This window comes from Paenibacillus sp. FSL E2-0177 (genome assembly GCF_037992975.1).
Classification (GTDB): domain Bacteria; phylum Bacillota; class Bacilli; order Paenibacillales; family Paenibacillaceae; genus Paenibacillus_AQ; species Paenibacillus_AQ odorifer.
This window is the reverse complement of sequence record NZ_CP150307.1, coordinates 4,613,720-4,844,405: the sequence shown is the minus strand read 5'-3', so window position 1 is coordinate 4,844,405 and position 230,686 is coordinate 4,613,720. Positions and strand designations below refer to the sequence as shown.

207 protein-coding genes, 1 tRNA gene, 3 riboswitches and 1 other annotated feature (2 of these 212 cut by a window edge) are annotated in these 230,686 nt (G+C 44.9%); of the genes, 174 read left to right on the top strand and 34 right to left on the bottom strand.

Annotated features, from left to right (window positions below; all coding sequences use genetic code 11):
- Both MHI25_RS21660 and MHI25_RS21655 read left to right on the top strand, forming a co-directional pair.
- Positions 1–1,050 carry the 3' portion of a carboxylesterase/lipase family protein gene (locus MHI25_RS21660; protein WP_076192267.1) on the top strand. The gene continues 423 nt to the left of window position 1, outside the view, so only the last 1,050 of its 1,473 coding nucleotides appear in the window; its start codon lies off the left edge, out of view; its stop codon occupies positions 1,048–1,050.
- A gap of 23 nt (positions 1,051–1,073) precedes the next feature.
- Complete coding sequence (locus MHI25_RS21655; protein ID WP_076192264.1) at positions 1,074–1,478, top strand: VOC family protein; 405 nt, start codon at positions 1,074–1,076, stop codon at positions 1,476–1,478.
- Positions 1,479–1,525: 47 nt separating this feature from the next.
- Here MHI25_RS21655 and MHI25_RS21650 read toward each other — a convergent pair whose 3' ends face one another.
- A complete protein-coding gene (locus MHI25_RS21650; RefSeq protein ID WP_339248793.1) occupies positions 1,526–3,028 on the bottom strand; it encodes an N-acetylmuramoyl-L-alanine amidase family protein in 1,503 nt (500 codons plus the stop codon).
- Between the two features lie 207 nt (positions 3,029–3,235).
- Entirely contained in the window at positions 3,236–4,408 is a 1,173-nt protein-coding gene (locus MHI25_RS21645) for a substrate-binding domain-containing protein (protein ID WP_076192262.1), read from the bottom strand.
- Positions 4,409–4,617: 209 nt separating this feature from the next.
- Positions 4,618–4,766, top strand: a riboswitch (FMN riboswitch).
- 126 nt (positions 4,767–4,892) lie between these two features.
- Here MHI25_RS21645 and MHI25_RS21640 point away from each other — a divergent pair.
- The 13 genes from MHI25_RS21640 (at position 4,893) to MHI25_RS21580 (ending at position 23,605) form a co-directional block, all read left to right on the top strand.
- Complete coding sequence (locus tag MHI25_RS21640) at positions 4,893–5,849, top strand: DMT family transporter (RefSeq protein ID WP_076104422.1); 957 nt, start codon at positions 4,893–4,895, stop codon at positions 5,847–5,849.
- A 244-nt stretch (positions 5,850–6,093) separates the two neighbouring features.
- On the top strand, positions 6,094–9,579 hold the full coding sequence (locus tag MHI25_RS21635) for a glycosyl hydrolase 53 family protein (protein ID WP_340394247.1): 3,486 nt from the start codon (positions 6,094–6,096) through the stop codon (positions 9,577–9,579).
- Positions 9,580–9,718: 139 nt separating this feature from the next.
- Complete coding sequence (locus MHI25_RS21630) at positions 9,719–11,464, top strand: histidine kinase (RefSeq protein WP_340394245.1); 1,746 nt, start codon at positions 9,719–9,721, stop codon at positions 11,462–11,464.
- Between the two features lie 18 nt (positions 11,465–11,482).
- Positions 11,483–13,123, top strand: a complete 1,641-nt coding sequence (locus MHI25_RS21625) for a response regulator (RefSeq protein ID WP_076192254.1) — start codon at positions 11,483–11,485, stop codon at positions 13,121–13,123.
- 107 nt (positions 13,124–13,230) lie between these two features.
- Positions 13,231–14,949 (top strand): extracellular solute-binding protein, encoded by a 1,719-nt coding sequence (locus MHI25_RS21620; RefSeq protein WP_076127426.1) that lies wholly within the window; start codon positions 13,231–13,233, stop codon positions 14,947–14,949.
- 234 nt (positions 14,950–15,183) lie between these two features.
- Entirely contained in the window at positions 15,184–16,074 is an 891-nt protein-coding gene (locus tag MHI25_RS21615; protein ID WP_036676126.1) for an ABC transporter permease subunit, read from the top strand.
- Positions 16,075–16,101: 27 nt separating this feature from the next.
- Complete coding sequence (locus tag MHI25_RS21610) at positions 16,102–16,980, top strand: carbohydrate ABC transporter permease (protein ID WP_036676128.1); 879 nt, start codon at positions 16,102–16,104, stop codon at positions 16,978–16,980.
- Positions 16,981–16,985: 5 nt separating this feature from the next.
- Complete coding sequence (locus tag MHI25_RS21605) at positions 16,986–18,029, top strand: arabinogalactan endo-1,4-beta-galactosidase (protein WP_076192248.1); 1,044 nt, start codon at positions 16,986–16,988, stop codon at positions 18,027–18,029.
- Positions 18,030–18,253: 224 nt separating this feature from the next.
- Entirely contained in the window at positions 18,254–18,910 is a 657-nt protein-coding gene (locus tag MHI25_RS21600; RefSeq protein WP_036676129.1) for a stage V sporulation protein AA, read from the top strand.
- A gap of 2 nt (positions 18,911–18,912) precedes the next feature.
- The gene (locus MHI25_RS21595) at positions 18,913–19,338 is read left to right on the top strand and encodes a stage V sporulation protein AB (RefSeq protein ID WP_036676132.1); all 426 of its coding nucleotides are present in this window, start codon (positions 18,913–18,915) and stop codon (positions 19,336–19,338) included.
- Between the two features lie 528 nt (positions 19,339–19,866).
- Positions 19,867–21,567 carry a spore germination protein gene (locus tag MHI25_RS21590; protein ID WP_076302799.1) on the top strand — a complete coding sequence of 567 codons (1,701 nt, stop codon included), beginning with the start codon at positions 19,867–19,869 and terminating at the stop codon, positions 21,565–21,567.
- A gap of 126 nt (positions 21,568–21,693) precedes the next feature.
- Positions 21,694–23,028 carry a diaminopimelate decarboxylase gene (gene lysA, locus MHI25_RS21585; RefSeq protein WP_340394241.1) on the top strand — a complete coding sequence of 445 codons (1,335 nt, stop codon included), beginning with the start codon at positions 21,694–21,696 and terminating at the stop codon, positions 23,026–23,028.
- Between the two features lie 145 nt (positions 23,029–23,173).
- Positions 23,174–23,605, top strand: coding sequence for a peptidylprolyl isomerase (locus MHI25_RS21580; protein ID WP_036676135.1), 432 nt, complete (start codon positions 23,174–23,176; stop codon positions 23,603–23,605).
- A 54-nt stretch (positions 23,606–23,659) separates the two neighbouring features.
- Here the strand turns inward: MHI25_RS21580 and MHI25_RS21575 are convergent, their stop codons facing one another.
- Entirely contained in the window at positions 23,660–24,415 is a 756-nt protein-coding gene (locus tag MHI25_RS21575) for a TIGR02206 family membrane protein (protein WP_076127434.1), read from the bottom strand.
- 243 nt (positions 24,416–24,658) lie between these two features.
- On the opposite strand from MHI25_RS21575, the gene MHI25_RS21570 reads away from it, so the two are divergent.
- Positions 24,659–28,126, top strand: coding sequence for a collagen binding domain-containing protein (locus MHI25_RS21570; protein ID WP_340394239.1), 3,468 nt, complete (start codon positions 24,659–24,661; stop codon positions 28,124–28,126).
- A gap of 86 nt (positions 28,127–28,212) precedes the next feature.
- Here the strand turns inward: MHI25_RS21570 and MHI25_RS21565 are convergent, their stop codons facing one another.
- The 4 genes from MHI25_RS21565 to MHI25_RS21550 all read right to left on the bottom strand — a co-directional run bounded on the left by MHI25_RS21565 (position 28,213) and on the right by MHI25_RS21550 (position 33,053).
- A complete protein-coding gene (locus MHI25_RS21565; protein ID WP_340394237.1) occupies positions 28,213–29,715 on the bottom strand; it encodes a stalk domain-containing protein in 1,503 nt (500 codons plus the stop codon).
- A gap of 20 nt (positions 29,716–29,735) precedes the next feature.
- Entirely contained in the window at positions 29,736–31,091 is a 1,356-nt protein-coding gene (locus MHI25_RS21560) for an MBOAT family O-acyltransferase (RefSeq protein WP_340394235.1), read from the bottom strand.
- Between the two features lie 151 nt (positions 31,092–31,242).
- Positions 31,243–32,346, bottom strand: a complete 1,104-nt coding sequence (locus tag MHI25_RS21555) for a HAMP domain-containing sensor histidine kinase (RefSeq protein ID WP_076127442.1) — start codon at positions 32,344–32,346, stop codon at positions 31,243–31,245.
- The gene (locus tag MHI25_RS21550; protein WP_076302771.1) at positions 32,343–33,053 is read right to left on the bottom strand and encodes a response regulator transcription factor; all 711 of its coding nucleotides are present in this window, start codon (positions 33,051–33,053) and stop codon (positions 32,343–32,345) included. The genes MHI25_RS21555 and MHI25_RS21550 overlap by 4 nt, the downstream gene beginning before the upstream one ends.
- Before the next feature lie 417 nt (positions 33,054–33,470).
- Here MHI25_RS21550 and mscL point away from each other — a divergent pair, with 417 nt between their 5' ends.
- The 21 genes from mscL (at position 33,471) to MHI25_RS21445 (ending at position 52,590) form a co-directional block, all read left to right on the top strand.
- Positions 33,471–33,866: a large conductance mechanosensitive channel protein MscL gene (mscL, locus tag MHI25_RS21545; protein ID WP_340394232.1), complete on the top strand. Its 396-nt coding sequence runs from the start codon at positions 33,471–33,473 to the stop codon at positions 33,864–33,866.
- Between the two features lie 188 nt (positions 33,867–34,054).
- Positions 34,055–34,228: riboswitch (FMN riboswitch) on the top strand.
- 219 nt (positions 34,229–34,447) lie between these two features.
- On the top strand, positions 34,448–35,548 hold the full coding sequence (gene ribD / locus MHI25_RS21540; RefSeq protein ID WP_076127449.1) for a bifunctional diaminohydroxyphosphoribosylaminopyrimidine deaminase/5-amino-6-(5-phosphoribosylamino)uracil reductase RibD: 1,101 nt from the start codon (positions 34,448–34,450) through the stop codon (positions 35,546–35,548).
- 55 nt (positions 35,549–35,603) lie between these two features.
- On the top strand, positions 35,604–36,272 hold the full coding sequence (ribE, locus tag MHI25_RS21535) for a riboflavin synthase (protein WP_076127451.1): 669 nt from the start codon (positions 35,604–35,606) through the stop codon (positions 36,270–36,272).
- A gap of 62 nt (positions 36,273–36,334) precedes the next feature.
- A complete protein-coding gene (locus MHI25_RS21530; RefSeq protein WP_076127453.1) occupies positions 36,335–37,588 on the top strand; it encodes a bifunctional 3,4-dihydroxy-2-butanone-4-phosphate synthase/GTP cyclohydrolase II in 1,254 nt (417 codons plus the stop codon).
- Between the two features lie 36 nt (positions 37,589–37,624).
- Complete coding sequence (gene ribE / locus MHI25_RS21525; protein WP_036676377.1) at positions 37,625–38,092, top strand: 6,7-dimethyl-8-ribityllumazine synthase; 468 nt, start codon at positions 37,625–37,627, stop codon at positions 38,090–38,092.
- A gap of 136 nt (positions 38,093–38,228) precedes the next feature.
- Entirely contained in the window at positions 38,229–39,020 is a 792-nt protein-coding gene (locus tag MHI25_RS21520) for a segregation/condensation protein A (protein WP_036676147.1), read from the top strand.
- Positions 38,989–39,591 carry an SMC-Scp complex subunit ScpB gene (scpB, locus tag MHI25_RS21515; RefSeq protein WP_036676149.1) on the top strand — a complete coding sequence of 201 codons (603 nt, stop codon included), beginning with the start codon at positions 38,989–38,991 and terminating at the stop codon, positions 39,589–39,591. The genes MHI25_RS21520 and scpB overlap by 32 nt, the downstream gene beginning before the upstream one ends.
- Before the next feature lie 181 nt (positions 39,592–39,772).
- Positions 39,773–40,480: a DUF2953 domain-containing protein gene (locus MHI25_RS21510; RefSeq protein ID WP_340394229.1), complete on the top strand. Its 708-nt coding sequence runs from the start codon at positions 39,773–39,775 to the stop codon at positions 40,478–40,480.
- Between the two features lie 89 nt (positions 40,481–40,569).
- Entirely contained in the window at positions 40,570–41,058 is a 489-nt protein-coding gene (gene ytfJ / locus MHI25_RS21505) for a GerW family sporulation protein (RefSeq protein WP_076127461.1), read from the top strand.
- A gap of 247 nt (positions 41,059–41,305) precedes the next feature.
- Complete coding sequence (locus tag MHI25_RS21500; protein WP_179088156.1) at positions 41,306–42,505, top strand: D-alanyl-D-alanine carboxypeptidase family protein; 1,200 nt, start codon at positions 41,306–41,308, stop codon at positions 42,503–42,505.
- Positions 42,506–42,541: 36 nt separating this feature from the next.
- Positions 42,542–43,207, top strand: a complete 666-nt coding sequence (locus MHI25_RS21495) for a nucleoside recognition domain-containing protein (RefSeq protein ID WP_076127464.1) — start codon at positions 42,542–42,544, stop codon at positions 43,205–43,207.
- 7 nt (positions 43,208–43,214) lie between these two features.
- A complete protein-coding gene (locus tag MHI25_RS21490) occupies positions 43,215–43,748 on the top strand; it encodes a spore maturation protein (protein WP_036676158.1) in 534 nt (177 codons plus the stop codon).
- A 60-nt stretch (positions 43,749–43,808) separates the two neighbouring features.
- Positions 43,809–44,153, top strand: coding sequence for an N-acetylmuramoyl-L-alanine amidase (locus MHI25_RS21485; protein ID WP_038572446.1), 345 nt, complete (start codon positions 43,809–43,811; stop codon positions 44,151–44,153).
- A gap of 20 nt (positions 44,154–44,173) precedes the next feature.
- Positions 44,174–44,932 carry a pseudouridine synthase gene (locus tag MHI25_RS21480; RefSeq protein ID WP_036676166.1) on the top strand — a complete coding sequence of 253 codons (759 nt, stop codon included), beginning with the start codon at positions 44,174–44,176 and terminating at the stop codon, positions 44,930–44,932.
- A gap of 120 nt (positions 44,933–45,052) precedes the next feature.
- Positions 45,053–45,574 carry a redoxin domain-containing protein gene (locus tag MHI25_RS21475; protein ID WP_038572444.1) on the top strand — a complete coding sequence of 174 codons (522 nt, stop codon included), beginning with the start codon at positions 45,053–45,055 and terminating at the stop codon, positions 45,572–45,574.
- Positions 45,574–47,259: a cytochrome c biogenesis protein ResB gene (locus MHI25_RS21470; protein ID WP_076127467.1), complete on the top strand. Its 1,686-nt coding sequence runs from the start codon at positions 45,574–45,576 to the stop codon at positions 47,257–47,259. Before MHI25_RS21475 ends, MHI25_RS21470 begins: the two co-directional genes overlap by 1 nt.
- A complete protein-coding gene (gene ccsA, locus MHI25_RS21465) occupies positions 47,256–48,518 on the top strand; it encodes a cytochrome c biogenesis protein CcsA (protein ID WP_340394224.1) in 1,263 nt (420 codons plus the stop codon). The genes MHI25_RS21470 and ccsA overlap by 4 nt, the downstream gene beginning before the upstream one ends.
- A gap of 76 nt (positions 48,519–48,594) precedes the next feature.
- Entirely contained in the window at positions 48,595–49,311 is a 717-nt protein-coding gene (locus MHI25_RS21460; RefSeq protein WP_036676174.1) for a response regulator transcription factor, read from the top strand.
- Entirely contained in the window at positions 49,312–50,748 is a 1,437-nt protein-coding gene (locus tag MHI25_RS21455; protein WP_340394222.1) for an ATP-binding protein, read from the top strand.
- Between the two features lie 118 nt (positions 50,749–50,866).
- On the top strand, positions 50,867–52,360 hold the full coding sequence (gene glpK / locus MHI25_RS21450) for a glycerol kinase GlpK (RefSeq protein WP_076213562.1): 1,494 nt from the start codon (positions 50,867–50,869) through the stop codon (positions 52,358–52,360).
- A gap of 20 nt (positions 52,361–52,380) precedes the next feature.
- Positions 52,381–52,590, top strand: coding sequence for a DNA-binding protein (locus MHI25_RS21445; protein ID WP_340394220.1), 210 nt, complete (start codon positions 52,381–52,383; stop codon positions 52,588–52,590).
- A 76-nt stretch (positions 52,591–52,666) separates the two neighbouring features.
- On the opposite strand, the gene MHI25_RS21440 is transcribed toward MHI25_RS21445, so the two are convergent.
- The 6 genes from MHI25_RS21440 to MHI25_RS21415 all read right to left on the bottom strand — a co-directional run bounded on the left by MHI25_RS21440 (position 52,667) and on the right by MHI25_RS21415 (position 59,044).
- Entirely contained in the window at positions 52,667–53,659 is a 993-nt protein-coding gene (locus MHI25_RS21440) for a ketoacyl-ACP synthase III (protein ID WP_076127476.1), read from the bottom strand.
- Between the two features lie 54 nt (positions 53,660–53,713).
- Positions 53,714–54,157, bottom strand: coding sequence for a hypothetical protein (locus MHI25_RS21435; protein ID WP_248548483.1), 444 nt, complete (start codon positions 54,155–54,157; stop codon positions 53,714–53,716).
- A 112-nt stretch (positions 54,158–54,269) separates the two neighbouring features.
- A complete protein-coding gene (locus MHI25_RS21430) occupies positions 54,270–54,638 on the bottom strand; it encodes a carboxymuconolactone decarboxylase family protein (protein ID WP_036676184.1) in 369 nt (122 codons plus the stop codon).
- Between the two features lie 10 nt (positions 54,639–54,648).
- Positions 54,649–56,289 carry a thiamine pyrophosphate-binding protein gene (locus MHI25_RS21425; protein ID WP_139330031.1) on the bottom strand — a complete coding sequence of 547 codons (1,641 nt, stop codon included), beginning with the start codon at positions 56,287–56,289 and terminating at the stop codon, positions 54,649–54,651.
- A 155-nt stretch (positions 56,290–56,444) separates the two neighbouring features.
- A riboswitch (cyclic di-GMP riboswitch) is annotated at positions 56,445–56,541 on the bottom strand.
- 174 nt (positions 56,542–56,715) lie between these two features.
- Positions 56,716–57,966, bottom strand: a complete 1,251-nt coding sequence (locus tag MHI25_RS21420; protein ID WP_036676188.1) for a HAMP domain-containing methyl-accepting chemotaxis protein — start codon at positions 57,964–57,966, stop codon at positions 56,716–56,718.
- A 121-nt stretch (positions 57,967–58,087) separates the two neighbouring features.
- Positions 58,088–59,044, bottom strand: a complete 957-nt coding sequence (locus MHI25_RS21415; RefSeq protein WP_340394217.1) for a YafY family protein — start codon at positions 59,042–59,044, stop codon at positions 58,088–58,090.
- Positions 59,045–59,203: 159 nt separating this feature from the next.
- On the opposite strand from MHI25_RS21415, the gene MHI25_RS21410 reads away from it, so the two are divergent.
- Entirely contained in the window at positions 59,204–60,037 is an 834-nt protein-coding gene (locus MHI25_RS21410; RefSeq protein WP_076127482.1) for an SDR family NAD(P)-dependent oxidoreductase, read from the top strand.
- 374 nt (positions 60,038–60,411) lie between these two features.
- Here MHI25_RS21410 and serA read toward each other — a convergent pair whose 3' ends face one another.
- A complete protein-coding gene (gene serA, locus MHI25_RS21405; protein ID WP_036676193.1) occupies positions 60,412–62,004 on the bottom strand; it encodes a phosphoglycerate dehydrogenase in 1,593 nt (530 codons plus the stop codon).
- A gap of 243 nt (positions 62,005–62,247) precedes the next feature.
- Positions 62,248–62,478: a binding site (T-box leader), on the bottom strand.
- A gap of 110 nt (positions 62,479–62,588) precedes the next feature.
- Positions 62,589–63,494 (bottom strand): hypothetical protein, encoded by a 906-nt coding sequence (locus MHI25_RS21400; RefSeq protein WP_340394214.1) that lies wholly within the window; start codon positions 63,492–63,494, stop codon positions 62,589–62,591.
- A gap of 115 nt (positions 63,495–63,609) precedes the next feature.
- Between MHI25_RS21400 and MHI25_RS21395 the strand changes: the two genes are divergently transcribed.
- From MHI25_RS21395 to MHI25_RS21385, 3 genes are read left to right on the top strand one after another with little or no spacing between them, the layout of a single operon-like run.
- Entirely contained in the window at positions 63,610–64,203 is a 594-nt protein-coding gene (locus tag MHI25_RS21395) for a CPBP family intramembrane glutamic endopeptidase (protein ID WP_036676197.1), read from the top strand.
- Positions 64,200–64,604, top strand: a complete 405-nt coding sequence (locus MHI25_RS21390; RefSeq protein WP_038572439.1) for a hypothetical protein — start codon at positions 64,200–64,202, stop codon at positions 64,602–64,604. The genes MHI25_RS21395 and MHI25_RS21390 overlap by 4 nt, the downstream gene beginning before the upstream one ends.
- Positions 64,598–65,440 (top strand): metallophosphoesterase, encoded by an 843-nt coding sequence (locus MHI25_RS21385; protein ID WP_340394212.1) that lies wholly within the window; start codon positions 64,598–64,600, stop codon positions 65,438–65,440. The genes MHI25_RS21390 and MHI25_RS21385 overlap by 7 nt, the downstream gene beginning before the upstream one ends.
- Positions 65,441–65,589: 149 nt before the next feature.
- Here MHI25_RS21385 and MHI25_RS21380 read toward each other — a convergent pair whose 3' ends face one another.
- Positions 65,590–66,486 carry a polysaccharide deacetylase family protein gene (locus tag MHI25_RS21380; RefSeq protein WP_076184237.1) on the bottom strand — a complete coding sequence of 299 codons (897 nt, stop codon included), beginning with the start codon at positions 66,484–66,486 and terminating at the stop codon, positions 65,590–65,592.
- 94 nt (positions 66,487–66,580) lie between these two features.
- Here MHI25_RS21380 and MHI25_RS21375 point away from each other — a divergent pair, with 94 nt between their 5' ends.
- From MHI25_RS21375 to MHI25_RS21185, 39 genes are all read left to right on the top strand, one after another.
- Positions 66,581–66,952 (top strand): hypothetical protein, encoded by a 372-nt coding sequence (locus MHI25_RS21375; RefSeq protein ID WP_076141316.1) that lies wholly within the window; start codon positions 66,581–66,583, stop codon positions 66,950–66,952.
- A gap of 233 nt (positions 66,953–67,185) precedes the next feature.
- Positions 67,186–67,800: a genetic competence negative regulator gene (locus MHI25_RS21370; RefSeq protein WP_036676203.1), complete on the top strand. Its 615-nt coding sequence runs from the start codon at positions 67,186–67,188 to the stop codon at positions 67,798–67,800.
- A gap of 153 nt (positions 67,801–67,953) precedes the next feature.
- A complete protein-coding gene (gene prsW / locus MHI25_RS21365) occupies positions 67,954–68,649 on the top strand; it encodes a glutamic-type intramembrane protease PrsW (protein WP_076134692.1) in 696 nt (231 codons plus the stop codon).
- 322 nt (positions 68,650–68,971) lie between these two features.
- Complete coding sequence (gene ypeB / locus MHI25_RS21360; protein ID WP_076192213.1) at positions 68,972–70,330, top strand: germination protein YpeB; 1,359 nt, start codon at positions 68,972–68,974, stop codon at positions 70,328–70,330.
- Between the two features lie 133 nt (positions 70,331–70,463).
- Positions 70,464–71,117, top strand: coding sequence for a flagellar brake domain-containing protein (locus MHI25_RS21355; RefSeq protein WP_036676209.1), 654 nt, complete (start codon positions 70,464–70,466; stop codon positions 71,115–71,117).
- 207 nt (positions 71,118–71,324) lie between these two features.
- Positions 71,325–72,035, top strand: a complete 711-nt coding sequence (gene cmk, locus MHI25_RS21350; RefSeq protein WP_254848699.1) for a (d)CMP kinase — start codon at positions 71,325–71,327, stop codon at positions 72,033–72,035.
- Positions 72,032–72,619: a lysophospholipid acyltransferase family protein gene (locus MHI25_RS21345; RefSeq protein ID WP_036676211.1), complete on the top strand. Its 588-nt coding sequence runs from the start codon at positions 72,032–72,034 to the stop codon at positions 72,617–72,619. Before cmk ends, MHI25_RS21345 begins: the two co-directional genes overlap by 4 nt.
- A gap of 174 nt (positions 72,620–72,793) precedes the next feature.
- The gene (gene rpsA, locus MHI25_RS21340) at positions 72,794–74,116 is read left to right on the top strand and encodes a 30S ribosomal protein S1 (RefSeq protein WP_170914203.1); all 1,323 of its coding nucleotides are present in this window, start codon (positions 72,794–72,796) and stop codon (positions 74,114–74,116) included.
- A gap of 176 nt (positions 74,117–74,292) precedes the next feature.
- A complete protein-coding gene (gene der / locus MHI25_RS21335; protein WP_036676212.1) occupies positions 74,293–75,618 on the top strand; it encodes a ribosome biogenesis GTPase Der in 1,326 nt (441 codons plus the stop codon).
- Between the two features lie 12 nt (positions 75,619–75,630).
- Entirely contained in the window at positions 75,631–76,248 is a 618-nt protein-coding gene (gene plsY / locus MHI25_RS21330) for a glycerol-3-phosphate 1-O-acyltransferase PlsY (protein WP_036676213.1), read from the top strand.
- On the top strand, positions 76,241–77,281 hold the full coding sequence (locus MHI25_RS21325; RefSeq protein ID WP_076127494.1) for an NAD(P)H-dependent glycerol-3-phosphate dehydrogenase: 1,041 nt from the start codon (positions 76,241–76,243) through the stop codon (positions 77,279–77,281). The genes plsY and MHI25_RS21325 overlap by 8 nt, the downstream gene beginning before the upstream one ends.
- A gap of 66 nt (positions 77,282–77,347) precedes the next feature.
- Positions 77,348–77,623 (top strand): stage VI sporulation protein F, encoded by a 276-nt coding sequence (locus MHI25_RS21320; RefSeq protein WP_038572437.1) that lies wholly within the window; start codon positions 77,348–77,350, stop codon positions 77,621–77,623.
- A gap of 198 nt (positions 77,624–77,821) precedes the next feature.
- Complete coding sequence (locus MHI25_RS21315; RefSeq protein ID WP_036676218.1) at positions 77,822–78,001, top strand: DUF2768 family protein; 180 nt, start codon at positions 77,822–77,824, stop codon at positions 77,999–78,001.
- A 34-nt stretch (positions 78,002–78,035) separates the two neighbouring features.
- Positions 78,036–78,404 (top strand): 2Fe-2S iron-sulfur cluster-binding protein, encoded by a 369-nt coding sequence (locus MHI25_RS21310; protein WP_036676220.1) that lies wholly within the window; start codon positions 78,036–78,038, stop codon positions 78,402–78,404.
- A 30-nt stretch (positions 78,405–78,434) separates the two neighbouring features.
- Entirely contained in the window at positions 78,435–79,181 is a 747-nt protein-coding gene (locus tag MHI25_RS21305) for a DUF3939 domain-containing protein (protein WP_254847661.1), read from the top strand.
- 437 nt (positions 79,182–79,618) lie between these two features.
- Positions 79,619–81,097, top strand: coding sequence for a stage IV sporulation protein A (gene spoIVA / locus MHI25_RS21300; protein WP_036676222.1), 1,479 nt, complete (start codon positions 79,619–79,621; stop codon positions 81,095–81,097).
- Between the two features lie 377 nt (positions 81,098–81,474).
- Positions 81,475–81,747, top strand: coding sequence for an HU family DNA-binding protein (locus MHI25_RS21295; protein ID WP_036676223.1), 273 nt, complete (start codon positions 81,475–81,477; stop codon positions 81,745–81,747).
- Between the two features lie 116 nt (positions 81,748–81,863).
- Entirely contained in the window at positions 81,864–82,112 is a 249-nt protein-coding gene (gene mtrB / locus MHI25_RS21290) for a trp RNA-binding attenuation protein MtrB (protein WP_051490908.1), read from the top strand.
- Between the two features lie 94 nt (positions 82,113–82,206).
- The gene (locus MHI25_RS21285) at positions 82,207–82,749 is read left to right on the top strand and encodes a hypothetical protein (RefSeq protein ID WP_280753030.1); all 543 of its coding nucleotides are present in this window, start codon (positions 82,207–82,209) and stop codon (positions 82,747–82,749) included.
- 91 nt (positions 82,750–82,840) lie between these two features.
- A complete protein-coding gene (locus MHI25_RS21280; protein ID WP_232061419.1) occupies positions 82,841–83,734 on the top strand; it encodes a heptaprenyl diphosphate synthase component 1 in 894 nt (297 codons plus the stop codon).
- Positions 83,735–83,737: 3 nt separating this feature from the next.
- Positions 83,738–84,490, top strand: a complete 753-nt coding sequence (locus tag MHI25_RS21275) for a demethylmenaquinone methyltransferase (protein WP_139329851.1) — start codon at positions 83,738–83,740, stop codon at positions 84,488–84,490.
- Positions 84,483–85,355, top strand: coding sequence for a UbiA-like polyprenyltransferase (locus MHI25_RS21270; protein WP_076127498.1), 873 nt, complete (start codon positions 84,483–84,485; stop codon positions 85,353–85,355). Before MHI25_RS21275 ends, MHI25_RS21270 begins: the two co-directional genes overlap by 8 nt.
- Complete coding sequence (locus MHI25_RS21265) at positions 85,355–85,957, top strand: flavin prenyltransferase UbiX (protein WP_036676229.1); 603 nt, start codon at positions 85,355–85,357, stop codon at positions 85,955–85,957. Before MHI25_RS21270 ends, MHI25_RS21265 begins: the two co-directional genes overlap by 1 nt.
- A gap of 4 nt (positions 85,958–85,961) precedes the next feature.
- Positions 85,962–86,822: a menaquinone biosynthesis protein gene (locus MHI25_RS21260; RefSeq protein WP_076127500.1), complete on the top strand. Its 861-nt coding sequence runs from the start codon at positions 85,962–85,964 to the stop codon at positions 86,820–86,822.
- Positions 86,819–87,787, top strand: a complete 969-nt coding sequence (locus MHI25_RS21255; protein WP_076127501.1) for a polyprenyl synthetase family protein — start codon at positions 86,819–86,821, stop codon at positions 87,785–87,787. The genes MHI25_RS21260 and MHI25_RS21255 overlap by 4 nt, the downstream gene beginning before the upstream one ends.
- Before the next feature lie 99 nt (positions 87,788–87,886).
- Positions 87,887–88,330 carry a nucleoside-diphosphate kinase gene (gene ndk, locus MHI25_RS21250; RefSeq protein ID WP_076127503.1) on the top strand — a complete coding sequence of 148 codons (444 nt, stop codon included), beginning with the start codon at positions 87,887–87,889 and terminating at the stop codon, positions 88,328–88,330.
- 27 nt (positions 88,331–88,357) lie between these two features.
- Positions 88,358–89,161, top strand: coding sequence for a protein-glutamate O-methyltransferase CheR (locus MHI25_RS21245; RefSeq protein ID WP_036676236.1), 804 nt, complete (start codon positions 88,358–88,360; stop codon positions 89,159–89,161).
- Between the two features lie 78 nt (positions 89,162–89,239).
- Complete coding sequence (locus tag MHI25_RS21240) at positions 89,240–89,428, top strand: hypothetical protein (protein ID WP_312148616.1); 189 nt, start codon at positions 89,240–89,242, stop codon at positions 89,426–89,428.
- A 192-nt stretch (positions 89,429–89,620) separates the two neighbouring features.
- The gene (gene aroC, locus MHI25_RS21235; RefSeq protein WP_076302762.1) at positions 89,621–90,790 is read left to right on the top strand and encodes a chorismate synthase; all 1,170 of its coding nucleotides are present in this window, start codon (positions 89,621–89,623) and stop codon (positions 90,788–90,790) included.
- Positions 90,791–90,792: 2 nt separating this feature from the next.
- A complete protein-coding gene (gene aroB, locus MHI25_RS21230; protein WP_076184012.1) occupies positions 90,793–91,896 on the top strand; it encodes a 3-dehydroquinate synthase in 1,104 nt (367 codons plus the stop codon).
- A complete protein-coding gene (gene aroH / locus MHI25_RS21225) occupies positions 91,890–92,264 on the top strand; it encodes a chorismate mutase (RefSeq protein ID WP_076127508.1) in 375 nt (124 codons plus the stop codon). The genes aroB and aroH overlap by 7 nt, the downstream gene beginning before the upstream one ends.
- 431 nt (positions 92,265–92,695) lie before the next feature.
- Positions 92,696–94,261 carry an anthranilate synthase component I gene (gene trpE, locus MHI25_RS21220; protein WP_076127509.1) on the top strand — a complete coding sequence of 522 codons (1,566 nt, stop codon included), beginning with the start codon at positions 92,696–92,698 and terminating at the stop codon, positions 94,259–94,261.
- A gap of 40 nt (positions 94,262–94,301) precedes the next feature.
- Positions 94,302–95,342, top strand: coding sequence for an anthranilate phosphoribosyltransferase (gene trpD / locus MHI25_RS21215; RefSeq protein ID WP_175617300.1), 1,041 nt, complete (start codon positions 94,302–94,304; stop codon positions 95,340–95,342).
- Positions 95,332–96,162: an indole-3-glycerol phosphate synthase TrpC gene (gene trpC / locus MHI25_RS21210; RefSeq protein ID WP_076127512.1), complete on the top strand. Its 831-nt coding sequence runs from the start codon at positions 95,332–95,334 to the stop codon at positions 96,160–96,162. The genes trpD and trpC overlap by 11 nt, the downstream gene beginning before the upstream one ends.
- A complete protein-coding gene (locus MHI25_RS21205) occupies positions 96,155–96,832 on the top strand; it encodes a phosphoribosylanthranilate isomerase (protein WP_340394200.1) in 678 nt (225 codons plus the stop codon). Before trpC ends, MHI25_RS21205 begins: the two co-directional genes overlap by 8 nt.
- Positions 96,829–98,028: a tryptophan synthase subunit beta gene (gene trpB / locus MHI25_RS21200; protein WP_076127515.1), complete on the top strand. Its 1,200-nt coding sequence runs from the start codon at positions 96,829–96,831 to the stop codon at positions 98,026–98,028. Before MHI25_RS21205 ends, trpB begins: the two co-directional genes overlap by 4 nt.
- Positions 98,025–98,849 carry a tryptophan synthase subunit alpha gene (gene trpA, locus MHI25_RS21195; RefSeq protein WP_076127517.1) on the top strand — a complete coding sequence of 275 codons (825 nt, stop codon included), beginning with the start codon at positions 98,025–98,027 and terminating at the stop codon, positions 98,847–98,849. Before trpB ends, trpA begins: the two co-directional genes overlap by 4 nt.
- Positions 98,850–98,909: 60 nt before the next feature.
- Positions 98,910–100,007 (top strand): histidinol-phosphate transaminase, encoded by a 1,098-nt coding sequence (hisC, locus tag MHI25_RS21190; RefSeq protein ID WP_248548493.1) that lies wholly within the window; start codon positions 98,910–98,912, stop codon positions 100,005–100,007.
- 46 nt (positions 100,008–100,053) lie between these two features.
- A complete protein-coding gene (locus MHI25_RS21185) occupies positions 100,054–101,148 on the top strand; it encodes a prephenate dehydrogenase (protein WP_036676253.1) in 1,095 nt (364 codons plus the stop codon).
- A 453-nt stretch (positions 101,149–101,601) separates the two neighbouring features.
- Here the strand turns inward: MHI25_RS21185 and MHI25_RS21180 are convergent, their stop codons facing one another.
- Positions 101,602–102,906, bottom strand: coding sequence for an MFS transporter (locus MHI25_RS21180; RefSeq protein WP_340394197.1), 1,305 nt, complete (start codon positions 102,904–102,906; stop codon positions 101,602–101,604).
- A gap of 217 nt (positions 102,907–103,123) precedes the next feature.
- Complete coding sequence (locus MHI25_RS21175) at positions 103,124–103,690, bottom strand: XRE family transcriptional regulator (protein ID WP_076134680.1); 567 nt, start codon at positions 103,688–103,690, stop codon at positions 103,124–103,126.
- A gap of 191 nt (positions 103,691–103,881) precedes the next feature.
- Between MHI25_RS21175 and MHI25_RS21170 the strand changes: the two genes are divergently transcribed.
- From MHI25_RS21170 to MHI25_RS21115, 12 genes are all read left to right on the top strand, one after another.
- Positions 103,882–104,061, top strand: a complete 180-nt coding sequence (locus tag MHI25_RS21170) for a hypothetical protein (protein WP_076127519.1) — start codon at positions 103,882–103,884, stop codon at positions 104,059–104,061.
- A 551-nt stretch (positions 104,062–104,612) separates the two neighbouring features.
- On the top strand, positions 104,613–105,200 hold the full coding sequence (locus MHI25_RS21165; RefSeq protein ID WP_036676255.1) for a sigma-70 family RNA polymerase sigma factor: 588 nt from the start codon (positions 104,613–104,615) through the stop codon (positions 105,198–105,200).
- 152 nt (positions 105,201–105,352) lie between these two features.
- The gene (locus MHI25_RS21160) at positions 105,353–105,799 is read left to right on the top strand and encodes a hypothetical protein (RefSeq protein ID WP_051490909.1); all 447 of its coding nucleotides are present in this window, start codon (positions 105,353–105,355) and stop codon (positions 105,797–105,799) included.
- A gap of 178 nt (positions 105,800–105,977) precedes the next feature.
- Positions 105,978–106,565 carry a histidine phosphatase family protein gene (locus MHI25_RS21155; RefSeq protein ID WP_076127520.1) on the top strand — a complete coding sequence of 196 codons (588 nt, stop codon included), beginning with the start codon at positions 105,978–105,980 and terminating at the stop codon, positions 106,563–106,565.
- Positions 106,566–106,654: 89 nt separating this feature from the next.
- Complete coding sequence (locus MHI25_RS21150) at positions 106,655–107,740, top strand: hypothetical protein (protein ID WP_340394191.1); 1,086 nt, start codon at positions 106,655–106,657, stop codon at positions 107,738–107,740.
- Between the two features lie 245 nt (positions 107,741–107,985).
- Positions 107,986–108,165, top strand: a complete 180-nt coding sequence (locus tag MHI25_RS21145; protein WP_036676261.1) for an IDEAL domain-containing protein — start codon at positions 107,986–107,988, stop codon at positions 108,163–108,165.
- A gap of 184 nt (positions 108,166–108,349) precedes the next feature.
- Positions 108,350–108,769 carry a DUF2487 family protein gene (locus tag MHI25_RS21140; RefSeq protein WP_076127523.1) on the top strand — a complete coding sequence of 140 codons (420 nt, stop codon included), beginning with the start codon at positions 108,350–108,352 and terminating at the stop codon, positions 108,767–108,769.
- Between the two features lie 239 nt (positions 108,770–109,008).
- Entirely contained in the window at positions 109,009–109,563 is a 555-nt protein-coding gene (locus MHI25_RS21135) for a ubiquinol-cytochrome c reductase iron-sulfur subunit (protein WP_076127525.1), read from the top strand.
- A 5-nt stretch (positions 109,564–109,568) separates the two neighbouring features.
- Entirely contained in the window at positions 109,569–110,240 is a 672-nt protein-coding gene (locus MHI25_RS21130) for a cytochrome b6 (RefSeq protein ID WP_036676266.1), read from the top strand.
- Between the two features lie 26 nt (positions 110,241–110,266).
- Positions 110,267–111,139, top strand: coding sequence for a menaquinol-cytochrome c reductase cytochrome b/c subunit (locus tag MHI25_RS21125; protein ID WP_076127526.1), 873 nt, complete (start codon positions 110,267–110,269; stop codon positions 111,137–111,139).
- 91 nt (positions 111,140–111,230) lie between these two features.
- Positions 111,231–111,878 (top strand): DUF1405 domain-containing protein, encoded by a 648-nt coding sequence (locus tag MHI25_RS21120; protein WP_051490910.1) that lies wholly within the window; start codon positions 111,231–111,233, stop codon positions 111,876–111,878.
- Between the two features lie 155 nt (positions 111,879–112,033).
- Entirely contained in the window at positions 112,034–112,936 is a 903-nt protein-coding gene (locus tag MHI25_RS21115; protein WP_340394189.1) for a sporulation protein YpjB, read from the top strand.
- A gap of 60 nt (positions 112,937–112,996) precedes the next feature.
- On the opposite strand, the gene MHI25_RS21110 is transcribed toward MHI25_RS21115, so the two are convergent.
- Complete coding sequence (locus MHI25_RS21110; protein WP_076127532.1) at positions 112,997–113,866, bottom strand: YitT family protein; 870 nt, start codon at positions 113,864–113,866, stop codon at positions 112,997–112,999.
- Between the two features lie 167 nt (positions 113,867–114,033).
- On the opposite strand from MHI25_RS21110, the gene MHI25_RS21105 reads away from it, so the two are divergent.
- The 26 genes from MHI25_RS21105 to MHI25_RS20980 all read left to right on the top strand — a co-directional run bounded on the left by MHI25_RS21105 (position 114,034) and on the right by MHI25_RS20980 (position 139,217).
- Entirely contained in the window at positions 114,034–114,363 is a 330-nt protein-coding gene (locus MHI25_RS21105) for a nucleotide pyrophosphohydrolase (RefSeq protein ID WP_036676271.1), read from the top strand.
- A gap of 59 nt (positions 114,364–114,422) precedes the next feature.
- Positions 114,423–114,944 (top strand): tetratricopeptide repeat protein, encoded by a 522-nt coding sequence (locus MHI25_RS21100; protein ID WP_036676272.1) that lies wholly within the window; start codon positions 114,423–114,425, stop codon positions 114,942–114,944.
- Between the two features lie 34 nt (positions 114,945–114,978).
- Complete coding sequence (dapB, locus tag MHI25_RS21095; protein ID WP_036676273.1) at positions 114,979–115,782, top strand: 4-hydroxy-tetrahydrodipicolinate reductase; 804 nt, start codon at positions 114,979–114,981, stop codon at positions 115,780–115,782.
- A 15-nt stretch (positions 115,783–115,797) separates the two neighbouring features.
- On the top strand, positions 115,798–116,220 hold the full coding sequence (gene mgsA, locus MHI25_RS21090) for a methylglyoxal synthase (protein ID WP_036676275.1): 423 nt from the start codon (positions 115,798–115,800) through the stop codon (positions 116,218–116,220).
- The gene (gene bshB1 / locus MHI25_RS21085; protein WP_340392401.1) at positions 116,217–116,909 is read left to right on the top strand and encodes a bacillithiol biosynthesis deacetylase BshB1; all 693 of its coding nucleotides are present in this window, start codon (positions 116,217–116,219) and stop codon (positions 116,907–116,909) included. The genes mgsA and bshB1 overlap by 4 nt, the downstream gene beginning before the upstream one ends.
- 236 nt (positions 116,910–117,145) lie before the next feature.
- Positions 117,146–118,306, top strand: a complete 1,161-nt coding sequence (bshA, locus tag MHI25_RS21080; RefSeq protein WP_036676278.1) for an N-acetyl-alpha-D-glucosaminyl L-malate synthase BshA — start codon at positions 117,146–117,148, stop codon at positions 118,304–118,306.
- The gene (locus MHI25_RS21075) at positions 118,242–119,678 is read left to right on the top strand and encodes a CCA tRNA nucleotidyltransferase (protein WP_340394185.1); all 1,437 of its coding nucleotides are present in this window, start codon (positions 118,242–118,244) and stop codon (positions 119,676–119,678) included. The genes bshA and MHI25_RS21075 overlap by 65 nt, the downstream gene beginning before the upstream one ends.
- Positions 119,668–120,468, top strand: a complete 801-nt coding sequence (locus MHI25_RS21070) for a biotin--[acetyl-CoA-carboxylase] ligase (protein ID WP_076127538.1) — start codon at positions 119,668–119,670, stop codon at positions 120,466–120,468. Before MHI25_RS21075 ends, MHI25_RS21070 begins: the two co-directional genes overlap by 11 nt.
- Positions 120,469–120,804: 336 nt before the next feature.
- Positions 120,805–121,671: a 3-methyl-2-oxobutanoate hydroxymethyltransferase gene (gene panB, locus MHI25_RS21065; RefSeq protein WP_076127540.1), complete on the top strand. Its 867-nt coding sequence runs from the start codon at positions 120,805–120,807 to the stop codon at positions 121,669–121,671.
- Positions 121,672–122,562: a pantoate--beta-alanine ligase gene (panC, locus tag MHI25_RS21060; RefSeq protein ID WP_036676286.1), complete on the top strand. Its 891-nt coding sequence runs from the start codon at positions 121,672–121,674 to the stop codon at positions 122,560–122,562. It begins immediately after the preceding gene.
- On the top strand, positions 122,555–122,938 hold the full coding sequence (gene panD / locus MHI25_RS21055; RefSeq protein WP_036676288.1) for an aspartate 1-decarboxylase: 384 nt from the start codon (positions 122,555–122,557) through the stop codon (positions 122,936–122,938). Before panC ends, panD begins: the two co-directional genes overlap by 8 nt.
- Before the next feature lie 111 nt (positions 122,939–123,049).
- Positions 123,050–123,691, top strand: coding sequence for a hypothetical protein (locus tag MHI25_RS21050; protein WP_076278335.1), 642 nt, complete (start codon positions 123,050–123,052; stop codon positions 123,689–123,691).
- 126 nt (positions 123,692–123,817) lie between these two features.
- Complete coding sequence (gene dinG / locus MHI25_RS21045) at positions 123,818–126,679, top strand: ATP-dependent DNA helicase DinG (protein WP_339281201.1); 2,862 nt, start codon at positions 123,818–123,820, stop codon at positions 126,677–126,679.
- Positions 126,680–126,809: 130 nt separating this feature from the next.
- A complete protein-coding gene (locus tag MHI25_RS21040) occupies positions 126,810–127,463 on the top strand; it encodes a redox-sensing transcriptional repressor Rex (RefSeq protein WP_036676294.1) in 654 nt (217 codons plus the stop codon).
- Entirely contained in the window at positions 127,450–128,751 is a 1,302-nt protein-coding gene (locus tag MHI25_RS21035) for an amidohydrolase (protein ID WP_076183988.1), read from the top strand. Before MHI25_RS21040 ends, MHI25_RS21035 begins: the two co-directional genes overlap by 14 nt.
- 172 nt (positions 128,752–128,923) lie before the next feature.
- Complete coding sequence (locus tag MHI25_RS21030) at positions 128,924–129,442, top strand: DUF5590 domain-containing protein (RefSeq protein ID WP_076278333.1); 519 nt, start codon at positions 128,924–128,926, stop codon at positions 129,440–129,442.
- 410 nt (positions 129,443–129,852) lie between these two features.
- On the top strand, positions 129,853–130,395 hold the full coding sequence (locus MHI25_RS21025; RefSeq protein WP_076127549.1) for a hypothetical protein: 543 nt from the start codon (positions 129,853–129,855) through the stop codon (positions 130,393–130,395).
- Complete coding sequence (locus MHI25_RS21020; RefSeq protein ID WP_076276715.1) at positions 130,388–131,890, top strand: AAA family ATPase; 1,503 nt, start codon at positions 130,388–130,390, stop codon at positions 131,888–131,890. The genes MHI25_RS21025 and MHI25_RS21020 overlap by 8 nt, the downstream gene beginning before the upstream one ends.
- A gap of 133 nt (positions 131,891–132,023) precedes the next feature.
- Positions 132,024–132,896, top strand: a complete 873-nt coding sequence (locus MHI25_RS21015; RefSeq protein WP_036676304.1) for a 3-hydroxyacyl-CoA dehydrogenase NAD-binding domain-containing protein — start codon at positions 132,024–132,026, stop codon at positions 132,894–132,896.
- On the top strand, positions 132,893–134,101 hold the full coding sequence (locus MHI25_RS21010) for an acetate kinase (RefSeq protein ID WP_036676305.1): 1,209 nt from the start codon (positions 132,893–132,895) through the stop codon (positions 134,099–134,101). Before MHI25_RS21015 ends, MHI25_RS21010 begins: the two co-directional genes overlap by 4 nt.
- 21 nt (positions 134,102–134,122) lie before the next feature.
- Positions 134,123–135,421, top strand: coding sequence for an asparagine--tRNA ligase (gene asnS / locus MHI25_RS21005; protein WP_036676308.1), 1,299 nt, complete (start codon positions 134,123–134,125; stop codon positions 135,419–135,421).
- Between the two features lie 31 nt (positions 135,422–135,452).
- A complete protein-coding gene (locus tag MHI25_RS21000; RefSeq protein WP_076302747.1) occupies positions 135,453–136,205 on the top strand; it encodes a DnaD domain-containing protein in 753 nt (250 codons plus the stop codon).
- A 71-nt stretch (positions 136,206–136,276) separates the two neighbouring features.
- Positions 136,277–136,885: a sigma-70 family RNA polymerase sigma factor gene (locus tag MHI25_RS20995; protein WP_172628900.1), complete on the top strand. Its 609-nt coding sequence runs from the start codon at positions 136,277–136,279 to the stop codon at positions 136,883–136,885.
- Entirely contained in the window at positions 136,876–137,373 is a 498-nt protein-coding gene (locus MHI25_RS20990) for a hypothetical protein (RefSeq protein ID WP_339809758.1), read from the top strand. Before MHI25_RS20995 ends, MHI25_RS20990 begins: the two co-directional genes overlap by 10 nt.
- Before the next feature lie 15 nt (positions 137,374–137,388).
- Positions 137,389–138,495 (top strand): hypothetical protein, encoded by a 1,107-nt coding sequence (locus MHI25_RS20985; protein WP_340394177.1) that lies wholly within the window; start codon positions 137,389–137,391, stop codon positions 138,493–138,495.
- The gene (locus MHI25_RS20980; protein WP_081388300.1) at positions 138,492–139,217 is read left to right on the top strand and encodes a hypothetical protein; all 726 of its coding nucleotides are present in this window, start codon (positions 138,492–138,494) and stop codon (positions 139,215–139,217) included. Before MHI25_RS20985 ends, MHI25_RS20980 begins: the two co-directional genes overlap by 4 nt.
- A gap of 52 nt (positions 139,218–139,269) precedes the next feature.
- Here the strand turns inward: MHI25_RS20980 and proC are convergent, their stop codons facing one another.
- The 3 genes from proC to proB are packed head-to-tail and all read right to left on the bottom strand — an operon-like array spanning position 139,270 to position 142,576.
- Positions 139,270–140,139, bottom strand: coding sequence for a pyrroline-5-carboxylate reductase (gene proC, locus MHI25_RS20975; protein ID WP_076127559.1), 870 nt, complete (start codon positions 140,137–140,139; stop codon positions 139,270–139,272).
- Between the two features lie 49 nt (positions 140,140–140,188).
- Positions 140,189–141,436, bottom strand: a complete 1,248-nt coding sequence (locus MHI25_RS20970; RefSeq protein WP_340010713.1) for a glutamate-5-semialdehyde dehydrogenase — start codon at positions 141,434–141,436, stop codon at positions 140,189–140,191.
- A gap of 36 nt (positions 141,437–141,472) precedes the next feature.
- Complete coding sequence (gene proB / locus MHI25_RS20965; protein ID WP_076308387.1) at positions 141,473–142,576, bottom strand: glutamate 5-kinase; 1,104 nt, start codon at positions 142,574–142,576, stop codon at positions 141,473–141,475.
- Between the two features lie 432 nt (positions 142,577–143,008).
- On the opposite strand from proB, the gene MHI25_RS20960 reads away from it, so the two are divergent.
- Positions 143,009–143,206 (top strand): hypothetical protein, encoded by a 198-nt coding sequence (locus MHI25_RS20960; protein WP_076308386.1) that lies wholly within the window; start codon positions 143,009–143,011, stop codon positions 143,204–143,206.
- Between the two features lie 85 nt (positions 143,207–143,291).
- Here MHI25_RS20960 and MHI25_RS20955 read toward each other — a convergent pair whose 3' ends face one another.
- Complete coding sequence (locus MHI25_RS20955; protein WP_076101451.1) at positions 143,292–144,203, bottom strand: LysR family transcriptional regulator; 912 nt, start codon at positions 144,201–144,203, stop codon at positions 143,292–143,294.
- A gap of 617 nt (positions 144,204–144,820) precedes the next feature.
- Here MHI25_RS20955 and leuC point away from each other — a divergent pair.
- The 17 genes from leuC to mglC all read left to right on the top strand — a co-directional run bounded on the left by leuC (position 144,821) and on the right by mglC (position 169,688).
- Positions 144,821–146,245, top strand: coding sequence for a 3-isopropylmalate dehydratase large subunit (gene leuC, locus MHI25_RS20950; protein WP_076127568.1), 1,425 nt, complete (start codon positions 144,821–144,823; stop codon positions 146,243–146,245).
- A 29-nt stretch (positions 146,246–146,274) separates the two neighbouring features.
- Positions 146,275–146,877 (top strand): 3-isopropylmalate dehydratase small subunit, encoded by a 603-nt coding sequence (leuD, locus tag MHI25_RS20945; protein ID WP_340394172.1) that lies wholly within the window; start codon positions 146,275–146,277, stop codon positions 146,875–146,877.
- Positions 146,878–147,063: 186 nt separating this feature from the next.
- Positions 147,064–148,656, top strand: coding sequence for an N-acetylmuramoyl-L-alanine amidase family protein (locus tag MHI25_RS20940; protein ID WP_081386262.1), 1,593 nt, complete (start codon positions 147,064–147,066; stop codon positions 148,654–148,656).
- Between the two features lie 150 nt (positions 148,657–148,806).
- Complete coding sequence (locus MHI25_RS20935) at positions 148,807–150,249, top strand: N-acetylmuramoyl-L-alanine amidase family protein (protein ID WP_340394171.1); 1,443 nt, start codon at positions 148,807–148,809, stop codon at positions 150,247–150,249.
- Between the two features lie 116 nt (positions 150,250–150,365).
- Positions 150,366–151,025: a GerMN domain-containing protein gene (locus MHI25_RS20930; protein WP_076192173.1), complete on the top strand. Its 660-nt coding sequence runs from the start codon at positions 150,366–150,368 to the stop codon at positions 151,023–151,025.
- Between the two features lie 87 nt (positions 151,026–151,112).
- The gene (locus tag MHI25_RS20925) at positions 151,113–153,845 is read left to right on the top strand and encodes an S-layer homology domain-containing protein (RefSeq protein ID WP_340394170.1); all 2,733 of its coding nucleotides are present in this window, start codon (positions 151,113–151,115) and stop codon (positions 153,843–153,845) included.
- 313 nt (positions 153,846–154,158) lie between these two features.
- Positions 154,159–154,839, top strand: coding sequence for an endonuclease III (gene nth, locus MHI25_RS20920; protein WP_036676333.1), 681 nt, complete (start codon positions 154,159–154,161; stop codon positions 154,837–154,839).
- Positions 154,840–154,871: 32 nt separating this feature from the next.
- A complete protein-coding gene (locus tag MHI25_RS20915) occupies positions 154,872–155,138 on the top strand; it encodes a hypothetical protein (protein WP_036676334.1) in 267 nt (88 codons plus the stop codon).
- Between the two features lie 343 nt (positions 155,139–155,481).
- Entirely contained in the window at positions 155,482–159,168 is a 3,687-nt protein-coding gene (locus MHI25_RS20910) for a dynamin family protein (RefSeq protein WP_340394168.1), read from the top strand.
- Between the two features lie 149 nt (positions 159,169–159,317).
- On the top strand, positions 159,318–160,508 hold the full coding sequence (gene purT / locus MHI25_RS20905) for a formate-dependent phosphoribosylglycinamide formyltransferase (protein WP_076183965.1): 1,191 nt from the start codon (positions 159,318–159,320) through the stop codon (positions 160,506–160,508).
- Positions 160,498–160,962: a GNAT family N-acetyltransferase gene (locus tag MHI25_RS20900; RefSeq protein WP_232061416.1), complete on the top strand. Its 465-nt coding sequence runs from the start codon at positions 160,498–160,500 to the stop codon at positions 160,960–160,962. Before purT ends, MHI25_RS20900 begins: the two co-directional genes overlap by 11 nt.
- Positions 160,963–161,156: 194 nt before the next feature.
- Positions 161,157–162,809 carry a response regulator gene (locus MHI25_RS20895; protein WP_076127582.1) on the top strand — a complete coding sequence of 551 codons (1,653 nt, stop codon included), beginning with the start codon at positions 161,157–161,159 and terminating at the stop codon, positions 162,807–162,809.
- Between the two features lie 2 nt (positions 162,810–162,811).
- Entirely contained in the window at positions 162,812–164,641 is a 1,830-nt protein-coding gene (locus tag MHI25_RS20890; RefSeq protein ID WP_081383399.1) for a sensor histidine kinase, read from the top strand.
- Positions 164,638–165,660, top strand: coding sequence for a substrate-binding domain-containing protein (locus MHI25_RS20885; protein WP_036685687.1), 1,023 nt, complete (start codon positions 164,638–164,640; stop codon positions 165,658–165,660). Before MHI25_RS20890 ends, MHI25_RS20885 begins: the two co-directional genes overlap by 4 nt.
- A 198-nt stretch (positions 165,661–165,858) precedes the next feature.
- Positions 165,859–166,929: a galactose ABC transporter substrate-binding protein gene (locus MHI25_RS20880; RefSeq protein ID WP_094903385.1), complete on the top strand. Its 1,071-nt coding sequence runs from the start codon at positions 165,859–165,861 to the stop codon at positions 166,927–166,929.
- A gap of 146 nt (positions 166,930–167,075) precedes the next feature.
- Positions 167,076–168,587: a sugar ABC transporter ATP-binding protein gene (locus MHI25_RS20875; protein WP_076101437.1), complete on the top strand. Its 1,512-nt coding sequence runs from the start codon at positions 167,076–167,078 to the stop codon at positions 168,585–168,587.
- 93 nt (positions 168,588–168,680) lie between these two features.
- Entirely contained in the window at positions 168,681–169,688 is a 1,008-nt protein-coding gene (gene mglC / locus MHI25_RS20870; RefSeq protein WP_076127586.1) for a galactose/methyl galactoside ABC transporter permease MglC, read from the top strand.
- Positions 169,689–170,095: 407 nt separating this feature from the next.
- Here the strand turns inward: mglC and MHI25_RS20865 are convergent, their stop codons facing one another.
- On the bottom strand, positions 170,096–170,326 hold the full coding sequence (locus MHI25_RS20865) for a hypothetical protein (RefSeq protein ID WP_340394165.1): 231 nt from the start codon (positions 170,324–170,326) through the stop codon (positions 170,096–170,098).
- Positions 170,327–170,415: 89 nt separating this feature from the next.
- Here MHI25_RS20865 and MHI25_RS20860 point away from each other — a divergent pair, with 89 nt between their 5' ends.
- From MHI25_RS20860 to MHI25_RS20850, 3 genes are all read left to right on the top strand, one after another.
- Complete coding sequence (locus MHI25_RS20860; protein WP_340394162.1) at positions 170,416–170,964, top strand: hypothetical protein; 549 nt, start codon at positions 170,416–170,418, stop codon at positions 170,962–170,964.
- 80 nt (positions 170,965–171,044) lie between these two features.
- Complete coding sequence (locus MHI25_RS20855) at positions 171,045–173,009, top strand: WG repeat-containing protein (RefSeq protein WP_340394161.1); 1,965 nt, start codon at positions 171,045–171,047, stop codon at positions 173,007–173,009.
- A 312-nt stretch (positions 173,010–173,321) separates the two neighbouring features.
- Positions 173,322–174,038 (top strand): CAP domain-containing protein, encoded by a 717-nt coding sequence (locus MHI25_RS20850; protein ID WP_036685704.1) that lies wholly within the window; start codon positions 173,322–173,324, stop codon positions 174,036–174,038.
- A 133-nt stretch (positions 174,039–174,171) separates the two neighbouring features.
- Here the strand turns inward: MHI25_RS20850 and MHI25_RS20845 are convergent.
- Positions 174,172–174,244: transfer RNA gene (locus MHI25_RS20845), tRNA-Lys, on the bottom strand.
- Positions 174,245–174,483: 239 nt separating this feature from the next.
- Here MHI25_RS20845 and MHI25_RS20840 point away from each other — a divergent pair.
- The 6 genes from MHI25_RS20840 to MHI25_RS20815 all read left to right on the top strand — a co-directional run bounded on the left by MHI25_RS20840 (position 174,484) and on the right by MHI25_RS20815 (position 182,784).
- Positions 174,484–175,323 (top strand): GDSL-type esterase/lipase family protein, encoded by an 840-nt coding sequence (locus MHI25_RS20840; RefSeq protein ID WP_340394159.1) that lies wholly within the window; start codon positions 174,484–174,486, stop codon positions 175,321–175,323.
- A gap of 102 nt (positions 175,324–175,425) precedes the next feature.
- Positions 175,426–176,406: an ABC transporter ATP-binding protein gene (locus MHI25_RS20835; protein ID WP_036685707.1), complete on the top strand. Its 981-nt coding sequence runs from the start codon at positions 175,426–175,428 to the stop codon at positions 176,404–176,406.
- Complete coding sequence (locus MHI25_RS20830; protein WP_036685819.1) at positions 176,399–177,388, top strand: ABC transporter permease; 990 nt, start codon at positions 176,399–176,401, stop codon at positions 177,386–177,388. The genes MHI25_RS20835 and MHI25_RS20830 overlap by 8 nt, the downstream gene beginning before the upstream one ends.
- Before the next feature lie 169 nt (positions 177,389–177,557).
- A complete protein-coding gene (parE, locus tag MHI25_RS20825) occupies positions 177,558–179,540 on the top strand; it encodes a DNA topoisomerase IV subunit B (RefSeq protein ID WP_076183949.1) in 1,983 nt (660 codons plus the stop codon).
- A 178-nt stretch (positions 179,541–179,718) separates the two neighbouring features.
- Positions 179,719–182,160: a DNA gyrase subunit A gene (gene gyrA / locus MHI25_RS20820; RefSeq protein WP_339168788.1), complete on the top strand. Its 2,442-nt coding sequence runs from the start codon at positions 179,719–179,721 to the stop codon at positions 182,158–182,160.
- A gap of 192 nt (positions 182,161–182,352) precedes the next feature.
- Positions 182,353–182,784 carry a MarR family transcriptional regulator gene (locus MHI25_RS20815; RefSeq protein WP_076127601.1) on the top strand — a complete coding sequence of 144 codons (432 nt, stop codon included), beginning with the start codon at positions 182,353–182,355 and terminating at the stop codon, positions 182,782–182,784.
- Positions 182,785–183,401: 617 nt separating this feature from the next.
- Here MHI25_RS20815 and MHI25_RS20810 read toward each other — a convergent pair.
- Both MHI25_RS20810 and MHI25_RS20805 read right to left on the bottom strand, forming a co-directional pair.
- Positions 183,402–184,148, bottom strand: coding sequence for an RluA family pseudouridine synthase (locus MHI25_RS20810; RefSeq protein WP_340394157.1), 747 nt, complete (start codon positions 184,146–184,148; stop codon positions 183,402–183,404).
- A 3-nt stretch (positions 184,149–184,151) separates the two neighbouring features.
- Positions 184,152–185,015, bottom strand: coding sequence for a class I SAM-dependent methyltransferase (locus tag MHI25_RS20805; RefSeq protein ID WP_340394155.1), 864 nt, complete (start codon positions 185,013–185,015; stop codon positions 184,152–184,154).
- Between the two features lie 231 nt (positions 185,016–185,246).
- Between MHI25_RS20805 and MHI25_RS20800 the strand changes: the two genes are divergently transcribed.
- The 4 genes from MHI25_RS20800 to MHI25_RS20785 all read left to right on the top strand — a co-directional run bounded on the left by MHI25_RS20800 (position 185,247) and on the right by MHI25_RS20785 (position 187,921).
- On the top strand, positions 185,247–186,077 hold the full coding sequence (locus MHI25_RS20800) for a helix-turn-helix domain-containing protein (RefSeq protein WP_340394153.1): 831 nt from the start codon (positions 185,247–185,249) through the stop codon (positions 186,075–186,077).
- Positions 186,078–186,162: 85 nt separating this feature from the next.
- Positions 186,163–186,528 carry a VOC family protein gene (locus MHI25_RS20795; protein ID WP_340394152.1) on the top strand — a complete coding sequence of 122 codons (366 nt, stop codon included), beginning with the start codon at positions 186,163–186,165 and terminating at the stop codon, positions 186,526–186,528.
- Positions 186,529–186,699: 171 nt separating this feature from the next.
- Positions 186,700–187,152 (top strand): flavodoxin, encoded by a 453-nt coding sequence (locus MHI25_RS20790; RefSeq protein WP_076134641.1) that lies wholly within the window; start codon positions 186,700–186,702, stop codon positions 187,150–187,152.
- A 1-nt stretch (position 187,153) separates the two neighbouring features.
- Positions 187,154–187,921, top strand: coding sequence for a hypothetical protein (locus MHI25_RS20785; RefSeq protein WP_340394151.1), 768 nt, complete (start codon positions 187,154–187,156; stop codon positions 187,919–187,921).
- Positions 187,922–188,017: 96 nt separating this feature from the next.
- On the opposite strand, the gene MHI25_RS20780 is transcribed toward MHI25_RS20785, so the two are convergent.
- Both MHI25_RS20780 and MHI25_RS20775 read right to left on the bottom strand, forming a co-directional pair.
- The gene (locus MHI25_RS20780; protein WP_076183931.1) at positions 188,018–188,863 is read right to left on the bottom strand and encodes a GNAT family N-acetyltransferase; all 846 of its coding nucleotides are present in this window, start codon (positions 188,861–188,863) and stop codon (positions 188,018–188,020) included.
- A gap of 81 nt (positions 188,864–188,944) precedes the next feature.
- On the bottom strand, positions 188,945–189,238 hold the full coding sequence (locus MHI25_RS20775; RefSeq protein WP_036685732.1) for a GNAT family N-acetyltransferase: 294 nt from the start codon (positions 189,236–189,238) through the stop codon (positions 188,945–188,947).
- Between the two features lie 1,990 nt (positions 189,239–191,228).
- On the opposite strand from MHI25_RS20775, the gene MHI25_RS20770 reads away from it, so the two are divergent.
- From MHI25_RS20770 to MHI25_RS20685, 18 genes are all read left to right on the top strand, one after another.
- Complete coding sequence (locus tag MHI25_RS20770) at positions 191,229–192,131, top strand: winged helix-turn-helix domain-containing protein (protein ID WP_340394149.1); 903 nt, start codon at positions 191,229–191,231, stop codon at positions 192,129–192,131.
- A 234-nt stretch (positions 192,132–192,365) separates the two neighbouring features.
- Positions 192,366–194,114, top strand: a complete 1,749-nt coding sequence (locus MHI25_RS20765; protein ID WP_036685737.1) for an ABC transporter substrate-binding protein — start codon at positions 192,366–192,368, stop codon at positions 194,112–194,114.
- 64 nt (positions 194,115–194,178) lie between these two features.
- Positions 194,179–195,132 carry an ABC transporter permease gene (locus tag MHI25_RS20760; RefSeq protein WP_036685739.1) on the top strand — a complete coding sequence of 318 codons (954 nt, stop codon included), beginning with the start codon at positions 194,179–194,181 and terminating at the stop codon, positions 195,130–195,132.
- A gap of 16 nt (positions 195,133–195,148) precedes the next feature.
- Positions 195,149–196,072: an oligopeptide ABC transporter permease gene (opp4C, locus tag MHI25_RS20755; protein WP_036685740.1), complete on the top strand. Its 924-nt coding sequence runs from the start codon at positions 195,149–195,151 to the stop codon at positions 196,070–196,072.
- An 11-nt stretch (positions 196,073–196,083) separates the two neighbouring features.
- On the top strand, positions 196,084–197,067 hold the full coding sequence (locus MHI25_RS20750) for an ABC transporter ATP-binding protein (protein ID WP_076130798.1): 984 nt from the start codon (positions 196,084–196,086) through the stop codon (positions 197,065–197,067).
- Entirely contained in the window at positions 197,060–198,025 is a 966-nt protein-coding gene (locus MHI25_RS20745) for an oligopeptide/dipeptide ABC transporter ATP-binding protein (protein ID WP_036685744.1), read from the top strand. The genes MHI25_RS20750 and MHI25_RS20745 overlap by 8 nt, the downstream gene beginning before the upstream one ends.
- A gap of 210 nt (positions 198,026–198,235) precedes the next feature.
- Positions 198,236–198,844, top strand: coding sequence for a 50S ribosomal protein L25 (locus MHI25_RS20740; protein ID WP_076130800.1), 609 nt, complete (start codon positions 198,236–198,238; stop codon positions 198,842–198,844).
- A gap of 324 nt (positions 198,845–199,168) precedes the next feature.
- Positions 199,169–201,016 (top strand): fibronectin type III domain-containing protein, encoded by a 1,848-nt coding sequence (locus tag MHI25_RS20735; protein ID WP_340394148.1) that lies wholly within the window; start codon positions 199,169–199,171, stop codon positions 201,014–201,016.
- Between the two features lie 270 nt (positions 201,017–201,286).
- A complete protein-coding gene (locus MHI25_RS20730) occupies positions 201,287–201,931 on the top strand; it encodes a YhbD family protein (RefSeq protein WP_076301777.1) in 645 nt (214 codons plus the stop codon).
- Between the two features lie 12 nt (positions 201,932–201,943).
- Positions 201,944–202,630 (top strand): hypothetical protein, encoded by a 687-nt coding sequence (locus tag MHI25_RS20725; RefSeq protein WP_076305540.1) that lies wholly within the window; start codon positions 201,944–201,946, stop codon positions 202,628–202,630.
- Positions 202,623–203,294, top strand: coding sequence for a hypothetical protein (locus tag MHI25_RS20720; RefSeq protein WP_280753041.1), 672 nt, complete (start codon positions 202,623–202,625; stop codon positions 203,292–203,294). Before MHI25_RS20725 ends, MHI25_RS20720 begins: the two co-directional genes overlap by 8 nt.
- 40 nt (positions 203,295–203,334) lie before the next feature.
- The gene (locus MHI25_RS20715) at positions 203,335–204,882 is read left to right on the top strand and encodes an MDR family MFS transporter (protein ID WP_076278179.1); all 1,548 of its coding nucleotides are present in this window, start codon (positions 203,335–203,337) and stop codon (positions 204,880–204,882) included.
- Between the two features lie 1,978 nt (positions 204,883–206,860).
- On the top strand, positions 206,861–207,820 hold the full coding sequence (locus MHI25_RS20710; protein ID WP_076130774.1) for an ABC transporter permease subunit: 960 nt from the start codon (positions 206,861–206,863) through the stop codon (positions 207,818–207,820).
- A 17-nt stretch (positions 207,821–207,837) separates the two neighbouring features.
- Complete coding sequence (locus MHI25_RS20705; protein ID WP_036685756.1) at positions 207,838–208,734, top strand: carbohydrate ABC transporter permease; 897 nt, start codon at positions 207,838–207,840, stop codon at positions 208,732–208,734.
- 91 nt (positions 208,735–208,825) lie between these two features.
- Entirely contained in the window at positions 208,826–210,661 is a 1,836-nt protein-coding gene (locus tag MHI25_RS20700) for an extracellular solute-binding protein (RefSeq protein ID WP_248548518.1), read from the top strand.
- A gap of 134 nt (positions 210,662–210,795) precedes the next feature.
- Positions 210,796–212,541 (top strand): sensor histidine kinase, encoded by a 1,746-nt coding sequence (locus tag MHI25_RS20695; protein ID WP_076130772.1) that lies wholly within the window; start codon positions 210,796–210,798, stop codon positions 212,539–212,541.
- A complete protein-coding gene (locus MHI25_RS20690; RefSeq protein ID WP_339281191.1) occupies positions 212,534–213,940 on the top strand; it encodes a response regulator in 1,407 nt (468 codons plus the stop codon). Before MHI25_RS20695 ends, MHI25_RS20690 begins: the two co-directional genes overlap by 8 nt.
- Positions 213,937–215,604, top strand: coding sequence for an extracellular solute-binding protein (locus MHI25_RS20685; protein ID WP_339187776.1), 1,668 nt, complete (start codon positions 213,937–213,939; stop codon positions 215,602–215,604). Before MHI25_RS20690 ends, MHI25_RS20685 begins: the two co-directional genes overlap by 4 nt.
- A 53-nt stretch (positions 215,605–215,657) precedes the next feature.
- Here MHI25_RS20685 and MHI25_RS20680 read toward each other — a convergent pair whose 3' ends face one another.
- Positions 215,658–216,077, bottom strand: coding sequence for a MarR family winged helix-turn-helix transcriptional regulator (locus MHI25_RS20680; protein ID WP_076309285.1), 420 nt, complete (start codon positions 216,075–216,077; stop codon positions 215,658–215,660).
- Positions 216,078–216,241: 164 nt separating this feature from the next.
- Between MHI25_RS20680 and MHI25_RS20675 the strand changes: the two genes are divergently transcribed.
- On the top strand, positions 216,242–217,702 hold the full coding sequence (locus tag MHI25_RS20675) for an MFS transporter (protein WP_340394143.1): 1,461 nt from the start codon (positions 216,242–216,244) through the stop codon (positions 217,700–217,702).
- Between the two features lie 33 nt (positions 217,703–217,735).
- On the opposite strand, the gene MHI25_RS20670 is transcribed toward MHI25_RS20675, so the two are convergent.
- A complete protein-coding gene (locus MHI25_RS20670) occupies positions 217,736–218,803 on the bottom strand; it encodes a glycoside hydrolase family 99-like domain-containing protein (RefSeq protein WP_076130767.1) in 1,068 nt (355 codons plus the stop codon).
- Between the two features lie 13 nt (positions 218,804–218,816).
- Positions 218,817–219,854: a glycosyltransferase gene (locus MHI25_RS20665; RefSeq protein ID WP_076309286.1), complete on the bottom strand. Its 1,038-nt coding sequence runs from the start codon at positions 219,852–219,854 to the stop codon at positions 218,817–218,819.
- Between the two features lie 207 nt (positions 219,855–220,061).
- Here MHI25_RS20665 and MHI25_RS20660 point away from each other — a divergent pair, with 207 nt between their 5' ends.
- Positions 220,062–220,472, top strand: a complete 411-nt coding sequence (locus MHI25_RS20660; protein WP_248548519.1) for a hypothetical protein — start codon at positions 220,062–220,064, stop codon at positions 220,470–220,472.
- Between the two features lie 89 nt (positions 220,473–220,561).
- Here MHI25_RS20660 and MHI25_RS20655 read toward each other — a convergent pair whose 3' ends face one another.
- The gene (locus MHI25_RS20655) at positions 220,562–221,917 is read right to left on the bottom strand and encodes a PFL family protein (RefSeq protein WP_248548616.1); all 1,356 of its coding nucleotides are present in this window, start codon (positions 221,915–221,917) and stop codon (positions 220,562–220,564) included.
- Positions 221,918–221,934: 17 nt separating this feature from the next.
- Positions 221,935–222,204, bottom strand: coding sequence for an ACT domain-containing protein (locus tag MHI25_RS20650; protein ID WP_036685776.1), 270 nt, complete (start codon positions 222,202–222,204; stop codon positions 221,935–221,937).
- Positions 222,205–222,421: 217 nt separating this feature from the next.
- Between MHI25_RS20650 and MHI25_RS20645 the strand changes: the two genes are divergently transcribed.
- The 5 genes from MHI25_RS20645 to cysI form a co-directional block, all read left to right on the top strand.
- Positions 222,422–224,053: a diguanylate cyclase gene (locus MHI25_RS20645; protein ID WP_076130764.1), complete on the top strand. Its 1,632-nt coding sequence runs from the start codon at positions 222,422–222,424 to the stop codon at positions 224,051–224,053.
- A 61-nt stretch (positions 224,054–224,114) separates the two neighbouring features.
- Entirely contained in the window at positions 224,115–224,486 is a 372-nt protein-coding gene (locus MHI25_RS20640) for a response regulator (protein ID WP_076130763.1), read from the top strand.
- A 70-nt stretch (positions 224,487–224,556) separates the two neighbouring features.
- Entirely contained in the window at positions 224,557–227,733 is a 3,177-nt protein-coding gene (locus MHI25_RS20635) for an ATP-binding protein (protein ID WP_340394140.1), read from the top strand.
- Between the two features lie 234 nt (positions 227,734–227,967).
- Positions 227,968–229,824: an assimilatory sulfite reductase (NADPH) flavoprotein subunit gene (locus MHI25_RS20630; RefSeq protein ID WP_340395698.1), complete on the top strand. Its 1,857-nt coding sequence runs from the start codon at positions 227,968–227,970 to the stop codon at positions 229,822–229,824.
- Positions 229,825–229,870: 46 nt separating this feature from the next.
- A protein-coding gene (gene cysI / locus MHI25_RS20625; protein WP_340394138.1) for an assimilatory sulfite reductase (NADPH) hemoprotein subunit crosses the window boundary here: on the top strand, positions 229,871–230,686 show its 5' end (the start). The gene runs 909 nt beyond the window's last position; the window shows 816 of its 1,725 coding nt (coding positions 1–816); its start codon is at positions 229,871–229,873; the stop codon falls past the right edge of the window.

The window sequence follows — 230,686 nt, the reverse complement described above, 5'->3', positions numbered from 1 at the left end:
TTTGGATTCATGAATTTGTCTCCATTTGGCCATGGGCTTGCTTCTAATCAAGGATTATTGGATCAAATTGCTGCGCTGGAATGGGTAAAACTGAATATTGCTGCTTTTGGCGGGGACCCGCAGCGGGTAACTGTATTCGGAGAGTCAGCAGGGAGTATGAGTATCGCAGCCCTTTTGGCTATGCCAGCAGCGAAGGGGTTGTTCGCTGGCGCGATTATGCAAAGTGGGGCTGCTCAGACGCTGCCTAACGAGCAAGGAAAGTACATTGCAGCTGCACTGCTAGCTGAATTAGGGATTGCCCCAGATGGAGATGCCAGTCTTCTGCAAACATTTTCTTCTGAACAAATTATCGATGCAGCCGCAAGAATGACTAAAAAGTTAACGGGTGGCTCAATTGGCATGTTATTTCAGCCTGTCATTGATGGGGATATACTTCCTGTAGAACCTGCACAGGCTGTGGCAGAAGGATCGGCACATGGTATTCCGCTATTGATCGGAACCAATCGTGATGAGGGCAACTTGTTCTTCAGAGAAGAATCACCTGAGGCAGACTTTGACGAATCACTCAAGGCGCTGGAGCAGATGATGGGTACTGGGAGTCTGAAGGAAATTGCTAACCATTATTCTTCCACCTGGGAGGGACAAGCTGAAATTCTAACGGATCTTTACTTCTGGGCAACCTCGGTGTCTCTGGCGGAAAACCAATTGAATTATGCACCAGTCTGGATGTACCGTTTTGACGGCACGATCCCAGGTCATCCTTTGTTAAATAAAGCTGTGCATAGTGCAGAAATCGTTTATGCCTTTAATAATCTATCTCATCTAACCCATCTTAGGGCAGAAATTAATCCAACGATGCAGAAGTTGGCTGAAGTTATGCATGACGCTTGGATTGCTTTCGCTCATCAAGGAAATCCGGCTACAGCAGAGAGGGTATGGCCGAAATACAATCTGGAGGAACGGGCTACCTTGATCTTTGATGAAGATACGCATGTAGCTTATGATCCTGAGTCAGAGAAACGCAAAAGAATTGTCACTATGCTGGCTTAAGAAGTTTGAGAGGCTGAATAAAGATGCAGGTAGAAGGTTTTAACCATGTGACCGTAAATGTCAGTAATTTAGCAAATTCCCTGAATTTCTACACAGGAATTCTGGGCCTTCAGCTAGTTCATAGAGGTAAAACTGATGCTTATCTGGAATGGGGAAGTGCCTGGATATGTCTTCTTGAAAAGCCTGATTATATGGCGATTGCAGATAAAGGGGTCGGGGTAGACCATATCGCTTTTAGTATTGCAGAGGAACATTTTGAAGAAGCCGTCCAAGGATTGCAAACCCAGAATGTGCCCATAATTAGAGGGCCGATCAAACGGGGAATAGGCTGGACGGTCAATTTTCTAGATCCAGATGGTATACAGCTGGAGCTGCATACCTCGAATCTGCGGGAACGAATGAGTGTTTGGAACACTGCTACCGAATAAAGATGGGTGTCCTATCAGCCTAAACGGCTAATGGGACACCCATTTTTTTAACGACCTAAATATTCTTTGATTCCTAAAACTACTGCTTCGGCTATTTTATTTTGGATGTCCGGGGTAAACAGCAATGCTTCATCCTTGGTATTGCTTAAGTAACCACATTCTAATAATATTGCTGGCATTTTGGTTTCTCTTGTTACATGATAGTTTGCTTGACGAACCCCTCGGTCCTGCAGTCCTGTAGCACCTGCGAGGTATTTGTGAACGGTTTGAGCGAATAATAAGCTATCATTGCGTGTGTAATAGGTCTCTGTGCCACTAGGGTTACTTTTACTGCCCGCCGGAATACTATTGGCATGAACAGAGATAAATAGATCGGCTTTTACATTGTTGGCGAGGTTAGATCTGTCCTGTAGAGTTGGGTATGTATCGCCACTGCGCGTGAGTATAACCTCGATATTTGGTTCTTTCTTTAGTAATTCTGCAATTTTCAGTGCTGTCGGCAAGGTGAAATCTTTCTCTTTAAGCTTGTTAACACTTGAACTCCCTGGATCTTTCCCACCATGTCCTGCATCGATGACGATTATCTTCTTGTCTGTGTTGCCGGTAGAAGGTGGAGGAGTTGTAACCGGTACTTCTGGTAAGGTGGTTTCAGGAAGCGTAACGCTAGTCCCATTAAGATCCACAATAATAAGTCCATCATTAGCATTTATCAGACTGTAGCTATTAGCGCTGTTTAGATCAATGACGATCCGAATGGTAGATGGGGAACTGCTGAACAATGAATAGCGAACGGCAGAGACATTAGGATAGTCAGTAACCGTTAACTGTCCGCTTTGGTTCTTTCCTACGGACAGATTCTGATGGAAGTCGGTTCCAAAGCCAGTATTCGGTAAATCCACGACAATTCGGTCTTTGTCTGTCATAGTGAACACGGTAGGTTTTATACTGCCGTTCACTGCAATAACCAGCTGGTTATCGATGAAGCTAAGATTGGTGACTGTAGCTACTGAGCTATTCCCTTCAGTTGCTGTATTCCCGTTTGATCCGTTGTCTGAAGGTGCTGTTGGAGTGGGTTGTGGAACCGTAATTTCCGGATCGCTTCCCCCAATCTCAGGTACTGGAGAGGTTAAATATACGGTTTTGGTTACATTGTCCCAACCGACAGTAGTTCCTGTCTGTTCCCCAACAAATCTTAAAGGAACAAGGGTTGTGCTGCCACTGAGAAACGGAGGATTGTCCAGTTTGACTTGTTTCCCTGAAGCTTCTGCCATCGTATTATCCACGATCAGCTTTAAAGTAGTTCCCTTTTGCTCAATGATCGCCGTCTTGGTCACATTATCCCATTTCACGGTATAACCAAGCTGTTCCGCAACAACACGAAGAGGAACCATTACACTGCCATTTACAATTTGTACCTGTGCTTCTTTTGAAATCTTAAGATCGTTGCCGTCTAGGTTGATGTGTGTTTCCGCAGAGCCGGCATAACCAGTTCCTGGATGAACCAGCACCAACAAAAGCAGCAGTAACGCCAAAAAACCAAACTTTTTCATCTGCAATCCCTACCATCCCCGTTTATTGGTCTCTAGCAATTCTTACTTTTTCTTCCTTTGATGCCGTTTAAGGCTCGTATAAAGTATAAACGACAATAGTTTCCAAAAGTTGCGCTCTACAACAGATAAAAAGGAAAATTTTCGGTATAAAAATAGAAAAAGAGCCTTCCCAAACATTTGGGATAGCTCTCATTTGCTAGAGAGATTTTATTTTAACGATGTATAACCTGTTTTCTCTACCAATTTCTGACCTTGAGCAGATTGAATCCAATCCAGAAAGGGCTGAATATTAGGGTTGTCGCTTCCCGCGGTCACTGCATAAAATTCTGTTGCCAAAGGGTACTGTCCACTACGAATACTTTCCTTGTCTGGTTGAATACCATCGATGGCCAGCAGGGCTATTTCCCCGTTTCGATTCATTTCTGAGGCGTAAAATAAGAAGCTGTAGCCCAGTGCATTTTTATAGTTGCGATAGCTGGAGGTTTGTTGAATGATACCGCTCATAATATCCGCTACGTCTTCTTGAGGCGGCTTCATGAGTGGAGTGTCCTTCATAAACTTTTGCAACATCGTCTGGCTTCCGCTATCTTCAGGTCGTTGAAAAGCACGGATTCGGTTATTAGCTCCGCCTACATCTTTCCAATTTGTGACCTTGCCTGCGTAAATATCTTTAAGTTGAGCGGTGGAAAGTCCGGTTACGTCGTTTCGTTTGTTTACAAAAAATACGAAGGCCTCGCGGCCGATCGGCGTAAGCTTCAGTTCGACACCTTTTCTTTTAGCTTCTTTTTGTTGTGCAATTGACGGAGCCGCTACAAATATAATATCGGTTTCTCCTTCAATTAATCTCTTGTAAGCTTCAGGCGTGCTGCTGCAAATTACTTGACTTGCTTGAAAATCATACGGATTATAATAACCCTCAGGATAAGTAGATTGAACGAAAGCTGAATAAAGTGGATAAAGTGCGGTTGCGCCGTCCAATCTTGGAAGATCGCTATCGATATGATAGGAAGAAGGCTCGTCCAGATTCACTGCTTTGGTCTTCTCAGCAAAGGGTTCATACTGTAGCAGATTAACCTCCCGATCATCGACAGTGGCAATTCTGTTGACGTACGCTTGCTTGATCTCATATCCTGCGGTCGCGAGCAGACTAAGTCCGAGGATAGATAACAATACAATATTGCTTGTTCTTCGGGACAACACATTAAATATGATGAGTACAACATAGATGGCTAATACGATCGCTAAGATCGCCACAAGTGGGGTATAAAACAGCAGTCCTCCGTAAAGCGCAGTAATTATAGCACCTATGAATCCTAAAAAAGCTATTCCTCCAACGGCAAAAATGGAGAACAATAATTTCGTCCAGAATGCTTCTTTCATAACAACCTCCTCGACATGATTACTAAACTATGGAAAAATCAACATAATTTCATTATACAGAAGTTTTTTGGATGAAGCAGTAGAACAATTACGAACAAACATGTAATAAAATGCTGCGAAACATGAAAGTAATGTGTACATTTTCATAAAGTACTGGACGAATGGCTTGAAGAGGTTTATTCTGAGATTGTGAAAAAAACAACGGAATACAAGATTCTCGGGGTAGGGTGAAATTCCCGACCGGCGGTAATGTTCAAAGCGAACTGAGCCCGCGACTCACTTGTTCTGCTTGCAGAGAAGTGACTGATCTGGTGTAAATCCAGAGCCGACGGTAAAGTCCGGATGGGAGAGGATCATAAGATAAAGACGCTAGGAGTCTATCCTTGTACGTCTTTATTGATAATGCCCCCGAGTTTACCTATTTGGTAATTCGGGGGTTTTTGGTCTCTTATCGAGGGTTTGTATCGACAAGGAGAAGGAAATTATGAGTAATGTTACAGCTTCATCATCAACTAAGGTTGGCAGTACATCAGCGCTACGCAGTGGATTTTGGCTCGTTGTGATTGGTGCAGCATTATGGGGCGTTGATCCGCTCTTTCGTATCATCCTGTTAAAATCCTTGACCTCATCGCAAATTGTTCTTCTGGAGCATGTGGTGCTTTTCTTGGCTGCTTCACCTGTTCTTTGGCGTCACCGGGCGGAGCTTAAAGGAATTGGATTTCGCCAGATTGGTGCTTTATTGATTGTTTCATGGGGAGGCTCTGCCGGGGCGACGATCCTATTTACGATGGCACTTTCCAGTGGGGATTTGAATGCAGTGCTGTTACTGCAAAAGCTTCAGCCAATATTCGCTATCGGTCTCGCTGCTTTAATTCTTAAAGAACGTTTGCCAAAAAATTTCGGACCACTCATTGTGTTGGCGCTGGTAGGAACCTATCTGCTGACCTTTGGCTGGAGTATCCCTTTCGGACATGTGAATAACTTTATTGGGGTTAGCAGTCTGATGGCCTTGGGAGCAGCTGCACTGTGGGGGGGATCGACAGTCATGGGACGTTATCTGCTCGGTTCTATGAAATATGAGACAGTGACTTCGCTGCGGTTTATCCTTGCGCTTCCTTTACTTTTCGTTATCACTACGCTAGAAGGTGCCCCGTGGCAGATTCATGGCGGGTTTGGTGCATCGGCAGCTATTGCGGTTAATCTATTGCTGCAAGCTTTGCTGCCAGGACTTCTTAGTATGTTGTTGTATTACAAAGGGCTTAGCACAACCAAAGCTTCCTTCGCCACATTGGCTGAACTCAGCTTTCCTATGACAGGAGTAATCATTAACTGGATCGTGTTCCAACAGCTGGTCACTATCCCGCAGATTCTCGGATTTGCCTTGATCTGGGTCGCTTTATTCTTTTTATCTAATCAACAGTCCAAACCACAAACGCTCTGAGCAGATTGAAGTGGAATGGTTCTACCTATATAAAGATGATTCGAAGCCGTATGGCTTTCGGATCATCTTTTTTTGTATGTGATTTTACTCCTTGCTTAGATCAAATCGACTGCAAAAACTGCTGAAATGTTTCTAACGTAACATATAGCAGAGTTAATAAAGCGTTTACAATTAGGGAGTGCACAAAATGACTGTGCTGCTGAGTACATAATCCATGATTAAATTATTTAGGAGGAAGCAGACATTGAAGAAATCATTTGTATTATTTATGATTCTGACCTTTCTTATTTCCCCTTTTACGTTTGGGCAGTCTGCTCAAGCGGCAGGAGATGAGAATATTGCCCTAGGAAAGCCTGCTATATCCGATAGTGAGCTTGCAGGATATGAAGCGGGTAACGCAGTAGATTCCGATGAATGGAACACACATTGGACGGCGAATGACGGGAGCTTTCCTCATTGGCTGGAAGTAGATCTGCAAGGTGCATATGATTTGTCAGGTGCAACCGTCATCTGGAATGCATGGAGTTACATTAATCAATATACGATTGAAGTATCACGTGATCATAAGGTATGGACAACAGTTGTGGACAAAAGTCAGAGCAGCAGTGTAGAGCAAACTCAGTACAATGCTTTTAAGCTGCGGAATGTTTCTTATGTAAGGGTCAACCTGACCGGCATCAACGGCGGAAAATGGGCAGCCATTAATGATCTGAAGGTCTGGGGTGTTCCCGCAGCCAGCGCGCCGCATGAGCCGGCACAGGGTGAAATACAAACTGTACTGCCAGTACGGTTGGACACGGAAATTGGGCAAGCCCCTGAGCTTCCAAGTGTTGTAACTGTGGTATATAGCAATTCTGACACGGAGGATGCTCAGGTTGCTTGGGATGTGATCCCTCCAGCAGAGTATTCCCGTCCCGGAACCTTTACAGTAAGCGGTTCTATCTCAGGTACTGTGCAGAAGGCAGTGGCGAAGGTAACAGTAGTAGGTGACAGCAGCACGCCTATTGTTGGATTTGAGAGTATAAATGTCAGCACAATTACGGATGTGCCTGCTTTATTGCCATCAGCGGTAACGGCTATATACGAAGATGGGTCAAGCAAACAGCTGCCTGTAACCTGGGATGACCTTACTGAAGCGGAGTACGCGGTTGAAGGAACTTACAGCGTAATGGGGAAAGTTGCAGGGACAGACCTACAACCCACAGCTGATATTCAGGTTACTCCGCTTGTGCTGCAATCCGGGTTCATAAAAGGTGCGGACATTTCCACACTGGAAGCGATTGAGGATGCCGGTGGAAAGTATTACGACAATGGAGTAGAAAAGGATTTGCTGGATATTCTTAAAAGCCGGGGTGTAAATTACATTCGGCTGCGTTTATGGAATGATCCTCAGGAAGCTGGCGGCTATAATGACCGTGAGCATGTTGTGGAAATGGCGCAGCGTGTCAAAGCCAAAGGCTTTAAGCTGTTGCTTGATTTCCACTACTCTGATTTCTGGGCTGATCCCGGAAAGCAAAACAAGCCGGGAGCATGGGCGGATTACTCCTATGATGAATTGAAGCAAGCGGTATATGACTATACCAAAGATGTTATGGATGAGCTAAAGGAAAAGGGAGCTTCACCCGATATGGTCCAAATCGGAAATGAGATTAATGGGGGCTTGTTATGGCCTGACGGCAAATCCTATGATCAAGAGAATGCTTTTGAGAAGGTTGTTCCGCTTCTGGAGAGCGGAGTGAAGGGAGTTAGAGACAGCGAGGGTGCAGGTCAGGATATCAAAATTATGATCCATCTTGCTGAAGGTGGCAAAAATGATATGTTTCGTTGGTTCTTTGACGAATTAACGAAGCGGAATCTTGATTATGATGTGATCGGCGCGTCCTTTTATCCGTATTGGAGCGGAACGATGGATAGCCTGCAGTTTAACTTGGACGATATCTCTAAACGATATGGTAAAGAAGTGATTGTGACGGAAACCGCGTATCCTTACACGCTGGAGGACGGCGACAATTTTGAGAATAACATCGCCCGCCAAGATCAGCTAGACGGCAGTGGCTTCCCAGCTACGGTTGCAGGTCAAATGGCTGAGGTCAAAACAGTAATGAATGTATTGTCCAAAGTACCCGATGGTAAAGGAACAGGCTTGTTCTATTGGGAACCAGCTTGGATTCCAGTGCAAGGTGTAGGCTGGAAGGTAGGCGAAGGAAATGCTTGGGAGAATCAGGCAATGTTCGATTTTGCAGGGAATGCACTCTCTTCATTAAATGTCTTCAAAACCCCGGTGGCCGGTGAGGGGGGCGAAGAGGAACCCGGAACGGGAGTGAATCCTGGCACTGGTGGGGAACCCGGAACGGGAGGGAATCCCGGCACTGGCGGGGAACCCGGAACGGGAGGGAATCCTGGCACTGGCGAGCAACCCGGAACGGGAGGAAATCCTGGCACTGGTGAAGAACCCGGAACGGGAGGAAATCCCGGCACTGGTGAGGAACCCGGAACGGGGGTTAATCCTGATCCTGTCATCACGGTCAGAGATTCAAACGTTGTAAATTCAGCAATTAAAGCAGTGGTCGAACATACAGCGGCAGGACAACTTCAGGTGAAGGCACAAGCAGGAATTTCCGGCATAGCTGAGATCACGCTAAGTATAGAGGATATCAATAAGGCGCTGTCGACGCTTCCGGCGGATGAAAAACTGGTTATTTCTGTTCTGCCATCGACGGGAGAGCTTAAGGGAGCAGTCGTTCATCTTCCGTTGAGTTCTATACTAGAGCAGGGCAAACATCCTCAAATAGTAATTGTATATGGGACGGCCTCTGTTACGGTTTCTACGGAAGCAAGTGCAGGAATTATAAAGACGGGAGCTAAGGAACTAACGCTCTCACTGGTTCAGGTAGCTACGCCAACCTTGCCTTCACCATTGGCAACTGGAGCAAAAGACTACCCGGCCTATAACATCCATGTGTCAGTAGACGGGACTTCTATCGATGTTTTCAAAAAAGGAGCAATATCGGTAGCCTTCCACTACAAGCTGAAGCTCGGGGAGCAGAGCCAGCGGATTGCTGTTTATTCGATACTTGCTGATGGAAAACTCGAAGTTATCAAAGCTGTGCGGTACAACCCAACCGCGGAACAGATTGTGTTTAATCCAAGTCATTTCAGCATTTATGCTGCGGGGTACGCAGAGGTGGGGTACACAGATTTAAAAGCAGCAGATTGGGCCACGTTAGCGATTGAATCCTTGACGGCTAAAGGGATCGTGCAAGGAATAGGAAACGGGATCTTTAATCCGCAAGGGGAGGTTACACGTGCTGAATTTGTCAGCATGCTGCTGCCCGCGCTGGAGCTAAATGCAGAAAGAGGGACAGGCAGTTTTAAAGATGTGAACCTTGATGCGTGGTATAGCTCTGCTGTGAATACTGCTGGGAGATTGGGTGTTGTACAAGGACATACGGATGGCACTTTTGGCCCGAATGATAAATTGTCCCGTGAAGAAATGGCAGCTATTTCATACCGTGCACTTAAGTTGGCGGAGAAAGTGAACGGTCAGAAAGATGTGAACGTTATTTCTTTTAAAGATAAAGACCTGATCTCGTTGTATGCCAGTGAAGGGATAACAGCGCTTGCGCAGGCTGGGATTATCAATGGATTCGAAGATGGCAATTTCCGCCCGCAAGCCCATACAACACGCGCTGAAGCGGCTTACATCATACTCAATCTTTTGCAGCAATAATAGGCAGACAGGCAATAACTGTGCTCGAAAAGGCAGTTAGGGCCTGTCTTTACCACATTTTTTAGATATTTATCTTTTCGCAAGTAGGGATTGTTTGTACAATAGGGGCTATGACATTTGAGCCGGAGAGTGAAGGAACGTGTATAGATATAATTTATTTACCAAAATCGTGAGTATCATGGTCATTATGCTGATCCCGATAACCATCCTTTACTTCTATTCCAATAAAACGACCACGGATGTGCTGCGTACGGAGTTAAATACTTCGAATAATAATCAGCTTAGTTTTTTTCAGAATCAGGTAGAAAGTAATATGGAGTTATTGTCTTCGTGGCCGATTCTGCTGATCCATGATCCTGATATCCTCAGCCTTAAGGATACTTATCTGGAAAAAGGGCGTTTGAATCTGGATACGATAAACCTGATCAAACGGATTCAGACCAAAATCAGTATTCAAGAAAGCTCCTCCAATTGGAAGAGTAAGCTATATTTATACTCCCCGTCCATTCATCGTATTGTGTCTGAAAATGATGCGAAGTTATACGAAGATGAGGATCTGAAGCGGGAAGTGAAGTCGGGCTGGCATGTGGAGAAAATCGAAGGGCAGGAGGGTGACCGCTTCGTATTCTCATGGTTTTCTTTTACACCTTTTATGTCAGAATTCGCTCCGGAAAAAGTCAAAACGGTTATGAAGGTAGAGTTCGACAGCCGGAACATAGAAGATATGCTGGATAAATTCAAAAGTGATGGCAGAAGAGATCCTTTTTATTATAAGCAGGGAACAGGACTTATTTTTAACCGCAGTGCCGACAAGGTATTAGCAAAAGAATTGGTAGACAGGCTGGAAGAGACCCAGCTGAAGCCTAGTGAGAATCGCACGGTCAAAATAGAAGGTGAATCCTACAGTGTAAATATCGTCTATTCGGACAAAATGGGCTGGTATTTGATCGACTATATGCCGCTGACTGAAATCCTACATCCAATCCTGACCTCTAATCGTTTATTTTATTTTGCGATCAGTGCTTTGTTGTTAATGAGCTGTCTCGTAGCCTATCTGTTATATGTTCAAGTGCAGGTGCCTATAAGGTTATTGGTTGGAGGCTTTCAACGGTTGAAGCAAGGGGATTATTCTGCGCGAGTGGAGATTAAAGGGAAGAATGAATTCAGCTTCCTGTCCGGCCGGTTTAACAGTATGGTAGAACAGATTCAGATGCTGATCGAGAATGTGCTGATGGAGAAAATCCATGTTCGCGAAGCCCGCTTAAAGCAGCTTCAATCACAGATTAATCCACATTTTTTCTATAATTGCTTCTCCTTTATTACAAGTATGGCGAAGCTAGATAATATGGGGGCAGTCGTTGGGATGTCGCATAATTTGTCCCGATATTACAGATACACCACTCGTCAGGAACGTGATTTGGTTGCGCTGTCTGAAGAGGTGGAATTTGTGAATCATTATCTGGAGATCCAGAAGATGAGGATGAGCAGACTTCGTTATGAGATCAATATCCCACCGCAAATGCGCAAAAGAGAGCTTCCGCCGCTCGTACTGCAGCCTTTGGTGGAGAATGCGGTTATACATGGAATTGAGCCCGTCGCCAAAGAGGGACTGGTGCGGATTACGGGTTCCTGTGCAGGCAGAGAAATGACGCTTACGGTTGAGGATGATGGTCAGGGCATGACGCCAGAGGGAATTATAGAACTGGAAAATAAACTAAGCAGGGCGATGGATGAAGAAATGGGCTGCGGTTTATGGAATGTGCATCAGAGAATGCGGCTGCGTTTTGGGGAGACGTCTGGCTTGCGCATCTCGCCTTCTCCGCTTGGAGGATTACAGGTGACACTGCAGTGGTTGCTGCCCTACACAGACAATGAAATGGAATGACATCTAGGAGGGGAAAGAATGATAGAGCTGTTGTTAGTTGATGATGAGCCCTATGTTACGGAAAGTTTAGCTCGTACTATTCCATGGGCTGAAATCGGGGTAAAGCAGGTGCATCAAGCGGCATCGGGTGCTGAAGCTCTGCAAATTATGGAACAGCAGGCTATAGATATTATGGTTACGGATATTTCAATGCCAGGAATGACTGGCCTGCAATTAATTGAAGCCGTGAGCGAGAAATGGCCAAATATTCGGTCCATTTTATTGACAGGTTATTCCGATTTTCAATATGCGAAAAAAGCTATTCAACTGCAGGCATTTGATTATATTTTGAAGCCGGTAAGTGATGATGAGTTTATCAAAAGCGTATCCAGTGCGATTGAATCTTTGAAAGACGAATGGGAAGCTCATGATAGATATCATTTGCTGCTGTATAATCGCAAAGCCGATTACAGTGTTTTGCGGGCTAATCTGATGCATGAATTGCTTCTCGGCAGGGTGCTGTCTGAGCGGACACTAGCCATTAAGCTGAAGGAATATGAAATCTCCTTCCAGCCGGATGCTGAAGCGGCGATGCTGCTGATTCAGCTGGGTAAACATTATGCCGCAATGGATCACCATTCGGTCTCTCTCATGGAATATGCGATCGGCAACATTGCCGAGGAGCTTTTTAAGGAACAGTTCCATGTCTGGTTCTGCAAAGCGCCGCATGATTGCTTGATTCTGCTTGTTGAATTAAAGCCGGCAGTACAGCAGGAATTGGAGCAAATGGCTAACTATGAAGCTGCAAGGCAGCAAATCCTAAAAGCGGTGATCGCGAATTTCCGAATTAGTGTAAGCAATTACCTCAAGGGTGAGATTTCACTGATTGTAACAGAGTGGTTCACCTTTCCGGAGGGGATGACGGCTGCCTATAGAAGCGGTCTTAGCTCGATGTATTTGGCAGCACATGATGAATCCAGCTCCGTGCTGTTTTTGGATGACCGCCAGCATCAGGAGACGATCAGCATCAAATCGCTCGAGTGTCTTTATCGTCCACCTACACTCATTCATCTGCTGGAATCCAAACAATGGGATTCAGCAAGGCAAAAAATTGCTGACGTGTTCCGGGATATGGAGAATGCACGGTTTTCCAGTGAACATCTGTACGAGGTCTTTCTATCGATAACGAATGCATTTATGTATATAGCGCATAAGAGTGGTCAGTTCATCTCCAAGATCGACCAATACGCTTTAGATCCGTTGTTGACGCAGAGTATTATTGTTTCTTTTGATAAGCTTAAAGATTGGGCGTTTGATATGCTCGATAAGCTTCAGAAGGAGCTATCCGAAAGCGATCAGAATACGAAAAGTTATATTATCAAGCAGGTGCATGAGCTGGTAGGAAACCATTCGGGGCATGAGCTGTCCGTCAAAACCATTGCCGATCATGTATATTTGCATCCAGTCTACTTGTCCAAGATTTATAAAGCTGAGACTGGGGAAGGACTAGGGGACTATATTATTCGGATGCGGATGGAACGGGCACTTTATCTGCTTAAAAATACGAATAAAAAAATCTATGAAATCACCTCTGAGCTTGGATATCAGAATCCGCAATATTTCAGTAAGATGTTCAAAAAACACTACAATATGACACCAAATGAATTCCGGGACGGATAGAGGTTGAGAAAGGTGCAGAAACCTTGTTTAAATGACGTATTCGGGCTCAGCGTCGTTCCCTATAATTAAAATGTAACCAACACTTATGGAATCCAAGGGGGAACAAAATGAGCGCGATGAAGAGAAAAAGATGGCTGCCGCTCCTGTGCATGAGCATGCTTTTGGCGGGTAGCCTTGCGGGCTGTTCAGGCAATAACGCTGCTAATAGTAAAGACACTGCTGGAGATAAAGCAGCTGGTGAAGCGACTGCAAATACAGCTTCCAATTCTGAAAACGCCTACAAGGATAAATACGATCCTGAGGTGACATTTACAACCGCATGGGGCGTGGACCCTGAGCTTAAATTCAAAAACGGTGAAAGCATTGAGAATAACGTGGCTACAAAATGGGCTAAAGAAAAATTCGGCATCAACATTAAGTCCCTTTGGTCCATCACAGATACGAACGGCGCATTTGGTACGAAGCTGCGTTTATCCATGTCTTCAGGTCAGGACATGCCTGATGTGGTAACCATCGGTACAGCCGACAACACGATTGCACAGGATTTGATCGATTCCGGCATGTATGCAGATGTAGGAACTTTGTTTGATAAATATGCTTCAGATACTTGGAAAGAAGCGATGGCACAGGATCCTAACGTTTGGAACCAATACAGCCGTGATGGCAAAAGAATGGGCCTGCCTGTTCTCGATTATGCATATAACCATGATTACATTCTGTGGATCCGCCAAGATTGGCTGGATAAGCTGAATATGCAAGCCCCTAAGACGATCGATGAGCTGGAAAAAGTGATGGATGCGTTCAAGAATCAGAACCCTGATGGTTTGGCACCAGACAAGGTAACTCCACTTAGTATCGGCTTCAAAACAACGATGAACACTTGGATGGGCGATCCATCTTGGATCTTTGGTGCTTACGGAACCTTGCCACAGCAATGGAATCTAGATGCTGATGGTAAACTAGAATACGGCTCGGTAAATGCTGGGATGAAGCAAGGGCTCGAAAAACTGAAGGAATGGTTGGCGAAAGGTTATATTCCTCAGGAAGCAGCTCTTTGGGATGAGAACAAAACTGCCGAACCAGCAGTTGCAGGTACAGCAGGTATTCTCCCGGGTCCTTACTGGATGAGCGGCTGGCCGCTTCAGGATACCGTAAAGAACTCTCCAGATGCAGTATGGGCTCCAATTGAAATTCCAGCGGGTCCAGATGGAAAGGTTATGCGTCATGGCACACAATTCACTAACGGTGTAACTTTGATCAGCACGAAAATGAAAAATCCAGAAGCCTTCTTTACTTATCAAAACTATCTGTTCGATAACTTTGCTAATCCAACGCCAGGCAGTGAACTGGATAACGGTCTTTTTGCAGGATATGACTATGAGCTGGACGCGAACGGCAAGATGATCGAAAATGATAAAATTGCTGGCGGTTATGTGAATAGTGTTCGTTATATGCTGGTTCGTGACGGTGCCCGGATCCCGGATGCCCAAATGAAAGCACTCCTTAACCTGGCAGATGGCGCAGAGCCAACAACCCGTCTGGAGAAGGACGTAGCTGTGAATTATGGTAAAGATACCCCTGCGGCTGCCAAAGTTCTGCTGGCGCAAGAGGATAAATCCTTTAAGAATATGTTCACAGGTCCTACGACCGAAACTATGAAATCGAAGATGGACTATCTGAACAAAATTGAGAACCAAACGTTTAATGAAATTATCTATGGCAACAAACCGCTGGATGCATTTGATTCCTTTGTAGCAACCTGGAAATCAGGTGGTGGCGATCAAATCACTAAAGAAGTTAACGAATGGTATGACAGCGTAAAATAAGGTTTGGATTTAGTTTGACTAGGTAAAAAGAAGTAAACGGGACCGTCTCTTCAGCCGTAGCATTAGGCTTTAGGGAGGGTCCCTGTTTGCGTTTGAAGTCCTCTTTTTTCAATGTGATAAAGAGATTGCTTTTGTACCATATATATTGGTTTTGCCCGCTATTTGAGGAATTCGGGCGTTGCTATAATTTGAGTATGGTTACAGAAGAACTTGACACGATATGGGGGACCAAGGATGAGAACACTAAAAAAAACATGGCCTTTTCACTTGATGTTATTGCCAGCGATGATATTCCTGATCATCTTCAGCTTTATTCCAATGGGCGGAATTGTGATGGCATTTCAGGATTATAAGCCATGGCTGAAAATTTCAGGCTCGGCATGGGTTGGATTGGACAATTTCCGTTATCTATTTGAACGTAATGACAGTATGCAGGTCATTTGGAATACATTGATTATTGCTGTTCTAAAAATGATTTTCAATCTGGCTGTACCGTTTGTATTCGCCATTTTGTTAAATGAGATTCGCAAGGTATACATACAGCGTACTATTCAGACACTGGTGTACTTGCCTCACTTTTTATCTTGGGTTATTCTCGGCGGGATCTTGCTGGATTTGCTTGCTACAGATGGTTTTGTCAATCAGATCTTAGGCAGCATGGGCTTCAAACCAATCTTTTTCTTAGGCGATAACAACTGGTTCCGGTTCACAGTTATTCTCACAGATGTGTGGAAGGAATTTGGTTATAATACGATCGTTTTCTTAGCTGCTCTAGCAGGAATCAATCCATCATTATATGAAGCTGCTGAAATAGACGGCGCTAACCGCTGGAAGCAGACACGTTTTATCACAATGCCATCTCTATTGCCAATGGTTGTGGTGGTAGGTACCTTGGCTCTCGGAAATGTATTGAACGCAGGGTTTGACCAGATTTTTAACCTCTACAATCCACTGGTCTATCAGAAAGGCGATATTATTGATACCTTCGTGTACCGCACGGCTATTCTGAATGGTGAGATGGGCTTTGGTACGGCAATCGGACTGTTTAAGTCGGCCATTAGTATGATCCTAATTCTCGTCTCGTACAGTTTGGCTAAGAAGTGGGCAGGATATCGCATTTTCTAATCTACCAAAGGAAGAGGGAGACAACTTATGTATTACAAAACAAGAGGTTATCGTATATTCAACGTGTTTAATACTTGCTTTCTAATCCTGCTCGCACTGATGTGTATTGTACCTTTGATTCACGTGCTGGCTGTATCCTTTAGCGCGAAGTCGGCAGCGGATGCCAATTTGGTAGGGTTATGGCCAAAGCAATTCTCTCTGGAAGCTTATAAAAAGACAATAAACAATCCGATCTTTCTACACTCCATCTGGGTATCTGTACAAAGAACCATACTCGGGACTGGACTTACACTTTTAATTACTTTTTTGGCAGCCTATCCGTTGTCCAAAGAAAACTCAGCCTTCAAGGGCCGTAATGTTTACTCTTGGTTGTTCGTTTTCAGTATGGTGTTCAACGGTGGATTGATTCCATTTTACATTGTGATTCAAAAGATTGGTTTGATGGATTCCTTCTGGGTACTTGTTCTGCCAGGTGCGGTAAATACGTTCTTGGTGATTCTGATGCTGAACTTCTTCCGTGGTATTCCAAAAGATCTGGAGGAGGCTTCGCTAATAGACGGAGCCGGACATTTCCGTACGTTGTTCAGTATTTACTTGCCGATTTCTCTGCCGTCGATCGCTACGATTGCCTTGTTCAGCATGGTATTCCATTGGAACTCCTGGTTCGATGGACTATTGTATTTGAATAATTCCAAGCAATTTCCACTGGCGACATTCCTGCAGACGGTTATCATTCAACGGGATATGAGCTCCATGAGCATCAATCCAAAGGAAATGGAGCTGATCTCGCAGACGACGGTGAGAGCCGCGCAAATATTTATCGGAGCCGCTCCAATTTTGATCGTATATCCTTTCCTGCAAAAATATTTTGTTAAAGGGATGACACTTGGTTCTGTAAAGGAGTAGCAATGATGACAACCACATTTATCAATGGAATGGATATCTCGTTTCTGGATGAAATTGAGCAGGGTGGAGGAGCGTATTACAGCGGTGCTGTAGAGTCCGTTGAGAACGCTGAGGATTTGCTCTACATTCTGAAGGACAATGGCGTGAATGCCATCCGGCTGCGGATTTGGAATGATCCTCCGGGCGGCTTCTGCAATCTAGAACGTACGCTGATTATGGCTAAGCGAATTAAAGAAGCAGGACTTAACTTTCTGCTGGATTTTCATTATTCGGATAAATGGGCAGATCCTGCTAATCAATCGAAGCCAAAAGCTTGGGAGAACCTTGATTTTACGGGTTTAACATCAGCCGTGTATGAGTATACTCGTGAGGTTCTTGAGCTTTTGCAATCTCAAGGCACAATGCCCGACATGGTGCAGATCGGTAATGAGATTACTCCAGGCATGTTATGGAATGAAGGCAAGGTGGATGGTGAGTGGGATACTACGGAGCAGTGGGAACAGTTCATTACACTGGTTCAAGCAGGAATAGCGGGCGCAAAAGCTGTTGCTTCTGATTTGTCCATCATGATCCATATTGACCGTGGTGCTGATCATCCAGCCAGCCGTAACTTTTATGATCGGTTTTTCGAGCATGGCGTAAATTTTGATGTGATCGGATTATCTTTTTATTCTTGGTGGCACGGCACGCTGGATGACTTGCGATCTAACCTGAATGAATTGGCGGTGCGGTACAATAAGGATATTATTGTTGTTGAAACAGCTTATCCTTGGACGCTGAATGCACCTGAAGGTTTCCCCTTAATAGTAAGTGAGGAAAAGCAGCTGCATGAAGGTTATCCGGCTACAGTAGAGGGACAGACTAAGTATATGAAAGATTTTATTAGTGTAATTGAGAATATACCTAACGGTAAAGGTATCGGGTTTTATTATTGGGAGCCAGCCTGGGTTCCTTCGCAAAAGGAATGGTCCGTGGGACATGAGAATGGATGGTCCAATCTGACCCTGTTTGATTTTGCGGGAGGGAAATTGGATTCGCTCGAATTCTGACGTATTTAGGATTGAAACAAGAAGACAGCTTAAGGTAATTACCTTGAGCTGTCTTCTTTTTAATTTCCAGAAGAAGGGTTAGCCTTTCCTGATACCTATAAACAAGCAACATTTCAGTATTTCAAGAAATTGATTCAGAGCAGCAAGAGTAAAAATAAGGCTTTACTCCCATACTACCGTTATCTTGGACCTGAGCTTCACCATAACCTTTAGGAGGAATGCGGATGAAACAACATTCTGCTCCCACCATCTATATACAGCTTAAAAATCGGGTGATGGTTCCCAAAGGTAAAGGTGTCACGTTGGGTGATATTGCTTTTTTGATAGCGGAGCCTGAGCTGAAAGAGTCGTTGGAGACAATTCTCTTAATGAAGCCGGAGCAAAGTGACGGCAATCTGATTTTGATTGATCTGTTGATGGTTATCCCCCGGATATATGAACTTATACCGAATGCGGACATTGAACCGATCGGTGAAGGGAGGACGATTGTGCAGATTGAGAGTCAGGTGGAGCGACGGAAACCTTCGGTGGCGATGTTTGTTTTAGTGTGGCTGCTGCTTTTCTTTGGGTCTGCTCTGACGATTATGAACTTTCATGCTGATGTAAATATGCTGGAGGTACAAATTCGAATTGTGGAGATGCTAACGGGTCATCGGGATGAGCATCCCTATATATTTCAGATTGCTTATTCTCTGGGCATCGGGTTTGGGATGGTCATTTTTTTCAACCATTTATTTAAAAAGAAGTGGAATGAGGAGCCTACTCCGCTGGAAGTGGAAATGTATCTGTATCAGAAGAACATCGACCAATATGTCATCAATGAGGAATACAGCAAGATGAGGCGCCGCAGTGAAAACCAATCTGAGAATACGGAGGACTGAAGATGACGGCACCCATAGCACTGGGACTAAATTTGCTGCTGGGCATTGCGGGTGGTATTGCTGTAGGCGGTGGAGTGATCGCTCTATTTGTTGTGCTGGATATGGTGCCGCGTCTGGCGCAATTAACCTCTTCTTACGATAAAGTTCATTGGTATGAAGGCGCGATGGTAGGTGGATCTTTAGTAGGTACTGTTAGTGATTTTTGGAATTGGAAAATTACCTCAGGTCCTCTAGTTGAACTTGGTGTAGGACTATTTGATGGGATTTTTGTCGGGATGCTCGCTGCAGCATTGACCGAGGTATTAAATGTGCTGCCGATACTCGCTAAACGCTTAAATATGACACATTATCTATTCGGTCTGTTAATGGCGATGGTGAGTGGGAAGGTCGCGGGTTCTTTGTTCGACTGGTTTGTATACCGACAGTAAACAGGGGGTTAGGAAATGAGCAAGTTTATTCACAGCGGTGATTCTGCACCGGAAGATGACCATCTGGAAGATAATGCTGCAGCTGCTGCAGCAATGAAGACAACTGCAGAGGATCTAGTTGCAGATCACACAGAACCTGAGGGCGCTTCAGCTATCGGTGAAAGTGAAGATTCAGCGGAAAATTCTACAACATCTGAAACTAGCCAGGACCAGCAGGATGCAGAGGCATCAGCCGAATTAGGCACTGAGCAGCAGGATGCAGAAGTGACTGCGGAGCAGGGAACAGAACAGCAAGATGCAGAAGTGACTGCGGAGCAGGGAACAGAGCAGCAGGATGCACAAGCGACTGCGGAGCAGGGAACAGAGCAGCAGGATGCAGATGCCACTGCGGAGCAGGGAACAGGGCAGCAGGATGGGGAAGTGACTGCGGAGCAGGGAACAGAGCAGCAGGATGCAGAAGCATCGGATGAGCTCGGCAATCAGGAGCCAAATGAGCCGAGTAAAGGTTTTTTTGCCAGGTTATTTGGTATGGATTCAGAGGATTCAGAATCAGATGATGAGGCACAGGATCAGAATGCTCAGGCAGCAGGCGGAACAGGTAACGATGCTGGTACTGGGGAGGAGTCTCAAGCTCAACCGAAGCCTTCAAAGAAGCAGGCGCAGCAGCAGTCTCAGAACAAAAGTAAAGATAAGCTACAAAACAAACGCGATAGTGAGCATTCTAACTCATTAAAGGAATCCGTTATTTATTGGCAAGGCAATGATCATATCCCAGGTTCTCTACAAGAAACAAAAAACACGCTGACCGAAGTGATGGGGCTGGGAACAAGTTTTGATGTGACGTTTAGAGAAATGTCCTTTGGGGGACATAAGACAGCTTTACTCTGCTTAAGCGGATTCACCAACGAAGATGTGACGGATGAAATTCTGAAACGACTAACCTACCTTTCTTCAGAAAATTTGTCCGCAGGTGTATTAGGTAGCTTTATGAACGAATACATCCCTCATATTCAAGTTGAAGAGGGTAGTGTATTAAGCGAATGTTTCGATAAAGTATTAAAAGGAATGAGCGCACTATTTATTGAGGGTGAGAACAAAGTTATCCTAATGGATACTCGATCTTACCCCATGCGAAGTCCTGATGAACCCTCGATTGATCGGGTGGTGCGTGGTGCGCGCGATGGTTTTACAGAAACCCTGCTTAGTAATATTTCACTTGTAAGAAGACGGATACGTGATCCGGGGCTGAAGCTTGAAATGTTTCAAGTGGGACGGCGGACACGGACAGATGTCTGCGTGGCTTACATCGATGATATCGTTGATAAAACGCAAGTAACGTCAGTCATCGATAAAATCAACAGCATCGATATCGATGGTATTCCACTGGCGGATAAGCAATTGGAAGAAGCGATTATCGGCGGAGGGTGGAACCCTTATCCTATGGTGCGTTATTCTGAACGCCCTGACGTTGTAGCCTCCAATTTATTAGAGGGACGGGTCATATTATTCGTGGATACCTCGCCCATTGTAATTGTTCTTCCGACTACCTTTTTTGATCTTTGCCAGCATGCGGAGGAGAATCGCCAGACTCCTTTTATGGGGACATATCTGCGGTGGGTCCGTTTCATCGGCATCTTCGCTTCCATGTTCCTGCTCCCGTTATGGATGCTGCTTGTTATCCATCCTGAGTTAAAGCCTGCTATGCTGGATTTTATCGGGCCGCAAAAGACAGCGAGAATTCCTATTCTCGCTCAGTTTCTGATTGTAGAGCTTGGGGTTGATTTACTGCGGATGGCCGCCGTGCATACCCCAACACCTTTAGGCTCAGCGATGGGTCTGATTGCAGCCATATTGATTGGTGATATAGCGGTGCAGAGTGGTCTGTTTGTAAACGAAGTAGTACTGTATATGGCGGTAGCCTCAATCGGTATGTTCGCGACTCCGAGTTATGAGCTGGGTCTGGCGAACCGTATAGTCAGGCTTGTGTTATTAATTTCCGTAGCGGCGTTCCAGGTACCAGGCTTTATGATTGGCACGACGTTACTGACTATCTTCTTAACCACTCATCGGTCCTATAACTCCTCATATATGTGGCCGTTTATACCCTTTAATGCAAAGGCAATGAGTGAAATTCTATTGCGTAAACCGGTCTTAAGTTCGAAGGAAAGGCCGTCTTTTAACAAAACCAGAGACAATACCAGAATGCCGCCATCTCAAGAGAATGAGTAACAATCGTAGGAAAATACAAAACTACTGCAAATTAGTCCATTCAATGGAGTTCCCACTGTCTGTTATACTGAATACACTAAGACAGGGTGGAACCTTGATATTCCACAGAAATTGGAGGACTAAAGAATGTTTCTACACGGTACTAGCCGCATTAACGATGCTGGGCATTTGGAGATCGGCGGATGTGATGTAACTGAATTGAAAGCGGAATATGGAACCCCGCTATATATATTGGACGAGCAATTGGTTAGACAACGTTGCCGGGAATATATGGATGCTTTTAAAGCCTCCGGCCTTGGTTTCCAAGTAGCTTACGCAAGCAAGGCATTTTCAGTAATGGCAATGGTTCGTTTGGCTGATGAAGAAGGTTTGTCACTGGATGTTGTATCCGACGGCGAACTATATACAGCTTTGCAAGCTGGCTTCCCGGCAGAACGTATTCATTTTCATGGCAACAATAAGACATCTGAAGAGATCGAAATGGCGATTGATGCCAAAATCGGCTGCTTTGTAGTCGATAATTTGGTAGAGCTTAACCTTTTGCAGTCCATTGCTGCACGCAAAGAAGTTAATGTAAACATCTTATTGCGGGTGACACCAGGTGTAGAAGCGCATACTCATGAATATACCGCAACGGGCCAGACAGATTCCAAATTCGGCTTTGATATCGGTAATGGATCGGCCTATGAAGCAGTGAAAGCAGCAGTCAGCAAAAAGAATATCACGCTGCTTGGTGTGCATTCCCATATTGGTTCGCAGATCTTTGAAACCGATGGTTTCCAGCTAGCTGTTGAGCGTGTGGCAACTTTTGCCCGCAGTGTTAAAGAAGGCTTGGAAGTGGACTTCCGTGTAGTCAATCTTGGTGGAGGTTTCGGGATTCGTTATATCGAGGGAGATACCCCATTACATGTTTCTGAATATGTTGCAGCGATTACGGATGCAGTGAAGACTCATTTTGTTGGAATTTATAGTGCTTTGCCGGAAATTTGGGTGGAGCCGGGCCGTAGTATTGTTGGAGATGCAGGTACTACATTGTACACTGTAGGATCCAACAAGGACATTCCTGGCGTGCGTAAGTACGTTGCTGTTGATGGTGGAATGACCGACAATCCACGCCCTGCTTTGTATCAGTCTAAATACGAGGCATTGCTTGCTAACCGTGCTAACGAAGACGCAACTGAGACTGTTTCCATCGCTGGTAAATGCTGCGAGAGCGGAGATATGTTGATCTGGGATGTAGAGCTGCCGAAGGCTGAAAGCGGCGATTTGTTGGCTGTAGCCTGCACAGGTGCGTATAATTACTCCATGGCCAGCAACTATAACCGTCTTCGCCGTCCGGCTTTAGTATTCGTACAGAACGGACAAAGCGATCTTGTAGTGCGTCGTGAAAGCTATACGGATCTTATTGCCAACGATATTGTACCAGAGCGTATCGCCAAACAGACAGTTGTTGCTAAGTAATAGCCTGCTGCTGTAAGGTGGGTAAAGTTGAGCAGCATATAGAGCAAGCAGGAAAGTCTCCTGCTTGCTTTGCTTTGTGCGTGGTTTCATAGTAATATAATTGAGGTATTCTAAATTTGTTAATTTTGAAAGGGGTCATTTACATATGGCAAAGCAAGCGAAAATCACTCTAGAAAATGGCGGCGTAGTGCTGCTGGACTTGTTCGATCAAGATGCACCTAACACTGTAGCCAACTTTGAAAAGCTGGCAAAAGAAGGTTTCTACAACGGATTGACATTCCACCGTGTTATCCCTGGTTTCGTTGCTCAAGGCGGATGTCCTAACGGAACTGGCTCTGGCGGCCCAGGTTACACAATCAACTGCGAAATTAACCCAAACAAACATGAACGCGGAACACTTGCTATGGCACATGCAGGTAAGAACACAGGCGGAAGTCAGTTCTACATCTGCTACGCTCCACAACCACACTTGGATGGAGTACACACTGTGTTTGGTAAAGTAGTAGAAGGTATGGATCTTGTTGATGCTTTTAAAGGACGCGACAAAATGACTTCGGTAGAAATCATCGAAGCTTAAGATTTAATAGTTAAAAGCCAGTCTCCGAATATCGGGGCTGGCTTTTTTGTGTTGTTAAAGAATCCGCCTAACCTGTCTACGCCGTGAATTGCGCCGCTCTGGTAGCCAGAAGAATATCAAATACATAGCTAGAAACACAGTGAAGGCAAACAGCTCTTCAACAAGCAGGTAATAAGGATAAGGTCCAAAATAATCCAATACGGAATAGGTACTAGGTTTCTGGGATAGGAACATGTAGTTTGAGCCTAGGAAGTAATTAGCAGTCCAGATGCAGGCAGCCACAATATTGAGGCCGAGCATGGTGATGAGTAAAGATCTCCAAGTCGGCTTGTAGCCCTCAATCCAGGTCATGTAAAGAGACGCCAGAATAATAGAACCATGAGCTATAAAAAACAGGAGAAAGCGGAAATGAGGGAACGGATAAACTAGGTTAGGGGTGAGCAACGCAATAAATGCTCCGCCGATCCCGGCAAAGTAGAGAAAGGAATAAAGGGTTCGACTGCGTGAAATTAACATGATAATAGACAGCAGTAGAGTGATTCCACAGAGCTCGAACGGTAATGAGGAGCTGGAGCGCCAGATGTTCTGAGAGATGTACCACATTTGCAGCCCGGCTTCTGAGACTACAAGTAGTATGATTAGCAGCAAACGCACGCTTTGCCGAAGTCTTGAATCTGTACGAATTTCAAACCGTAAGCCATAGAGCAGTAGACAACTTAACGTAATGATAGACAGCGCAACCCAATGCGAAGAGGAGAACATGATGAAATCCTCCGCGTGCTGGCGATCAAAAAAAGATGAAAGCTGCATAGACGAACCTCCTTTGAACGTGAAAACATCCATCAAAAATAAAGTTTGAGAATTTTAATAATCTTGATTCTAGATATCCATAAAATGGGTATATATGTATATGTTCTGTCAACTCCACCGCATAAGGAAGACTTTTCATTATATTAACATAAGATGGGGCGTAGGGCGCGGAATTACATATGAAGCTTTTGAACATGCAGGGGTGGAAAACAATTAGAACAAGAAAATGGAGGCAACAGGAACATGTTTAAGAAAAAAATAAGTGTAATGGTCATTATTTTGATGCTTGTGGCCCAATATGCCTATGGCATCGGATTTGCTCCGCAAGTAAAAGCGGCTGCGATTGATGACGAAAGAAATATCATCACCAGTGTTTCAATGGCTGTGTACGGGCCAGATGGAATCACGGTCACGAACAGCGTATACGAACAAGATGCTAATGTTACCTTGGATTATAATTGGTCTCTTCCTAAAAATCATAATTACAAGCAAGGTGACACTTTTACTTTTCAGCTTCCAGAACAGTTCCAGCTATTTAATGATTTTAACGGACCCTTGGTCTCTGAGGATGGAGATGTAGGGAGCTTTGAAGTGAGGCAAATTTCACATGAAGTGATAATGACTTTTAATGACTACATAGAAACACATGATGACGTGCAGGGAACGCTGCGGTTAAATACTAAATTCGATAAACAGAAAATCTCGGGCAGTACTATTCAGAATATTTTATTTCCCGTGAGCGGCGGTATTCAGACAGTGACAGTTAATTTTAAACCAAGTGTTGGATCAATTATAGAGAAGAGAGGTATTCCCGAAGGCTTCAATGCGAACCAAATATTTTGGACTGTTGATGTCAATAAGTCTTTGGAAGCCGTGGGGAATGCCATTGTGAGTGACCCCATCCCTTCAGGCTTATCATTAAATACTCCAGTCACAGTGAGCGTGTATCAACTGAGCATTCAATTGGATGGTTCAGTAACGGAAGGAGCATTGCTCGACACAAGCAAATACTCTGCAGAGCTCTCCGGAGGGTCATTGATTGTCCGTTTTACGGAGCCTGTGATTAAAGAGGCTTACCGTATTGTATATTCCACAGGGATTACTAATGACCATCAGCTAAGCTTCACCAATACTGCAACTTTTTCAGGAAATGGGCAAGAGCCTGCCAGCTCGACTGCCACAGTGAATGTAGAACGTGGAGGAAGCTTGAAAAAGTATTCTACAAGCTATGATGGGGGCAAGCAGATCATTTCCTGGGCAATTGAATATAACTACAATGAAAAGAACATCCCGCAAGGAAACGCTGTGTTAACAGATTTGTTCGATGATTCTCAAGAGCTGGTAGCCGATTCGCTAAAAGTATATGCTGTGCAGCTGGATTCTTCCGGTGGTGGAACGTTAGGCAAGGTTTTGACAAAGGATGTTGACTACACGGTTGTTTCCACGTCAGACGTTCATAAGTCTGGGTTTGTATTGCAATTTGCACACGATGTTACTTCACCATATCGAATCGAATATAAGACAAAAGCGATAAAACGCGTGTTTGAGGATGCTACCATAACTAATACAGTATCTGATAGTACGTATAGTGATCAGGCTACCCGATTAATCCGGTCTTCCATTCTTTATAAGACTTTATCAACCGTAGATTATCAGAATAAAACATTAGGCTGGAAGGTCACATTGAATAGTGATAATTACCCGATGAGCCATGTTACAGTTACCGAATCCTTCCCATTTGGCGGCCTAAAGTTTATTCCAGAATCACTGGTGATTAGAAATCTGAATGGGAATGTTTTAAATCCAAATAACTATGATCTAGTGTACAACTCACCTGTCGAGCCTAATAAAGGCTTTAAGGTAGTGTTTAATTCACCGATATCTGGTCTTTATACGATTAGCTATACTACAGAATTTAACAAGGATTGGATTTGGGCTAAAACTGAAAATTTCAATAACAAAGTTCGGTTAGACTGGATGGACACTACTGAAGCCTTACGCACGATAGAAGCAGAAGGGTTATTCATTCCTAGACCTGAGGCGAAAAGCAATGGATTTAAAGGGGGAGCCTACGATGCTTCAACTAAAAAAATTACTTGGTCGATAGGCGCCAATTATAATGGCAAAACCCTCGAAGCTCCGGCGCTTGTTGATATTTTAAAATCAGGCCAGACTTTGGTTCCTGGTTCACTAAAAGTTTACACTATGAATATTGCAAAGAATGGTGACCCTACCAAGGGTACAGAAGTGAATCCTAATAAATATACCTATAGCGTAAATAGCGATAATGAATTAAAGGTTATTTTTACAGATAAGATTAACTCCGCTTTCTACATTGAATTTAATACAAGTCTTGAAGGGCAAATAATAGGCACTACTGTTGATAATAAAGCTAATCTCTATGATGGAGCAAAAGTGGTTTCCAAAGATTTGACCGCCTCCGTAAAAATTCCTTTTGGAGAGGATTATGTGCTGAAGGACGGTACACAAAACGGGGATAAAATTGACTGGAGCCTGCAAATTAACCGGGGGCAGTCCACAATAAAGGATGCATTAATCAAAGATACTCCTAGTGCTAATCAAATTTTGCTGCAGAATTCATTCCATCTGTATCCTACGGCTGTAGCTGTGAACGGAGATATCACGAAAAGCGGTCCTGAACTGATTCAGGGTATTGATTATAGCGTTGTTATCACAACGGATACCGATGGAAAACAATCTTTTGAGTTAAGCTTTGCCTATGAAATCAGCAGGGCTTACATTCTCGAATATCAATCCCTGATTGTGGCTAACACTGGAGACAAAGTAATAAATACTGTACATTTCAGTGGTTTTAACGGCAGCGAAATAAGTAAAGAAACCTCTAGAGAAATTATTGTCGGGGTCTCCAGCGGTTCTGGCACAGGCAGCGGGGGAAGAGGCACTCTCAATATTAAGAAGTTAGATGCTGATGATAATTTAAAGGCGCTTGGTGATGCGACTTTTGCATTGTATCGACTAAATGGCACGGAACGTGTACTGATTAACAGTCTAACTACAGATGCAGAGGGTACAGCTACATTTAATAAAATATGGCTGGGTAGCTATGTATTGGTGGAGACAGCAGCTCCAAATGGTTACGTGCTCGATACATCCGAGCATCCAGTGGAGATTCGTTCCTCGTCAGCGATTCAACTGGTGATTACGAATCAAAAAGCAGTGGAGCCCACGCCTACGGTAACGCCAGAACCAACCGGTGCTCCAACAACAACACCAGAACCAACCGTAACACCTGCACCATCAACAACGCCAGCACCGACGGTTTCTCCATCACCAGAAGCGACTGCTGCACCTACACCAATCCCTACAAGCAGCACATCTGGAGGTTCGGTGGTACCCACGTCTACAAGCTCGCCCGTACCCGAAGTAATTATTAATGATCCAGCTGTTCCTGCTGGTCCTGGAAATGCGGCCGATCTAGGATCCGCGACATCAACCGATGAGGGAACTCCTGAGCAAGAGATTACCGAAGAAGAAATTCCATTAGGAGAAGTTGATATCGACGATGAAGAAGTACCAAAAAGTACGGTGAACAATAGCACTTCAGGTGCTCCTCAGCTGCCGAAGACAGGTGAGAACAGTCCTTTGCCTCTGTATCTGTCGGGAATAGGGTTGATAACCATAGGATTTGTTATGAACCGAGTATTTAGACGTAGAGGTAAAACAGAGTGATCGAGATTAGTGTGATTTGAGATTTTTATGCAAAAGCACCCAGCATGATAAATGCCGGGTGCTTTTGTGCTTTTTTTTTGGAAATTTTATGGCTGATTCTTAAGTGTACCGGCGTTATCTGAGGTGCTTAGGTTATACCGCAGCCATTCGCCTTCCTTTTCACTTGAGACATTCCAGCCGAGCTGTTCCGCAACAAAGGCTAGCGGGACTAAAACTTTTCCTCCTGCAAGAAGCGGCGCAGCATCAATGGTGAGAGCTTTCCCGTTCACGAGTGCTTTGACACTGCCCACAGTCATAGTAACGGTGTTCTCGGCGGAAGTAAGCGATACAGTTTTAGTGGCCGCATCCCACGTTATGGATGCACCCAGGGCTGTCCCGATATCTTTAGCGGGCAGCCATAATTCTTTATTTCCTTGCACTAAACGGATGTTAAGTGCTAGTGGTAATCCATTTACTTGTACACTGCAGCGATAAACTTTTCCGTTATTATTCATAACGGCGCTTTCCGCCTGTGATTCCAGCGAGCTATTAAGCGCCTTTATGTTGCTGGAAGTTACCCGATATTTGGAATTGTCCTGTCCGATAGCTTCTGCTATCCACGTGTTAACCTCACCATTATGATGGCTTAAATCCTTATAGAGGTCTAGATTGAATGTCCAATCCGCTTCGGCTTGGAAATCGTATAGCTTCACATTTGGAAACTGTTCAAATTGCTCGAATATCCATTGCCGCATGACAAGCTGATTGTTAAAGCGAACGGGATTACTGGCGAACCAAGCGACCTGACGCATAACGCTGTAGGGTGGGTAGTAGAAATAAAACTGGACATCGGGATATTCCTCCAGCAGAGGACGGATATACGTATTAAAATAGCCCTTTACTTGCTCAATGCTTTCCTCGTTAGTACCGTAATCCAGCTCCTTGTCACAAGCCATTAGGTAAGATTCTGCAACGTATTGCTTGCCAAACACTACTTTGTTATCCCAGTTGTATAAATATTCCAAATTCTGTTTAGCTTCACCACTCAGGTTGTTTTTGATGCTGCTTATTAATTGTTTAAATACAGATGAATTGAACCAGTATTTGTAGTCGGTCCATAGTTTGCCGTCATACAGATAGTCAGGGAAATCTTCCTCATCTTCGGCTGTGGCGAGTTTCATAGAGAAATAATCCAAACCCCAGAGCACTTGTTTTACTTTGCCTGTCTCCAAGGCAAGTTTGGCAATTTTATAATGCTCATCGACCGTGGATCCTTCCATAGATAACTTTAAGGTTGTCCCACCTAAGCTGGCATCTACTTGAGAGGGAAGAAAGTTCTCTGTCATAGACGTGCCGATGATAATATTGTCGTAGTCGTAATTTTTAGCTAAACCTGGATTCTGATAACGTTCTTCTTCTGACAAGAGTGGGGTATACCACGATGGACGGTGATAGAATTGTAATGGGTCGATAAAAGCAGTAATCAGCGCCGTTAGAAGCGCTAACAAGCTAAAACAAAGCAGGAAATAACCTATGAAACGTTTCGATTTAGTATGAATCCCGGGGGATTTACGTGGGTTGTTATTATTCTGAAGCCGTGATGCAAGCATCATCATTCCTCCTTACAGTTCTAGAAGTTAAAGTATAAAAAGGTTGTAATTCGGTTGAAGAATAACAGCGAGAACATAATGATAAATGCCATCACAAATGCTGTTTTCCAGCTATACTGAAAATTACGTTTGTTCAATAGATGAAGGGGTTTCCAGAGAATGATCGTCATTAAGATGAGAATCAGGATGATTGCCCATTTAAGCGATCCAATAGATTGCAAAGATACCCCGTTAAGCCCACTCATCCCTTTCAACAAACGAAATGCCTGCGATATATGTTCTGCACGGAAAAACACCCATGTGATGTTCACAAATATGAAAGTCAGCAACCATGATAACCATTTGGGAAGGGAGAAGCCCCAGCGTCCCCAACATTTCTCTACAGCTTGTCCTACTCCATGCAAGAGCCCCCACAGGATGAACAGCCAACCCGCACCGTGCCAAAAACCACCGAGCAGAAAAGTAATAATGACATTTCGGATCGAAATCCAGAAGCTTTTCCGGTTGCCGCCAAGTGGAATGTAGATATAATCTCTAAGAAAATGGCTGAGCGTAATATGCCAGCGTCTCCAGAAATCGCGGATGCTTACGGCTCGGTAGGGTTCATTGAAATTTTGCGGCAGATGGATGTTGAACAGCAGTGCTATTCCAATCGCCATATCGGTATAGCCGCTGAAATCATAGTAGATTTGTAAGGTATAGGAAAGGATAGCCACCCATGAATCTACAAAATATGTTGCAGCTGCAAAACCGTTATCAGCATAACCAGCTAGGGTATCCGCTAGGATGACTTTTTTTCCTAATCCGATGCTGAAGAAGAGGGTCCCCTTCCGTATGTTGTTCCAATTCCAAACCTTATTTCGCAGTTTATCGAATTGGGGCATCATATCCTTGTGATGAAGGATGGGACCGGAGATCAGATGCGGGAAAAAAGTCACAAATAGCGTGTAATTCAAAAGATTGTACTCACGCGCTTGGTTCCGGTAAACATCAACGAGGTAGGCGATTTGTGTAAAGGTAAAGAAACTTATGCCTAAAGGCAATATAAGATGGTGCAGAGAAAGGTTGCTTGCGGTTACCTCATTCCAATTTTCTATAAAAAAATCCGTGTATTTGTAATAGCTGAGTAATAGAATATTTGTGCTTAAGCTAAAGATTAGCAGCGGCCGGCGACGCTTAGCTGTTGTGGTATGAATGAAATGGCTCATAACATAGTTAAATAAGATGGATATCAAGATTAGAGGGACATATTTTATGTTCCAATACCCGTAAAAAACTAAAGAGGCGAGGGTAAGCCATACCTTAGCACAGAGTGTGAGACGAAGACGATTCAGAATAAAATATCCGGCCAGCACGATAGGCAGAAAACCAAACATAAAGGGATACGAATTAAATAGCATAACAACAATCCTCACTTATAGCAGATTTAGTATGAAATCACTATAAGTCAGAGATCTTAAGGCTTTATGTTATGAATTCTTATCATTTTCTTAATGGTTGAGATTGTACAAAAAATCCCCGCAAGCATCATTCGCTCACAGGGAAAGAGGTTTCAAATTCAGTTTGTTTGCGTGTGCTTTTGGCTGTAATGGTTCCGCCGTGAAGCTCTGCAATACTCTTGGCTATGGCGAGCCCTAAGCCACTTCCGCCTGTCTCTCGGGAGCGGGATTTATCGACACGATAAAAGCGTTTAAATAAGTGGGGGAGGTCGGATGCAGGGATAGGAGTACCGTAATTCGTACACAGAGCAACTATTCTATCGTCTTTTCTAACAACAGAAATGTCTAGAATTTTCCCTTCCTTACCGTATCTTACGGCATTGGTAAATAGGTTCTCATACAATCGCACCAGCTCGTCCGCATCTCCGTTGATAATCAGAGGAGCTGTATCCGTATGAATGCGGTAGCTCATATCTGCTTGTTCCAGTACGGGTGCAAATTCTTCAATCAGCTGTTCGAGCAGCTTGCCGAGATCTACAGGCTCAATATTTAGCGGTAATCCGCTGCTGCTGACGCGAGTGTATTCAAACAAATCGTCGATTAGCTTTTTAAGAGTCAAAGATTTCTCATAGGCAATATTCACATAATAACGCAGCTCAACCTCATTTTTATAACGATCCTTCTCCACATATTCAAGGAATCCGAGAACAGAGGTTAGTGGGGTTCGGAGGTCATGAGACACACCTGTGATTAGGTCGTTTTTGGCTTTTGCAGCGGCTCGTTCTTCCTCTATAGCAGATTTTAGCTTGCCAGCCATAGTGTTCATATTTTCTGCGAGCTTTCCGAGTTCATCCGTACCTGTTACCGGCACCTTGAAAGACAAATTGCCATCCGCAATGGCCTGAACTCCGCTAGTAATGTTATGAAGATTCTTAGTTGTATTTCTGGACAATTTTAGGATGAAAAAAATAAATAAAGGAATCCCTATAAGAATCACAACTGGCGTTGATCCAATGGTATTGATCACCCAGAGAATGAGTCTGACTCCCCAAAAGGAGCGTGAAGGATTTAACCACAGCAATAGTGAAGTGCCATAATAGCCGCCCATTAAGATTAAAGCGGTGAGTGCTAGGCTCGTTAAGCTGAAGCCAACTATTTTCCAGGATAGGGTATCGAATCGTTTAAAGTTCAACTAGAAGGACCTCCTTTTTCCAGTTTGTAGCCAACGCCCCATACCGTTTTTAAGTATTGTGGTTTACGCGGATTTTCTTCTATTTTTTCTCTGATTTTACGAATATGCACCATAAGTGTATTGTTGCTTTCCAGGAATTGTTCTTTCCATACTTTGGCGTAGATCTGCTCCATGCTTAGGACTTGTCCCTTATTACGGGCGAGCAGCTCTAGAATCGCAAATTCTCGCGGGGTAAGCTTAACTGGGTGATCATCCACACTTACTTCATGCGTAACCGAATTAATAACCAGGCCATCAATGATGATTTCATCCTGTTTGGCGTTTAGATCTGCCATGTAATTTCGAGTTCTGCGCAGCTGGGATTTAACACGGGCAACTAACTCCAGCGGACTAAAAGGTTTCGTAACATAATCATCTGCACCTACGCTTAGTCCGGTGATTTTATCAAGTTCCTGCCCTTTAGCAGATAACATGATGATCGGAAATTTTTGCGTTTCACGAATTTTAATACAAGCCTCAATGCCGTCCATATTAGGCATCATGATATCAAGAACCATGAGGTCTATAGTCTCTCTATTGATAATTTCGAGTGCTTCCAGCCCGTCTCTGGCAGTTAACAGCCGGTAACCCTCGTTCTCCAGATAGATCTGCATTAGTTTAATAATCTCGGCTTCGTCGTCCACCAATAGCAGCGTTGCGTTGTGCATTTCTCAGCGTCCTTTCTTGCTTGTAAAGCGCAATTCTTGCTATAAGAAGTATACAACATTTTCTTGTTTGGAAGCCTCATTTGAAGACCAGTGAAGGCAAAGGTACTGTATAGCAGCTAATAAATTAGTGGAATAAAAGACCAAATCCCCCACAGCATTATGCCAGTTTGGTTTTTCCTTTTAGTTTGCTCTGATCGCTGTACCTCAATCCATGTGTTGATCTGTAGATAATACATTCTCAGCCATGGCTCTATCATGTAAGAAATAATTCTTAAACTTTATTTAACAGGAAACTTCTTAACAGCGGTGGCAGATAAAAGTAAAGGGAAACTTAATAGTTTCTTAACAAGTCTTAAGAAATAGGAAGCTACTATGCTATAATAATTTCAAATTATATATGTGGGGGTTATTTGGTATATGTGGAAAGAATTTAAATCTTTTGCCTTAAAAGGAAATGTTCTTGATTTAGCGGTTGCGGTCATTATTGGAGCTGCATTCGGAAAGATTGTAACTTCATTAGTAAATGACATTATTATGCCAATTGCAGGTTTGCTTACGGGTGGTATAGATTTAAAGGACCGGGTGCTTGAAGTCACTACGGACCTGAAAATACCTTACGGACTATTTTTACAATCGGTTGTTGATTTCTTTATTATTTCCTTCTCTATCTTTCTGGTGATTAAGCTCGCCAATAAATTTCAGCGCAAAGAAGCCGTTAAAGTTGAAGTGGTAGAGACTCCAGCACCTGCAGAGGATATCGTGCTGCTTACGGAAATTCGTGATCTTTTGAAACAACAAGAACGTGGTTTGTAATCCTGAAATATAACCAAGAAGCGCCAGGAGTCCTTGTCCTGGCGCTTCTTGGTTTCCTTTTATAAACTCAGTACAATCTATAATCTAGTTACAAATTTTAAGTAAATATAATAAACGCACTTGCATTTCGCTGGTGTAAGTGATAATTTTGTTAGTAAGGAAAACTTGAATCTCAATTAAATAAAGGATCAATCCTTCAGGGCAGGGTGTAATTCCCTACCGGCGGTGATGCTGTTGTAGAAATAACTTATTCAGTTTATCTACAGTGCTCAGTCCGCTACCCGGCTCGCGTTGTTGACGCGAACGGTGGACCTGGTGAAATTCCGGGACCGACAGTATAGTCTGGATGGAAGAAGGAGAGGTTAACCGCTTGTCTGCAATGGACTGGCGGACCGCAGTGTTTTCATATAATCATGTGCGATATTTCACAATGCCCGTCGATTGACGGCTATTTAAGCACACTTTTATTTGGACTGCCGATGAACTCTCGCATAACCCATCTTGAACTCCTCCTGGAGAATGAGATGGGTTTTTCTGTTTTTTTTAGCTTAAGAATTGACAGCAGTGGATAGGAGGAAGAGATGGACAACATGAATGATGAGTTTTATATGTCGCTAGCACTGGACATGGCCGAACGTGCCCAAGGACAGACGGGAATTAACCCTGTTGTTGGCTGCGTTGTGGTGAAGAATGGAGCAATGATTGGACTCGGAACTCATTTACAGCGAGGTACGGGGCATGCCGAGGTGCACGCCTTGAATATGGCAGCTGGGCAGGCACAGGGCAGTACGGCATATGTCACACTAGAACCGTGCAGCCATTATGGAAAAACTCCACCTTGCAGCCAAAGGCTGATCGATGAAGGGGTAGCTAGGGTTGTAGTTGCTTGTGAAGACCCGAACCCTCAGGTGGCAGGGCGCGGAATTCAAATGCTGCGTGATCAAGGGATTGAGGTCGAAGTCGGTTTGTTGCGTGATCGTGCGCTTCGATTGAATGAGCGTTTTATCAAATATATTTTGACAAAACAACCTTTTGTTACGCTGAAGAGTGCAAGTACACTTGATGGCAATCTAGCTACCAAATCTGGTGACAGTAAATGGATTTCGAATGGGGAAGCGCGGGAGATCGTACATACGCTGCGGCATCGGCATCAGGGCATCATGGTCGGTGTGAATACAGTGATTGCTGATAATCCCTCTCTGACAACAAGAACAGAAGTGCCTGGCATTAACCCGACGCGGATCATCATTGATTCCGGGCTACGTATTCCTCTGGATTCGGCAGTTGTATGTGATGGTCAAGCGCCTACACTTATTGTAACAACCGATGCTGCAGATCCTGCTAAAAAGGCTGCACTGCTGGAAGCAGGCGTTCAAATCGTTGTGTGCGGAGCAGGTCCAAGAGTTGATTTGAAGGCGGCCATGATATCCCTTGGCGAAATGGAGATAGGCTCTATTTTACTGGAAGGCGGGGGGACGCTGAATGGTGCGATGCTGGAGAGCGGGCTAGTGGATCGTGTGATTCTCTTCTTCGCTCCAAAAATTGTTGGCGGTGGCACAGAAGCGAAAGGGACTTTCGTATTTCCGGGTGTAGAGCTGATGAAGGATGCGATCTCACTTGAAGGATTGGAAGTAAAAGTGCTAGGAGATAATGTATGTATCAGCGGTACTCCGGTACGCTAACAAAAGCTATGCAAGAAGTGAATTTGAGGAAGTAATGCTTTTTAGGAGGGATATCATGTTCACCGGATTAATTGAAGAGGTTGGTGTTTTGCGCAGTGTCTCCGCCGGTGGGGAAATGATGGTGCTGAATATTGCCGCTTCGGTCATCATGGATGATCTAAAAATCGGTGACAGTGTGTCCGTCAATGGGGTTTGCCTCACGGCGACAACTTTGGGCGATCATTCCTTTACAGTGGATGTAATGCCGCAGACCTACCGGAATAGCAATCTGAAGGAGCTGAAGCCCGGCAGCCGGATGAATCTGGAACGAGCGATGGCAGCCGGCGGGCGTTTTGGAGGGCATATTGTCCAAGGACATGTTGATGGCACTGCCATTATTAAAAGTGTAAAACGTGATCAGAATGCTGTTGTATTCGAGATTGCACCGGATCGTAAATCACTATTTAAATATATTATCCCCAAGGGATCGATCACGATCGACGGCATTAGTTTAACTGTAGTGAAGACTACAGCAACATCGCTTGCAGTGTCCATTATTCCGCATACGTTAGGGGAAACAGTTCTGACGCACAAACGGGCCGGGGATAGTGTGAATATCGAGTGTGACGTACTTGGCAAATATGTAGATCATTTATTGCATTATGGCTCAGCCGCCCAAGATGAGGAAGGCGAGAGCCGCTCCGGGATTAGTCATGATTTTTTGGCGGCGAACGGGTTTGTTTAAATAAAGAGTTTGCTTACGAAGAAGGGAATAATCTTTCGTAAAGCTTTTAGGAGGATAGGATCATGAGCGAGCAATCGAAAAAGGAAAGTGTCTTGGATCCGATTGAAGAAGCAATATATGACTTAATGCGCGGTAAAGTCATCATTGTAGTGGATGATGAAGATCGTGAGAATGAAGGGGATTTTATAGCCCTTGCTGAACGTGCGACACCAGAGGTCATCAATTTTATGATTACTGAGGGACGTGGATTGGTTTGTATGCCTATTACCCAGGAGCGTGCGGCAGAACTTGAACTGCAAGCTATGGTAACCCACAATACCGATAATCACGGTACGGCTTTTACCGTATCTGTTGACCATAAAGATACAACCACTGGGATCTCTGCGGGGGAAAGATCTTTGACCGTTAAAGCCATGATTGATCCAAAAGCGAAACCTGCTGATTTCCGCAGACCGGGGCATATGTTCCCGCTGATTGCGAAAAAAGGTGGCGTTCTGCGCCGCTCCGGACATACGGAGGCTGCTGTTGATCTAGCGCGGATGTGTGGCGCTTATCCAGCCAGTGTCATTTGCGAGATTATCAAGGAAGATGGCTCAATGGCCCGCTTACCTGATCTAATCGAAATTGCCCGCAAGCATGATCTTAAGCTGATCAGTATCAAGGATCTTATTCATTATCGCAACGAAAAAGAACAACTCGTCACACGCGAAGTGTCTGTACGACTTCCTACCGATTTTGGAGATTTCCAGACCATTGCTTATACAAATGAAGTGGATGATAAAGAGCATGTAGCTTTGGTAAAAGGCGATATTTCCGGCGATGAGCCAGTGCTTGTACGTGTACATTCCGAATGCCTGACTGGTGATGTATTCCACTCCCATCGCTGTGATTGCGGCCCGCAATTTGAAGCTGCACTGCGGCAGATCGAAACTGCCGGTAGGGGCGTGTTACTCTATATGCGCCAAGAAGGCAGAGGCATTGGCCTTATCAATAAGCTTCGGGCTTACAAGCTGCAAGAGGAAGGTCTTGACACTGTAGATGCGAATCTAAAGCTTGGTTTTCCAGCAGATCTGCGTGACTATGGAATTGGAGCACAGATTCTGAAGGATCTGGGTGTGCGCCAAATCCGTCTGCTCACGAACAACCCGCGTAAGATCAAAGGGCTGGAGGGTTATGGGTTGGAAGTCGTTGAGCGCGTGCCGATACAAATGCCGGAGAACAAGGACAACACCAATTATCTCCACACGAAGCAAGCGAAGCTTGGACATATGCTGTCTTTTGACGATATTGAACAAAATGAGGATTCGAAAGCTTAACCATACATTATAAAAAACGAAGGGTAGATGATGGATATGCCGAAATATTTAGAAGGTCACTTAGTTTCTGAGGGGTTAAAATACGGAGTTGTTGTAGGACGTTTTAATGAATTTATTACCAGCAAGCTTTTGTCAGGTGCACTTGATGCCTTTAAACGCCATGGTGTTGGTGATGATGAAGTGGATGTTGCTTGGGTTCCAGGGGTATTTGAAATTCCGTTGATCGCGCAAAAAATGGCTGAAAGCGGCAAATACGACGCTGTAATCACCTTAGGAACGGTTATCCGTGGTTCCACTACACACTATGATTATGTATGTAATGAAGTTGCCAAAGGAGTAGCCGCTATCAATCTTAAGACCGGCGTGCCGACCATTTTTGGCGTAGTCACTACTGAAAATATTGAACAGGCCATCGAGCGTTCAGGAACCAAAGCAGGCAATAAAGGCTGGGATGCTGCGACTGCTGCGATTGAAATGGCGAATCTTAACAAACTGTTTAAGTAAGTCAGCTATTGACGAATCAGTCGAATTCGTGCTTATTTATAGTATAAGAAGAAAGCATGGATTATAAGAGCCCTTTCTACTTGTGTAGCGTCCAGACGGGCGCTGCACTTTACTTTTTTTGGCGGGAGGATGCTTCGTGACTGTATTGTACAAGCTGGAGACGTTTGAAGGTCCGCTGGATCTGCTCTTGCATTTAATTGATAAGGCGGAAATCGACATCCAGGACATTCCGGTCGCCGAGATCACCGAACAGTATATGGAATACCTGCGTAGCATGCAGGAGCTTGAATTGGATATTACGAGTGAATTTCTCGTGATGGCCGCTACCCTTTTATCTATAAAGAGCAAGCTATTGCTGCCCAAACCACCGGTCATTGAGATCGATGATTTTGAATATTACGAAGAGGATGAATTTGATCCACGAGCTGAACTTGTTCAGCGACTGATTGAGTATCGTAAGTTCAAGAGTATTGCTGTACATTTAATGGATATGGAGAGCGAGCGGAGCTTGATTTTTACGAAGGAGCCTGAGGATTTGGGTCCATTCGTGCCAGAAGAGATTGATCAAACGCTAAAAGGACTACATACCTCAGACTTAATAGCCGCTTTTCGTAAAGCGCTAAGTAAGGCTGCCAGAAGGTCTTCTTACCAGCGGATCACCCGGGATGAAATATCGGTAAAAGATCGTATACGTGATGTATCAGATGCGCTGCAGCGCAGAGGAACAGGCGGTAAGCTGCATTTCTCGGCACTGCTTCACGATGAAATGGCACGGCACGAAATCGTAGTTACTTTTCTTGCGATTCTGGAACTGATGAAAATGAAGGCGATTTTTTGCTACCAAGAGAAATTGTTTGATGACATCGTAATGGAGTGGAGAGGAGGAGAACACTTCAATGGATTACAAAACGCTGAAATCGATTATTGAAGGCCTGCTGTTTCTATCAGGGGATGAGGGAATCTCCGTACGCCAAGTGGCTGAAATTACGGAACAGCGCCCAGAGCTTGCGGCCGGAGCCTTAGAGGAACTAAAAGAAGATTATGTAGCACAGGAGCGGGGCTTACAGGTAGTGCAAATTGCCGGGAATTATCGGCTGGCTACATTGCCTGATCATGCCCACTATTTTGAGCGTCTGGCCTATTCACCATCCAGATCAACCTTGTCTCAGGCTGCCTTAGAGACTCTCGCAATCGTGGCTTATCGCCAACCGATTACGCGGGTGGAGATTGAAGAGATCCGAGGTGTGAAGTCGGAACGCGCAATTCATACGCTGAATAACAAGGATTTGATTCATGAGGTTGGTCGTGCGGAAGCGGTAGGCCGGCCAATTTTGTACGGGACGACTAAATCCTTCTTGGAGAGCTTTGGTCTTGCCAGTCTAAAGGATCTGCCGGAACCGACAAATTTTGAGTCCACGGATAATTTGGAAGAAGAGACACAGCTATTGTTCAATAAGCTGGATACTCAAATGACTTTTGAGGATGTCGAGCTGCCTTAGTTCGTACGAGAACGCTAATAATTGTATTGAAGGGACTGCCCTTAAACCATTTATGTGGTTTGGGACAGTCCCTATTTTTATTTAAACTCATATTTTTTATGCAAACCCCGAATTTTTTCCAGCTTAAATTGCCATACTAAACCAAAGGTTCCCATTATTAAGGTTTCTTGGAGGTAAATACGTGACGTTATGGCTTGCAATTCCCCTTGTTTTGCTTGTACTGGCACTGATCCTGGTCCTGTCTTCATCTATCGATTTCCGCATACGGTGTTATAAACATGGAAAAAATGACCTGCTCGAATTAGATGTTACCTCTCTTTTTGGTTTGATAAAGCTTCACTATGAACTTCCCCAATTGGTCTTTAAGGGATTGGAGCAGGGTGTGTGGGGAAAGTTTAAAGAGACAGGGACTGCGACGACAGGTGTAGATACCGTAAAAGAAGAGATATTTGATAAAGAAAGAGTAATGCACTGGCGCGCCAATGTTAACCAAGCTGTGAAATCTACACGCGGCTTGAAGGAATGGTTAAAAGAGACTGCAGCTCATGTCAAAATATCAAAGCTCGATTGGTCCACCGATTTCTCTCTTGGTGATGCAGCAGACACTGCGACCGCATCGGGAGCGGTTTGGGGCCTGAAATGGAGTATTGTTGGTTTTATTTCGCAGTGGGTGAAATTGCAGCAGCATCCTCGAATTTTTGTTAAGCCTGTTTTTGAAGATGAGCTTTGTTTTGCAATGGAGTTTGTCTGTAAGGGGAAAATGTCAGTCGGCTATACTTTGTATGCCTTAATGCGACTATCTCGGCGTGTCTTGCGTGAAAAAGGCGGGATCGGCCATTGGAGAAATCTGCTGAAACAGATGCGTCAGGAGCCACACGGGAAAGTTTAAAATGAAAGTTACATACAAATGGGCGGATGTGGGGATGATATACGCTGTAGAAGAAAGAGAAATCGTACTCAATTAAAGGAGGAAACAATATGAGCGACCATCCTATTCAAGGCCTAATGCAAACAGCGATGGAAAATATCAAGGGTATGGTAGATGTGAATACCATTGTCGGTGATCCAGTACAAACCCCTGACGGCAGCATTATCCTGCCTATCAGTAAAGTTGCCTTTGGATTTGCTGCTGGTGGTAGTGATTATCGAGTAGAAGATTCTATAAGTGGTTCAAGCTCCCAAGGTGGAGTCAAAATGCTTCCATTTGGTGGAGGTAGCGGGGGAGGCGTCTCCATTCGACCGATCGCTTTTTTAGTGGTAGGTAAGGATGGAGTGAATATTGTCCCTCTGGACAATCAAACTCACCTATTCGAAAAAATCATCGATGCAACACCAGGGCTCATCGACAAAATTCAAACGATGTTCCAAACCGGTAATGCTGCAGCTCAAACGCCTCCAACACCTGCCACACCGGCAGCAGCACCTGTTAAAACCGATCCAAGTACATCTCAATCTTCAACTCATTAGGTACACATAATTCTACAAATAGCCTCGGGGATATCGCCATACACAGGCGGTGTCCCTTTTTTGACGTGTCAGAAAGTATATTTTGATCCCCAAATTACCTGAGAATGTATCGAAGCAAAGCCTCACGTTGTGGGGATATTTTGTGTGGAACATCCCAAGGAGTGGACATACCCTAAGGCTGGTCCGCATACACTTGTACAACATAAACACTTTTACTTAAGATCCGATAAGAAGCCGGAGGATGAACATGAAGACAATAACCCGTAAATGGCCATTCGCCTTAATATTGTGCCTTTCGCTGCTGCTTCTGGCGCCGCTATCTTCAATTCAGGCCGAGAACAGCTCTATCTCTACACATGCAAGAGCAGCGGCACTGATTGATGTGGAATCTGGGCGTATTTTGTACAGCAGCCGTGGGGATGAGCCTATGCTTATTGCCAGCTTGACCAAAATTATGACCGCCCTCGTCGCCATTGAGAATGGTGATTTAGCCTCTAAAGTCAAAGTAGGAAAAAATGCCTATGCGAAAGAAGGCTCTTCTATTTACTTGCAGCAGGGAGAAGAGATGACGCTGGAAAATATGCTGTATGGCCTGATGCTGCGCTCAGGGAATGATGCAGCAACGGCGATCGCTGAGCATATCGGTGGTTCTGAGGAAGGTTTTGTATACCTTATGAACGCTAAGGCTGAGGAGCTAGGGCTAACCCATACTCATTTTGCTAATCCCCATGGTCTTGACGCTGAAGGGCATTATTCTAGTGCTAACGACTTGGCTGTTCTGACCGCTTATGCTCTTCATAATCCTGTATTTAAAGAAATTGTGAAGACGCAGGAGAAAACTGCAGACAATCCAAATGAGAAATGGGATTACAAATGGAGAAACAAAAATAAGATGCTGTATTTATACGAGGGAGCGGACGGTGTAAAGACAGGTTATACCAAAAAAGCACTGCGCTGCCTTGTCAGCTCTGCCACCAGAAACGGCCAGCAGCTTGTCGCAGTTACTATAAATGACGGCGATGACTGGAATGATCATGCTTCCCTGCTAAACTTCGGGTTTAATCACTATCCGCTCAAAACACTGATCGAACGTGGTGATGCCGTGTCGGGCTATAACTTTGTAACCTCCAAAACCTTTGCTTATCCACTTGGACAAGGTGAACAAAATAGAGTGATCACGAAACTTGTTTTAAATCAGAAGGAAAGTGCTTCAGCCGAAGCTACACGAGCGAATTTTGGATTGCAAGGAGCGCTTGTGCTGGAGCTGGGCGGAAAAGAAATAGGTCGCGTGCCGGTGTATACTCCTGAGAACCTGCCTCCTGAGCAATCTGCTTATATGAAAAAGTACAGTCCCACACTAGCACAGGCTTACCCGGCAAATAATTGGTTCCAGGCGCTGGGCAGTGCACTGAAGGCTCTATTTGAAATGGGAGCGAGTTCGAAATAAGAAAATGGGCTGATGAATGAAGAAGGAGGCGTATCCATGATTAACGGGATTTGGCTAGGAATGATCATCATCGGTTTTCTGTTCGCCGCCGTTAACGGCAGAATGGATGAGTTTACAGCCGCCGTATTCGACGGAGCCAAGAGTGGGGTAACGGTAAGTTTTGGCTTAATCAGTGTGCTTGTGTTCTGGCTTGGGATTATGAAGATAGCAGAAGATGCAGGTTTGCTTAAAAAGATTGCCAAGGTGCTTGGCCCTGTCGTAGCTTTTTTATTCCCTGATGTGCCGAAAGGGCATCCTGCCATAGGATATATTCTCTCCAATATGAGTGCTAATCTGCTCGGACTAGGCAATGCCGCAACGCCAATGGGCATCAAGGCGATGCAGGAGCTGCAAAAGCTCAACCCTGATAAAGAGACCGCCACACCAGCCATGTGTACTCTTCTAGCGCTTAACACAGCAAGTATTACGCTTATCCCGGCCACACTGATTGCCATCCGGTTAAACTATGGTTCAGCCGATCCCGCAGGCATAGTAGGTACAACACTTGCAGCAACGGCCGTGGCTACACTTGCAGCGATTGCGGCAGACCGGTTTTTCCGAAGGTTGACTTTATTGCGCAAACCGCCGAAGCCCCCTTCAGCAAAGTCCGGGGTTCCTCCTTTGGCGAAGACAACACTCCCTAATTCCTCATTGAAAGGGTGAACGTGATTTGTACCAGTTTATCAGTCTCATATCGGCATGGGCGATTCCGGTCATGATCACGTTCATCCCGCTCTATGCTTTTACGCGCAAAGTGCCAGTCTACGAATCCTTTGTTGAAGGTGCGAAAGATGGGTTTGGCACGGCCATTGCGATTATTCCCCATCTTGTGGGGATGCTGGTTGCGATCAGCGTTTTTCGCGCTTCCGGTGCGCTGGACTTTTTTATGGGCTTCATATCCCCAGCCCTGCGGGGGCTTGGTGTTCCGGCAGAAGTATTGCCGCTTGGTCTTTTGCGGCCGCTTACGGGGACTGGGTCGCTTGCTTACACTACGGATCTAATCCGTGTGCATGGTCCGGATTCTTTAATTGGTATGATTGCTTCCACCATACAGGGGAGCACAGATACTACGCTTTATGTTTTGACCGTTTACTTTGGGGCTGTAGGCGTACGGAATGGCCGTTATGCGCTTAAGGTTGGCCTGTTCTCCGATGTTGTCGGCTTTGTCGCCGCGATCGCTGTGTGTTTGCTATTATTTGGATAGTCACCCCATTGCCCCCCTGAACATATGCTATTGCAGCAATGTGGAGGGGGGCATTCCGCAATGAACTATAAAGGCTTTATTCTGCATCATTCTAGCTGCACATCCATTAACGGTAAAGGTTTTGACTTCTGGGTAGGAGTGGATGGCGCGATTTATGCAGCACCGCTACTGACAGATCCGGAGTATATTCATATTTGTTTGGAAGGTGATTTTGGTAAGGAAGTGGGCGATCCTCCAATATCCGGAAGGCAGGAGCAGCTTTTTGCAACGGCTAAACTCGTTTTAGAATTAGTAGAACGCTACCAAATCTCCCCTTTAATCATCGAACCCCACAATAATTCCTGCCCAGGAGCATTTTTTCCTTGGAATGAACTTGTGATTTATCCCTCTGATGGTTATCATTGATCTGAGGTGACTAGTCGAATATGGAAAGATTACAGAAAATTTTGGCGCAGGCCGGTGTGGCGTCCAGACGTAAGTGTGAAGAAATGATTTTGGCCGGTAAAGTGGAAGTCAACGGGGAACTCGTAACTACGCTTGGCACGAAGGTGGACCCCGCAACAGATATTATTAAAGTTTCCGGTAGACTGATCCGGGGCGAGAACAAAATCTATATTATGTTCAACAAACCTAAGGGAGTAATCACAAGCGCTTCCGATCCAAAGGGTCGTAAGGTTGTAACTGACTACCTAAAAGGAATTACTGAACGGGTTTACCCTGTAGGCCGACTCGATTACGATACGGAAGGTTTGCTGCTGCTGACGAATGATGGGGACTTTGCTAACTTGCTGACTCATCCGAAGCATCATGTACCTAAGACGTATCATGCTACGGTCAAGGGTATACCGCATGGCACTGCATTGGACAAGCTGAAAGCTGGCATCAAGCTGGAAGATGGCATGACAGCGCCTGCGGAAGTAGAGTACAAGGATATTGATGAGGCAAATAAGGAAGCGGTTATCAGCATCACGATTCACGAGGGACGTAACCGTCAGGTACGACGCATGTTTGATGCGATTTCACACCCCGTACTCCGTCTGAAACGGATTTCATTCGGGGATATTATGCTGCAAAATCTCAAACGTGGCTCTTACCGTCATTTGACCAAGGATGAAATTAACCATCTGCAGCAAATTGCCAAAGCAGGATTGCTTAAAGAAAGAACTCCACGTAAAGAGTCATAAAGACACAGAATATTCACAATTAAACCCCCTAAAGCTGTGACGAAATTCGCTATAATGTTCATAGGATGTTCACACCTTACAACATAAGTATGAGTTGCGTCACAGAAGGGGGCTTTACGTGTGGGTAAAGCAAGAAAACCAATTCAAATCGTGATTCTGTTTCTAATTGTTATAGTGGGCGGTTATGCCATCGGTTCCTCTGTATTTGGGGGAAGCGGCAAACCAGAGGAAGGGAGCAAAGCACCTTCCTTTGATTTGCTTGGGCTTGACGGTCTGGCTCATACCCTAGACGAATATAAGGGCAAGACTATTGTGCTTAATTTCTGGGGCTCTTGGTGTGCACCTTGTGTCAAAGAAATGCCGGCTCTCCAAGCGCAATGGGAGAAATGGAAGGACAAAGACGTAGTGGTCTTAGGCATTAATGTGGGCGAAGACCGGATGACTGTCGAGAATTTTGTGAAGCAGGTAAACATCGATTTTCCGATTTTGATGGACACTGGACGTGATGCTGTACGAAGTTATGGTATTTCTCCGCTGCCAACTACCTTATTCATTAATTCCAAGGGTAAAATTGACAACATTCATATCGGCCAGCTTGATTTGAATTCACTTGATGATCAAATTGGGAAGCTGGTGGATTGATGAGTGAACGCGAGGCATTTATAACCAATACCAAATGTGAATGTGGTCACCAGAACCCTGTAGGTACTGTTTTATGCGAAGCATGCGGGAAGCCGTTGGGGAAGGAATCAGACTGGGGCGAGAATTTGGAAATGCGTTACGATGGCGTAGCTCGCCGATCTCAGCGCGTTAACCCGGGGATTATTGATCGGGTGTGGAACTTTTTCTCTTCCGTCAAAATAGCGATCTACCTGATCGTGTTGACACTTATAGGCTCTATGCTGGGGACGATTTTCCCGCAGGAGAGTACTTTTCTTAATATTGATGCCTCAGTTTATTACAAGCAAGAGTACGGAACAGCCGGATATATTTATCACAAACTTGGACTTTCACATACATACGAATCCTGGTGGTTTGTAACTCTACTCGTAATGATCGGCGCTTCACTTGTGATCTGTAGCTTGGATCGAGTACTTCCGCTCTATAAGGCCTTAACCAGACAGAAGATTCGGAAACATCGTCAGTTCTTAACTCGGCAAAAAGCTGTGTTAGTGACTGAAGTACAAGAGGAACCAGAAGCTTGGGTAGCCAGGGTAATTCAGCCTATGCGTAAAAAGGGCTATCGCGTGAAGACGGATGGAGGGGCTCTGCTGGCAGAGAAACATCGCTTCAGCCGCTGGGGACCTTATGTAATACATATTGGCTTAATTATTTTTTTACTTGCTGTATTAGCAAGAGGATTGCCGGGACTGAACATGGATCAGCATCTTGCTTTCCCGCAAGGGGAGATCACACAGATTCCGGACACCACCTATTATTTGAAAAATGAGAAATTTACCGTGGAGTTTTATACGGAGGAAGAGATGCCTGAGGAATTTCGCGGCAAAAAAATACTTCCAAAGCTATTCCAGACCCAAGCTGTGCTTTATGAATGCACCGCGGATTGTGGAGACCCTTCGAAGGAACCGCAGCTATCCGAGGTGACGAAACATGATATCCAAGTAAATTCACCTTTGGATTATAAAGGATTGAAAGCGTATCAGTTTGATTATGATCTGACCCCTGTGCTGCGTTCGGTACAGCCTGAGCTTAAGAATTCCACCACTGGCGAGGCGTACGGCAAATTTAAGCTGGACATGAAGAACCCTCAGCGGGCAATTCAGGCGGGTCCTTATACTTTAACTTTGAAAGAAAAGTATATGGATTTTGGTCTAAATGAGGAGGGTCAGCCGATTTCCAAATCACCTTATCCGAATGCACCTGCTTTTTTGTTCCTGATACAAGGTCCGGATCTCCCGGCGGAAGGGCAGCAGTATTTCTATTTTCCTAAACAGGTGGATAAGGCGCAGTTTCAACAGGCTGCCATTAACGATAAGCTTGGCGGGAGCAATAGATTTCTTGAGCTTGAAGTGGACAACATGAGCGACGTTGATTTTTCGGAATCGACTACTTACTTGAATATACGTATTGATCGTGCAATGCCGTTTGTATGGCTAGGTGCAGCAATCGTGATGCTGGGTTTAGTGCTTGGCTTCTACTGGCAGCATAGACGTATCTGGCTTACCGTTGCTAACGGGGAGCTTATCCTCGGAGGACATACGAACAAGAACTGGTTCGGGTTCCGCCGTGAGATCGTTTCTATTTTAGAAAAAGTAGATCTGGTAGTCGATGAAAAATCATTAGATAATGGAGGAGGCCTTTCATGAGCTTGCTCGACATCAGCAGCGCTGTCTTTATTGCCGCATTTTTATTATACAGCGGTTCGTTTATGTTATTCACTATCGCCATCATGGGTCGCAAGTGGTCAGGCCGCAAGCCGGAGGAACATACAGCGCGTTGGGGCAAAATTGCTTTTATTTTCTCTTCAATAGGTCTTATCTTTCATCTTATTTATTTCTTTACACGCTGGGCGGGCTCAGGGCATATTCCGGTCAGCAACATGTATGAGTTCATGACTTTTTTATCGATGATGGTGATGGTTGCCTTTACTGTGATGTACGCTATTTATCGTAAGGTAATCTTGGGTCTTTTTGCAGTTCCAATCAGTATTATTGTGATGGCTTATGCCGCAGTATTTCCACAGGAAGTACAGCCGCTGATTCCATCTCTTCAATCGAACTACTTAAAGATTCACGTAACACTGGCTGCACTAGGTGAATCCTTCTTCGCAGTAGGGTTTGCGGCGGGACTGATGTATCTGCTGCGAACAGTCAATTTTTCCAGTAAAGAGAAGGCGGATCGCAAGCAACAGAGGCTGGTCGAATTTACTCTCTTTTCAATCATTGTTATAATTGGGTTTCTGGGTTCTGTTTTTGCATTCCGCGGAGCAGGCTATGAAACTGTTTTTGTCCGTCCGAACGTTACGATTGACAGCCCCGGGCAGGAAAATAGTACAATAGAGAAAGTGAGTTATCGAATGCCGCCGATTGTGGCACCTCACAATAGCGAAATTGAGAGCTTCCAGTCGTTTCTTGGCATAAAAGAACCACTCTTTGAGGCACCATCTTGGATGAATGGTGTAAATGCTGGACGGAAGTTTAATACTGTAATTTGGTCACTCCTTTCGGGATTAATCCTCTACGGAGTTCTTCGCTTGATCGTACGTAAATCGCTGGGTACTGCTTTACACCCAGTGATGGACGGAATTGATGAGGGCGATCTAGATGAGATTACGTATAGGGCGATAGCCATTGGCTTTCCTATTTTCACATTAGGCGCTTTGATCTTTGCAATGATATGGGCGCAAATCGCTTGGGGAAGATTCTGGGGATGGGATCCTAAGGAAGTCTGGGCGCTTGTCACTTGGCTCTTCTATAGCGCTTATCTTCATTTACGTTTGGCTCGTGGATGGCAAGGAAGAAAATCTGCCTGGCTGGCTGTGCTTGGCTTCCTGGTCGTAATGTTTACTCTGGTTGGCGTTAATTTAGTCATCGCCGGACTTCATTCTTACGCGGGGACGGACTGAGCATAGTTTACCTGTTAACGTTGCACAATGGTTTAAAGGTTACGTTCTACTGTATTGATGAAGGGGTTGTAGTGAAATGGCAGATCATTTAAACAGAATTCTGGTAGTGGATGATGAGGAACGCATTCGCCGCCTGCTAAAGATGTATCTTGAAAAAGAAGGTTATGAAATCGATGAAGCGGAAGACGGAGAAATCGCTCTTCGTAAAGCAACAGCAAATGACTACGGTCTGATTTTGCTGGATGTTATGCTGCCTGGCATCGATGGGATGGAAGTGCTGACAAGACTCAGAGGAGTGAAGTCAACACCAGTCTTAATGCTTACAGCTAAAGGCGAAGAGATCAACCGTGTCCAAGGCTTTGAGATGGGCGCAGACGATTATGTTGTGAAGCCCTTCAGTCCACGTGAAGTCATTTACCGGGTGAAGGCTATTATGCGCCGTTCTTCGGCAACTGCTTTCTTGTCCAAGGAGAGCAATTCCAGCAATAACATTGTATTTACTCATCTTATTATTGAACATGATGCTCACCGTGTGACTGCTGGTGGTGAAGAAGTAAGTTTGACACCTAAAGAATATGAACTTCTGCATTATTTGGCTATTTCGCCTGATAAAGTATTTTCTCGTGAAGAACTGCTTAAGGATGTCTGGAATTATGAATTTTTCGGAGATTTGCGTACTGTAGATACTCACGTAAAACGTCTTCGTGAAAAACTGAATAAAGTATCACCGGAATCTGCAGCGATGATTACGACCGTATGGGGCGTAGGCTACAAACTAGAGGTACCTAAATAAGTGAACTTCTGGAGAAGTCTTGTCGGCAAACTGTGGGTTACGATCATCTGCCTGGTCGCTGTCGTGCTTATTACCTTGGGGTTATTTTTGCTTCCCTACATAGACAGTAACTTTGCCAATTCCGGAGATATCAAACGTTTATTTATGTATACTTGTATGATCGGATTTTCTTTGACGACATTTTTTGCGTTGTTTTTGTTTACCAAAATTACTCAGCCGATGCAGCGTGTCATTGAAGCTGCGAATAACATTCGACGGGGTGAATACGGAACAAGGCTTACGCTTGTCACAAGTGATGAAATTGGCCAGTTGGCTACTTCCTTTAACCATATGGCTGAGGAGCTTGAAGAGAACATTCGCAGTCTGCATCATGAGAAGGGGCATCTGTCTAGCGTACTGCGCAGTATGAGCGATGCTGTGATCACCTTTGACATTGAAGGGCAGATTATTTTGACCAATCCGCATGGCCAAGCTCTGCTAGAGAGCTGGAGCGATTTGCAGTGGGAACATGCGAGTGATGCTGAGCTCCATCCCGAAACGGCTGAGAGCAGTGTTCCTCCTCCCCTGCGTCCTTTATTTTTAAGCACCTTGAAGCAAGGTGGCGATGACCGCTCCAATGTACATGTACGGCAGGGCGTCTGGTCTGTTCATATGGCACCGTTATATTCTGAAGGCAGCATCCGGGGAGTAGTTGCTGTACTGCGGGATGTGACGGAAGAGGTGCGTCTGGAAAAGATGCGCAGAGACTTCGTAGCTAATGTCTCCCATGAAATCCGCACTCCATTGTCGATGATGCAAGGGTACAGTGAGGCTTTATTGGACGGGATGGCTTCATCCCCCGAAGAAAGCAGTGAGCTGATCCAGGTCATTCATGACGAATCACTGCGTATGGGGCGTCTGGTTAAGGATTTGCTTGATCTTGCCCGAATGGAAGCCGGACATACGGATATGATGAAAGCTCAGGTGGACATGAACGAACTGCTGGAACGAGTCTACCGTAAATTTTCTGTACGTGCGAAAGAGCGCGATATCCATCTTCACTTACGGCAAGAGAGTGATATTGCTGTTCTGAAGGCAGCGGATGAGGATAAGCTGGAACAAGTCTTAACCAATTTACTTGATAATGCTTTTCGCCACACACAGGGTGGCAAAAAAATCACGGTTCATACAGGAACTTGTGTATTAGAAGGCCGTCGTTATCTTGAGATTAAAATTCAGGATGAAGGGGTTGGAATTCCACCAGAGGATCTGCCGTATATATTTGACCGCTTCTACAAAGCTGATAAGGCGCGTGTACGGGGAGAATCAGGTGGAACGGGACTTGGACTTGCGATTGTTAAAAATATTGTAGAGTCGCATCACGGGACCATCTCAGCTTCAAGCAAACTAGGCGAAAGTACAACCTTTACGCTAAGACTTCCTGTCGAAAAACAGTAATTCCAAACACAATGTGTGATAGCGCCTCTGACAGCAGAGGTGCTTTTTGTTGAAACAAACACATTAATCTTGTTCATCGTGGAACATATCTTGTAGGTTTTGCTTGGGAGGGCATAGAATGATTTTATCTTTAGACCAAGGTACTACCAGCTCACGAGCCATATTGTTCGATACGGAGGCTAAATGGGTCTCACAAGGTCAATATGAAGTTAAACAATCCTTCCCCCATCCAGGCTGGGTAGAGCATGACCCTGAGCAAATCTGGGCGTCACAGCTCGCAGCGGCAAGAGATGCGATTGCGCGGGGTGGCATAGCAGTTGAGGAGATCTCTGCCATCGGAATAACCAATCAGAGAGAAACAGCTTTAATCTGGGATAAAATAACGGGCAAACCGATATACCCTGCGATTGTGTGGCAGGACAGGCGTACTGCAGAGCAATGTGAAGAACTTAAAAGTAAAGGGCTGGAGCAAGTTATAGCGAGCAAGACGGGCCTTGTTGTAGATGCTTATTTCTCAGCTACGAAAATCTCCTGGATACTGGATCATGTGGATGGCGCCCGAGAACGGGCGAATCGTGGGGAACTTCTAGCAGGGACGATCGACAGCTGGTTAATTTGGAGACTTACTTGCGGAGCCGTACATGTCACTGATGTTACCAATGCCTCACGTACGATGCTGTTCAATCTTCATGAACGGTGCTGGGATGAAGAGCTAATGGAAGAGCTTCGTATTCCGCGTGCCATTCTGCCAGAAGTAAGAATGTCTGGCGGCGAATTTGGAGTAGCAGACAAACAGTGGTTCGGGGCGGACATTCCAATTCGCTCTGTACTTGGAGATCAACAGGCCGCATTGTTTGGACATACTTGTCTAGAACCCGGCAGTGCCAAAAACACCTATGGTACAGGCTGCTTTATTCTAATGAACACAGGCACAGAAGCTGTAGCCTCCAGCCATGGCTTGTTGACCACTGTAGCTTGGGGTATGGGAGATGAACTCTATTATGCCCTAGAGGGCAGTGTGTTCGTGGCCGGAGCGGCCGTTCAGTGGCTGCAGGAGGGGCTTGGTCTTATAGAGGAGCCAGCAGGCTCAGAAGATAAAGCACGGGAAGTAGAGGACAGTGAAGGGGTTATCGTTGTGCCTGCGTTTACCGGACTGGGGGCACCCTATTGGGATATGTATGCCCGTGGAGCCATATTTGGCCTTACTAGAGGCACTACCTCAGGACATCTGGTACGAGCTACATTGGAGTCCTTAGCCTTTCAATCTAGAGATGTAATAGGAGCTATGGAAAAAGACGCAGGCATGCCATTGACCGGCCTTCGTGTGGATGGCGGAGCTGTGCGTAACGATTTGCTGATGCAATTCCAGTCTGATATCCTGGGCAGTGAGGTTACTAGAACAACATATGCGGAGACAACAGCTTTGGGTGCGGCGCTTCTGGCCGGGTTAACGTCCGGAGTCTGGACACGTGCCCAGCTAGAGAGCTTCAACAAGGCTGAGAGGGTCTTCTCGCCTGAGATGGGTATAACTGAGCGGGAAGGTCGTTACAACGCCTGGAAGGACGCTGTAGCGCGTACCATGGGTTGGGAGAAGCATGAAGGATATCAGTGATAAAGGAGCTGTATATATCTATGGTTAAAGGAACCGAATCTGATCTGCCGGGCGGACTATCTAAGCCGGCGCTTCGAGCCCTGCATGGGGCTGGATATGTTCAGCTTCAACAATTCAGCAAGCTTACTGAAGGAGAGCTTCTGCAGCTACATGGATTGGGGCCAAAGGCGATCGTCCTATTACGGAGTGCTCTCGCGGAAAAGGGGCTCACCTTTGCAAGTAAGTCCTGATGTTGCGTTCATATTTATATTAAAAAGCGGCAAGCTTAGGTGAATCCCTAGCTTGCCGCTTTTTGTTATACAGCTCCTAATATTCAATAACAAATGCTACATTTTGCCAACCGGCGCCCACTGTCCAGAACAGGACTTTATCACCACGTTCGATCTTTCCAGTAGTTACAGCTTTATGTAGAGCAATAAATGGGCTGCTGGTAGAGGTATATCCGAATTCATCCCCTATGTATACCGCTACATTGCGATCAATGCCGACTTTCTCACACATCTCTAAGATATTAGGCAATGAAAACTGTGAGAAGCAGGCTGCTTTAATGGCTTCAGGCGCGATATTGTTGTTAGACAGTAGAGTACGAATAGACTCAGAAGCAGCATCTATGCAAATGGAATTATCAAAAGGAATAAACTTCACATTAAACTCTCCAGCCGCTACACCTTGTTTACCCAGTTTAGCCAGGCCTGCGCACGGGAACTTGGAATTATCGCAAACACAAGGATCCGTTTGGTAGATAGAGTCAATGAAACCGACCACATCCTCAGCTTGTTCAAGAATGACTGCCGCCGCTGCATCACCGAAGTTAGCGTAATAGACTGGATCATTCTTATCGGCATGAGGGGTTACATAATCGGAGCCGATGACCAACGCTCGTTTAATCCTAGGATTCGCTTGCATCTGACGGCTAACCTGTTCCACAGAAGCCGTCATACCCGCACAATTAGCATTACTGTCAATGCAGATCGTATGGGATGCGCCTTTGATCAAACGGTGAATCATTAATGAGTTGGTAGGAAAGATATACTCAGGAGTTTGACTTGCATAGGCAATAAGGTCGATATCGGCACCTGTGAGACCACTTTTCTCCAGAACATTCCTGGCAGCCTCAAAAGCCATCGTAAGGGAATTCTCATCCGCATCCTTAATACTATACCGCGTAATACGACCTAATGCGGATAATAGACCTCGAATATCAATGCCTTTTTCGTCAAAATGCTTAATGAAAAAGTCGTTACCAACTATATTGCTGGGATGATAGATATCAATGCCTTTAATACGAATTCCGGTCATAATACGCCTCCAGGAAAGCAGTAAAATGTGGCCTACATATTAAGATTAAAAGATCTAGACTGTAACCGCAGAAATGATCTCGATGTTATCGAGTCCAGCTTTACGGCCAAGACGGGAAAGCTGCATTTTGAGGATCGGGTTATTTTCAAGCGTTAGATTTACTTTTACAAATCCATCATTCTTAAACATTACAAAGCAGCTTTCTAAAAGAGGTACAACATCTGGTGCAGTTACATTTAGCTTTCTGCAGTCGATTTTTAGTTCATAGTCAGCTGGAGTAATTGGATTGATAGTTTGTTGATAAGCTTGAATAGATTTTAGACCATCTTCTTCAGAAAATGTTCCATCTAACTCAATGTTAATAACCTTGTTTGTAGTGTCTGTCTTCAAAACGAAACTTCCCATGCCTAAATCTCTCCCATAGATTGAATTTGTCCAAAACAGTTCGACTGCAATATCCAGCCATGTATATCCATTTAGCTGTTTTATAAAAGTCAAAATTCGACACTATACAGCAAGTAATGGGATATTCCGACTCTATTATAGGCATATTTTTCAAGTGTATGCAATAATAAAGTCGAATTTTGTATATTGTTGTCGAACTGTTGGGTTATTGGATTTCTTCTATGGTTGCAAGCAGGATATTAAAAGCTGTGATGATTCTAGGTGCCCCTATAACGGGTACTAAGTGTAATAGAATACCTTTAAGCTGTTCTACGGTAACTCCAACACGAAGGGCCATGACATAATGAACGCCCAACTGTTCGAATTGACCCATTGAAATTAAAGATGAAATGACTGCGATTTCCTTCCAGTCAGGGGCTATAGTATTACGTTGAAAAATATCGCCATAGGCATTCCCCATAATAAATTCAGCCAAGTCAGGGAAGTGGTCTTTAATTGGAGCTAGTGCTTTTGCGCCATAGTCTCCTGATAGATTCGTGAAGTGGTTGAGACCACTGTTGATATTTTCCTTCATGGTTAGCCTCCTAGTTTAGGTTCAAAGTACGGTGTGCAGTCGGAGGGACTTCATCACGGTCTGTTAGTAGTTCAATAACGGCAACATGGTTTAGAGCTACCGCATCTTTAATTGCAGCTGTGAATTCATCCGCAGTCTCACATTTGTAGCCTTTAGCACCTAGAGATTCAGCGAATTTCACGGCGTCCATTGGTACTTCATATAGAGTTCCATCGATACGACCTGTGGTTTTCTCCATACCCTTAAGAGCCATATCTAGTTGCTTATTATTGACCACGATAAAGATGACAGGGATATCTTTGCAGACAGCGGTGTTAATCTCAGCGCCGAGCATCATGAAACAACCATCACCTGTAATGCAGAGGACAGTTTCTTCAGGAGCTGCAACTTTTGCACCAATAGCCATGCCGATCGAATTACCCATGCAAGCAAAATACGCATCAAAAACAAAGCTGCCCGGTTTCTTAACCTTGTACCATTTTGCAGCGTGGAATCCATGACTTCCATCATCAACGAAAATTGAATTATTATAAGGGATCAAATCACTTAAAGTGCTCATTACGGAAGCAAGGGAAAGATTCTTGAGGGTTGGAAGCTCTTCTGAATAATCCGCATCGGCCAAAGCCTCACGTTTGGTGATTGTGCTTGGGTCAATATGATTTAGGCAGTGCACCAAATTATCGCGCAGGTCCCCAGTGACCGGTATCGTTTTGGACAATAGTATTTTTCCGACAAAGGTTGGATCAATATCAAATTGAATTAAAGTTGCTGGATGATTCTCCCGTTTAAGATTACAGATGGTCATATCACTTAAACGTGATCCAAGCACTATAAATAAATCGCTTTTATTCAATAAATCGTCCCCGTGGGTCGAACCGCCAACGCCAATAGGACCATGATAGAGTGGGTGATCCCAGACTATAGCCCCTTTTCCACCAGGAGATGTTACTACAGGAATATTAAAAGTTTCTGCGAGTTGAACAAGCTCTTTATGTGCTCCGGAGCGGTTAATTCCTTTACCCGCAATAATCAAAGGATTCTTAGCAGCTTGAATAGCTTCGATGACTCTATCGATATTAGCTTGACTAATTAGAGACTCTCTTTCTGGGATTACTATATTGCATTCTTCCAATACTTCAGTTTGTACATCAAAAGGAATACAAAGATGAACAGGACCCCGTTTGGTCAGGGCCACAGAAATCGCATGATTAAAAATAGTACCAAAGTGATCCCCACGTTCAACCAATTTACTGAACAAGGTGGCAGGTCTGAACATATCAGCTAAATCAGCCAGAAAAGAGGTGGAGTCCTGACATTGAGGAATTCCAAGCTCTGTAATGGATTGGTGGCCGGTAATAAATAGGACAGGTAGGTTGTTAGCTTTCGCATGTGCTGCTGCTGTAAGCAGGTTAGTTCCCCCAGGACCCGAAGTACCAAATGCTACGCCTAGGTTACCCGTTTTCAGCGCATACCCTGCTGCTTCGAATCCGGAGCTTGCTTCATGTCTGCCGGGAATAAATTCAATACCGTAATCCACCATCTTTAGAACAATTGGACAAATGGATTTGCCAATGATCCCAAAAGAATGGGTGACTCCAAGGTTACGTAGTGCTTCCGCCATGTAATCTGCGACTGTCTTCAAAAGAAACACCTCACAAGTTTTTTGATATATATTAGTTATTAATCTACCGAATAGATACGATAGATCAATATACTCAAAAAGTAAAAACCTGTGCTCTATAGTAAGCACAGGTTGGTGGCATAAGGCACCGCTAAGACTGAACAATAGTTCAGCCGTCCTGGTTCCTCTGCAACCTGGCAATCATGGCCTCAAACGAAAAAATGAGGCTGTAGATCCATGGTTTTGCGTCATCCTCTTTCGAGGATTTTGCCAATATTAATTTATAGTTGATAAGAATAATTTTCCTTTACAATATATTCCTCATTAATTTTTGTCAACATAATCCGCTAAAAAAACTCGAAATTTGACGAAAGTCTTGTCCAAGAGATGAAGTTTTACCTCGCGAAAAAAACTGCCACCTAAGACTCAGCTTAGGTGGCAGTTGATAGTTTTGAACTAGAATTTAAAGATATGAATGGTTTTTTGCAGATTAAATACGGCCTGGGTCATTTTTTCCGTTTCTTCTGCAACAGACTGCAGGGCATTAATCTGTTCATTCATAGCCGCCGATACCTCTTCCGTGCCAGCAGCAGTTTCTTCGGTGATTGCTGAGATATTCTCAATTGCACTGGAAATTTTCAAGGCACTTTCTAGCATAAGATCACTCTCCGCAGAGAATGAAGAGATTTGCTCGGTAATGTACTGCACGCTTTGTACAATTTGTGCGAAAATATGGGCAGATTGAGTGATCATTTCATTCTGAACCTGCACAACCTCTTCATTGATGGCAATATTATCGATGGCTTGTTTAATATCTGACTCAATGCTGCGGACCAAGCCGAATACTTCTTTTGTGGATGCCGTAGATTCTTCAGCAAGCTTGCGAACCTCTTGAGCTACAACGGCAAAACCCCGACCATGCTCTCCGGCACGAGCAGCTTCGATGGAGGCATTCAGTGACAGCAGGTTGGTCTGCTCAGCGATCTCTGTGATGGTCTTGGTGATCATCGTAATCCCGCGGGCATTTTGTGAGAGAGCTTCAATAGTATCAGCCACTTTTTGTGTAGCCTCTATGTTTTTACGCATGCCTTCAGCCTGTGTATCTACGGATTGGCGCCCTTGCTCAACAAGTTCTAAGGTATGTATTGAACGTCTGTTCATTTCTTTGGTGGAGTTCGTATAATTGGATACTTTGGTCTCAATGTCTTTAATGGATTCTGTCATATCAGCGATATCCGTAGATATTTCATTTGCACCAAGAGCGAGCTCAGTAGAAGAAGAGGCTACTTGTGCCATGACAATTTTCAGGTTCTGGTTCTTATCTTCGATTCCGCGGCTTGCATCCATAACTTGACGGGTGATCTGCGATGCATCGGTCAGAATCTTCTTGAGCTTATCAATCATTGTGTTAAAGGAGCGGCTTACGTCACCCATTGAACCATTTTCGTCCGCTCTGCTAGTGAAATCACCCTTTGAAATACTGTGAGATACATTAGCAATATCATCAAAAGATGATGTAAGCGTTCTCTCCACGAAGCGAGCAACAGGTAAAGTCAGACCTGCAAGAACAACTACTAGTATAATTCCTACGAGAAATTGACCTAGAATCATTAACGTAACTAAGACAGGAATAGCAAACAGTGCGGCAACGAGGTAACATCCGGCAACAATTCTTTGTTTTAACGGAAGTTTGTGCATCCAGCTCATTGGTAAAATGTCCCCCTTATTAAATTTTATGTAATGGTGTTATTATAGGGGATTTATAGGTCATTGGTCTATAGAGAAGTGTCATAAATCTTCTTTAAGTAGTAGATATTTAGAATTCATGTCAAAATTCCTCATATATTGTGGAAATTGTTTTAATAGCAGACTTTACCATCCTTACTAGTTCGATAGGAGCTAAAACAATAACTGAAGGAGAGAAAGAGAGTACGATACGACAGGCAGATTCTATAGCATTAAACTCGGCCTCCACGTTCATCCACCCAGTATTAGCAGAGGGTTCTACTAAAGTTATAGTTACATATCTTTCACGTTGTAATTCTTTAAGAATAGACTCATTCACCTTTAAGTTCACTACATATTTTGGCAGTGCTGCTTTAAAAGCTAAAGTCGATTGTTCCCAGTAGCTTTTTAAATCAAAAGCCTCAGGTCTGAGAAATGTTTCATTAGTTGAGTCAGCTTTTATTAATCTCGACACGCGAAAAGTCCGCATTTCACCCTCGGTTCGTGCCACTACATACCAAACTCCACGTTTTGCGACTAACCCGAGAGGTTCAATGAAACGCTCCTTCATCTCGTCATTCCGTGGGTAAGTGATCTTCACTTTACGGTCTTCCCAAACAGCTTCCTGAAGGACAGAAAGAAACGGGTACGTCTCGTCGGAAGGGTGCCAGCTGGCACCATCTATATGAATGCGCTGGCTCAGGTAACTGGCTGGATTATTCGACCTGGATGGGGAAGCAGCCTCCAGCTTAAGCACGGCAGAAGAGAAGTCGTTTTGTATACCCAGATCTTTTAAAATCGAGGAGTCTGCGGACAGCAGCAGAGTTGCAATCTCTGAGGGCTTCATACCCGTTAAGGAGGTTCGGTAACCTTCTGTGAGCATCCAACCTCCTTCGCGTCCCCGTTCGGCAAGAATCGGTATTCCCGCTGTACATAAGGCTTCCATATCTCTAAACACAGTTCGTTCAGACACTTCTAAGGTCTGGGCTAGCTCACGGGACGTCATCTTTCCACGATTTTGCAGCAAAAGTAAGATGGATAACAAACGATCGGCTCTCATTAAGGGAACATTCCTCCTCCTAATAAATGTTAGTTAGTTCTTAATTAATTATTATATTATATATGTCAGTTGATGTCATATTAAAGAATTATACTTATATAAGGTAAGGATTAAATACAGAACATTTAGAGAAAAACAAGTGTAGAAAGGATTGAGAACATGACTTTAAAAGGAAAAGTAGCATTGGTCACCGGAGGCAGCAGAGGTGCTGGTAGAGGAATTGCATTGGAGCTGGCAAGGAAAGGTGCATTCGTTTATATTACGGGCAGAACGACAGAGGCTTCTGGCATAGAGCATAGCAAGCGGAGCATTGATAACGTACTTAGGGAAATAAAAGCGGAGGGAGGGTCCGGCAGCGCCATACGATGTGATCATACAAAAGATCAGGAGACAGAGGCGGTCATTCGCCAGATTGCTTCAGAGCAAGGAAAGCTTGATATTTTAGTCAATAATGTATGGGGCGGCAACGATTTACCTATTGAGCAGAAGTCTTTCTGGGAGCTTCCTACAGCGCATTGGGACAATATGTTTAATGCGGGTGTGAGGGCACAGTTGATAACAAATTATTATGCAATACCATTAATGCGTGAGGCAAAAGCTGGCGGTCTAATCATCCACACAACCTTTTGGGATCATTACAAATATCTTGGAAACTTCTATTATGATCTTTCTAAAAACTCACTTGTCCGCATGGCCTACGGGTTATCGAATGAGCTTAAAGAGGACAACATTGCAGTTATTCCGCTTACTCCGGGCTGGATGAGGACAGAGGCGGTGTTGGAGAGCATGAACACGGATGAGGAGCATTGGCATGAGGTTGAAGAATTGCAGATGACTGAATCCACAACCTATATCGGTAGAGCAGCCGCTGCTCTAGCAGCCGATCCTAAGGTCATGTCTATGACCGGACAACCGCAGCAGGTTGCTAAGCTGGCTGAAAAGTATGGATTTACAGACATCGATGGTCGGACTGTTCCCGCATTCTTAGTCTAAACAGCAAACTTGATCTGTTTGATCCCATATGTGCGTGTGAAGCAGTATAGGACACAGCTGATCTATAATGCAGTATTTTCGTATATTTAGAACGCTATCGGTCCCCAGAGACGCTATTGATAGGCAAAGCACCTGATTTAGCTCTCTTTTTGAGGAATAGTGGCACCAGAGTCCGAAACCCTGCTTCAAAGGCGAAATTATTGCATATAAGGTCATCTGGGTCCGTAACCTCAAGGGCGTACGTAAGCCTCCACGAGGGTACTCAATTCGATATTGTAAATGAAGCCGAAACGGGTCAACGATCAACAACAAAAGCAGCGAAACTCCTATAAGAGGAGGATCGCTGCTCTGTTGTTTGATTTCTATCGTATTGCTTACAGAAGAATGATTTCTTCGGCAGTGTTGATTTCTGGCAGGCCAGCAAGCTTCACAAGCACATGAGTAGGTACAGCTTTATCAACGGTCAGCAGCATGATTGCTTCGCCACCAACGATTTTACGTCCCACTTGCATGGAGGCGATATTGACATCATTTTCGCCCAGCAATGTGCCCACAAGTCCGATAATCCCTGGTTTGTCGTTATGGGATACTACAATTTGATGTCCTTCAGGAGCGATATCAACCGGGAACTTGTTCACTTGAACAATTCTTTCTCCATAACCTTGCAGCAATGTTCCGGCTACGAGACGTTCTTGGTCGTGATCTGTTTTAAGGGTCACGGTAATCAGATTAGTGAAGCCTTTAGTTTTGGAAGCTTTAGTTATTACTACATTAACGTCGCGTGTTTTTGCCAAGTGCATGGAGTTAACGATGTTAACATCCTCAGCGAAGTGGCGGGAGAGCACGCCTTTCACAATATAGCGGGTAAGTGGTTGGGTATCGACATCTGACAGATCACCCGCATACTCAACATGGATTTCACGAATAGCACTATCTGTAATCTGGGTAACAAAGCTGCCCAGCTTCTCACCAAGTGTGAAGTAAGGCTGGAGTTTGTTCATTACGCTTGGAGCAACTGGAGGAATATTTACAGCATTGATGAACGGTTCATTACGCAGAATATGCAGTACTTGTTCCGATACATCGATCGCTACATTCTCCTGAGCTTCAATTGTAGAAGCGCCCAAGTGAGGAGTCACGATAATTTTTGGATGCGACAAGAATGGGTGATCTGCTTGTGGCGGTTCTTTTTCGAATACGTCAAATGCAGCGCCAGCAACAATACCGCTATCAATAGCTTCTACTAACGCCATTTCATCAATTACACCACCACGGGCACAGTTGATGATGCGCATTCCCTTTTTCATCACTTCAAATTGCGGGCGGGAAATCATATGGCGTGTTTCCGGAGTAAGTGGAGTGTGCACAGTAATGAAGTCTGCTCCGCGGACTACATCGTCAACGGAAGCTAATTTTACTTCCAGTTTCTCAGCACGCTCAGCAGTTAAGAAAGGATCAAAAGCAAGGATTTCCATGCCGAAAGCTTTGGCACGTTTTGCCACTTCGCTACCGATTCTGCCCATTCCCAGTACACCTAAAGTTTTGCCGCGAAGTTCTACACCCACGAAGGTTTTTCTATCCCAGGTTCCACCAATTGTTTTTGCGTAAGCTTGTGGAATGTGACGGGCCAAAGCCATCATCATTGCAAAAGCATGCTCACAAGTTGTAATGGTATTTCCATCAGGAGCGTTGATAACAACAACCCCACGTTGAGTAGCAGCTTCCAGCTTGATATTATCTACACCCACACCTGCACGACCAATGACCTTTAAGTTTTTTCCAGCTTCGATAATTTTTTCAGTTACTGTAGTTTGACTGCGGACGAGTAGACCATCATATTCACCGATGATTGCAACGAGCTCATCTTCACTGAGACCTGTTTTTTTGTCTACAACTACATCTGTTGCGTCCATCAATTGCTGAATGCCCAAATCACTGATTGGATCCGATACTAATACTTTAAACATGGTTTCTTATCCCCCTTAAAGTTGAAAAGCTTTATATGTCGAGGACGCCCTGATGGGCAGTCCACAATACCAGAAGGTTCACGAACTAGTAGAGAAAAACATGTAATAATAGTAGATCAACGCGGTGTCGCACAAAAGAAACAGCGTGCAAGAGTACCGCGAAATCGGTAACTTTGGGCATAAGGTAGTATTTATGGGGGATTAGGGAATTAAAAAAACTCCCAACCCCATACTACTGCCGTAGTAAGGGACGAGAGTTATCTTCGTGGTACCACCCTAATTCACTGCAACTTGGAAGAAGCAGCCTCATTGGCCTGCATAGGCCACACTGTTAACGGAGTTGATCCGATTGTACCTACTTTAAGGTTCGATACAATATCTCAGGAGCGCTAAAGATAGCTGTTCGTCACCGGTTTGCACCAACCACCGGCTCTCTGAAGACTTCCAGGATCTTTGTTCCATCATCGGTTTTGAATGATTAATTTTTTCATAATGTAACACGGTATGCAAGTTGTGTCAATAGGCTTTGCAAGCAGCGTTTCTTGAAGTGAACTTCATTTTTCGTTATGATTCAATAACTGGTTCTATTCAAAAAAGAACGGAAGCTGTGGAAGTGTCTCCCTGTTATAATACTGTTCCCGCCATTTTACAAAATCCTGTTCCTGCACAGCACCTGTAGAAATCAACAAGGTTACTGAGGACTGGATATCCGAAAGATTTAATGAGCTTGCAGTGCCTGAGTAAATCATATCGTCTATTTTAGCAGTGATGTCCTGAGGATCATAACCTGCAAAAATTCCGCGATTCAGCATCATGTCAGCGATAGAAGCATTCTTCAAAAGAAGCGGCATTTTTTTCCACTGGATGAAAGACATCGTTTTTAGTTCGCCAGGTGCAGAAGGTATTTTCTGGTTTGTCTTAGAGCCCCATTTTAGCATAGAATCATAGAAGTTCTTTTGTGCTAACAGACCGTACTTCACGGCGCCGGTTGTAAATTCATCATTTTTCAATAACTTGGCTGTCTCTGCACCAGAGGCACTAGTAGAGACTTTGCCGGAGGCCTTAGAAAATAAAGTTAAGCTTTTGAGTACATTGACCTGTGACTGATGTAATAGAGGAGAGTTAGTGAAAATTGAATCTTGATTAACTCTTTCATATTGCTGGTCTGCTAGAATACTTAGATTCTTCATTACTGCCGCATTCATACGAGCATCTGTGCTGCGCGCTAACTTATCTACTTGAATGTTCCAATTCCGCTTGAATTCCCGATATGGCAAAAATACGTTATGATAGAAAGTAACAAGATCCTGCTGTTGATACGAGCCCGTGAATTCTACTAATCCATTCATGGTTGATTGATTGTCATATTTGGCTTCAGTTTTGTCTGCGCCAACCTTGACGCCAGTAAAAAATGCGGCGAAGGCGCAAACTAAGAAAAACAAAAAAACTAGCGTGTATAACATTTGATTGCGGGACTTACGTTTGCTCATAATAAATGCTCCTTTTTCTGGGGGGATTATCCTATGTATTATGTATTGATAGCAACACTATGGACGGTTTCTCTCTCGGAGCGGCCCGAAAAAAATAAAGAACAGGCAGGTCACGATGAAAAAATTCAAATTTGGCGAGATTAAGGTTAAAAAGGTAGAACCAGGCCAGTTGACAGACCGTCTTCTGCTGCTCAATCTTTATATCACTCAGGGGCTCACATTAATTATCGGTTTGATATGGATATTATTTCAGAAAAGAAATCCTTTTCAGCTATTAATTATTCCAGAAAAAGTACATTTTGTGGCATGGGGCCTCGGTCTTGCTGCTGCAATGCTAATTGTTGACTATTTATTGACACATATTGTCCCTGAGGAAAGCATGGATGATGGTGGAATAAACGACCTTTTATTTCGAAATCGCCCTGTGTGGCATATTATCGTCATAGCAGCAATTGTATCGGTATGTGAGGAGCTCTTATTCCGCGGAGCCATCCAATATTCCATTGGCCCTTATTGGACGAGTATAGTATTTGCTCTTATTCATGTCCGTTATTTACGTCACTTTGTACCTACCGGCTGGGTATTCTTAAGCAGTTATGGTCTTGGATATATTTACATTCAATCGGGCAGCCTCTGGGCCCCTATACTATGTCACTTCTTCATCGACCTGATCTCAGGTCTGGTGATCCGCTATAGGAGGGAATCATGAGTGAGGAATTAAGCCGGGTAAAGTCTCGACAAAAACAACACAAAAGTGAAAGCAAACATCCTGGCAAAAGTAAAAAAGAGAAGCGGACTTCAGAGGCTGTAAAAAAGGCTACTCCTGAAAAGAAGTCTACTCCTATAAAGAAAAATGCTACCGCTCGGGTTTCTACAGCAACTTTATCAAGAAAAGCTCGCCGCCCAGCAGGTTCTGCAAAGCGCTCTTCCACAGGAAGTAAAGAGAAGGACGAAGAATCTGTTCCTTCTCGTTCAGATACTTATTCTTCAGAAAAAGTTCGTCTAAGCAAGATGTTTGTAAATTCTTTGATTTTTATCTTTGTTATTTTGCTAATCGGGCTGCTTTGGTGGGGAATTGAAGGAGCGCCTCCGCTGAGTACATTATGGTGAGCACATGGGCATGGGGAATGGCTTTGGTCATTTTATTGATAGCTGCGGCCGTTGTCATAATTATGGTGATTAATGCTTTTAGAAACAGAATTATTACCGAGGAAATAATGCTAGATTCGCTACCTGAAGAGTTTGATGGATTTCGTATCTTGTTTATAACAGATATCCATCGCCGCCGCCTTCCTTCCGCGCTTCTGACACCATTAAAGGGTGGGGTAGATGTTGTTTTTCTGGGAGGAGATCTAGCGGAAAAAGATAGTCCTTTAAATCGTCTTGTCGATAATATGACTCTAGTTACTTCTATTGCATCTACCTATGTAGTGCATGGAAATCATGATTATCGGGCTAATATTTCAAGGGTAGATGAGATTATTCAGGACAGTGGTGCAAAACTGTTAATGGATGAAAATGTGGCTTTTGAACGTGAGGGAGCTAAACTTTGGTTAACCGGAATTGATATTCCGAAAAATGGGGGCAAAACTCCATACGGTCCTTTTCCGCAATTAACCACAACCCCTTCTGCTGAAGACACGTGTCGTATTATTCTTGTACATGATCCGCTTTGGTTATCGAAGCGCCAGAGTGTGCCAGCGGACCTGATTCTCGCAGGTCATACGCATGGGGGGCAGGTGATCCTTCCATTTGTGGGTCAAAGACATGTAGAGCATTTCTATCATAAATATGACGCTGGAAAGTTTAGTTGGCCAAGAGGGGACGGTTCCGCAAAAAATGCCCTGCTGCTGATCAGCAGAGGGTTTGGAACAGCACATCTGCCACTTCGCTGGGGCAGTCCTGCTGAAATGCATGTGCTGACACTGCGTAAATCAACCCAATAGTGCTTACTCTTTCCAGTAAGAAAAACTGGTAGCGTAAAAAGGGGGTTCCAAAGCCATGCAAATGGCTTTTGGAACCCCCTTCTATTTTTGTTTGATTCGAAAACAATTGCACTGACGAAGCAACTATCGGACATGTAAAGATGAGAAGATCAACGCATTTTTAGCTCAATGCTGCGCGGATCAACAAAGCTGTAGCCTTTACCCTCAAGTGTAGTGAGCAAGGTATCCAGTCCCTCAACGGTCCATGGTAGCTCATGCATCAGGATATTACTGCCGGAATGCAGCTGATCGGTAACATTACTGATCAATTTTTCTGTCTTACCCGTTTCCTTTTCTTTCATTTCCCAGTCAAGTGAGCCTACAGACCAGGTCATGTATAACATTCCATTCTCAGCCGCGACCTTCTTGCCAACATCCCCGCCGGCACCATGTGGCGGACGGAAAAAGTGAGGAGCTTCTCCCAATGTTTCTTTGACAATATCTTGAACGTCTTCGATTTGCTTTTTAACCTCAGTATAGGACTTGTCTTTCAATACAATATGATCCCAGCTGTGGTTGCCGATAATTCCACCGCGGTTATGTATTAACTCCAGAAGCTCAGGATGCTCCTTAACACGATAACCATTTACGAAAAAGATGGCTTTAGCTTGATGTTTGTCCAGAACATCCATCAAAGGGTTAATCATTGCCGCATCTTTAGGACCGTCGTCAAAAGTGAGCAGAACCACTTTTTTATTTGTAGCTTCCTCATTAGGGACGATGTCGTAATTTTTGTTCATATGGTACAGCAGTGGAATTTCAGCGGATGCTTCACCCTTACTGGCTGTACTATTTCCTGTAGTACCTCCATCTGCTGTTGCTTCAGGGGTAGGACTGGCTGTTGCTTCAGGTGCTGGCGCCGTAGTTTCTGCGCTTTGTGTAGCTGCCGCCGTGGGCGGATTGTTTGTGGTGTTTGTTTCCTTGGCTGTATTTCCATTTGCACCGCTGTTGCCACAGGCTGTAAGCAGCAAGGTAGCCAATAGGAGCACTGATGTCATTTTACCCACTTTTTTCAACTCGCTTTCTTGTTATTAGGTTGTATGAGCCGGAATCTTTCCGCGAACACTAAACATGATTTTACCATACAAGGAGGCTGGAAATATGAATACTTCGTCATTTTTATGCGGGGTGCTGATGGGCGCCGCAGCCAGTATGATTATGTCCAAAAAGCGGAATTCTTTAATGTCTTCGCTAGGGCAATCGGGTGGTTCCATGAGTGGGGCTGCAGATAAAGCAAAAGAAAAAATAATCGGTATGGCCACGACTGGTTTTGGTAACACTGCTGTTTCAAGCAGTAATGCTCAAAGTAACGGTTCAAGCAGCGCAACCTCTGAGCATAAGACTGAATCACCAGTGAAGTCGAAGGAATCCAATCTTAAATTGTTAAAGGAATTCATTCGCAGCAATCCTGAAGTAAAGAGCGAAGTAGAGCAGATTCTTAAAGAAACGCATACAACCATACCGGGATTGTAACCGTAAAGGACTCCATCAGAATCATTTTGGGGATGAAATATTCCGCAGAATGATTCTTTTTTATTATTCGGGCCTTGAAAATGGTTTATTCAATAGAGAGGATTTTATATATTTATTTACGTGCATTTATCTCGGCAAAATGATAACATACTTACATAGTAACCATTTTTGGCTCATTACTCGGGACTCATCATACATTATAATAAATGAGCTTGCAAAAGGAGGATCCTGTCATGAGAATAGAGCGATTAAGTCAAGATAAGATACGGATTTTCCTCACTTTTGACGACCTGAGCGAGCGGGGCATCCAGAAGGAAGACATGTGGCAGGAAGTTCCTAAGGTTCATGACCTGTTTACGGAGATGATGGATCAAGCATATAGTGAACTAGGTTTTGATGCCACGGGTCCGCTTGCCGTAGAAGTTTTCGCATTGCCCGCGCAAGGCATGGTCGTTATAGTGACCCGAGGAAAATATGATCACCATCAGTACGGTGCGTCCGGGGAAGAAGAATTGCCAGAAGAGATTTATGAAATGGAAGTTACTCTTGAACAAAGCGACTCCATTGTATATGCATTCCGCGATTTCGAGGTTCTGGTTGAAGCGGCTCATGTGCTCATCGGTAATATTACTTCCCAGGGGAAACTGTATTCTTATAACAATAAATGGTATCTGTATTTCGATCCAAAGGAATTTGAAGAAACGGCGTTGTCAGGTCTTGTTGGCGTACTTGCTGAGTTTGGAGATTCCTCACCGGTCACAGAAGCTGTTCTCGATGAATACGGGAAAACAGTGATGCCGGAGAATGCGGTCCAGTTATTGTGCACTCATTTTAAGCGTCAGGAGTAATTAAGCAAGATCTAGGGGCTGATGACCATTGTTTAGGCCGATCAGCCCTAGTCTTGTTGTTGGTGATATGTCGGTCATTCTTGTATCAAAGTTATCATCTACCTTGCTGTGTAACGGCAGTAATAGGGTTTAGGGGTGTAGGGAGGTTATTCGGTGCTCGTGTTATCGGTCATTACGTCGGCAGTAGCGCCGGGACTTGCTCTGTTGACCTTTTTTTATCTGAAAGACAAGTATGATCAAGAACCGCTTCATGTAGTCATTAAAGTATTCTTGCTCGGCCTTCTGATTGTGTTTCCAGTAATGATCATTCAGAGAGGGCTGATGCTGGGACTAAATGGTGGTCCCTACGTGGAGTCGTTTCTCATATCCGCTGGCGTGGAAGAATGTCTAAAGTGGTTTGTGCTGTACCATATGATTTACAATCATACCGAATTTGACGAGCCATATGATGGGATACTATACGCTGTGGCGATTTCGCTCGGCTTCGCAACAATAGAAAATGTAATGTACGCTTGGTATAGCAACGCTTCAATCGGATCAATGTTTCTAAGAGCACTTCTTCCGGTTTCTGGACACGCTATGTTTGGTGTGATCATGGGCTACCATATGGGAAGGGCGAAGTTCTCAAAAGGAGTTCATACCCGCAGAATTCTGGTGTTTTCTCTCCTGTTGCCATGGATGTGGCATGGGATATATGACTTTATTTTGAGTACGACAGCCAACTATTGGATATGGTTTATTGTGCCTCTGATGGCTATCCTATGGTATGGAGGTATGGGAAAGGTTGCTAGGGCCAACAGCCGTTCTCCTTTCCGCTTTCTGAAACGTGAAGAAGAGGTTAACCTATAATCGAGATGGACACACTTATATTCGAAGGGCAGTTCCTAGTAAGGAATTCCAGAGAGGAGAGAGGTGTCTTTTTTTGCGTATAAAAGTACGTATCGTTTGCAAACAGTGTGGTGAGACCTACATATTAAGAGGGATTAAAGAGCATGGTGTCATTCAAACCGGCTTTAAACAATGCCTTTGCAGTAATAGCAGTGGCTTTGAGATTGAAGAGAGAGCATGAGCGGACGTTATAGTCACATTGTGTAGCAACTTCAGTGCATAAGACTCCTAGTTTATTGTCAAACTAACGCCAATAAGCTATCGAAAGGAGTCTTGTAGCCCTATGTACAAAAGATTAAGTGCTGTAATGTTCCCGCTGACCGCGCTGCTGCTGATTGGTGCGCTTGTGTGGGGTTATCAGGAGAATCAGGAGAAGAATTCAATACTAATTAAGGCGGAGAACCAATATCAACGCGCCTTTCATGATTTGTCCTATCATGTGGACCGTCTTCATGGTGAGCTTGGAAATACGCTTGCGGTTAACTCTGCTTCTAATGGGATGCACCGTAAAGGACTTGTGAATGTGTGGCGGATGACTAGTGAGGCCCAAAATGAGATTAACCAGCTGCCGCTGACCTTGCTGCCATTTAGCAAAACAGAGGAGTTTCTGTCCAAAATCTCCAACTTTTCTTATAAAGCCGGGATTCGTGACTTCACTAAAAAACCTCTGACAGATGGAGAGCTGAGCAATCTAAAAGCATTGTACAAGAACTCAGGAGAAATCTCTAAGGATTTGCAAGAGGTACAAAATAAAGTCATTGGCAATCGGCTGCGCTGGATGGATGTTGAAACGGCGTTGGCGACAGAAAATAAAGCGGAGGACAACACGATTATTGACGGCTTCAAAACGGTGGATAAACGTGTAGGGGCATACCCTGAGCTAGACTGGGGTCCTTCAGTAGCAAGCATCTACGATAAACGTTCCGTCAAAATGCTCGGAGGTACCCCCGTGACTGCCGAAGATATCAAACGTAAGGCGTTGAAGTTCGCGGATGCGGGCTCCAATGCTAAAGTGGATGTTAAAGAAAATGGGAAGAACACCGAATGGCCATCCTATACAGCAACTGTTAGCGCTTCGAATAAGAAGCACGCCATTAGTATGGATTTCACCAAAAATGGCGGGTTGCTGATCTCTTATTATGATAACCGTGAGGTTGGCCCTGCCAAAGTTTCTATTAAAGAAGCAGTTACCAAAGCAGAGCAGTTTCTTGAGAAAAAAGGATATCCCCATATGACTGCAGTCAGCGCTGATCGTTACGATAATATCGGGAATTTGACCTTTGTAACCAAACAGAATGATGTATTGATTTATCCTGAAAAGATGACCATTCGTATGGGGCTGGATACAGGTGATACCATCGGTTTTGAGGCCAGCGAATACGTCAATGAGCACAAGGACAACCGGAAGCTTCCAAAACCAAAGCTTACCCTTGCAGAGGCGAGAAAATTTCTGAATTCTGATTTCAAGGAGCAATACAATCGCTTGTCCTGGATTAAAAATGATGATTCCGTCGAGGTCTTGACTTACGAGTTCGGTGGAGGAGTTAATGGCTCAAAGTATCGTATTTACATTAACGCCGAGGATGGCATTGAAGAGTCTGTGGAAGAAATCAGACCTTCTTCGGGGTCTGAGGCAAAATAAAGGGAGGGCGCATCCAGCAGTTGGGTGCGTCCCTTTTTTTTGCAATATCTATAAAATATATCTGACTGGCTGATATTCCCATGCTATAATCAGGGGTAGTGATAATTACTAAACTGATGTGGCGGTGACATCTTTGTATCCTAAAATTAACGAATATCTATACATACAGGTTGCTTCCAGTGACGCTGCTGAAGCAGAAGTTGAATATAGATCAAGAATTGCAGAGACGGAAGAAGACGCATTCCTGATTGAAATTCCTATGCAGGAGAGCAATGGTCGTCTAAAAAGGCTCTTTATGGGGGACGAGCTTTCGGTTTATTTTTTAACTGAGGGTGGCATCAAAAATTACTTTAATACTTATGTACTGGGCTTTAAAGAAGATGTAATTCGTATGGTCCGGATTCAAAAGCCGGAGACAGATTCGATTTTTAAGATCCAGAGAAGAAGCTTTTTCCGAGTGAATGCAGATCTAGAGCTTGCTGTGAAGGATAGCCTTGGCAAACGGTTCCTAGTTCGTACAGATGATATTGGTGGTGGAGGAATCTCCTTTTTGGTGGATAACCAGGTTAAGCTGGAGGTTGGTAATAAATTGTCCTGCTGGGTATTGGTGCCTTATCGAAACGGAAGCACAGAGCATGTCAATTTTGAAGGAGAAGTAGTGCGCATTAAAAAGCTAGAGAATGGACGCCTTTTAGCGATGTTGAAATTTGTCGCTATTTCAGATTTGGAACGCCAGAAAATTATCCGTTATTGCTTCGAACGTCAGTTTGATTTCCGCAACAGATAAGCATTTTTTACAGCTCTATTAAGCTGTCTGATTTTGCACTGAAGTATAAACTGTGGTATAATTTTATAAGTCGCAGGCAATGCCTGCTTTTTTCTTGATAATATCATCAAGCATAACAATTTATGTGTGCTCCTTGATATTGCAGGAATAGTTTTCGTAACGCTAGATGCTTTTTTTATGAAAGAGTGTTTGAGGAGGAATGCCCCGTTGGATAGGCAGGGTACACATACTTATGACAGAATAAACGTCGCCATCGACGGACCTGCCGGGGCAGGCAAGAGCACTGTAGCCCGATTGGTAGCCCAGAAGTTGTCTTATATCTATGTCGATACTGGTGCAATGTACCGGGCAATCACCTGGTATATGATCCAAGAAGGCATTGAACCGGAAGATCAGCATCGAGTGAACGAGAAGGTTCGCGACATGGTGATTGAACTTATTCCGGAACGAGACATTCAGAAGGTGCTGATTAATGGGGAAGACGTGACCCCACATATTCGGAGCCTTCAGGTTAGCGGCCTTGTGTCGCAGTATGCGAAGATCGAGGATGTAAGATCCAGACTGAGTCAATTGCAGCGTCAGATGGCGCTTCGCAAAGGCGTGGTAATGGATGGCCGCGATATCGGTACAACCGTGCTGCCGGATGCCGAGGTAAAGATTTTTATGACGGCAAGTGTGGAAGAACGAGCTCTCCGTCGTTATAAGGAACTGAGAGACGCGGAATCGGTGACGCTTCAGCAGCTTGAACACGATATTGCAAAGCGGGACCGTCTGGATGAAGGACGGGAGATTTCACCGCTGCGCCGTGCAGAAGATGCTATTCTTCTGGATACGACCTTAATGAATATCGATCAAGTTGTGGAGGCCATTGTATCCCACTGTAGATCTCATGTTGACGGGGAGAGAAATCATTTATGATTTATGCAATTTGTGTTGGATTGCTTCGCTTGATTTACGCAATCCTTTTCCCACTTAAGATTGTGGGGAAAGAAAATGTGCCAAAGGAGGGCGGGGTACTGCTCTGCGCTAACCACATTAGTCTGCTTGATCCAATGACTATTGGAATTAAGCTGGACCGTCAGGTAAAGTATATGGCTAAGGCTGAACTGTTTGAGGTTCCGGTGCTTGGCTGGCTCATTAATAAATTGGGTGCTTTTCCGGTGAAACGTGGCGGCGTAAGCAAAGAATCCATAAAAACGGCCCTTAACACACTTCGTAATGGTAATGTCATGGGTATCTTCCCGGAGGGTACGCGTAACTCTGATGCCGGAGTGGCCAAGAAGGGTGCTGCTAGCTTTGCACTTCGAAGCGGCGCAGCAGTTATTCCAGCGGCTATTATCGGCCAGTATAAACCCTTTCGACGCATGGTCGTTGTCTACGGTGCTCCTGTAGACCTTAGTCAATTTGCCGGTGCGGGGAGCGAATCTCTCGAGGCTGTTACCGATGTCATTATGGATCGCATCCGTGAGATGAAAGAGACAGGTAAACCAAGTGCTAGTTAAGGGATGAGCAGAACAACAAATTTTGCTCAATGTTTTGATTAAATAACGGCATAGCCGCTATTTTTTGGAACATACTATCATCAAGTGTAAGTGAAATATTATGCATTGCTTGTTTTGAACTCTGCTATACGCAGGTTTAAATAAATGGGGTTTTGAATCGAGGAGGCTAATCACATGTCTGAAGAAATTAAAAATCAGGAAGCTGCGGAAAAGAATGAATCCGTAGAAGCGGTGGATTCCGCTGTGACAGAAAATAACGGAGCTGTAGAAGAAGTTGCTGCCGTTAACGAAGAAGAAGTGACTAACCAAGCTGACTTGGAAATCATTTCTCTGAAAAAAGGCGATACCGTGAAAGGAACAATCGTCAAAATCGAAGATAACCAAGCTTATGTAAGCATTGGATATAAATACGACGGTGTGATTCCAATTCGCGAATTGTCCGCAGTACAACTGGACAACGCTGCTGCAGCAGTAGAAGTTGGACAGGAAGTAGAATGTAAAGTTGTCAGCATCAACGACAACAAGGAAAGCCTTGTTCTTTCCAAACGTGCTGTTGATAGTGAAAAATCATGGGAAGATCTTGAGAAATACTTCGCTTCCCAAGAAGCTTTCGAAGTTACTGTGGCTGACGTTGTTAAAGGTGGCCTCGTAGCTGATGTTGGAGCTCGCGGATTTATCCCAGCTTCCATGGTAGAGCGTCACTTCGTTGAAGATTTCAGCGATTACAAAGGCCGTACCTTGCGCGTTAAAGTGAAAGAACTTGACCGTGAGAACAGCAAAGTAATCTTGTCTGCTAAAGAAGTTCTTGAAGAAGAATTCGAAGCTAACAAGCTGAAAATTATGGCTGAACTATCTGAAGGCCAAATCATCGAAGGTACAGTACAACGTCTGACTCAATTCGGCGCATTTGTTGATGTGGGCGGAGTTGACGGTCTTGTACACGTATCTGAAATCGCTTGGAGCCACGTAGAGAAACCTTCTGATGTAGTATCTGAAGGTGATAAAGTACGTGTTAAAGTATTGAAGGTTGATCCTGAAAAAGGAAAAATCAGCCTGAGCATCAAAGCTGCTGCTCCAGGTCCTTGGGACTCTGCTGCTGGCGAAATCAACATCGGTGATGTTGTAACAGGCGTTGTAAAACGTCTTGTGAACTTCGGAGCGTTCGTAGAATTGCTTCCGGGTGTGGAAGGTCTTGTGCATATCTCACAAATCTCCCACAAACACATCGCTACTCCACACGAAGTATTGAAAGAAGGACAAGAAGTTCAAGTGAAAGTTCTGGACTTCAATCCATCCGAGAAACGTGTTAGCCTGAGCATCAAAGAAACTGAAGAAGCTCCAGCTCCATCTGCTAGACCTGAACGCAGCAATAGCAGAGACAGAGCTCCTAAAGAAGTTCTGAACAACCCTAACGTTTCCCTTAGCAACGAAGGCCTTAGCTTTACGCTTGCTGAACGTTTTGGTGACAAGCTGGATAAATTTAAGGGTAATAACTAATCCCTAAACGAGCTTTTGAATATACGGGTAAAGTAATCGGCGAGCCCTCGATACGGGGGTTCGCCGATTGTCTTTTTTTCGGAACTGGTCGGATTATTGAGAGTTAACATGATTGTTAGCCAATTTAAATGTTTTTTGCTATGATGAGTAACGTAAGGATGACAGGAGGAATGAATATGGCAAGACCCGTTGTGGCAATTGTTGGGAGGCCTAACGTCGGAAAATCGACGATATTTAATCGGCTGATTGGCGATAGATTAGCCATTGTAGAAGATAAGCCGGGGATTACACGTGACCGGATTTATGGTATTTCAGATTGGAACGGTAAGTCGTTCAGTGTGATTGATACCGGAGGTATTGAAATTGATGGAGAAGATACAATTCTGAAATCAATCCGTGTTCAAGCGGAGCTGGCGATTGAAGAAGCGGATGTTATTGTATTTATGTGTGAGGCGAAGAGTGGTGTGACGAATTCAGATGAAGAGGTAGCTCAGATTCTGTTCCGTTCAGGTAAACCGGTCGTTCTTGCCATCAACAAAGTGGATAATATGAAGCGTGCGGATGATATTTATGAGTTCTATAGCCTTGGTTTTGGCGATCCAATCGGCATTTCTGGTAGTCACGGAACCGGACTCGGCGATTTGCTAGATGCTGTAGTTGAACGCCTACCTGAGAAAATAGATGATGAATACGATGAGGATGTCATTCGTGTAGCTTTGATTGGCCGTCCGAATGTAGGTAAATCCTCTCTGGTTAACGCGATTTTGGGCGAAGAACGTGTTATCGTCAGCGATATTGCAGGGACTACAAGAGATGCTATCGATACTCCTTTTGAACGTGATGGGCAACGTTATGTGCTTATCGATACGGCAGGTATGCGTAAAAAAGGCAAGGTATACGAGAACATTGAAAAATACAGTGTTATGCGAGCTATGCGTGCGATTGAACGGGCTGATGTGGTCCTCGTTGTAATTAACGGCGAAGAGGGCATCATCGATCAGGACAAGCATATTGCTGGTTATGCACATGAAGCTGGTAAAGCATCTATTTTTGTTGTGAACAAATGGGATGCCATTGTGAAAGACGATAAGACTATGCAGAACTTCGAGACTAAGATTCGTGACCATTTCTTGTTTATGAGTTACGCACCGGTTGTCTTTTTGTCGGCTTTAACCAAACAGCGTTTGCAAAAACTGCTGCCTGTTGTACAGCATGTATCTCAACAGCACGCACTGCGCATTACTACACATTTGGTGAACGACGTTGTATCTGATGCAATCGCGATTAACCCTCCACCAACTGACAAAGGCCGTCGCTTGCGTATTAACTATGTAACGCAGGTTGCGGTTAAGCCGCCTACGATTGTGGTGTTCGTGAATGATCCGTCGCTGATGCACTTCTCCTATGAACGTTATCTGGAGAATAAAATTCGCGCAGCATTTAATTTCGAAGGAACACCAATCCGTCTCTTTACACGGCGCAAATCCGAAAACGAAGGTTAGGGGAGAAGAAGTGTGGCGCTTGAACTTCTGGTTATCGTTGTAAGCTATTTGCTTGGTTCTGTCAGCTTTAGTGTACTGCTTGCAAAGTTGCTAAAGGGAATTGATATCCGTCAATACGGAAGCGGAAATGCGGGGGCTACCAATACACTGCGTGTATTGGGTAAAGGTCCTGCAATACTAGTGCTGTTGCTGGATGTGTTGAAAGGGGTGGCCGCTGTATGGTTAGGAACCTGGGTCGGCGGTTGGGGAACCTGGGTTCCGGCTCTTTGCGGAATCGCGGCCATCATCGGACATAATTGGCCGCTCTATTTTCGTTTTCGTGGGGGGAAAGGCATTGCTACTACGATCGGTGTTATGGCTACGCTTTGTTTATGGCCAGCGCTGCTCGCCGGTATCATCGCCATCCTGTCTATCTTTATCACACGTTACGTGTCCCTTGGCTCATTAATTTTTGTAGCACTGACACCAGTGGCTTTATTGTTGACAGGATTTACACAACCTGTGCTCTGGACCAGTATTATTATTGCGGTCTTCGCCTTCTGGCGGCACCGGACGAATATTGTAAAGATTGTAGAAGGCCGTGAGAACAAGATAGGCTCAAAAGTTAAAGGAGGGAATCGTGTTGTCTGATAAAGTTACCGTACTTGTAGCGGGGAGCTGGGGAACTGCGCTGGCTAGTGTGCTGGCTGCAAACCACTCGGAAGTTTATCTGTGGACACGCAACTCTGATCAAGCTGCCGAGATCAATGGCTCTCATACGAATAATAAGTATCTGCCTGGCATCGCACTGCCAGCTAACATTATTGCAACTACGGATATGGAAACGGCAGTGTCCGGTTCTAAGGCGGTTGTAATTGTAGCTCCGTCTTCAGGAATGCGGCAGGTTGCTCGCAGTCTTAAGCCATTCTGGAAGGATGACATGTTATGTGTTCATGCTACGAAGGGCTTTGAGTCGGAAAGTAATAAGCGGATGTCCATCGTAATTGCAGAGGAACTAGGCTGTGACGAAGGGCAGATCGTCGTCCTCTCCGGTCCAAGTCATGCAGAGGAAGTTGTACGCCGGTGTCCTACAACCGTTGTAGTTGCTTCACCTGATGACAAACGTAGCGCCGAAGCGCAGGAATTGTTCATCAACAACGATTTCCGTGTATATACGAATCGTGATCAGGTAGGGGTAGAGCTTGCCGGAGCTCTTAAGAATATTATTGCCCTTGGTGCAGGTCTATCCGATGGCCTTGGATATGGGGACAATGCTAAAGCAGCCCTTTTGACCCGTGGACTCGCCGAGATATCTCGGGTGGGTGTTGAGCTTGGAGCCAATCCTTTGACCTTTGCCGGCCTTGCCGGAATTGGCGATCTTGTTGTGACGGCTACTAGTCAGCACAGCCGTAACTGGCGCGCTGGGTCCATGCTTGGTCAAGGCAAGCCGCTGGCCGAGGTGCTGGAATCCATGGGGATGGTAGTCGAAGGTATTCGTACTACCGAAGCAGCTTATGCAATTTCGCTCAAGCTGGGTGTGCAGATGCCGATTACGGATCAGATTTATCATGTGCTCTTTCAAGGAAGAAGCCCACGCAGTGCGGTTGAAGCCCTGATGGGTCGTGATCGTAAGCCTGAGCTTGAGTCGATCTCCCAGGAAACTTGGGAGCAGTGGCATTCCTGATCCTGTTCACCTTTTTCCGCAAATTCTCATATGTTGTAATGGGGATTGACGGAGGAGGGATGAAAAGTGAGCAGAGATTTTTCCAAGGATGCATTGAACGCCATTAACAAAAAGGCGGGCAAGAACATTACGGAAAGTGCCGTCAAAAAGCTAGCCAGTACGGTAAAGCCAGGAACTACGCAGAATGAAGCCCAGCTCCGCCAGTTAATTAAGCAGGTGTCATCAATGGCGAAAGTGCCGGTCAGTGAAGCTACTGTGCAGGAGATTATCAATGCCGTTAAAAAAGGCGGCGCAGGTTCCAGCACAATGGAGTCTTTAATGAAAATGATGCTTAAAAAATAGCTTTATGTTGGGTGAGCAAAAGAAAACGGATCAATGAATGATTCCGTCGTCTTTTGCTTTTTTTTTATATTCCTGATAATTTTCACGAAGCGTAATTTATTTAAAATAATACATTAAAAATGATGTTTTTTTACAGAAAAGGATAAGGTCATGATATAATAGTCCCTAATAAATTACAGGCGAATGGGGGCTTTGACCATGGATCCGATGACAAAAATGTGGTTATCCCTGATTGCGATGCTGATTATGGGATTATCAGTATTTCTTATAACTTTTGCTCGGAGCAAAACCAAGGGATTGCTTAAGGCTGTACTGTCTATACTTGCTTTTGTCATCATGTTAGTGGGCCTATTGGGCGGAGTTGTTTCAATTATGTAAGCAGTTACATAGTGTTGAGGAAGGAAGTAACATCATGAAATCACAAAAAGGAGTTACCGTTGTATTTCAACCAGAAGGTCGTAAAGCTGTTGTGAACCGTGGCATTTCGTTATTAGAGGCTGCTCGTAAAGCAGGAGTGCCAATAACAACTAGATGCGGAGGCAAAGCAGGCTGTCTGATGTGCAAGGTTACAGTCGCGAAGGAAGAGGCTGCTGCAGTAAGGCCTCCCGGTGATATTGAGCGGCGTAAGCTTGGATCGGCCTTAGAAGAAGGAACGCGTCTGGCCTGTCAGGCTGCCGTATGGAGCGACGTAACCGTTCAGGTGCCGGAAGATCCACTGAAGGCTGCGGTGCGCCGTAAGCTTGAAGCAGCGCGTCGTGGGGAAGAAGATGAACTGTGGTAGCGTAAGAATGTCACCGTGGGAGGGACTCGGTTGGAGTTTATAGGATATAAAATGAAACTGAAGGCAGGGGCCAAGCTTTTGCTAGGGATGGTATCGCTCGCGCTTACGCTTTCGGGCTGTCTATACCCAGGTGAAGAGAAGCGGGCTAGTGTTAATTATCGGGAAAGTGTTAAACGGATACAAGCAGCCGTTGATGATTATCAACAGGAGGAAGGGGTATTGCCCATTCTTAATGCGGATGAAACTACTCCAAGGTATGAGAAGTTTCGTATTGACCTGGGGAAGTTGAATAATAAGGGATATTTGGATGATATACCGGCTACCGCTTTTGAGCAGGGTGGAAGTGCTTATTTTCTTATTTTGAATGAGGAAATTGATCCTGTGGTGAAGGTGATGGACCTTGTTACGGTTCAAAAGGTGAATGACGTGCAACGACAGGTTAACCGTTATAAATCAGCTCATGGCGGCAACCTGCCTGTGCTTGATGAGCTATACCCCGGATTGTATACCATTGATCATAAGCAGGCGGGTACAAGCTCTATAACCTTAACTAGCGTCTATTCCGGTCAAGTTCTTGACTTTATCATGGATAAGGATGGAACTGTCTACGTAGATTATGTTTTTGATATCATGGCTGCCGTCGATAAGAAGGGTGGAGAGCACGACAAGAATCAGGACTTGCGACTGGATCTGGAGGAAGCTTCATATTACGTTCCCGTAAAGTCTTTGCCGTATCTATGGATTAATAATCAGCCGATCCCACAGCCTCCAAGTTAGAGTTATAGTTTAAAAGCGTCTAAGCTTCGGTTTTATCCGGGGCATTAGGCGTTTTTTGTTTATAACCTTTTAATCTCAGCATCCACTAAAAATAGTTCTATCAACGAATCCTACCTCATAAGATGGATGAGTAAGCTTCCGGGCGTCAGACGCCTTGCGGCGCGCAGACTTAACTTTTTTTGAAATTACATTGGGAAATGCGCGAATACGGGTCATAAATTCGTTCCGGATACATATGATGATACTAGTCCAAATGCATGTCCGAGCATTCGGAGTTTAGCGCGGGGCAAGTACGTCCCGGTCGAAAGCAGCTAGGCTTCGGGCGGGCATACGATAAGTCCGGTTGATGTCCTGCAAGGGTCAGATTACCGGCGGAACGCGAAGTCGATGCTCTTCAGGCATTTTTTCTTCGGAGTAATATGAGGAGGGGATCTCTTTTGGAAAAAGTGGATATTTTCAAGGACATTGCCGAGCGTACCGGCGGAGACATTTATCTTGGCGTCGTCGGCGCGGTTCGCACGGGGAAATCGACATTTATCAAGCGCTTCATGGAAACAATTGTCCTGCCAAACATCACGAATGAGGCTGATCGAGTAAGAGCTGTGGATGAGCTTCCGCAAAGCGCAGCAGGCAAAACGATTATGACGACAGAACCGAAGTTTGTGCCAAACAACGCAGTCCAAATCAAGGTTGCGGAAGGGCTTGAGGTTAATGTTCGTCTGGTAGACTGTGTAGGTTACGCTGTAGAGGGTGCAAAAGGTTACGAGGATGAAAATGGACCACGTATGATCTCTACACCTTGGTTTGAAGAGCCTATTCCTTTTCAGGAAGCGGCAGAAATCGGGACACGTAAGGTTATTCAGGAGCATTCAACGCTAGGTGTAGTGGTAACAACAGATGGTACGATTGCAGAAATTCCGCGGAACTCGTACGTGGACTCTGAAGAGCGCGTCATTGCAGAGCTGAAGGAAGTGGGTAAGCCGTTTGTGCTTGTCATTAACTCCACCCGGCCACGCAGTGAGGAAGCGCAGCAGCTCCGTAACGAGCTAGCCATCAAATACGATATCCCAGTTATGACGCTAAGCGCCGCAAACATGAGCGAAGATGACGTAACTGGTGTGCTGCGGGAAGTGCTTTATGAATTCCCAGTGCATGAAGTAAATGTAAATCTGCCAAGCTGGGTTATGGTGCTTGGAGAAAACCACTGGCTACGTAGTAGTTATGAGAACTCCGTTCGCGATACGGTAAAAGACATTCGCCGCCTGAGGGATGTTGACCGCCTCGTATCTCAGTTCACCGAATATGACTTTATTGATAAAGCTGGCCTAAGTGGTATGAACATGGGTCAGGGTGTAGCAGAGATCGACCTGTATGCTCCAGAAGAGCTGTACGATCAAGTTCTGATGGAAGTGGTTGGGGTTGAGATCCGCGGTAAGGATCATTTGCTCCAGCTTATGCAGGAGTTCTCACATGCGAAACGAGAATACGACCGATTCTCAGAAGCTTTGGAAATGGTCAAGACTACTGGCTATGGTATCGCGGCTCCATCCTTAGCTGAAATGGCACTCGACGAGCCAGAACTGATTCGTCAGGGCTCTCGCTTCGGGGTTCGCTTAAAGGCTACGGCACCATCCATTCATATGATTCGGGTGGATGTGGAGTCTGAATTCTCGCCAATCATCGGAACGGAAAAGCAAAGCGAAGAGCTGGTTCGTTATCTGATGCAGGACTTTGAGAATGATCCTATTAAGATTTGGGAATCCGATATTTTTGGCCGCTCCCTGCACTCCATTGTAAGAGAAGGAATTCAAGGCAAGATAGCTATGATGCCGGATAATGCGCGCTACAAACTGCAAGAAACGCTTGGCCGCATTATAAATGAGGGTTCCGGCGGACTTATTGCAATTATTCTCTAAGCTGAATATAAATAAATTCAAAGAGTGGGAGAAATCCTGCTCTTTTTATTTGTATATATCCTAAAACTTGATTCCTAGTTCCTATAATAACGGTGATTCTGACTCAATTATTCTGATGAAATAAAGACCTTAAATGCTCCTATAGGTCTAACAAATTAGATTGAATTTAGATAAATATGCAAGGATAGATGATAATTTCTGCTCCTTTTTTGAGTAACAGCTTGAATTTATGGATGGGCTGTATTACTATAAGTTTGTTGCGCTTCAAGGTCTAAGGGCGCCAAAGTTAAGTTTTAAACGGGATTATCACGTATATTTTACGTTGAAACGGAAACAGTGTATGATACCGGAGAATTTACTCAGGGAGGTGAGAAAACATGAATAAATCAGATTTGATCAATGTAGTTACAGAAGCAACTGAACTTCCCAAGAAGGATGCTACTAAAGCTGTAGATGCGGTTTTCGAAGCAATTACAGAAGCACTGCAAAGCGGTGATAAAGTACAACTGGTTGGATTCGGAAACTTTGAAGTGCGTGAGCGTTCTGCACGTAAAGGCCGTAACCCGCAAACTGGTGAAGAAATCGAAATTCCTGCAAGCAAGGTACCGGCATTCAAACCCGGTAAGGCGCTGAAAGACGGAATCAAATAAAGATTTCTACATACCTATCCCATAGTCTTTTTAAGAACAACTATGCCGCCCTCCAAGGCGGCATTTGTTTTTTGAAATACTATGAACTGTATAATAGGTTTAGAGGAGGATGAGTGATGATGGATAAAAATACGGGTACTACTCCGCTTCCAACGGGCAGCGACTATATTGTGGTTAAGGCTAAAGATAATGGCGTTCAGGTCATTGGGTTAACCAGAGGTACAGATACACGTTTTCATCATACAGAGAAGCTGGATAAGGGCGAGGTATTGATTGCCCAGTTTACTGATCATACCTCAGCGATGAAGATCCGCGGTAAGGCTGAAATATGGACAAAGCACGGACAATTGGAAAGTGAAAGCTGAAAAGCAGGCATAGCCTGCTTTTTTTCAAAATATAGTAAAGAGAAATGATCGTATTCCGCTAAGAGTGGGAATTATGGATAAGGGGGGCGTGTTCATGAACAAGGCCTGGTGGGTTGGAGCCGTATTACTCTTGACTGCAACCTCTGCTGTAATATTGCCCAAAGTGGCAGATATGGATTCAACCTTACAGCAGAGAAATGGTGCAGTGGAGACTTTTACTGGCGGCCATAACACGGTGCTAGACAACGATAATCTTGTTGATGTTCTTGGCGCACTTCCATTGACCTTATCCATTGATAGCGTAGGCTGGGAGGATCACGTTCTGTCTCTGGATTTAAAAGTGAGCGGAAATGATCATGAACCCCAGGAGCTTTATCGAAATATGGCACAGACTATTTCTTTTGCTTTTCAAGAAACCTTGAATGTAGATCAGCTTCTGCTGCGCATCGTGGTCATGGATAAATGGCTGGATAGCCGCCGGCTGCTGCTAGCAGGGGATATCAGACGCGCGGAGTGGTCCGTTGAACTCCAGAATGAACTTCAGTCTGCGGGTAATCTCCCCATATCCGAGCGTCTCAAGACAGGCTTCCGTATTAGTGAGACTGAGCTCTGGAAGAAGCAGTTCATTTATCCTTGAGAAGAATAAAAGAAACTCAGTTGTATCACAGTGCGTGACAAAAAAACATGTGATATAATAGACAAGATTGTGAACAAAGGAATTAATATAAATGTCAATGGCTTCGGAGGCTGAAATGAAACCGTACTGCATACCGCAACTGGCAAAACCCTACACCGACTACGACATGATTCAGAAGCATACGGATTTGCCGCCGTTTTCTGATGGCCGGGGTCATTTGTTATATATTTTTCTAAACCATGGATCTTCTGTAAAAGGAAGTACTGGTGAGTTGTATACGCTCGTAACCGCACTTATTCAACTTGGACTAGATACACATGAGGTAATTGACCGCTCGAATGATAGACGCGGTGGAGATCCTATGCGTTCCCGTCAATTAAAGGTATTGGCTGGTGATTATTTTAGTAGCTGGTTTTACCATCTGCTTGCAAAGAGTGATCAGATTGAGATGGTTGGAATCTTGAGTAAGGCGATTGCTGATTTCAATGTCTTGAAAGCGAACCTCTATGTGAAGATGAGAGGAATCCGTCTTTCGGCTGAACAATACTTGCGGCACATGGTACAGCTCAATATGCGGCTGTTCCTTTCTTTTACGCCCATGATCGAGAATTCCTTAGTGGAATTGTGGGAGAAGTTATTGACAGAGTTCAGTCAGTGCGAAACTGTTGCCATAGAGCTTCAGCGTTGTGATAACCTTGAGAATGCAAGCAATGGTTATTGCTACTGGAAGATGCTGGAGTCAGCGACAGAGGAAGAACGCAAACAGCTTCAAGACCAGAACCTTGATCAGAAGGACTGGAAGATGCTGAAGATGAAATATAAATGTGATTCTCTGCTGACGGACAAGCTCCATCAGTCGATTCAGTCGATTCAGGGACTATTACAAAGCGTTAAAGACGAAAGCCTGCTTAGAGAGCTTGAGATAGCGCTGGATCGTATTCTCCTGCAGATGAAAGTCTCAGGACAAGCAGCCGTGGAGGGTTAGTGGATGACTATGGACAAAACTACAACTGCTGTGGGTGATAACAGCAAGCCGAAGGAACAGTTTGTGCACTCGGTGTTTGAGAGTATTGCAGGTAAATATGATTTGATGAATGACATCTTAAGCTTTCGTCGGCATAAGGCTTGGCGTAAGTTCACGATGAAGAAGATGGGTATGAAGCGCGGGGATTCAGCTGTAGACTTATGCTGCGGCACTTGCGATTGGAGCATTGCCTTGGCCGAAGCCTCACAGACAGGGAATGTGATAGGGCTCGACTTCAGTGCAGGCATGCTTGAAGTGGGGCGCCGTAAGGTGGAGGAGCGCAAGCTTCAGGACCGGATCTCTCTCGTACAGGGCAACGCTATGGAGTTGCCTTTTGAAGACAACGCATTTGATTATGCAACGATTGGTTTTGGACTCCGCAACGTACCGGATCTTGTTCAAGTGCTGAACGAGATGAAACGGGTGGTGAAGCCCGGAGGAATGGTGGTCTGCCTGGAGCTTTCCAAGCCGATGAAACAACCGTTTAAAGGTATCTATTTCTTTTATTTTCAGCGTGTACTCCCATTGCTGGGCAAGTTATTCGCTAAAAGGTATGAGCAATACAAATGGTTGCCAGAATCGCTGGCGCTGTTCCCTGACCGGGAGCAATTAGCTGCTATTTTCCGTGAAACCGGACTGCAAAAAGTGGAATCCTTCCCCTTGACCGGAGGCATCGCGGCATTACATATTGGGCTCAAGGAGAACGGGAATGTTTAAGAAAATCGGTATCTTTTTACAAATGATCAAGTTTGAACATACGGTATTTGCTTTACCTTTTGCTTTTATGGGCGCTTTACTTGGTTCCGTTGTCATGTTTGGCACGCTACCTACCTGGAGCCAGATTGGTTGGATCGTAGTGGCTATGTTTGGGGCACGGAGCGCTGCTATGGGGCTGAATCGACTGATTGACCGGATAAGTGATGCTAAGAATCCACGCACAGCGGGAAGAGCTATTCCTGCAGGATTATTGAAGATCGGTGAAGTCGTCATTTTTATCGGCATTTCGTTTTTCTTACTCTTTTGGGCAGCCTTTAAGCTGAATCCTTTGTCGGCCAAGCTCTTGCCGATCGCAGTTTTCCTTCTTGTCATTTATTCATTTACTAAGCGCTTTACATGGGCCTGCCATCTTATCCTCGGTCTGACCATTGCGCTTGCACCTTTAGGCGGTTGGGTAGCTGTAACTGGTAGTGTGAATTGGACTTCAATGGTATTTTATTTCACTATTGTGTTTTGGACTGCAGGTTTTGATGTAATTTATTCTTGTCAGGATGTTGAGTTTGATCTAAAAGAGGGCTTGAAGTCCATTCCGGTTCGGTTCGGGGTTCAAGGTGCACTCTTTATTGCCCGCGTATTTCACATTCTCACGGCGATTGGATTCGTATCGTTGCTGTTTATGACGGATTTAAGCTGGTGGTATGTAGCAGGCATGATCATCGCATATATCATTCTCTTTTATGAGCACTACATTGTATCTCCGAGTGACCTGAGCCGTCTGCAGACTGCTTTTTTCACTATGAACGGCGTATTGAGCATCGTGGTGTTCTCTTTCACTTTGATTGACTTGGTGGTGCAGTTCTACTAATGACGCTTACTAAACCGAAAAACATCGTGGTTGGAATTACAGGAGCAAGCGGTGCGATATATGGTGTTCGTCTAACTGAAACCTTGCTGTCACTAGGCTACTCCGTGCATTTGGTAGTTAGCAATGCGGGCTGGCGCGTATTTAAAGAAGAACTTGGCTATATCGCATCAGACCGGGAGGGCTTTTTGAACGAAAGGTTCAAAGGCTATCCCGGTTCTCTGCTTTATCATCCTGTTGCGGATATCGGCGCATCCATTGCAAGTGGTTCGTTTCGTGTGGAAGGGATGATTATTATGCCTTGCTCTATGGGAACATTATCCGCGGTAGCGAATGGGACCTCTGATAATCTGATGACACGTGCTGCTGACGTTATGCTCAAGGAAGGCCGCCCACTGGTGCTTGTACCTCGTGAGACTCCACTGCATGCTATTCATCTAGAGAATATGTTGAAGCTGTCCCGTCTGGGAGTTCGGATGATTCCCGCAATGCCGGCTTTTTATTTTGGACCGCAAAGTATGGATGATCTGATTAATTTCATGGTGGGCAAAGTGCTTGACAGCTTTAATATTGAACACAATTTATTTCGAAGATGGGGGGATTGAAAGGATGGACAATAACAGCCACACCATCATTGGCAAAATCAGCTATACCAACTCATGGCCGGTATTTCACAATTTTCATCCCTCTGCACTGAAATATCCTGCAGAGATGGTGAGTGAGGTACCTGCCATTCTTAATCAGGGGATGAGCCGTGGAACTATTCATGTAGGTGCTTTATCCTCTTTTGCTTATGCTGAGGCCAGTGACAAATTATTACTTCTACCTGATTTATCGGTTAGCGCGGACGGTCCTGTGAGATCAATATTCCTTTTTTCCAGGGTGCCATTTGCTCAGATTGGCAGCGGTAAGATCGCTGTTACGAATACTTCTGCAACCTCAGTAAATTTGCTGAAAATTTTAATGGAAAAAGCTTTTGGCAATAAACCGGAGTATATTAGCGCTAATCCTGATTTGGATGACATGATGCATGAAGCGGATGCCTGTTTATTAATTGGTGATAATGCTATTAAGGCCTCATGGCAGGATCAAGGTTATATCGTTACTGATCTAGCTGAGGTTTGGAAGGAATGGACGGGCTTAGGGATGACCTTTGCGGTCTGGGCAGTGAATCGAAAGGCTGCGGAGGACAAACCGGAAGCTATTTCTGAGATTGCAGAGGCTTTTGCCGAGAGTAAAATGCGGGGATTGAGAGATTTAGATCCTATTGTACAAGCAGCTTGTTCTAACATTGGAGGAACAAAGTCTTATTGGGAAGGGTACTTCCGCAATTTATGTTATGATTTTGGAGAAAGGCAGCAGCAAGGTTTGAACCTCTATTTCCGCTATGCCTATGAGATGGGCCTGCTGCCGCAGGAAGTGAAGATGGAGATTTGGAGCCATAAACTGTTGACACGGGTGAAAGAATGAAACGACTGCAAATATTCGGATTACTGAACAGAGATATGGATCAGATTGAAAAAGAGCTGTACCGCAGTGTACAGGGGGATGACGATCTGCTTACAGAAACCTCCCTGCATTTATTAAAGGCAGGCGGCAAAAGATTACGTCCCGTATTTGTCCTAATGGGCGGGAAATTCGGTAAGTATGATCTGGAAAAACTGAAACGGGTGGCGATACCGTTAGAGTTGATCCATAGCGCTTCACTGGTCCATGATGATGTGATCGACGATGCAGAATTGCGCCGTGGTGAACTCACCGTGAAAGCAAAATGGGGCGATAAAATTGCCATGTACACTGGTGACTACATATATGCAAAAGCGCTGGTTATGACTACGGAGCTGAAGAATCCACGAATTCATCAAATTCTGTCTAAGGCGATGATCGAAATGTCGATCGGAGAGATGGAGCAGATTCGTGACTTTTTCAACAGTGAGCAAAGTGTACGTCATTATCTACGGCGTATCCGCCGCAAAACAGCCCTGCTGATTGCAGTTAGCTGCCAACTCGGCGCTCTTGCTGCTGAGGCAGATCCAGAAGTAGCTCGTCTGCTTTATAATTATGGATATAACGTGGGTATGGCGTTCCAGATTCGTGATGATTTACTGGATCTCTCAGGCACAGAGAAACAGATCGGTAAACCTCCGGGCAGTGATATGCGGCAAGGAAACATTACACTTCCAGTGATTTATAGTCTTGAGGATGAGCGACTGCGCGAGTCATTGCTTGAGGAACTGAAGTCTATACGTGAGGGACATAGCACGGTAGGACATGCGATTGATCTCATTCTTTCCGGAGACGGAATCGCCCGTTCTGAGGAGCTCGCTTCACGTTATATCGACAAGGCGCTGGCGGCGCTGGAACAATTGCCTAACAATAAGACTAAGCGCAATCTGCGCGATATTGCGTATTTTATAACAGGTAGAAGTTATTGATCTTCTGGTGAGATTGAAATTAAACGTTTCCAGAAAGCAATGTTTCTGTTAAGATAGCGTCAAAACAACCCTTCAAATGGGAAAATGGAGAGTGCTTCTATGGAAAAGACGTATCTGATGGTCAAGCCTGATGGAGTTCAACGTGGATTAATAGGGCGTATTGTTGCCCGCTTTGAGGATAAGGGGTTTAAATTGGTCGCTGCTAAACTGATTACAGTGAGTGAGGATCAAGCGAAAAGACATTATGCTGAGCATGCAGGCAAAGACTTTTTTTCAGAGCTGGTCTCTTTCATCACTTCAGGTCCAGTGTTTGCAATGGTATGGGAAGGCGATGATGTCGTAACTTTATCCCGGACACTCATAGGCAAAACAAAAGTTGGAGAAGCTCTGCCAGGCACGATTCGTGGCGACTTTGCCAGCCATACACCACTTAATTTAATTCATGGATCAGACTCGCCTGAAAGTGCAGAACGGGAAATTGCTAATTTCTTTGCTCCAGATGAACTGAATCAGTATAACAAAGACATCGCAGTCTGGATGTAAGGTCCAGGTGGGAGGCAGGGGATTAACATGTCTGATCGTAATGTTGCAGCATTAACAACAGATCCAGATTATAGCGGATTTATTCACAACGTTAAACAAAGCACCGGAATTGATCTGGCTCAATATAAAGAAGCACAGATGAAGCGGCGTTTGACGACTCTTCGGATGAAGAATGGTTATCATACCTTCAGTGATTTTTTTGCAGCGATGATGAAAAATAAGGACTTATTTTATGAATTTTTAGATCGAATGACGATCAATGTCTCTGAGTTCTGGCGGAATCCGAATCGCTGGGAAGTTTTGCGGGATATTATCCTCCCTGACCTCCAGCAGTCGGGCCGCAAATTAAAGCTGTGGAGCGCGGCATGTTCCACAGGCGAAGAGCCTTACACGCTGGCTATGATTTTGTCGGACAAGAATATATTGGCGCAGACAGGTATTCTTGCCACTGACATTGATGATGGCGCTTTATCCAAAGCAAAGCAGGGTCTTTATTTGGAACGTTCTTTAAAGGATGTGCCGAAAGACGTGGCAGCACGTTATTTTACGCCGGAAGGCCCTGTCTTCAAGGTCAGCGATTCACTTAAGAAAAACATAGATTTCCGCAAACAAAATTTGCTCTTGGACAAGTTCGACGAAGGTTTCGATCTTATTATTTGTCGCAATGTAATGATCTATTTTACTGAAGAAGCGAAGAACAAGCTCTATCATAAGTTTTCGGCTAGCTTACGTCCGGGTGGTTATTTGTTTGTGGGCAGCACAGAGCAAATCTTTACACCGGCTCAATATGGCTTTGAATCGACGGAAACTTTTTTCTATCGTAAAAAATAAATACTTTTTGCTCCTTCGCCATTAACTTCAAAGGTATACTTTCGCAAAAGTTCAGTGATACTGGATAGTAGAATCTGTATGCTAAGTGAAAGGAAAGTTAAACCGATGGACAAAAGCAAGGTCATTGCCGCGTACAAACGAGGCTTTATCACCGTTCGTGAGTGCGGGCAAATTCTCGGTGTGGAAGAAATGCAATTGGAGCGCCTTCTGCAGCTGGAAGAGCGTAAGTCTACATTCCCTTCACCAAGCCAGCGGCTCGGCAGCTAACAAGCTGAGGACCGAGCCGAGGAGCGCCATTCATACTCTTAAGGGTATGGATGGCGCTTTTTATTTCGGTATACATACAGTGTTTCTAGGGAGATCCCTTTCTTGTCAAAGCGGATTCCCTATACTATAATGAGCAAAGATCATAGGATTTTAGCGGTTTACAGTTTAAAAGTATAAAAGGGGGAAGACATCATGAGTTTACGCTATTTAACAGCGGGGGAAACGCACGGCCCCCAGCTAACGGCTATTATTGAGGGATTGCCAAGTAATTTAACTTTGGATTTTGAAGAGCTTAACTTTCAATTGCATCGTCGACAAAAGGGATACGGACGTGGACGCCGCATGCAGATTGAAAAAGATACGGCACAAATTGTAGGTGGAGTACGTCACGGCTATACTACGGGTGCTCCGGTAGCCTTGGTAGTAGAGAACAAGGATTGGACTCACTGGAAGAACATTATGAATATTGAACCTATTCCAGGCAGTGATGAAGAAAAACGCCGGGTAAATCGGCCGCGTCCTGGACATGCAGATTTGAATGGTGGATTGAAGTACAATCATACGGATCTTCGCAACGTTCTGGAGCGCTCCAGTGCCCGCGAAACCGCAGCCAGAGTCGCATGTGGCGCTGTAGCCAGACAGCTGCTGGCAGCTTTTGGTGTGAAAGTAGCAGGTCAAGTCATTCGCATTGGTGAAATTGAGGCACCTGTAAATGATCTGCCTATCGATGAACTGATTGAACGGACAGAACAGTCTTCTGTCAGAGTTGTCGACAAAGAAACAGAACAGAAAATGGAGGCTTACATAGATCAGATCAAGGAAGAGGGCGACTCCATCGGTGGAATCGTTGAATGTATCGTCGAAGGACTGCCCATTGGACTTGGCAGCTATGTACAGTCAGACCGGAAGCTGGACGGGGCGATCGCTGGGGCAGTGATGTCGATTAATGCCTTCAAAGGCGTTGAAATCGGCATTGGATTTGAAGCGGGAAAATTGCGTGGATCGCAAGTCCATGATGAAATTATGTATGAAGCTTCTAAAGGATACTATCGCGCAAGCAATCGTTTAGGCGGTTTTGAAGGCGGGATGACGAATGGCATGCCGGTAGTGGTTCGTGGTGTTATGAAGCCTATTCCTACCTTGTATAAGCCACTTCAAAGTGTAGATATCGATACGAAAGAACCTTTTACAGCTCAAGTAGAACGTTCGGATGCATGTGCGGTTCCAGCGGCATGTGTGGTTTTGGAAAGCGTAGTGGCATGGGAAGTTGCCAAAGCATTTCTTGATAAATTCGGCGGGGATTCTCTCGAAGAAATTAAAGCGAATTATGAAAACTATCTTGCACAATTGGAGAGTTATTAATCATGCGTACAATCAATGTAGATTTGGGAGATCGTTCTTATCCAATCCACATCGGTAGTGGTCTGCTGCAGAACATTGCCCAGTACTGTGCTGAGGCTGGACTGTCCACTCGTAGCCCGCTACTGGTTGTGAGTGATAGTGAAGTAGCTCCACGGTATTTACCGGCGCTTGAAGAAGCTCTACGTCAGCAAGGTTATACCGTAGTAAGCCATATTATGCCGGCAGGGGAAGCATCCAAATCATTAACCGTGTATGAAGAGGTTATGACGACCGCGATTCAAGCGGGACTGGATCGCAACTCAGCGGTGTTGGCTTTAGGTGGCGGAGTTGTTGGTGATTTAGCTGGTTTTGTAGCAGCTACCTACATGCGCGGAATAGGATTTCTACAAATTCCAACGACGATTCTGGCCCATGACAGCAGCGTAGGCGGCAAAGTGGCTGTCAATCATCCACTAGCCAAAAATATGGTTGGTGCGTTCTATCAACCTTCGCTGGTGCTTTACGATTTGGATACCCTTCGCACGCTTCCGCCGCGCCAAGTCTCTTCTGGCTTAGCTGAAGTAGTGAAGCATGGTCTGATTATGGACAAAGAATTTGCATATTGGTGCCGTGAACATGCTGATGAGCTGCTTGCTTTGAATGCTGAAGCTCTCGGCTATGCCCTTGAGCGCGGTTGTGCGATCAAAGCTCATGTCGTGGCGAACGATGAACGTGAGCATGGACTTCGGGCGATCCTGAATTTAGGCCATACGATCGGCCATGCTATTGAAGCGGTTGGCGGATACGGTGTGTTTTTGCACGGTGAAGCGATTGCGATTGGTATGGCGGGTTCGGCGCTGCTGGCTGTAAAGCTTGGACGTGACCGATCCATCTATGAGGATACAGTATCTATGTTATCTGCCCTTTCACTGCCTATACAGCTTCCTTCTGAATATGATGAAGAGGAGCTAATGGAAGCAATGATGCATGATAAGAAATTCAAAGAAGGCAGAATGACTTTTATTGTGCCTGATGCCATAGGAGCTGTTAGTATTGTAAACGATGTACAGGAATCGCTTGTGCGAGAGGTTCTGGCAGAGCTTAAAAAGGAGGGGAAACCGTGGTAAATCGAGGGATTCGCGGAGCAACTACCGTGATTAATAACGAAGAAACAGAGATTTTGCGTGAAACCGTTGTGCTGCTGCGGGAGATCGTTGAACGCAATAATGTTATAGCTGAGGATATTAGCAATGTATGGATTACGATGACCAATGATCTGGATGCTACTTTTCCGGCAAGAGCCATTCGTGAGATTGAGGGCTGGGAAATGGTGCCGCTTATGTGTTCAACCGAGATCCCGGTCAAAGGCAGCCTGCCGATGTGTATCCGGTTAATGGTGCAGTTTAATACGGATAAATCACAGCGTGAGATCCGCCATGTGTATCTGAATGAAGCTCAGAAGCTTCGTCCGGATTTGTCGCAGAGTAAGTCTTAAATTTGAGTTGTGGGTTGTCAATGACCCTTGTCATCATGTATAGTGTAATTAGCCGAGTATAGAAGAGTTTAGTTGAGTTGAGATGAGTATAGTTGAGCAGAGTGCAAGAAATTTTTGCGAATATAAGAAAGTATAAGCTTTGTTCTATACATTCTTATATTTCACGCATATACGCTTACCGTCCTTATAAGGACGCTGAAGACGTTATGCCTGATTAGCAGTTTTTGTGTACGCAGAGTCTTTATTTTGATATGTACTGGAGTGTTATTTCACATCCGTGATGTATCTTATTTAGAGATAAGTCTGTAGGCACAACATAACGATGCTGATCATTGCTCAAAAACATATACTTACTTACACAAACCCTCTACTTTGGTAGAGGGTTTTTCTGTGTTTCGGAAAGATTTATATAACTAAGGGGGCATCTAAAAATGACGAATCCGAGTGTTCAAGAGGTGGTAAAGCTGTCGCAGGATTATAATCTGATTCCTGTTGTGAAGCGGCTGCTGGCTGATATGGAAACACCTATCCGGTTATTCCAACGTTTTGCTGAACGTGACCGCGCGTTCTTACTAGAAAGTGTAGAGGGTGGCAAACAATGGGCCCGGTATTCGTTCATCGGCAGCGATCCCTTTTTAATGATATCGGGAAAAAAGGGTGCGATTAACGTAGAGATCGACGGTAAGAAAAAACAGCTGCATGGAAAGCCGATTGAGGAGCTTAAGGCGCTGCTTCGTTCATACCGTAGCCCTAAGCTGGATGAGATGCCGCCTTTTACTGGAGGAGCTATCGGATTTTTTGGATATGATCTGCTGCAATATTATGAGAAGCTGCCTGAGCATCCAGTAGATGATCTCCAAATGGATGATATCCGGTTTATGTTCTGTGATCGCATCATTGTTTTTGATCATGTGAAACAACAAATTCTCCTAGTTGGCAACCTGCATGTTAAAGACGGTGATACGGACTCAGATATCAAATCCAATTACGAAAGCTTAAGTCGTAAGCTTGAGGATATGGCCGAAGAGCTGCAGAAGGAAGGGCCTAAGGAAAATGTGAACCGCCGCAGTATTCCGCAGGATATTGAGCTGGGTGAGATTCATTCCAACCTTACTAAAGAACAATATATCAACAACGTAGAACAAGCGAAGGAATACATTCGGGCTGGCGATATTTTTCAAGTGGTGTTGTCGCAGCGCCTGCATATTGAAACGGAAGTTTCTCCACTGCATGTATACCGGATGCTCAGGACGCTTAACCCATCTCCATATATGTATTATTTGAAAATGGATGAAGAGATTATTGTTGGAACCTCACCGGAAGCGCTCGTAAAGGTAGATGGAAATCGTGTGGAGACACGGCCGATTGCCGGAACAAGACCAAGAGGTGAAAGTGAAGCTTCGGATCGTGCTTACGCCGCGGAGCTGCTGGAGGATGAAAAAGAACGTGCAGAGCATTTGATGCTAGTTGATCTAGGTCGTAATGATTTAGGAAGAGTGTCCAAATTCGGTTCTGTAAAATGTGATTCCTTTATGGAAATTGAAAGATACTCTCATGTCATGCATATGGTATCGAATGTGTCAGGCACGCTTAGCGAGGATAAAGATTTCTTTGATGCCTTTCTCTCCTGTCTGCCAGCCGGTACTGTCTCAGGAGCACCTAAGCTACGGGCAATGGAGATTATTGCTGAATTGGAGCGAGAAGCCCGTGGTGCTTATGCGGGGGCGATTGGATATTTGGGATTCTCGGGAAATATGGATTCATGTATCACCATCCGTACAATCATCTTCCGTAAGGGCAGAGCATATGTGCAGGCTGGGGCGGGTATCGTTTGGGACTCGGTTCCGGAGAAAGAGTATGAAGAGACGGTGAATAAAGCGAAGGGCATGCTAAAAGCTATTCGTATGGCAGAGGCTATGTTCCCACCCGAGATAAAAGAGAAACAAGTCATCAATCAAGATTACATGTACGCATATACCCCTGAACAGGTGGTTTGATTAATAAAAAAGATTACATTAAGGCTGGAGGATGAACATTATGGATGCAACAAAATTGATACAATCAGGAATCGCTGGACTAATCGAAGGCAAAAGTCTGACACGTGTAGAAGCACGGGATATAATGGGTGCAATCATGCTGGGAGAGGCTTCACAGGCGCAAATCGGATCACTGCTGACCGCTTTACGGATTAAGGGAGAGACCGTGGAGGAGATTACGGGGTTTGCGGAAGCCATGAGAGGTTTCGGCACACCTGTCCTTACTGAAAAAGCGCGTCTGCTAGATACATGTGGTACGGGCGGTTCCGGCATCCATAAGTTTAATATTTCTACCGCCTCAGCGATTATTTCATCAGCGGCTTCGGTACGAGTTGCCAAACATGGCAACCGCTCAGCTTCCGGTAGAGCAGGAAGTGCAGATGTACTTGAAGCTTTGGGCGTCAACATTCATCTGAATGCGGATCAGGCCCGGGAATGCTTGGATCGAATCGGCATTTGTTTTTTATTCGCGCAAATCTATCATCCTTCGATGCGGCATGCGGCGGCACCGCGTAAAGAGCTTGGAGTGCGGACGATTTTTAATATGCTTGGTCCGCTTACGAATCCCGCTGGTGCTGACCGTCAGCTGCTGGGGATTTATGATCGGAATAAGACAGAGACGGTGGCTAATGTACTGAAGGAGCTGGGGTCCAAGCGTGCGATGGTTGTTAGCAGCTTGGATGGTCTGGATGAAATCAGCATCTCGGCCCCTACATTAGTGTCTGAGCTAAAAGAGGGCATCGTAACCACGTATGAGGTAACGCCAGAGGCATTAGGTCTTAACAGACATCCACTGGAAGCTGTGCTGGGTGGAGATGCAGCTGAAAATGCGGCGATTATTACCTCGGTCCTTCAAGGGCAGATGAATCCTTATCGCGATATCGTTCTTGCTAACGCCGGAGCCTGTATATATGTTGCTGGTCTGGCAGATACCATGGCCGGAGGCGTAGAGAGAGCAAAAGATGTAGTGGATTCAGGCAAGGCACTATCCAAGCTTAATCAGCTTGTAGCTATGACGGAGGAACTTAATTATGTATCTTGATAAAATTGTCGCGACTAAGATTAAAGAGGTTGAACTGCTCAGTAAAAACTTTTCGCTGGCACAAGCAGAGCGTGATATTGCGCTTCTTCCGGCAACAAGAGGCTTTCGTAAGGCTCTGACCCAAGGGAAGAACAGAGATATGGGCTTGATCGCTGAGGTGAAGAAGGCTTCTCCTTCCAAAGGGTTGATCCGTGAAGATTTTGATCCTGTTTCCATTGCAAAAGGGTATGAAGCTGGAGGTGCAGATTGCTTATCTGTTCTGACGGACACAGAATATTTCCAGGGCAGCGCAGCTTATCTGCAGCAAGTGAAGGAAGCTGTAAATCTGCCGCTGCTTCGCAAAGATTTTATTATCGATGAGAAGCAGATCTACGAAGCACGTCTTCTCGGAGCGGATGCGGTGTTGTTGATCGTCGCTATTTTGACACCGGCACAACTGTCTCATTTTATAGATATAGCTTCAGAGCTTGGATTGGATATCTTGATTGAGGTGCATGACCAAAATGAACTGGCGGTTGTACTGAGCACAGAAAAGATAACCCAACCTAACGTTCTTCTTGGAATTAATAACCGTAATCTACGTACCTTTGAGACCTCTTTGGAGACAACAGCCGAGCTGGCAGCTCTTGTGCCGCAAGGTGTTCCAGTGATCAGCGAAAGCGGAATTTCCGGGTCAACAGACATCGACTACCTAAGAACTACTGGTGCTCACGGAGTGCTCGTTGGGGAGTATCTAATGCGTCAAGCTAACGTAGAGGATGCGGTTAACGGTTTGCTCGGGGAGCTTCCTAACGGAAAGGACCGTGTCCGGCATGGCTGAGACATTAGTAAAAATCTGTGGACTTCAGGACGTTGAAGTGCTAAAATCTATGTTACACTTACCACTAGATTATATCGGATTTGTTTTTGCACCTAGCCGCCGGAAGGTGTCCATAGAGCGTGCTGCCGAACTGATTGCAGAGCTTCCAAATTGGAAGACTGGTCAAATCCCTAAGGCTGCCGGGGTTTTCGTTAATCCGAAGCTGGATGAGTTGAACGAATTGCTGTCTGTGGTGCATTTAGATGTAATTCAGCTTCATGGACAGGAGAGTCCAGCTTTTTGCCAGCAGGTTCGCCGAGCTTATCCACAGGTTCAGGTATGGAAGGCACTGTCCGTTGCTGATCAAGAGCGGGAAAAAGCTGAAAATGAATATACCTTGGAAGATTACGCAGCTGCAGTAGATGCGGTTTTATTAGATACTTATGATCCATTGCAGAGCGGCGGCTCTGGCCGAACCTTCGCATGGAACAAATTACCTGATTACCAAGAAATTGCAGTACAACATGACTTGCCCTTGTTTGTGGCTGGAGGGCTTCATTCAGATAATGTTGGTGAATTGCTTGATACCTATGCCCCGTATGGGGTAGACGTGTCGAGTGGAGTAGAGACTGACGGCATTAAGGATATTCAAAAAATGACAGCTTTTGTGGAAAGGGTGAAGCAATCATGATACAAGTACCGGACCAGCATGGACGTTTCGGTTCATTCGGAGGCCGCTTCGTGCCCGAGACTTTGATGAATGCATTGATTGAGTTGGAGGAGGCCTACCGTAAGTTTTCGGCAGATCCAGCTTTTCAGGAAGAAATAGATTATCTATTAAAGCAGTATTCCGGACGGGAGACCCCGCTGTATTATGCGGAGCGTCTGAGCAAACATCTGGGAGAAGCTAAAATATATCTGAAGCGTGAAGATTTGAATCATACAGGTGCCCATAAGATTAACAATGCGATTGGTCAAGGGATTCTGGCCAAAATGATGGGAAAAACGAAAGTAATCGCTGAGACGGGTGCGGGTCAACATGGTGTAGCCACAGCTACAGTTGCAGCTTTGCTAGGAATGGAATGTAAGGTGTTTATGGGGGAAGAGGATACACGTCGTCAGGCCCTTAACGTATTCCGGATGAAGCTGCTTGGTGCAGAAGTGATTCCCGTTACTTCCGGATCGCGTACTTTAAAAGATGCCGGCAACGAAGCGCTTCGCTACTGGGTTAGCAATGTAGATGATACCTTCTATATATTGGGTTCAGCTGTAGGACCACATCCTTATCCGATGATGGTTCGTAACTTTCAGCGGGTTATTGGGGATGAAACACGGCGCCAGATTCTGGAGGCTGAAGGAAGGCTGCCGGATGTGCTCGTAGCTGCTGTAGGCGGTGGCAGTAATGCCATCGGTATGTTCTATCCATTTGTTGAGGATGAAAATGTCGGTATGATTGGTGTAGAGGCGGCTGGTAAAGGCATTGATACCCCTTTTCATGCGGCAACAATGAGTAAAGGAACTCATGGCGTATTCCAGGGATCAATGAGTTATCTCCTGCAGGATGAGCATGGACAAGTAACAGAAGCACATTCCATCTCCGCAGGCCTGGATTATCCTGGTGTGGGTCCTGAACACTCCTATCTAAAAGATATCGAACGCGCAAAATATGTCCCGATTACAGATGCAGAGGCGCTAGATGCACTGAAGCTGCTATGCGTAACGGAAGGCATTATTCCAGCGTTAGAATCGGCGCATGCGATAGCACATGTTGTAAAAATGGGTCCAACCCTTACTAAGGATGATATTGTTGTCATCTGCCTGTCAGGCCGGGGAGACAAAGACGTAGAATCCATTATGGCGTATACAGAAGGGAAGGGAACTGAATGACAACCCAAACTACAAACCGGATGGATTTGGTATTCCGGAAGCTTAAAGCTGAGAACCGGACCGCATTGATTCCTTTTCTGACTGTTGGAGATCCAGATTTGGAGACTACTCTTGCCATCATCACTGAACTGGAGACAGCAGGGGCAGATATTCTGGAGCTAGGAGTACCATACTCTGATCCGCTTGCAGACGGCCCTGTAATTCAGCGAGCATCTGCCCGGGCACTGCGGGGTGAAGTTCACCTGCGCACTTGCATGGAGACCGCGTTAAAGGCTCGTGAAGCCGGCAGCAGTTTGCCATTTATCTTGTTTTCTTATTACAATCCTATCCTGCAAATGGGTCTAGATACGTTTTTTGCTGATCTGAACAAGCATGAAATTAGCGGACTTATTATCCCGGATCTTCCCGTTGAGGAATCAGCGGAGATGCGGCGCCGTAGTGATGAAGTTGGAGTCAACCTCATTCCTTTAGTTGCACCCACCTCAAGCGAACGTATTGCAAAGATTGTATCCGGTGCGAGCGGGTTTATCTATTGTGTCTCTTCATTAGGGGTGACTGGAGAAAGATCCTCTTTCCATGCGGATGTAGAAGCCTTTATTGATTCCGTTCGTCAAGCTACGGATCTGCCAGTGGCTGTAGGATTTGGGATCTCTACTGGCGAACAGGTTGCCCGTTTTGCTCAGATTTGCGATGGTGTTGTAGTAGGGAGTGCCATTGTCCGCAAAATAGAAGAGGTAATTCCGTTGCTCGATCATCCTGCTACGCGGAATGAGGGACTGTTGCAAATTCGAGAATTTGTGGCACAATTAAAAAGACCATAACAGTGTCATTCTGACCTGTGTATAGTGGAGTAATCAACTATGGAGAGCGAGGACTATTGTATGAATCCAAAACCGAATATAGTTAATCTCCCTGTCTACAAACCAGGGAAACCTATAGACGAAGTCAAGAAGGAGCTTGGCTTAAGTGAGGTTATTAAGCTTGCATCCAATGAGAACCCGTATGGAGCTTCACCGAGTGCAAAAGAAGCAATTCTAGCAGAACTTGAGAATCTTTATCTTTATCCGGACGGCTCAGCCGTTGAATTGACTTCAGCACTTTCCAGCCGTCTTGGCGTGAATAACGACAATATTATTTTTGGCTGTGGCTCAGATGAGATTATTGCACTTATTGCTCGTGCCTTTTTCTTACCGGGTGATGAGACAATCATGGCGGACCAAACCTTCTCCGTGTATAAGAGTAACGCAGACATCGAAAGTGCGGTATCTATTGAGGTGCCACTTGTAAAAGGTACACATGATCTGGATGGGATGCTGGCCCGTATAACGGACCGCACTAAGGTTATCTGGATCTGTAATCCGAATAACCCAACAGGTACGATTGTTCCAGAGGAAGCTTTGGTTTCTTTCCTGGATGCTGTGCCTTCCAATGTAATGGTTGTCCTTGATGAGGCATACTGTGAGTATGTAACAGATCTTTCATACTCCAATGGTATCCAGTTACTGACTCGTTACAAGAATCTGGTTGTGCTTCGCACATTCTCCAAAATTTATGGCTTAGCTGCATTGCGTATTGGATACGGTGTTGCGAGTCCTGAGATCATTTCGTTGATCAACAAGGTACGTGAGCCTTTTAATACTTCACGACTTGCTCAAGCTGCAGCTATTGCTGCTTTGAATGATCAAGATTACGTACAGGAATGCCGTCGTCTTAACAGCGCGGGTATTGTCCAATTGCAAGGTGAATTCAAACGTCTGGGTCTAGAATCCTTCCCGGCACACGGGAACTTCATCATGGTAGATGTTCGTAAGCCTGCTACAGAGGTCTTTGATGCTTTGATGCGTAAAGGAATCATCGTAAGAGCGGGTCATCAGGTTTATCCGACTTATATTCGGGTTACTGTGGGCTCGGCTGAGCAGAATACAGCTTTTATCACCGCGCTGGAACAAACTCTTATAGAGAGTGGAGTACGCGCCTAGTAATAACAGCAAGTCAAGACTAAAGAAGGCAGGTAGTTCAAAGAACATGACGACAAAAATAGCAATATTCGGTGTCGGTCTGATCGGAGGCTCACTGGCCCTTTGCTTTAAAGGCAAGGAGGGCCTGACCGTCGTTGGCCATGCCCACCGTCCTGAATCCGCGAGTAAGTATATTAGCAGAGGTGTGGTCGATAGTGCCACATTGTCTGTGGAGGAAGCGGCAATCGATGCCGATTTCATTTTTTTATGTGTGCCGGTGGGTATGCTAGAGGATTATTTGCAGCAGTTAAGCAAATTGCCGCTCAAGCCCGGCTGCATCATTACAGATGTTGGAAGTACGAAAGCTAGTATTGCCGCATGCGCGGTCTCTTTGGATATTCCTGGAGTACATTTTATCGGCGGTCACCCTATGGCAGGATCAGAGCGTTCAGGTGTTGAGGCAGCTTCATCGCTGTTGTTTGAGAATGCCTATTACGTATTAACGCCTCCACCGGGAGTGCCAGACGAGGCTTATCATGCGTTGGAGTCCTTACTCCACCTTACTAGAGCGCAGATTGTACGCCTTAATCCAGAACGTCATGATGAGATTGTAGGCGCCATTAGTCATTTGCCACATATTATTGCCGTTGCGCTGGTAAATCAGATTAAAGCTTATGATGATACTGACTCCTTGTATAGTACGTTAGCTGCAGGGGGCTTTCGGGATATTACACGGATTGCGTCCAGTGATCCAATTATTTGGCGTGATATCTTGTTAAACAATCGTTCAGTGATGCTTCGTTTATTGAAGGATTGGAACGAGGAAGTTTCTTCTTTTGTTCGTTTGCTGGAAAGTGAAGATGGTGTAGGGATTGAAGAGGCATTTCATGAAGCCAATGGCTTCCGTAGTCAATTGCCTGAACGGCGTAAAGGTATGATAGCACCTTTATTTGACCTACATATTGATGTACCGGATCATCCGGGGATTATCGGTCGTATTGCTACAGAGCTGGGGGATCAAGGAATTAACCTTAGCAACGTACAAATTATCGAAAGCCGTGAAGATGTTCCGGGGATTATGCGTCTCTCTTTCCGTCAGGAGAACGATATGGAGCGGGCGAAGATCCTGTTGCAGCATCATGATTATACGGTATACGTGTAGTATTAAGGTTAGTTCGGGTTCATTTTTAAATCATAAAAAACAGTAAAATAGCGATTCTCATGTGAATAGAGAATCGCTATTTTTTTGTTTTTTGGGTTATTGGTTGCTTATTTCAACATGCCGTCAGTATCGTCATCGGCATCGGTACCACCATAAGTACCAGTATAAGTACCACCTAGTACTTACGGACCCTAATGACGTTATTTGCTCGTTTTTTGCCTTTGAAGCAGTCTTTCGGACTCCACAGACGCTATTTCACATAAAGAGGCTTATATTGGGTGTTTTTCGTGTCAATAGCTGCTATGCGGTCCGTTAGCATCCCAAATGCGGATTAATGCTGCATTTAAGGTCAACTGTGTCCGATAGCGACTTCGTACAAGCTAAATGTTTATTGGATCAACGAAGAAAAGAAAGGAGTGCCGCAAAATGCTTCCGGATTTATACCCGCGGACTCTAATTTAGGTTTGGTTTGTTGCAACTGTTCCCAAACTCGCTTTCTTCATTCTGATCAGTATTTCTTCCATGAAATTCTCTGGTACTTGAGTTTATTTCGTCGTAACTATTTCGACTATCTACAAAACGATTTCTTGCTGCTCCTAGACCGACAATAAAGAGTAAGACCGAAGCTCCAAGCAGTATGAAAAGTGGCACGTTCCAACTATTTGTCGTGTCATGCAAATATCCTATAAGGGCAGGACCAATTGCGGCAAGCAGATATCCGATCGATTGCGCCATACCAGACAGTTCCGCTGCTTGATGCGCATTTTTAGTACGTAAACCGAAAAACATCATGGACAAGCTAAAGGCGCAGCCTCCACCAATTCCGAGTATGATGATCCACAACAGAATGATATTGGAGCTTCCGTAAAGCAGTCCGAGCGTTCCCGTCAAAAGTAAAATGGTTGTGATGAACACTAACGAACGTTGATTTGACATTCGCCCTGCAATAACGGGGACAATAAAGGTAAATGGAAGCAGCGCTAACTGCATTATTGAGAGGTACCATCCTGATTGGCTTGAGTCGATGCCTTGCTGTTTTAAAATTTCAGGCAACCATGCGATTAGCACATAGAAAATCATGGACTGCATCCCCATAAACAAGGTTACTTGCCAGGCAAGAGGGGAACGCCAAACATTCACATCATTGCCGGCCATCTGTTGACTCGTCGAGGCTGTTTGCTTCGTATGCTTCCTTAATTGAGGCAACCAGCAGAGGATCGATACAAAGCTTAGGATCCCCCAAATTCCCAATGCACCCTGCCATTTTAAACCTGCGTTTGCAGCTAGCGGTACACTGATTCCCGATGCGATCGCTCCAGATAAACTCATTGAAATTGCAAATACACCAGTCATGGCACCGATTTTATTAGGGAAATCACGTTTGATTAAACTTGGCATTAATACATTACAAACGGCAATTGCAAATCCAAGAATTGCAGTTCCAATATACAGATTTGCAGCCCCAGATAAAGAACGTATTACAATACCAACAGTCAAAAAGATCAGAGCAAACAAAATTAAAAGTTCTACTCCATACCTACGTCCTAGTTTTGGTACTAGAGGCGATAATAAAGCAAAGGTAAGTAAAGGTACCGTTGTGATCAAGCCTGCTAAAGTATTGGAAATATGAACGTCACCCCTAATGAGATCCACTAAAGGACCGACCGAGGTTAAGGGAGCACGTAAATTTGCGGCAATAATAATAATGCCGAGTAGTAGCAGCCCTAAAGATGATGGTACGAATTTTTTATTCGGCATTCTTCATTTTCCCTCCCAGAATTAATGCGTACTAATATCCGCGCGGACAATTAAAGTATAGTATAATATATTAAATTTAACAATAAGTATTTTAAAGTTTACTTTATTGAGATGGTTCTATAAATTGAAATGCTTATATTAGATAAAAAAATACAACTCAGAGTTTCCATTTAGAATGGAATACTGAGTTGCATGTAATAGGTGAAATTTTCGACTTTTAGAAACCATATTTTAAGGAGATATGGAGCACTGTTTCGCTATTCGTATGATTGGTATAAGAGTGAGGGCGATCTGCACGAAAACTGATCGTATCATATTGATTCAATGTATACATCTCTCCATCGACTCGAATTTCAATGGAACCAGTCATTACTGTCGCAATTTCAGTTGTATTCACATGATGACCTTCAGGGTGATACGAACTATTTGGCTGTAAGTAAGCCCGACACATTTCAATATCGTTGCTTACATTTTTAAAGACGGGTTCTATGATCCAATTCTTTTGATCATTAGAAAACCGAAGACCTTCGCCTGCTCGATACAAACTAACAGGATCTTCAGATTTGAACAAAGCTAATAGGGGCAAAGATATGCCTTTTGAAATTTTCCATATTATCGCCAAAGTTGGATTTGTCTCGCCACGTTCGATATTCCCCAGAGTAAGTTTGCTTACGCCTGTTAATTCCGCTAAGTCATCTAAGCTCATGTTTTTTTCTTTTCTGTACTTTTTCAAGGCACCGCCGATTTGTAGTACCAGTTGTTTTGAGTCATCGATTTCATCCATTTCAAATTCACCTCAACAAATAACTTTATAGCTAGTATATTGTTTATCCTGACTCTTTTCCATACGATTAGGATTAGAGGGTGGATTACACACGCAGCTAAACAAAATCTGACGTCTATGTAACGACCCGTAGGTTTATCACCTTCCCCGGTTTAATCCTTTATTTTTGCAAAAGGAGGGATACCAATGGGGTGAGCGCAGAGGAGTCTATATTTGTAGGTGATCATCCAATGAATGACGTACAAGCGAGCCGTAACGCAGGGCTGCAAGCCATTGGGAAACGTAATGAGCAGATATCTCTTCAAGTGGACGTAGACGGGGTAATAGATGATTGTGGGGATTTGTGGAAGCTAATTCGCTCGCTATATTAAAAATAATCTAATATAGATCATCTAAAAAAAAGGTAGAGCGCTTTCAGGACAAAAAAAGACCGCTTACAAAGTAAGCGGCTACAGTTCACAATAAATTGGAACCGTTAAGTATTGGATAGGAGTGGAGAGAAACCATACTGTACTTTCATTATATGTATACGTTTACATTTTGTCAACAGTTTTTAAAAATTGATAAATGTGTTATTTTTAAAGCCGGATTCTAAGTCAGAAATCCAATGTCGGGTCTTGCTGGCGAGTCGACCTATCTAAAGTCTATTAATGTCATCCTATGAGAATATGTGGTACAATAGAGCAGGTATGTTTCTAGATTCGTTTCTATATTTATGTAAAATTAGAAGTATGCCTTATTTCTTTTTGTCTTCTTCATATACATCATGCCTTAATTATCGGGTAGTTGAATATACATAGGTGTATTTCATAAAAAAACTAAAAATTTGCAGTAACACCGCAACTTTTAAAGCCCAAACCGGTATAATAAGTACGGACCGGATGGGAAAAGACGTGCAAGGGCGAGGAGGGCCAATCTCACCATGACGGATTCCCAGTTGATCCAGCAAATCAAACAAGGAAACACGGAATTATATTCAGAATTAATGCGTCGCTATCAACGTAAAATACTAGCATTTGTATATCATATGCTTAGAAATTCACATATGGAGCTTATCGCAGAGGACCTTTGTTCGGAGACCTTCTACAAGGCATTTCGTAGCTTGCATTCCTTTCGAGAGGTAGATGCTTCATTCTCAACATGGCTGTACACTATCGCCCGCAACACTGTTCTAAGTGAGCTTCGCAAGAACCGTGCCGGTAATGTATCTCTGGAAGAGAGTGGATATACACCAGTAGCACCGTTTGAAGTTGCACCCGAGCAGGCTGCATTGCGCAATGAACGGATGAATTTGGTCCGTGAGGCGATAAATAATCTTCCCGAAAAACAACGCTCTGCACTTATCCTACGTGAATATGATCAAATGGACTATCAAGAAATCGCAGAAATTTTAGATCAGAGTGTAAGCTCAGTGAAATCATTATTGTTTCGTGCCAGGAGTAGTGTGAAGCTTCAACTCGAATCCTATTTCAATGAGCCTGAAGTTGAAGAGCAGGTTGAGAGGGTGTAAGGCGAATGAATTGCAGGGAAGCGCAAGAATGTATTCCGCTCTTGTGGGACGCTCCCCCCACACATCCTAGGCGGATTTTACTTGAAAGACATATTGAAACTTGTCCTTACTGCGCTGCAGAATGGGCTCTATGGCAAGAGAGCAGCCTGCTTATGCAAGATTTGAGGGAAGAGATCAGTGAAGAGCGTGCTGAAGCCATAAATGTTAAGGTCATGGAGCGGATTTATTTAGAGAGTCCATGGTTGATGCCCGGTGACGGGAAATCTGCTGGGACCTCTGCTATTGTTCGCCATCGGCTTAGCTTATGGATCGCATGCTTTCTGGCAATATTTCTGTCCAGCGTTCTTTATTTTACGATGTTCAGAACTCCAGGTGATGCAGTTGTTGCTCAGAGTGGAATTGTGGAGACAGGTGTCGCTGGATCCTCGATGGAATGGCAATCAACGTATCCAATTTTGGGCTCTGAAGGTGGGATCATTGAACCCCTTGTAGTAAGTATGGGACCCACTCATCCTCAATACTGGATGATGTTATCAATGTTAGGTGTAGGCTTTGCAGTATTTTCATTAACTAGGCTGAATCGTTATCGCCGATCATAGAGGGTTATTAGACGTATGTCTTTGCTTCCGTTGTTTATAATATTCAGAACATTGAATGAGTCCCTTTACTTAATGTAATGAGGGGCTTTTTGCATTGTAAAACTCATAAAAAGAAGACTTTTTATTTCATCCATGTTACATTAAGAGACAAATACTTTGCTGAAAAGGGGGAGGCAACATGCTAATCGGCTTGATACGCCATGGATTGACGGACTGGAACGCGATAGGGAAAATACAGGGACAAAGTGATATTCCACTTAATGATGAAGGACGGATGCAAGCTGCAATGCTTGCTGACCGCTTATTACAGGAACCGTACAGCTGGGACTGCTGCGTTACTAGTAATCTTTCCCGCGCTGCTGAGACCGGTAAGATTATTGCTGACAAGTTAGGGATTCCGCTATTAGAACCTGATCAGCGTATCCGGGAACGTGCTTATGGGCAGGTAGAGGGGCTTACTGCCGCAGAACGTGAAGAGAAGTGGGGTAAGGAATGGAGCCAGCTCTCCCTCGGTCAAGAAACCGACGAACAGCTTCAGGCGCGGGCTCTTGCTTTTATGGAAGATATTTCTGCATTGCATCCCAATCGGAATATACTCGTCATATCCCATGGAGGATTTCTTGCTCAGCTGTATACTGCTCTTTACAAGGATAAGTATTCTGAACGAATTGGCAATCTATCCTTGACGATTCTGGAGAAGAAAGAGCGGGAATGGAACCCTATTTTATATAATTGTACTCGCCATATCCTGCAAAATCAGCATTAACCCGGGCTTCGGGTTATTTTTTTTGCAATAAAGGGAATAAAATAGGCAGTATTCCCCATAATGGTAGTAAAACGGTGAGGCGATAAAACATGAATCTGGCGGATATGCTTACTTATGCAGATATTGGACAGCTGACCGCCATAGCGGGCCGCTACCGGTGTGAATGCAAACAGAATTCCAAACACGACTTGATCCAAAGTATTTTGATTATGCTTGGAAGCAGAAGTTTTATGGAGTCTCATATCCGGGAATGCACTCCGGAGGATTTAAGGTTTTTGAATACATTGCTTTTTGATGAACGCACCTACTTTAGTCTTGAGGATTTGTTGGCTGTGGCAAGGCAAGCGTCTTTTAATGCACCTGAAGGAAAAACTGGAGGTTTCCGGGAGATGGTCTCTCGCTTCAAGAGTGGAGGCTGGCTCTTTAGTGGTTCCTCACAGCAGACCAGATATTTGTACCAGGTACCCAAAGATTTAAAAGAGCGTTTTCGGGAGACGATGAGTGCGCATATCAAAGAGAGCATCGCAACTAGCCCTGAACCTGTGATGTATCGCAGTGAAGGAGAATTAATGATCAGTGATCTGGTAATGCTGCTGAGATATATTAAGGACAATGAGCCAGAACTGAATCAGGAAGGGGCAATGTATAGGCGTTATCAGCAAGGTGTGATGAACGCGCTTCATATTCCGGAGGAGCTTCTTAGCAAAGGCGGTTGGAGGTTTGGTTATGGGAGAGCTTGTGAGCATTATCCTCCAAGATTTGCGCTTTTGTATGACTATATTCGTCACCGCCGCTGGATCTCTGAGGAAGGCTTCCGGCTAAGGCTTACTGCGACCGGTGAGGCTGTGTTAAACGATGGAAAATGTGATTCGTTGATGCAGATATTCTCTTTTTGGTTAAGACTATATAAAGGGGCTGTGCCAAATCTACCTTCACTTGTGTATTGGATAAGCATCAGCGCCGGTAATTGGGTGACAGTACCTTCTTTAGTGGATGGTGTGGGGTGGCTAATTAAACCGTTTTATTATGACAGTGCTGCTTCTATTCTAGAGCAACGTATAATACGGATGATGGTGCACCTAGGGATGCTTAAATTGGGCGAGACTTCTGGTGGACTCGCTGTGATGATGACGCCATGGGGGATAGAGACAGCCGTGCCTAAGTATCTTCGGTAGAGGTGCGTGTGCGAAATGCTTATGGGGATTACATACGCAGATGTAGGAATCCGTTATTGTTGCTGATGGGTACAATAGAGGAAGTATTGAGCGGAATGGGCAAATATGTAGAACGAAGACAGGATTGATGAATATGCTTTAGTAGGTGCCGATTCTCTTGAAACCGAAAACATAATCATCTTGATGGATATCAAAATATCAAATAACAAGAAAAAAGGATCTCTTAAACAGCGGAGGTGTATCGAATGGACAAAATGAAGGCTACGTATGAAGTGATGCTAGGACTTGCGGCAGAAATGGTGTGGGATGAAGCGCTGCGAAAGCGTCGCTCCGACATCTTGCACCGTGAGATTGACACGGCGCTGGCTACCGGAGATGAGATGGCTTTCCGAAATCTTACTGAGGAACTTAAAAGTTTGGCATAAAGAAATGCGCTTAGCGCATTTCTTTTTTTGCTTATAATCTACTCAATTTGCTTAATCGAACGAAAATATAAAATCTAAATCTGGACGTTCCTCCTCCTCCTTCAATATAATGGGTTCTATAACTTCAGGAAGCTTTGCGAAAGAACGGAAAAATTAACAATTATACATAGGGAGATGAATGGGAATGAAATTCAGCGATTTTGAGGTGGACACTTGGGAAGAAAATCAAAAATTCTATGATACATGTCTCATACCTTTTACAGGATTAAGTGGACTTGAGAGTCCTCCTGAGACCGTTCAGGCACTCGAAAGATTACGTAATTTCATGGATATGGTGGAAATACCGTTCAAGGGGCGGATCGTGACTTACCCAGCCATTCAGTACGCTGGAGAGGGCTATGTGAATTTAATTAATGAGATTTGCCAAAAAGTCAAATCCAGTGGTTTCCAGCATGTAGTGGTGTTGACAGCGGATGTACCTCTCCAAGAAAGCCAAATCTATGAAAGCGATTTAGTTCTCTCTCTGCCTATCATTGAGGCTTCTCAAGAAGGGAGGAATAACAGTGAAATTAGTATGAAAATTCAAGACATGTGGCGGGGATGAACTCCTTATAAATGTGACAGAAAATCAACAATTATAGGTTGAAACCGCTTTTTAGCCTGTCACAAATTAGACAATATTCTTGACGGGTTTTGGAGCCTAAGCTATTATTAGGTTGAATCCAAATGGTATGTGATGTATTTCATTGAAAAGATTTGAAAACGGATTATTTATATTGAGACATCTCTGATCGGACACCACAGATACTTTCTTATATCTTGAGAAGGGGGTTATATAACAGTATGAGCAGCCATAATGAACAACAGGAGACATGGCCTGAACAACCACCCAGCCGTAAAGAGATGTCGCGCAGGCAATTTTTGACCTACACGCTTGGTGGCGCCACTGCTTTTATGGGGGCGGGTACAATTCTCCCCATGGTCCGTTTTGTCGTGGATCCGATATTACATAAGAAGGGTGCTGGAGATTTTATCAAGGTTGCTGAGATAAGCAAAATCACCGAAGAGCCCCAGGAATTTACTTTTGAATTGAAACAGAAGGACGGATGGTACGACAGTACAGCGACACTCACTGCGTGGATCCGGAAAGACGCGAAGGGTGATATTTATGCGCTTTCACCGATTTGTAAACATTTGGGATGTACGGTCGGGTGGAACAACGATAAAGCTCATCCGGACGAATATCACTGCCCTTGCCATGGTGCACGTTATACAAAGCTTGGCAAAAATCTCGAAGTTGCTCCTAAGCCGCTTGACCAGTATAAAACGAAATTCGATAACGGGTGGGTGCTTTTGGGAGACATTGTGCCAAATACAGTAGCTCGTGAGGAGGCGTAGTTCTGATGTTTAAAAATGTCTATAACTGGATTGACGAACGTCTGGATGTTACGCCGATTTGGAGAGACGTGGCCGATCACGAGGTTCCTGAGCATGTTAATCCGGCCCATCATTTCTCTGCGTTCGTGTATTGCTTTGGCGGACTGACCTTTTTTATTACAGTCATACAGATTTTATCAGGTATGTTCTTAACGATGTATTATGTTCCGGACATTATTAATGCTTATGCTAGTGTTGAGTATTTGCAGACAAGTGTTGCATTTGGACAGATTGTCCGCGGGATGCATCACTGGGGCGCAAGTCTAGTAATTGTTATGATGTTCCTTCATACAATGCGCGTCTTCTTTACAGGCTCTTACAAAGCGCCGCGCGAGATGAACTGGGTAGTTGGAATGCTGATTTTCTTCGTAATGTTGGGACTTGGTTTAACAGGTTACTTGTTGCCTTGGGATAATAAAGCTTATTTCGCAACAAAGGTAACTCTTGAAATAGCCAATTCTGTTCCAGTGATGGGGCCGGTGCTGAAGGAACTGATGCAAGGTGGAACGATTGTTGGTGCCGAAACCTTAACTCGTTTTTTCGCATTACATGTATTCTTCCTCCCAGCGGTGCTTCTTAGTCTGCTCGTAGGACACTTTATTATGATCCGCAGACAAGGGATTTCCGGACCGTTGTAAGTTAATCTGAGAGAGGAGGAATACGGATGGCGCATGGAAACAATTCTAAGGAAAAGGTTGTATATGTCGGTGATTCCAGAGTTCGCAGAGGGAACGGATTTATCACACCTCCGGACTACACGGCTTACCCCGGCAAATCGGAAGCCTTTATCCCTAACTTTCTACTGAAGGAATGGATGGTCGGAGTCGTTGTACTTGTAGGAATATTAGTCCTTACTATTTCAGAGCCAGCTCCGCTAGGGTTTCCAGCAAATGCTAGTGCTACGGTTATCCCGATTCCTGACTGGTATTTCTTGTTCCTCTATCAGTATTTGAAGCTCCCATATGCTTCGGGCGATTATATCGTTCTGGGTACACTAGGAGTTACTGGTGTAGCTTTTGGTTCACTTCTGTTGGCTCCTTTTCTGGATACGGGTAGAGAGCGTCGCTTTTACCGTAGGCCGATTGCTTCATCTTTAATGTTCTTGTCACTTGCAGCAATTGTTTATTTGACCAATACAGCCTGGACTGAATACAAACATGAAATGGCTGAAACGGATCAGATTCCTGAAGATGTTCAACGGGAAGAAAAGGCGGCGGAGAACAGGGCAAAGGGTCTTCCGACCTCCAGTGCCGTTAAGCCAAAAGAAGTAGCGATTGTGGACAAGGATGATCCTGCTATGGGGCTCTTCAAGCAAGCCACTTGTATCTCCTGTCACGCAGCGGATTTGAAAGGGGCGGGCGGACCTTCACTTCGTGGAGTTGGAGACACTCATGACAAAGAAGCAATCCTTACTATTATAAAAGAGGGTCAAGGGCAGATGCCGAAAATGTACGATACCGCCTTGGGAGCAGGTCTATCAGAAGCGGATATTGATACCTTGGCCGGCTGGCTTGCCAAACAAAAAAGCGAACAGTAAAATAATGATAACGCAACCTGATCGTGCATGCGGTCAGGTTTTTGTATGTCTAAATGCAAAGTGCCATTACTTGGGGAGGTTAATAATCTGTATGCCAGTTCATTGGTTTAACAAACTGTTTAAGAACCGGGGAATTATTTGGTTGTTATTTATCGTAAATTTCCTGGGTACAATTTATGGTTACATATGGTATGGCAATCAACTGGAGTTCACTGCGGCTAATTATCCACACTGGCTGCTTCCATTTGTTCCGGATAGTCCAACCGCAAGTTTGTTTTTTACCTTGGCTCTGTTGCTGATGCTCTTCCCTCCAAAAAGCTACACAGGAAACAATGTAAGGGAACTTATTGAGGCTTTGGCGGTCGTTACGTCAGTGAAGTACGGGATATGGGCAGTGAGTATTATTTTTGCCGGGGGTTATCACGGTGATGTTTTGGTTTGGAAAGATTGGATGCTGGTAATCTCCCATACGGGGATGGCAGTTGAAGCATTGATTTATGCAAGGTTTTTTTCTTTCCGCAAAATGATTCCATTAGCCCTGCTTTGGACACTAGCCAACGATATGCTGGATTATTCTTACGGAATCTATCCGTGGTTACCTTCTGTTTTGAACGATTATGTTATACAGGTACAGTACTTTACAATGGCGCTTACGCTGCTTAGTGTTGCAGCTGCTTGGTTGTTTAGTAGAAGACAAAGACCGGTAGAGTCAATCTATCAGTTCAAGAATAGACGTTAGTAAACAGTTCTATCCCTTGTCCCCCTGCCATACATTTAGAATTATAAGAAGTATAAGTTTTATACTATGCTTTATCCTTATAATTTTACGAGAAACGAATATCGTCTTTAAAAGACGACAACGTCGTTTCTTCTTAAGTAGGAGGGGGATGTCTCATGCTCCGCGGGAGATATTATGTAGTGGTTGTTCTAGTATTCTGCTGGCTGCTGTCCAGTATGGATGTTGTAAAGGCTTCAGCAGCGCTAGGGGATGCTGGTGAAGGGTCTGGCAAAGCTTCGAAGCAAAGCGCCAACGTTAGTTCGGGCAACGGTTTGGCAGTAATGAGCGGAAAGACCAGAGCGCAGCAGCTGGAACAAGCTGCTGAGGCATTGTATGGGTATGTTTTGGAAGGGGATGTAATGAAGGTCCGACAGGAGACCGAAGCGATCTCCAAGATCTTTGTGTCCTCATCCTTTGAAGGAATGACCTCTGTGGAGGGTATTAATGCATTGTCAGGGGTCATTATGGACCTGAAGGCTACCGTGGCAGGCGCGAAAATAAATCCACAGCAATGGGAAGCGGCAGCCGCCAAGCTACGTCTAGCTGCCAACAGTCTTAATCATCCGCGCCAGCCTATTTGGCTTCAGTACTACAAGCTGATTCGCGAGGATTTAAATGCGATGGAGCAAAGTGCGGTTGCAAATGATTTGGCGGGCTGGAAAACAGCTCTGGAAAGACTGCAGGGCAGGTATGATAACATCCGGCCGGCAGTGATTGTCTCCCGCCAGCCTGAAGTTGTGAATGCTTTTGATTCCTGGCTCTCATATGCGGCCGGCATTCCTTCGTCCTCACAAAAGGTTGAACGTGCCCGCCTGCTTGAAATTGTATCTTATGGTCAGGATGCGGTAAGAGTAATGTTCGGAAAAGAGAAGGATGAACCTGCTTTGTCCTTGCCGCTGGCATCGCAAGAATTTGGGATTTGGGGAGGGTTAGCCGCAAGCTTCATTATAGCTGCGTTAGCCTATGTAGCCTATCGCAAGTATCGTGGTCAGAATCAGAATTGGAAGCCGATTCCGTAGGATGAAATTATAAACAGCAAAAAGGAGTGTGGGCTTGAAATGGCCTACACTCCTTTTTATTTAGGTTTCTCGAAAGCCTTCTCCATGTACGTCGTGTACATCACTAATAATTACGAAGGCGCGTGGATCAACGGATTTGACCAGCAGACTTAGCCGGCGGATTTCTTGCCTTGAGACTACACAGTACACCATATATTTGGCTTGCTTGGAATAAGCACCAATGGCAGGGATGAGGGTTACACCACGGTCCATTTCGGCTGTAATCAGATCGGCAATTTGTGGTGCTTCATCACTGATAATTGTAAATGCCTTGGCAGCATAGGCGCCTTCTTGGATAAAATCTATAACTCGTGATGAGATAAAAACTGCGACGAGTGTGTAAAGTATTTTTTCTTTAGGAATGTAGAGGATGGAAGAGCCAATAATAATAATGTCGATGGCCAAAATAATCTGCCCCATGCTCCAACCAAAATTCCGTCCCAGAATTCTTGCGACAATATCTACACCACCTGTTGTACCCCCAAAACGGAATACAAGCCCAAGCCCCGTTCCAAGCGTTACTCCTGCATACAGTGCCGCAAGAATAAAGTCGTGTTCGGTACTGAAGGGGATAATCCATCCCGCAGTAATCATTCGTTCGAAAACCCACAGGAAAAAGGTCAATGCCCCAATCCCTACACCTGTATACACAATTTGCCGCCCGCCTAGAACTTTCCAGCCTAGCAGAAACAAAGGAAGATTGATCAGCAGTGTGGATAAAAAGATGGGAATACTAAAGGCATAATTAAGGAGAAGTGTGATCCCGGTTACGCCGCCTTCCATCAACTGATTAGGAATGATGAAATACAGTAGCCCGAAGGCATATACTGCGGCTCCGAGCAAGATGGGAGCGACTGTCTTGCTGATTGTAATTACCTTTTTTGAATTCATGAAATCCCTCGTTAGGCCTTTTGTAGGCAGTTTTTCTTTTCCTATAATAAGTATACCTTTTCTTGCGTGTGTTAAAATATTCAAAAAAGATTGTCTTCAAAACGTCTTTACGATAACATAGGGGCAAACAGAAGGCAAGATATACAGAGGGGGAGAAGTTACATTTTATGGACAAAAGTCTTGGTGACATACAGCGTGAAGTAGACGCTTATATATCGCAGTTTAAGGAAGGGTACTTCAGTCCACTCTCTATGCTGGCCCGCATGTCCGAGGAAGTCGGAGAACTGGCTAGAGAGGTCAATCATGAGTTCGGCGAGAAGCCTAAGAAGTCTGATGAAGCTGAGAATTCCATTGAACTTGAACTGGGAGATATTCTGTTTATTACCGTTTGTTTTGCAAATTCTCTCGGGATAGACCTGACGGAAGCGCATAATAAGGTAATGCATAAATTTAATACCCGTGATGCGGGACGTTGGACGCCGAAAGACACCGATTAGGCCTCTATAACATATGCTGTACCAAACGAACGGGATTTAGCCGTGAGGATGGTGTGTATATGGATCATAAGGATTATGTAAGAGAGGCCTACCGCTCGATATTACGCAGTGACTTTGCCGAAGCTATTGTTTGCTTCGAGTCTGCAATTGCAGCAAGCCCTGCTGATGCCGAGGTTAGATATCGTTGTTCCATAACGTATGCCCGCAGTGGTATGCTAGATAAAGCTTTAGTTCATGCTCAGGCTGCTGTAAAGCTGGACACCAGCAAACCTGAGTATAGTCTGCATCTGCAGCATTTGCAGGCTATGATGCATGTACAAGAAGCCAAACGGTTGATAGAAGATGAAGATAACAAAACTCGCAACCCTTATCATCCGATTACACTGCTCAAAGAGGCTATTACCCTTGATCCATTATATGGGGATGCTTATGTATGGCTTGCTATCGCGCATAGTCGAGTGAATGAACATTTACAAGCTATGACTGCCTTAAAAGAAGTGATTTCGTTACATCCGGATGATTCTGGCTTGCGGGAATTGATGAGAGACCTTCAGAAATCCATACAATCGTATATGCAATAACTATATAACTAGTGAGAGCGAGGATGGAAAAAATATGAATAACAAGATCAGGGTCGTTGTATCCGGCGCAGGCGGAAGAATGGGTAAAGAGGTTGTTAAACTTGTATTGCAGGACGAAGAGCTGGAGTTAGCAGCAGCAGTAGATCGTTCTTCGGGCGATATTGATGCAGGGCGTCTGGTAGGTCTGGAAGACTCAGGCGTTATTGTAACTTCTGATCTTGAGGCCGCCCTCGCGGGAAGCAACGGAGATGTCCTTGTCGATTTCACTACACCGCAGTCAGCGTATACGAATACAGCGCTAGCTATTAAGTACGGAGTGCGTCCGGTTATCGGTACAACCGGATTCACACCGGAGCAGATGGTGGAACTGGACAAGCAGTGTCAAGAACAGGGGATTGGCGGACTTATTGCTCCGAATTTCTCCATTGGAGCTATTCTATTGATGAAATTTGCGGCACAAGCTTCAAAGTACTTCCCGCATCTGGAAATTATAGAGTATCATGGTGACCAGAAACTGGATGCTCCATCCGGAACTGCGGTCAAAACCGCAGAGATGATTTCGGAAGTTCGTGAGGAACTTCGTCAAGGTAATCCTAAAGAGGAAGAAACCATTGAAGGTGCCCGTGGTGGTTACTATAACGGATTCCGGATACATAGTGTCCGTCTTCCTGGTGTGTTTGCTCAAGAAGAAGTGATTTTTGGTGGATTCGGACAATCCTTGAAGATTCGCCATGATTCTTATGAGCGTGCAGGATATATGCCAGGCGTTAAGATGGGTATTGAAAAGGTAATGGGATATACAGGCTTGATCTATGGATTCGAGCACTTTATAGAATAGACAGGAGAGAACACCATGTTAAAGATCGCATTTATTGCCCACGATCGTAAAAAAGATGAAATCGTAAATTTTGTATTAGCTTATGAACATGTATTTGAAGGTCATGAACTATTTTCTACAGGGACTACTGGCCAACGGATTATGGATGTAACTAACTTAAAAATTCATCGTTACATGTCTGGTCCATTAGGTGGAGATCAGCAAATCGGTGCCATGGTAGCACAGGATGAACTGGATCTTATTATTTTCATGCGGGATCCATTAATGGCGCAGCCACATGAACCTGATATTTCAGCTCTGCTTCGTCTGTGTGACGTATACGGGATACCGGTAGCTACGAATATTGCCACAGCGGAGGTTCTTGTGAAGGCGATTGATCGTGGTGATTTTGCTTGGCGTGCACTGGTTCACAAATACAAACCGGGTGTTGATGAATGAAGCTGGACATTCTTGTATTTGGTGCGCATGCAGATGATGCGGAGATTGGTATGGCAGGAACAATTGCGAAACATACCGCTGCGGGACTTAAGGTGGGACTTTGCGATTTAACAGCCGCGGAAATGTCATCGAACGGTACAGTAGAACTTCGCAAGCAAGAAGCGCAGCAAGCTGCAGACCTTCTCGGAGCATCCGTGCGGACAAACCTGGGTCTGCCAGATAGAGGGCTTTTTATTACAGCAGAGCATGTGGCGGCTGTGACTGCTGAAATTCGCCGCTTTTCTCCTACGATAGTTTTTGCTCCTTATTGGGAGGATCGTCATCCCGATCATATCGCCTGTAGCAAGCTGGTGGAAGAGGCTGTTTTTAATGCCAAGCTACGTAAATATATGCCGGACAAGCCGGCAATTCCTGCTTCACAGCTGTACTTCTATTTTATCAATGATTTAGGACGTACCGATCTTATTGTTGATGTTACTGAGCAATATGGCTTGAAGGAGCAGGCGTTGTCCTGCTATCGCTCGCAGTTCACCAAACCTCCGGGTGAGGATGCTGTATCCACACCGTTAACGGAAGGCTACATTGAACGAGTCCGTTCGAGAGATATGCTGCTTGGCCAGCGCAGGCTGATTCCTTATGCAGAAGGGTTTGCAACCAAGGTACCTCATACGGTGGAATTGTTTACTTAAGGAACGGATATAACGAAGTTTGTATGATAATATAATAAGCTGATTATGATTGATCCAGGAGCGCTTGGAATTAATACGCCATTGCGCTCCTGAGAGCTTTTTTTGAACAGCTTAGAGAAATGAAGTCCTGTGTGATTTTGAAAGAAACGGTGTTCGCTTCGCTTTTTTGAAAGCGGCCGACAAACAATAGATGATTCATTACACGAATCAATACTGGAGAAGAAGGAGACAGGAAGATGGATCGTATGCTAAAAATAGGAATTACCTGTTATCCGTCTCTTGGCGGTTCAGGCGTAGTTGCGACTGAATTAGGTAAACTCTTGGCCGAGAAGGGTCATGAAGTTCATTTTATTACACATAGTATCCCGTTCCGATTGGGAACGTTTCAGAAAAATATTTTTTACCATGAGGTAGAAGTAAACGATTATTATGTATTCCGCTATCCTCCGTACGATCTAGCGCTTGCTACGAAGATGGCTCAGGTTGCCAAAATGCAAAATCTGGATCTTCTCCATGTTCACTATGCAGTGCCACACGCAGTGTGTGCTTTCCTTGCAAAGCAAATGCTTGGGAACGATATGAAGGTTGTAACGACTTTGCATGGTACGGATATAACGGTGCTTGGTCAGGATGAATCGCTTAAAGATTTGATTCGTCTGGGGATTAATGAAAGTGATGCCGTTACAGCGGTCTCTCAGGATCTTATTAGAGAAACACGGGACGTACTCGATATTACCCGCGACATTGATCTCACTTATAACTTTGTGGATCATCGGGTCTATTATCCGCGTGATGTAACGGATCTGCGGGGAGATTTCGCAGCGCCTGATGAGAAGATTCTGATGCATATCAGTAATTTCCGTCCTGTAAAAAGAGTCAGCGATGTTGTTGACGTTTTTGCAAAAGTGAATCGTGAACTGCCTTCACGCCTGCTGCTTGTAGGTGAAGGTCCGGATCTTCCCAAAATTCAAGCCAAAATTAGCGAAATGGGTCTGGAAGATAAAGTTCGTTTTCTGGGAAGGCAGGATGAAATCGCTCAGGTGATCTCTTTAGCTGATCTGCTTCTGCTACCTTCCGAGAAGGAAAGCTTTGGTCTGGTTGCTCTGGAAGCAATGGCTTGCGGCGTACCGACGATTGGCTCGCAAACCGGAGGCATCCCTGAGCTTATAGAGCATGGAAAGACTGGATTCCTTGCACCGATTGGCGATACAACGGCTATGGCTAAATATGCAGTTAAGCTCCTGTCGGATGAACGTATGGTGCAACAGTTCAGAGAAGCTTGTCTACAAACAGCCTGCAAAGATTTCTGTAAGGATTCGATAACGAAACAATATGAAGATATTTATTACCGGGTGCTGGGGCGCAAGGTACTTGGACTGGACCCGGTTCGGGGGTAAGGAGTCATATATGGAATGGACAATGGCACCTTCTGCGATGGCAATTGCAGCGGAGATTGTAATTTCCGAGTTAACCCAAAATGGTCACGAGGCTTATTGGGTTGGAGGATGTATTCGCGATGAGCTGTTGGGTAGGCCAGTGCATGATATGGATATTACAACCTCAGCACTGCCGGAGGAAGTGATAGCTATCTTTGCGCGCAGTGTGCCAACAGGATTAGCTCATGGTACGGTCACCGTGATACAGGATGGTTGTGCGTTTGAAGTGACAACATACCGGACAGAAAGTGGTTATGTAGACCACCGTCGTCCAGAGCATGTTTTTTTCGTCAACGATGTGAAGGAGGATCTTCGTCGTCGTGATTTCACGATCAACGCGATTTGCTGTGGATTAAATGGGGAACTTATTGATCCTTTTGAGGGTGAGAAGGATCTACAGCTGCAGGTGATTCGCTGTGTAGGCGATGCGGAGGAGCGGTTTGACGAAGATGCGCTTCGCATGCTTCGCTGCATTCGTTTTGCATCGGTGCTGGATTTCTCCATCGCGAAGAACACGTGGAGGGGCCTGATGCGCCAGCGGGATAAGCTGGCGCATATTGCTGTGGAGCGTGTCCGCGCGGAGCTGGACCGCATCGTCGAGGGGCCGCATCCTCTGCGCGGCCTCGGCATGCTAGCGCGCTGCGAGCTGCTGGCGCGCGGCAAAGCCCCGTTCCCCTGGACCGGAACCGATATGGCGGCTGCTGCCGCCTTAACGGCCGGGATCGGGGAACTGGAGAGCGCCCGCCTGCGGTGGGCGCTTCTCCTCCATGCCCTGAAGCAATCGGCCCAAGAGGCCGATGTGCTGCTGCGGGCATGGACGTTCTCGGGGACGACGCGGAGCGGCGTCGTCCAGGTGCTGCGGGTCCGCGAAGCTTGGACCGCTGCGATAGAGGCCATGCCGCCGGGTACGGGCGGCATGGAAGGTCTGCGGCGGCAATGGATCGCCGCCGTGCTGGCCTTCGGCGTGGAAGCCGCCGAAGGGTGGCTCTCGCTGCTGGCGATCCTGCCAGCCGCCGCACCTGCACTTCCCGCTGTGGTTTCACCGGCGGCCTCTTCTGCCTTTTCCGTCGTGGAATCGACAGAGGCCTCAACAACACCTGCCGCTGTAAATGTACAAGCGGCAAGAGAATGGATCGCTCAAATGCCGCTAACCAGCCTTTCAGAGCTTGAGATTACAGGCAATGAGCTGGTGGGGGCTTTGGACAAACGTCCGGGACCATGGCTAGGCAAAATGTTAAATGGACTCCTGCAAGCGGTCGCTTCAGGTGATTTACCTAACGATAAACAATTATTACTGCTTGAAGCAAAAAGGATGGATAGACATGAGCGATGATAAAGCGCTGTCGCTAACTGAGCTGAAGCGAGAGACCTCCGCTTCGAATTGGGTAGGCGTCATTCAGTTGCTGGAATCTGTGGTGTCCACTCAAGAAGAAGCTAAGTTTTTAGCGGAGAACGGCGCGCCGGAAGGGACAACTGTCATCGCGGAAGAACAGACGGGCGCCCGAGGCCGAATGGGAAGAAAGTGGTTTTCTCCCCGTGGCAAGGGTATTTGGATGAGTATTGTGTTACGGCCCCAATTACCCTTGTCGGAGACTCCGCAGCTGACATTGCTGGCTGGGGTTGCCGTCTGTAAGGCAATTCGACGGGTAACAGGTGTAGATGCCGGCATCAAATGGCCGAATGATCTGCTCGCAGGCGGTCGTAAGATTTGTGGGATTTTACTGGAATCTTCTCTAAGAGAAGGGGAGCTTCATTATTGCATTGCTGGAATTGGCATTTCCGCGAACATGACAGAGGAAGATTATCCTGATCATCTGCAGGAGGTCGCGACTTCACTTCGGATTGAGCGGGGCGGTGCTCCAGTTGACCGTTCTGAGCTGGTAAAAGCGGTTTTGGACGAGCTGGAGATGCATTACAATTTGTACATGAAGCAAGGTTTTAAACCCATCAAAGAGCTCTGGGAGTCCATGTCAGTGACTTTGGGTCGCCAGATCGCACTGAATAGCCCTCAGGGGCGTTCCGAAGGTGTGGTAGTAGGTTTGGATGAAATAGGTGGTCTGCTGCTTAAAAACAGCTTAGGAGAGATCTCTAACGTATGCTCAGGTGAAATTGAACTTTTATAATATTTTTTATATGACAAGGGTATCATCCCTTGTCATATTTTTTTCGTGTAATTCCGAGCTTTTTTTGTTATACTATGGGTCGGAGGCGGTATCGTTTAACGAACTGTACTCTTGAACTGAAGAACTTTTTTATATTTTTATTATTGGAAATACCTTCATAACTGCGTTTGACGGTTACGTTGGATTCTGCTCTGAGCCGTAAGGACCGAGACAGAAGGGACGATCGCAAGTGACTCTTTTTTGCCCTTCGGACCTTTTTAGCAAATGATTGCTAAAAGGTTTTTTTGTTGCGATTTTTACGGGCAGGTTACTTAAAAAAGGAGGACGAAAAGAGAAATGGCAAACAAACAAGCGCTAAATATTGTAAAAATGAAAAAAATGAAAGCAGAAGGTGTGCCACTGAGCATGCTGACCGCTTATGATTATCCGTCTGCAGTTCTTGCAGAAGAAGCAGGTATCGACCTTATTTTGGTTGGTGACTCTCTTGGGAATGTAGTCCTTGGATACGATACAACTTTACCGGTAACGATTGAAGATATGGTGTACCATACCCGCTCGGTAACTCGAGGAGCACAAAGCACCTTTATCGTGGCGGATATGCCATTTATGACTTATCACGGAAGTGTAGATGAAACTCTGCGGGGAGTGCGCAGATTAATGCAGGAAGGGCGGGCTCATGCCGTCAAAATGGAAGGTGGACTCGAGATTTGTGAGACTGTAGCTACGGTGGTAGCTGCGGGAGTCCCTGTACTGGGACATATCGGGCTTACTCCGCAATCCGTGAATATGATTGGTGGCTACCGGATTCAAGGCAAAGATGCCAAAGATGCGCAACGCCTGATGGATGAAGCTAAGGCGCTTGAGGCCGCAGGTGCTTTTGCAATCGTTCTGGAGCTGGTAACGGAAGAAGTAGCCCAAGCGATCTCTGAAGCGCTTAGCATCCCAACCATTGGGATCGGTGCAGGCCGTTACTGTGATGGACAGGTATTGGTTTTCCATGATTTGCTGCGGTATGCCTCACCTTACCGTGAGAAACGTTTTGTCAAAACCTATGCGGATGTGGGTAATGTAATCCGTGAGGGCATCAGCCAATATGTGAAGGAAGTGAAGGAACGTTCCTTCCCAGATGAAAGTCACGTTTTTAATGCAGATGAAACGGTTTTGGAATCTTTATATGGCGCTGCAAGAAAGGAAGGGAAATAAATGAGAGTCGTCAGAAGCATTGAGCAGCTGCGCGAAGCTTTGGAGTATATGAGACAAGGCGGGCACGCCCCGATTGGGTTCGTTCCTACGATGGGATACTTGCATGACGGACATGCCAGTCTGCTTCGCCGGGCTGGAGAAATGAGCAACACAGTGGTAATGAGCATTTTTGTGAATCCTTTGCAATTCGGGCCAAACGAGGATTATGATTCCTATCCGCGTGACGAGCGTCGTGATTTGGAACTCGCTGAACGTGAGGGAGTAGATATTGTATTTATCCCCAGTGTGGAAGAAATGTATCCGCAGCCTACTCGGACTACGGTCTCGGTATCGGAGCTTACTACCCGTCTTTGTGGGGCTTCCCGCCCTGGGCATTTTGATGGTGTAACCACAGTGGTTAATAAATTCTTCAATATCGTACAGCCGGATTATGCTTTCTTTGGGCTGAAGGATGCTCAACAAGTTGCTGTGCTTCGCCGAATGGTGTCCGATCTTAATATGAATGTCGAAATTATTCCTTGTCCGATCGTTCGTGAAGGGGATGGACTTGCACTCAGCTCACGTAACGTATTCTTGTCTCCAGAGGAGCGTAGTCAGGCATTGGTGTTATCTCGTTCCTTACGTGAAGCACGTCAGTCTATTGAAGAAGGAAAAGTAACAACCGTTGCTGAAGTGCGGGAATTGTTGACATCGGTTATTTCCAGCTCTCCTCTAGCGGTGATTGATTATGCGGAGATCTTAACATTCCCTGATCTTGAAGGATTAGAGGATGAAGCTCTTTTATCAGAAGTGGATGGGGAAATTATAATAGCGCTCGCCGTGAAGTTTGGCAGAACACGCTTGATTGATAATAATGTATTTATTCCAAAGGAGGTTGCTGCACTTGTTTAGACATATGATGAAATCCAAAATTCACCGCGCAACAGTAACGGAAGCGAATTTAAACTATGTGGGCAGTATTACCATTGATGAGAGCTTGATGGAAGCCGCGGACATTCTTGAGAATGAAAAAGTTCAAATTGTGGATAACAACAATGGTTCGCGACTGGAAACCTATGTAATCCCTGGACCGCGCGGAAGCGGAGTGATCTGTCTTAATGGTGCCGCAGCTCGTCTTGTTCAGCCGGGCGATACAGTAATTATCATTTCCTATGCGATGTTGTCCTCGGAAGAACTGGAGTCACATAAGCCAACGGTGGTATTCGTGGATGAGAATAACAAACCAGTGAAGCTGGCTGATCATGAATTGCATGCTACAATCGCTTAATGTAAGGACTTACGCCATGTAATGAATGGCAGGGATGAAAGACCCCGATCTCGCAGAAAATGAAGTCAGGCAAGCTGAACTGATTTCATCTTCAGTAAGGGGGGATCGCCCATGTTTCAACATTTGTTTGCTGAAATGAACAAGGTGCTTCAGGAGATCGTAACAGATTACCCTACAGCGGAGGGTGCCCGCCGGAACGAGCTTTTATGCAATTATAATATGCTGCATAGACTGAGCGACAAAGTGATGGATGAATGGCTCGCTTTTGCTGAGAAGCTTAGTTCCTTTCGCGAAAGTGCGGATTTTACAGCAGTGGTCGAAGAGGAAGTGCCGGAACAGGAAGCACCAGAGCTATGTATGGATTCCTTTGTAAGAGGTCAGGGGTATTATAAGCTGCTGATGTATGGAAAGTGTATTGATCAGTTTAAAGAAGTTATTGCGCAATACCCGGATAGCTTGGCTGCTCGATTATATTTAGCCATCTCTTATCTGCAGGAAGGTGACGGTGAGGCCGCTTGGGGTCATCTGAACCATATGCTGGGCTTGATACGGGAAACCAAGCTGAAAGCCATGGTTTATAATGCTTTAGGCTGCATACGAGCCTCACAGGAACGTTTCAATGAAGCGCAGGAATTATTTGATCTTGCTTTGCAGCATGACCCTGCGCTTCCGGAACCAAACGTTAACTTAGAGGTATGCCGCCGTCGTGGAGGGAAGCTGCATTTTGGAAATCAGCTGGTTTCCCTTTTGTAAAAGAATAACGGTTTTGGAAATTTCCATTCAAGCGATGCATCCCCTGAACCAGTGGTGTGCATCGCCTTTTTTCGCAACTTCTGTTATGCTGATTAAGAGTCTCAATTGAAAGGGAATAGAATTATAATGAAATTTGCCGTGCTTGATTTTGAAACAACAGGAACCCAATCCGTGGGTGAAATTATCCAGGTTGGCCTTGCAATTATAGAAGAAGACCGGTCCATCTCCCGGGTATATGGTTCCTATGTCAAGCCCGGAACGCCGATTCCTCCTTTTATAACAGGTCTGACGGGGATTACCGATGATGATGTTAAGGATGCGCCTGAGCTGGATGAGATGATGATGGAGCTTGTTCCGCTCTTGGATGATGTTGTGCTTGTAGGGCATAATGTCGCTTTCGACTTCCATTTTTTACAAAATGCTTTAGATCGTTGTGGTTATTTGCCATTTCAAGGGCGGATTTTGGATACGATTGATTTTCTGAAAATTTGCTTTCCTTCGCTCACATCTTATCAACTTGGCTCTGTCAGTGCTCATTTTGGAGTGACACATGATCGTCCGCATCAGGCAGATAGTGATGCACTTGCGACTGCTTTAGTGCTGCTGAAATGTCTGGAGGAGCTCTACGAGCTGCCGCTGCTTACGATCCAGAGACTCTGTGAGCTGTTTACCGAAGAGGATAGTGATCTGGGCTGGTACTTTGATGGTCTGCTGCGAGAGCGGGAAGCGGAAACGCTACAGCCCGAAGGTGATCTGACTTTCTATCGTCAATTAGCGCTTGCAGTAGGAGATTGGACGGAGTTAGCGCCACCTAGAGATGAGCATGCTGAGAATCCGCTAGCGAATTTATCTTTTACTGATTATATGGACGAAGTAACCAAACGACTTAAAGACACATTACCGCAGTATGAAAGCCGGGAAGCTCAGGATATTATGATCAATGAGGTGATGACGGCACTTGCCGAAGACAAACACCTACTGATCGAAGCGGGCACAGGAACCGGTAAATCGCTCGGTTATTTGTTGCCTGCCATTTATCAAAGCGTTCGCACCAATGAAAAAGTCATGGTCAGCACTCATACCATTAATCTGCAGGACCAATTGCGCGAGCGGGATATCCCTTTGTTAACGCAGGTAGTTCCTTTTCCGTTTAAAGCTGCTATTTTTAAGGGAAGAGGGCATTATTTGTGTCTGCGTAAGTTTGAGCATAAAATTAATAAGAAGGACTTTATAAGCCCAAGGGAAGATGCGCTTACTGCCGCTCAGATGATTGTATGGCTCACTCAAAGTGAATCAGGGGATGATGAAGAGCTGAATTTAAGCGGCCGGGGCGGTGACTTCTGGGAGACGGTGGCAAGCGATACCGATTCCTGTCTGGGCCGTTCTTGTCCTTGGTTCCGCAAATGTTATTATCATAGGGCCAAGCATGAAGCTGGGATTGCTGACGTGGTTATTACGAACCACTCCAAGCTATTCGCAGATGTTAAGGCTGGGCACCAGCTGCTTCCGGCTTACGAGCATCTTGTCATTGATGAAGCACATCATTTAGAAGATGTGGCTGGTAAACATCTTGGCATGCATATGAAGCATTTCACTGTGGCACACACGTTATCGCGACTGTATAAAGATAGCCGAAACGGACAGCTTCCTGCTCTGCGTCAGATATTACAGTCGTCAGGCAGTGAAGAGGCTTCAGAATGGAGCGGAGTCATCGATCGGATCTACCCGGATCTGCTTACCGTCAAAGAAACCTGGGATGCACTCAGCGACAAGCTGTTCAGCCTATTGCCGGAACGCAGTGATGCAGGGGCAGGAGAAGCGGGACAACTGGTTATGCGGTTGCTTCCCGCCCGTAAGCCGAAGGATTGGGATGAATTGGTTGCGCTAGAGAACACTATGAATCTGACGTTAAGCGACATCATCCGTAAGGGTGATAAAATGCTTAACGAGATGCGTGACCAGGAAAGCCAATCCTCAGCAGACAGCCTTGTTACTGATATTAGCGGTTTATTTAAAGATTTGGCTTCCATACGTGAGCAAGTAAGATTCTTTATGGGGCTGAATGACGATAATGTAGTATATTGGCTGGAGGCAAATGGAAATTACCGCAGCAAATCACTACAGCTGTATGCCGTCCCTGTGGATGTTAGCAGCCAGCTTAAAGAGTTGTTCTTCGATAAGAAAAAAAGCATCGTGCTTACCTCGGCGACGCTATCTGTAGATAAATCTTTTCAATTTATGATTGATAATCTCGGACTTAACGAAGCTGTAGAAGAGGGACGTCTAATGACCTCACTCCTTCCATCTCCCTTTAAGTATCGCGAGCAGGCACTGCTAGTTATACCGCGTGATTTTCCTAGTGTGAAGGGGAGTGTGGGCGATGCTCGATTTGTCGATACACTCGTACAGTCATTATCGGAAGCTGCTAAAACAACACGTGGGCGGATGCTGGTTCTGTTTACTTCTTATAAAATGCTGCGTCAGGTATATGATCCGCTTAAAGAGGCTTTGGCCTCACAAGAGATTACGGTGCTTGGTCAAGGCGTGGAAGGTGGCAGCCGGAGCAAGCTGATCCGCCGCTTTCAGGACAGTGCAGCATCCGTATTGCTGGGGACGAGCAGCTTCTGGGAAGGTGTAGATATTCCAGGTGAAGCACTGACTTGCCTGGCCATCGTGAGACTTCCGTTTCAACCACCGAATCACCCGTTGGCGGAAGCGAAGTCGGAGTTATTGCAGGCCCAGAAGAAGAATCCGTTCATGAAATTATCTGTTCCTCAAGCGGTTATTCGTTTTAAGCAGGGATTCGGAAGACTGGTTCGCACGGCGCAGGATCGCGGAATAGTTATTGTTTATGATACAAGGGTTATTGAATCTCATTACGGGAAGTATTTCCTTTATTCATTGCCTGGTCCCAAAATGGAGCATATGCTTACTGATCAAATGGTCCCTCGCATAGCGGAATGGCTAGAGGATGGCGGCGCTTCTTAAAACGCTCGTCTTCAGTTTAGCTCCTCCTTATCCTTAAGGGCGGTGTGTTACAGTACCGTCCTTAATAAGGAGAGGTAGACGTTTGAATATGGATTTTCACAAGAACATTACTATTTTTAGGAGGAAAAATATGAAATCGGATAAAATATCAGAAGCCGTTGTTCGCAGACTGCCTGTGTACTTGCGTTTTTTGAATGATCTCCAGAATCGCGAAATATTAACAGTTTCCTCTCAGGAACTTGGACAAAAGCTTGATCTTAATCCCGCACAGATTCGTAAGGATTTAGCATATTTTGGTGACTTCGGCAGAAAAGGTATCGGCTATGATGTAACGTATCTTATTGAGAAAATCCGTCATATCCTGAAGCTGGATCAACAGCTTAATGTAGCTTTAGTTGGAGCAGGTAATCTCGGACATGCCTTGTCTAATTACAATGCATATCTCAAAGATACTATGAAAATCACGGCTATATTTGATTCGTACGCTCCTAAGGTTGGACGTAAGATCAACTCCCTTACTGTGCAACCGATGGATGAACTAGGCAGCACAATTCGTGAGCAAGGTATTCGCATTGCCATTATTACCGTACCTGATTCAGAAGCTCAAAATGTAGCAGATATTCTCATTTCTTCTGGGATTGAAGCGATTTTGAACTTTGCCCCTGTGATTCTGAAGACACCACCGAATATCCGGGTGCATGCAGCTGATTTTACAACTGATCTGCAAAGTCTTGCTTATTACTTGCGGGATGGAAAGGAAGAAAGCGAACATGAACAACAATAAAACGATAATTAAGGGCGGGTATTTTCTGACTCCGGGAACGGATGAGCCGGTTCTGAGTGGATATATGACTATTGAAGATGATTTAATCACTTACATAGGAAAAGAAGAGCCTCAGATGGAAGCTGGAGTGCAAGTGGTTGATGGCAGCCGTCTGCTGTTCATGCCTGGACTTGTAAACACACATGGTCATGCGGCGATGTCTTTGCTGCGTGGATATGGAGATGATTTAGCGCTACAAGTGTGGCTTCAGGAGAAGATGTGGCCGATGGAGGAAAAGTTCACCGGTGATGATGTATACTGGGGAACCTCCTTATCTGTATTGGAAATGCTGAAGGGTGGAACTACGACCTTCCTCGATATGTATGATCATATGGACCGAGTAGCCGAGGTAGCTGAGTTATCAGGTATCCGTTCCGTATTGATGCGTGGTGTGATCGGCTTATGTCCAGAGGATGTACAGAATCACAAGCTTGCGGAAGCGATTTCTTTTGCCCGTAACTGGCATGGAAAGGCTGAAGGTAGAATTACTACTATGATCTCGCCGCACGCCCCTTATACTTGCCCTCCGGACTTCCTGGTTAAGTTCGTGCAGGCAGCGCATGATCTGGATTTACCGATGCATACGCATATGTCCGAAACGAAACGTGAAGTGGAACAAAATGTGGCGGATTACGGGTTGCGTCCTGTAGCTCACTTAGAGAAGCTTGGAATGTTCACACGTCCCTCGATAGTTGCACATGGTGTTCATTTAAATGATGAAGAGATTGAGATCTTGGCTCGCCATAATGTGGGTGTATCTCATAATCCGGGCAGTAATTTGAAGCTGGCTAGCGGAGTGGCTCGGGTTACTGATCTTCTAAAAGCTGGTGTGAAGGTGTCTCTTGGCACGGATGGCGCGGCAAGCAACAATAACTTGGATATGTTTGAAGAGATGCGGCTTGCAGCTCTCATTCATAAGGGTGTCAGCGGTGATCCAACGGCTGTTCCAGCTCCAGAGGCTCTGCGTATGGCTACAGAATATGGCGCGCAGTCCATCTTTTTAAATAATGTAGGCAGACTTGCTGTAGGGATGAAAGCAGATTTCATTGCTATTGATATCGATCAGCCACATTTGCTGCCACACACAGATCTGTTGTCTCATGCAGTTTACTCTGCTAGCGCTAAGGATGTTGAGCATGTGTGGGTGAATGGTAAACAGGTCATCAAGCATGGACAATGCTTAACCCTGGATGAGGAAGCTATCCGGCGTAAAGCGCAAGAAGCCTTCGAAGGTTTATTGAAGCGTTAAGTCTGGAGAATAACGAATAAATAATAGGCTGCGACTTTTTGCTTTTAGCAAAAGTTGCGGCCTTTTGTGTATTTTTAAGGCTGGGAAAGCTAGAAAATTATGAAATTTTGGATAAACGCGCGGGTGTGTTATATAATCAAAAAAGATATATTACTAGAAAGGGAGCTGTACCTTGAAGAAAAGGAAAAAATGGATCCTCCTGGGGTCAGTTCTGATTCTGCTCCTGGGGTTTGGACTTATCCAGTTCTATGCCTATATTATGAAAGATCAATGGAACGAGCGTGATATCGCTAAGGATGTTGCCAAAACCAGAGCGGGTCTAACAGAGGTAACCAAAGCACAAAAATCGGTTTGGGATGAAAATGCAGTGTACTGGGTATTAACTGGGAAAAATGAAGCCGGGACTGCTCTTATGGTCTGGGTCCGCTTTACGGTAGATGGAAAATTTGCTGAAGGCGACGACGCAGTGTTTGCTGAGGAACTAAGTAAAGGAACCTCGGAAGCCCAAATACGCGGCATTATCAAAGCTGATCTTCCGGACATAACGATTGAACGCTTGCTGCCGGGAGTATATAACGGAGAGTATGCTTGGCAGCTTTTTTATAATCAGAGCGGTCGGTATTATTATCAATTTTATCGCTTTTCGGATGGGTCCCGAATGGGCGAAGGTTACAGTTTACCTAAAAGTTAAGCTGAACATAAGGAAATTAAGGGTGGCATAGTAAACAAGCGAACTTATTATAAGTTCGCTTGTTTACATTTATTTGATGTACAAAAGTGATATACTAAGTGATATACTGAATGGGTAGTTATCACCGAATATTCTCTTAAATTCACATACGAAAATAGGCCGATTGATTAAAAATCAAGGCCAGTTTTGTCGAAAGTGAGGAATTTATTTGGTATTGATGGAAATATTTAAAAAATTAAATTTTAAATATATTCACATTTATTTTGAAATTAGTATATACACCTGTGATATACTACTACTTGTAATTAGAACAGCAATAAGAGACTTCAGTCTCTCTGATGAGCTCTCAAGTAGCTATAAATTATTATAATGAGCTTTATATTTTGTCATCTTTGAGAGGAGGACGTTTCTTGAAATTACGTCTTGTACCTGTGCTGATAACGTCTCTACTGTCGGCTACTCTATTGTTTGGTGGCTTCTTTTTGTATCGTCAGTTTGCAATGCAGGAACCACTTCAGAAGATTGTATCTCAATATGAGGGCGTCAATAATTCTCATATCAGTATTAACCGCAATGAGGTCACTTTGAAACTTGATCTCCAGCCAGGCACGAAATTACGTGAACTGGTTCAGTACGTCTCCCAAGAAGGAAAATCGATGATTGATGGACGTACACTAAAACTTGATGTAGAACAGAACTCCAGTGAACTGCTGGATGAATACTGGGATAAAGCGATGTTCTCTGTAGCCGAAGCTATGGAGAGCCGTAAATATACACTTATACCCACAGAACTTGATGGACTCAAAGCGCAATATCCACAATATAAAAATGTGATAGCCTCAACAGAAATTGATGACAATAATGTCTATGTAAGCTTGAGTAATGGAAAAGAAAGCAAATTTATTATTTTGCCGCGTAAACCTGCGACATTGGGGGTATGGAATAATGCCTAAATACCTTAAAGAAATTCTAATCGGATTTGTTCCTGTCTTGTTTATTTTTATGGCTTTTCTAGGCATTAATATATTCCCGATTGTAATTGCTGCTGGGATGCTCACGGCTTTACTTATCATTGCTCATTTAAGAGGCGGACTTGCGGTAAATGCAGGTGCCGGGAAAAAACGCAAGAAGGATGGACCTTCAAAGCTTACTTTTGAAGAAATTGGCGGGCAAGACAATGCAAAACAGGAGCTTCGTGAAGCGTTGGATTTTTTGATCCGGCATGAGGAAATCAGCAAATTCGGGATTCGGCCTTTGAAAGGGATTCTGCTTACAGGCCCTCCAGGAACAGGTAAGACCCTTATGGCTAGAGCAGCAGCACATTATACAAACTCTGTATTTGTGGCAGCATCAGGCAGTGAGTTTGTAGAAATGTACGTAGGTGTCGGTGCCGGCCGTATCCGCGATTTGTTTAAGGATGCCCGTACCCGCGCCCTTAAGGAAAACAAGCAAAGCGCTATTATTTTCATAGATGAAATTGACGTAATTGGCGGTAAGCGTGAGGGCGGACAGCAGCGAGAATATGATCAGACCTTGAATCAGCTGTTGACTGAGATGGACGGGATCTATAACAACGAAACACCACGCATTCTACTGGTAGCAGCCACTAACCGTAAAGAAATGCTTGATTCAGCATTGCTGCGTCCTGGCCGGTTTGACCGTCATATTCAAGTGGACATGCCTGATAAAAAAGGCCGCAGATCGATTCTCGAATTGCATGCCAAAAATAAGCCGCTTCATGCCAATGTGAACCTCGACAAAATTTCCGAAGAAGCCTATGGTTTTTCCGGTGCTCAGCTCGAAAGTGTTATGAATGAGGCAGCAATTTATATGATGCGTGAGGAATTGACAGAGGTTGAGCAGCGGCATCTGTCGATGGCGATTGACAAGGTTATGATGGGGGAAAAAACGGACAGAGAAACTAACCACGAAGAGAAAAAACGTGTGGCGATCCACGAATTGGGACATGCCATTATGGCAGAACTGCTTCGTCCGGGAAGTGTCAGTCAGGTTACGCTGACTCCGCGGGGGCAAGCCCTTGGTTATGTACGTCACAATCCTCAGCAAGAGCAGTATCTGTACACCAAAGATTATCTCGAAGATCAGATTATGATCGCACTTGGTGGAGCGGCTGCAGAAGAAATGTATTATGGCGGACGAAGCACAGGTTCACGTGGCGATTTTGATCAGGCCCTGAATATTGTCGAAACCATGATGAAATCCGGATTGACTTCGTTGGGTATTGCCAAACTGGAAATGGTTACCACTGAAGAGCTTATGAAGGAAAACAGTAAAATATTGGACGAGTTGATGGTACGTACTCACGACCACCTTGAAAAGCAACGAAATGTATTTGATTACTCCCTTGACATTTTAATGAAGGAAGAAGTGCTCTCTGGAGAGCAATTTCGATGTCAATTTCGTGACAGCGTGCGTTTACCAGCATAAATATTTATGCTGGTTATTTTTTTTTACTTTTCAGGCATGCTAAGATATCATTATATGTCGGGCTTTATAAATTTTTGCGACAGACAAGGTACAATACAAAAGTATAGATACCTGAAAGGATGGAGACTTTTTTATGAATTTCAAGAAAATTGGTGTCATCGGCGGTGGCACAATGGGACAAGGGATTGCCGAAATGCTGGCAGCCAAGGGCCTGGATGTATTGCTGGTGGAGAAAACCCCTGAGAAACTGGACTACTCCTACGAAATGATCGAGACAAGTCTAGATAAGCAACTGGAGAAATGGGCGATCACTCAAGCTGAGAAGAAGCTGATTCTTAGCCGCATTCAAAAAGTGACACATTTCGCAGAGCTGAGCTCTTGTGACATGGTTATCGAAACAATCGTTGAGGATTTAGAAGAAAAGAAAAAAATATTGAATCAACTGGATCAAGTATGTCCAAACCACATTATTCTTGCCAGCAATACGTCAACACTTAGCTTGACTGAACTTGCAAGTTCTACAATGTATCCGGAACGCGTGATCGGAATGCATTTCATATACCCTGTAGCTAAAGTGGATCTTGTTGAAATTGTACGCGGTCTGAAAACTTCAGATGCTACTTTTGAAGATACAAAATCCTTTGTTGATGAAATTGTTGAGAAAAAAGGTGTAATGATTTATGAATCCCCAGGATTTGTAACATCACGCCTCATTTGCTTGTTTATCAACGAAGCTATGCATGTACTGCAAGAGGGCGTTGCCTCCGCACAGGATATTGACGATGCTATGCGTATTGGTTATCAATTCCAATATGGACCGCTTGAAATGGCTGACAGATTTGGTCTGGATTCGGTTCTTGCTGCACTCGAAAATATGTTCCGTGAATATGGTGAGCTGAAATATCGTCCTTCCACGATCCTTAAGAAGATGGTGCGTGCAGGACAATTGGGTATGAAATCAGGCGAAGGCTTCTTCCAGTACGACAAGGATGGTGACCGTATATGAATATTCTAGTAATTAACTCCGGTAGTTCTTCTTTAAAATATCAATTGTACAATATGGCTGATGAATCCGTTTTGGCTAAAGGTTTGGTGGAACGTATCGGGATGGATTCCTCCATTCTGAACCATAAACCTACTGGTAAAGCTGAAGTAACAGAAGTAAGTGAAATTTTGGAGCATAACACAGCGATTCGTAAAGTTCTAGCTTGCCTAACGGATAAAGAGCATGGCGTTATTGAATCCATTAAAGAAATCAATGCTGTGGGTCACCGTGTAGTACATGGTGGTGAATTCTTCAAAGCTTCCGCACTTGTGGACGCTGATGCCAAGACTAAAATTCGTCAATTGTTTGACCTTGCACCCCTGCATAACCCAGCAGCAATGATGGGGATTACGGCTTCTGAAGTAAATATGCCGGGTGTACCGCAGGTTGTTGTATTCGATACTGCATTCCATCAAACAATGCCTGAAAAAGCTTATATGTACGCGATTCCTAGAGTACTGTACAATAAATATAAAGTTCGTCGTTATGGCGCACACGGTACATCACACGACTTCGTAAGCAAAGCTGCTGCGGAGTACTTGGAGCGTCCGTTGGAAGATCTGAAGATCATTACTTGTCATATCGGTAACGGAGGTAGTGTAACTGCAGTTCAAGATGGAGTGTCTGTGGATACTTCCATGGGTATGACTCCTCTGGAAGGTTTGATGATGGGTACTCGCAGTGGTGATCTTGATCCAGCAATTGTACCTTACGTGATGAACAAGGAAGAATTGTCCGTAGGCGAAGTTAACTCCATGTTGAACAAACATAGTGGACTTCTAGCAATTTCGGGCGTAAGCAGTGATATGCGTGATATTATTGAGGGTATGGAAAAAGGTGAGCCTAATTCCACGCTAGCTTTTGAAATGTATGAGTACCGCTTGCGCAAGTATATCGGTTCTTATGCGGCTGCTATGAACGGTGTAGATGCTATCGTATTCACTGCTGGTGTTGGTGAAAATGCTTCATTGCTACGTGAGAAACTGCTAAATAACCTTACGTTCCTGGGTATTGAGTTGGATGTTGAAGCTAATAAAGTTCGCTCCGGCGACCCGCGTCGTATCTCTACGGTAGATTCCAAAGTGCAGGTGCTTGTAGTTCCGACTAACGAAGAACTTGTCATCGCACGTGATACAAACCGTATTGTGCAAGGAATTAACGGCTAAATTAGAGGAGAGATTGAAGGCATGGCTAACAAGAGTGTAATCAAGAACGTGAATGAACATGTTGGAGAAAGTGTTGTTATCGGTTGTTGGGTAAACAACAAGCGCTCCAGTGGTAAAATTCAGTTCCTGCAGCTTCGCGATGGTACAGGTTATATTCAGGGAGTTGTAGTGAAATCAGAAGTGCCTGAAGAGGTATGGGATGCAGCTAAGAGCCTCACACAGGAAAGCTCATTGTATGTGACCGGTATTATTCGTGAGGAGCCTCGCAGTCAATCCGGTTTTGAAATGACTGTTACCGGAATTGAAGTTCTGCACCTTACAGAGAATTATCCAATTACTCCGAAAGAGCATGGCGTTGATTTCTTGATGGATCACCGTCACCTCTGGCTCCGTGCCTCGAAGCAGCGGGCTGTTCTGGTTATTCGTGCGGAGATTATCCGGGCAATCCAACAGTTCTTCAACGAGAGCGGATTTACAAAGGTGGATCCTCCGATTCTGACGCCAACGTCAGCAGAGGGAACTACTAACTTGTTCCACACGAAATACTTCGATGAGGATGCTTACCTGACCCAAAGTGGACAATTGTACATGGAAGCTGCAGCTATGGCACTGGGCCGTGTATATTCCTTTGGACCCACCTTCCGTGCGGAGAAATCTAAGACTCGTCGCCACTTGATCGAGTTCTGGATGATCGAGCCGGAAATGGCCTTCACAGATCATGAAGAAAGCTTGAAGGTTCAGGAAGAGTTTATTAGCTTCGTAGTGCAATCCGTATTGAAGAATTGCCGTGCGGAGTTGGAAGCGGTAGGCCGCGATATTTCCAAGCTGGAGAATATCAAAGCACCATTCCCACGCATTACTTATGACGATGCGATCAAGTTCTTGAATGATAAAGGCTTTGAAGATATTGCTTGGGGTGATGATTTTGGTGCACCTCATGAAACAGCAATCGCTGAAGCATACGATAAACCTGTATTTATTACTCATTATCCTGCTTCATTCAAAGCGTTCTACATGAAGCCGGATCCAAATCGTCCTGAAGTCGTACTGTGTGCTGATATGATCGCTCCTGAAGGTTATGGAGAGATTATTGGGGGTTCACAGCGGATCGATGATCCTGCGCTGCTTGAAGAGCGTTATAAAGAGCACAATCTTTCGATGGACTCTTATAAATGGTACATGGATCTGCGTACTTACGGATCTGTACCTCACTCCGGTTTTGGACTTGGGCTTGAGCGTACTGTAGCTTGGATCTGTGGTCTTGACCATGTACGTGAGACTATTCCATTCCCACGTACACTGTACCGCCTCTACCCATAAGTTCTTAGGATTTGAACAAAGGGGGAAGCACATGGACGGCAAGACATGGAGTACCTGGAGCGAAGGCGTCTCCTTCGGTCTGGAGAACGGAATGGCCGTCATACCTTACGCTTTACTGAAGTATTACCGGAAGCTGAATTTAAGCGGAAGTGAAGCGATGCTGCTGATTCATCTGCTCTCCTTCAGGCAAGTGGAAGGGATTGAGTTCCCTTCTCTGGAGGAGCTTCAGGTCGTAACTGGTCGTAGCATTTCCGTTCTCGCCGGAGAATTGCAGAAGCTCATGAAGGAAGGTTTCATTAGCATCGATGGAGACAACGATGAGCTAAGAGATATCCATTATGAACGCTACAATTTCTCAGGGCTATATGGAAAGCTAGGTGCTTATCTTGCGACAGCTGTACAAGAAAATGAGCAAGATAAGGACAAAGGGGCATATGCAACATCAGCTCCCCGGGCTGCTGCGTCAGGTGGAGGATTCGGAACTCCCCCCACATCTCCTTCTTCACTTGGAGATAAAGAGGAGAGCCGGAATCTATTCAGTATTTTCGAGAAGGAATTCGGGCGCCCGCTGTCTCCAATGGAATGTGAGACGATTTCCAGCTGGGTGGATCAAGACCGATATCCTGAGGAGCTGATTCTGTTAGCACTCAAGGAATCCGTATTTGCGGGGAAGGTTCATTTTCGTTATATCGACCGGATATTGCTGGAATGGGCCCGTAACCGGGTCAAGAACGCTCAGGATGTTAAGACGTATACACAAAAATTCCGCAATGGTGGAAGATAGATCGTTTAGGAGAGAACCGTATTGCTTTAGCTATTGCTAGAGTCTGTACGGTTCTTTTTTTATTTTTTTAGATAAGTGCAGGGGTAGGCGAGGATCTCAGCGTCTATTGCTGTGGGAAGGAGGGGAGAGTCATTGAGGAAGAGCTATTAATCAAGCGGATTTGCCAAGGAGACGAAGATGCGTTTCGCCAGTTTGTAAATACATACAGTCAGCACATATACAAAATCACCTATTCTGTATTACGTGAAGTCAAAGGGGCTGAAGACGCTGCTCAGGAAGCTTTTCTTCAGATGTATAAATCTCTCCCTGACTACCGTTATCAAGGCTTAAAATCATGGATTACGCGGATCGCCTTAAATAAGGCTATTGATGCCAAACGTAAACGTGATCGGCTACGAGAGTTACCTGTTGACTATGAGCTTGTGCTGAGCCAGACACCTTCTAATGAGGAGGATGTACTAGCTACTGTTGTCCGTCGTGACCGGATGAATCGTCTGTCGGGTGAGATCAACAATTTACCGGAGGGTCATCGGGAAATTATGGTGGCTTATTATCTGGAAAATAAAAAATATGAGCAAATTGCTGCTGAAAATGAAATTACTCTGAAGACGGTGGAGTCCAGACTATATAGGGCGAGACAATGGATGCGAAAACATTGGAAGGAGGACGAATGGCTATGATGAAGAGTGGAGAAAACCTAATTCGCCGCGAGCAGGCAAAAGCTTATCTTGAAGGGCAAGAAGATAGTATAGAGCGAGATGAATGGGAACAATTGCTGCTCAAGGATGAAGACACATTTGTTTCATACATGGAGATGCTGGATGAGCTAAAGGAGGATCTGCCTTCATTGGAGAATTCGTCTGCTTTTACAGAGAGGGTTATGGGAGATTGGGTGGCTACGGTGAGATCTTCAGTAGTCATAGAAGAAGTAGCGGGGCAAGAAGAAGGATCACGGCGTTATCGCTGGTATGATAAAACAATCTTTCATTATGCCGTTGCTGCTTCGTTAACGCTGTTGATTATGTCTTCCGGGATGTTTGATAAGTTACTCACGGGTGAAATGGAGCTTATTGTCCCTAAGAAAGATAATTCGCCATCTTATAGCGAACAATTCATGCAAGCCACCAGCGGATGGTTGAGCCGGATTATGGACGGAAGACAGAAATGAGAGGAGAAATGAACAATGCAACAGCAGCGTAATAAAATTAAGGGTCTTTTTCTTAATATGATTCCTGGAGCAGGTCATTATTATATGGGAAGACGCCCACAAGGGATTGTTTATTTTTTGCTAAGCTTTGGTGTGTTATTTATGTCATTCTTAATTGCTATGGCTGAAGGGGATGAGGGAATTCTGGCATTGGGAGTGATCGGATTCTTACTTCTATGGATTCTTTCGATGATTCATCTGGTGATTAAATTACTGCAAATGCCCACTCCAATTGTAGCGCCTGATGGATCAATGCTGGATTTTAGTTCTACTATGCCCGTAAAGACGGAGGATAATGAACGTGTGCATGTCATCTTATTGTCTTTCATTCCTGGATTGGGTCATTTTCATATGGGGCTGATGCAGCGTGGACTATCCTTTCTGATTTCTTTTTTCGGATTCATGACCGTTATGCTGTTCTTGGCCGGAATTACTTCGAGTGATGCATTTTTGCTGCTGTTTGGAGTATTGCCAGTAATTTGGCTGTATTGCATGTTTGATGCAGTTCAGTTGATCCATCGTAAACAAGCAGGAGAAATGCTTGTTGACCGCACATTATTCGAAGAGATGGAGGCTGGACGTGAGGAAGGACGACGCAGCAAAGTATTAGCGACATTACTATCCGCATTTCCTGGCGCTGGACAGATGTATCTGGGACTGCAAAAAAGAGGGCTCCAGCTCATGCTTCTTTTCTTAGGAAGTATCTATGTCATGGATCTATTGCGGTTAACATTGCTCTTTTTCCTTATCCCGATCATTTGGTTCTATAGCTTATTCGATGGCTTACAGTTAGTTAGCCGATATGGACGTGAACCTTTGCAGGATAAGCCGGTTATCGAAGGTTTCTTAAATCATCAAGGCTGGCTCGGAGCAGTCCTGATGTGTCTCGGATTATACTTTATTGTTGTGAATGTCGCAGTTCCTGCCATCGATATCAGATTTCCAGAATGGCGGCTGGAATATCGCGTAAATGAATATTTTAAGACCATTGTCGTCTCCGTGTTATTGATTGGTGGTGGGGTGAAGCTGATGACTGGAAGTAAGAATAATAAAGGCAGAAAAGGGGCGGGGGGTCAATCTTGAATAATCCAGTAGAAGTAGAGCCGGGAGTCATGGTAACTAGCGAGTTTCCAGTGAACGAAGGGAAATCTAGAAGTTGGCGTGTAGGTACGTTGTCGATGGGACTGAGCCTTTTATTTCTCGGGGCATTAATAATGGTCTCGCAGTGGAAAGGAGCGGATGTGTTCGAGACAACACTTGCTTGGTGGCCGCTCATTTTTATCTTACTTGGTTTAGAAATTGTAATTTACACCTTATGGTTCCGTGGTAAAGGGAAAATGTACTATGATGTGCTAAGTGTTCTGTTCGTCGGATTTCTGGCAGTGTGCTGTTTAGTATTCGCAGGAGTCAGCTCTTTAGGATTAACACAAGAACTTCGACATGTGATCTCCTCTACGGAGGAGAATTATTCCTTGCCAGAATGGAAGGGGAATGTTCCACAGGGTGTAGGCACACTTATAATCCAGGCTGCCGAACCTTATGGAATTATGGTTGATCGAACGGCTGGGAACGAGTTGAATGTATTTGGGAGTTATTCCACGGCAGAAGGGCAACTCAAGCAAGAGCAAGAGAAGCGGCTGTTGCAAACTAAGCAAGTCGGAGACACATTTTACGTTATCTTAGGAGACATACCTAGACATCTAGTATTCGATAACTCCAGGAATGCGTTGAACGTGACCGTTGCGGCTCCTGTAAATCTAAAGGTAATCGTAAGAGATAATTATGGAAATGTTGTAACAAGGTAAAAAAAAGATCGCTTCCCACCCGATGAGGGGATGGGCTGCGATCTTTTTTTGATTAAGAACGAAGCTCTTTCTCTAGGGCAGCACCCATTTCACGTGAGCGCTCGGCACATCGGTTAACGGCAGCAATCACAGTTTCAAAGAATTCCCCTCGTTCAAGCACTTCTATAGCTGCTTGTGTTGAACCGTTAGGGGAAGTAACCTTCTTACGAAGTGCTGCGGGTTCTTCTCCCGTCTGTTGTACCATTCGGGCAGCTCCCAGCACAGTTTGAACAGTTAATTCGGTGCTTTGATCAAGTGGCAGCCCACCACGGATACCAGCGGCGATCATGGCTTCCATCATGTAATAGATATACGCAGGCCCGCTGCCTGAAATTCCGGTCAAGGTTTCCATACGTTCCTCATCAATGACTGTTGTAAGCCCGACAGCCTCAAAGATATTAAGAGCAAGGCGACGGCCTCTTTCGTCTACTTCTTTGGAGAAGGCTAGACCAGTGGCACCCAGACCGATGGAACTGGAGGTGTTAGGCATTGTGCGAACAATAGGCTGTGCTTTGCCAAGTAGACCTTGCATGGTTCGAATAGATAGACCTGCAATGACAGAAACTACAATCTGATCCGGAGAAAGAAGCGGGCCTAGTCCGCGTAAGGATTCTGCAGCATCTTTAGGTTTCATTGCCAGTACTATTACTGGTGCGTTACGTAGGTATTCTACTTTTTGTTCGGGATCATTTGTGCCTATTACACCATAACGGCTTTTTAATTCTGCCAGACGTTCACTGCTGCTGCGATTGAGCATGATGACATTATCGGGCTTTACGATATTGCGGCTAATCATCCCGCGAACGATGGCTTCTGCCATGGAGCCTGCGCCATAAAAAACAATATTATGATTCATGAGTGGAACTGAAGGTTGCTGACACATGGCTAAAATCCTCCTAAAAGTTGTGTGATAGAATACTTAAACGTGTATACTAACCCCGAATTTGTCCCGTTCCGTAGATCTTATATTTGGTTGAAGTTAGTGCAGGCAGACCCATCGGGCCACGAGCGTGGAGTTTCTGGGTACTAATACCAATCTCTGCACCGAATCCAAATTCAAAGCCATCCGTGAAGCGGGTTGAGGCATTGTGATAAACAGCGGCAGCATCCACTTCTTGTAAAAAGCGTGTGGCGTTCTCCTGATCTTCCGTTACGATACATTCCGAATGTTTCGTGCCATACTGGGCGATATGCTGCATAGCTTCTTCCATATCACTGACGATTCTAATATTAAGGATATAATCATTGTATTCTGTAGCATAGTCTTCTACGGTTGCAGGTAATACCCATGGGACAAGAGAGATGGTTTGTTGACAGCCACGAAGTTCTACATGAACCTCACGGAATGCTTCGGCTAAGGATAACAGATATTTGCTCGCGTAATCCTGATGAACGAGTAGTGTTTCCATAGAGTTACATACCGAAGGGCGCTGAGCTTTGGCATTTAAACTAATGTCCTGTGCCATTTCTGGCAAGGCAGTTGCGTCGAGATAAGTATGGCAGATGCCTGCTCCAGTTTCAATTACGGGAACGGTTGCGTTAAGGACTACATTTTGAATAAGAGAGCTGCCTCCGCGCGGGATAATCACATCTAAAAGTCCGTTCAGCTTTAGCATTTCATCTACTGAAGAACGATTTGGGTCTTCAATCAGCTGAAGCGCGTTAGGCGGCATTGAGGTTTCAGCAAGAGCATTGTGCAGAACCTCGACAATTTTACGGTTGGAGGACAGGGCAGAGGAGCCACCGCGCAGCACAACAGCGTTGCCGGTTTTAAGACATAGACCCGCAGCATCAACAGTCACATTGGGACGTGCTTCGTAGATGATGCCGATCACACCAAGCGGAACACGCAGCTTCTGGATGTTGAGGCCGTTAGGACGTTCAATGCTTTCTAGCGTGTCACCGATAGGGTCCGGTAATACAGCGATTTGTTGCAAGCCTTCGGCAATGCTGTTAATCCGGTCAACATCTAATGCCAGCCGGTCGAGCATGGATTCCGGAGTTCCATTAAGTCTTCCTCGTTCCAAATCCTCCGCATTGGCGGTGATAATGGCGGGAGCTTCGCGGCGAAGTGCATCGGCCATGCCCAGCAGTGCTTCATTCTTCTGGCCAGTTGTTAAGCTTGCTAGAACTCCTGTTGTCTCCTTGGCTAATTTACTCTTATTAATAACTTCACTCATGACGGTTCCTCCCTATATTTGAATTGAAAAAAATGCTTATCTCAGTGTAATCCATTCGTCACGGTGAATGACCTCAAGCCGGTGTACTTCTCCCAGCTTCGGTACAATTTCACGGCTTGGCAGACCTTGAATGCTGCGCAGCTGAGCATCATCGTAATTTACAATCCCACGTCCAAGCAATTTGGAGTCGGGTCCAAGGACTTCTACAACATCTCCTGCGTGAAAACTACCTTCTGTCTGTTTGACGCCTACAGGCAACAGGCTGTGTCCGCCATGTAGCAAAGCTTCTACAGCCCCTTCGTCCACGTATAGGGAGCCGAGAGGGGTAGACATAAAGCCTAGCCATTGTTTTTTGACGGGAAGAGAGGATAGCTTTGTTGCAAAATAAGTGCCCCTGCCTTCTCCCGTTGCAGCAAGCTGTAAATCACCAGGTTCGGTGGCTCTTCCGACAAAGACAGGAACACCACCCCGAGTAGCAATTTTGGCCGCATCGATTTTGGATCGCATACCGCCTGTTCCAACACTAGAGCCAGCTCCACCAGCAATAGCATATATCTCTGGTGTAATGTCATCTACGAACTGATAACGGACAGCATCCGGATGCTTGCGGGGATCTCCACTGTATAAACCATCCATGTCGGTTAAAACAAGCAGTCTAGAGGCTTTTAACAGGTTAGCTACGAGCGCAGAGAGGGTATCATTATCGCCAAATTTCAGTTCATCTACGGAGACAGTGTCATTCTCGTTAAATACGGGCACCGCTCCTTGACGAAGTAGCTCTTCTACAGTCATCATAGCGTTATTCATGGCTCTGCGGCTGCAGAAATCGGTGCGAGTCAGCAATATTTGCGCGGTAGTAATTCCATGCTGGGCAAAAGCTTCCTGATAAGCCTGCATCAGCAGTACCTGACCCACAGCCGCAGCGGCCTGCTTCTCATGCAGCAGCTTCGGACGTGCTGGATAACCGATACTGCGGAAGCCGGCGGCTACCGCACCAGAGGTTACTAACAACACCTCACAGCCGTTTTTCTTCAACTCGGCAATCTCTGAGGCAAAAAAGGAGACTGCTTCACGATTCAAGCCGCCCTCGGGTCCGGTCAGCGAGCTGCTGCCTATTTTGACCACGATTCGCGTCATCATTTCTATCCACATCCTCTTCGTTTATTAAGTCCTGAAAACAACAAAAAGCCCCCATCCTTAGACTTAGCAAAGGACGAAAGCTTATAAACTTCCGCGGTACCACCTTCATTGATGAGGGATCATCCGACTTCATTCTCATAACGGGAGGATCCGTCCTGTTAGACACAGGCCGCTCGGGGGTAGGATTCGGAACGAAAACCGCGGTAAATTCTTTCAGCCTGTCGGAATCTACTCTCTAGGCGCGGTTAGACTCATTCTTACTGGTCCCGTCTGCACGTTTCACTTATTTTCAATAGAATACCATGGAGCTGGTTGCATTGCAAAGGGAAAACGTAGGATATATTTCTTCATGCAGAAAGCTCTATATATTATGTTTAACCTCAAAGAGAAGGGGTAAAGAACTTATAATCTGTTACCAGGAGGTGGATTAAATTGACTAAAGACAACAATGCCGAGCAGGGACAGAATCAAGATTCAAACGAAGTAGCAGAGCTTCAGAATAGTGTGACTCGTGAATTTGTGGAAGAGCACACCGGGGCTCCAATTGATAAGGGATTGGCTGATTCAAGTAAAGCACGTGTGTCGGATGATCAGAACCGCCTGATTACACAGCGTAATTTGCGTAAATAATCTAGTACTGTTAAAAGAGGTTTACCTGAAAAAGTGCCCCGGCAACCACGCGAATGGTTACTGGGGCACTTTATTTGTATATATTCTATTCTTCCGTTAATTCAGACACGGTTGATTTGAATGTTTCTACAAAAGCCTTTGCGGCCTTGGATAAATATCGTCCGCGTCGATATGCTACAACTAGCGTACGACTAGGCACCGGATCAGCGAGCGGTAAGTAGACTGGAACAAATTCACTCCGCGGTGCACGAGCGATAAAACGAGGAACAAGAGTCACGCCCATACCTGTTGCCACTAGGGATTGAACGGTTTCCATATTATTGCTCTCGAAAACGATTCGTGGCTCGAATCCGGCTTTCCGGCACAGCTCCACAGTCATTTTGCGGAAGCCCTGACCTTCCTTAAGTACGATGAAAGGTTCGTCCTTAAGCTCTTCAAGTGAGGTCCGTGTTCCATCTAAGATTCGTTTAGCGAGCGGATGTTCAGGAGGGACGGCAAGATCAATTCTTTCCTCTCCAAGCTCTTCATAAGCTAGAGCAGGAATTTCGAGGGGTAAGGAGAGCAGGCTTAAATCGGTCTGACCACTTGCCGTGAGCTTCTCTAGGTTCATCGACGAGTCTTCTAGCAGCGTAATTTCTACCTCAGGATAATTTTGTTTGAAAACTGGAAGCACATGCGGCAGAAGATGTGCACCTGTAATCGGCATACTGCCCACAACTACACGTCCAGTGCGCAGTTCTGATATGTCGGACATCTCTTGTCGCAGCAGCTCCACTGCGTCAATGATAATCTGGGCTTGTTCAACGAATTTAGAACCTGCGTAGGTCAGCTCAACTGAGCTGGTATTACGCTGAAAAAGCATTACGCCGAGCTCTTTTTCCAGTTTGGAAAGCTGCTGGCTGAGCGAGGGCTGGGCAATATGCAGCTTGTCCGCTGCACGTGAAAAGTTTTTTTCGGCTGCGATTTGCAGCACATACTGCAGTTGTCTCAGTTCCATATATGGACTCCTTAGGGAAATGATTTACTTATAAGTATATCCTATTGGATTATAGTTTTGTATAGGCAACCCGAAGGAGCATTCACTTCTTCACTCCCCAGAATTTGCCGGGCCTGTTTTCAAGAATTATCCCTACTACACTGATCGAAGTATCCGATACCCTCCCGCAGTATATTTATTGCGCCGGATCTTGAGAGTATCTATGAGATAACTGCATTATGTGCAGCTATTTCGTATGCAAAAGGGATGATTTTGGTTTTAAGTGTATTCTATACAACTAAAAAGCAGAGTTCCCAGCTATAGGGTGATAATTCAAGAAAATAGCTGCACAAAATACAGTTATATCTATTAACGAATGATTCACAGGAATATAGCTGTACAAAATACAACTAAACGCTCCTACACATCCAGCTTGCGCAACGCTCCTACACATCCCGCTTGTGCATTGCACCTACATATTGTGCCTCAACATACTCTAACTCAGCTTATAGGTTCAGACTATCACTTTTATAGATATCATATCTTGGAATTATAAAGACAGGGGTGTTATATTTAGATCATTCAAGAGAGACTCCACGCTCTCTTCCAATGAACGATTCTATTAATGAGGTGAAATTATGAGCAACAAGACAATGTTTGAGAAGATTTGGGAGAATCACGTTATTCATCAAGAGGAAGGCAAACCTAGCATTATTTATATTGATCTGCATTTGGTTCATGAAGTTACTTCTCCGCAGGCTTTTGAAGGGCTTCGCCTCAGCAACCGGAAGGTTCGCCGTCCTGAGCTGACTTTCGCAACGATGGATCATAACGTACCAACTAAAGATCGTTTTAACATTAAAGATCCAATCTCCAAGCAGCAAATTGATACCCTTTCTAAGAACTGTGCTGATTTTGGTGTAAGACTGTTCGATCTGAATGATATTGATCAAGGCGTTGTACACGTAATGGGTCCTGAAATCGGGTTGACACATCCTGGTAAAACTATCGTTTGCGGCGACAGCCATACCTCCACGCATGGTGCATTCGGCGCGCTGGCATTCGGTATCGGAACTAGTGAAGTTGAACATGTAATGGCTACCCAATGTTTGCAGCAATCCAAAGCTAAGACTATGGAAGTACGCTTTACAGGCAAACGCAACCCTGGCGTAACAGCAAAAGATATGATCCTGGGTGTTATTGCTAAATACGGTACTGATTTTGCCACAGGTTATGTAATTGAGTATACAGGCGAAGCTATTCGTGAATTGTCGATGGAAGAACGTATGACTGTCTGCAATATGTCGATCGAAGGCGGAGCAAGAGCTGGCTTGATTGCCCCTGATGAAACTACTTTTAATTATCTGCGTGGACGTCAATACGTACCGCAAGGCGAAGCTTATGATGCTGCTGTAGAAGCATGGAAGAGTCTTGTAAGTGACGAGGGCGCCCAGTACGATACGGTTGTTGAATTTGATGTGGAAACATTGATTCCACAAGTGACCTGGGGGACTAGCCCGGGCATGGGAACTGACATCAACTCCAGCGTACCGAATCCGGCGGACTTCACCACTGAAAATGAACGTAAAGCTGCTGAAAAAGCGCTTGAATATATGGATTTGACTCCTGGAACACCTATTTCTGAAATTCCGATCGATTATGTATTTATCGGTTCCTGCACTAACGGACGGATCGAAGATTTGAGAGCTGCAGCAGTGGTAGCTAAAGGTCATAAGGTGTCTGAAAAGGTTACTGCCATTGTTGTTCCAGGCTCGGGCCGTGTTAAGATGCAGGCTGAGAAAGAAGGACTTGATAAAGTCTTTACTGACGCTGGCTTTGAATGGCGTGAAGCGGGATGCAGCATGTGCTTGGCCATGAACCCGGATGTTCTGCAGCCTGGACAACGCTGTGCATCTACCTCGAACCGTAACTTTGAAGGACGCCAAGGACGCGGAGGACGTACACATCTTGTATCTCCAGCTATGGCAGCCGCAGCTGCGATCAAAGGTCGTTTCACTGATGTACGTGATTGGAATTATAAGACGGAAGCCGTCAGCTCATAGAACTAGAGAGAACACGGGAGGATAAAACTATGGATGCTTTTAAAAAATTAACAGGAATTGTTGCACCGGTTGACCGGGTAAATGTAGATACGGATGCGATTATTCCAAAACAGTTTTTGAAACGGATTGAACGGACGGGATTTGGACAGTTTTTGTTCTATGAATGGCGTTTTGATGAAGAAGGTAATGATAATCCAGCCTTCGAAATGAATAAACCACGTTATCAAGGGGCTTCTGTTCTGATCTCACGTGCTAACTTTGGTTGTGGATCCTCTCGGGAGCATGCACCATGGGCGATTATGGATTACGGGTTCAGAGTTGTAATTGCACCTTCTTATGCGGATATCTTCTACAATAACTGCTTTAAGAACGGCATTCTGCCGATTAAGCTTTCGGAAGAGCAAGTGGATGAATTGTTCAAACGGACAGCTGAGCATGAGGACTACAAGCTGACAGTTGATCTTGAGAACAACGCTTTACAAGATGAATTCGGACTGAGCATCAGCTTTGATCTGGATGAGCACCGTCGTCAATTCCTGCTGCAAGGCTTGGATGATATCGGTTTGACCCTTCAACATGCGTATGAAATTGCTGCTTATGAAGAGCGTCATGCTGCAAAGCTATTCTCTTAAAAAGAGGATATAAATGGTCTGATTCTTAAACTTTACAAAAAATACGCAAAACTTCTATTTCCGGGTGTCGGAAATAGAAGTTTTTTTGCTATAATCGATATATTCATTGGTCATTAAGGAAACATTTGGTGATTTCTGTCGTCTAAATACTTATCTAGGATCTATTACTTGCAGAAGGAGCGGAAAATGAGAATGAGAAGAGCTGGGCTTCGTGTATTGCTGCTTTTGTTACTGCCTTTATTATTTTTAACATCCACCGGACAAGAAGCTGCCGCAGCTGGTAGCAGCACAGGCAGAATTATTATGGACAATCAGGAACTTGCTTTGCCAAAAGGAATTAAACTCGAAAATGTAAATGGTAGCGTTATGATTCCGGTCAGAGTGGTAGTAGAGAATCTTGGATTCGAGGTGTTATGGGAGCAGCAGACCCGGAAAGTAACCGTTCACCAGGATGGTAAAAGCATTGAGCTGGCGGTAGGACGGAAAACAGCTGATGCAGATGGGGTGACATTTGATTTAAATGCAGCTCCTAAGCAGAGTGGCGGCACAGTACTCGTTCCAATTCGTTTCGTAAGCGAGCAGTTCGGCTTAAAGGTGGGCTGGGATAATGTTGATAAAACCGTCTATTTGACAGGTGGACAAGTTAGCAATCCTGCAATGACACCTGAGGGGAATACTACCAATCCAACAGCAACTAATACACCTGCTCCAACTCCAAGTGCTACGCCGGGAAGTGACAACGGGACAACTGCTGGCAGTGTAGTAACTTCACCCAGCCCGACACCAGTTCCACAAACAACTACGGCACCGGGAAGCACAGCAGGAATTCCAACAGGCCCTCTAGTAAACGGGGCAGTATTCACTGAGAACCGACTTATTATCGCTGTGTCGGGGGCTACTAAGCCAAACGTTACAAAAATGAGCAACCCTGATCGAATCGTCGTAGATTTTCCGGGTGCTGCGTTCGATCCGAATTTCATTGGAAGTCTTACGGGTGTTACCACCACTGGCGGTCCACAAGGTAAGCTGGACGTTGCCGGCTACCCGCTCGTTTCTGAGATCCGTTATGCACTGTTCAGTGTGAGTCCTTCCACTGTCAGATTCGTAATTCAAACGGTTGGAAATCAACCGTACCAGCTTAGTACGGATGAAAGCACCGGGCTTGTTACGATTGATTTGAATGTAACTAACAACGGAGGCAACACCACAGGGGCTAATGGAACGTTAGGTAAGCCAATTGTAGTTCTAGATGCGGGTCATGGCGGAACTCAATCAGGAGCTGTCAGTCTCACAGGTAAGCTGGAAAAAGACTTCAATCTGGCCGTCATCCGCAAAGTACAAACACTGTTAACGCAGGAAGCATTAGTTGACGTGGTGTTTACTCGAACTGACGATGCTACATTGGGGCTTCAGGATCGCGTGAAAATTGCGGAGGCTGCTAAAGCGAATCTCTTTATTTCAGTGCACGCGAATTCGCTAGAGGTTGGATATCCAAATAGAGATAAAATAAATGGCAGTGAAACCTATTATTCTCGCAGTGATAGTCTGCCTCTTGCTCAGATTATGCATAAGCATTTATTAGCCGCTACTGGTTTTAAAGACAACGGGATTCGTACGAAAAGCCTTCATGTTACACGGGAAACCACAATGCCAGCAGTCTTGCTAGAGGTAGGATATCTTACAAATTCAGGAAATGAATCGGCGATGTATAGTGAGCAGCTTCAAGAGAAATTAGCGAGAGAAATTGTTGCCGGAATTAAGGAATATCTGGGGCTTTAACACTTGCGGTTGGTGAGATTTCTCAATTTTTATGGAATATATTCGCAACCTTTATAGATTACCAGCGTCTAATAGAGGTCTGAGGTTGACGGAGACAGGGGCACCACGATCGCCATTCACAGGCGAATACTAGATTCTTAGAGGTGAAGAATGAAGAAATTCAGTTTGATGTTGTTATTGTTGCTCTTTGTGTTGGTTTTGCCTGAGCATGGACATGCTGCTGCCGCGAATAGCGAGATTTATCTAGACGGCAAAGAGATTACTGCAGGGCAAAAAGTACCGGTTGAAAATGTGAATGATACTATCATGGTACCGTTGAGATTGATCTCCGAGAGTCTTGGTTATACCGTGGGCTGGGATCAAAAAAGCAAAACGGTGACGATTGAACAGCAAGGGAAGGTCATCAAACTTATTGTTAATCAAAAGACAGCTTCAGTTGATGACAAAACAGTACAGCTTACCACTGCGCCTGTCCTGCGGAGTGATACGACACTTGTACCTATACGGTTCATAAGTGAGCAGTTTGGTCTCACCGTCACTTGGGATAATGCGAAGAAGATCGTGTATCTTATTACCCCAGGATCCTCAAATGAAAACGGTAGTTCTGATGGGAACTCTGGAAATGGTGGATCTGAAGTTGTTGTTCCGCCGGTAGATCCTACTAAAAATTTAACCATGATAAATGGTTTGAGCTTTAGTGAGAATCGTTTGAGCATTGCGATGGAAGGTAATTCCGAGCCAAAAGTAAGTGTAATGACAGGGCCGGATCGGTTAGTTATTGATTTTCCTAATGCCACTTTCTCAGATCTGTTTGGTACGGGACAAGTTCTTGATCCTGATCTGAATGGTAAACTGGAAGTGAAGGATTATCCTGATGTATCAGGTGTCCGGTATTCGCTTTATAGCTCCAATCCTTATACTGTACGTTTTGTAATTGATTTGAATTATCCTAAGAATTATAACATCAGCGTATCTGGGACGGATTCTAAGTTGGTTATCATTGACCTGAATGCAGAAAGTACGGATGATACTTCAACACAGCCAGGTAATGATGGCAAGAAGCTCGTAGTACTGGATGCGGGGCACGGAGCTAAAGATTCTGGTGCAGTAGGAGTAACAGGAAAATACGAAAAGAATTTTAATTTAGCTATAGTACTTAAGACAGCAGCATTGCTGAAAAAAGAAAGTAATATCGATGTCGTACTGACGCGCAGTGACGATACATTCTTGGAGCTCAAGGATAGAGCAGCTATGGCTAATAATTTAAAAGCAGATCTATTCATTTCTGTACATGCCAACAGTTCCGCATCTTCTGCGGCAAGCGGGACAGAAACGTATTATCAGCGGGAAGCCAGTAAGGCCTTAGCGAAAGTAATGCATAAGTATCTTGTTGAGGCTACAGGGCTTAGTGATCGCGGTGTACGATACGGGAATTTCCATGTCATTCGTGAAACGAAAATGCCTGCTGTTCTACTTGAAGTAGGATACCTTAGCAATAAGAAGGATGAGACATTGCTCTTTACGGAAGCATTACAAAACAAAGTTGCTGCTTCAATAGTGAGTGGAATCAAGGAATATTTGGGTATAAAATAACAGACCAGTGGCAGACGAGCGCCGCAAAGTCAGCTTTCTGCTTTTATCTATAAAAAGGCAAGAAGTGGTTTTGCGGTACCTGTCTGCCCGTATTCATCTAGAGGAGGCGTTTATTAATGTTTAAACAAAAATGGACTATGGTTGGGGTTGCTGCGCTGCTTCTACTAGTGATTGCTGGCTGTGGAGATAAGCCTACTGCAGCTCCTGCTAATGGAGTGGAGCAAGATACTACAAACGTTGTAAGTGGTGCGGGAGAAAGTACCCCAGCTCCGTCTGATGATCAGGAAACCGAAGTGGCTAGTACTCCGCAACCGACAGCAGATAATACTAATGTAGAAACTCAGCCGTCTTCGAAGCCGGTAGAAAATGAGACACAAAAGCAAAGCCAGAGTATTGAAGTTTATTACACTGATTCGCAAATTATGAATTTAGTGCCTGCTAAGACTACGATTAACTACTCTGACGATGTTGAGAAATATACAGAAACGTTCAAAGCACTGCAAAGTAGTGAAAATACAGATCTTATACCTTTATGGGGAAAAATTGAACTGAAATCATTAAAATTTGTAGAGGGTCAAATCGTAATGGATATTCACAAACCAGATGAAGCTCAGCTTGGTGCGGGTGGAGAATCCTTTGCCATTACTTCACTTGCCAAAACTTATTTTCAATTTGCGGAAGTAAAGAGTATCGAAGTTTTAGTTGATGGTGAAAAGGTAGAAAGTCTAATGGGCCATGTGGATCTATTGCATCCTATGACTAGAGATAATTCTTAATTGGTTATGCAACAAAGGAATTAGGCATCTAGCTGACGAATTTTTAAACATACTATTTATTTGAGTCATAGAGAGGGGAATAATCTATTGTCCGCGCAAAAAAGGTCAAAACGTCCATTGAAGGCTTATTCTAATAAAGCAGTGTCGGCTGTTATGGCTGGTGTTATGGTTTTTGGTGGTGCAAGTGCAGTGTTTGCAGACACAGCTGCCACTACACCGACATCAACCACTACACAATCTGTAGGGATTTTTAGCGATGTGAAGACAGGCTTCTGGGCTGAAAAACATATTTATAAACTCGCTTCACAAGGAATTGTGGTTGGGAATAATGGATTGTTCCGTCCGGGTGATTCTGTAACTCAGCAGGAAGCAGTGCTTATGGCCCTGCGGTTTATGAAGCTGCAGGATAAAGTGGATGCTTCTTCTGCGATAGCATTGCCTACAGATTTTAAGGTTACGAATTATTACAAGGATTATGTTGTGTTAGCTTTTCAACAAGGATTACTCGATAAAGCAACCGAAATGGCTCCAGATAATCTGAAGACTTCTTGGGGAGAGCGTAAAGCATCCCGGGAATGGATTGCGGAGCTGTTAATCCGCTCCCTTGGAAAAAGCGCAGATGCAGCAGGGGCCGCTAGTGAGCCAACAGGCTTTGCGGATGATACCAAAGTGTCTGCCAACAAACGTGGTTACATCAACGTTGCCGTTGATTTAGGCCTAGCAAACGGACTTGACGGCAATCGTTTTGATCCGCAAGGTGCTGTAACACGTGCGCAATTGGCGACTTTTTTCAGTCGTGCTGAAGCTCACAATACGGTTGAATACGACAACACGGTATCAGGAACGATCAGTCAATTAGCAGATGGGAAACTATCCGTTTATAACAACGGAAAGACTTCTACATATACCCTGGGAGCAAGCACTGCTTATTACACAAGTGCTTCTGAAAGCAGAATCAATCTAAGTGATGTCCAACCCTACACTAAGGTTACTGTAATTGGCGCGACATATAACGCGGCTTATGTTGAAGTGACTGACCCTACACAACAAGTAGAGACTCTGTCAGGAAACTTTGCCATGGTAGCTCCAGGTAATAAGCTTTGGTTAAAGTCACCAACAGGGTTCACTGAATACTACTACGATGAGACTACTTCCTTTGTGGATGTAAATGGAGCTGGAATTGAACCTGCTTCGCTGGTAACAGACAGTGTAGTTTCACTGCAACGTGAAACGTACAGTGGTTCGCATAAAGTAGTGAAGGTTCAGGTGACTTCAGGGGTCATTAACAAAACAACAACAGGCACCATTCAAAGTGTAGATCTTACTGGCAAAATCATTACTTTCAAAAATACCGCGGGTACAGTAGAAACTTTTAAATGGGAAGATGAGACTTCATTATTCAGCTCCCAAGCATCAGTGCTGAAACCTGCAGATTTGAAGACAGGTAATGCGGTGAAATATACGATTCAAGATAATGTGATCCGCACTGTAGAAGTGACGGAAGGTGTTGAACGGACAGTTGAGGGGGTACTTACCGAGCTGACTAGTTCCACAGTTGTTTACAAAAAAGCAGACGGAAATCGTGAGGTTAAACTGCTTGGCACTAAACCGACGATTGTTATTCCGAACATGAGTGGAGCAGTAGCTGATGATCTTATTGCTGATGCAGTAGGTGGGGACAAGATTCAGGTTACCTTAAACAGCAGCGATCAAGTTACCAAAATTGAAGTGTTAAGCCGCCAAATTGAGCAGTATAGTGGAGCAACAATTGTGGATTATAATAGCAAAACACAGCTCCTTACAGTTATGGACAGCAGCAAAAAAGCCCATGTGGTTCAGTTGGATGAGAAAACAAAGCTGATTTATGAAGGTGCATTGCCTAACTTAACTAATATGGGTGCGAAACTTATCGAGAACCGCAAAGTTAATCTGAAGGCAATAGGACAGCGGGCTTTGTCTTTGGAAATTGTCACAAAGTACGAAGGAACTTTAACAGCTGTTAATTCTACGTCGAAAACTCTTGTTTTGAAGCTTAATGATGGACAAAGTTTAACGATGCCTTATCCGCAACTTGTTGATCTCTTTGGTAAGACTAGTCCTTCCCTAAGTGATATTCCTATTGGAAGCAATGTAACGGCTTCACTGACTACAGGTCAGGATCTGATAGCGGTATTGAAAGTGAAGACTGTGCTGCAAGTTGAAGCGGCAACCGTGAATTCTGGAACCAACCGTTTGGGCATCAAATGGAATGGGGGAACCAGTGATATTAATACTTTGGCAATCCCGTTGACCAATGAAGCTGGTGAGAGCATTAAGCTAACGGATTTAAAAGCGGGAGATTATCTTAATGTGACCTTTGATGGTAGCTCACCGCTGGCTATTCAAGCAGTTAAGCTCACAACAGGCCAGGTAAGTTCTGTAGATGCCGCTGGGAATAGCGTAGTCGTGAAGGATTATACTGGAGCTGCACAGACCTTAGCGGTAAGTGGAGGAGTCAAAATCATTCGTGACGGCTCGACAACGACTGCTCTTAGCAACTTGACGGCAGGGGACAGAGTAGAGATTCGCAAGGATCCGGATGGATCTACAACGATTCGTATTATGTCTCAGCTCAGTAGAACATTCTCACGTTATGAGAGTGCAACAAACTCATTGGTGACGAAGAGACCTAATTTGAACGATAAATATCAATTCTTTGTTCCTGCTAATGTTTATATTCATCAGGGAGATTCGACTTTATCCGTGCAATCTTTGAAGGAAAATGATAATATTATAATGTATTTCAATAATGATATTTTGGTTGAAATTGTGAAACAATAGTTGCAATGGTGGATTTCTGAGTGAATCACCGTCTTGACACAGGGGGCTTTACCTGCGTCAAGACGTTTTTTTTGAAATATAAGAAAGTATAAGTATTGCTCCTATACTGTATGTCTTATATTTCTCGCTTAAACGCTTACTGTTCTTATTAGGACAATCCAGGCGTTAATACTTGAAATATAATGCCAGTATCGTATCTGTTGAAATGTATGAATCCATACGTTATAATACATACTTTGCTTATATTTCTAACATTTGAGGTGAGACGCTCGATAGAATTTTCTGAGCGTTTTTGCTCCGTGGAGGGGACACTATGAAAGCTGCAGACGTCCGCCACATTTTGGATACGATTGGAGATTTGTTTCCGGATGCACATTGCGAGCTGAATCACAGTAACGCTTTTGAATTGACAATAGCGGTGCTGCTGTCAGCCCAATGTACGGATGCAACGGTGAACAAAGTGACCGAGGACCTGTTCCAAAAGTACAAAGCCCCCATCGATTATATTTCTGTGCCGCTGGAGGAATTGGAGGGCGATATCCGGCGCATCGGCTTATATCGTAACAAAGCTAAGCATATCCAAAGCCTGTGCTCTATACTCATAGAACAGTATGGCGGAGAAGTGCCTGAGGCACATGACTTGCTTGTAACGTTGCCAGGAGTAGGTCGTAAAACCGCTAACGTAGTAGTATCCAACGCATTTGGAGTTCCTGCCATTGCTGTGGACACTCATGTGGAGCGGGTTGCTAAACGACTTGCATTGGCAGGCTGGAAAGATTCTGTGCTGGAAGTGGAGAAAAAGCTGATGAAGGCTGTGCCACGTGATGAATGGACGCTCACGCATCACCGGCTAATCTTTTTCGGACGATATCACTGTAAGGCTCAGAATCCAAAATGTCAGGTTTGTCCGCTCCTTGATGTATGTCGAGAGGGCAAAAAACGTATGAAAACGGCTGTCGTCAGGAAAGCTAAAGATCATACGCCAAAAAGTTAAAAGTTAGAGTTGAAGAAGAGGATGGGATAGAGATGAAATGCATTTCTGTATACACAGATAATTTTGAGGTATTCTCGGATATTTTTGACCGCGTAGTGGAAAGCCCGCTGGAAGAAAATGAAGAGCAAGAAGTAGAGGGCATTACGATCAGTCATTCCGGTGATGTGCCTGAGCACTATCTGGAGCGTATGTCTGTAAAACCAGAGGTTGTCGTAATGAGAGACAAATCTCGTGGATTGACTATTCTGCAGCACGGAAAAGTTTTTGAAATTCTGTTGCCTGTTTTGGAAACTGCATAATTGAGAAGTGACCTGAAATGGAGTCGGCCCTTGGGGCTGGCTCCTTTTTTATTGAATATCCTTATATTTCTACGAGAAACGACTGTTGGCTTTACAGGACGACAACCTCGCTTCTTTTTTGGTATCATTTCGTAGGAGATGATAGGTTATTTTGTAAGTAGTGTGTATTTAATTTGTGTCAAACTGGTGATAAACTGTAATTATTATTTATAAAAAATGTTCCGCGCTAAAGTTCAGAAATTGCACCTATATAAGTTTTGCATAAAAAAGAGCTTAAATCAGTATTCATGAATGGATTAAGATCAGTGCATGATTAGAAGGTAACTGTGGAGGTGGAATGTCTGTGGGTGCGGATCGGGTTAGAATTCAGAGAGAGACATTAAGTGAAACAGCATCGCTGCTTTCCCGGCTGAAAGATTTAATGCGCCACTGGGGCGATGAGAGTGCTGAACGAATATATGAAGATTTACAAAATAAAGAGGGTGGGAATGAACTGACCCTTGCTTTTTGTGGGCATTTCTCGGCAGGGAAATCCAGCATGATTAATCTTTTATGCGGCAGCTCAGTGTTGCCTTCCGGACCTGTGCCGACTAGTGCCAATATTGTTTCTATTCGTAGCGGGGCTCCACGAGTGCTTATCTATCCAAGGGTTGAGGGAAGTGAAAATGAATCTACCCCTGTAGAGACAACACCAGAAAGATTACAGGAATATTGTCGAAATGGCGGAGAATATTCCGCGATTGAAGTCTGGAATGAGATTCCTCTTCTAGGGAAGCATGGTGTTCTATTGGATACGCCTGGCGTAGATTCGACGGATGATGGTCACCAGGCGGCCACTCGTTCCGCGCTGCATTTAGCTGATGTCGTCTTTTATGTTATGGATTATAACCATGTACAGTCAGAGAATAATTTGGCTTTTGCCAAAAATCTTAGTGACTGGGGCAAACCGCTCTATCTTATTGTTAATCAGATAGACAAGCATAGAGAACAAGAAATTTCCATTGAAGAATATAAACGCCAGCTTGAAAATGCTTTTGAGCAGTGGGGGATTCATTGTGCGGGGATTCTGTTTACCTCACTCAAAATGAAAGAGCACCCGCTGAATCATTGGGATAATCTGCTGAACCTTATAACAGAGCTGTTGGAGCACAGGGAACAATTGCTTCAATATAGCTTGTCACGTTCCATTCATCATACAGCAGATTCTTCGCTAACCGCGTTCCGTGAAGACCAGCAGGAGGAACGGGAAACTTTTTTAGCTGAGCTAGAGGGTGCAGAGGTTACAGTTGTGATGGAAGAGCTGAAATCGCTGGAAGAAGAGAAGGCACTGCTTGAGGAGCTGCCTCAGCAATCACGAGCTAGCCTGCGAAGTGATCTTGATGCCTTACTCAATAATGCTAACTTAATGCCTGCGGATGTTAGAGAGGCGGCAGGGAGCTATGTGGAGAGTGTCAGCCCAGGCTTCCGCTTAGGTTTGTTCTCTACAGCCGGACGGCGGGAGAAGGAACAAGGCAAACGACTGGATGCCTGGCAAGGATTACTGGTCCGAGAGGTTTCCGCTCAGCTGGAATGGCATCTGATTCAGCTGGTACGTCAATGGGCGGAGAATCTCGGACTGTGGGCAGAGGAGGCAGAGACGACTCTGAAGCAAGGGTTCCCGGCTGTGAGCCAGGAATGGCTGGCGGCTGCAGTTAAGCCGGGAACGGGGAATAGCGGCGAGGCGCTGCTCAATTTCTGCCGCACACTTGCGGCAGATCTGAAGAGCCAATTCCGCCGCGCTGCGCTGTTAGTTGGCGATGAGCTGCTGGCGAAGCTGCCATCGCTTATCGAGGAGCAGCGCGCGGAACTCCAGCGCCGCGATCAGGCCCTTACGCGGCAGGCGAGCGCTGCCCGCGCGCTAGCCGCCCTGGACCGCGCGGCTGACGCCCGCGCGCACGAGCTAGCGGCGCTGCTGCCGCCGCGCCGGACCCTCACCCCCGGCATCCTGCCGGAGGTGAGGGTCACCCCGCGTGCGGCTGCGCAGAGCGCCGCACCGCGGGAGACCCAGCCGCGCGAACGCGCCGCGGCTGGAAGTGCCGCCGCCGCAAGCTGGGCGGCGGGAACGGCTTCGCCGGCGGGCGGACGCCGCCGGCTCTCGGCAGCCGCTGACGCGCTGGCGGCTGCGGCAGAGCTGCTGCGCCGCGAGCCAGCGATGGCATCGGCGGCGCGCAGTCTGGCCGCACGGGCGGAGGATCTCGCCGGCGGCCGCTTCACCCTTGCGCTGTTCGGTGCGTTCAGCGCAGGCAAATCTTCCTTCGCCAACGCTTTGCTCGGCGAAGAAGTACTGCCCGTGTCGCCACACCCTGCCACGGCCGCAGTTAACCGCATATTGGCGCCGGAAGGAGACTTCCGCCATGCCAGCGCGGTTGTAACGATGAAGAGCATGGCGGATTTCTGGGATGACATCTGCCATTCCTTCAGCGTGCTGCAGCTTGGAGAGCCGCAACAGGATACGTGGACAGCAGTACTTGCGAGCCTGCCAACACGGGGAATTCACCCCTCTGCGCTGCCGCATGCAGGATTTCTAAGAGCCGCAGCATCCGGTTGGGCTGAAGCTGAGCCGCTATTAGGAACGGTGCGGACGGTTGATTTGGATGAATATCGAAACCTAGTTGCGGAAGAGACCCGGGCTTGCTTCGTGCAAGGGATTGACCTATATTATGCCTGTCCTTTGACGGAGAGCGGGATTGTGCTCGTAGATACACCAGGAGCAGATTCACTGCATGCACGCCACACTGGCGTAACCTTTAGTTACATGAAAAATGCGGATGCGATCTGTTTTGTGACCTATTATAACCACGCCTTTTCGAAGGCGGATCGCGGCCTCTTGGCCCAGCTGGGCCGCATTAAAGACAGCTTTTCTCTCGATAAAATGTTCTTTATTATTAATGCCTCCGATCTCGCTTCAAGCGAAGAAGAACTAGATGAGGTTAAAGCACATGTCGTTCAAAATCTGCGTGCCGGAGGTTTGCGGTCTCCGAGAATCTATGCTTTGTCCAGCTTGCTTGCTCTAGAAGCTAAAACTCAACATAATCACGATCTTTATGAAACCTCCCGCTTCAATGAATTTGAGCAAGCATTATCCAGCTTTGCTGGTGATGAGCTTCCACAGCTTTCACTTAACGCAGCTGCTGAGAGCATCGCATCGGTTCGGCGCCGGGCTGAGGAATGGCAGAATCTGGCTTCCAAGGCGGCGAGCGAGCGTGAAGCCGGGTTAAAAGAACTGCAGGAAAGGCGGCAGTTCGCCATGAAGCGGTTATCTCTTTTGGAGACTGAGGAACGTCCTAGCAGAGATCTAATTCATGAAAGTGAAGAACTGATCTATCATGTGTGCCAGCGGATTAGCTTCTCCTTCAACAGAAATTTTCAGGAATCTTTTCATCCCTCCTTACTGCGTGAGGATGCAGGGAATTTAAAAGCCATTTTCTCTGCCTGTGGTGCCGAACTAATACGTACTACTCAGCGCGAGCTTGAGCAAGAGCTATGGGCAACAACGCTGCGGCTAGAGGGCACGGGACGCAGGCTTGTACATGAAGCTGCTGAAGCGGCAGCTACAGAGCTACTCTTTTCCACGGAGGAATTTCATCTTATGGAGAATGAGGAGCAGGCTTGGCCATCTCCTAAGGATCTGGAATGCCAGCTTCAGCCTGTGCAGTGGTCCGCTTTATGGGGCCATTTCAAATCCCCGCGTTATTTCTTTGAGGGAACTGGGCGGGAGTTGGTCAAAGGTGCGGCAGAGCCGCTTTTGAAAGAAGCGGTTAATCTTGCAGCGGCAGAGCAGAAGGAAAAATTAATCGCTCATTACGTCGAGAATATCAGCAGAGAATTAAAATCTGCTGCCGAAAGCCTGCAAGAAGGGCTTGCGGAGCAAGAGAAAGCGATGTTAGATCTCCTTAAAGGGGGTGAGACTGCAGATCATTGGGGCCAAATAAGCCACCAATTATCACGTCTAGAACAAACTTTCGTTGATAAAGTCGACAAAGTTCTGTGAAGTTTGTAGGAAAATGTCGAAGAACACTTGCAATCTGGCGTATGATGGATGAAAATAAAGAAGCCTGAAAATATACAATGAAACTGTTACGTTTTCTGAAATTCATAAAAACGAGACAGTCAATTTGCCGAAAGAGGTTGGAATCGACAATGTGGGGAGCTCCTTTTTCAGCTCAAAGCCGCAAGCTGTTGCTGCTGGGCAGCGGGGAACTGGGTAAGGAAGTCATAATTGAAGCTCAACGCCTTGGCGTAGAGACCGTAGCTGTAGACCGTTATACCGATGCACCGGCGATGGGTGTAGCTCATCGTTCACATGTAATTGATATGCTGGATGCAGAGGCGCTGAAAGCGCTGATTCGCTCTGAGAAACCGGATGTCATTGTTCCGGAGATTGAGGCAATTGCCACTCATGCTCTTCAAGAGCTTGAAGAAGAAGGCTTTTTCGTTGTTCCGACGGCGCGGGCGGCTCGGCTGACCATGGACAGAGAAGGGATTCGTCGTCTTGCGGCTGAAGACCTTGGACTGCCAACTGCTGATTACCGTTTTGCGGATAGTCTGGAAGAGCTGCAACAAGCTATAGCCGAGCTAGGTACTCCTTGTGTCATTAAGCCGATTATGAGTTCTTCTGGCAAGGGTCAGAGCGTATGCAAAAGCCCTGAGGATGCAGAAAACTGCTGGAACACTGCTTTGGTTGGAGCGAGAGCTAAAGGAACACGAGTTATCGTGGAGGCTTTTGTTACTTTTGAGAGCGAGATTACTCTTTTGACGGTGCGATCTGTGTCTGGTACGGTATTTTGTCCACCTATTGGACATATTCAGAAGGATGGAGATTACGTGGAATCCTGGCAGCCTCACTTTATGAAGCCAGAGCTGCTTGAAGAAGCGCAATCTATTGCAAAAGCAGTAACGGATCAGCTCGGAGGTTTCGGTATTTTTGGAGTGGAACTTTTTTTGACAGATCGAGGCGTATTGTTCAGTGAAGTGTCACCTAGACCCCATGATACGGGGATGGTCACGATGGCGACGCAGGATTTATCTCAATTTGCAGTGCATGTCAGAGCTATTCTTGGTTTTCCTGTCCAGTCAGTACAATTGCTGACACCTGGTGCCTCAGCTACGCTGAAGGCTGATGGAGAGGGACGAGCCTTTGCTGTGACCGGAATTGGTGAAGCTTTGGAACTGCCTAGGACTCAGGTTCGCGTATTTGGTAAACCGGAAGTTCGTCCTGGTCGGCGGATGGCAGTAGCGTTAAGTGCGGCGGAAGATGTGGAAATCGCGCGGACGATAGCCAAGCAGGCGGCGTCTATGCTAAAAGTGGAGGTATATGAGGATGAACAGTAGTACCATGGCACCTGTACTGGAAATTCGCAAATGCGGCTTGAATGATCTGGAGAGAGTTACAGCGCTTCTGCGGGAATTCGGCTATCCAACAACGCTAAGCGTGATGAAAGAGAGACTGGAAAGCATGGAGAACAGCAATCTCCAATGCACACTTGTAGCAGAGCTGAACAATGAAGTTGTGGGTATGATCGGCCTTAGACAGGTAAGCTCGTATTACAAACAGACAGATTGTATCACTGAGATTACTGCACTTATCGTATCAGAAGAACTCAGAGGAAACGGACTCGGTAAAAGACTTGTGGCCGCAGCAGAAGAATGGGCACGTGAGCAAGGTTGCTGTCAGCTTTTCCTTAGAAGTGGCAACCGCGTAGAACGCGCACCGGCACATGCTTTTTATCGTCATATCGGTTTCGAAAAGACAGCAGGCTATCGCTTTAACAAAGCGTTGCTATAATACTTATAGGTTACCGATCATCCCCATCCCAGCTACGGCGGGATGGTTTTTTTTTGCTCTGGAACTCTTTTTTTATATGTATTTAATATATTAATACCTAAAACTATTTAAATAACTTAACCATAGATGGATTGGTTTGAATCATATACAATAAAATTTATGACATCTAAAACGTTTCCAAAGAGGGATGAGACATGTATAAGCTAGTTCTTGCTGAAGATGAAGAAGACGTTAGGGAAGGCGTTATCGGGCAGATTGACTGGGAGCGTTACGGATTTGAGATTGTCGAGCAGGCGGAGAATGGACGGGAAGCTGCGGATGCCATAGACCGTTTGCTGCCGGATGTGGTAGTTACCGATATCCAAATGCCTTTTATGAATGGACTTCAGCTGGCTGAATGGATTCGTAGTCATCATCCTAACACTAAGATTATCATTTTGACTGGGTATGATGAATTTGAATATGCTCAGAAGGCGATAAAATTGCAAATTGATGAGTATATTTTGAAACCGTTCTCTTCACAGGAATTAATTGAAGTATTGCTTAAGGTTAGAGCCACTATCGAGGCTGAAATTGCAGAAAAAGAAAATGTATTTGTACTCAGTGAGCATTACCGGAAAAGTCTGCCTGTGTTAAGGGAGCAATTTTTATCGTCCCTTATTTCGCGTAGATTGCGTACGGATGAAATTGCTGAGAAAAGCACTGAATATGGCATAAAATTAACGGGACGGTGGTTTCAGGCTTCGGTAATTAGTGTGGATTATATTCGTCCTGAGCGGGAATCTGCTGGGGGTGCAACAGGCGGGCAAATTTCTTTACGAGACACTGGTGAAAAGAATTTACAGCTATTCGCTGTGCTGAATATTGCTGAAGAAATATGCTCGAAGCATGGTTTTGGAAGGGTGTTTATTCATCGTGATGAGGTCGTATTGCTCACAATCCATGAAGAAGGGGAAGAAACTGATATCACTGGAAAGACTTTTGAGCTTCTTGAAGAAATCCGCCAGAACGTACAGCGTTTTCTGAAGCTGACGGTAACGGCAGGCTCCGGAACGGTCTGTTCATCGCCTGCTTTGTTATTTAATTCTTTTGGGGATGCCTTGCAGGCATTAGATTATCGGCTTATTCTCGGCAATAACCGGGTGATCTGGATTGAGGACGTTGAGTCACGTTCCAGCACACTGCTAACCTATGATGAACTAACCCAGCAATCCTTAATCCGGACGATTAAACTAGGTACGGTGCAAGAACTCAAAGAGGTTGTTGAGGAGTTATTTGCCGGTCTTGACGCAGAGCAGGTGTCTACACAGGATTATCAGATTTTTTTGCTGGAGATTTTTACATCTATCCTGCGAGTGGCTAAAGAATCCGGCAGTGAAGCTGCAAAGTATATTGGTTCTGGCATTTCGTCGCTAACTGCCATCAATAAATTTAATAGTATGGCCGAAGCCAAGCAATGGATTATTGCAGTCTGTAGCGGTTTAATGGATACGATTGCATTAGAACGTCAATCTTCCTATAAGCTGCTTATTGATGAAGCTAAAGAATATATACGCAGCCACTATGTTGAATCTGATATTTCCATCGGCAAGGTTTGTCAGCATTTACATATAAGTACCGGCTATTTTAGCAGTATTTTTAAGAAGGAAATGAAAATGACGTTCGTTAGTTATCTTTTGCAAATTAGGTTAGAGGCAGCCAAGGAACTTTTGCGGTCCACGGAGCTGAGGGCTTTTGAAATCGCAGAAAAAATAGGTTTTGCCGATCCTAACTATTTCAGCTTTTGTTTCCGCAAAAAATATGGCCAATCTCCTAAAGAGTATAAAAACAGCTCCAGAGGAGGGTAAAGATGCTGAAGGATAAACCTTATTCCTTTCCTCTAAGACCGCAGCATCCCAAAGGCGGAAAACGTCGGTTGTCCTCCAAGCTCCGAAGCATTCAAGTTACGATTACACTCACTTTTACATCTGTTGCCGTGCTGGTAGCTGTCGTTGTCAGCCTTATGCTGTACAACAAGTTTGCCAAGACCGCAGAAGAGAATGCCAATATGAATATGCAGCAGATCATTGAGCAAGTGAATTACAATCTGGGTCTTTATGTTAAGGGAATGCGCAATATTTTTGAGACAGCGGAGGAGCAGATTACGAATAGCCCTTCCGTGGATTCCGCTTTATTGACGGAAAGAATGGCTATGCTAATGGGGAGCAGAGAGGATCTGGTCTCGGCGGCTGTTTTTACACCACAGGGGAAATATGTCGTGGGAACACCCGGTCAGAAGCTGCGCAGCAACACACAGCTGGAGACTCAGAGCTGGTTTACGACGGCGCAAAGAACATCAGAGCTCTCCTATTCCGCACCTCATATTCAGAATTTGTTCAAAGGTCAATATATCTGGGTCGTGTCTATCAGCAAATTAATTCAATATAAGGAGAACGGAGTCTTAAAAACCGGCATCCTGCTGATGGATTTTAACTTTCGAACCATTGATGAGCTGAGCAAGCAGGTTAAGCTTGGCAAAAGAGGATACGCTTACATCCTCGATCAGCTAGGAAATATTGTGTACCATCCCCAGCAGCAGCTGATTTACGCTGGCTTAAAATATGAGAATGTGGAGCCAGTACTGGAATATGCTTTTCGTAGCTATTTGGATGAGTCTACGGGTGAAAAACGGTTTATCACCGTAAGAACACTGGAACAGACAGGCTGGAAGATCGTGGGCGTGGCTTATTATGATGAGATTGTAACCACCAAACGTGATCTAAACACTTTTTTATCCTGGTTTTTAGCGGTAGTCATTTTATGTGTAATTATTGTATCTGTCTTTTTGTCTGCACGTATTGCCCGCCCTATCCGCAAGCTGGAACGGACGCTTCAGCAGGTGGGCGAAGGGGATCTCAACACCCGAATAGATGTCAGTGGGGCGTATGAGGTGGAACAGCTGTCCAAACGGTTTAACCTTATGCTGCAACGTATCCGCCAACTGATGGATCAGATTATTTATGAACAGGAAACCAAACGTAAAGGTGAGCTTGAAGTACTGCAATCCCAGATCAATCCGCACTTTCTGTACAATACCCTGAATTCTGTGATCCGGCTCGCTGAACGCGGCAAGACTGAGGAGGTAGTCACGATGATTCAGTCCTTATCGAAGTTTTTCCGGATTAGCCTTAGTAAAGGGAATAATATGATTACCGTGCAGGAAGAGCTTGATCATGTTCGTCATTACCTTGTGATTCAGAGTTTTCGGTTCAAAAATAAGTTCCGCTACGAGATCGAGGCTCAGGATGAAGTGCTGCAGTGTCAGACGATTAAGCTAATTTTACAACCTATTGTGGAGAATGCTCTGTATCACGGGATTGAAATGATGCCTGATGAAGGTTTTATTTCGATCCAAGCGGAGCTGAAGGATGATCTTGTCATCATCCGCATTCGTGATAATGGACTGGGAATGTCCGAGGAGACTATGAAGGTTCTTTTAACAGGCGGCAGTAAGAGTATGCATGGCTCCGGGGTAGGCGTTAGAAATGTTAACGAGCGTATTGAGCTGTATTATGGGCGTGATTATGGTCTTTCTTTTGAAAGTGAAATTGAAGAAGGCACTACGGTTACTCTTATCTTCCCGGCACTCGCAGCAGGCGAGGGCAATCCTGGACATGAGGAGGATGAGACATCGGTATGAGAATCGTTCGTTTTTGGCTAACCCTGCTGGTATGTGTGGTGTTATGGACAACCATCACCTCTTGTTTTAATTCGGCACCTAATTATATCAACACGAACAAAACCCGCAATATTCATCTTATTGTAAAAATGAACAAAGGCGACTATTGGAATACAGTTAGATTGGGTGCAGAAGCCGCGGCACAGGAATTTAATGTGAAACTAACGTTCAAAGCTCCGAATGCTGAGAGTGATATTGCGGAACAGGTCAGAATGGTTGAGGACTCCATTAAAGAAAAAGCGGACGTTATTATTTTAGCTGCCAGCAGCTATATGGGACTTGCACAAGTGGTTGATCGGGCGGCATATTCCAAGATTCCCGTATTGTCTGTGGATGCAGAAGTCGGTTCGGCCAGAGTAAGAGCCTATGTGGGTTCAAACGGTTATGAAGCGGGACAAAAGTCTGCAGAAAGACTCATTCAGCTGCTAAATGGATACGGGGAGGTCGGCATCATTAACTTCACAAATTCATCTTTGGGGGCGGAGCAGGAGTCTTCAAACGGCATTGAATATGGTGCTAGGGACGCCGAGGAGCGGGAAAAGGGATTTTTAAATTACGCTGCCCGATATCCGAACATACAGGTAGTAGAGATTTCTTATACCACTTCGAGTATTAGTGATGCTGAAGAGCTGACACGGTTAATGCTGCTGAAACATCCAAATCTTCGCGGGATCGCCAGCTTGAATGAGACAGCTTCACAAGGGGCGGCAAAAGCTATCCAGAGCCGAGGGCTGCATAATATTAAAATGGTTGCTTTCGACAGCTCCCCGTCAATGATGGAGTTGCTGCAGGAGGGTACGGTTCAAGCGACCGTAATCCAAAATCCTTTTAGTAACGGGTATTTAGCCGTAAAACATGCCGTTGAGGTAATCGAAGGAATGGATGTTCCTGAACGTGTCGATACGGGCACTAAACTCATTGATTTGGACAATATGCTGTGGCCTGAGAATCAGAAATTGTTATTTCCCTTCGTCAGATAGTGGACGGTTTATTTTTGAAAAGACGAATGCCATCCTTAAAATGGGAGGTATTCGTTTTTTGGGTTCAGTAGAATTTTTATAAAAGTGAGTAGGATTTTATATTCGAAACCGTTTTCACCTAAGGCATAATATGGATGTGCCCGAGAGAATTCAGGGTTAAACCAAAAAAAAGAAGTATAAACAGGAGGTCAATGAATAATGAAAAAAATCACTTCCGTTCTTTTAGCAAGCGCAATACTGGGTGCCGCCCTGGCAGGCTGTGGCAATAGCAACAATAATGCAGACAGTGGTAAAGCTACCAACGCTCCAAAAACTGAAAATGCGGGCTCTTCCACTGAAACGCCAAAAGTAGGGGTAGCCATTTACAAATTTGACGATACCTTCATGACAGGTGTTCGTAACGCAATCGACACTGCTGCCAAAGGCATTGCTACTGTAGATATCGTAGATAGCCAAAATTCTCAACCCACACAAAATGACAAAGTTGACTTGTTCATCACCAAAAAATATAAAGGCATGCTGATCAATCCGGTTGACCGTACTGCGGCTGGCGTTATTATCGAAAAAGCAAAAGCGGCAAATATTCCGGTGGTCTTCCTGAACCGCGAGCCGCTGCCAGAAGATATGAAGAAATGGGATAAGGTTTATTATGTAGGCGCTAAGGCAGAAGAATCCGGAACTATGTCCGGTCAACTGATCGTGGATTACTGGAAGGCACATCCTGAAGCGGATAAAAACGGCGACGGTGTCCTCCAATACGTAATGCTAAAGGGCGAACCGGGGCACCAAGACGCTGAGCTTCGTACTACTTACTCCATCCAAGCAATTGAAGATGCCGGCATCAAGGTAGAAAAGCTGGCTGAAGATACTGCGATGTGGGACCGCGTAAAAGGGCAAGAAAAAATGGCAGCGTTCCTTGGCTCCCATGGCGACAAAATTGAAGCTGTGCTTGCGAACAATGACGATATGGCTCTCGGTGCCATCGAAGCTCTGAAAGCTTCAGGTTACTTCACGGGTGATAAATTCATGCCGGTAGTAGGTGTAGATGCTACTGCTCCTGCGATTCAAGCGCTGCAAGATGGAACGATGCTTGGTACCGTGCTGAATGATGCGAACAACCAAGGTAAAGCTGCGATCACAGTTGCTGCTCTGCTTGCTAAAGGAGAAACACCTACAAAAGATAACGTAGGCTTTGATATCACAGACAACCAATACGTGTGGATTTCCTATAAAAAGATCACCAAAGACAATATCGATGACGCCAAATAATAACGCTCTAATCTAGATGGAATTCATGATCATATGGCAGCAACGGGGAGCGGATATTCGCTCCTCGGATTTCTTTCAGGCAGGGAACAGGATGAAACCGCTGTGCCTCTCATGAAAAAAGAAAAAAGCGTAGGGGGCGTAACAACATGGAAAAAGCTGAGTTTTTGCTAGAAATGAATGATATTACTAAAGAATTCCCCGGCGTCAAAGCGCTGGATGCAGTTAGTTTAAAGGTCAGACCAGGTTCGGTGCATGCCCTTATGGGCGAGAATGGTGCGGGTAAGTCCACTTTAATGAAATGTCTCTTTGGTATTTATTCACCGGATGCCGGTGAGATTTTTTTGGAGGGTGAGAAGACCTCTATCGGAAGCTCAAATGACGCTTTGAAAAATGGGATCTCCATGATTCATCAGGAGCTGCATCCCGTGCCGTTCCGAAGTGTGATGGAGAATATCTGGTTAGGACGTTTCCCAACCAAAGGGATTGGACCTTTTCAGTTTATTGACCATAAGAAAATGTACACTGACACGGAGAATTTGTTTAAAGATCTGGATATCGATCTGAATCCCGAGACATTAGTGGGTAAGCTCTCTGTATCCAAAATCCAATCCATTGAAATTGCGAAGGCTGTCTCTTTTCACTCCCGCGTTATTGTAATGGATGAACCTACTTCCTCCCTGACCAGTGTGGAGGTGGAGCATTTATTTCGGATCATACGGGACCTTAGGAGTAGAGGCGTAGCTATTATTTATATATCTCACAAAATGGAAGAGATTCTCGAGATTTCTGACGAAGTTACCATTATGCGGGACGGTAAAAAAATCGGAACCTGGCCAGCGGCGGAATTGACCACAGACCTTATCATTTCCAAAATGGTCGGCCGTGACTTGACCAATCGATTCCCAGAACGCTTTAACGTGCCTGGCGAAGTATATATGAAGGTGGAAGGGTTAACCTCCCCTGAAGAAAGATCGTTTAAAGATGTTTCTTTTGAATTAAGACGAGGTGAGGTTTTAGGGATTGGTGGTCTGGTAGGCGCTCAGAGAACAGAGGTTATTGAGGCATTATTCGGCCTGAGGGCTATCAAATCGGGGACGATTTCTATCGATGGTAAGCGCATTCATATCCAATCTCCCAAGGATGCTAAGAAACACGGAATGGCTTTGCTTACGGAGGAACGGCGTGTCACCGGTATTTTTCCAGTCTTGTCTGTTCATGAAAATGGCGCAATCGCTAATCTGCATCGATACCAGAAACTACTACTTCTACTAGATGGAAAAAAGAAAAAAGAAGAAGTCGATAAAATGATTGAAAAATTACGGACCAAAACTCCAACAACCAAAACGCTAATCATGAATCTTTCTGGTGGGAATCAGCAAAAAGTGCTGCTCGCCAGATGGCTTCTAACCGAGCCCGAAATCCTGCTTCTGGACGAGCCGACTCGCGGTATCGACGTAGGGGCTAAATTCGAGATTTATTCGATTATTGCCGACTTGGCGCAGCAAGGGAAAAGCATCATTATGATCTCCTCAGAAATGCCGGAGCTGCTCGGAATGTCTGACCGTGTAATGGTCATGTCGGAGGGTAGGCTTACCGGAATACTAGAAGGCGAGCAAGCTACGGAAACCGAAGTTATGCGGCTCGCTGCACAGCATTAGGATAGGATTTCAATGATAGTTTTGCTGGGCGAAACTAGATTTGGTTTACGAAGAGAAGTACTCTTCGCGTAACTTTAAGGAGGAACACTACTAATGAACGCTAAACGAGCCCAATCTTTTATTACTCAAAATGCTATTTATATTGTCTTGGTAATTCTAATTATGGGTATTGCCTTATATGAGCCGGCCTTTATCTCTGTAAATACTTTACGGGACATTCTAATTCAGTCGTCAACACGGATTATCATCGCGCTTGGTGTTGCCTTCATCCTTATCACAGCTGGGACGGACTTGTCTGCTGGACGTGTGGTTGGTTTTACAGCGGTAATCTCTGCTTCGATGCTGCAAATTCCGGATTATTCCCGGCGCTTTTTTCCTGATCTGCCGCAGGTGCAAGTGTGGCTTCCGATCCTTATAGCTATTATCGCTGGCCTTCTCTGCGGACTAGTCAATGGTATTGTCGTCTCCAAGCTGAACGTCCCGCCGTTTATCGCAACACTGGGTACGATGGTTATCGTCTACGGCTTGAATTCCTTGTACTTTGACATGGACCCCAACCAATCACAGCCGATTGGCGGTCTGCGTCCAGATTTCACTACAATCGGTTCTGGGTTTATTGGCAAGGGGCAATATTCAATCCCGTATATCGTGCTGATAGCCTTGGGTGTCGCCGCCATCGTATGGGTGGTGTTCAATAAAACTAAGCTGGGCAAGAACATGTACGCTATCGGCGGTAACATGCAGGCAGCAAAAGTATCTGGCATCGATGTTTCCAAGAACTTGATCTACATCTATGCGATTGCTGGAGCCCTTTATGGTTTGGCGGGTGTGCTGGAGGCTGCCAGAACAGGTGGCGCAACCAATAACTATGGTAACATGTATGAGCTTGATGCGATTGCTGCTTGCGTCGTGGGCGGGGTGTCCACAACCGGTGGTATCGGAACAGTGCCAGGTGTTCTGGTCGGTGTTATTATCTTTACCTTAATCAACTACGGCCTGACCTTTATCGGCATCAGCCCTTACTATCAGTTGATTATCAAAGGTCTGATCATCATCGCCGCGGTCGCGTTTGATATGCGGAAGTATTCTTCGAAGAAGTAGTTGTGTGGGGGATGTGTGGTGATTATAGCGTTTGCTATTTATGGCAAACGCTTTTTGGTTTGTCCATTTCGCTTGCGGATATAAGCAACTCGTAAGAATCAGTTCATAAGTACCAATTCATAAGTACTGAACGTCGCCCCCTTGCTCCTCGCATAGGAAAACTACGCACGAGCACGAAAACTACCCACTAAAATGCCACCACGACCAAATAGTGTCACCACCACTAACACACAGATCATCAATGGCTACTACCAACATGAAACAAATACACCACTAAAACTACCCGCGAAAATGCCACCACGACTAAACAGCGCCAGCAACACTAACATCAACATTACTTACCACCACCAACTTCAATCAACATTGCCACCCCTGCTCCATCAAAATTAATATTCCACCAATAGGATTTACTCCACCCAATAGTTGCACCATAACCGCCACGGTACTACTACAGCATCATTACCATCACCAATTAATATCATCAACACAAACACGGTTATCACAATCCTCTCAACATTATCAGCATGAACACGGCAATCACCGCCACAAATCAATATCAGCAGCAATAACACGACCATCGTCATCAGGAGCACCGAAAACACATCATATTCATCATTGCTCACCAACAATATCAACAAACTAATATTAGTAACAGAACAGAAGCACCATGAGGTGAGAGAACGGTATAAATCCCGCAGAATTAGTTGAAATGAGCCACGTGGGCCGAATGAACGGTATAAATCCCGCAGAATTGGCTGAAACGAGCTACGTGAGGCGAAAGAACGGTATAAATCCCGCAGAATTAGTTGAAATGAGCCACGTGGGCCGAATGAACGGTATAAATCCCGTAGAATTGGCTGAAACGAGCTACGTGGGGCGAAAGAACGGTATAAATCCCGTAGAATTGGCTGAAATGAGCCACGTGGGCCGAATGAACGGTATAAATCCCGTAGAATTGGCTGAAACGAGCTACGGAGGAGGAAAGAGAGGCATTAATGCTCTAAAGTACGCCAAAACGAGCTACAGTGGAGGAAAGAAAGGCATTAATGCCCTAGAATATGCCGAAACGAGCGATGGTGGAGGAAAGAGAGTCATTAATGCCCTAGAATACGCCGAAACGAGCGACGGAGGAGGAAAGAGAGGCAAAAATGCCCTAGAATACACCAAAACGAGCGACGGAGGAGGAAAGAGAGTCATTAATGCCCTAGAATACGCCAAATCGAGCAACGGAAGTGGAAAGAGAGGCAAAAGTATCCTGGAATACGCCTCCCCCTAACCCCAAAGATCAAAAAGCACATAAACCAACGTTCTCCCATATTCTATAGGCAAATGCCTTTGTTAAAGGGGAGCGACTGGATGTTAAGGATTAGGTTGAATGAGCTGGGGAAAGGGAATGACAATGGTCTGATACAGGCGGATGTATGGAAATGGGATGGCATTGGCTGGAACGAATATATTACTCAGCAGGATGAGGATTTCATACGCACGGAAGAGGAGTTATTCGTCACGATTCCGGCAGAAGCGGGATTATATCGTGTAGATTACTCTAATAAGCCTTTTGAGGCGCCATACTTATTGCCGGAGTGGGTGGGGGACGATCTGCGGACCACGGGTCTGCATCCGGCGCCGTTTAATCTCAAAGAGGGCACACTTTGGGGATATATTAATGACGAGGGCCGTGTTCAGATTGAACCCCGGTACGAATATGCTGAGGATTTTCAGAAGAACGGTCTTGCCGTAGTTCAGCGAAAAAATAGCAGCGGGCTCATTGACAGCACTGGAAGAGAACGAGTGAAGCCGATCTATTCATTTATTGCGCCTTTTTCGGAAGAGCGCGCCGTAGTGTCGGATGCCAAGGGGTACACTTTTATTGATGAAAAAGGCAAAGAAGTGACGTCCGCCCGGTATGATTATTTGAACTCATTACATGAGGGGCGTGCACTATTTTCAAAACAAAATACGACCGGCGGCCAATCGCAATATGGATATGTGGACGCGCAAGGCAAAGAGGTGCTGCCCGCGATTTATGTAGATGCCAATGATTTTATGAACGGCGTGGCTTTGGTTAAAATCAAAGAAGGAGAGTATGCGCTCATCGATCCGGATGGGAACATTCTGCATACGTATAACCATCCTTTCGTTGGAAGTCCGGGAGAAGGTTTACTAGCCTATCAAGCGACTGAAAACGGTAAATATGGCTATTTAAATACGGATGGTTCTGTAGCCATTCAACCGCAATTCACCTCTGCTTTACCTTTTTCAGAGGGACGTGCGGTGGTGAATACCGCTGAGAATTATGGCAACGCCTACGGGCTGATTGATAAACAAGGGAAAATGATCATCCCGGCAAAATATTATGAAGTATTGCAGCTAGGTGAAGGCAGAGTAGCCATAGGAACGCCTGTATTCCCCAGCCAGCCTTATCGCGGATCACGTTACGTAATTGCAGATGCGGAAACGGGAGCGGTCCTGAGCAATCACACCCTGCTTGGCGTGAACAATTATCAGGAAGGCTTGGCGTCTGTATTTGATGCTAAAGATACCTATTTTATCGATAGAAGTGGAAAAAAGGCAGCCCAGCCTCCAGTTATTCCAGGTGCAGGAACACTCACCCTTAGCGGACGTTTGATAAGAGCAGGTGTAGATCAACGCACATCTTATTATGATCGGCAGGGAAAGCAGGTTTGGCGCCAAAATGGAGTCATTCCGCTGAGACCTCCCTATTCCGTAGTGGAGAAGAAATACAAACCGAACAGGGATTATCTGGTGTATTATCCGGTCGTTGAGGGGATTGCAAGTGCGGAAGTTTCGCGAGAGGTTAACGATAAGTTGCGCAAGCTATCCCTTGCTGAAGACGTTGGGAGTGGAGGGGTTTCCCAGGACTTTAGTTATAATGGTGATTTTTCAGTCTCTTTCTTCCGTAAAAACCTGTTGGTGCTGGAGCTGACCGGTTATCGTTTTCCTTTTGGAGCAGCACATGGAATGCCTACCAAAATCTATCCGCATATTAATTTGCGCAGCGGCAGGTTCTATAAGCTGGGGGATTTGTTCAAGCCGGGCAGCAGATATGTGGAGAAGCTCAGTAAAATTGTGGGCAAACAGATCGAGAACGATCCACAATATTCATATGTTTTTCCGGATACGTATAAAGGAATTACCTCGGATCAGCCCTTCTTTGTAGATAATGAAGCGTTGTATCTATATTTCGCACCTTATGAGATCGCTCCGTATTCTGCAGGTTTTCCAACCTTCCGGATTCCTTATGCGGAAATCATGGGATTGATCTCTACGGAGGGCGAGTTCTGGCAATCGTTCCATTAATCGTCAGGTATCCATAGGTTTGCTGAAGTTGCCGTCCTTTCGGGGAGGGCGACTTTTTTTGCTTTTTCTCGCTTTTTTTCGCGAATAACAGGTAAAATGGTATTTTTAGGCAGGAAAACAGCGAAAGAAAGCGAATGTATCTAGGAATCGGAAATCTTACAGTCAAGACTATTATATGTAAAAAATTAGAAGCGCACATTTGAGAGATTTATGCTACAATGACTGAGGAACAAATTACAACTTTGTAACATTTGTAGATGGTCACTCTAGGCAGAAGCATATATTACACGCAAGAAAAAAGGAGATGGCAGATTGAAGAACAAGACATTAAAAGCAATCATCGGTGGTAGCGTGGCAGCTGTTATGGCACTTAGTATTTCTCTTCCATTGGAAGCAAATGCGGCATCGAATGAATCGACAGTAACAATAAAAGGCACAAGTTATGAGCAAATATTACAATATTTTAAACAAGCTAATCTTGAGGGATTCCCTTTTTCGAATAGCACAATCGTGGTAACTAAGCCGCAAACTGGAACAGTACCAAACAAAGACAACACGACCACAACTACAACTACAAAACCGGTTACAAAGCCAGCAGACACAACTACTGTAACTAAGCCAACTGATAATACAACTACAACAGGTGCTGTGAGCAATAAAGGAACCTATGTTCAGCAAATCGTAACGCTGGTAAACAAAGAACGTGCAGCAGCTGGTTTGTCACCTGTAGCTGGATTGGACAGCCTGCACAAAGTTGCCGCTACAAAAGCTACAGATATGCGTTCGAATAACTATTTCTCACATACTTCACCTACGTATGGTTCACCTTTTGATATGATGAAATCCTTTGGCATCACTTATAAAGCCGCAGGTGAGAACATCGCAATGGGACAAAAAACACCAGAAGAAGTAATGAAGGCATGGATGAATAGTCCAGGTCACCGCGCTAATATTTTGAATGCTAACTTCAATTATATCGGTGTCGGTTATGATAATAATTACTGGGTTCAAGAGTTTATTGGTAAATAATACGCGTAGATGCTTCAGGAAGAAATCGTTCTCCGATGTAAGTCGGGGAGCGGTTTTTTTTGTGTGGTGAAGAATAAAAATGCAACAAAAAAAGAAGTAAGGAACTTGTCCTTACTTCTTCTGTCTAGCTCTATGGGTTATGCAGGGGTCGAACCTGCGACCTGCCGATTAAGAGTCGGCTGCTCTACCAGCTAAGCTAATAACCCGTAATGTCTAAAGAGTCAACGGTGAATATTATATAATGGCATTAATTAAAAAGCCAGTATTTTTTTATTTTCAAAAAAGTCCACACTCGTTCCTCGGCAAAAACACTGTAGCAGCGGGATTTTTTTCTTTGCTAGACATTTGCAAAACTTGTATGGAAGAATTATGTTTATGTAACATAGTTAAGATCTTTGTAAATTGTGGAACAATACATAATAGAACGGCATACGGAGGGATAGCTTTGAAGGATTCGAAATGGACATGGCGCAGCGTCAGCTTGATTTCCATAGTAACAACTATAGTTTTGATGGTTGGTTTAGTTTATGCGGTTAAAGATATTATCTATCCGGTCGGAGAGGTTACCGAGAGCAGCTTGCCTCAGCAAACAGCCGCACCGGTGACGGAGACCGTCAAGCTCCTCAAAATTGTTGCGCTCGGGGATTCGCTTACCAAGGGGACCGGTGATAACACCGGAGAAGGGTTTGTTAAGCGTACGGTTACTGGTTTATCCGCAAAAGGTGTCACAGTAGACTTTTTAGGCAATATGGGGATTAACGGGTTGACTACTGCGGGGCTGTTAAGCAAACTGAACGAAGATGGTGTGGAGTATGCCTTGCGCATGTCGAATGTTGTTTTGCTATCCGTCGGAGGAAATGATCTGTTTAAGGATTCGAATATTCTTGAGAATAATGGGGTGCAACAGGGCAACACAACTTCATCAACCTCTGGGCAGGAGCTGACTCCAGAGTCTTTATTAGCCGCTCTGCCAGAAGCAGCAGCTAGACTGGAGAAGATTCTCGATAAAATCTCACAGATCAATCCGAATGCGCAAGTTTACTATATGGGGCTGTATAATCCCTTTGGCGATATTCCAGAATTACTGGCACCAGGCAATCAAGCGGTAACGAAGTGGAATAATACGGCAATGGATATTATTAATGAGCATAGCAACATGACCTTGGTTCCTACGTTTGACTTGTTTAACAGACATTTGGACAAGTATCTATCCACCGATCATTTTCATCCTAATGGTGATGGCTATCAGCGAATCGGAGAACGGTTCATACAGGCTGTGCAGTAGTATATAGGTGAGTGTTAAATTTTGCAGTAAGATCATGTAGGTAAATGCCCTTTGAGCAAGTACAAACCGAGAAAATGACAGTCACAAGGAGCTAAATTAAATATGACAAAAGCGAATAGTGAAGACTCCGGCACAGTCGTCTTGTCTGTGGACGGGGTACGTAAAAAAATAGGACGAAAATGGATTATAGATGATGTCACTTTCGATGTGAGAAAAGGGGAGATTTTCGGCTTTCTCGGGCCTAATGGGGCTGGGAAGACGACCACGATCCGCATGCTTGTGGATTTGATTCGACCTACTGAGGGCAAGATTACAGTATGTGGGTACAATGTGAACCGAAATCCGGAAAAAGCATTGCAATATGTAGGCTCTATCGTTGAGAATCCTGAGGTATATACCTATTTGACCGGGTGGGAGAATTTGCAGCATTTTGCCCGGATGCAGCCTGGCGTAGACAATGAACGTATTAGCGAAGTGGTAGATATTGTTCGATTAGATCAGCGGATACATGATAAGGTAAGTACATACTCGCTTGGGATGAGACAACGATTAGGCATTGCGCAGGCGCTGTTGGGACGTCCACGGCTGCTTATTTTGGACGAGCCGACGAATGGACTTGACCCTAAAGGCATTAAAGAGCTGCGAGAATTCATTCGCAAGCTGGCGGATGAAGGGCTGGCGGTGTTCGTATCGAGCCATCTGCTTAGTGAAATTCAGCTTCTTTGCGACCGTGTAGCGATTATTAGTAAAGGGCGTGTATTGGCAGTAGGTGCGGTAGATGAGCTGATCGCTCGTAATTCGCCGTATGTACTTTGGGAGCTGGAGCCTTTTGCTGAGGCCCGGGAAATGCTGGCTGATCGTTCAGATATTCAAATTCAGAAACTGGAAGACGTCACATTAGATGACTCAATTATTGCCGGGATGGGCCCCAATTCTTTAATAACGATCATGGATCAGGATCTGATCCCCGAGATTGTGGCCGTAATGGTTACTGCTGAAATTGAGGTGAGAGCTGTGCATAAAATTAATCCGACACTGGAACAGCTATTCTTGAAACTAACGGAGGGTGAGAATGTTGAGTAACTTGCTTCCGCTAATCCGTAATGAGTGCTTGAAGATTATAAAAAAGAAACGGTTTTATGTTATACTGCTGATTCTGATTGTACTGGTGCCTATGTTCACCTATGCACAGATGCGTTCAGCCGAACGGAGTCGGGAGAAATTTAATTCCGATTGGCGGCTTGAGATCCAGCAGCAGATTATCGATAATCAAAATTCACTGGGCAGTGACCGGATTCCAGAGGAATGGAAGACTTATCGGCGAATATTTGTACAACAGCTTCAGTATTATCTTCACCATGACGTTAATCCGAATGAACCTAGCGGGGTTACCTTTACCCGAGAATTTATGGATAATTCGGTTACATTATTTATTCCGTTGCTCATTATGGCGGTGGCCTCAGATTTGGTCTCGGCCGAAAGGACAACTGGAACTATCAAAATGCTGTTGACTAGGCCGGTCAAGCGTTGGAAGGTGCTTTTTAGCAAAATGACAGCACTGCTAATGTTTGTCTCGCTTATCGTACTTTCCACATTTGCAATCAGTTACTTTATCTCTGGTCTCGCCTTTGGTTTTAAAGGTTTTAATATTCCTGTTTTTACAGGCTTTAAAATCAGTGGTGATTCGCTAGATATGTCTACTGTACATGCAGTGCCCCAGTGGAAATATATGCTTATGCAAGGTGGTTTGATTTGGTTCGTCAGCGTAGTGGTTGCACTGCTCGCGTTCATGATCTCGGTGCTTGTTCGCAGTACTGCGGCGAGTATAGTAGTTATGATGGCAGCGCTGATTGCAGGTAGTATACTGACCAATATGGCCTCTGCCTGGACAACAGCGAAATATTTATTTATGGTAAATCTTGGACTGACCAGCTATTTGTCTGGTACTCCCGCCCCCATTGAAGGGATGTCCTTGTCATTTTCCATGGCTGTGCTGGCTGTATGGGGGGCCGCTTCGGTGATCATTTCATTCGCCGTCTTTACGAAAAGGGATATTTTGAATTAGAATGAACAAAGTGACCAAAACGTTTGTTTGCATTTCCTAGAAATATAGGAGAGTATAATTTCACGTTATATTCTATCCTTAGGTTTTTGGCAGTAACGGATACCGTTCTTAACAAAAAGGACGGCCAAGCCGTTTCTTCTTAGTATAGAGAAAAGAAGGAGGAGCATGAATGCTCGAACAGATCGATATGTTTGCTGAAGTTTCTAATAACGGCGAGAATGGCCGTACTGGATACGATGCTGACGACATTCAAGTGCTCGAAGGTCTGGTTGCAGTACGCAAACGACCTGGCATGTATATCGGCAGTACGAGTTCTTCAGGACTACATCATTTAGTATGGGAAATCGTAGATAATGCCGTAGATGAGCATTTAGCCAAGTATTGTACAAAGATTGACATACTGCTTCGTAAGGATGGCTCGATAACCGTTAGCGATAATGGACGGGGGATCCCAACTGGAATGCATAAGACAGGGGTACCTACCCCGCAAGTTGTATTTACAATTTTGCATGCGGGCGGTAAGTTCGGTGGATCGGGTTATAAAAAATCAGGCGGTTTGCATGGCGTAGGGGCTTCTGTCACAAACGCTTTGTCCGAATGGCTCGAAGTAGAGATTTATCGTGAGGGCAAAATCCATCGGCAGCGGTTTGAGTACTGGGTGGACAAGAAGGGCAAGGAGCATGTTGGCGAACCTGTAACTGGTCTTGAAGTTCTGGGTAACACCAATAAAACGGGTTCGAAAATTACTTTCAAGCCAGATATTCGTGTCTTCCCAAATGGAATTGCTCTGAATTATGACACGCTGGCAGAGCGGGTTCAGGAGATTGCTTTTCTGAATTCCGGTTTGCGTATTACACTGCAAGATGAGCGGAGCAACCGTCAGGATGAGTTCTTTTATGAAGGTGGAGCCAGTCAATTTGTGCAGTTCCTCAACGAAGGTAAGGATGTTCTCCATGATGTTATTCATTTCAGTGCAGAAAAGGATGATATCGAGGTAGAAGTAGCTCTGCAATACAACGGAGGCTACACAGAAACCTTGGCTTCCTTCGTAAACTCCATTCCAACTCGCAGCGGAGGCACACATGAGACCGGCTTTAAAACTGCGTACACTCGTGTATTAAATGAATATGCCCGCCGCACGCAATTGCTTAAAGAAAAAGATAAAAACCTGGAAGGTAATGATCTGCGGGAAGGCATGATGGCTGTCATCAGTGTAAAAATGTCCGAGGTTGAATTTGTTGGACAGACGAAGGATCAGCTTGGCAGTGCTTCCGCCCGTAGTGCAGTAGATTATATCGTTTCTGAAAATATGGCGCGTTTCTTGGAAGAAAATCCACAAGTTGCGCAGAGCCTGCTGAAGAAATCGATTCAAGCGTCGAAAGCGCGGGAAGCGGCACGTAAAGCCCGCGATGAGATCCGCACAGGCAAGAAACGCAGCGAAAGCTCGAATCTTGGCGGTAAGCTGTCTCCTGCACAATCAAAGGACGTTACACGTACGGAGCTGTTTATCGTGGAAGGTGATTCCGCCGGTGGTTCAGCTAAGCAAGGCCGTGACTCTAAGATTCAAGCGATATTGCCGCTAAAAGGTAAACCGATGAATCCGGAGAAAGCTAAGCTGCTGGACATCCTGAAGAACGACGAGTATAAAGCAATTATTTCTACAATAGGTGCTGGAATTGGTCCGGATTTCACCGTCGAAGACAGCAATTATTCTAAAATTATCATTATGACCGATGCCGATACCGATGGAGCGCATATTCAGGTGCTGCTGCTGACATTTTTCTATCGTTATATGAAGCCTTTATTAGATGCAGGTAAGGTCTTTATCGCTCAGCCTCCGCTTTATAAGTTGACCCGCAAAACGGGTAAGCTGGAGACCGTAAGGTATGCCTGGAGTGATGAAGAGCTGCAAAATTACTTAAAGGAATTCGGCAAAAACTTCGAGCTTCAGCGTTATAAAGGATTGGGCGAGATGAACCCCGATCAGCTGTGGGAAACAACGATGAATCCAGAGTCGCGTACGCTGCTTCAGGTACAGATTGAGGATGCCGCTAAGGCGGAGCGCCGTGTTTCAACACTTATGGGTGACAAAGTCGATCCACGTAAACGCTGGATTGTTGAAAATGTCGATTTCACCGAAATTGTAGAGTAATGTCAGTGCTGCAAGTGACGATAATCCCGATTTTCTAAGAGCTTGGTGATTTATGGGACCTAGGGGGATTTTGGAACTGTAGGAGCGATAATGCCCGGAATTCCAAAAAGCTCTGAAGTACCTGAGAATCACCACACTATTTTAAAACGGGCAGTTTGAGGAACAGAAGGTGAGCAAAGTGAGTAGTTTATCAGAACAATTTTTGCCGGCATTTCTGGAAGAGGTCGTCGGTGACCGCTTTGGTCGGTATTCCAAATATATTATTCAGGACCGGGCAATCCCCGATGTCCGTGATGGACTTAAACCCGTGCAGCGCCGGATTCTTTATGCGATGTACGACTCCGGCAACACCCCTGACAAGCCATACCGCAAGTCAGCCAAAACTGTCGGAGATGTAATGGGTAATTACCATCCACATGGTGACTCCTCTATTTACGATGGTATGGTACGTATGGCACAGCCTTGGAAGATGGGGCATGTGCTAGTTGACGGTCACGGCAACTGGGGCTCCATGGACGATGACCCAGCTGCGGCAATGCGTTATACAGAAGCACGGCTGTCTCCCATTGCAATGGAGATGATGCGTGATATCGAGAAGCGGACGGTCTTGTTTAAAGATAACTTTGACAATACGGCCAAAGAGCCTGTTGTGGTTCCTTCCCGGTATCCGAATCTGCTCGTAAATGGCACGAGTGGGATTTCTGCGGGTTTTGCTACTGAAATTCCGCCACATAATCTGCGTGAAGTAATTGACGCTTGTATCGCAGTGATGCAGAAGCCAAATATTGAGCTGGAAGAAATTATGACCTTCATGAAAGGTCCGGATTTCCCTACAGGCGGCACAATCATGGGCGGAGACGGCATCATGGATGCTTACCGCACAGGTAAAGGCCGTATTTACCTGCGCTCCAAAACAGAGATTGAGAATATGCGGGGCGGCAAGCAGCAAATCGTGATCACGGAAGTTCCATTCCAGATTGTAAAATCACGGTTGGTTACTTCCATGGAGAATATTCGGCTGGAGAAAAAGATCGATGGCATTGCCGAGGTTCGTGATGAGAGCGGCCGTGAGGGACTGCGGATTGTAGTCGAACTCAAAAAAGAGGCTGATGCTCAAGGCGTGTTGGCGTATCTGCTCAAAAAAACCGATCTTCAAATTACCTATAACTTCAATATGGTTGCTATTGTTAACAAAGCACCTCAGCAGCTTGGTCTAAAAGCCATCCTGGAAGCTTATATCGCACATCAGCGTGAAGTTGTGACTCATCGCACCCAGTTCGATCTGGAACGCGCTGAAGACCGTGCTCATGTCTTAGAGGGCTTAGTTAAAGCACTAAACATCCTGGATGAGGTTATCGCTGCGATCAAAGCTTCGAAAAATCGTCAGGATGCTCAGAACAATCTCGTATGGATGTTCGGCTTCAGTGAACGCCAAGCCGATTCGATCCTTACTTTGCAATTGTATCGTCTGACCAATCTGGAGATCACTTCACTCCAGAAAGAATTAGATGAAATGATGGCAAAGATTACACATCTGCGCGGCATTTTGGATAGCGACAAAAAGCTAGTTGCTGTAATTCGTAAGGAACTGCTGGAGATTCGCGACAAATACGGCATTGATCGCCGTTCTCTGATCCAAGGCGAAGTCGAGGAGCTCAAGGTTAGCCTTGAAGCGCTGGTCAACGCGGAGGATGTGCTCGTTGCTCTTTCAGCAGATGGTTATATTAAGCGGACTAGTATGCTTTCCTTCACCCGTTCTGGTGGGGAGCGTCATACCTCAGGCGTCAAAGAAGGCGATCATATCGTCAGGCTGCTGGATGTAAATACCCGTGACAGTCTGCTGGTATTTACCCGCAAGGGGCAATACTTCTTGCTTCCTGTGCACCAGATTCCGGAGTTTAAATGGAAAGAGCCTGGTACAGCGATTGTGAATGTTATTGGATTGTCTAAAGGAGATGGAATCGTTAGTGTGATTCCGGTGAATAATCTAGATGATCCGCAGCAGAGCCTTGTGTTTGTCACCCGTCGGGGTCAGGTGAAGCGTACAGAGCTCAAGGAATACTCTACAAGCCGTTCTGGAGCTGTAGCGGCCTGTAAGGTAGCCGAGGGTGATGAGATCATTACAGTGGCTTCTAGTACGAATGACAAGGACATTGTGCTGGTCACCCGTGAGGGAATGAGTATCCGATTCCATGAGAATGAGGTTAACCCTATGGGGCGCGTTGCATCCGGTGTAAGAGGAATTCAGCTGCGCGAGGGCGACGAGGTGATTTCCTGCTTCTGGGTCAGCGAAGATGAAGGCGAAATCCTTGCCATTTCTGATATTGGTTATGCGAAACGTTCATTACTTGTGGATTATCCATCACAAAGCCGTGGTGGCAAAGGAATGCCAACCTTCGAATTCAAGGAAGGCAAACGAATACGTCCAAATGGCAGCAGGTTAGCAGGGGCTTTCTATTGCAAGGAGCCATTAGAACTGAATGCCGTTACCCGTGAGAATGCCCACTATACGTTCTCCTCTGAATCAGCGCCGCTGGGCGAGCGTCGTTCTACAGGCAAACAGATTGTAGCTGTGGAGAAAAAGGATGAGATCATAAATCTTTTCCCATCAGTTCATTAAAACTAGCGATTAACAAGTGATTTTATAACGGCGTTTAGTCCGCTCTTTTGGAGGGTTGACTAAGCGTCGTTTTTAATTTTTTTATGCTGAAGGTCCGGCAGATTTATTTTTTCTTCGTTTGCAGGAAATGGAAGTTGTTTCGCGAAAATGTAGATATACCGGATAGAACCGCGAGGAAAGGAAGGAATAAGTGTGCATGCTTCTGAATTCAGTAAAATTTGGCATAAGATTTTAAAAGATTATAAATTACATATGGACAGTAATCTTGCTCCAACGCTGACGGATGCCCAACTTACTGTACTTGAACTGCTTCAGGAACGCGACGCCATGAAGCCTTCTGATCTGGCTCCACATTTGGCGACCAGTCCTGCAGCGGTTACGATGTTACTTGATCGGATGGAGAAACATGAGCTTATTGTGCGGGAAAGAGATGCTTCGGACCGGCGGATTGTATGGGTGAGTATAACGGAGACTGGAATGGAAGAAACTGCACGGGGTCTAAAGATCCGCAGTGATTTTTTTGCGGAAGCGCTTGATCCGATCTCCTCTCATAACCAACAGTTACTGCTCTACTTAATGGGCAAAATGGTTGTTACAACTACACCGGAGGGTTCTACACCTTGAAGCAAATAGCTTGGCTGTATCACTAGTGCATTTAGAGTATGTAGAAGCTTTTAGAGTGTTTTAGAGCAATTAGAGGCATCTAGATGTATTTAGTTGTATTTTGTACAGCTATTGTTTGCTATTTACTCGAGTGATGAAATATAACTGTATTTTATACAACTATTTTCTTGATTTACTTCTCTTTTTGCAGTTTCCCTGATTTTTAATTGTAAAGAGTACACTTAAAATCCGATCTATTGCTTTTTTATTCGGAATAAGTGTATAGAATGCAGTTATCTTACTTTTCATTTCAGATTCCATCTAGGATCCACTGCTGATCAACTACTGATCAACTACTGATCCACCGCTAAACAGAGCGGTGGATCGTTAGCTAAGTTCAGGCTGGAAGGTGGAAGGAATGTTTAATCTCGAAGGGATATTCCATGCCCGGCTGGAATAATCGGACTAAGCATTCGTGCGGAGCTAGGAAGAACTCTCCAACGTGGACCCTCTTCCCATAGTCTCTGATCAAGTAGCAGACGCAGAACCAAAAACAAGGCAGTGATTCTCCACTAACCGGAGAATCACTGCCTTGTTTTAAATAACAGGGTTTGTTTCATTGCCTAAAAAGGGCTGCTTCAGGACAGCCCTTCTTGTAGTGTTTCACGCGGCCACAGATCCCAAGGATGGGTTTGTGGGGGCAGAGAGATGAGTTCCACTTCTTCTTTAGTAACAGGATGAGGGAATCCTACAAGTGCTGACCATAACGCAATTTGTTGCCCCGGTCTGTTCACTGAAGCCCCGTACTTCTGATCACCGTATAATGGACAGCCGATCGAACTCAGCTGCACCCGAATTTGGTGGGAACGCCCTGTAAGTAAATCAATCTTAAGCAGGCTGTATCCTTCTGCACTGTCAAGCACTGTGTAATCCAGAATTGCTTCCTTGCCGCCGGGAGTTCCTTTTCGAACCACGGTGACGGTGTTACTCTTTGCGTCTTTAAGCAGCGTATCTGTAAGACGGCCACGAGTGGCTGGCGGTTTACCATGCACGACTGTTAAATACACCTTATGAAAGCCGTGAGTACGGACACTCTCGGATAGTCTTGAAGCCGCTTTGGAAGTCTTGGCAAAAATCATTGCGCCCCCAACCGGTCGATCCAAACGGTGGACCAGACCTATATAGACGTTGCCGGGTTTGTTGAAACGTTCCTTCACATCTTCTTTCAGCAGGTTCAGCAGGTCAGGATCTCCTGTTGCATCCTCCTGAACAGGAATATTCACGGGTTTTACAATCCCTAGAAGATGGTTGTCTTCGTACAAGACTTCAAATCGTTGCGATCCGCTGCTTACAGCCTCATTGTTGCCGGAACTATGCTGTGTCATGGCTTACGCCTCCCAGCGACCCAGGATACCACATGGCAGATTCATGCCGGAGGAGGTGATCGGAAGACCGATTTCGCCGGAGGTAAGTTTTCCGCCATAACGTTTGCCCATGGTCATAGACAACATGTTGCGCAGTACAGTTGGAGAAATTCCTGTGGTGTAGGAATTAATGAGCATGAACAAAGGGTTGTCGCTCATAATCTCCATACAGCTCTCAAGGAAAGGATACAAGCTTGATTCAAGCTTCCACATTTCTCCACCAGGTCCTCTTCCGTAAGAAGGAGGGTCCATAATAATCGCATCATATTTGCTGCCGCGGCGTTGTTCACGTTGTACGAACTTGAATACATCATCCGTGATAAAGCGGACTGGACGTTCTCCAAGACCAGACAGCTGAACGTTTTCTTTCGCCCACTGCACCATACCTTTGGCTGCATCCACGTGAACGACAGACGCTCCGGCACTCGCCGCTGCCACAGTAGCTCCACCTGTGTAAGCAAAAAGATTCAGCACTGAAATTGGACGGTTAGCCGCTGCAATCTTGTCCATCATCCAGCTCCAGTTGGCTGCTTGTTCCGGGAATAGTCCTGTATGCTTGAAGTTTGTAGGACGTAAGTGGAATTTTAATTTACCATAGCTAATCTTCCAATCGTCCGGAATGTTTTTTTTCATTTCCCATTGTCCGCCACCAGCGGAGGAACGGTGATAATGTCCGTGCACATCACGCCATTTAGCGGTCTCATTATTTAGAGGCCAAATAATCTGTGGATCAGGACGACGCAAGATAATATCGCCCCAGCGTTCGAGCTTCTCTCCACCGCCTGTATCAATTACTTCATAGTCTTTCCAATCGCTCGCTATATACATGATTTAATCCATCCTTCAAAAAAATTCATTTAGCCTTTATTGTACAACATTTCACCTGATTGCTACAAACAAATTACACCTCAACCAGCTTCACCAATAATTTTGTCCAATGCTAATGAAGTGTATAATATTCCCATGCTTATGCGGCTATTCAACTGGTGCTGCAAGACTTGATTGTGTATGATCAGATAGTAGAGTTCTTACCCTATTTACGATCGGAGAACTAAAGCTATGTTCAATCTCTCACCGCTGTATTTCCCTATAACTGCAAAACCCAACCACACTAGTGAGTTTCTGCCCAGCCATGCCTTGCAGCCGTTTATTCGCTGTTTTTGGGGTTCTGTAGATGTGGAGTCTATACAACAACCTGAGACGGAGACAATAATTCCGGACACCTGTATGGATATTATTTGGGATTTGGATAGAGAATCAGGCAATACAAACACTTTTTTCTCCGGCATCAATAACACTCCATTTGAAGTCTCTTCAGACAGAAAGCCAGGGGGGAGTTCAACCTTTGGTATCCGATTTCATTTCTGGGCGGTTCATTTTTTTGCAGATGATCATCTGCGGAATGTCTTGAATGCACATGTCGATGTAGAACAATATTTTGGCACTTTTAAAAAAGAGCTTGGTCATCTATTGGAGAAAGTAAACTCGATGGACGAAAGGATTGCAGCCGCTGAAGCCTATCTGCTTCGTCGTCTTGAGCGTAGAGGGCGGACTAACGATCGGATGATGAACGCAGTCTATACTATGGTTAAACAAAAAGGGATTGTGACCGCAGAGGATTTGGAGACCAGTTCTAATTTAAGCAGACGACAACTTGAACGGCTTTTTCAAGAATATATAGGTGTATCGCCCAAAAAAACAGCAGATCTCGTGCGGTTTCAGAATGTATGGCGGGAGATGTGTCATTTACCTGGGCAGACGAAGAATATGCAGGATCTTATTTTCGCGTATGGTTACAGTCACCAGTCCCATTTTATCAATAATTTCAAAAAATATGCAGGAAGAACCCCACTTGAAGCCTTGGTCTATGCAGGCCGAAGAATGTCGTGATTTTGCAATACAAAGCGTGTCAACCTTGTTAGACTAAACCTAAGTAAGAAATGAGACATATTATGAGAATGAGAGGGGACAAGTTATGATTTCGTCTTTTGAAGGGACTAACATTTATACTAAAGATACTGCGGCGTCAGCTAAATTTTATACGGAGGTACTAGGAATTCCTATGCCTTTCGAAGGTTACGGTAATTTCGACGGGGCAAAGCTTGGCTTTGGCAAGAAACAGCCGGGAATTATTATTTGGGATGCTGCAAAGTGGGAAAATCTTACGACAGGTTTTGTTAATTTAGTATTCGGCTGTGATAATCTGGATGAGACATACGAGCAGTTGAAAGCTAAGGGACTGGATTGTCAGCCACCTGTTACGATGGAATATGGCGGTAAAGAAATGAATTTTCGTGATCCTGATGGGAATCACATAACCTTGCTGGAAGGTGCTTATTAAGCTTCTTTTTAAGAAAAATGAGACGGAGCGCAAACCTCAACCGTGTGTAATAACGGGGAGTTTGCGTTTTTTTAACTTTATTTATTGACAATGATAATCATTATCAAATAGAATGAGGTGAAGCGTATATGATTTAAATTTAAGGTGTTAGTAGGGGAGGAACAGGAGTTTATGGCTAAAGTGCTTGTGGCATATGCTAGTTTAACTGGCAACACTGAGGAAATGGCTGAATTGATTGTAGAAGGAATACGCCAAGCAGGCGGTGAGGCTGTTTTGAAGTCAGTCACTGAATGTAATGCGATTGAGATAAAATCATATGAAGGCGTTCTGCTAGGGGCATATACTTGGGGAGACGGAGAGTTGCCGGATGAAGCTCTTGATTTCTATGAGGAGATGGATGAACTTGATTTGACTGCTATGAAGTCAGCAGTTTTTGGTAGTGGAGATACAGGCTACGCCATTTATTGTGGGGCAGTGGATGTTATCGAGGAGAAGCTAAAGGAGCGTGGAGCAGTCATTTTGCAAGATAGCCTAAAGATTGAGTATGGCCCTAATGCTGCCGAAAAAGAAGCCTGCCGTCAATTCGGACGTCAATTCATCGAAGCCTGTATGGCGGTAACCTAAGATGGGTGGGCCAGTGGGAAGTTGGTTTAACAAACCAAGGGATGTACATAGCCCTCCGTATAAACGGCTGCACGATTATCGCATGGAGCATATTATGCTGGGCGGGACTGAGAATTTAGCTAGCGGAGCGCCAGCGACGGGGCTCCCACGCTGGCGCCAGCAGGTTCAATATGCTGTGGGGCATACACTTAATGACTTCTATAGTCTGCTGCCGGAAGTGCGAAGAGAGACACCTATACAATTTCTGTTAGAGCGCCGGTGGCCTCCTAGGGGAGATGCTTTTCCCTCCCTTTTGCAATATTGGGATATCAAAACGAGTGTAGCTGATGAGCTTATGCGTATGATTTCAAGCAATCATCTACAGGAGATTCCAGTGATGTTATATGAACAGTGGCATGTCCCGGTTCCAGCGCTGAATTTGGAGTTATCGATGATTACGCAGCTGGCTTGGAACTCTTCAAAAAGTGGCCGAAGCGTGAACGTTCAGAAATTTATGGTTAATGGCAATGAGGATATCATCACTGGATTTATGCATATGGCCAATGTTTTTTGCCATCATGCTTATGGTGAGCCAGCGGAGACCGTGGAAGTTTTCTCGCTGCTGGATGGACGTAAATACAGCTTTGATGGAGAGGCAATCTCGCTTATGGAGTCATTGGATTATGTGCGTTTGTTATCCGTATTTCTTGAGCGGGAAGTGTTAGCTGACGGTTCCTTAAGCTGCAGCGATCGTAGAAATGAGAGAGGCGAAGCGAATTATTTACTATAATAAATATAGACCTCCGTATCTGCAGGTTAGAACACCAGCAAGTAAGGAGGTCTTATTGTTACTGCTTTATTAAAATCTCAAGAGTAGATCTGGGGATTAGCCGATATATCGGTAATAATCCTGTTTATTCTGAATGACAAAGCCGCAGCTCTCATACAGCTTAAGTGCATTGGGATTATCCAGTGCGACCTCCAGATTTACACCATTATAATTTTGGCGCTCTCGTTCGATGGTCTGAAGAAGGGCGCTGCGGCCAATGCCAAGCCCACGTAGCTTTTTGTCGACTGTAAATCCATAGATCCAGGATTCATTATCTTCAGTCCACACTCGCATTTTCCCAACAGGCCTGCCGTCCATCTCGATCATAATATTCTCTTGCATACCTTCCTGTTTGTGCAACTCATACTGCTCGGCAGCATCTTCTGTCTTCATATCAAAACCTCCACAATCCAGTTCGACCAGAATGTGTGCCTCTTCTTCACGAGCTGGCCGTAAGACCACAGTCCCTGTTGCTGAGCTAACATCAGAAGAAACCATGGAATTGCCATCCCATTTCATTTGATATTCAGCGTGATTGAACTGTAGAGGTAAGGTTTGCAGGAAAGCAGTTCCGGATGAAGAAGCGGCGGGTGCATTTAGAAGAAGAGTAGAGACGTTATTGCGCTTGATTATGGTTTGTGCTCGGTTCCACAGAGAGGTGAAGATTCCGCGTCGACGGTAGCCTGGCCGAACCATGCCGCAGACCTCCATATCGCTTCCAAAACCATAGAGTCCTAAGAAACCGACCAGTAATTCGTCTTCATAAGTCACGAGCCATTCCGTATCACCTGTACTTGATGGCTGGCGGAGCATATCCCAATTCAGTTTTAATGAGATTCCTTCATATTGCTCACAGCGTTGTTGCAATTCCTCAATATTCTTAAAAGTGTCGGCAGTCGTCAAACCCGTTTCCCCCTAAAGTGTATTTGAACTATTATAAGTTCGCATAGTTACTAAAAAAGCTTCGCGGAAACGGGAGCAGGTTTAAGCTCTCCCGCCAGTATTCCCGCTCAGCACGTCTTTGTACTCCGGGTGCTTCTCGAATTGATGCGCAGCATAGGAGCACACGGGTACAATTTTTAAATTCTCATTCCGAGCCTTGTCCACAACAGCACGTACAAGCTCTTGTCCAGTACCTTGACCGCGCAGTTCTTCGGAGACACGAGTGTGGTCAATGACCAATTCCCCGGTTTCTTTATCCAAACTGTATGTGATTTCGGCAAGGTCCTTACCGTCATTAGCAACAAAAAAACGTCCGTTTTCATTTTGAATTTGCATCTTATGGCTTCACTCCTAATTAGTTATTGCCTATATTTTACTACCATGAATTGCAAAAAGCGAGGAGCGAACCAGATTGATTGTTCTTCGGGTTGAATGTTGTTTTCCTTGTTAGCTGTGGATCGCAGTGCTGCATTTTTGTTCATGTGGGCAAATTGGCTATAGCAGAATATAGCAAGTGAGAGTTAACTAACCTCGAGTATTTGTTTTGGTAAGCTGAAAACTGGGAACATGGGAACGCTGGTACCCCCGGAACCCCGGAACCCCGGAACCCCGGAACCCCGGAACCCCGGAACCCCGGAACCCCGGAACCCCGGAACCCCGGAACCCCGGAACCATGGAACCCCCGAACCCCGAACCCCGAACCCCGAACCCCGAACCCCGAACCCCGAACCCCGAACCCTTGGAACCTCGGAACCTCAGAACGCTGGATCCATGGAACCCCGAACCCCTAACTCTCGCTTGTCCTAATCTCTGCGGAATCTAACGGACCCAATTGACGCTATTTGCACATTTTTAGTCATTTGAGCAAAGTTTCGGACCCCAGTGCAGCTATTCCTTTGGAATAGGCGCGAAATAGGCATTTTTAATGCCCATAGCGCCTATGGAGTCCGATAACATGCTGAAAATGGGATAATACTGCGAATAAGGTCAACTGTGTCCGATAGGTGTCCAATATCGTAGGATCCCAATCGGTCGCAGAAGCTTACGGTCCAGAGTCTTAATTCCCCACTGATGCTTAGGGACCCAGCAGACGCTATTCGCACATATTTAGCCTTTTGAGCAAAGTTTCGGACCCCAGTGCAGCTATTCCTTTGGAATAGGCACGAAATAGGCATTTATAGTGTCAATAGCGCCCATGGAGTCCGATCGCACGTAAAAAAGAGGATAATACTGCGAATAAGGTCAACTGTGTCCGATAGGTGTCCAATATCGTAGGATCCCAATCCGTCGCAGAAGCTTACGGTCCCAATAGACGTTATTTGCACAAGGTCAACTGACCGATGGAACAACATCCTAAACCTTCGTAGAACCTCTCGGACCCAGCAGACGCTATTTGCACATTTTTAGTCATTTGAGCAAAGTTTCGGACCCCAGTGCAGCTATTCCTTTGGAATAGGCGCGAAATAGGCATTTATAGTGTCAATAGCGCCCATGGAGTCCGATCGCACGTAAAAAAGAGGATAATACTGCGAATAAGGTCAACTGTGTCCGATAGGTGTCCAATATCGTAGGATCCCAATCCGTCGCAGAAGCTTACGGTCCAGAGTCCTAATCCCCCGCTGATGCTTATGGACCAGAGTCCTGATTTCCCCACTGATGTTTACGGACCCAGCAGACGCTATTCGCACATATTTAGCCTTTTGAGTAAAGTTTCGGACCCCAGTGCAGCTATTCCTTTGGAATAGGCACGAAATAGGCATTTATAGTGTCAATAGCGCCTATGGAGTCCGATAGCACACAAAAAAGGGGATAATACTGCGAATAAGGTCAACTGTGTCCGATAGTGCAGAGTTTTGATCTCCCGCTGGAGATTACGGACCCAGCAGACGCTATTAGCACAAGGTCCACTGAGTCCGATAGAGCAGAGTCTTGATCTCCCGTTGGAGATTACGGACCCAGCAGACGCTATTAGCACAAGGTCAACTGAGTCCGATAGTGCAGAGTCTTGATCTCGCGCTGGAGCTTAAGGATCGAGCAGACGCTATTAGCACAAGGTCAACTGTGTCCGATAGCGCAGAGTCTTGATCTCGCGCTGAAGCCTACGGCAGACGCTATTCGCACAAGCTCTACAGAGTCCGATAGCGTCCACGCTCGCGGAAATGACAGCTAAACCAGCGTGCAATACAGAAAATTCGGTGCTGAAACAGCAGCTAATGAATTTTTATGCACTCCCGTTTATAGAGTAGCTTGCGTATTCTCAGGATAATACAATAAGATTAAGAGAATATCTCACTACTGAAAAGAACCGCTAGCAGGAGGAATCATTGTGGAATACAAGGTTGAGGTTGAATTTGGATCGATTTATGAATTGTTGAACAGCTTACATACTTATCTCTGCAAAAAATCCTATAAGAAGATTGATTTAGGGGTAGCGTGGGCTAATGAAATTGAAAGCACGCTCAGTGAAGAGCTGTTATCCCGTTTGAAAGAAACCGAACTAAACAATGAGTGGAAAATGTTGAATTTGCTCATTTACTGTTGTCCATTTAAAGATGATGTAGACAGTGTGTTGAAATGGATTGAAGGGTTATCGATTGGTGAGTTATATGAGACCTTATCAAAGTATGTAAAGGTATTTCCAAGCCATATGGAGGATTACCGTAACCGCGTAGTATTTTTGCTCTCCGAGTGGAACCGCCAGTACTTTAGCCAATGCAATCCTGCAATTTTGAGCAAACTGCAGCAGCATGCTGACTCGAAGAACATGGAGCTTAATGGACTGGACACTGCGGATTTCGTGAACAAGACGACCAACGGATTTTACTTCATGCCTACGGATGGGCTTAAGAAGCTCGTACTGATTCCACAGTATCATTTTCAGCCTGCTAATATCATTTATTGCTACGGTGAATTAACGATCTGCCATTATGCGGCGTGGATATCGATGGAGAATGAGGAAATCTCCCCTTTTATGTACAGAGCGATCCGTAGTCTGAGTGAAAAAAGTCGGCTAAAAATCCTCCAAGCCCTTAGTGGTGGCCGTAAGACGTTTACCGAAATTGTTAAGCATGCGGGGATCTCGAAGGGGATTGTGCATGATCATATTTTTAATCTTCGTTGTGCAGGTTTACTTCATGCCTATATTGAAGGGGAGAATGTCACCGGATACAGTCTGCGTCTTGAAGGCATTCATCGGATGAATGAGCAGCTATTCGAGTATTTGAAATAATGATTTTTAAAAAATATAACCGCCTGAAAGCCAGGACTTCTCTTATGCAGAGAGGGTTTTGGCTTTTTTTATTTATTTTAATTATCGCCTAATTCTGTTTATGGAGAATTTTTTTGAAGTTCTCTCTTTACAGAACTAAAAAACCTTTCTATAATGAACATCAGATGTTATTCATACTTAACGGGTAGGAATTATAGTTATTATTCTATTCAGAGAGAAAAGGGAGATAGGTACATGAGAAAAAATGCGATTGTAATCACTTCATTACTGCTTACGGGGTCACTGTTACTTTCTGCTTGCGCTAACAACAGTAATAACGAATCCTCATCCGCAAACAATGCGGCTGCAGGCTCCAATTCAACCAATGTGGAAGCAACCACTGCACCAGAGATTGTTCCTGCGGGTGCTCTAAGCGAACCTTTTACTGCCACGGATTTATCCAAACTTCCAGCGGTGGCCCAAAAACGTACAGATACCATTATCGTCGGACTTACGGACCCAAGCGGAGCGTTCACTCCTTATTTTCAACAAAGTGGTTATGATGGCAATGTCTCTTCACTGCTATACGCTTCTCTCGTAACTGTTGATGACAAAGGCGTTCCAACGCCGGAACTTGCGGAGAGCTGGGATGTTTCGGATGATCAGCTTACATACACTTTCCACTTGAGAAAAGATTTGAAATTCAGCGACGGTTCACCGTTAACAGCGGATGATGTGGCATTTACATGGACGATCCAATACGACAAATCGTATGACGGTAGCTCCCAGCTTCCATCGCTAAATGTTAAAGGCGGCAAAGCCTATAAGGAAGGTACATCCCCTACAGTTGAGGGCATTAAAGTAATTGATCCACAGACGATCTCAGCAACCCTTGAGCAACCAAACGCAACGGCGCTGGTACAGCTCGGCTCGAATGTACTGTCGAAAGCTTACTATGGCAAGGACTATAAAATTGGAAATCTTGAATACATTAAAAAGCTGCATGAGAAGCCACTTGGCGATGGACCTTACAAGCTGGAGAAATTTATTCCAGGTCAAGAAGTGCGTTTTGTAGCGAATGAGAATTATTTCAAAGGTAAACCAAAGACGGAGCATTTCATTTACAAAACTACGGAAGGCGACGTATGGCAGTTCGTAGAAACTGGTGAAGTGGACTACGCTTCCTTTAGTGCGACAGACGAGAATATCGAGAAGCTGAAAGCACTCGGTTTTGTGAATATTATTCCTTACACTCCAAGCACCTATGGTTACTTGCAAGTTAACCTGAAGCATGAGCAGCTCAAGGATAAGCTTGTACGTCAAGCTATTGTGTACGGTTTGGATCGTCAGAGTATTTATGTGGATGCAGCACAAGGTGCAGGGTCTATTGCCAACATCCCGGCATCGCCGATTTCCTGGTCTTACACTGAGGAAGGTATTAATCCTTACAAATATGATCCGGAAAAAGCAAAACAATTACTCGATGAAGCTGGCTGGACGGTAGGCGCGGGGGGTATCCGTGAAAAAGATGGCAAACCGCTGTCCATCCATTACCTCGGTTCGAAGAGTAAAAACACAGATATTTTCATCGCTGTAGCTAAAGAGAATTTTGAAGCGCTGGGTATCGAATTCCAGCCTGAGGTTTTCGCAGACTTTAACTCACTGGTATCGAAAGTAGAAGGTGGGGACTACGATCTCGTATCCTTCTCCACAAGCATGTTGACTGATCCGTCTGACGGGTTCATGCAATTCTTCGATGGAGAAATCACGGATTATGACAATCCGAAATTCCTGGAGCTGTACAACAAAGCCTTGGCCACTACTGATATTGAGGCGCGCAAAGCGGTATATAAAGAGCTGTATCAGCTTTTCAATGATGAACTGCCTATTATTTTTACAAGTTATAAAAAGACGGTATACGCCTATAACGGACGTATTGAGAATCTATCGGTCAGCCCGTTCATCGGTCTTGCTGGCAGTCTGCCAACTTGGAGCCTGAAATAAATAAACCAGTGTCCCCTGCCCTGAATGGATTCAAGGGCAGGGGACGAATCATAAGGAGTCTGTCATGAGCGCTTATTTATCGAAAAGACTGTTGTACATGGTCATCATCTTATTTGCGGCATCATTATTGATCTTCTGTCTGTATGCTTCAACTCCCGGTGACTTCATAACCGGAAATATTAAATTGACCGCTGAACGCAAAGCTGAGCTGCGTGAAATCTACGGCTTAAACAAGCCTGTGCTTGAACGGTATGGGATCTGGATGAAGAATGCGCTGCATGGTGATTTCGGGTATTCCTTAGCCCAACAAAAGCCTGTGCTGCAGCTTTTTAATGATTATATTTGGAATTCCTTTCTGCTGGCTGCCGTATCTACGTTTCTGACGTGGGTGATTGCGGTCATTATTGGCGTCATCTCTGCCTATAAGCAATATTCCTGGTTCGATACACTCGTAATGATCGCTATATTCGCAGCCATGTCACTGCCGTCATTTTTTATAGGCTTATTCCTGATCAAAATCCTGGCCGTCGATCTCAAGTGGCTGCCTCCAGGTGGAATAATCACCACGGGTAGTAATGCTACGGGTTTGGCTTACTTTAAAGAGATCGTAATGCATATGACCCTTCCGGTTGTGGTTATGACCCTTCTGGGATTAGGTTCGCTCACCCGTTATTTCCGCAGTAATATGATCGATGTCTTAAAACAGGATTATATCCGTACGGCACGCGCCAAAGGCCTGAAAGAACGCAAGGTGCTCTTTACACACGCCTTACGTAATGCCTTGCTGCCCGCAATTACACTGGTTGGTTTTGAGCTTCCGGCACTATTTGGCGGATCACTTATTATTGAGAAAATATTCAATTGGCCTGGGATTGGCCAACTGTATATGCAGTCCTTCGGACTAAGGGATTATCCTTTACTGATGGGCTTTACGATGTTTATTGCCATACTTACCGTCATAGGAACGTTGCTTTCGGATGTTTTGTACCGGATTGCCGATCCTAGAGTTCGGCTATAGAGAGGAGGAAGCTGACGTGGCAGTTCAAAGTAATGTAGCGGGGATCGCGAAGCCGCAGACCACCAAAGGAAAATCCTCTTTATTCCGGCAATCTATGCGGAGGTTGCTGAAGAACAAGCTGGCGGTATCCGGATTTGTGGTGGTGATCTTTATGTTTGCGCTTTGTTTTATTGGTCCGCTGTTCTCACCCTATACGGATAACAAAATTAATATGGCTATGATGAACAAGGCACCCAATATGAAGCATTGGCTGGGCACTGATGCATTGGGCAGAGATATTCTGACCCGGGTAATGCAGGCGGGGCGCATTTCACTGACCGTGGGACTAGCGTCAATGGTTCTTTCGGTGTTTATCGGTGCTCTTCTGGGGGCTATTGCTGGGTATTACCGCGGTATTGCCGATCAAATCATTATGCGGATTGCGGATCTTTTATTGACGGTCCCGAGTCTGCCACTGCTCTTTATTTTTGGTGCGTTATTATCGGAGTGGAAGATTCCAACGGATTATCGGATGTATATCGTTATGCTGATGCTTAGTATTGTGAGCTGGCCGGGTATGGCACGTATGGTACGGGGTCAAATGCTTAGTCTGCGAGAACGTGAGTTTATGCAGGCGGCGGTAGTATTAGGCCTCCGTGATCGACGTAAATTATTTAATCATTTGCTGCCGAATATCGTTCCGTTGCTGATCGTTATGGCTACCCTTAACATCGGTGGTGCTATATTGAGTGAATCGGTTCTTAGCTTTTTTGGACTAGGTGTTATGCCGCCAACTCCAACCTGGGGCAATATGATTGATGCTGCGAATAATATGATCGACTTTCAGGATCGGCCGTGGCTGTGGATTCCACCAGGGTTATCGATTTTTGCGACAGTGATCGCGATCAATATCTTTGGAGACGGACTCCGGGACGTGCTTGATCCTAAACAGAAGAGGTAGGTGACCCTCAGATGAGTGATTTAATGAATATAGACGGTCTAAGTACATACTTCTTCACGGAAGAAGGAAAAGTGAAAGCCGTTGATGATGTAAGCTTCCGTGTTCGCGAAGGAGAGACGGTATGTATCGTTGGAGAATCGGGCTGCGGCAAAAGCGTGACCGCGATGTCCATCATGGGGCTTGTTGAGGAACCCGGGGGCAAGGTAGCCCAAGGGAAAATTGATTTTCAGGGTGAAGATTTGTTGAAAATGGACAAAAACACACTGCGGACCATCCGCGGGAATGAGATCGCGATGATCTTTCAGGAGCCCATGTCCTCCCTTAATCCTGTAATCAAGATCGGTGAGCAAATCATGGAGCCGCTGATTGTACATTTGAAGATGAACAAGAAACAGGCGCGCATCCGGGCGATTGAACTGATTAAGCAGGTAGGCATATCACGACCAGAGCAAATTGCTGATAGTTACCCGCATGAATTAAGTGGAGGTATGCTGCAGCGGATTATGATTGCTATTGCCATTGCCTGCAGTCCAAAGCTATTGATTGCTGATGAACCGACTACGGCGCTGGATGTAACGATTCAAGCGCAAATTCTGGATATGCTGCGTGAAATTAAAGATAGCTCGGGCATGTCCATTCTACTAATCACCCATGATCTTGGCGTAGTGGCAGAGATGGCCGATTATGTGATTGTTATGTATTCCGGAAAGATTGTGGAGGAGGGTGAAGTTGTTGAATTGTTCAACAATCCCAAACATCCCTATACAAAAGGGCTGCTCAAATCGAAGCCGGTAATCAATCAGCGACAGGATGAGCTGTATTCCATACCAGGTCAAGTGCCAAATCCGCTTGAGCTGGTGCCCTCTTGTTATTTTCATGACCGCTGTGAGCATTGCATGCCTGTATGTGTCAGCCAGCAGCCCCAGCTTAAAGAGGTGGCCAGCAGACAAAAGGTAGCTTGCTGGTTGTATGAGGAGGCGGTTGTTCATGCCTGAAGCACTGCTTGAGGTCAATCATTTAAAGAAATATTTTCCTGTTACTAAGGGGCTGCTTAACCGAACCGTTGGGCATGTAAAGGCTGTTGACGATATTAGCATCACACTTCAACCTGGGGAAACGTTTGGGCTTGTAGGGGAATCTGGGAGCGGCAAAAGTACAGTCGGACGGACGATTTTACGGCTAACGGATAAAACGGCAGGTGAGATCAAGTTCAAAGGGATAGACATTCACTCCCTGTCGCCCGCTGAATTGCGCAATATTAGACCCCAAATGCAGTTGATCTTCCAAGATCCTTATAGCTCACTTAACCCACGGGTTCGTATAGGTGATGCCATTGGTGAAGCTTTACTGGATCATGGTTTATGCTCAAGGTCCGAGGTGCGAGATCTGGTGCTTGAAGCGCTAGCGGCTTGCGGGTTATCTTCTTATCATATTGATCGCTTTCCGCATGAATTCTCCGGGGGGCAGCGGCAGCGGATTGGGATCGCCCGTGCGCTTGTTTTGAATCCTGAGCTGATCATTGCAGACGAACCAGTTTCAGCACTGGATGTTTCCATCCAAGCACAGATTATTAATTTATTCAGTAAGCTCCAGCAGAGTCGAGGGTTAACGTATTTGTTTATCTCCCATGACTTGAGTGTTGTGGAGCATTTGTGTTCAAGAATCGGTGTCATGTACCTGGGCTCTATGATGGAGACGGCTTCAAGAGATGAACTGTTTAAGAATCCGCTCCACCCGTATACCAAAGCGCTGCTGTCGGCTGTTCCGATTCCTATTCCAAAGCTGAAAAGGGAAAGAATTGTACTTAAGGGAGATATTCCGAGTCCGGTAAATCCGCCTTCTGGCTGTAAATTCCATACCCGTTGTCCCTTTGCGCAAGAGGTTTGCAGATCTGAAATCCCAGTATTTCGTGATGTTGGCAGTAACCATTTTGTAGCTTGTCATTTAGTTTAATAGTTGTCACAAATATAGCAATGATTTACTCCTAAGACATGAATAATTAATGTTGAATTGTATAATAATACAATTTGACCTTATTTTTGCCTGGGCTCAAAAGTCGTGAGAGGTTTCAAAGCCAGGTCAATGGGGTAATTAGAGAGTGGTTAGGTTAGGCGTACATATCTAATCGGTCTAGTATAAAATCCCTACTTAGGAGGAATCATCGTGAATACAACAGTACGTTTGACAGAAAGATCCGGCTCGACTTCTTCACAGCGCAGAAAAGGCTTTGTACCGGTAGTCGTGTACGGTGCAGGTTCAGATAGCCAGTCCTTTACAGCGGATGCTAAGACAATTTCAGGTATTTTAGCCAGCAACCCACGGGCTGTTCTTACTTTGGAATTGCCAGACTCGGGCAAAAAGAACGTGGTTATTCAAGAAATCCAACGTCAGCCAATTTCCAAACAACTGCTGCACATTGATTTTCAGCAGATTGATATGAAGGCCAAATTGGATACAAAAGTAGCGTTCCACTTTACAGGTGAACCAGTAGGTGTGAAGAGCGGCGGCGTGCAACAAATTGAATTGCATGAGCTGGATATTCGCACACTTCCAGATAAAATAGCTGCATCCTTTGAAGTGGATATCAGTGGACTAGATATTGGTGATCAATTGCTGGTATCTGATTTGCCGAAGCATGAAGGCTGGGAAGTATTGACGCCTGAGGACACATTGATTGTCCGTATTTCACCTCCAGCAGCGCAAGAGCCAACAGAAGAAGATACTGCTGAACCCGCTGTAGCTGAAACTGCTGGCGAAGATAAAGCAGAATAGTATAGAGATAAATAGTAAAGAGCAGATAGAATCCTTATAAAGGAGCTGTCTGCTCTTTTTGTTTTGTCTTCATAAATATGAATTCATAAAAATGATGCTGGTCTTTCGTATGATTTCTCAAATGGCAATTTTGGTTGTTTCGCCTCATTTAGTTAAAAATTTACATAAAATCGTTGACGAACGGGTTTCTAAGCCTGAAAATGAGGACAATTACCATGGTAAAATATTCAAAAGTCCCTGTTGTTGCTGTTTGAAAACGCTTTAGTTTTTATGCTTCAAAGAACTCTTATTGCCTAGTTCATCATGATTAAGAGGAGGAAAGTTATGAAGATGAGGAAGCTGTTTTCGATCTTAATGACAAGTTTGCTGGTGCTTGGGGTAGCTCTACCCTTTGGTGGAAAAGCGAATGCAGATGCTGCAAGTGACGCTTCAAATCGTGCTTTAATCTGGCTGAAGGCCCAGCAGGATGCAACAGCGGGGTATGCTTTTGAGGGACTGGTCGATAGCTTTGAAGATTTCTGGGGACCAAACAACCCCAAACAGATTGTATACACATATGATCAAGCGGTTGCAGCTATCGCCTTTATTGTAAAGGGTGAACGGACGCGGGCAGAGCAGGTTTTGAACAAAATGCGGGACATTCAAGATCCATCAGGCTTCTGGCTGAATTCTTATTGGTATAACAACGGCTTCGGAGAAGAAATCCGTAAACATGTGGGACCCGTTGTATGGATTGCAATGGCTGCTATGGCTTATGAGAAGCAATATAATGATTCACGGTATCGTCCGATGGCACTCAAAGCATTAGATTGGAGTTTACAGTATAAAAAGGCTAATGGCAGTATTGCAGGGGGATGGAGTGGTTGGAGTAATTCCGATGAGCCTTGGAGCTCAACCGAGCACAATATCGATATTTACCGGGTATTGCAGTATTATGCTTCGGTGGATTCCTCAAAGGCAGCCACTTATAACAGTGCGGCTTCTGGAGTCAAAACCTTCCTGGATAATTATGTGTGGGATGACACAGTCAAACGTTTCAAGGGGGGCTGGAAAAACGATACAAATCTGATCGACCCCAAAATACCTTTAGACGTGAATCCTTGGGGAGTATTAGCTTTAGGCGTATCCGGAACACATAACTACGGCGCAAGCTTAACCTATGTGGAAAATGCCTCCGGCACCCCGGGAACACTTGCGAATCCGCGTTACAAGCAGACGCTTACTTACAATGATGCTGGGAATACGCTCACCGGATATGATTTTGACTGGACAGATGAAGTATTGCCAGCGTATGACGATAACGGAAATCAAATTGGCAATACGGGTGCTGACGTATGGTTTGAAGGAAGCGCATTCATGTCGCTCGCTTATTATCTGCAAGGCAATGCCTCAAAGGCAGACGCTATTAATACAGAGATTATTAAAAAACAAGGCACAAGCGGTGCTTCGCTTGGGGGTATTCCCTACTCGCTGAAAGGGTCCAGCAACAGTTATTGGGTGATGGCGCAGCAAAACTGTGTTTCCAGCACAGGTTGGTTAATAATGTCCCTGCACCGGTTTAATCCATTCACAGGTCAATATTTGACGGGTGGTGGTAATACTGGGGATACAACCGCGCCAACCGCTCCCGCTAATCTAACGGTAACCAGTAAGACGGATACAGGAGTTAGCTTAAGCTGGTCCGCTTCTACCGATAATGTTGGCGTTACAGGTTATATTGTTTATCGCGGAACACAGCAGGTGTCCACTGTGGGGGGAACTACAGCTACTGTTAGTGGACTTACTCCAAGCACAGCCTATACGTTTACAGTAAAAGCTACAGATGCAGCAGGTAATTTATCCTCCGCTAGTAATACCGCAACAGTTACTACTAATCCCACTGGAGGCAGCGGAGGCGGTGATCATGTGACGGCTGACTTTACAGCAGGGGTAACGAGACTTTCTGCTACAGAGGCGAGTATCTATATTACACCTGTAACCAGTGCCCTTTATGTAGATGTGCATTACAAGATTAACGGGGGTTCCCAGCTTAATTACAGGATGACTAATAACTCAGGAACATGGAAGCAGACGGTGAGTGGATTAAGCGCTGGCAGCAGTATTGAGTACTGGTTCACTTACGAAAAATCCGGCCCGCAATATGATTCAGCACATTATACTTTTGTTCAGTAAGATTTGCAGATCGTAAAAATCATTCTAAGAGAAGGCTGTTCCATGCTGCTATTTATAGCGGCGGGGGCAGTCTTTTTTTGTGGAAAAAATAGTGAATGACCGTTAAATCCTTCTCAAGACGGAGGTCTGCTCTTAAGGTATGCTTTAAAATCTTTGGGGGAGACGTTAGGACACGATGGTTACTAGCGTAGGTAGGTATGAGGGGAGTTTAATTTATTGGTTTTACAACGTAACAGTGTTATGTTACGATGGCTTCAAGGAGTGATAAGCATGGAAGAGGATTTGATCTCAAAGAAGCAGCTATTGGATTTAACCGGTATATCTTATGGGCAATTGTACCGCTGGAAGCGGAAGCAGTTGATTCCAGAGGAATGGTTTATCCGTAAATCTACGTTTACTGGACAGGAGACTTTTTTTCCAAAAGACATGATTTTGTCCCGTATCGATAATATTGTGAATATGAAAGATGGACTTTCTTTGGATGAAATGGCTGATAAGCTATCAGATAAGGCTTCTTTTGACAGAGTAAGTGTATCTGCTGCGGAAATTATAGAACGTAACATTGTTTCGTCGATGACGCTGGCGAAATTTGGAGAGAGGCTCGGTGTCAAGAATGGATATAGCTTCGATCAACTCACTTATTTATTGGCTGTAGATCGCCTGCTTAGTGCAGGGGAGATGAGTATGGAGGAAGCAGAGCTGCTGTTTCGAACCTTAATGGATAAAGCCTCCAATCTTGAGAGTGGCAGCTGGGAGTTATTTTTTATCCGCAAAATGGGGGTGTCATCCTTTATTCTGGCTCAGGCACCAGCGGAGTTATGGTTCGATGAAGGGGTAAAGCTGGTCAGTAAAATACTAAGTGCAGATGTAATAGAACAATTGAAAGGTAAGCTTGCTTTTAAGCTTGTTGAATAGGGGGTTAGTGTAATGGACAAACGAGAGCTGCCGGATCTGATTATAAACGGAGTCAGCGGGGGGGCAGGAGGTACTTATAACAGCGTGCGAATCGATGGTGTAGGCAAAGTAACGGGACCCATCGTGACACGAATTTTTAAAGGAAACGGGCATATGAATTTGAAGAATGATCTCTCGGCGGAAGAAGCGGAATGCAATGGAACGATGAAAGTGCTGGGCCATTTGCGTTTTAACTCTCTAAAAGTGGACGGAATGATTACTGTCGGAGAGAGCATTCGGGGAGAAAGCTGCACTCTTCATGGAATGCTGAATATCAAGGGTGATTGTGAGCTTGAGGATTTTACGGGGGAAGGAAGCTTTAGTGTCGGAGGTTTACTTAGTGCAGGACATGTAGACTTCAAACTGCAAGGGCAGGGAAAGGCACATGAAATTGGTGTGGAGAGTCTAGTGATCCGGCAAACGAATAGTGGAGTCTGGAGCAAAATGTTAAGTGGAATCATCCCTAAATTAAGATCGGAGCTGCGGGCTCGGACTATTGAAGGAGATTTTATTGATTTGGAATATACAACGGCTGATGTTATCAGGGGCAATATTGTGATTGTAGGTCCAGGCTGTACTGTTGAGCGGATAGAGTATCGTGATCAGATCACAGTACATCCTGAAGCAAAGGTTGGAAAGGTGGAGAAGATCGGTGACTGAAGAAACAACTCGGAGTAATTTGAAAATAATGGGCACAACGACCTCAGCGGGAGGCTTTTTTCGGGATATTAAGGTTACTGGGGAAGGTCATTTTGCAGGGGATGTAGATTGTGAGAAGCTAAGCCTGACCGGAAATGCCAGGGTAGATGGAAACCTGCTAATGACCAAAATGAAAATAACTGGCGAAATGACACTTATGGGTAATCTTGAAGGGGATGCCTTGCGGGGTCAGGGTGAAATTAAAGCAGCCTCCGTAAAAATCGACGATATTCATCTTAACGGTAATTTGGAGGTTAATGGTGATTGTGAAGGTGAACATCTGCGTATTTCGGGCGCTCTCAATGTGGCAGGACTGCTAAGTGCGGAGCAACTGGAGATCAATTTATATGGTCTAAGTAGAGCGAAAGAGGTTGGAGGCAGTGCTTTAACGATCAAAAAAAGCAAGACCGGAAAATTCCTGCATTTGATGAAGCAGAATCCTAAAGTGCTTTTTGAGGCTGGGCTCATTGAAGGCGATACGATAGAGCTGAATAATACAAAAGCAAATATTGTCAGAGGAGATCGGGTAATCATCGGTGTGGACTGTGAGATTGATACTGTGGAATACCGTAGTGCTTTGGAGATTCACAAGAATGCAATAGTGAGGCATCAAGTAAAGCTGTAACACATAGTTATAGATCTTTTGACAATGGGGAGTGGAATAAATGAGTGCTGCCAAAGCGCCCAATCTGGGCATTGTAATCGCAGGTCTGCTGTTAGGAATACTGATGGCCTCCATGGACAGCACCATCGTTGCTACAGCAATGGGCAATATTGTTGGGGAACTAGGCGGTATGGACAAATTTGTCTGGGTAACATCAGCTTATCTCGTAGCTGAGATGGCGGGGATGCCTATCTTTGGCAAGCTGTCTGATATGTATGGGCGTAAAAAGTTTTTTGTTTTTGGGATTATTGTATTTATGGCGGGTTCAGCGCTTTGCGGGACGGCAGATACGATTACTCAGCTGGCTGCTTATCGGGCGATTCAGGGAATTGGAGGCGGCGCGCTAGTGCCGATTGCTTTTGCCATAATGTTCGACGCCGTACCGCTGGAGACACGGGGCAAGCTGGGCGGTGCATTTGGTGCGGTATTTGGATTATCGAGTATTTTTGGTCCATTGCTAGGCGCGTATATTACCGATCATATTGCTTGGCAGTGGATATTTTATATTAACTTACCGCTTGGACTGTTGGCTTTTGTGATGGTCGTTTTCTTTTATAAAGAGTCACATGAGCATTCCAAACAACCTATTGATTGGCTGGGTGCGGGCACATTGCTGGGCTCTGTCATCTGCTTAATGTTTGCGTTGGAGCTGGGTGGAAAAGAATACGCTTGGGGCTCATCGATGATCCTCGGCTTATTTGCAGCGTTTGCTATATTGGCGGCAGTGTTCCTTTTTGTAGAGACGAGAGCGAAAGAGCCGATCATTTCCTTTGCGTTATTCAAAAAAAGACTGTACGCCGTCAGCATTCTGTGCGCGCTATTTAGTGGTGCTGCATTTATCGTGGCTTCCGTATATATCCCGATCTTTATCCAAGGTGTATTAGGGGGTTCGGCTACCAATTCAGGACTTGTCCTGCTGCCGATGATGGTCGGCTCAGTAATTACCGCCACAACGGGAGGATTCCTGATGGCAAAAACCAGTTACCGCAATCTGCTGATTCCTACGTTTGTACTTTTGGTGATCGGCACAGGGCTGGTAGCAACGCTTACTCCGGAAGCTTCACGTCTCTTGGTTACCTTGTATATGATTTTAATCGGATTGGGCATTGGCGCTTCCTTCTCTGTGTTAAGCACAGCAGCTATTCATGGTCTGACTGCGCAGCAACGAGGCTCTGCCAGCGCAACACTGAATTTCATTCGTTCGCTTGGCATGACCATCGGAATAACCACATTTGGCATTATTCAAAGCCATTATTTCTCGGGCAGTCTAACTAAGTTGCTCACAGCAAATGGAGGAGGAGCTGCTTCTGCGGGGGCTGCTGGGGTTATGGATTTTAAAGATCCGCATTCCCTGCTGTCGCCTGAGACTAGAGCACTGATTCCACCGGAAATTTTGAGCAAAATTACAGAGGGACTTTCCTCTTCCATTGCGAACACCTTCGCTTGGGCGGTTATTCCTGCTGCGTTAGCTTTGCTGGCCTCCTTTTTTATGGGGCGCCAGAAAATGGATGCCTCCGCGGAGGGGAAAGTTCAGACGCCTGGGCATTAGGCTGTGGCGAAAGGCGCGGGCATTCGAATGACGAGCGGAATGTAGTGCGCATTATGCGGAATGCAGTGGATTGGTTGTAAACAAACTAGGGTTGTAAAGTGATGGAGCAGCTTCTCATTTGAGAGGCTGCTTTTTTATGTGTGGTTGGGAGTACAAATGAGCATGAACCCTCGAAGTAAGGGAGGTGAGTTCGAAGGTTGAGTAAATGTGATGAATTCTGGAAATAAGAGCATCTGAGTCCGATAGCTGAGGGAATGTCATGGATTCAAGAATGAGTCAGACAGCTTGAGCAAATGTGATGGATTCTTGATAGAAGTGCGCCTAAGAATGATGCGTGGAGTGTTGCGGACCGTATAGTCGCTATTGCTGATTTTTTAGCTACTTTGCCGTAGTTTCGGACTGTATAGCTCTTATCGGTATGCATATGCTCGTATTTGGGCTATATTTGTGTGGATAGCTGCACCTGAGTCCGATAGCACGAGAAAATGTGTTGAAACCCGGAAATAAGCGCACCTGGGTCCGACAGGATGAGCAAATGTGATGGATTCTAGATAGAAGTGCGCCCAAGAATGATGGATGGAGTGTTGCGGACCGTATAGTCACTATTGCTGATTTTTGAGCTACTTAGCCGTAGTTTCGGACTGTATAGCTCTTATCGGCATGCATATGCTCGTATTTGGACTATATTTGAGTGAATAGCTGCACCTGAGTCCGATAGCACGAGAAAATGTGTTGAATTCCGGAAATAAGTGCATCTGAGTCCGATAGCATGAGCAAATGTGATGAATCCAAGAATGAGTCAGACAGTATGAGGGAATGCGATGTATTATCGTTAGAAGAGTTCCTGATTTAGCTGCATGAAGTGTGTTGCGGACCGTATAGTCACTATTGCTGATTTTTGAGCTACTTTGCCGTAGTTTCGGACTGTATAGCTCTTATTGCCACGGATTTGCTCGCAGTTGGACTATATTTGTGTGAATAGCTGCACCTGAGTCCGACAGCACGAGAAAAAGTGTTGAATTCCGGAAATAGCTGCACCTGAGTCCGATAGCGTGATCAAATGTGATGGATCCAAGAATGAGTCCGACAGCATGAGGGAAAGCGATGGATCTCCGAAATAAGTGTATCTGGATCCGACAGCGTGAGCAAATGTGATGGATACGTGATAGCAGGGTGCCCAAGAATGATGGATGGAGTGTAGCGGACCGTATAGTCACTATTACTGATTTTTGAGCTACTTTGCCGTAGTTTCGGACTGTATAGCTCTTATCGGCATGAATTTGCTCATATTTGGACTATATTTGAGTGAATAGCTGCACCTGAGTCCGATAGCACGAGGAAAAGCGCTGAATTCCGGAAATAAGTGCATCTGGGTCCGATGCCAAAACTATGAAGTGTGAAAGACCATAACAAATGAAGAGGACAAAGCGCACCATAGTTGATGTAGCGGACGAAGAGGACAAAGCGCACCATAGTTGATGTAGCGGACGAAGAGGACAAAGCGCACCATAGTTGATGTAGCGGACGAAGAGGACAAAGCGCACCATAGTTGGTGTAGCGGACGAAGAGGACAAAGCGCACCATAGTTGATGTAGCGGACGAAGAGGACAAAGCGCACCACAGTTGATGTGGCAGACGAAGAGGACAAAGCGCACCACAGTTGATGTGGCAGACGAAGAGGACAAAGCGCACTATAGTTGATGTAGCAGACATAGCGACCCTTAACAAAGCATATCCATCAGCGGCAGGATGACGGAAATTTCCGTCATCCTGCCGCTTTTTATAAGCCCAAAGGCATGTAGGCTCTCCATCACTAGACCCATAGCGATTAGGTAGAAAATGGTCGAAATAGATGCGAATTTGGTTCACAAGCATCAGACGGTTCTCCAGTGAGGCCGTTCTGTGATCTATCTCGTCATACGTAAAGGTTCTGATACTATGAAAACGTAATCAAAATCTGGGTATAGGAGATTCCGACATGGGGGTACCTTCTGGTGAATTACTTCCCAGCGTCGATCCGGTTCATCGATCCCGCTGGAAGATGAAGAACAAACATAAGTTGTTCTTCATGGCTTTTCCGTTTCTTGTTGTCACCTTTATTTTCTATTATCTGCCGATCAGCGGATGGATTTATGCATTTTATGATTTCATTCCCGGAATACCGTTGTCTGACACGCCATATGTCGGGTTGAAATGGTTCAAGACGATTGTATCCAATCCAACACAGACCGCAGAGGTTGTGCGCGTGCTGAAGAACACTCTTGCCATGAGTTCACTTGGACTAATTACCTCGATATTTCCAGTGATCTTTGCGATTTTCCTGACCGAAATTAAGTCAGGCTGGTATCGCAAGATGGTGCAGACGCTAACCACGATTCCGAACTTTATCAGCTGGATTCTGGTATATGCATTGGCCTTCTCGTTGTTTTCCGTTGATAACGGGGTCATCACACACATTTTAGTGCAGCTTGGAATCGTTGATGAGGGTTATAACTTTTTAGCCTCCAGCTCAAATATTTGGGTCACGATGATCATTTGGTATTGGTGGAAATCGTTAGGCTGGGGTGCCATTCTCTATCTTGCTGCAATCGCAGGCATTGATCAGGAGTTGTATGAAGCCGTAGAGGTGGATGGTGCAAGCCGGTTCCGTAAAATCTGGCATATTACCATTCCGGGTCTTATCCCAACCTTCTTTGTCCTACTGCTGCTCTCCATAGGTAACCTGGTCAATAACGGGATGGAGCAGTACTTTGCCTTTCAAAATGCGATGAATAAAGATTCCATAGAAGTGCTGGATCTTTATGTATACAATATTGCGTTCGCTAACAACTTTCCGTTTGCCACAGCTGTCAGTATGCTGAAGTCGGTCGTTAGTGTAATTCTACTGTTCGCGGCAAACACATTATCCAAGATGGTGCGTGACGAATCTATTATTTAAGGCAGGGGTGATCCCATTTGAGAAAGAAAAAACTAACTTCTGGAGAATTAATCTTTCAAATTATTATCTACACACTCTTTGGATTGTTCACCCTGTCATGCATTTATCCATTCTACTATTTGTTCATTAATACGATCAGTTCGAATGATCTTAGCGCAGCAGGGTATATCAAATTTTATCCAAGGCAGATCCATTTTGATAACTATAGTAAGGTTCTAAGAATCAGTGGTTTAGGTCATGCGGCTACAGTCTCTATTTATAGAACAGTTGTTGGTACTTTGCTCACCGTTGGATCTTCGGCATTTCTTGGGTACTTGTTCACCAAAAAGGAAATGTGGGGCCGGAGTATTTGGTACCGCAGTGTTGTAGTTACGATGTATTTCAGTGCAGGGCTGATCCCATGGTATATCACCATGCATAACTTGCATCTGACTAATAATTACCTGGCTTATATTTTGCCAACCATTATTACTCCTTTTAATATCATTTTGGTCAAAACCTTCGTCGAGGCTATTCCGCCCTCACTTGAAGAGTCAGCGTCAATGGATGGAGCAGGTTACTTCCGGGTGTTCTGGAGTATCATTGTTCCTCTTACAACACCTATCTTGGCTACGATTACGATTTTCTCAGCGGTGAATCAGTGGAATGCCTTTATTGATACGGCGTTTCTGATGACAGATACGAAATACTTTACGCTCCAGTTCTTATTATGGCGTTATTTGAACGAATCCAGCTCGCTCGCAGCCTTAATTCGTAATTCGCCAGATATGGCCGCTAGTGCAGCGAATATGCAGACTCCAACCTCAGTGCGGATGACTGTAACGATGATCGTTGTATTACCAATTTTGATCGTGTATCCGTTTTTCCAACGCTTTTTTGTCAAAGGAATTATGATCGGTGCGGTTAAAGGCTGATGGGTGGCCGCTCTGGACTAGAACTGGGTTTTCCTCTGTTATAAGCAGAGTTGAACTATAAGTGAAGAGATGAAAGGGAGGGTATAAAGCAATGAGATTAAGAAGAGCATCGCTTGTCATGCTATCCGTAATCCTGGTCTTCGTTCTTGCAGCATGTGGCGGAGGGAATAATACGGCTAACTCGGGCAAAAACACGAGCACAGAGAAACCTACGTCGGCTGCCACGAATGCCCCGGCGGAAGAGACAGCAGCACCGGATGACGGAGCGCTTGATCATTCCAAGCCGCTGAAGCTGACTGTATTCTCAACAACCGCTAACTATGCCGGTCCACAGACCGGATGGTTTGCAAAAATCATCAAGGATAAGTTCAACATCGAAATGGAGATTGTAGCTTCAAACCTAACTGGTGGAGATACCAAAATCTCTGCAATGATGGCTTCCGGAGATCTTGGAGATATCATCATTTTCGGTGACGACAAGAACCACTATCCAAATGCCATCAAAGGAAAGCTGCTCTTGGACTGGACACAGGACGGTCTTTTGGACAAATACGGAAAAGACATTTCCAGCACTTTTCCAAAAGCTATTGAAAAAGCTAAGGTAGCTTTTGGCGGTGGATCATCAGTCTTTGGTATGGGGAACAGCGTAGCTTCTAATCCATCCGGACCTTCTGAAGGAAAAGATATGACTTGGGGTCCAGACCTGCGTTTTGATCTTTACCAACAAATTGGAGCGCCAGAAATTACAAAGATTGAAGATTATCTGCCTGTGCTGAAAAAAATGCAAGAGCTCGAGCCTAAGAATGAACAAGGCAAAAAAACCTATGCTTTCTCGATGTGGTCTGATTGGGATGGCAACTATAAAATGACATTGGCTAAACAGTTCGCAAACATGATGGGCTATGACGAAATTCCTGATACTGCTGTGTATGTTAAGGCAGATGAAGAAAAGTATTATGACTTCTTATCCGAAGATAGCTGGTACATGAAATCGCTCAAACTGTATTTTGAAGCTAACCAGATGGGGCTGGTTGATCCGGACTCTATGACGCAAAAATTTGACGATGTTGTTGCGAAATACAAAGATGGTCGTCTATTGTTCTCTTGGTTCCCATGGCTTGGAGCTGCTAACTACAATACACCAGAAAGAACAGCCGAAGGTAAAGGTTTTGCGCTGGTTCCGTTCAAAGATGAATTGATGTATTCCACAGGCTTCAATGTTTACGGTGGTAACGGTATTATTGCAATCGGCGCAAAAGCTAAGGAGCCTGCTAGAATTATGGAATTCATTAACTGGATGTACACACCGGAAGGTGCAATGATTTCTGCAGGAAGTGGTACAGCAGTACCAAACGGACCTCAAGGTCTGACTTGGGATATTGATGCAAACGGCAAACCTGCAGTGACTGATTTTGGTTGGAAAGCTTATACTGATCAACAGAATACTCAAGTTCCTGCTGAATACGGCGGTGGTGACTACTACTATGGCTCCAATCAAATGAACTTCTCGTTTGTGGTTCCGGCGATGGTGAATCCAGAGAATAGTGAGCCATTCGATCATAATCTGTGGACAACAACCCTAGAGCGTAACCCATCCAAGCTTGATAGTGACTGGAGAGCGAAAATGGGCGTTCTGACTCCTAAGGAGTATTTTGAGAAAAACAATCTATTGGCTGTAGCACCACAAGGCTTCACTGGCAAAGAACCATTAACCATGGATAAAACAGTGGAACAAAAGAATAAACAAATCGGCACGGTTATTCAACAGATTTCCTGGAAAATGGTCTTTGCTAAAGATCAAGCGGAATACGACAAGTTGAATAAAGAAATGCATGATAAGGTAAATGGTCTTGGGTATTCCGAAGTTATGGAATTCTCGATTAAAAAGGCTGAGGAATTGTTCGAGGCCCGTAAAAGCGTTAAATAAACACGGCTAGTAACTATAAAATAAGGCGGGGCGGCGTGGAGGCTGTTCTGCCTTATTCTATTCAATTAAGGATAAATGTGGTATTCTCACATTAATATAAAACGCTTTCAAATAGAAAGAAGAGGATAATCCAGATGGTAAGAGTACCCCTGCGGAGTCATACTCCAGCTGTCAAATCCTTACGCAATACCTTATTTATCTATCTAGTAATCGGAACATTACTTCCGCTTCTCTTAGTAGGATTCGTAACCTACACCTCTATTTACTCCATCCTTTCAGGTAAAATTGGCAACGGGATCAGCGCTAGTCTGAGACAGGAAGCCTCAAGCCTGGAGAATGCCATCGACAATATGGATTTTGCCTCCAAGCAGTTTGCTCTGGACGGTCAGATTGTGCAGGAGATGTCCTCATTTATTCAGGAAAAACAAATTTTTCGCAAATCGCAAATGATGAATTCCATCAACCAGAAGATCAATCTAGTCAATTTTACGAACCCTTATATTGGACTTACAGCCTACATTATGCCGGACAGCGATGATCCCGTTCTGTTCACCAACATGAGCGCACGCAGAAATTTTGATATCAGTACATTGCCGTCTTTTATGCGATATAACGGGGCTGACTATTATGGACCACATCCCACTATGTACGCTGTTGGTGATAATCTCGTATTCTCGGAGCAGCGGATTGTCCGTGTGCCGGGCCAGCATAAGCTTTATATTTATTTGGAGACGAATTATAGTTTGTTTCGCAAAATCTTCAATCAGGAGTCCTACGGAATGAAAGTAAATCATCTGCTGGTCAATCAGCAAGGTAATAGTACAAAAGTGATCGATGGCAAACTTCCGCTAAGTATTATTAAAGCTGCGGGAAGCAACTCCAATCTCACCCATGAAACGCTAAGTGGATATCATCTGTTTCGTTACGCGAGTCCTCAGGGCTGGAAGCTTATTGCCGTTGTGAAAAAATCAGAATTCAACAGTGAAATTTATTCTTGGTTTTATAAAATGATCTTACTTGCCTTCTCCACCCTTCTTTTTGCCGGATTTCTGGCTTGGATCATCTGGAGGAAAATTTATGGTCCGTTGCGTAAGGTCAACCTTGAAATCAACCGAATGGCGGAAAATGTTACCGCTCCGGTAGCCTATACGAATGTGGAAGAATTTGATTTCGTGCTTACCAACTTTCAGCAGATGAAAAAACAGGTGAATGAGCTGATTGTTGCGGTTGCCCATAATGAGAAACAGAAAAGCCAATTTGAGATTGAGAAGTTGCTCAGCCAGATCAATCCTCATTTTTTGCATAATACCTTAAATACGGTACAGTGGATGGCCCGGTTAAACGGCCAGAAGGAGATCGACAAGCTGGTCACTCTTCTTGTAAAGGTGCTGCATTATAATCTGGGCAAGCAAAGCATCATTGTTACCATTGGCGAGGAAATTGAAGCGATTCGAAATTATATGGAGCTGCAGCGTATTCGTTATGATTATGAATTTGAATTTAACGTTGAAGCTGATGAGGATGTATTGTCTGTGGCTGTCCCGAGATTTTTGCTTCAGCCTCTGGTGGAGAACTCGATTTATCATGGATTAAGCGATAATGGCAAGGTAGATGTTGAGATAACGAAACATGGTGAAGGAGAGGTTCAGCTATGTGTGAGAGACAATGGCGCTGGGATGGATGCAGATACATTAGATCAGCTGTTGTCTGATGATGGAGCGAAAAAAAGGGGACTTGGAATTGGTTTTTCATATGTAAACCGGATGCTTAGAACCTATTATGGAGAACAAATGAAGCTAGAGATGTTCAGTAAGCCAGGAGAAGGTACGGTTGTATCCATTGTGATTCCGAGGAAAGGTAAGGAGGACTTCGATGATTAAGGCTGTAGTTGTCGATGACGAGAGACTCGTGCGAAAAGGCTTCATATCCCTGATCGACTGGTCATCCTTAGGGATTGTTATAGTTGGAGAGGCAGGTGATGGTAAATCTGCTTTGGAGCTGCTTCAACAGCAGGAAGTAGATTTATTATTTGTGGATTTGACCATGCCAGGCATTTCAGGCTTCGAGCTCATTAAAATGGTTAGACAACGGTTCGCAGGCATTCGCTGTGTTGTCCTTACTTGTCATCATGAATTTGACTATGTTCAGGAGGCTATGCGTTTAGGAGCCGTTGACTATATTGTAAAAACACTGCTTGAGATGGAAAATGCGGATGAAACCATCAGACGTCTTGTCGATCGTATTAAATGGGAGGACAATACACGGGATGCGCTGGTTCGTGGGGAAAGTAAACGTATGGCTGCTGATAAGGCTCTGCTGTATTTGCCCCTATATCATCAGTGCAATGAAGAAGAATTATTTCAGCTGTCCAGCGTGAAAAATAATCCGCTCATTACTTTTCATGAGATGTGGATGTCGCCCTTATTACATCGTTTCTCAATAGATGAGAGCAAACGTGAGCTTAAGATCCAGCTATCCGGACGATGGCAGACCGCGCTGATCAGTGGATTGAGAGATCAACCCTTGCAGGAACTGGAGGAACAGCTCACTGCGAAATTACACCGTATTCTATTTTATCATCCTGAACCTGAGGATTTGACCTCATTGAAATATGAAGACATAAAGAAGGAACCAGCGGCTCCCTACTCAAAACAAGAGTCGGATAATCTGCTGGAGCAAGCACAGAATTTGAAGTGGACAATTGATGGAAATGAGTGGGAGAAATTTGTAGCAAACATACTTCAGCAGAAACCCCGTTCTGATCAGTTTCTGGCGTTTGCACACTCTCTAATACAAAGCTGGAGCTCTTTACTATTAAAGCCTGAAGATGCTGCTCAACTGGAAAGGGACATCTCCCATAATCTGAACTGGTGCTATTGGAAGAACTGGCTGCGGCGATTTTCTGATCATGTGGGACGAAGAATGCTGGAGCTTGGATTAACTAAAGAGGTTATGTCTTGTCTTATTCGCGCAGTTCGTTATATGCAGAGCCATGCAGGTGACAAAATCAATCAGAGCGACGTAGCAGCCGTCATTAATATGAGCCGTGGTTATTTCAGCCAATGTTTCGCTCGTTTTGCCGGAGAGACATTTGGTGAATGTTTACGGGGAATGCGGCTGGAGCTTGCCAAATCACTGCTGCTGGAGACTACTCTTCCCGTCTGTGAGATTGCTTCGCGGTCCGGTTTTGAGGATGATCGTTATTTCAGCAGATTATTCAGAGAACGTATTGGTAAATTACCAAGTGAATTCCGTGCGGAGGGGAAAAACCAAATATGAAATTTTGGAAATCTATCCTCCTAGTGTGTCTGGTCATTGGAATGACATCATGTCGTGACAATATTGGTATTGTAGATTCGGTTGCAAGCCCTCAGGCAGGGGATGAGGCTACTTCTATCGCTTATAGCAAATATGAGGATCCGATTGTGATCCGAGTAGGGTTTAAGGTTCCCGACTCGCGGCTTAATACAGGTGACAGCAACGATAACAATCCAATCACCCGTTATTTAGAGAGCATTACGAATATCAAAGTGGTTCACTCCTGGGAAGCGAAGGGTGAGGATGCTTTTACGCAAAAGGTACAGCTTGCCATTGATAGCAACGATTTGCCTGATGCCATGGTTGTGGATCGTGATCAACTGAAGAAATTAATTGATAATGATATGATTGAAGATTTGACAGAGACTTATAAAATATATGGATCTGAACTTATCAAGGATATGTACAATTCTACAAAGGGGGAGGCATTAGAGGACGCTTCCCGCGATGGTAAACTATATGGATTACCGAATGTAGCTATTGATGCTGACTCTCCCGTGCTGCTCTGGGTACGTCAGGATTGGCTGGAGAAGCTGGAGCTGCGGCCTCCTCAAACTTTTGAAGACATCGAGAAAATTGCCAAAGCTTTTATTGAAAAAGACCCTGATGGAAATGGAAAAAGAGACACCGTCGGTCTAAGCGGCTACAAAAATATTGTATATGGAACTAAACCATTAGTTAATGGTCTGGATGCTGTGTTTAGTGCATTTCACGCTTTCCCCACGAATTGGATTAAGGATAACAACGGCAATATCGTGTATGGCTCCATTACACCAGAGACCAAACAAGCGCTTGCTAAACTTGCTGATTGGTATAAACGCGGGTTGCTGGATCCGGACTTTGCACTATATAAGGAAACTCAGGAGCCTATTATTACAGGTAAATCCGGGATGTTTTTTGGTCCTTGGTGGATGCCTTATTATCCTTTATCAGAGGCAGTGGCTTTGGATACGAAGGCAGAATGGAGAGCATATGCAGCTCCAGTTGACGATTCCGGTAAGTTTGTCGCTCATTTAGCGCCGGTAACAGATCGATATCTTGTTGTGCGTAAAGGGTTTGAACATCCTGAGGCTGTAATCAAGCAATTAAACGTGTTTACAAGACTCGAAAGAAGACAGGATCCTAATCAAGAGGAGGTAAAAAAGCTGGGTGATTTCTCTGCGCAGACAGGCATTCAGCTGCGTGCATATTATCCGTTCGATCTTCTGATAGATTATAGGGATGCGATTGAGAAACATTATGCTGATATCCAGCAGGCTTTGCACGGAAAGATAGACCCGGATACATTAAATTCTGATACCCGGCTCATTTATGATCAATGGGTAGCGGAAACAGAGCAGCCCAAAAAAGATCTAGAAGGCTGGAAAGCAGCGAATGCGTATAAATATGGAGTAGCTGTGTTAACCTCAACTGCTATAGAGGGAGTGCGTGGGGTCTTTTATGGGAACACCCGACTTATGAAGACTAAATGGCCGGAACTGCAGAATCTGGAGAATGAGACGTTCTTAAATATCATTGTGGGTGATTCACCGCTTAGTGATTTTGATGCGTTTGTAGCTAAATGGAAGAGTATGGGCGGAGAAGAGATTACGGAAGAAGTTACTGAGCTTGTAAAGCAAAAGTAAACGTGGGATGCCTCAACAGCCTAATGGCTGTGGGACATCCTTTTTCTTGTGTTCTATTCTTCGTTTTTGCTGATTTTTTGCAGCAGGAAATGTAGTTGCTCTACTTCTTCATCGGTTAAATGGCCCACAAGGCTTTTATTAAATTCATCTAAGATGGACTGTAAAACTGGGAAGAAATTGATGGCTTTCGGGGTAGGATATAGAAGGTGAGAGCGTCGATCATTAGGATCGTCTTTGCGCTCGATATACCCCGAATTCTCTAATTGCTTCACAGAACGTGCTGTAGTTGCTTTATCGAACTTCAATTCGGCAGTTAACTGATCCTGAGTAATGCCTGGTCGAGAAAGAATCAATTTAAGAAAGCTATGCTGTCCACCACTACCGATTCCATAGGGGACAAATTGCTTAACCAGTTTCTTTTGATTTTGACGGTGAAGATGGGAAATTAGCTTCCCGATAGGCTCTCTTGCCAATATAGACACCTCTTTGGGTTATATGTTCGCTCATTTGTTGCTTTGAAATAAAGTGTACAATAAAGTCGTTGCGCACGCAACTAAATTGTTGTACACTGGGTATGGCGAGTTTGGTTGCGTGCGCAACTAAACAGTGATTATTAATATTTAATGAGGTGTTAGTTATGAGTTCTGTAAGTGCAACCTATCAGGAGGATAAAGAAATTCAGAAGAAGCGCTGGATGATCTTAATTGTTCTGAATATTTTTACGTTTATGTCCACCCTTGATGGTAGTATTGTCAATATTGCTCTGCCTGAGCTATCCAAACAACTGAAGCTGCCCATGGCGCAAATCGAATGGGTAACAACAGGATATTTAATGGCAATCTGTGCGGCGATCCTTTTCTTCGGCAAGCTTGGAGATATCGTAGGAAAGATTCGAATTTTTAAGATTGGCACGATTGTATTTGTTATTGGATCTATGCTGTGTGGGCTTAGTGTAAGCTTACCAGCCTTAATTGCTTCGCGCGTAATTCAAGCCTTAGGTGCTTCGATGACCATGGCGAACAGTCAGGGAATTGTTACGGATATCTTTCCTGCCACGGAGCGTGGTAAAGCCCTTGGTTTCATTGGTACATTCGTGTCTCTGGGAAGTATAGCCGGTCCAAGTCTAGGCGGGATTATGGTTTCCACCTTAGGCTGGGAGTATATCTTTTGGGTAAACGTCCCTATTGGCCTGATCGCTATATTTTTTGGATGGAAGGTATTGCCTAAGGATTTAACGAGAGTGAAATCTTCGATTGATGTGCCGGGCAGTTTACTGTTCGCTGTCTTTATCATTACTTTGTTCGCAGGATTATTACTAGGTCAACAGCTTGGATATGGTAACAGCTTAATTGTTGCATCAATAATTGTTGCTGTAGTCAGCTTCGTTGCTTTCATATGGATGGAGCTTCGCAGAAAAGAACCGCTGTTGCAGCTGTCATTATTTAAGAATCCGTTGTTTTCTTTAAGTATCTTATGTGGTTTTCTCGTATTTACAGCGAATTTCTGCTTCAATATTATCGCGCCGTTTTATGCACAGAACATGCTTAATTTATCGCCATTCTATGCAGGCTTTTTGTTAATGCTGTTGCCGATATGTATGGTAGTCGTGGCTCCAATGAGTGGAGCGCTATCGGATAAAATAGGCTCGGAATTTTTGACTTTTGCAGGGCTGGTGGTCATGGTTATTGCGCAGTTCGGATTAGCACAGCTTCATGTAGGAAGCTCTGTTGTGCTGGTAGGTGTGTGGATCGCTATGCTGGGGATAGGAAGTGGTCTATTTCAATCGCCGAACAATTCGCTTGTCATGTCTAAGGTACCAAGAACACAGCTTGGTTCTGCGGGTAGTGTCAATTCGTTAGTTCGTAATGTGGGTATGGTTGTCGGCATAACAATTGCTACTACAATTCTTTTTCAAGTGATGAGCAGTAAAGCCGGCTATAGGGTGACAGGGCTAGTTCCTGGTCGGCCAGAGTTATTTATCGAGGGCATGCATGTAGTGTTTGTAACCTCGGCATCGATATGTCTAGTGGCTGCTTTATTAACTGGCTGGAGATTGGTGAGTGCAAGAAGCGCCAGAGTGCAGTCATCGGAAAGATAACATACCATGAAAAAGATCCTTCTGGCGCTACGGCTAAGAAGGATCTTCTTTGTGATGAAACTGTAAGGCTTCCTTAACGGCTTGCAAGTATTGATATTGATAACGTACATCCGGTTCTAGGTAGGCCCCTTCAGCCCATTCATTCCAGGCGTTGATATAAATATATTCACTTTTGAACATTTTTTTGGCGCGCTCAATTTGTCGTGAAAGGTATTGGCCGAATTTTTGAGGATTAGCGCCTAAGGTGCTTTGTCCGGCAGGGCCTTTACGTGGTGTGTTATCCCAGTTGACAAAGGCTCCCGGATATATGATTTCTCCGTCTCTATGGGGTGTCCGCTCCAACATAGATTCCCATAACTCATCATAATCAATTACGATATGCCTCTGATCCTCCACCTGCTTTGAGCTCCATAAATGCTTAACCCCGCCATGTGCGAATGTGTAATGCGGCTCAAATTCCAGACTGGCATCGAATCCTTGCTCTTTCTTTAGGGGGAAACCGCCCAGTGTCCGGACCAGATGAAGTCCTTTAAGTCCGTTCTGCAGAGCCAATTCGCGCCAATATTGAAGCATTTCTTCACAGTGCGGGATACTAGCAGACCGATAAATGATAAAGACAGGCTTATCCTCCACCCGGATATAACGATCATCTTTGAAGGCTTCCAGTAAAGCATAAAAGTGCATTCGCCAATCCCGTTCTTCTCCGTATTCCTGTGGCATCAGGACATCCTCTTCGGTGCCATCCCAGCTACGTGTCCAGGGTTCGTTAGCCCAAGAAAGGCAAAAGGGGAAGTCAGGCTCTTTGCTCGCAAGAATCTGCTGAACCGGTTGTTCCAGCAGTCGCCTGCCATTAAACCAATAGTGATAATAACAAAAACCGTAAATGCCATGAGCCTTTGCGGTCTCTGCCTGCCATTGTTTCACTTTAGGATCCGTTAAATCATAGTAGTTATTATTTAATGGCTTCTTGGGCTGATCATGTTCAGGATAAAGGGCTGCAGCCTTCCTGACATTCGTCCATTCTGTAAAACCCTCACCCCACCAGGAATCGTTCTCTGAGATCTGATGAAACTGAGGCAATACAAAAGCAATGCATTTCAAGTCAGGTCACCCCCTATGGTTCCTTGAATATTTTTCTCAGCAGTAACTTTCCTTGCTGGATATAAGAATGGTTATATTTAAGTTCCTTTAGGGCACGAGAGGCAGAAATTCTTCTTTCTTCACTATGTGAAAAATAGTGCTTAAAGCTATCGGAGAGCTCTTTGAAGTTCTGGAAACGAATGAGATCTTCTTCTGCAATTCGGTAATTATGAAGATGGGGATGATCCTCCACTAACTGAAATACACCGCAAGCGGTGACCTCCATAATCTGCTGCACAGAACCAGTGCAATTGATGACGATTTTTGCTCCATTATAATAGCTGGACATATCTTTACTATGGGTGATATCAATGAAATTTCTGGGGGGTTCCCAACCACGCCCGTCAATCCTTACCTTAAGGCCTTGAAGTAGGTCTGAATACGCCAACGTGTAAAGCACACTATCGATTTGAAAATCGCCCAGAATGAGTACATCACTCTGATAACAGTCCTCCACACGTCTTGGATAATAGAGATCCGTATCCGCAGCATATGGGAGATAGCTGGAGTGTTTGCCCCATAAACCCTGGTAATAGATCAGATTAGCTATGTTCTGTGTGAAAATATAATCGAATAACAATGCCAGATTACGTTCTGTTGGAGTAAGACAAGCGGCATCTGCCATCCATACCGCTTTGGGAACATTGGAAGCTTTCAGAGCAGGGAGGTTCTCCTCCGGAAATAGGGTCTCCGATCCTAGAGCTAATATTAGATCAGGTTGAAAATGGGCTAAATATTCCTCCAGATTATGCTGGAATTTAATAGCAAGTACTTCTTTGACCAGATGCCTTAGTTGATCTTTAAAAAGTCGTACATTAGGCATTTTACCGCTTGCCTCTGTAGGAACCAGCAGCAATATTCTTAATTGTTTGAGTTCCCGTTGCAAAGGCTCTGCTCTATAAGAGTTCATCTCTAGGATGAGGTTATGGTGTTGCGATGGATTAACTTGGCTGATGGTGACTTCGTGACTTGAAGGCCTTTCAGGAGTGAGCCTATTAGCTGTCTTCTTCATAATTCCTCCTGTGTTCTGTGGAGCCAGTCGTCCGCTCTAGCACCGAGTCTTGCTAATCATTATATGTGTAGGGGGTTATTTTGACTTTAGGTATAAGACCATTAATCAGAGTCTCGAAGATAAAAAGCGGATTTAGTGAAAGCTGTATATCTATCTATGACAGGGCTGGCTTGTTTAACATAAGATATACTATAAAACCTGAAAGGGATGATCGCCTTGCCAACCTTCGATAGCGTTCTAGTTACAGGAAGTCAGACCATTCAAAATGATCTGCACGTTAATGGAAATGAGACTATCGATTCGAATCTGCATTTGAATGGTAGTCAGACTATAATGGGAAGCCTAAATGTGAACGGCAGTGAATCCATACTCGGTCATCTGGGGGTAACCGGTGAAATTAGCGGGGCAGGCACCATCAGAGCTGCAACCCGGTTGATCGCTACGAACCAAGCAACATTGCCACCAGGCGCTCCTACCAGCCTGCAACAGGTTCGATACTTTTCTGTAGGTGCTGTAGGCCAGACGGGTCTCGTGCTGAAGGGCACAGATGGAAATGATTATGTATTATTTATCGATTTGACTGGCGGAACGCCTAATATCGGCATTCAACGGGCTTAATCAAGATAAACTAATATTCTCAGCTTTAGAATATAAAAAAACAGCAAGTCTCCTATGTATAAATAGGGACTTGCTGTTTGAGGTTTCTGTTAATTCTTAAAGCTATGAATTGGAGCAGGGATTCGTCCGCCACGATTAACGAAGTTCGCGCAGTTGAAGCCATTCACTGCCATAACTGGTGCATATCCGAGCAGGCCGCCAAATTCGACCATTTCACCAACGTCCTTGCCGATTACTGGAATCACGCGAACCGCAGTGGTTTTGTTATTCACCATGCCGATTGCAGCTTCATCCGCGATGATGCCGGAAATGGTCTCCTTGGTGGTGCTTCCGGGGATAGCGATCATATCCAGTCCCACGGAACACACACAGGTCATAGCTTCCAGCTTCTCTAGTGTAAGGGCACCCCGCTGAACCGCTTGAATCATGCCGTGATCTTCACTGACTGGAATAAAGGCTCCACTAAGTCCACCTACATAGGAGGAGGCCATTACGCCACCTTTTTTAACATTGTCATTTAGGATCGCCAGAGCAGCGGTTGTTCCCGGAGCGCCAGCTTCCTCCAGACCCATGACTTGAAAGATTTCGGCAATGGAATCTCCGATTTCTGGAGTAGGAGCTAAGGATAGATCGATAATCCCAAAAGGAACATTCATCCGTTTGGAAGCCTCTTGAGCAACTAGCTGACCGACACGTGTGACTTTGAAGGCTGTCCGTTTAATGGTTTCACATAAGGTTTCAAAATCCTGCCCTCTAACCTCTTCAAGCGCACGTTTGATTACACCAGGACCGCTGACGCCAACGTTGATGACACATTCCCGTTCACCAACCCCGTGAAATGCTCCGGCCATAAAAGGGTTGTCCTCAACTGCATTACAGAAAACTACCAGCTTGGCGCAGCCGATGGAATCCCGATCCTTGGTGCGTTCCGCAGTTTGGATAATGATGTCGCCCATTAATTTCACAGCATCCATGTTGATTCCACTTCTGGAGGAACCGACATTGACCGAGGAGCAGACTCTTTCAGTGACTGCCAATGCTTCTGGAATACTGTCGATCAGAATACGATCGCCTTTGGTGCAGCCTTTTTGTACAAGTGCAGAGAAGCCGCCGATAAAGTTAACGCCTACCTCTTTTGCAGCCTTGTCCAGGATTTCAGCAACAGGTACATAGGTATCTGTCTTCACCGCACCAGCGGCAATAGCGATGGGTGTGACAGAAATCCGTTTGTTAACGATAGGAACCCCAAATTGTCTTTCCAGATCTTCACCCGTCTTTACGAGCTTTTCAGCGGATCTGGTGATTTTGTCATATACATTTTGATTAAAGGTGCGCATATCCGTGTGGGCACAATCCATGAGGCTGATCCCCATCGTTATGGTACGCACATCCAGATTCATTTCACGAATCATCTTATTCGTTTCTTGTACTTCCACTAGTGATATCATGGTCAGCCATCCTCCTAGATTCGGTGCATAATATTAAAAATATCCTCATGCTGAAGCTTGATTTCCACGCCAATCGATTCGCCAAGCAAATGTAATTCCTCTACAATATTCTCAAAAGCTTTAGTTGAGCTAGAAATGTCTACAATCATCATCATGTTAAAATAATCTTGAACAATCGTCTGCGAAATATCCAGAATGTTCAAATTGTGTTCGGCTAGATATGTACATACTTTAGCGATAATCCCTACTTTATCTTTTCCTAATACAGTAATAATCCCCTTCATGAATACAGCCTCCCTTTGTATTTGTTGATTTCACCGTGTATACGGAATGAACCATTCCAACTATTATTGCAAATGATGAAACAAGCTTCAACCAAAGGTTTTTTGTCAGTTTGATTAAATATTTGTTTTGGCAGCTGAAATTATAGAAAATTCATTTGACAGCCTATAAAAAATGTGATGAACTGAGAGTTTGATATGATAGTCTGAAGGAGTAAATATGACTACACAAAAATATAAAGACATGGTTGAGCAAAGAACGAAGATGACCCTCCAGGAATGGACGGAACAGGCGGAAGTGAAGGAAAAGGACATTTATCGTTTTTTGCATAATTTAAAAGGCACTGCTGGAACTGTCGGATTACCAGATGTCGAACAATTTGCCGAGGATACGCTGCCCTATTTCATGGAAAGCAGTCTTAAGAGTTGGTCAGTCGAGGAATGGGGGGATTATTTATATCCACTGATTCCATTGTTTAATGTCCATTCATTGGCAGCTTCAAGCTCTGTCAAAGCATTGGATAAAAAGGGACCTGCTGAGACACTCACGCAGAATGATATTCTTCTTATCGACGATGATGTAGAGTTAGTTGCTTATCTGAAAGAGTCGTTGGAGAGGCAGAATTACTATGTAAGCATTGCCTTATCTGCTGAACGGGGACTCAAAATCTTTTATGAAACGAAACCAGATCTCATTCTGCTGGATATTCTTTTACCGGATAAAAGCGGGATTGAGGTGTTGAACCAAATTATCGGCAAGGCTAAAAAAGAACGAATTCCCATTATCATTATAAGTGGGGAGTACTCCAAAGCGACGCAAATGCAGGCGTATTCGCTGGGGGTGATGGATTTTTTGCCGAAGCCTGTAGATATTGATTTATTTCTGGTATTGATCAAAAATCGCTTTCAGCTCAAAAGAGAATGGCAGGAGTCCATCATCGTGGATGATTTGACCGGCGCATTCAATCGCAAACACTTCAATCAAGTCATGAAGCAGCTGATTGGTGATTTTAAGCGGACCAACCGCGTATTTTCGTTAGCGCTGATTGATTTGGATTATTTTAAAAACGTTAATGATACATATGGTCACCTAATCGGAGACGAAGTGCTGCAGGGCTTTTCCGAGCTTGTGAAGAATTCCATCCGTCTGGAGGATACCTTTTGCCGTTATGGGGGAGAAGAGTTTGCAGTATTTTTACCTCACACGGATGCGGAATCTGCAATGTTGGTTATACAACGTATTCAAGAGCGGTTTGCGGCGACTGACTTTTTTGCGAAAAATGAAATCTTTCATGTGACTATCTCTAGCGGGATTTCTGAGGTAACAGATGCCGAGAATATAGCCGATAAATTGATTGAGGAAGCAGATCAGGCTCTTTATGCCAGTAAGCATGCTGGAAGGAATCAGACAACGCTTTATTCGGACCATTTATCCACTACTAAAAAGCATTCGGTTCTGAATGTGATTGTTGTGGATGACGATACGCTAATTCGGAGAATTGTGACCAGTCAGTTCGCCATTTGGGAGCCGGAGAATATTGCTGAGGTGAAGGTTAGCAGCTATGCGAATGGGCTTGATTTCCTGCAATCGGATTGGTATGCCGTGGATGAGAAGTATATTATTTTGCTGGATGGTGTGATGCCTGATCTGGATGGAGTAGAAGTTCTGGAAAGAATCCGCAAAACGTATCCGGAAGTAAATATATTAGTGATCATGTTGACGGGAAGGAATAATCAGGCGGATATTGTACATGCCCTGCAGATGGGTGCCGATGATTATGTAGTCAAACCGGTCCATATGCCTGAGTTATTGTCGAGGATAGAGCGGTTGGCTCATAGATTTTTGTTCTAATTGGGTTCTGAATATGTTGTGAGCACCAGGAGAGATCTAAAGCGGAGGGAACTAGGCAGCTATGCAAAAGGTAATGGTAGTGGATGATGAAGAAGTATTACGAATGTTAATCGTAGACACCTTAGAAGATTTGGAAGACGTGGAGATCCACACTGCCGAGAACGGATTAGAGGCGCTTTCAAAATTGTCACAGGATCATTATGATTTGGTGATATTGGATTATATGATGCCTGAAATGACAGGGATTGAAGTCCTAGGCCAACTGGATGATGAGAAAAAGAAGGCTACAGCTATTTTAATGTTAACAGCCAAAGCCCAAGATGTAGATCGTCTTCGAGCGGTAGATGCAGGCGCACGTTATTTTATGCCAAAACCTTTTAGTCCGATGGAACTCTTGCAGATTGTGGAGGGGATCCTAAGTGACAAAGGGTAGCAGCTCTAATCACAGTATTAAAAATAGATATTTTCGTATCATTGCCTTGGTTTTTTCGTTAATCATTCTTATGGGATCTGTATTTTTGTTTTTCATAAACAATGAGCAGAACAAATTAAGTAGAGACCGTGAAGTTCTGCAAAATAAGGCGGACACGATTAACGAATTGGCGACTGCGTTAAATGAGGTTTTTTTCCGAGCGAGGGGATTCAGCGCACTTAAGAGTAACAATGAATTAGAGCTCTTAAACTTAGGACTTGTTAACTTTGATAAGATTCTGGATACCTATTCTAATCTCAATTTATCTCCGGAAGAAGCCTTGTTTAGAGATGGTTTGAAAGCATTTTATGTTCAGTACAAAACTAAAGTTTTGCCGGAAGCGATTCGGTTTGTCGAGGCAGACGATTATGTGTCTTTGAGAGCTCTATCCGCAGATGGCAACACGAAATCAGTAAATGATTTTTTAATGTATACAAAAGAGTACAAGCAACGATCCGATGCCGCTTTAAATACTATGGCTATGGATTACATCAAACGTGCCAATGAATTTACCTTTATCGCATTCTTTTTCAGCACGATTATTCTGCTAATCTTCACCTTTATGATCTGGCGGATTCTGAAGAACCTAATAGATCCTATTCTGAAGCTGGAAGGGGCAACCCATTCCCTGGCTGCAGGAGAAGAAATTCTTCTGGGCAAGCTTAAGAATCAAGATGAAATTGGCCGACTTTATGATGCTTTTCTAAATATGGCTAGAAGTATTCAAGATAAAGAAGAAGAATTGATGATGCAGAATGAAGAGCTGCATGCGCAGCAGGATGAACTTCAGGATCAGCAATATAGGCTGCAGCGCTCGCTTAGTGAAATTGAGAGTATGATGAAAGCCTTGGATCAATCGTCTGCGGTGGGGATCCTTACTGCTAAAGGTGTCTTTACCTACGCGAATGATAATTTAAGTGGATATACCCGCTATAAAAAGTCTGAGATTATCGGTTACACCTATAAGTTATTTGAACTTTATAATCTCTCTGATGAGGGTTATCAGAAAATCTTTAACAAATTAAATACAGGCGGAGTGTGGAACAATGAGCTGCAGATTCTAGCCAAAGACGGATTGCCCATCTGGCTGCATCTGACGATTGTGCCGTACCTGAATGAAGAGGGTGTGATTTATCAATACATCCTTATTGCGAACGATATCACCTCAATGAAAAGCGTGCAGCAGGAGCTAGCCGAAACGTTAAAAAACACAGAACAGACCAAGATGATGCTTGAACTTAATAATCAGCTCAATCATGATATTACTTATACTTTGGATAAACATGAATTTGCGGATAAGTTTATTGAGTTTATGCATCGACTGTATGCCTTTGATTCGAGTTTCTTCCTGCTTGTGAAAGATAATATCGCGGCTGTGAAAGGCATTCCCCAGGAGAATGTGGAGCGTTATCTTGATCATGAGAATAATGAGATGTTATATCGCTTGCAAGCGGAAAAAACGTACCTAATCAAGCGCCTGGCCACACAATCAGAGCAAGGGATTTCTGCGAGTGAGGTCTATGTTTACGACTTCTACACTACTGTTGTGAACGCAGAGGATGAGATTCTTGCAGTGTTCTGTGGCAGCCGGATTGGTCATTCCTTCAGCAAAGAAGAGATTAATGAGGTTCAGGGGATGATGAACCGCGTAGCGCTGGCGATTGAACGTTTATTCATGTATGAAGAGATTGAACATGGACGAAAGCTGAATCGGGACATCGTAAATAATGTGAACGAGGGCATACAATTTGTGAATACAGAAGGTATGCTCCTGCAGATGAATAAAGCGTTGAGCAACATTTTTAATTATGAGTGGACAGAAGGAGCTTTGATTCCCCGTCAGAAATGGATGGATTATTTCATTGAGCACTCGAATGAGAATCATGAACTTCGGATGTTTTTTGAAAAAGCGATTGCTGAGGATGCTCTGGAATCGAGCAGCATGCAATACTCCATTGGAACTGAATCGATGAAGCATATTGATGTGTATGCGATCCCTGTATTCCGTCGCGAACTGCGTATTGGTACATTGTTTGTCTACAGAGATATCACTAGAGAATATGAGCTGGACCTTATGAAATCTGATCTTGTCAGTACGGTAAGTCATGAGCTAAGAACACCGCTATCGAGTGTACTTGGTTTCACAGAACTGTTATTATCTAAGACCATGAAGCCTGAGAAGCAGCTTAAATATCTGGAGACGATTCATAAAGAAGCTAAACGACTGACGGAGCTCATTAATGATTTTCTTGATTTGCAGAGAATGGAGTCAGGTAAGCAGCAATATATCACGGAGCATTTGAATCTCAGTGAAATTGTATTAGGCGTAATTGATCAATATAAACTGAGCAGTACCCATCATGTACTCCTAGTGGATGAGGCTTTGAATGCGGATGTTGACGTGGACAAGGATAAGATTGTCCAAGTTCTGACGAATCTGTTAAGTAATGCGATTAAATTCTCGCCTGATAACAATGAAGTTAAAGTACTGCTGCATAACGAGTCGGATAGAATTATTGTACGTATCCAGGATAATGGTCTTGGCATTCCTAAGGATCAAATAGGACAGCTATTCCAAAAATTCAGAAGAGTGGATAATAGCGCCTCTAAAAGAATTGGAGGAACAGGACTCGGGCTTGCCATCTGTAAGGAGATTATTGAGAAGCAAAAGGGAAATATCGGTATAGATTCCGTTGAAGGAGAGGGCACTACCGTCTGGTTTAGCCTCCCTATCCTCCATGCGGAAGCGAGCCGGCAACAGGATGAGCTTAATAAATGGAGCACCGATAAAGAGCTCAAGCCTAATGTGATGATCGTTGAAGATGATTACAGTCTATCGTTGCTTTTATCAGAAGAGCTTAAAGGGAAGGGCTTCCGTGTTACCCATCATTACCATCCACAGCAAGCTTTTGATCAGGCCTTGAAAACACCATTTGTGGCGATTGTGGTAGATTTGATGTTGGGTGAAGAGCTGGATGGCTGGGATTTGATCCGAATGCTTAAAGAAGATCCAAGAACTGAAAATATACCTATCGTTATTTCTTCTGCTCTGGATCAATCGGATAAGAATCAATTAAACGATGTAATTCAAAAATATTTAACTAAACCTTATCCACCCGGCGAGCTGTCGAATACGCTTGAGGAGATAGTGAAGATTAAGACGGGGAGCGGCGAGGTGTTATTTCCCGAAAGTAAGCAAAAATTATAGCTTTTATTTATCACAATATTTTATAAATAGTATCACTTTTTATAATGAAACCGATCAAAACAGGTTAAATCATACTGTTTTGATCGGTTTTTAAGTACTTTATAGATTATTTTTCAATAAAATACAATTATTAGGGTAAATCGACATCATTGATCGTTTACAATTATTGTGATAGCCTGATTTCATGAGGTACGGATCATCAGAAGATTTCATGTTTAGGAGAGGTGGATATTGTTGCAACTACAGGTAACGAACAGTCCTTTTAACGAGAGCCAAGTCGAGCTACTCAATCGTCTTCTACCATCCTTAACGGAGACACAGCAAATATGGCTTAGCGGTTATTTGTCAGCCATGGGCTTTACTACTGCACCATCGGCAGGTGCCGGGGTTCAAGCAGTACAATCAAATACGATAGGAAATGTGGAAGGTAGTGCCGTTAGTCAACCTGCAGCTTCACGTGAAGTGACCGTGTTGTTTGGGTCCCAGACAGGGAACTGCCAACGGCTGGCTGGGAGCTTGTCCCGCAAGCTGGAGGAGCAAGGATTTCAGGTCACACTCACTGCGATGAACAGCTTTAAGCCCAATGCGCTTAAGAAGGTTGAGAACCTCCTATTGCTGGTCAGTACACATGGTGAAGGCGAGCCGCCAGATAATGCACGGATGTTCCATGAATTTCTCTATAGCAAAAGAGCTCCTCAATTAGAGAATCTGAAGTTCTCAGTGCTGGCACTGGGGGATACCTCCTATGAATTCTTTTGTCAGACCGGCAAGGACTTCGATCAGCGGCTTGAGGAACTTGGCGGCAAGCGGTTAAGTCCACGTGTGGATTGTGATCTTGATTATGATGATTCGGTTACCGAGTGGTTTGAAGGCGTCATTAGTGCGTTAAATGCACATTTAAATGCTCCGGCCATTGCGGCAAAAGCGGTTCAAGCTGCGGAAGACGCAAATTCTCAGGAGCCTTTGTATACCCGTAACAATCCTTTTAAAGCGGAAGTATTAGAGAACCTTAATCTGAACGGACGTGGTTCTGACCGGGAGACCCGCCATTTGGAACTATCCCTAGAAGGCTCGAACATACAATTTGAACCAGGGGATGCGCTGGGTGTCTATCCGGAGAATCATCCTGAATTGGTAGACGCTATTATTCATACTATGGGCTGGAATTCTAATGATATTGTTCCATTTAATAAAAAAGGGGAAGACGGCACCTTACGTGAGGCCCTTCTTCACCACTATGAAATCACTGTATTGACCAAACCGTTACTTGAACAAGCGGCGAAGTTATCTTCTTCTAACCAACTAAGTGATCTATTGTCGCCAGAACGTGCGCAACAGCTTAAGGAATATATTCAAGGCCGCGATCTGCTCGATTTAGTTCAGGACTTCTCTCCATGGGAGGGTTCGGCCAGTAGCTTTGTGACTATTTTGCGCAAGCTTCCGGCACGACTCTATTCAATTGCCAGCAGCTATAAAGCTAATCCAGATGAGGTTCATTTAACGGTTAGAGCTGTACGTTATGAGGCACATGGCCGTGAGCGTTATGGGGTCTGCTCGGTACATTGTGCTGAAAGAGTCCAGCCGGGAGATACGTTGCCCATCTACATTCAACATAATCCGAACTTTAAGCTTCCGACGAATCCTGATGCACCGATCATTATGATTGGACCGGGCACAGGTGTTGCACCCTTCCGCTCTTTCCTGGAGGAACGTGGCGAGCTTGGGGCGGAAGGTAAATCATGGCTGTTCTACGGAGATCGGCATTTTGTGACGGACTTCCTCTATCAGACGGACTGGCAGAGAATGCTTAAAGACGGCTTGTTAACTAAGCTGGATGTTGCTTTCTCCCGTGATACCGAAGCGAAAGTATATGTTCAGCATCGCATTCTGGAAAAGAGCCGCGAGGTCTACGAATGGCTGCAAGCGGGAGCTCATATTTACATTTGCGGAGACGAGAAGCATATGGCACATGATGTTCATTCTGCTCTGATTACTGTCATCCAGCATGAGGGTGGTTTGAGTCCTGAAGAAGCGGCAGCTTATTTGGATAATATGCAGCAGGCGCAGCGCTACCAACGTGATGTTTACTAATGGATAGAGGAAAGTTATCGAATGACTTCGGGGGGAGATAACAACAATGGCAAACAATGAAAAGGTTAAGCCGATCGGCGGGCCTCCAAGCGATGTTGAGCACATTAAGCAAGAGAGTAACTATCTGCGGGGCGCGCTTGTTGAGACATTAAGCAATCCGATTACCGGAGGCTTGCCGGAAGATGATAATCGGCTGCTGAAATTTCACGGAAGCTATATGCAGGACGATCGGGATTTACGCAACGAGCGTGAACGGCAAAAGCTGGAGCCTGCATTCCAGTTCATGCTTCGTGTAGTTGCCCCAGGCGGGGTAGCGACACCAGAGCAGTGGCTAGTGATGGATGATCTGGCACAAAAATACGGCAATGGAACCTTACGTCTGACTACCAGACAGGCGTTTCAAATGCATGGGGTACTCAAATGGAATCTTAAGAAAACCATCCGCAGCATTAATGATACGCTGATGACGACGCTGGCAGCTTGCGGCGATGTTAACCGTAACGTAATGAGTAATCCGAATCCTTACCAGTCAGAGGTGCATGCAGAGGTCTACGAATGGGCGCGCAAAGTAAGTGATCACTTATCACCACGTACGCCTGCTTACCATGAAATCTGGTTGGACGGTGAGAAGGTAGTAGATAGCTTAGGCGAGCGTGCGGAAGTAGAACCGATCTATGGACCGGTATATTTACCGCGTAAATTCAAGATTGGTCTAGCGGTGCCTCCTTCTAATGATGTGGATGTATTCTCGCAAGATCTGGGTTTTATCGCTATTCTGGAAAATGAGAAGCTAGTCGGCTTCAACGTTTCTGTAGGCGGCGGTATGGGGATGACTCATGGCGATACCAGTACTTATCCTCAG

What these genes read in the sequence shown, in the direction of transcription:
- MHI25_RS21655 (WP_076192264.1), top strand. Translation starts at nt 1,074, where the DNA reads ATGCAGGTAGAAGGTTTTAACCATGTGACCGTAAATGTCAGTAATTTA.
- MHI25_RS21650 (WP_339248793.1), bottom strand. Translation starts at nt 3,028, where the DNA reads ATGAAAAAGTTTGGTTTTTTGGCGTTACTGCTGCTTTTGTTGGTGCTG.
- MHI25_RS21645 (WP_076192262.1), bottom strand. Translation starts at nt 4,408, where the DNA reads ATGAAAGAAGCATTCTGGACGAAATTATTGTTCTCCATTTTTGCCGTT.
- MHI25_RS21640 (WP_076104422.1), top strand. Translation starts at nt 4,893, where the DNA reads ATGAGTAATGTTACAGCTTCATCATCAACTAAGGTTGGCAGTACATCA.
- MHI25_RS21625 (WP_076192254.1), top strand. Translation starts at nt 11,483, where the DNA reads ATGATAGAGCTGTTGTTAGTTGATGATGAGCCCTATGTTACGGAAAGT.
- MHI25_RS21620 (WP_076127426.1), top strand. Translation starts at nt 13,231, where the DNA reads ATGAGCGCGATGAAGAGAAAAAGATGGCTGCCGCTCCTGTGCATGAGC.
- MHI25_RS21615 (WP_036676126.1), top strand. Translation starts at nt 15,184, where the DNA reads ATGAGAACACTAAAAAAAACATGGCCTTTTCACTTGATGTTATTGCCA.
- MHI25_RS21610 (WP_036676128.1), top strand. Translation starts at nt 16,102, where the DNA reads ATGTATTACAAAACAAGAGGTTATCGTATATTCAACGTGTTTAATACT.
- MHI25_RS21605 (WP_076192248.1), top strand. Translation starts at nt 16,986, where the DNA reads ATGACAACCACATTTATCAATGGAATGGATATCTCGTTTCTGGATGAA.
- MHI25_RS21600 (WP_036676129.1), top strand. Translation starts at nt 18,254, where the DNA reads ATGAAACAACATTCTGCTCCCACCATCTATATACAGCTTAAAAATCGG.
- MHI25_RS21595 (WP_036676132.1), top strand. Translation starts at nt 18,913, where the DNA reads ATGACGGCACCCATAGCACTGGGACTAAATTTGCTGCTGGGCATTGCG.
- MHI25_RS21590 (WP_076302799.1), top strand. Translation starts at nt 19,867, where the DNA reads ATGGATTCAGAGGATTCAGAATCAGATGATGAGGCACAGGATCAGAAT.
- lysA (WP_340394241.1), top strand. Translation starts at nt 21,694, where the DNA reads ATGTTTCTACACGGTACTAGCCGCATTAACGATGCTGGGCATTTGGAG.
- MHI25_RS21580 (WP_036676135.1), top strand. Translation starts at nt 23,174, where the DNA reads ATGGCAAAGCAAGCGAAAATCACTCTAGAAAATGGCGGCGTAGTGCTG.
- MHI25_RS21575 (WP_076127434.1), bottom strand. Translation starts at nt 24,415, where the DNA reads ATGCAGCTTTCATCTTTTTTTGATCGCCAGCACGCGGAGGATTTCATC.
- MHI25_RS21570 (WP_340394239.1), top strand. Translation starts at nt 24,659, where the DNA reads ATGTTTAAGAAAAAAATAAGTGTAATGGTCATTATTTTGATGCTTGTG.
- MHI25_RS21565 (WP_340394237.1), bottom strand. Translation starts at nt 29,715, where the DNA reads ATGCTTGCATCACGGCTTCAGAATAATAACAACCCACGTAAATCCCCC.
- MHI25_RS21560 (WP_340394235.1), bottom strand. Translation starts at nt 31,091, where the DNA reads ATGTTTGGTTTTCTGCCTATCGTGCTGGCCGGATATTTTATTCTGAAT.
- MHI25_RS21550 (WP_076302771.1), bottom strand. Translation starts at nt 33,053, where the DNA reads ATGCACAACGCAACGCTGCTATTGGTGGACGACGAAGCCGAGATTATT.
- mscL (WP_340394232.1), top strand. Translation starts at nt 33,471, where the DNA reads ATGTGGAAAGAATTTAAATCTTTTGCCTTAAAAGGAAATGTTCTTGAT.
- ribD (WP_076127449.1), top strand. Translation starts at nt 34,448, where the DNA reads ATGGACAACATGAATGATGAGTTTTATATGTCGCTAGCACTGGACATG.
- ribE (WP_076127451.1), top strand. Translation starts at nt 35,604, where the DNA reads ATGTTCACCGGATTAATTGAAGAGGTTGGTGTTTTGCGCAGTGTCTCC.
- MHI25_RS21530 (WP_076127453.1), top strand. Translation starts at nt 36,335, where the DNA reads ATGAGCGAGCAATCGAAAAAGGAAAGTGTCTTGGATCCGATTGAAGAA.
- ribE (WP_036676377.1), top strand. Translation starts at nt 37,625, where the DNA reads ATGCCGAAATATTTAGAAGGTCACTTAGTTTCTGAGGGGTTAAAATAC.
- scpB (WP_036676149.1), top strand. Translation starts at nt 38,989, where the DNA reads ATGGATTACAAAACGCTGAAATCGATTATTGAAGGCCTGCTGTTTCTA.
- ytfJ (WP_076127461.1), top strand. Translation starts at nt 40,570, where the DNA reads ATGAGCGACCATCCTATTCAAGGCCTAATGCAAACAGCGATGGAAAAT.
- MHI25_RS21500 (WP_179088156.1), top strand. Translation starts at nt 41,306, where the DNA reads ATGAAGACAATAACCCGTAAATGGCCATTCGCCTTAATATTGTGCCTT.
- MHI25_RS21495 (WP_076127464.1), top strand. Translation starts at nt 42,542, where the DNA reads ATGATTAACGGGATTTGGCTAGGAATGATCATCATCGGTTTTCTGTTC.
- MHI25_RS21485 (WP_038572446.1), top strand. Translation starts at nt 43,809, where the DNA reads ATGAACTATAAAGGCTTTATTCTGCATCATTCTAGCTGCACATCCATT.
- MHI25_RS21480 (WP_036676166.1), top strand. Translation starts at nt 44,174, where the DNA reads ATGGAAAGATTACAGAAAATTTTGGCGCAGGCCGGTGTGGCGTCCAGA.
- MHI25_RS21470 (WP_076127467.1), top strand. Translation starts at nt 45,574, where the DNA reads ATGAGTGAACGCGAGGCATTTATAACCAATACCAAATGTGAATGTGGT.
- ccsA (WP_340394224.1), top strand. Translation starts at nt 47,256, where the DNA reads ATGAGCTTGCTCGACATCAGCAGCGCTGTCTTTATTGCCGCATTTTTA.
- MHI25_RS21460 (WP_036676174.1), top strand. Translation starts at nt 48,595, where the DNA reads ATGGCAGATCATTTAAACAGAATTCTGGTAGTGGATGATGAGGAACGC.
- glpK (WP_076213562.1), top strand. Translation starts at nt 50,867, where the DNA reads ATGATTTTATCTTTAGACCAAGGTACTACCAGCTCACGAGCCATATTG.
- MHI25_RS21445 (WP_340394220.1), top strand. Translation starts at nt 52,381, where the DNA reads ATGGTTAAAGGAACCGAATCTGATCTGCCGGGCGGACTATCTAAGCCG.
- MHI25_RS21440 (WP_076127476.1), bottom strand. Translation starts at nt 53,659, where the DNA reads ATGACCGGAATTCGTATTAAAGGCATTGATATCTATCATCCCAGCAAT.
- MHI25_RS21430 (WP_036676184.1), bottom strand. Translation starts at nt 54,638, where the DNA reads ATGAAGGAAAATATCAACAGTGGTCTCAACCACTTCACGAATCTATCA.
- MHI25_RS21420 (WP_036676188.1), bottom strand. Translation starts at nt 57,966, where the DNA reads ATGAGCTGGATGCACAAACTTCCGTTAAAACAAAGAATTGTTGCCGGA.
- MHI25_RS21415 (WP_340394217.1), bottom strand. Translation starts at nt 59,044, where the DNA reads ATGAGAGCCGATCGTTTGTTATCCATCTTACTTTTGCTGCAAAATCGT.
- MHI25_RS21410 (WP_076127482.1), top strand. Translation starts at nt 59,204, where the DNA reads ATGACTTTAAAAGGAAAAGTAGCATTGGTCACCGGAGGCAGCAGAGGT.
- serA (WP_036676193.1), bottom strand. Translation starts at nt 62,004, where the DNA reads ATGTTTAAAGTATTAGTATCGGATCCAATCAGTGATTTGGGCATTCAG.
- MHI25_RS21400 (WP_340394214.1), bottom strand. Translation starts at nt 63,494, where the DNA reads ATGAGCAAACGTAAGTCCCGCAATCAAATGTTATACACGCTAGTTTTT.
- MHI25_RS21395 (WP_036676197.1), top strand. Translation starts at nt 63,610, where the DNA reads ATGAAAAAATTCAAATTTGGCGAGATTAAGGTTAAAAAGGTAGAACCA.
- MHI25_RS21390 (WP_038572439.1), top strand. Translation starts at nt 64,200, where the DNA reads ATGAGTGAGGAATTAAGCCGGGTAAAGTCTCGACAAAAACAACACAAA.
- MHI25_RS21385 (WP_340394212.1), top strand. Translation starts at nt 64,598, where the DNA reads ATGGTGAGCACATGGGCATGGGGAATGGCTTTGGTCATTTTATTGATA.
- MHI25_RS21375 (WP_076141316.1), top strand. Translation starts at nt 66,581, where the DNA reads ATGAATACTTCGTCATTTTTATGCGGGGTGCTGATGGGCGCCGCAGCC.
- MHI25_RS21370 (WP_036676203.1), top strand. Translation starts at nt 67,186, where the DNA reads ATGAGAATAGAGCGATTAAGTCAAGATAAGATACGGATTTTCCTCACT.
- ypeB (WP_076192213.1), top strand. Translation starts at nt 68,972, where the DNA reads ATGTACAAAAGATTAAGTGCTGTAATGTTCCCGCTGACCGCGCTGCTG.
- MHI25_RS21345 (WP_036676211.1), top strand. Translation starts at nt 72,032, where the DNA reads ATGATTTATGCAATTTGTGTTGGATTGCTTCGCTTGATTTACGCAATC.
- rpsA (WP_170914203.1), top strand. Translation starts at nt 72,794, where the DNA reads ATGTCTGAAGAAATTAAAAATCAGGAAGCTGCGGAAAAGAATGAATCC.
- der (WP_036676212.1), top strand. Translation starts at nt 74,293, where the DNA reads ATGGCAAGACCCGTTGTGGCAATTGTTGGGAGGCCTAACGTCGGAAAA.
- MHI25_RS21315 (WP_036676218.1), top strand. Translation starts at nt 77,822, where the DNA reads ATGGATCCGATGACAAAAATGTGGTTATCCCTGATTGCGATGCTGATT.
- MHI25_RS21310 (WP_036676220.1), top strand. Translation starts at nt 78,036, where the DNA reads ATGAAATCACAAAAAGGAGTTACCGTTGTATTTCAACCAGAAGGTCGT.
- MHI25_RS21295 (WP_036676223.1), top strand. Translation starts at nt 81,475, where the DNA reads ATGAATAAATCAGATTTGATCAATGTAGTTACAGAAGCAACTGAACTT.
- mtrB (WP_051490908.1), top strand. Translation starts at nt 81,864, where the DNA reads ATGATGGATAAAAATACGGGTACTACTCCGCTTCCAACGGGCAGCGAC.
- MHI25_RS21285 (WP_280753030.1), top strand. Translation starts at nt 82,207, where the DNA reads ATGAACAAGGCCTGGTGGGTTGGAGCCGTATTACTCTTGACTGCAACC.
- MHI25_RS21280 (WP_232061419.1), top strand. Translation starts at nt 82,841, where the DNA reads ATGTCAATGGCTTCGGAGGCTGAAATGAAACCGTACTGCATACCGCAA.
- MHI25_RS21275 (WP_139329851.1), top strand. Translation starts at nt 83,738, where the DNA reads ATGACTATGGACAAAACTACAACTGCTGTGGGTGATAACAGCAAGCCG.
- MHI25_RS21270 (WP_076127498.1), top strand. Translation starts at nt 84,483, where the DNA reads ATGTTTAAGAAAATCGGTATCTTTTTACAAATGATCAAGTTTGAACAT.
- MHI25_RS21265 (WP_036676229.1), top strand. Translation starts at nt 85,355, where the DNA reads ATGACGCTTACTAAACCGAAAAACATCGTGGTTGGAATTACAGGAGCA.
- MHI25_RS21260 (WP_076127500.1), top strand. Translation starts at nt 85,962, where the DNA reads ATGGACAATAACAGCCACACCATCATTGGCAAAATCAGCTATACCAAC.
- MHI25_RS21255 (WP_076127501.1), top strand. Translation starts at nt 86,819, where the DNA reads ATGAAACGACTGCAAATATTCGGATTACTGAACAGAGATATGGATCAG.
- ndk (WP_076127503.1), top strand. Translation starts at nt 87,887, where the DNA reads ATGGAAAAGACGTATCTGATGGTCAAGCCTGATGGAGTTCAACGTGGA.
- MHI25_RS21245 (WP_036676236.1), top strand. Translation starts at nt 88,358, where the DNA reads ATGTCTGATCGTAATGTTGCAGCATTAACAACAGATCCAGATTATAGC.
- MHI25_RS21240 (WP_312148616.1), top strand. Translation starts at nt 89,240, where the DNA reads ATGCTAAGTGAAAGGAAAGTTAAACCGATGGACAAAAGCAAGGTCATT.
- aroC (WP_076302762.1), top strand. Translation starts at nt 89,621, where the DNA reads ATGAGTTTACGCTATTTAACAGCGGGGGAAACGCACGGCCCCCAGCTA.
- aroB (WP_076184012.1), top strand. Translation starts at nt 90,793, where the DNA reads ATGCGTACAATCAATGTAGATTTGGGAGATCGTTCTTATCCAATCCAC.
- trpE (WP_076127509.1), top strand. Translation starts at nt 92,696, where the DNA reads ATGACGAATCCGAGTGTTCAAGAGGTGGTAAAGCTGTCGCAGGATTAT.
- trpD (WP_175617300.1), top strand. Translation starts at nt 94,302, where the DNA reads ATGGATGCAACAAAATTGATACAATCAGGAATCGCTGGACTAATCGAA.
- trpC (WP_076127512.1), top strand. Translation starts at nt 95,332, where the DNA reads ATGTATCTTGATAAAATTGTCGCGACTAAGATTAAAGAGGTTGAACTG.
- MHI25_RS21205 (WP_340394200.1), top strand. Translation starts at nt 96,155, where the DNA reads ATGGCTGAGACATTAGTAAAAATCTGTGGACTTCAGGACGTTGAAGTG.
- trpB (WP_076127515.1), top strand. Translation starts at nt 96,829, where the DNA reads ATGATACAAGTACCGGACCAGCATGGACGTTTCGGTTCATTCGGAGGC.
- trpA (WP_076127517.1), top strand. Translation starts at nt 98,025, where the DNA reads ATGACAACCCAAACTACAAACCGGATGGATTTGGTATTCCGGAAGCTT.
- hisC (WP_248548493.1), top strand. Translation starts at nt 98,910, where the DNA reads ATGAATCCAAAACCGAATATAGTTAATCTCCCTGTCTACAAACCAGGG.
- MHI25_RS21185 (WP_036676253.1), top strand. Translation starts at nt 100,054, where the DNA reads ATGACGACAAAAATAGCAATATTCGGTGTCGGTCTGATCGGAGGCTCA.
- MHI25_RS21180 (WP_340394197.1), bottom strand. Translation starts at nt 102,906, where the DNA reads ATGCCGAATAAAAAATTCGTACCATCATCTTTAGGGCTGCTACTACTC.
- MHI25_RS21175 (WP_076134680.1), bottom strand. Translation starts at nt 103,690, where the DNA reads ATGGATGAAATCGATGACTCAAAACAACTGGTACTACAAATCGGCGGT.
- MHI25_RS21165 (WP_036676255.1), top strand. Translation starts at nt 104,613, where the DNA reads ATGACGGATTCCCAGTTGATCCAGCAAATCAAACAAGGAAACACGGAA.
- MHI25_RS21160 (WP_051490909.1), top strand. Translation starts at nt 105,353, where the DNA reads ATGCAAGATTTGAGGGAAGAGATCAGTGAAGAGCGTGCTGAAGCCATA.
- MHI25_RS21155 (WP_076127520.1), top strand. Translation starts at nt 105,978, where the DNA reads ATGCTAATCGGCTTGATACGCCATGGATTGACGGACTGGAACGCGATA.
- MHI25_RS21150 (WP_340394191.1), top strand. Translation starts at nt 106,655, where the DNA reads ATGAATCTGGCGGATATGCTTACTTATGCAGATATTGGACAGCTGACC.
- MHI25_RS21145 (WP_036676261.1), top strand. Translation starts at nt 107,986, where the DNA reads ATGGACAAAATGAAGGCTACGTATGAAGTGATGCTAGGACTTGCGGCA.
- MHI25_RS21140 (WP_076127523.1), top strand. Translation starts at nt 108,350, where the DNA reads ATGAAATTCAGCGATTTTGAGGTGGACACTTGGGAAGAAAATCAAAAA.
- MHI25_RS21135 (WP_076127525.1), top strand. Translation starts at nt 109,009, where the DNA reads ATGAGCAGCCATAATGAACAACAGGAGACATGGCCTGAACAACCACCC.
- MHI25_RS21130 (WP_036676266.1), top strand. Translation starts at nt 109,569, where the DNA reads ATGTTTAAAAATGTCTATAACTGGATTGACGAACGTCTGGATGTTACG.
- MHI25_RS21125 (WP_076127526.1), top strand. Translation starts at nt 110,267, where the DNA reads ATGGCGCATGGAAACAATTCTAAGGAAAAGGTTGTATATGTCGGTGAT.
- MHI25_RS21120 (WP_051490910.1), top strand. Translation starts at nt 111,231, where the DNA reads ATGCCAGTTCATTGGTTTAACAAACTGTTTAAGAACCGGGGAATTATT.
- MHI25_RS21115 (WP_340394189.1), top strand. Translation starts at nt 112,034, where the DNA reads ATGCTCCGCGGGAGATATTATGTAGTGGTTGTTCTAGTATTCTGCTGG.
- MHI25_RS21110 (WP_076127532.1), bottom strand. Translation starts at nt 113,866, where the DNA reads ATGAATTCAAAAAAGGTAATTACAATCAGCAAGACAGTCGCTCCCATC.
- MHI25_RS21105 (WP_036676271.1), top strand. Translation starts at nt 114,034, where the DNA reads ATGGACAAAAGTCTTGGTGACATACAGCGTGAAGTAGACGCTTATATA.
- MHI25_RS21100 (WP_036676272.1), top strand. Translation starts at nt 114,423, where the DNA reads ATGGATCATAAGGATTATGTAAGAGAGGCCTACCGCTCGATATTACGC.
- dapB (WP_036676273.1), top strand. Translation starts at nt 114,979, where the DNA reads ATGAATAACAAGATCAGGGTCGTTGTATCCGGCGCAGGCGGAAGAATG.
- mgsA (WP_036676275.1), top strand. Translation starts at nt 115,798, where the DNA reads ATGTTAAAGATCGCATTTATTGCCCACGATCGTAAAAAAGATGAAATC.
- bshB1 (WP_340392401.1), top strand. Translation starts at nt 116,217, where the DNA reads ATGAAGCTGGACATTCTTGTATTTGGTGCGCATGCAGATGATGCGGAG.
- bshA (WP_036676278.1), top strand. Translation starts at nt 117,146, where the DNA reads ATGGATCGTATGCTAAAAATAGGAATTACCTGTTATCCGTCTCTTGGC.
- MHI25_RS21075 (WP_340394185.1), top strand. Translation starts at nt 118,242, where the DNA reads ATGAAGATATTTATTACCGGGTGCTGGGGCGCAAGGTACTTGGACTGG.
- MHI25_RS21070 (WP_076127538.1), top strand. Translation starts at nt 119,668, where the DNA reads ATGAGCGATGATAAAGCGCTGTCGCTAACTGAGCTGAAGCGAGAGACC.
- panB (WP_076127540.1), top strand. Translation starts at nt 120,805, where the DNA reads ATGGCAAACAAACAAGCGCTAAATATTGTAAAAATGAAAAAAATGAAA.
- panC (WP_036676286.1), top strand. Translation starts at nt 121,672, where the DNA reads ATGAGAGTCGTCAGAAGCATTGAGCAGCTGCGCGAAGCTTTGGAGTAT.
- MHI25_RS21050 (WP_076278335.1), top strand. Translation starts at nt 123,050, where the DNA reads ATGTTTCAACATTTGTTTGCTGAAATGAACAAGGTGCTTCAGGAGATC.
- dinG (WP_339281201.1), top strand. Translation starts at nt 123,818, where the DNA reads ATGAAATTTGCCGTGCTTGATTTTGAAACAACAGGAACCCAATCCGTG.
- MHI25_RS21040 (WP_036676294.1), top strand. Translation starts at nt 126,810, where the DNA reads ATGAAATCGGATAAAATATCAGAAGCCGTTGTTCGCAGACTGCCTGTG.
- MHI25_RS21035 (WP_076183988.1), top strand. Translation starts at nt 127,450, where the DNA reads ATGAACAACAATAAAACGATAATTAAGGGCGGGTATTTTCTGACTCCG.
- MHI25_RS21020 (WP_076276715.1), top strand. Translation starts at nt 130,388, where the DNA reads ATGCCTAAATACCTTAAAGAAATTCTAATCGGATTTGTTCCTGTCTTG.
- MHI25_RS21015 (WP_036676304.1), top strand. Translation starts at nt 132,024, where the DNA reads ATGAATTTCAAGAAAATTGGTGTCATCGGCGGTGGCACAATGGGACAA.
- MHI25_RS21010 (WP_036676305.1), top strand. Translation starts at nt 132,893, where the DNA reads ATGAATATTCTAGTAATTAACTCCGGTAGTTCTTCTTTAAAATATCAA.
- asnS (WP_036676308.1), top strand. Translation starts at nt 134,123, where the DNA reads ATGGCTAACAAGAGTGTAATCAAGAACGTGAATGAACATGTTGGAGAA.
- MHI25_RS21000 (WP_076302747.1), top strand. Translation starts at nt 135,453, where the DNA reads ATGGACGGCAAGACATGGAGTACCTGGAGCGAAGGCGTCTCCTTCGGT.
- MHI25_RS20990 (WP_339809758.1), top strand. Translation starts at nt 136,876, where the DNA reads ATGGCTATGATGAAGAGTGGAGAAAACCTAATTCGCCGCGAGCAGGCA.
- MHI25_RS20985 (WP_340394177.1), top strand. Translation starts at nt 137,389, where the DNA reads ATGCAACAGCAGCGTAATAAAATTAAGGGTCTTTTTCTTAATATGATT.
- proC (WP_076127559.1), bottom strand. Translation starts at nt 140,139, where the DNA reads ATGTGTCAGCAACCTTCAGTTCCACTCATGAATCATAATATTGTTTTT.
- MHI25_RS20970 (WP_340010713.1), bottom strand. Translation starts at nt 141,436, where the DNA reads ATGAGTGAAGTTATTAATAAGAGTAAATTAGCCAAGGAGACAACAGGA.
- proB (WP_076308387.1), bottom strand. Translation starts at nt 142,576, where the DNA reads ATGATGACGCGAATCGTGGTCAAAATAGGCAGCAGCTCGCTGACCGGA.
- MHI25_RS20955 (WP_076101451.1), bottom strand. Translation starts at nt 144,203, where the DNA reads ATGGAACTGAGACAACTGCAGTATGTGCTGCAAATCGCAGCCGAAAAA.
- leuC (WP_076127568.1), top strand. Translation starts at nt 144,821, where the DNA reads ATGAGCAACAAGACAATGTTTGAGAAGATTTGGGAGAATCACGTTATT.
- leuD (WP_340394172.1), top strand. Translation starts at nt 146,275, where the DNA reads ATGGATGCTTTTAAAAAATTAACAGGAATTGTTGCACCGGTTGACCGG.
- MHI25_RS20940 (WP_081386262.1), top strand. Translation starts at nt 147,064, where the DNA reads ATGAGAATGAGAAGAGCTGGGCTTCGTGTATTGCTGCTTTTGTTACTG.
- MHI25_RS20935 (WP_340394171.1), top strand. Translation starts at nt 148,807, where the DNA reads ATGAAGAAATTCAGTTTGATGTTGTTATTGTTGCTCTTTGTGTTGGTT.
- MHI25_RS20930 (WP_076192173.1), top strand. Translation starts at nt 150,366, where the DNA reads ATGTTTAAACAAAAATGGACTATGGTTGGGGTTGCTGCGCTGCTTCTA.
- nth (WP_036676333.1), top strand. Translation starts at nt 154,159, where the DNA reads ATGAAAGCTGCAGACGTCCGCCACATTTTGGATACGATTGGAGATTTG.
- MHI25_RS20915 (WP_036676334.1), top strand. Translation starts at nt 154,872, where the DNA reads ATGAAATGCATTTCTGTATACACAGATAATTTTGAGGTATTCTCGGAT.
- purT (WP_076183965.1), top strand. Translation starts at nt 159,318, where the DNA reads ATGTGGGGAGCTCCTTTTTCAGCTCAAAGCCGCAAGCTGTTGCTGCTG.
- MHI25_RS20900 (WP_232061416.1), top strand. Translation starts at nt 160,498, where the DNA reads ATGAACAGTAGTACCATGGCACCTGTACTGGAAATTCGCAAATGCGGC.
- MHI25_RS20895 (WP_076127582.1), top strand. Translation starts at nt 161,157, where the DNA reads ATGTATAAGCTAGTTCTTGCTGAAGATGAAGAAGACGTTAGGGAAGGC.
- MHI25_RS20890 (WP_081383399.1), top strand. Translation starts at nt 162,812, where the DNA reads ATGCTGAAGGATAAACCTTATTCCTTTCCTCTAAGACCGCAGCATCCC.
- MHI25_RS20885 (WP_036685687.1), top strand. Translation starts at nt 164,638, where the DNA reads ATGAGAATCGTTCGTTTTTGGCTAACCCTGCTGGTATGTGTGGTGTTA.
- MHI25_RS20880 (WP_094903385.1), top strand. Translation starts at nt 165,859, where the DNA reads ATGAAAAAAATCACTTCCGTTCTTTTAGCAAGCGCAATACTGGGTGCC.
- MHI25_RS20875 (WP_076101437.1), top strand. Translation starts at nt 167,076, where the DNA reads ATGGAAAAAGCTGAGTTTTTGCTAGAAATGAATGATATTACTAAAGAA.
- mglC (WP_076127586.1), top strand. Translation starts at nt 168,681, where the DNA reads ATGAACGCTAAACGAGCCCAATCTTTTATTACTCAAAATGCTATTTAT.
- MHI25_RS20860 (WP_340394162.1), top strand. Translation starts at nt 170,416, where the DNA reads ATGAACGGTATAAATCCCGCAGAATTGGCTGAAACGAGCTACGTGAGG.
- MHI25_RS20855 (WP_340394161.1), top strand. Translation starts at nt 171,045, where the DNA reads ATGTTAAGGATTAGGTTGAATGAGCTGGGGAAAGGGAATGACAATGGT.
- MHI25_RS20835 (WP_036685707.1), top strand. Translation starts at nt 175,426, where the DNA reads ATGACAAAAGCGAATAGTGAAGACTCCGGCACAGTCGTCTTGTCTGTG.
- parE (WP_076183949.1), top strand. Translation starts at nt 177,558, where the DNA reads ATGCTCGAACAGATCGATATGTTTGCTGAAGTTTCTAATAACGGCGAG.
- MHI25_RS20810 (WP_340394157.1), bottom strand. Translation starts at nt 184,148, where the DNA reads ATGACACAGCATAGTTCCGGCAACAATGAGGCTGTAAGCAGCGGATCG.
- MHI25_RS20805 (WP_340394155.1), bottom strand. Translation starts at nt 185,015, where the DNA reads ATGTATATAGCGAGCGATTGGAAAGACTATGAAGTAATTGATACAGGC.
- MHI25_RS20800 (WP_340394153.1), top strand. Translation starts at nt 185,247, where the DNA reads ATGTTCAATCTCTCACCGCTGTATTTCCCTATAACTGCAAAACCCAAC.
- MHI25_RS20795 (WP_340394152.1), top strand. Translation starts at nt 186,163, where the DNA reads ATGATTTCGTCTTTTGAAGGGACTAACATTTATACTAAAGATACTGCG.
- MHI25_RS20790 (WP_076134641.1), top strand. Translation starts at nt 186,700, where the DNA reads ATGGCTAAAGTGCTTGTGGCATATGCTAGTTTAACTGGCAACACTGAG.
- MHI25_RS20785 (WP_340394151.1), top strand. Translation starts at nt 187,154, where the DNA reads ATGGGTGGGCCAGTGGGAAGTTGGTTTAACAAACCAAGGGATGTACAT.
- MHI25_RS20775 (WP_036685732.1), bottom strand. Translation starts at nt 189,238, where the DNA reads ATGCAAATTCAAAATGAAAACGGACGTTTTTTTGTTGCTAATGACGGT.
- MHI25_RS20765 (WP_036685737.1), top strand. Translation starts at nt 192,366, where the DNA reads ATGAGAAAAAATGCGATTGTAATCACTTCATTACTGCTTACGGGGTCA.
- MHI25_RS20760 (WP_036685739.1), top strand. Translation starts at nt 194,179, where the DNA reads ATGAGCGCTTATTTATCGAAAAGACTGTTGTACATGGTCATCATCTTA.
- MHI25_RS20750 (WP_076130798.1), top strand. Translation starts at nt 196,084, where the DNA reads ATGAGTGATTTAATGAATATAGACGGTCTAAGTACATACTTCTTCACG.
- MHI25_RS20745 (WP_036685744.1), top strand. Translation starts at nt 197,060, where the DNA reads ATGCCTGAAGCACTGCTTGAGGTCAATCATTTAAAGAAATATTTTCCT.
- MHI25_RS20735 (WP_340394148.1), top strand. Translation starts at nt 199,169, where the DNA reads ATGAAGATGAGGAAGCTGTTTTCGATCTTAATGACAAGTTTGCTGGTG.
- MHI25_RS20730 (WP_076301777.1), top strand. Translation starts at nt 201,287, where the DNA reads ATGGAAGAGGATTTGATCTCAAAGAAGCAGCTATTGGATTTAACCGGT.
- MHI25_RS20725 (WP_076305540.1), top strand. Translation starts at nt 201,944, where the DNA reads ATGGACAAACGAGAGCTGCCGGATCTGATTATAAACGGAGTCAGCGGG.
- MHI25_RS20715 (WP_076278179.1), top strand. Translation starts at nt 203,335, where the DNA reads ATGAGTGCTGCCAAAGCGCCCAATCTGGGCATTGTAATCGCAGGTCTG.
- MHI25_RS20710 (WP_076130774.1), top strand. Translation starts at nt 206,861, where the DNA reads ATGGGGGTACCTTCTGGTGAATTACTTCCCAGCGTCGATCCGGTTCAT.
- MHI25_RS20700 (WP_248548518.1), top strand. Translation starts at nt 208,826, where the DNA reads ATGAGATTAAGAAGAGCATCGCTTGTCATGCTATCCGTAATCCTGGTC.
- MHI25_RS20695 (WP_076130772.1), top strand. Translation starts at nt 210,796, where the DNA reads ATGGTAAGAGTACCCCTGCGGAGTCATACTCCAGCTGTCAAATCCTTA.
- MHI25_RS20690 (WP_339281191.1), top strand. Translation starts at nt 212,534, where the DNA reads ATGATTAAGGCTGTAGTTGTCGATGACGAGAGACTCGTGCGAAAAGGC.
- MHI25_RS20685 (WP_339187776.1), top strand. Translation starts at nt 213,937, where the DNA reads ATGAAATTTTGGAAATCTATCCTCCTAGTGTGTCTGGTCATTGGAATG.
- MHI25_RS20675 (WP_340394143.1), top strand. Translation starts at nt 216,242, where the DNA reads ATGAGTTCTGTAAGTGCAACCTATCAGGAGGATAAAGAAATTCAGAAG.
- MHI25_RS20665 (WP_076309286.1), bottom strand. Translation starts at nt 219,854, where the DNA reads ATGAAGAAGACAGCTAATAGGCTCACTCCTGAAAGGCCTTCAAGTCAC.
- MHI25_RS20660 (WP_248548519.1), top strand. Translation starts at nt 220,062, where the DNA reads ATGATCGCCTTGCCAACCTTCGATAGCGTTCTAGTTACAGGAAGTCAG.
- MHI25_RS20650 (WP_036685776.1), bottom strand. Translation starts at nt 222,204, where the DNA reads ATGAAGGGGATTATTACTGTATTAGGAAAAGATAAAGTAGGGATTATC.
- MHI25_RS20645 (WP_076130764.1), top strand. Translation starts at nt 222,422, where the DNA reads ATGACTACACAAAAATATAAAGACATGGTTGAGCAAAGAACGAAGATG.
- MHI25_RS20640 (WP_076130763.1), top strand. Translation starts at nt 224,115, where the DNA reads ATGCAAAAGGTAATGGTAGTGGATGATGAAGAAGTATTACGAATGTTA.
- MHI25_RS20635 (WP_340394140.1), top strand. Translation starts at nt 224,557, where the DNA reads ATGGGATCTGTATTTTTGTTTTTCATAAACAATGAGCAGAACAAATTA.